Source organism: Paracoccus panacisoli, from assembly GCF_042435015.1.
GTDB classification, from domain to species: domain Bacteria; phylum Pseudomonadota; class Alphaproteobacteria; order Rhodobacterales; family Rhodobacteraceae; genus Paracoccus; species Paracoccus panacisoli.
This window is the reverse complement of record NZ_JBHMQU010000046.1, coordinates 1-164,033: the sequence shown is the minus strand read 5'-3', so window position 1 is coordinate 164,033 and position 164,033 is coordinate 1. Positions and strand designations below refer to the sequence as shown.

At 70.5% G+C, this 164,033-nt stretch carries 150 protein-coding genes, 6 tRNA genes, 1 other RNA gene and 1 pseudogene; 102 read left to right on the top strand and 56 right to left on the bottom strand.

From position 1 onward, the window contains the following. Nucleotides 1–34: 34 nt before the first annotated feature. Nucleotides 35–922, bottom strand: a complete 888-nt coding sequence (locus tag ACFHYO_RS10495) for a hypothetical protein (protein WP_394320273.1) — start codon at nucleotides 920–922, stop codon at nucleotides 35–37. 345 nt (nucleotides 923–1,267) lie between these two features. Here ACFHYO_RS10495 and ACFHYO_RS10490 point away from each other — a divergent pair, with 345 nt between their 5' ends. From ACFHYO_RS10490 to ACFHYO_RS10445, 10 genes are all read left to right on the top strand, one after another. Further along, entirely contained in the window at nucleotides 1,268–1,723 is a 456-nt protein-coding gene (locus ACFHYO_RS10490) for a DUF2924 domain-containing protein (RefSeq protein WP_028720204.1), read from the top strand. After that, nucleotides 1,720–3,045 (top strand): recombinase family protein, encoded by a 1,326-nt coding sequence (locus ACFHYO_RS10485; protein ID WP_028720203.1) that lies wholly within the window; start codon nucleotides 1,720–1,722, stop codon nucleotides 3,043–3,045. Before ACFHYO_RS10490 ends, ACFHYO_RS10485 begins: the two co-directional genes overlap by 4 nt. Continuing rightward, a complete protein-coding gene (locus tag ACFHYO_RS10480; protein WP_028720202.1) occupies nucleotides 3,042–3,431 on the top strand; it encodes a ParB/RepB/Spo0J family partition protein in 390 nt (129 codons plus the stop codon). Before ACFHYO_RS10485 ends, ACFHYO_RS10480 begins: the two co-directional genes overlap by 4 nt. Before the next feature lie 90 nt (nucleotides 3,432–3,521). After that, the gene (locus tag ACFHYO_RS10475; RefSeq protein WP_081791406.1) at nucleotides 3,522–3,734 is read left to right on the top strand and encodes a type II toxin-antitoxin system Phd/YefM family antitoxin; all 213 of its coding nucleotides are present in this window, start codon (nucleotides 3,522–3,524) and stop codon (nucleotides 3,732–3,734) included. Between the two features lie 5 nt (nucleotides 3,735–3,739). Then, nucleotides 3,740–6,199, top strand: a complete 2,460-nt coding sequence (gene hsdR / locus ACFHYO_RS10470) for an EcoAI/FtnUII family type I restriction enzme subunit R (RefSeq protein ID WP_028720201.1) — start codon at nucleotides 3,740–3,742, stop codon at nucleotides 6,197–6,199. A 3-nt stretch (nucleotides 6,200–6,202) separates the two neighbouring features. After that, on the top strand, nucleotides 6,203–7,660 hold the full coding sequence (locus ACFHYO_RS10465; protein WP_028720200.1) for a type I restriction-modification system subunit M: 1,458 nt from the start codon (nucleotides 6,203–6,205) through the stop codon (nucleotides 7,658–7,660). Then, on the top strand, nucleotides 7,657–9,381 hold the full coding sequence (locus tag ACFHYO_RS10460) for a restriction endonuclease subunit S (protein WP_036763059.1): 1,725 nt from the start codon (nucleotides 7,657–7,659) through the stop codon (nucleotides 9,379–9,381). Before ACFHYO_RS10465 ends, ACFHYO_RS10460 begins: the two co-directional genes overlap by 4 nt. Then, entirely contained in the window at nucleotides 9,378–10,097 is a 720-nt protein-coding gene (locus ACFHYO_RS10455) for a DUF3800 domain-containing protein (RefSeq protein WP_028720198.1), read from the top strand. Before ACFHYO_RS10460 ends, ACFHYO_RS10455 begins: the two co-directional genes overlap by 4 nt. Beyond that, a complete protein-coding gene (locus tag ACFHYO_RS10450; RefSeq protein WP_228189148.1) occupies nucleotides 10,094–10,570 on the top strand; it encodes a hypothetical protein in 477 nt (158 codons plus the stop codon). The genes ACFHYO_RS10455 and ACFHYO_RS10450 overlap by 4 nt, the downstream gene beginning before the upstream one ends. A gap of 231 nt (nucleotides 10,571–10,801) precedes the next feature. Beyond that, nucleotides 10,802–11,722, top strand: a complete 921-nt coding sequence (locus ACFHYO_RS10445) for an HNH endonuclease (protein WP_028720196.1) — start codon at nucleotides 10,802–10,804, stop codon at nucleotides 11,720–11,722. A gap of 269 nt (nucleotides 11,723–11,991) precedes the next feature. On the opposite strand, the gene ACFHYO_RS10440 is transcribed toward ACFHYO_RS10445, so the two are convergent. After that, nucleotides 11,992–12,081, bottom strand: a tRNA-Ser gene (locus tag ACFHYO_RS10440). A gap of 357 nt (nucleotides 12,082–12,438) precedes the next feature. Continuing rightward, entirely contained in the window at nucleotides 12,439–13,536 is a 1,098-nt protein-coding gene (gene ychF, locus ACFHYO_RS10435; protein WP_394320269.1) for a redox-regulated ATPase YchF, read from the bottom strand. Between the two features lie 177 nt (nucleotides 13,537–13,713). On the opposite strand from ychF, the gene trpA reads away from it, so the two are divergent. After that, the gene (gene trpA / locus ACFHYO_RS10430; protein WP_394320267.1) at nucleotides 13,714–14,583 is read left to right on the top strand and encodes a tryptophan synthase subunit alpha; all 870 of its coding nucleotides are present in this window, start codon (nucleotides 13,714–13,716) and stop codon (nucleotides 14,581–14,583) included. 28 nt (nucleotides 14,584–14,611) lie between these two features. Further along, entirely contained in the window at nucleotides 14,612–15,232 is a 621-nt protein-coding gene (locus ACFHYO_RS10425; protein ID WP_394320265.1) for a VOC family protein, read from the top strand. Between the two features lie 546 nt (nucleotides 15,233–15,778). Here the strand turns inward: ACFHYO_RS10425 and ACFHYO_RS10420 are convergent. Beyond that, complete coding sequence (locus ACFHYO_RS10420; protein WP_394320263.1) at nucleotides 15,779–18,097, bottom strand: ComEC/Rec2 family competence protein; 2,319 nt, start codon at nucleotides 18,095–18,097, stop codon at nucleotides 15,779–15,781. 119 nt (nucleotides 18,098–18,216) lie between these two features. On the opposite strand from ACFHYO_RS10420, the gene gltX reads away from it, so the two are divergent. Beyond that, nucleotides 18,217–19,635: a glutamate--tRNA ligase gene (gene gltX, locus ACFHYO_RS10415; protein ID WP_394320261.1), complete on the top strand. Its 1,419-nt coding sequence runs from the start codon at nucleotides 18,217–18,219 to the stop codon at nucleotides 19,633–19,635. Nucleotides 19,636–19,774: 139 nt separating this feature from the next. Continuing rightward, complete coding sequence (gene gltA / locus ACFHYO_RS10410) at nucleotides 19,775–21,067, top strand: citrate synthase (RefSeq protein WP_036701403.1); 1,293 nt, start codon at nucleotides 19,775–19,777, stop codon at nucleotides 21,065–21,067. 48 nt (nucleotides 21,068–21,115) lie between these two features. On the opposite strand, the gene ACFHYO_RS10405 is transcribed toward gltA, so the two are convergent. Further along, complete coding sequence (locus ACFHYO_RS10405) at nucleotides 21,116–21,610, bottom strand: SRPBCC domain-containing protein (protein ID WP_394320258.1); 495 nt, start codon at nucleotides 21,608–21,610, stop codon at nucleotides 21,116–21,118. A 130-nt stretch (nucleotides 21,611–21,740) separates the two neighbouring features. On the opposite strand from ACFHYO_RS10405, the gene ACFHYO_RS10400 reads away from it, so the two are divergent. Next, the gene (locus ACFHYO_RS10400) at nucleotides 21,741–23,051 is read left to right on the top strand and encodes an NAD(P)/FAD-dependent oxidoreductase (RefSeq protein ID WP_394320256.1); all 1,311 of its coding nucleotides are present in this window, start codon (nucleotides 21,741–21,743) and stop codon (nucleotides 23,049–23,051) included. A gap of 105 nt (nucleotides 23,052–23,156) precedes the next feature. Here ACFHYO_RS10400 and ACFHYO_RS10395 read toward each other — a convergent pair whose 3' ends face one another. Continuing rightward, entirely contained in the window at nucleotides 23,157–24,146 is a 990-nt protein-coding gene (locus ACFHYO_RS10395) for an FUSC family protein (protein ID WP_394320254.1), read from the bottom strand. Nucleotides 24,147–24,198: 52 nt separating this feature from the next. Further along, nucleotides 24,199–25,242 carry an HlyD family secretion protein gene (locus tag ACFHYO_RS10390; RefSeq protein WP_394320252.1) on the bottom strand — a complete coding sequence of 348 codons (1,044 nt, stop codon included), beginning with the start codon at nucleotides 25,240–25,242 and terminating at the stop codon, nucleotides 24,199–24,201. A 309-nt stretch (nucleotides 25,243–25,551) separates the two neighbouring features. On the opposite strand from ACFHYO_RS10390, the gene ACFHYO_RS10385 reads away from it, so the two are divergent. From ACFHYO_RS10385 to ACFHYO_RS10335, 11 genes are all read left to right on the top strand, one after another. Next, nucleotides 25,552–27,204: an alpha/beta hydrolase gene (locus ACFHYO_RS10385; RefSeq protein ID WP_043133845.1), complete on the top strand. Its 1,653-nt coding sequence runs from the start codon at nucleotides 25,552–25,554 to the stop codon at nucleotides 27,202–27,204. 40 nt (nucleotides 27,205–27,244) lie between these two features. Further along, entirely contained in the window at nucleotides 27,245–27,982 is a 738-nt protein-coding gene (locus ACFHYO_RS10380; RefSeq protein ID WP_394320250.1) for an SDR family NAD(P)-dependent oxidoreductase, read from the top strand. Between the two features lie 9 nt (nucleotides 27,983–27,991). Continuing rightward, nucleotides 27,992–29,239: an acyl-CoA dehydrogenase family protein gene (locus ACFHYO_RS10375; protein WP_394320248.1), complete on the top strand. Its 1,248-nt coding sequence runs from the start codon at nucleotides 27,992–27,994 to the stop codon at nucleotides 29,237–29,239. 5 nt (nucleotides 29,240–29,244) lie between these two features. Next, complete coding sequence (locus ACFHYO_RS10370) at nucleotides 29,245–30,237, top strand: phosphotransferase family protein (protein WP_394320247.1); 993 nt, start codon at nucleotides 29,245–29,247, stop codon at nucleotides 30,235–30,237. Nucleotides 30,238–30,550: 313 nt separating this feature from the next. Next, entirely contained in the window at nucleotides 30,551–31,834 is a 1,284-nt protein-coding gene (murA, locus tag ACFHYO_RS10365) for a UDP-N-acetylglucosamine 1-carboxyvinyltransferase (protein WP_394320245.1), read from the top strand. Continuing rightward, on the top strand, nucleotides 31,827–32,345 hold the full coding sequence (locus ACFHYO_RS10360; RefSeq protein ID WP_231555410.1) for a DUF2948 family protein: 519 nt from the start codon (nucleotides 31,827–31,829) through the stop codon (nucleotides 32,343–32,345). Before murA ends, ACFHYO_RS10360 begins: the two co-directional genes overlap by 8 nt. Then, nucleotides 32,338–32,904 carry a GNAT family N-acetyltransferase gene (locus tag ACFHYO_RS10355; RefSeq protein WP_394320242.1) on the top strand — a complete coding sequence of 189 codons (567 nt, stop codon included), beginning with the start codon at nucleotides 32,338–32,340 and terminating at the stop codon, nucleotides 32,902–32,904. The genes ACFHYO_RS10360 and ACFHYO_RS10355 overlap by 8 nt, the downstream gene beginning before the upstream one ends. 80 nt (nucleotides 32,905–32,984) lie before the next feature. Further along, nucleotides 32,985–34,286, top strand: a complete 1,302-nt coding sequence (hisD, locus tag ACFHYO_RS10350) for a histidinol dehydrogenase (RefSeq protein WP_394320240.1) — start codon at nucleotides 32,985–32,987, stop codon at nucleotides 34,284–34,286. After that, nucleotides 34,283–34,543, top strand: coding sequence for an SWEET family sugar transporter (locus ACFHYO_RS10345; protein ID WP_394320238.1), 261 nt, complete (start codon nucleotides 34,283–34,285; stop codon nucleotides 34,541–34,543). The genes hisD and ACFHYO_RS10345 overlap by 4 nt, the downstream gene beginning before the upstream one ends. Next, complete coding sequence (locus tag ACFHYO_RS10340) at nucleotides 34,540–35,034, top strand: UPF0262 family protein (protein WP_036705353.1); 495 nt, start codon at nucleotides 34,540–34,542, stop codon at nucleotides 35,032–35,034. Before ACFHYO_RS10345 ends, ACFHYO_RS10340 begins: the two co-directional genes overlap by 4 nt. Before the next feature lie 68 nt (nucleotides 35,035–35,102). Continuing rightward, nucleotides 35,103–35,561 carry an arsenate-mycothiol transferase ArsC gene (locus ACFHYO_RS10335; protein WP_036712541.1) on the top strand — a complete coding sequence of 153 codons (459 nt, stop codon included), beginning with the start codon at nucleotides 35,103–35,105 and terminating at the stop codon, nucleotides 35,559–35,561. 25 nt (nucleotides 35,562–35,586) lie between these two features. Here the strand turns inward: ACFHYO_RS10335 and hisH are convergent, their stop codons facing one another. From hisH to ACFHYO_RS10315, 4 genes are all read right to left on the bottom strand, one after another. Further along, the gene (gene hisH / locus ACFHYO_RS10330; protein ID WP_394320236.1) at nucleotides 35,587–36,222 is read right to left on the bottom strand and encodes an imidazole glycerol phosphate synthase subunit HisH; all 636 of its coding nucleotides are present in this window, start codon (nucleotides 36,220–36,222) and stop codon (nucleotides 35,587–35,589) included. 5 nt (nucleotides 36,223–36,227) lie between these two features. Further along, the gene (gene hisB, locus ACFHYO_RS10325) at nucleotides 36,228–36,833 is read right to left on the bottom strand and encodes an imidazoleglycerol-phosphate dehydratase HisB (protein ID WP_394320234.1); all 606 of its coding nucleotides are present in this window, start codon (nucleotides 36,831–36,833) and stop codon (nucleotides 36,228–36,230) included. Nucleotides 36,834–36,955: 122 nt separating this feature from the next. After that, nucleotides 36,956–38,236 (bottom strand): GT-B fold glycosyltransferase domain-containing protein, encoded by a 1,281-nt coding sequence (locus ACFHYO_RS10320; RefSeq protein WP_394320232.1) that lies wholly within the window; start codon nucleotides 38,234–38,236, stop codon nucleotides 36,956–36,958. A 72-nt stretch (nucleotides 38,237–38,308) separates the two neighbouring features. Next, nucleotides 38,309–38,392: transfer RNA gene (locus ACFHYO_RS10315), tRNA-Tyr, on the bottom strand. A 476-nt stretch (nucleotides 38,393–38,868) separates the two neighbouring features. On the opposite strand from ACFHYO_RS10315, the gene rlmB reads away from it, so the two are divergent. From rlmB to ACFHYO_RS10295, 4 genes are all read left to right on the top strand, one after another. Then, nucleotides 38,869–39,705 carry a 23S rRNA (guanosine(2251)-2'-O)-methyltransferase RlmB gene (gene rlmB, locus ACFHYO_RS10310; RefSeq protein ID WP_394320230.1) on the top strand — a complete coding sequence of 279 codons (837 nt, stop codon included), beginning with the start codon at nucleotides 38,869–38,871 and terminating at the stop codon, nucleotides 39,703–39,705. A 126-nt stretch (nucleotides 39,706–39,831) separates the two neighbouring features. Then, entirely contained in the window at nucleotides 39,832–40,266 is a 435-nt protein-coding gene (locus ACFHYO_RS10305) for a YHS domain-containing (seleno)protein (protein WP_394320229.1), read from the top strand. 230 nt (nucleotides 40,267–40,496) lie between these two features. Then, entirely contained in the window at nucleotides 40,497–40,931 is a 435-nt protein-coding gene (locus tag ACFHYO_RS10300) for a CoA-binding protein (protein WP_394320227.1), read from the top strand. A 263-nt stretch (nucleotides 40,932–41,194) separates the two neighbouring features. Further along, nucleotides 41,195–42,799, top strand: a complete 1,605-nt coding sequence (locus ACFHYO_RS10295; RefSeq protein ID WP_394320225.1) for a 2-isopropylmalate synthase — start codon at nucleotides 41,195–41,197, stop codon at nucleotides 42,797–42,799. Nucleotides 42,800–42,886: 87 nt separating this feature from the next. Here ACFHYO_RS10295 and ggt read toward each other — a convergent pair whose 3' ends face one another. Then, nucleotides 42,887–44,689, bottom strand: coding sequence for a gamma-glutamyltransferase (gene ggt / locus ACFHYO_RS10290; RefSeq protein ID WP_394320223.1), 1,803 nt, complete (start codon nucleotides 44,687–44,689; stop codon nucleotides 42,887–42,889). A 313-nt stretch (nucleotides 44,690–45,002) separates the two neighbouring features. On the opposite strand from ggt, the gene ACFHYO_RS10285 reads away from it, so the two are divergent. Genes ACFHYO_RS10285 through ACFHYO_RS10260 form a run of 6 tightly spaced genes read left to right on the top strand, consistent with a single transcriptional unit; the run spans nucleotide 45,003 to nucleotide 52,860 of the window. After that, nucleotides 45,003–45,092 (top strand): potassium-transporting ATPase subunit F, encoded by a 90-nt coding sequence (locus ACFHYO_RS10285; RefSeq protein ID WP_081962796.1) that lies wholly within the window; start codon nucleotides 45,003–45,005, stop codon nucleotides 45,090–45,092. Nucleotide 45,093: 1 nt separating this feature from the next. Then, complete coding sequence (kdpA, locus tag ACFHYO_RS10280) at nucleotides 45,094–46,779, top strand: potassium-transporting ATPase subunit KdpA (RefSeq protein WP_394320221.1); 1,686 nt, start codon at nucleotides 45,094–45,096, stop codon at nucleotides 46,777–46,779. A gap of 8 nt (nucleotides 46,780–46,787) precedes the next feature. Beyond that, nucleotides 46,788–48,827 (top strand): potassium-transporting ATPase subunit KdpB, encoded by a 2,040-nt coding sequence (gene kdpB, locus ACFHYO_RS10275; protein WP_394320219.1) that lies wholly within the window; start codon nucleotides 46,788–46,790, stop codon nucleotides 48,825–48,827. 8 nt (nucleotides 48,828–48,835) lie between these two features. After that, nucleotides 48,836–49,390 carry a potassium-transporting ATPase subunit KdpC gene (gene kdpC / locus ACFHYO_RS10270; RefSeq protein ID WP_394320217.1) on the top strand — a complete coding sequence of 185 codons (555 nt, stop codon included), beginning with the start codon at nucleotides 48,836–48,838 and terminating at the stop codon, nucleotides 49,388–49,390. A gap of 10 nt (nucleotides 49,391–49,400) precedes the next feature. After that, the gene (locus ACFHYO_RS10265) at nucleotides 49,401–52,166 is read left to right on the top strand and encodes a DUF4118 domain-containing protein (RefSeq protein ID WP_394320215.1); all 2,766 of its coding nucleotides are present in this window, start codon (nucleotides 49,401–49,403) and stop codon (nucleotides 52,164–52,166) included. Then, the gene (locus ACFHYO_RS10260; RefSeq protein WP_036711873.1) at nucleotides 52,159–52,860 is read left to right on the top strand and encodes a response regulator; all 702 of its coding nucleotides are present in this window, start codon (nucleotides 52,159–52,161) and stop codon (nucleotides 52,858–52,860) included. Before ACFHYO_RS10265 ends, ACFHYO_RS10260 begins: the two co-directional genes overlap by 8 nt. A gap of 74 nt (nucleotides 52,861–52,934) precedes the next feature. Here the strand turns inward: ACFHYO_RS10260 and guaB are convergent, their stop codons facing one another. Both guaB and ACFHYO_RS10250 read right to left on the bottom strand, forming a co-directional pair. Beyond that, entirely contained in the window at nucleotides 52,935–54,383 is a 1,449-nt protein-coding gene (gene guaB / locus ACFHYO_RS10255) for an IMP dehydrogenase (protein ID WP_394320213.1), read from the bottom strand. Nucleotides 54,384–54,470: 87 nt separating this feature from the next. Next, nucleotides 54,471–55,469 carry a TDT family transporter gene (locus ACFHYO_RS10250; RefSeq protein ID WP_394320211.1) on the bottom strand — a complete coding sequence of 333 codons (999 nt, stop codon included), beginning with the start codon at nucleotides 55,467–55,469 and terminating at the stop codon, nucleotides 54,471–54,473. A gap of 190 nt (nucleotides 55,470–55,659) precedes the next feature. On the opposite strand from ACFHYO_RS10250, the gene ACFHYO_RS10245 reads away from it, so the two are divergent. From ACFHYO_RS10245 to ACFHYO_RS10215, 7 genes are all read left to right on the top strand, one after another. Further along, nucleotides 55,660–56,859 (top strand): OmpP1/FadL family transporter, encoded by a 1,200-nt coding sequence (locus tag ACFHYO_RS10245; protein ID WP_394320209.1) that lies wholly within the window; start codon nucleotides 55,660–55,662, stop codon nucleotides 56,857–56,859. 144 nt (nucleotides 56,860–57,003) lie between these two features. Further along, nucleotides 57,004–57,867 (top strand): ATPase, encoded by an 864-nt coding sequence (locus ACFHYO_RS10240; protein WP_394320207.1) that lies wholly within the window; start codon nucleotides 57,004–57,006, stop codon nucleotides 57,865–57,867. Next, nucleotides 57,867–58,790, top strand: coding sequence for a homoserine O-succinyltransferase (locus tag ACFHYO_RS10235; RefSeq protein ID WP_394320205.1), 924 nt, complete (start codon nucleotides 57,867–57,869; stop codon nucleotides 58,788–58,790). Before ACFHYO_RS10240 ends, ACFHYO_RS10235 begins: the two co-directional genes overlap by 1 nt. A gap of 2 nt (nucleotides 58,791–58,792) precedes the next feature. Then, the gene (gene ppk2, locus ACFHYO_RS10230) at nucleotides 58,793–59,860 is read left to right on the top strand and encodes a polyphosphate kinase 2 (RefSeq protein WP_394320203.1); all 1,068 of its coding nucleotides are present in this window, start codon (nucleotides 58,793–58,795) and stop codon (nucleotides 59,858–59,860) included. Nucleotides 59,861–59,990: 130 nt separating this feature from the next. Next, entirely contained in the window at nucleotides 59,991–60,911 is a 921-nt protein-coding gene (locus ACFHYO_RS10225) for a TPM domain-containing protein (protein ID WP_394320201.1), read from the top strand. A gap of 93 nt (nucleotides 60,912–61,004) precedes the next feature. Then, nucleotides 61,005–61,751 carry an SDR family oxidoreductase gene (locus ACFHYO_RS10220; RefSeq protein WP_394320199.1) on the top strand — a complete coding sequence of 249 codons (747 nt, stop codon included), beginning with the start codon at nucleotides 61,005–61,007 and terminating at the stop codon, nucleotides 61,749–61,751. Nucleotides 61,752–61,792: 41 nt separating this feature from the next. Beyond that, on the top strand, nucleotides 61,793–62,815 hold the full coding sequence (locus ACFHYO_RS10215; protein WP_394320197.1) for an NAD(P)/FAD-dependent oxidoreductase: 1,023 nt from the start codon (nucleotides 61,793–61,795) through the stop codon (nucleotides 62,813–62,815). Here ACFHYO_RS10215 and ACFHYO_RS10210 read toward each other — a convergent pair. Then, complete coding sequence (locus tag ACFHYO_RS10210; RefSeq protein ID WP_394320195.1) at nucleotides 62,812–63,459, bottom strand: 5'-methylthioadenosine/S-adenosylhomocysteine nucleosidase; 648 nt, start codon at nucleotides 63,457–63,459, stop codon at nucleotides 62,812–62,814. The genes ACFHYO_RS10215 and ACFHYO_RS10210 overlap by 4 nt on opposite strands. Nucleotides 63,460–63,695: 236 nt before the next feature. Between ACFHYO_RS10210 and ACFHYO_RS10205 the strand changes: the two genes are divergently transcribed. The 3 genes from ACFHYO_RS10205 to ACFHYO_RS10195 all read left to right on the top strand — a co-directional run bounded on the left by ACFHYO_RS10205 (nucleotide 63,696) and on the right by ACFHYO_RS10195 (nucleotide 66,536). Further along, nucleotides 63,696–64,742, top strand: a complete 1,047-nt coding sequence (locus tag ACFHYO_RS10205) for an ABC transporter substrate-binding protein (RefSeq protein ID WP_139305881.1) — start codon at nucleotides 63,696–63,698, stop codon at nucleotides 64,740–64,742. Nucleotides 64,743–64,860: 118 nt separating this feature from the next. After that, nucleotides 64,861–66,069: a TRAP transporter substrate-binding protein gene (locus ACFHYO_RS10200; RefSeq protein WP_394320192.1), complete on the top strand. Its 1,209-nt coding sequence runs from the start codon at nucleotides 64,861–64,863 to the stop codon at nucleotides 66,067–66,069. 53 nt (nucleotides 66,070–66,122) lie between these two features. Further along, complete coding sequence (locus ACFHYO_RS10195; RefSeq protein WP_168783622.1) at nucleotides 66,123–66,536, top strand: PaaI family thioesterase; 414 nt, start codon at nucleotides 66,123–66,125, stop codon at nucleotides 66,534–66,536. Nucleotides 66,537–66,540: 4 nt separating this feature from the next. Here the strand turns inward: ACFHYO_RS10195 and ACFHYO_RS10190 are convergent, their stop codons facing one another. Both ACFHYO_RS10190 and ACFHYO_RS10185 read right to left on the bottom strand, forming a co-directional pair. Then, entirely contained in the window at nucleotides 66,541–67,176 is a 636-nt protein-coding gene (locus ACFHYO_RS10190; protein WP_394320189.1) for a tRNA-specific adenosine deaminase, read from the bottom strand. Nucleotides 67,177–67,366: 190 nt separating this feature from the next. After that, the gene (locus ACFHYO_RS10185; RefSeq protein ID WP_036735068.1) at nucleotides 67,367–67,636 is read right to left on the bottom strand and encodes a PepSY domain-containing protein; all 270 of its coding nucleotides are present in this window, start codon (nucleotides 67,634–67,636) and stop codon (nucleotides 67,367–67,369) included. A 110-nt stretch (nucleotides 67,637–67,746) separates the two neighbouring features. On the opposite strand from ACFHYO_RS10185, the gene ssrA reads away from it, so the two are divergent. The 3 genes from ssrA (at nucleotide 67,747) to ACFHYO_RS10170 (ending at nucleotide 70,140) form a co-directional block, all read left to right on the top strand. Further along, nucleotides 67,747–68,103, top strand: a transfer-messenger RNA (tmRNA) gene (gene ssrA / locus ACFHYO_RS10180). Between the two features lie 85 nt (nucleotides 68,104–68,188). Then, the gene (locus ACFHYO_RS10175) at nucleotides 68,189–68,863 is read left to right on the top strand and encodes a glutathione S-transferase (protein WP_394320187.1); all 675 of its coding nucleotides are present in this window, start codon (nucleotides 68,189–68,191) and stop codon (nucleotides 68,861–68,863) included. Beyond that, the gene (locus ACFHYO_RS10170) at nucleotides 68,863–70,140 is read left to right on the top strand and encodes a glutamate-5-semialdehyde dehydrogenase (protein WP_394320285.1); all 1,278 of its coding nucleotides are present in this window, start codon (nucleotides 68,863–68,865) and stop codon (nucleotides 70,138–70,140) included. Before ACFHYO_RS10175 ends, ACFHYO_RS10170 begins: the two co-directional genes overlap by 1 nt. 15 nt (nucleotides 70,141–70,155) lie before the next feature. Here ACFHYO_RS10170 and ACFHYO_RS10165 read toward each other — a convergent pair whose 3' ends face one another. Further along, nucleotides 70,156–70,809: a histidine phosphotransferase family protein gene (locus ACFHYO_RS10165; protein ID WP_052175070.1), complete on the bottom strand. Its 654-nt coding sequence runs from the start codon at nucleotides 70,807–70,809 to the stop codon at nucleotides 70,156–70,158. Between the two features lie 39 nt (nucleotides 70,810–70,848). Between ACFHYO_RS10165 and ACFHYO_RS10160 the strand changes: the two genes are divergently transcribed. From ACFHYO_RS10160 to olsA, 3 genes are all read left to right on the top strand, one after another. Next, the gene (locus ACFHYO_RS10160) at nucleotides 70,849–71,046 is read left to right on the top strand and encodes a DUF3553 domain-containing protein (protein ID WP_036702566.1); all 198 of its coding nucleotides are present in this window, start codon (nucleotides 70,849–70,851) and stop codon (nucleotides 71,044–71,046) included. Between the two features lie 82 nt (nucleotides 71,047–71,128). Next, the gene (olsB, locus tag ACFHYO_RS10155) at nucleotides 71,129–71,935 is read left to right on the top strand and encodes an L-ornithine N(alpha)-acyltransferase (protein WP_394320185.1); all 807 of its coding nucleotides are present in this window, start codon (nucleotides 71,129–71,131) and stop codon (nucleotides 71,933–71,935) included. Next, a complete protein-coding gene (olsA, locus tag ACFHYO_RS10150; protein ID WP_394320183.1) occupies nucleotides 71,932–72,816 on the top strand; it encodes a lyso-ornithine lipid O-acyltransferase in 885 nt (294 codons plus the stop codon). Before olsB ends, olsA begins: the two co-directional genes overlap by 4 nt. Here olsA and ACFHYO_RS10145 read toward each other — a convergent pair. Then, nucleotides 72,813–74,591 (bottom strand): SLC13 family permease, encoded by a 1,779-nt coding sequence (locus ACFHYO_RS10145; protein WP_394320182.1) that lies wholly within the window; start codon nucleotides 74,589–74,591, stop codon nucleotides 72,813–72,815. The two genes, olsA and ACFHYO_RS10145, sit on opposite strands and share 4 nt — an antisense overlap. Before the next feature lie 284 nt (nucleotides 74,592–74,875). Then, entirely contained in the window at nucleotides 74,876–75,691 is an 816-nt protein-coding gene (locus ACFHYO_RS10140) for a TIGR00282 family metallophosphoesterase (RefSeq protein ID WP_394320180.1), read from the bottom strand. Between the two features lie 106 nt (nucleotides 75,692–75,797). Here ACFHYO_RS10140 and rarD point away from each other — a divergent pair, with 106 nt between their 5' ends. After that, nucleotides 75,798–76,703 (top strand): EamA family transporter RarD, encoded by a 906-nt coding sequence (gene rarD / locus ACFHYO_RS10135; RefSeq protein WP_036702563.1) that lies wholly within the window; start codon nucleotides 75,798–75,800, stop codon nucleotides 76,701–76,703. Between the two features lie 4 nt (nucleotides 76,704–76,707). Here the strand turns inward: rarD and ACFHYO_RS10130 are convergent, their stop codons facing one another. Both ACFHYO_RS10130 and ACFHYO_RS10125 read right to left on the bottom strand, forming a co-directional pair. Continuing rightward, nucleotides 76,708–77,334 carry an SOS response-associated peptidase gene (locus ACFHYO_RS10130; protein WP_394320178.1) on the bottom strand — a complete coding sequence of 209 codons (627 nt, stop codon included), beginning with the start codon at nucleotides 77,332–77,334 and terminating at the stop codon, nucleotides 76,708–76,710. A 38-nt stretch (nucleotides 77,335–77,372) separates the two neighbouring features. Continuing rightward, nucleotides 77,373–77,448: transfer RNA gene (locus ACFHYO_RS10125), tRNA-Val, on the bottom strand. Nucleotides 77,449–77,577: 129 nt separating this feature from the next. Here ACFHYO_RS10125 and hutC point away from each other — a divergent pair. Continuing rightward, nucleotides 77,578–78,276: a histidine utilization transcriptional repressor HutC gene (gene hutC, locus ACFHYO_RS10120; protein WP_394320176.1), complete on the top strand. Its 699-nt coding sequence runs from the start codon at nucleotides 77,578–77,580 to the stop codon at nucleotides 78,274–78,276. Between the two features lie 46 nt (nucleotides 78,277–78,322). Here hutC and ACFHYO_RS10115 read toward each other — a convergent pair whose 3' ends face one another. Next, nucleotides 78,323–79,678, bottom strand: a complete 1,356-nt coding sequence (locus tag ACFHYO_RS10115) for a formimidoylglutamate deiminase (protein WP_394320174.1) — start codon at nucleotides 79,676–79,678, stop codon at nucleotides 78,323–78,325. Nucleotides 79,679–79,775: 97 nt separating this feature from the next. Here ACFHYO_RS10115 and hutI point away from each other — a divergent pair, with 97 nt between their 5' ends. From hutI to ACFHYO_RS10065, 10 genes are all read left to right on the top strand, one after another. Beyond that, nucleotides 79,776–80,969 (top strand): imidazolonepropionase, encoded by a 1,194-nt coding sequence (gene hutI, locus ACFHYO_RS10110; RefSeq protein ID WP_394320172.1) that lies wholly within the window; start codon nucleotides 79,776–79,778, stop codon nucleotides 80,967–80,969. Then, nucleotides 80,962–82,527, top strand: coding sequence for a histidine ammonia-lyase (gene hutH / locus ACFHYO_RS10105; RefSeq protein WP_394320170.1), 1,566 nt, complete (start codon nucleotides 80,962–80,964; stop codon nucleotides 82,525–82,527). Before hutI ends, hutH begins: the two co-directional genes overlap by 8 nt. Next, nucleotides 82,524–83,720 (top strand): CaiB/BaiF CoA transferase family protein, encoded by a 1,197-nt coding sequence (locus ACFHYO_RS10100; RefSeq protein ID WP_394320168.1) that lies wholly within the window; start codon nucleotides 82,524–82,526, stop codon nucleotides 83,718–83,720. Before hutH ends, ACFHYO_RS10100 begins: the two co-directional genes overlap by 4 nt. Beyond that, entirely contained in the window at nucleotides 83,717–84,874 is a 1,158-nt protein-coding gene (locus ACFHYO_RS10095) for an acyl-CoA dehydrogenase family protein (RefSeq protein ID WP_394320166.1), read from the top strand. Before ACFHYO_RS10100 ends, ACFHYO_RS10095 begins: the two co-directional genes overlap by 4 nt. A 12-nt stretch (nucleotides 84,875–84,886) precedes the next feature. Continuing rightward, entirely contained in the window at nucleotides 84,887–86,584 is a 1,698-nt protein-coding gene (gene hutU / locus ACFHYO_RS10090; RefSeq protein WP_036707488.1) for a urocanate hydratase, read from the top strand. After that, complete coding sequence (locus tag ACFHYO_RS10085) at nucleotides 86,581–87,165, top strand: HutD/Ves family protein (protein ID WP_394320164.1); 585 nt, start codon at nucleotides 86,581–86,583, stop codon at nucleotides 87,163–87,165. Before hutU ends, ACFHYO_RS10085 begins: the two co-directional genes overlap by 4 nt. Before the next feature lie 76 nt (nucleotides 87,166–87,241). Beyond that, on the top strand, nucleotides 87,242–88,063 hold the full coding sequence (locus tag ACFHYO_RS10080; protein ID WP_036699814.1) for a transporter substrate-binding domain-containing protein: 822 nt from the start codon (nucleotides 87,242–87,244) through the stop codon (nucleotides 88,061–88,063). A 63-nt stretch (nucleotides 88,064–88,126) separates the two neighbouring features. After that, entirely contained in the window at nucleotides 88,127–88,774 is a 648-nt protein-coding gene (locus ACFHYO_RS10075) for an amino acid ABC transporter permease (protein ID WP_036707484.1), read from the top strand. Continuing rightward, nucleotides 88,774–89,436 (top strand): amino acid ABC transporter permease, encoded by a 663-nt coding sequence (locus ACFHYO_RS10070; protein WP_168783553.1) that lies wholly within the window; start codon nucleotides 88,774–88,776, stop codon nucleotides 89,434–89,436. Before ACFHYO_RS10075 ends, ACFHYO_RS10070 begins: the two co-directional genes overlap by 1 nt. Before the next feature lie 3 nt (nucleotides 89,437–89,439). Beyond that, on the top strand, nucleotides 89,440–90,222 hold the full coding sequence (locus ACFHYO_RS10065; RefSeq protein ID WP_043132144.1) for an amino acid ABC transporter ATP-binding protein: 783 nt from the start codon (nucleotides 89,440–89,442) through the stop codon (nucleotides 90,220–90,222). Between the two features lie 211 nt (nucleotides 90,223–90,433). Here ACFHYO_RS10065 and ACFHYO_RS10060 read toward each other — a convergent pair. The 3 genes from ACFHYO_RS10060 to ACFHYO_RS10050 all read right to left on the bottom strand — a co-directional run bounded on the left by ACFHYO_RS10060 (nucleotide 90,434) and on the right by ACFHYO_RS10050 (nucleotide 94,584). Then, nucleotides 90,434–90,508 (bottom strand) — tRNA-Val (locus tag ACFHYO_RS10060). A gap of 164 nt (nucleotides 90,509–90,672) precedes the next feature. Continuing rightward, nucleotides 90,673–93,078 carry an endopeptidase La gene (gene lon, locus ACFHYO_RS10055; RefSeq protein ID WP_036699805.1) on the bottom strand — a complete coding sequence of 802 codons (2,406 nt, stop codon included), beginning with the start codon at nucleotides 93,076–93,078 and terminating at the stop codon, nucleotides 90,673–90,675. Nucleotides 93,079–93,240: 162 nt separating this feature from the next. Then, nucleotides 93,241–94,584 (bottom strand): ATP-binding protein, encoded by a 1,344-nt coding sequence (locus ACFHYO_RS10050; RefSeq protein ID WP_394320161.1) that lies wholly within the window; start codon nucleotides 94,582–94,584, stop codon nucleotides 93,241–93,243. 105 nt (nucleotides 94,585–94,689) lie between these two features. On the opposite strand from ACFHYO_RS10050, the gene ACFHYO_RS10045 reads away from it, so the two are divergent. Beyond that, nucleotides 94,690–95,553, top strand: coding sequence for an MBL fold metallo-hydrolase (locus tag ACFHYO_RS10045; RefSeq protein WP_394320159.1), 864 nt, complete (start codon nucleotides 94,690–94,692; stop codon nucleotides 95,551–95,553). A 105-nt stretch (nucleotides 95,554–95,658) separates the two neighbouring features. Beyond that, a tRNA-Asn gene (locus tag ACFHYO_RS10040) sits at nucleotides 95,659–95,733 on the top strand. A gap of 613 nt (nucleotides 95,734–96,346) precedes the next feature. On the opposite strand, the gene ACFHYO_RS10035 is transcribed toward ACFHYO_RS10040, so the two are convergent. Beyond that, a complete protein-coding gene (locus ACFHYO_RS10035; protein WP_394320157.1) occupies nucleotides 96,347–96,670 on the bottom strand; it encodes a hypothetical protein in 324 nt (107 codons plus the stop codon). 71 nt (nucleotides 96,671–96,741) lie between these two features. Here ACFHYO_RS10035 and ACFHYO_RS10030 point away from each other — a divergent pair, with 71 nt between their 5' ends. The 4 genes from ACFHYO_RS10030 to ACFHYO_RS10015 all read left to right on the top strand — a co-directional run bounded on the left by ACFHYO_RS10030 (nucleotide 96,742) and on the right by ACFHYO_RS10015 (nucleotide 100,094). Further along, nucleotides 96,742–97,005, top strand: coding sequence for a hypothetical protein (locus ACFHYO_RS10030; RefSeq protein WP_394320156.1), 264 nt, complete (start codon nucleotides 96,742–96,744; stop codon nucleotides 97,003–97,005). A gap of 195 nt (nucleotides 97,006–97,200) precedes the next feature. Beyond that, entirely contained in the window at nucleotides 97,201–98,163 is a 963-nt protein-coding gene (locus ACFHYO_RS10025) for a Bug family tripartite tricarboxylate transporter substrate binding protein (protein ID WP_394320154.1), read from the top strand. Then, nucleotides 98,160–98,594, top strand: a complete 435-nt coding sequence (locus ACFHYO_RS10020) for a tripartite tricarboxylate transporter TctB family protein (protein WP_394320152.1) — start codon at nucleotides 98,160–98,162, stop codon at nucleotides 98,592–98,594. The genes ACFHYO_RS10025 and ACFHYO_RS10020 overlap by 4 nt, the downstream gene beginning before the upstream one ends. Before the next feature lie 9 nt (nucleotides 98,595–98,603). Next, a complete protein-coding gene (locus ACFHYO_RS10015; protein WP_394320150.1) occupies nucleotides 98,604–100,094 on the top strand; it encodes a tripartite tricarboxylate transporter permease in 1,491 nt (496 codons plus the stop codon). Nucleotides 100,095–100,204: 110 nt separating this feature from the next. Here ACFHYO_RS10015 and ACFHYO_RS10010 read toward each other — a convergent pair whose 3' ends face one another. Beyond that, entirely contained in the window at nucleotides 100,205–101,140 is a 936-nt protein-coding gene (locus ACFHYO_RS10010; RefSeq protein ID WP_394320148.1) for a pirin family protein, read from the bottom strand. A 152-nt stretch (nucleotides 101,141–101,292) separates the two neighbouring features. On the opposite strand from ACFHYO_RS10010, the gene ACFHYO_RS10005 reads away from it, so the two are divergent. Next, nucleotides 101,293–101,922: a glutathione S-transferase family protein gene (locus tag ACFHYO_RS10005; protein ID WP_394320146.1), complete on the top strand. Its 630-nt coding sequence runs from the start codon at nucleotides 101,293–101,295 to the stop codon at nucleotides 101,920–101,922. Further along, on the top strand, nucleotides 101,919–103,439 hold the full coding sequence (locus tag ACFHYO_RS10000; RefSeq protein WP_394320144.1) for a VOC family protein: 1,521 nt from the start codon (nucleotides 101,919–101,921) through the stop codon (nucleotides 103,437–103,439). The genes ACFHYO_RS10005 and ACFHYO_RS10000 overlap by 4 nt, the downstream gene beginning before the upstream one ends. Here the strand turns inward: ACFHYO_RS10000 and ACFHYO_RS09995 are convergent. Genes ACFHYO_RS09995 through ACFHYO_RS09980 form a run of 4 tightly spaced genes read right to left on the bottom strand, consistent with a single transcriptional unit; the run spans nucleotide 103,436 to nucleotide 106,918 of the window. Then, the gene (locus ACFHYO_RS09995; RefSeq protein ID WP_394320142.1) at nucleotides 103,436–104,623 is read right to left on the bottom strand and encodes an MFS transporter; all 1,188 of its coding nucleotides are present in this window, start codon (nucleotides 104,621–104,623) and stop codon (nucleotides 103,436–103,438) included. The two genes, ACFHYO_RS10000 and ACFHYO_RS09995, sit on opposite strands and share 4 nt — an antisense overlap. A gap of 10 nt (nucleotides 104,624–104,633) precedes the next feature. After that, entirely contained in the window at nucleotides 104,634–105,413 is a 780-nt protein-coding gene (locus tag ACFHYO_RS09990) for a sulfite exporter TauE/SafE family protein (RefSeq protein ID WP_394320140.1), read from the bottom strand. Next, nucleotides 105,410–106,006, bottom strand: a complete 597-nt coding sequence (locus tag ACFHYO_RS09985) for a hemerythrin domain-containing protein (protein WP_394320138.1) — start codon at nucleotides 106,004–106,006, stop codon at nucleotides 105,410–105,412. The genes ACFHYO_RS09990 and ACFHYO_RS09985 overlap by 4 nt, the downstream gene beginning before the upstream one ends. 51 nt (nucleotides 106,007–106,057) lie before the next feature. Then, nucleotides 106,058–106,918 (bottom strand): pirin family protein, encoded by an 861-nt coding sequence (locus ACFHYO_RS09980; protein ID WP_394320136.1) that lies wholly within the window; start codon nucleotides 106,916–106,918, stop codon nucleotides 106,058–106,060. 206 nt (nucleotides 106,919–107,124) lie between these two features. Between ACFHYO_RS09980 and ACFHYO_RS09975 the strand changes: the two genes are divergently transcribed. The 5 genes from ACFHYO_RS09975 (at nucleotide 107,125) to ACFHYO_RS09955 (ending at nucleotide 109,908) form a co-directional block, all read left to right on the top strand. Further along, a complete protein-coding gene (locus tag ACFHYO_RS09975) occupies nucleotides 107,125–107,709 on the top strand; it encodes an NADPH-dependent FMN reductase (RefSeq protein ID WP_394320134.1) in 585 nt (194 codons plus the stop codon). A gap of 52 nt (nucleotides 107,710–107,761) precedes the next feature. Then, nucleotides 107,762–108,325, top strand: a complete 564-nt coding sequence (locus ACFHYO_RS09970; protein ID WP_394320132.1) for a DoxX family protein — start codon at nucleotides 107,762–107,764, stop codon at nucleotides 108,323–108,325. 4 nt (nucleotides 108,326–108,329) lie between these two features. Continuing rightward, a complete protein-coding gene (locus ACFHYO_RS09965; RefSeq protein ID WP_394320130.1) occupies nucleotides 108,330–108,647 on the top strand; it encodes a GNAT family N-acetyltransferase in 318 nt (105 codons plus the stop codon). An 11-nt stretch (nucleotides 108,648–108,658) separates the two neighbouring features. Further along, nucleotides 108,659–109,303: an isochorismatase family protein gene (locus ACFHYO_RS09960; protein ID WP_394320128.1), complete on the top strand. Its 645-nt coding sequence runs from the start codon at nucleotides 108,659–108,661 to the stop codon at nucleotides 109,301–109,303. Nucleotides 109,304–109,368: 65 nt separating this feature from the next. After that, a complete protein-coding gene (locus ACFHYO_RS09955) occupies nucleotides 109,369–109,908 on the top strand; it encodes an EF-hand domain-containing protein (protein ID WP_394320126.1) in 540 nt (179 codons plus the stop codon). A 62-nt stretch (nucleotides 109,909–109,970) separates the two neighbouring features. On the opposite strand, the gene ACFHYO_RS09950 is transcribed toward ACFHYO_RS09955, so the two are convergent. The 3 genes from ACFHYO_RS09950 to ACFHYO_RS09940 all read right to left on the bottom strand — a co-directional run bounded on the left by ACFHYO_RS09950 (nucleotide 109,971) and on the right by ACFHYO_RS09940 (nucleotide 113,336). Continuing rightward, nucleotides 109,971–110,510, bottom strand: a complete 540-nt coding sequence (locus ACFHYO_RS09950) for an NADPH-dependent FMN reductase (RefSeq protein WP_394320124.1) — start codon at nucleotides 110,508–110,510, stop codon at nucleotides 109,971–109,973. Then, a complete protein-coding gene (locus ACFHYO_RS09945) occupies nucleotides 110,507–112,249 on the bottom strand; it encodes a monovalent cation:proton antiporter-2 (CPA2) family protein (RefSeq protein WP_394320123.1) in 1,743 nt (580 codons plus the stop codon). Before ACFHYO_RS09945 ends, ACFHYO_RS09950 begins: the two co-directional genes overlap by 4 nt. A 151-nt stretch (nucleotides 112,250–112,400) precedes the next feature. Then, nucleotides 112,401–113,336: a ring-cleaving dioxygenase gene (locus ACFHYO_RS09940; protein ID WP_394320121.1), complete on the bottom strand. Its 936-nt coding sequence runs from the start codon at nucleotides 113,334–113,336 to the stop codon at nucleotides 112,401–112,403. A gap of 122 nt (nucleotides 113,337–113,458) precedes the next feature. On the opposite strand from ACFHYO_RS09940, the gene ACFHYO_RS09935 reads away from it, so the two are divergent. Continuing rightward, nucleotides 113,459–114,367 (top strand): LysR family transcriptional regulator, encoded by a 909-nt coding sequence (locus ACFHYO_RS09935; RefSeq protein WP_394320119.1) that lies wholly within the window; start codon nucleotides 113,459–113,461, stop codon nucleotides 114,365–114,367. Between the two features lie 18 nt (nucleotides 114,368–114,385). On the opposite strand, the gene ACFHYO_RS09930 is transcribed toward ACFHYO_RS09935, so the two are convergent. Together ACFHYO_RS09930 and ACFHYO_RS09925 are read right to left on the bottom strand one after the other, a co-directional pair. Continuing rightward, nucleotides 114,386–115,003 carry a TetR/AcrR family transcriptional regulator gene (locus ACFHYO_RS09930; protein WP_052174803.1) on the bottom strand — a complete coding sequence of 206 codons (618 nt, stop codon included), beginning with the start codon at nucleotides 115,001–115,003 and terminating at the stop codon, nucleotides 114,386–114,388. Continuing rightward, the gene (locus ACFHYO_RS09925; RefSeq protein WP_394320117.1) at nucleotides 115,000–116,973 is read right to left on the bottom strand and encodes an oleate hydratase; all 1,974 of its coding nucleotides are present in this window, start codon (nucleotides 116,971–116,973) and stop codon (nucleotides 115,000–115,002) included. Before ACFHYO_RS09925 ends, ACFHYO_RS09930 begins: the two co-directional genes overlap by 4 nt. Before the next feature lie 226 nt (nucleotides 116,974–117,199). Here ACFHYO_RS09925 and ACFHYO_RS09920 point away from each other — a divergent pair, with 226 nt between their 5' ends. From ACFHYO_RS09920 to ACFHYO_RS09905, 4 genes are all read left to right on the top strand, one after another. Continuing rightward, entirely contained in the window at nucleotides 117,200–118,291 is a 1,092-nt protein-coding gene (locus ACFHYO_RS09920) for a catalase family protein (protein WP_394320115.1), read from the top strand. A gap of 48 nt (nucleotides 118,292–118,339) precedes the next feature. Then, the gene (locus ACFHYO_RS09915) at nucleotides 118,340–119,050 is read left to right on the top strand and encodes a hypothetical protein (protein ID WP_052174802.1); all 711 of its coding nucleotides are present in this window, start codon (nucleotides 118,340–118,342) and stop codon (nucleotides 119,048–119,050) included. 1 nt (nucleotide 119,051) lies between these two features. Further along, nucleotides 119,052–120,428: a Dyp-type peroxidase gene (locus ACFHYO_RS09910; RefSeq protein WP_036699726.1), complete on the top strand. Its 1,377-nt coding sequence runs from the start codon at nucleotides 119,052–119,054 to the stop codon at nucleotides 120,426–120,428. A gap of 221 nt (nucleotides 120,429–120,649) precedes the next feature. After that, entirely contained in the window at nucleotides 120,650–121,600 is a 951-nt protein-coding gene (locus tag ACFHYO_RS09905) for a glycosyltransferase family 8 protein (protein WP_394320113.1), read from the top strand. On the opposite strand, the gene ACFHYO_RS09900 is transcribed toward ACFHYO_RS09905, so the two are convergent. Continuing rightward, nucleotides 121,576–122,133: a gamma-glutamylcyclotransferase gene (locus ACFHYO_RS09900; protein ID WP_036707420.1), complete on the bottom strand. Its 558-nt coding sequence runs from the start codon at nucleotides 122,131–122,133 to the stop codon at nucleotides 121,576–121,578. The genes ACFHYO_RS09905 and ACFHYO_RS09900 overlap by 25 nt on opposite strands. A 93-nt stretch (nucleotides 122,134–122,226) precedes the next feature. On the opposite strand from ACFHYO_RS09900, the gene ACFHYO_RS09895 reads away from it, so the two are divergent. Beyond that, nucleotides 122,227–123,228 carry a DUF2125 domain-containing protein gene (locus ACFHYO_RS09895; protein ID WP_036707418.1) on the top strand — a complete coding sequence of 334 codons (1,002 nt, stop codon included), beginning with the start codon at nucleotides 122,227–122,229 and terminating at the stop codon, nucleotides 123,226–123,228. A gap of 9 nt (nucleotides 123,229–123,237) precedes the next feature. Here the strand turns inward: ACFHYO_RS09895 and ACFHYO_RS09890 are convergent, their stop codons facing one another. Together ACFHYO_RS09890 and hisC are read right to left on the bottom strand one after the other, a co-directional pair. Beyond that, the gene (locus tag ACFHYO_RS09890) at nucleotides 123,238–124,158 is read right to left on the bottom strand and encodes a prephenate/arogenate dehydrogenase family protein (RefSeq protein ID WP_394320111.1); all 921 of its coding nucleotides are present in this window, start codon (nucleotides 124,156–124,158) and stop codon (nucleotides 123,238–123,240) included. Beyond that, nucleotides 124,155–125,258, bottom strand: a complete 1,104-nt coding sequence (hisC, locus tag ACFHYO_RS09885) for a histidinol-phosphate transaminase (protein WP_394320281.1) — start codon at nucleotides 125,256–125,258, stop codon at nucleotides 124,155–124,157. Before hisC ends, ACFHYO_RS09890 begins: the two co-directional genes overlap by 4 nt. Nucleotides 125,259–125,590: 332 nt before the next feature. On the opposite strand from hisC, the gene queA reads away from it, so the two are divergent. The 4 genes from queA to lpdA are packed head-to-tail and all read left to right on the top strand — an operon-like array spanning nucleotide 125,591 to nucleotide 130,034. Continuing rightward, entirely contained in the window at nucleotides 125,591–126,676 is a 1,086-nt protein-coding gene (gene queA, locus ACFHYO_RS09880) for a tRNA preQ1(34) S-adenosylmethionine ribosyltransferase-isomerase QueA (RefSeq protein ID WP_394320109.1), read from the top strand. Then, nucleotides 126,670–127,965: an MFS transporter gene (locus ACFHYO_RS09875; protein WP_394320107.1), complete on the top strand. Its 1,296-nt coding sequence runs from the start codon at nucleotides 126,670–126,672 to the stop codon at nucleotides 127,963–127,965. Before queA ends, ACFHYO_RS09875 begins: the two co-directional genes overlap by 7 nt. A 6-nt stretch (nucleotides 127,966–127,971) precedes the next feature. Next, nucleotides 127,972–128,583, top strand: a complete 612-nt coding sequence (locus ACFHYO_RS09870) for a DUF924 family protein (RefSeq protein ID WP_394320105.1) — start codon at nucleotides 127,972–127,974, stop codon at nucleotides 128,581–128,583. A 59-nt stretch (nucleotides 128,584–128,642) separates the two neighbouring features. Then, a complete protein-coding gene (lpdA, locus tag ACFHYO_RS09865; RefSeq protein ID WP_394320103.1) occupies nucleotides 128,643–130,034 on the top strand; it encodes a dihydrolipoyl dehydrogenase in 1,392 nt (463 codons plus the stop codon). A gap of 267 nt (nucleotides 130,035–130,301) precedes the next feature. Here lpdA and ACFHYO_RS09860 read toward each other — a convergent pair whose 3' ends face one another. Genes ACFHYO_RS09860 through obgE form a run of 3 tightly spaced genes read right to left on the bottom strand, consistent with a single transcriptional unit; the run spans nucleotide 130,302 to nucleotide 133,173 of the window. Next, a complete protein-coding gene (locus ACFHYO_RS09860; protein ID WP_394320101.1) occupies nucleotides 130,302–130,982 on the bottom strand; it encodes a GNAT family N-acetyltransferase in 681 nt (226 codons plus the stop codon). A 2-nt stretch (nucleotides 130,983–130,984) separates the two neighbouring features. Then, on the bottom strand, nucleotides 130,985–132,100 hold the full coding sequence (gene proB, locus ACFHYO_RS09855; protein WP_168783948.1) for a glutamate 5-kinase: 1,116 nt from the start codon (nucleotides 132,098–132,100) through the stop codon (nucleotides 130,985–130,987). Between the two features lie 44 nt (nucleotides 132,101–132,144). Continuing rightward, complete coding sequence (gene obgE / locus ACFHYO_RS09850) at nucleotides 132,145–133,173, bottom strand: GTPase ObgE (protein WP_394320099.1); 1,029 nt, start codon at nucleotides 133,171–133,173, stop codon at nucleotides 132,145–132,147. A gap of 186 nt (nucleotides 133,174–133,359) precedes the next feature. On the opposite strand from obgE, the gene ACFHYO_RS09845 reads away from it, so the two are divergent. The 5 genes from ACFHYO_RS09845 to ACFHYO_RS09825 all read left to right on the top strand — a co-directional run bounded on the left by ACFHYO_RS09845 (nucleotide 133,360) and on the right by ACFHYO_RS09825 (nucleotide 138,304). Further along, entirely contained in the window at nucleotides 133,360–134,781 is a 1,422-nt protein-coding gene (locus ACFHYO_RS09845; RefSeq protein ID WP_394320097.1) for a protein adenylyltransferase SelO, read from the top strand. A 101-nt stretch (nucleotides 134,782–134,882) separates the two neighbouring features. Next, nucleotides 134,883–135,593 (top strand): endonuclease/exonuclease/phosphatase family protein, encoded by a 711-nt coding sequence (locus ACFHYO_RS09840; RefSeq protein WP_394320095.1) that lies wholly within the window; start codon nucleotides 134,883–134,885, stop codon nucleotides 135,591–135,593. Between the two features lie 61 nt (nucleotides 135,594–135,654). Then, nucleotides 135,655–136,932, top strand: coding sequence for a phosphopyruvate hydratase (gene eno / locus ACFHYO_RS09835; protein WP_394320093.1), 1,278 nt, complete (start codon nucleotides 135,655–135,657; stop codon nucleotides 136,930–136,932). Nucleotides 136,933–137,249: 317 nt separating this feature from the next. Next, complete coding sequence (locus tag ACFHYO_RS09830) at nucleotides 137,250–137,645, top strand: DUF983 domain-containing protein (RefSeq protein ID WP_394320278.1); 396 nt, start codon at nucleotides 137,250–137,252, stop codon at nucleotides 137,643–137,645. After that, nucleotides 137,642–138,304: an NUDIX hydrolase gene (locus ACFHYO_RS09825; protein ID WP_394320091.1), complete on the top strand. Its 663-nt coding sequence runs from the start codon at nucleotides 137,642–137,644 to the stop codon at nucleotides 138,302–138,304. The genes ACFHYO_RS09830 and ACFHYO_RS09825 overlap by 4 nt, the downstream gene beginning before the upstream one ends. Here the strand turns inward: ACFHYO_RS09825 and ACFHYO_RS09820 are convergent. From ACFHYO_RS09820 to ACFHYO_RS09790, 7 genes and pseudogenes are all read right to left on the bottom strand, one after another. Next, nucleotides 138,292–138,759 carry a cytochrome c-type biogenesis protein gene (locus ACFHYO_RS09820; RefSeq protein WP_156113586.1) on the bottom strand — a complete coding sequence of 156 codons (468 nt, stop codon included), beginning with the start codon at nucleotides 138,757–138,759 and terminating at the stop codon, nucleotides 138,292–138,294. The genes ACFHYO_RS09825 and ACFHYO_RS09820 overlap by 13 nt on opposite strands. 8 nt (nucleotides 138,760–138,767) lie before the next feature. After that, nucleotides 138,768–140,726: a heme lyase CcmF/NrfE family subunit gene (locus ACFHYO_RS09815; RefSeq protein ID WP_394320089.1), complete on the bottom strand. Its 1,959-nt coding sequence runs from the start codon at nucleotides 140,724–140,726 to the stop codon at nucleotides 138,768–138,770. Between the two features lie 464 nt (nucleotides 140,727–141,190). After that, nucleotides 141,191–141,565 (bottom strand): annotated as a pseudogene (locus ACFHYO_RS09810) (holin family protein); the annotation flags it as partial. Next, on the bottom strand, nucleotides 141,556–142,167 hold the full coding sequence (locus tag ACFHYO_RS09805; RefSeq protein WP_394320087.1) for a holin-associated N-acetylmuramidase: 612 nt from the start codon (nucleotides 142,165–142,167) through the stop codon (nucleotides 141,556–141,558). The pseudogene ACFHYO_RS09810 and the gene ACFHYO_RS09805, both read right to left, overlap by 10 nt. Nucleotides 142,168–142,258: 91 nt before the next feature. Further along, a complete protein-coding gene (ccmE, locus tag ACFHYO_RS09800) occupies nucleotides 142,259–142,702 on the bottom strand; it encodes a cytochrome c maturation protein CcmE (protein ID WP_036702959.1) in 444 nt (147 codons plus the stop codon). Between the two features lie 18 nt (nucleotides 142,703–142,720). Beyond that, entirely contained in the window at nucleotides 142,721–143,533 is an 813-nt protein-coding gene (locus tag ACFHYO_RS09795) for a glutamate racemase (RefSeq protein ID WP_036709251.1), read from the bottom strand. 175 nt (nucleotides 143,534–143,708) lie between these two features. Next, on the bottom strand, nucleotides 143,709–147,122 hold the full coding sequence (locus ACFHYO_RS09790) for an indolepyruvate ferredoxin oxidoreductase family protein (RefSeq protein WP_394320085.1): 3,414 nt from the start codon (nucleotides 147,120–147,122) through the stop codon (nucleotides 143,709–143,711). Nucleotides 147,123–147,269: 147 nt separating this feature from the next. Between ACFHYO_RS09790 and ACFHYO_RS09785 the strand changes: the two genes are divergently transcribed. The 3 genes from ACFHYO_RS09785 to purL all read left to right on the top strand — a co-directional run bounded on the left by ACFHYO_RS09785 (nucleotide 147,270) and on the right by purL (nucleotide 151,622). After that, on the top strand, nucleotides 147,270–148,163 hold the full coding sequence (locus tag ACFHYO_RS09785) for a LysR family transcriptional regulator (protein WP_168783947.1): 894 nt from the start codon (nucleotides 147,270–147,272) through the stop codon (nucleotides 148,161–148,163). Nucleotides 148,164–148,497: 334 nt separating this feature from the next. Beyond that, entirely contained in the window at nucleotides 148,498–149,277 is a 780-nt protein-coding gene (locus ACFHYO_RS09780; protein ID WP_394320083.1) for a hypothetical protein, read from the top strand. Between the two features lie 164 nt (nucleotides 149,278–149,441). After that, on the top strand, nucleotides 149,442–151,622 hold the full coding sequence (purL, locus tag ACFHYO_RS09775; protein ID WP_394320275.1) for a phosphoribosylformylglycinamidine synthase subunit PurL: 2,181 nt from the start codon (nucleotides 149,442–149,444) through the stop codon (nucleotides 151,620–151,622). 81 nt (nucleotides 151,623–151,703) lie between these two features. On the opposite strand, the gene ACFHYO_RS09770 is transcribed toward purL, so the two are convergent. From ACFHYO_RS09770 to gmk, 3 genes are read right to left on the bottom strand one after another with little or no spacing between them, the layout of a single operon-like run. Further along, nucleotides 151,704–152,774 (bottom strand): sensor histidine kinase, encoded by a 1,071-nt coding sequence (locus ACFHYO_RS09770; protein WP_394320081.1) that lies wholly within the window; start codon nucleotides 152,772–152,774, stop codon nucleotides 151,704–151,706. A gap of 5 nt (nucleotides 152,775–152,779) precedes the next feature. Then, entirely contained in the window at nucleotides 152,780–153,301 is a 522-nt protein-coding gene (locus tag ACFHYO_RS09765; protein WP_394320079.1) for a gamma carbonic anhydrase family protein, read from the bottom strand. After that, entirely contained in the window at nucleotides 153,298–153,936 is a 639-nt protein-coding gene (gmk, locus tag ACFHYO_RS09760) for a guanylate kinase (RefSeq protein WP_168783495.1), read from the bottom strand. The genes ACFHYO_RS09765 and gmk overlap by 4 nt, the downstream gene beginning before the upstream one ends. A gap of 136 nt (nucleotides 153,937–154,072) precedes the next feature. Between gmk and ispH the strand changes: the two genes are divergently transcribed. Genes ispH through ACFHYO_RS09740 form a run of 4 tightly spaced genes read left to right on the top strand, consistent with a single transcriptional unit; the run spans nucleotide 154,073 to nucleotide 156,755 of the window. Further along, entirely contained in the window at nucleotides 154,073–155,050 is a 978-nt protein-coding gene (ispH, locus tag ACFHYO_RS09755; protein ID WP_394320077.1) for a 4-hydroxy-3-methylbut-2-enyl diphosphate reductase, read from the top strand. Between the two features lie 14 nt (nucleotides 155,051–155,064). Beyond that, nucleotides 155,065–155,670, top strand: a complete 606-nt coding sequence (locus ACFHYO_RS09750; RefSeq protein ID WP_394320075.1) for a glutathione S-transferase family protein — start codon at nucleotides 155,065–155,067, stop codon at nucleotides 155,668–155,670. Further along, a complete protein-coding gene (gene rnhA, locus ACFHYO_RS09745) occupies nucleotides 155,663–156,112 on the top strand; it encodes a ribonuclease HI (RefSeq protein ID WP_036709231.1) in 450 nt (149 codons plus the stop codon). The genes ACFHYO_RS09750 and rnhA overlap by 8 nt, the downstream gene beginning before the upstream one ends. A 7-nt stretch (nucleotides 156,113–156,119) precedes the next feature. Then, the gene (locus tag ACFHYO_RS09740) at nucleotides 156,120–156,755 is read left to right on the top strand and encodes a trimeric intracellular cation channel family protein (RefSeq protein WP_394320073.1); all 636 of its coding nucleotides are present in this window, start codon (nucleotides 156,120–156,122) and stop codon (nucleotides 156,753–156,755) included. A gap of 117 nt (nucleotides 156,756–156,872) precedes the next feature. Here ACFHYO_RS09740 and tgt read toward each other — a convergent pair whose 3' ends face one another. Continuing rightward, the gene (gene tgt / locus ACFHYO_RS09735; protein ID WP_394320071.1) at nucleotides 156,873–158,000 is read right to left on the bottom strand and encodes a tRNA guanosine(34) transglycosylase Tgt; all 1,128 of its coding nucleotides are present in this window, start codon (nucleotides 157,998–158,000) and stop codon (nucleotides 156,873–156,875) included. 90 nt (nucleotides 158,001–158,090) lie between these two features. Between tgt and ACFHYO_RS09730 the strand changes: the two genes are divergently transcribed. Together ACFHYO_RS09730 and ACFHYO_RS09725 are read left to right on the top strand one after the other, a co-directional pair. Then, the gene (locus ACFHYO_RS09730; protein WP_394320069.1) at nucleotides 158,091–159,350 is read left to right on the top strand and encodes a putative DNA modification/repair radical SAM protein; all 1,260 of its coding nucleotides are present in this window, start codon (nucleotides 158,091–158,093) and stop codon (nucleotides 159,348–159,350) included. Beyond that, nucleotides 159,350–160,783 carry a UdgX family uracil-DNA binding protein gene (locus ACFHYO_RS09725; RefSeq protein WP_394320067.1) on the top strand — a complete coding sequence of 478 codons (1,434 nt, stop codon included), beginning with the start codon at nucleotides 159,350–159,352 and terminating at the stop codon, nucleotides 160,781–160,783. The genes ACFHYO_RS09730 and ACFHYO_RS09725 overlap by 1 nt, the downstream gene beginning before the upstream one ends. A gap of 1 nt (nucleotide 160,784) precedes the next feature. Here ACFHYO_RS09725 and ACFHYO_RS09720 read toward each other — a convergent pair whose 3' ends face one another. After that, nucleotides 160,785–162,050, bottom strand: coding sequence for a glycerate kinase type-2 family protein (locus tag ACFHYO_RS09720; protein WP_394320066.1), 1,266 nt, complete (start codon nucleotides 162,048–162,050; stop codon nucleotides 160,785–160,787). A gap of 1,299 nt (nucleotides 162,051–163,349) precedes the next feature. Here ACFHYO_RS09720 and ACFHYO_RS09715 point away from each other — a divergent pair. Further along, nucleotides 163,350–163,426, top strand: a tRNA-Arg gene (locus tag ACFHYO_RS09715). A gap of 85 nt (nucleotides 163,427–163,511) precedes the next feature. On the opposite strand, the gene ACFHYO_RS09710 is transcribed toward ACFHYO_RS09715, so the two are convergent. Beyond that, nucleotides 163,512–164,033: FAD-dependent monooxygenase (locus tag ACFHYO_RS09710; protein WP_394320064.1), on the bottom strand; the 522-nt coding region annotated here is incomplete at its 5' end.

Here is a 164,033-nt window from a genome sequence, read left to right as displayed (position 1 = left end):
GCTGCGCTACGCCGAAGGCTCCGCGCGCGGCCTCCTACACCACCACCCGGGACACTGCCGATTCATGGAATGGCGACAGATCGTAGTGACGCCAATTCAGGGGCTTCTTTGATAGATCCGCCCCAAGCACCACTTCGGCAAATCCATCCCCTACCTTCTTGCGGACCTGTGGGCTCGGACCGCAGATTTCCATGACCTTGTCGTCCGGTGTCCAAATCAACGTGGCTTCGTTTGGAGGCCGATAGTAGATCGTACCCCGCATTCCGTTGTCCCTATGACTGAAGACACTGGACAACGGACCGGCATGGCGAACGATTACCATAACAGATGCCGGATGGTTCGCTGTCTTCGGCAAATCCAAGGTACGAATGGAAACCTTTGACGGAAGTTCCAGTCGAGCCGTCAGCAAAGAGGCTAAGGCATCTTGGTCAATGGCACCGGCGGCGTCCGCGATCGTCCCTTCGACATCTGCTTCAAACGAGTCATACATCTTGCCATGATCACGATACTGGCGTGCGGCATAAAAGGCTTCAGCATCTTCGAATTCTTCTGGGTAGCGCAGGTAAACCCAGATGCTGCGGCACAATTCATTCGGCTCATTGACAAACGTTTCATATTCTTCATGAGAGAGCCGCTGCTTGGCAACGTGTTCCAGTGACGTCGGTCCCTTCCCAATCGAAAGCCTCCTGATCCGCCGGCACCGGTCTTCGAGGGGGCGCAGGGCTTCGGCCGCGCCCTCATTCAACTGCTCAAGGGCAGCAATCCGAACATCGTCGTCGTCTTCGACAATGGGCAACTCAATCCCCAAGGACGGTTCGGATTCGGCTTCCCGAAAATCGATAATCTCCTGAAGCAGAGGGAGAGGTGTGATTTCAACGATCTCGAGAGTCTCACGGCCAATATTCTGGTATTTCCGACTCATAACCAAATCCTCTCAAGACTGCTTCCTGCTGCTGTAGTAAAGCCGATCGGGAGCCCGGCTCGCAAGTTTTGCTACAGCGTGTCCCAGTCGCCGAGCCCAGATGGCTTTTCAACAATGAAGCCACTGCTGACCGGACTCGCACCACATGAAACGCCCCAATCCGCTGCCGCCCGACCAGATGACGCCAGCAGAGCGACGTGCTGAGCTGTGCGGCCTGCTGGCCCTCGGGCTGGTTCGGTTCCGGTTGCGGGAGACGGGCGAAGTATCTGACGGTACTGGAGAAAGTTGCCTACACTATTCGCTCGACCAATGCCGTCATGCAACTCCAACTCAACGGAGAAATGCATGAACAAGCCCGATCCCATCCCCGCGCGCCTGGCCGCGCTCAAGACCACGCCGACGCCCGACCTGAAACAACAGTGGCGCGACCTGTTCGACAGCGAGCCGCCGCCGTTCAACCGGCGCTACCTCGAGTCCCGCTTGGCCTACCGCATCCAGGAACTGGCCTATGGCGGGCTGAAGCCCGAAACGGTCCGGCGGCTGGAACGGCTGGGCGAGGAACTGGACGGCGGCGACAGGACGAAGCGCAGCATCCGTTCCGACCGTGACCGCCCGATCACTGGCACGCGTCTCCTGCGCGAATGGCAGGGCGTCGAGCAGATCGTCACCGTCACCGCCGACGGCTTCGAATGGCAGGGTCGGCCCTACAAGTCGCTGTCCGCCATCGCCCGCGCGATCACCGGCACGCGCTGGAACGGCTGGGTGTTCTTCGGGCTCAAGAACCACAGGGGGCGGACATGACGAAGCCGCCGGAAAAATCGAAGGTCGTCCGCAAGCTACGGTGTGCCGTCTACACCCGGAAGTCCTCCGAGGAAGGGCTGGAGCAGGAGTTCAACAGCCTCCATGCCCAACGCGAGGCCTGCGAAGCTTACATCGCCAGCCAGCGGTCCGAGGGCTGGGTACTGGTCCGCGATCAGTATGACGACGGCGGCATCTCGGGTGGAACGCTGGAACGCCCCGGCCTCCGACGGCTGCTGGAGGACATCGAGGACGGGCTGGTCGACGTAGTCGTGGTCTACAAGATCGACCGGCTCAGCCGCTCGCTGGCCGATTTCGCCAAGCTGGTCGAGGTGTTCGACCGCAACGGCGTGACCTTCGTCTCGGTGACGCAGTCGTTCAACACCACCACGTCGATGGGACGGTTGACGCTGAACATCCTGCTGTCCTTCGCCCAGTTCGAACGCGAGGTGACGGCCGAGCGCATCCGCGACAAGGTCGCCGCCAGCCGGAAGAAGGGCATGTGGATGGGCGGGGTGCCGCCCTTCGGCTATCGCGTCGAGAACCGGAAGCTGGTTGTGGACGAAGAGCACGCCGAGCACGTTCGATGGATCTTCGCGCGCTTCCTTGAGATCGGGTCCTGCACGGACCTGGCGCGAGAGGTCGGCGCACGCGGCATCCGGACGCCGCGCGGCAACCGGATCGACAAGAAGTACATCTACCGGATGCTCAGTAACCGCGCCTACATCGGCGAGGCGGTCCACAAGGGCGACAGCTATCCCGGCGAGCACGACGCGATCATCAACCGCGAGACATGGGACCGCGTTCATGCCATCCTGCAAGACAGTCCCCGCAAGCGCGCCGCCCGCACCCGCTCCGACACGCCCGCGTTGCTGAAGGGACTGCTGTTCGGACCCGATGGCGCGGCGTTCTCACCGACGCATACGCGCAAGGGCGACAGGCTCTACCGTTATTATGTCAGCCAGACGGTGCTGAAGCATGGCGCTGGGTCGTGCCCGGTAGGCCGCGTGCCCGCGGGCGATATCGAGGCGGCGGTGATCGACCAGCTTCGCGCCGTCTTTCGCCAGCCCGAGATCGTGGCGGGCACGTTGAGAGCGGGTCGAACACAGGACGAGGAGATCACCGAGGCCGACGCACGGGCAGCGCTTCAGCAGCTCGACCCGCTGTGGGACGAACTGTTCCCCGCCGAACAGGCACGCATCGTGGCGCTGCTGGTCGAGCGCGTGGACATCGGCACGGGTGGGCTCAACGTCCGGCTCCGTATTGATGGGCTCGGCGGTCTCACGCGCGAGATGCTGGCTGGACACATGGGAGCGGCTGCATGACCCGCGGCACGCCGATCCCGGACAGCCTGACCATCCATGTCCCATTCCGCATCGTGAAGCGGGGCGGGCGGAAAGAGATGCAGTTGCCTGTGGGCACCACAGCGCCGCGAGCGCCGGACAACACACTGGTTAAGGCGCTGGCGCGTGCCTTCCGGTGGAAGCGCATGCTGGAATCGGGTGAGTTCACCACCATCGCCGAACTGGCTGAACGCGAGGGGATCGCGACGTCCTATATGACGCGCCTCCTGCGCCTGACGCAGCTTGAGCCTGGCATCATTGAGGCGGTTCTCGACGGACGTCAGGGCGATGCCGTTACGCTCGCGCGACTTATGGACCCGTTCCCGATCAGCTGGATCGAGCAGAAGAACACTTTCCTCGGTACCTGAACACCTACTCCATACATCTGACGCCACTGCTGCTATTGCTTCATTGGGCCAAATTGGCCAAAAGTGATGCAGGCATAGGCGGGGAGTCGAATGCAGACCTTGAGCGCGAAAGACGCGAAGTACGGATTCGGACGACTGATCGATCTCGCTCGAGCCGAGCCAGTTGCGGTGGCGAAGCACGGCCGGCCCGTCGTCGTCGTACTTGCAGTCGAAGAGTATGAGCGTCTGAAGAGGTTGGACGTGCAGGAAAAAAATTTCGCCGGTGAAGCAGCTTCAAGTAACGAAGAACAAGGGGGCGGCTGACCGGTATGGACAAGCGAAGCCTCACCGAGCGCGATATCTGCACCAAGTTCATCCTGCCTGCCGTCAAGCGCGCAGGCTGGGACGAGATGGTGCAGGTTCGGGAGGAGGTCTATTTCACCAAGGGCCGCATCATCGTGCGCGGCAAGCTGGTGACGCGCGGCAAGGCGAAGAAGGCCGACTTTGTTCTCTACTACAAGCCGAACATTCCGATCGCCCTGATCGAGGCGAAGGACAACTCCCACAGCGTCGGCGACGGCATGCAGCAGGCGCTCGACTATGCCGAAACGCTGAAGATCCCCTTCGTCTTCAGTTCGAACGGCGACGGCTTCGTATTCCATGACCGCACCGGCGCCAGTTCGCCGCGCGAGCTGAACCTTGGTCTCGACGCCTTCCCGTCGCCCGCTGACCTGTGGGCGCGCTATCGCGCCTGGAGAGGACTCGATGGCGAATCTGAAGAGATTGTTCTTCAGGACTACCACGACGACGGCAGCGGCAAGGAGCCGCGTTACTACCAGGTCAACGCGGTCAACGCGGCGATCGAGGCCATCGCCAAGGGCCAGGACCGGGTGCTGCTGGTCATGGCGACCGGCACGGGCAAGACCTACACCGCGTTCCAGATCATCTGGCGCCTATGGAAATCACGGCGCTGGAACCCCGAAGGCAACAAGCGCGTCCTGTTCCTCGCCGACCGTAATGTGCTGATCGACCAGACGATGGTGAACGACTTCCGCCCCTTTGGCGCGGCAATGGCAAAGCTTTCAACCAATGCCAAGACCATCGAACGGCAGGACGGCACCTCGGTCGACCTGACGCTGGCGCTCGACAGGAAACGGCGCATCGACACCGCCTTCGAGGTCTATCTCGGCCTCTATCAGGCGATCACCGGGCCGGAAGAGCGCCAGAAGCTGTTCAAGGAGTTCTCGAAGGACTTCTTCGATCTGATCGTGATCGACGAATGCCATCGCGGCAGCGCCGCCGAGGATTCCGCCTGGCGTGAAATCCTGACCCATTTTTCCGGTGCGACGCAGATCGGCCTGACCGCCACGCCGAAGGAGACGGAATATGTCTCCAACACGGAATATTTCGGCGAGCCTGTATTCACCTATTCGCTGAAGCAGGGGATCAGCGACGGATTTCTGGCTCCCTACAAGGTCATCAAAGTTCACATCGACCGTGACGTAGAAGGCTACCGGCCCGAGAAAGGCCAGCTGGACCGCGACGGCAACGAGGTCGAGGACCGCATCTACAACGCCAAGGATTTCGACCGCACGCTGGTTCTGGACGACCGCACCCTTCTGACGGCGAAAAAGATCACGGCCTTCCTCAAGGAAAGCGGCGACCGCTACCAGAAGACCATCGTGTTCTGCGTCGATCAGGAACACGCAGCCCGCATGCGTCAGGCGCTGATCAACGAGAACTCCGACCTGGTGACCGAGAACGCGCGCTACGTCATGCGCATCACCGGCAGCGACAAGGAGGGCCAGGACCAGCTTGGTAACTTCATCGACCCGGAATCGAAGTGGCCCGTCTTGGTCACGACCTCACGCCTGCTGTCCACCGGCGTTGATGCGCAGACCTGCCGCCTGATCGTGCTCGACCGTGAAATCGGCTCGATGACCGAGTTCAAGCAGATCGTCGGGCGCGGCACCCGCGTGCACGAGGACACCAGGAAGTTCTATTTCACGCTGATCGATTTCCGTGGCGCGACAGCGCATTTCGCTGACCCGGACTTCGACGGCGATCCCGTGCAGATCTACTCGCCAGGCGCGGATGACCCGATGACGCCGCCCGACGAGGAACCAGCAACGCCCGAGGGCGAGGACGCGATCCCGCCGACGCCGGGTGAGGACGAGACCATCGTCGATCAGCCCGGCCTGCCGCTGCCGCCGGGCGATCCGGTCCGCAAGATCTACGTCGATGGCGTCGGCGCCCGCATCATCGCCGAGCGGGTGGAATACCTCGACGAGAACGGCAAGCTTGTCACCGAATCCCTGCGCGATTTCACCAAGAACGCCCTGAGGAAACGCTTCGCCAGCCTCGACGAGTTTCTGAAACGCTGGAACGCCGCCGAGCGCAAGCAGGCCATCGTCGAGGAACTGGAGGCAGAAGGTTTAGCCCTCGATGCCATCGCTGACGAGCTTGGCAAGAATCTCGATCCGTTCGACCTGATCTGCCATGTCGCCTTCGACGCCAAGCCCCTCACGCGCCGAGAACGGGCCGAGAACGTGAAGAAGCGTGACGTGTTCACCAAGTACGGGCCGCAAGCTCGCGCCGTCCTCGATGCCCTGCTGGAGAAGTACCGCGACGAGGGCGTGCTCAATCTCGACGACGCCAATGTGCTGAAGGTGACCCCCTTCACCGACATGGGCAGCGTCGTTCAACTCATCAACGCGTTCGGCGGCAAGGCGGGCTTCGAGAAGGCCGTCCATGAATTGCAGGACGCACTCTACCAGGAGACCGCCTGAACCATGATCGTCCGTACCACCGTCAAATCCATTCAGGACATCATGCGCCAGGACGTAGGCGTCGATGGCGATGCCCAGCGCATTAGCCAGCTCACATGGCTGTTCTTCCTCAAGATCATCGACGACCAGGATCAGGAACTCGAAATCACGCGCGACGATTACCGCTCGCCGATCCACGAGCGTTTCCAGTGGCGGAACTGGGCGGCGGACCCCGAGGGCATCACCGGGCAGGCCATGCTCGATTTCGTCAACGATGAGCTGTTTCCCGCCCTCAAGGGCCTCCAGGTCTCAGCCAAGCCGGGCGATCGCCGCCGCGTCGTGCGCGACGTGTTCGAGGATGCCTACAACTACATGAAATCCGGCCAGCTGCTACGGCAGGTTGTCAACAAGATCAATCAGGTTGATTTCAACAACCTCGACGAACGTCGCCACTTCGGCGAGTTCTACGAGCAGCTGCTCAACGACCTGCAATCGGCGGGCAATGCGGGCGAATACTACACGCCCCGCGCCGTGACCGCCTTCATGGTCCAGATGGTCGACCCCCATCCGGGCGAGACGCTGTTCGACCCCGCCTGCGGCACTGGCGGCTTCCTGACCTGTTCCATCCGCCACATGGAGGAGAAATACGTCCGCACGCCTGCGCAGCGCGAGACGATGCAGGGCGCCCTCCGCGCGGTGGAGAAAAAGCAGCTTCCCCACATGCTCTGCGTCACCAACATGCTGCTGCACGGCATCGAGGACCCGTCCTTCGTGCGCCACGACAACACGCTGGCCCGCCCCTACATCAGCTACACCGCGTCCGACCGTGTGGACATCGTGCTGACCAACCCGCCTTTCGGCGGGCGCGAGGAAGACGGCATCGAGTCCAACTTCCCGCAGCACTTCCGCACCCGCGAGACCGCCGACCTCTTCCTTGCCCTAATCATCCGCCTGCTGAAGACGAACGGCCGCGCGGCCGTGGTCCTGCCTGACGGCTCGCTGTTCGGCGAGGGCGTCAAGACCCGGCTCAAGGAGCACCTGATGGAGGAGTGCAACCTCCACACCATCGTACGCCTGCCGAACTCGGTCTTCCGTCCCTACGCCTCGATCGGCACAAATCTGCTGTTCTTCGAGAAGGGCGCGCCGACGCGGGACATCTGGTTCTGGGAGCATCGGGTACCCGAGGGGCAGAAGGCCTATTCCATGACCCGGCCCATCCGGCTGGAGCATCTGGCCGACTGCGCCGCCTGGTGGGGCGGGCCGCGCCGCGAGGGGCGGGTGGAGACCGAGCGCGCCTGGAAGGTCAGCGCAGAGGAGGTGAAGGCCCGCGGCTACAACCTCGACATCAAGAACCCGCACACGGTGGCCGAAGATCACGGCGACCCAGAGACGCTGCTGGAGGATCTGACAAACGCAGAGGCCGAGGTGGCGGCGCTCCGCGACCAGTTGAAGGCGATCCTGTCAGAGGCGCTGGCGCGATGAACGCGGAACGGCTGCTCGCCCTCTACGAAAAGGTGGCCGAGGCGCCCGACGCGGTTCCACGCCTGCGACGCTTCGTGCTGGACCTCGCCGTGCGGGGGAAGCTTGTGCCGCACGATACAAGCGAGGGGCAAGGGGCCGTCCTACTGAAGCAGATTGCTGATGCCTGGAAAGCCCGCCTGGCGTCCGGAGAAATCAAGAAGATCGTGAAATGGCCGAAGGTGTCAGCCGAGGATGTGCCATTCGACGTGCCATCGAACTGGGCGCTGGTAAGACTTGGCGAAGCCATGGACCTCATCAACGGGCGCGCTTTCAAGCCATCCGATTGGACGCAAGAGGGTTTGCCCATCGTCCGAATCCAAAACTTGAACAACGCTTCGGCACCATTCAATCGCTTTGACGGTGACGTCAGGCCCAGGTTCCTAATCGACACAGGCGACTTTCTAATCAGTTGGTCGGGCACCCCCGGAACGTCGTTCGGTGCCCATATCTGGGACCGCGGTCCAGCGGTGCTGAACCAGCATATCTTCAAAGCCGTGCTGCTTGGCGAGGCGTTCGAGAAGGCTTTCCTCAAGATCGCCATCAACTCTCGCCTGCTGGAACTGATTGAGCAGGCTCATGGCGGTGTCGGTCTCCAACACATCACGAAGCCAAAGCTAGAAGCTGTTGCGCTAACCCTCCCACCCCTTGCCGAGCAGCGGCGGATCGTTGCGAAGGTGGAGGAGCTGATGGCGCTGCTGGATCGGCTGGAGGCGGCGCGCGGGCAGCGCGAGGCGACCCGCGACCGGCTGACCACCGCCAGCCTCGCCCGCCTGACTGCCTCTGATACGGGGCCCGACGCCGATCCAGCCGACTTCCCAGCCAACGCCCGCTTCGCCCTCGCCACGCTCCCCGCCCTCACCACCCGCCCAGACCAGATCAAACCCCTCCGACAGACCATCCTCAACCTCGCCGTCCACGGCAAACTTGTGGACCAGGATACCACCGACGAACCTGTCTCAAGCCTCGTCGAAAGGATCTGGTCGGAGCAGGAGGCGGCGAAGAAGCAGCGCGCCGAACCTGATATGACGCTGGTGGACTTCTCGATACCATCACATTGGATTTGGCAATCGCTGGACGGGGTCCTCACGGATGGCCCTCAGAACGGACTCTCGCCGCGCAAGTCGGAAAGAAAAGACGCGCCGAAAGCGATAACGCTCACGGCGACCACAAGCGGCGCCTTCGATGCCCAGCAATTCAAGAATGTTGATGTGAGTCTGGCAGACGCTGCGCGCTATTGGCTCGAGCCGGGCGACCTTTTGTTTCAGCGAGGCAACACTCGGGAATATGTCGGAATGGCTGCGATCTATGATGGTCCGCCCGAAACGTTCCTGTTTCCCGATCTGATAATGCGCGTGAAGGTCTCGCCGCACGTGGACATACGTTTCGCGCATCTATGGTGCATTGCTCCGTTCGCTCGCCATTTCCTGAGCGCGAATGCGACTGGGGCGCAGCAAACGATGCCGAAAATCAATCAGGGTATCCTACGCTCCTTGCCAATCCCCCTCCCACCTCTCGCCGAACAACATCGCATCGTGGCCAAGGTCGATGCCCTCATGGCCCTCTGCGATCGGCTGGCGACCGCCCTCGCCACCGCCGACTCCACTCGAGCGCGCCTCCTCGAAGCCCTTCTCGCCGACGCGCTGGACCCGGCATCGATGCATGAGAAGGAAGCGGCGGAATGACGGAGCCACGCCTGTTCAACGTCTATTGCGACGAAAGCTGCCATCTCGAGCACGACGGCGTGCCTGTAATGGCTTGGGGTGCCGTCTATTGCCCCGCCGACGCCAGCCGCGCCATTTCCGAAGCAGTGCGGGCGCTGAAGGCCGACCATGGGCTTGCGCATGATTTCGAGGCGAAATGGACAAAAGTCTCGCCAGCCAAGGCCGATTTCTACTTGGCTCTGATTGACCTGTTCTTGAACGATGAGCGGCTTCGGTTCCGTGGCCTCGTCGTTCCGGACAAGAGCTTGCTGGACCACGCGCGCTTCGACCAGTCACACGACGACTGGTACTACAAGATGTATTTCACAATGCTGCGCCCCATCTTCTGCGCACCGCATCGATATCGCATCTACCTGGACGTAAAGGACACACGCGGCGGGCCGAAAACCCGGAAGCTGCATGAGGTCCTGGCCAACAGTCTTTATGACTTCGACCGGGAGGCGATCCAGCGCGTCCAGCAGGTTCGCAGCCACGAAAGCGAGCTGCTCCAGGTTGCCGACCTTGTTGTCGGAGCGCTAACGTATGCGAACCGTGGCCTCACAACGAGCCCGGCAAAGACGGCAGTTGCGGCTAGGCTGCGTGAGCGGCTCGGGCAAAATCTTCTGATCCGCACTTCCACGTTCACGGCAACGAAATTCAACATTCTCGTGTGGCGGGCGCGGGAGGCGGCTGGATGAACCCGCCCGATCTACTGCCGTTCGCCGCGTTTGGGGGCGACTGGCCCGCATATGAAGCCGAGCTCCACCGCATCTTCATTGCCGAGATTGCGCGCGGCGAGCTTACCTTTCGCGGAGATCGGGTGAATTGCCGCCGATTACCGGAGGCGGCGGACCGATGGGCTTCGTTCTGGCACTTGGTTCAGGAGGGACGGGTTGAAGATGACCGCATGCCCGACCTGCGCCGATGCGAGCGTATTCGGTGGGTGCGCTGGGTGATCGAGAATGCGGCGTCTCACGTCGAGATCGACATGTGGCAGAACACCCGCGGCACCGAGACCAACACGCTGCTCTGGTTTCGCGAGGAATATCTGGTCGTTCTAGGGCAGCGCCAAGGCTACTGGCTCTTGAGAACGGCCTATTGCACGGAGAAAAGTGGGCGTATCGCGCAGCTCAGAAAGGAGCGAGATGCGTTCCGCCGCGCCAACCCCTAGAACGGCTGAAGCCGCCCAAGCGAACCTAGGCGGCCTCGAATGCTCCTCCTACACATGGCAGGTGAGACAACGCGAACATGGCGCATCTGGGCCTGATTGTCAAGGACCTCCGGCGTCCACCAAGCATGACCCCAGTGCCGGCTTCGAGAAAAATCGCATCATTTACAGTCCCTTAACGATATTTGATTTGGCGCCTAGGGCCGTCATTCAGCCAGGCAGTGGTAGCGAGTGATGGCCGTCAACCTCGTGATCGCAGTCACAGACGGAGACTGGTTCGAGATGTTGCGCCAGCACCCCAACCTTGGCGAGGTCAACTTCTGGGCACCGTCAGCGGCGAACTTCCGGGCACTACGATCCGGCGAGCTCTTTCTCTTCAAGCTACACGCACCCCGCAACGTGATCGTCGGTGGCGGCGTGTTCACGTACGCCAATGCTCTGCCATGCTCGCTGGCCTGGGAAGCTTTTGGCGTTGCAAATGGTGCTCGGTCGGCACAGGAGATGCGAGCCCGTATCGCACGCTATCGCAGGAGCGACCCGTCGGACCGAAGTGACTTTCAAATCGGTTGCCGGATCCTCACGCAGCCGTTCTTCTTCCGTGAGGCCGACTGGATCCCCGTCCCGCGAAGCTGGGCACCAAATATCGTTTCGTTCAAGACGTACAGCACCGGAGACGCTGAAGGCCTGGCTCTGTGGAATGCGGTGAACGACCGAATGAATCGGCAGCAATTTGTCGGTATGGCCGAAGACCGAGCGCGGTACGGCGATCCGCAGCTGATCCGCCCGCGTCTCGGCCAAGGAGCCTTCCGCGTGCTCGTGACCGACCTATACCAGCGTAGGTGCGCCATAACACAAGAGCGCACTCTACCGGCTCTGGAGGCGGCTCATATTCGTCCATACGGGGAAGGGGGAGGACACGAAGCCAAGAACGGCCTTCTTCTGAGGCGAGACATTCATAGCCTATTTGACGGCGGGTACGTGACTGTGACCCCGGAGAACCGCTTTGAAGTGAGCCGCAGGATAAGAGAAGAGTTCGATAATGGTCGACACTACTACGAGCTTCATGGCCGGAGTATCTCGCTGCCTACTGACGAGGGCGCCCGACCGGATCCCGCTTTTCTCCAATGGCACAATGAGAACCGGTTCAACGGCTGACGGAATTTGGATGTGGGTTCCGGGCGCCGCCCGGTTGGATTCTCGAAACACAACAGGCTGTGCGCGGCAGAAAATCCTTACCTTTCAGCGCATTGGGCGAAATTCACCAAATCACCGCAGGCAACAGGTCCGGAGAATATTGGCCCTGAGAGACTGCTTCCGGGGCTCTTGGCGGCAGCGCCAGTGCTCAGCCCCTCCCGCATAACCCTCGACAACAACGGAAAAATCCGGCCGCAGCCGGATCGGGAGAACGCTTTCGCGAGGGCAAGTGGCGGAGTGGAAGGGATTCGAACCCTCGAGACGGTTTCCCGCCTGCACCCTTAGCAGGGGTGTGCCTTCGACCACTCGGCCACCACTCCGCCGGCGGGTCTATCAGCGGCGGCGGCCGGAGAACAAGGGGGAATCGAAGCATCCGCAGGATGTTCGTTGACTGCAACGGTGGAACCGGACTCCGTGTCCCGCTCCGACCCGCTAACCCGGCTGCCGAGAAGCCCATACATCTGGCGCTGACCACGCAAATCCGTTCTATAGACAAGGCACTATGGCGGGACGGGCTTCGTTCAGCCAACCACAAACCCATGCAGTCAGCGCCTTCCCGACGACGGGTGCCAAGCGTCCGCGCGGCCCCACCGCGCAGCCATCCACACCACGCCAATCGACGCCTTCTCGACGACGTGCGCCCCGCTACCGCGGCCCCAGCGCACGGCCCCACCCCCTCAGGCGTTGAACAGGAAATGCAGCACGTCGCCGTCCTGCACCTCGTAGCCCTTGCCCTCGACGCGGAACCGGCCCGCCTCCCGCGCACCGGCCTCGCCGTTGCCGGCGACGTAATCCTCGTAGGCGATCGTCTCGGCGCGGATGAAGCCCTTCTCGAAGTCGCCGTGGATCACCCCCGCCGCCTGGGGGGCGAGCGTGCCGGCGTGGATCGTCCAGGCCCGAGCCTCCTTGGGGCCCACGGTGAAATAGGTCTGCAGGCCAAGCAGCGCATAGGCCGCGCGGATCAGGCGGTCGAGCCCGGCCTCCTCCAGCCCCATCTCGCCCAAAAACAGCGCCGCCTCATCCTCGGGCAGCTGGCTGATCTCCTCCTCGATGCGGGCCGAAATCACCACGTGGCCGGCCCCCTGTGCGCGCGCCATCTCGGCGACGCGATCGGACTGGGCGTTGCCGGTGGCGGCCTTTGCCTCCTCGACGTTGCAGACGTAAAGCACCGGCTTCGCCGTCAGAAGCTGCAGCATGTCCCACGCCTTGCGGTCGTCCTCGGCGATCGTGACGGTGCGCGCCGGCTGACCGGCCTCGAGCGCCACCTGCGCGGCCATCAGCAGGCGGTCCTGAGCCGCGGCCTCCTTGTCGCCGCCCTTGAGCTTGCGGGCGAGGTTCGCCCGCCGCCGCTCGATCGATTCGAGGTCGGCGATCATCAGCTCGGTCTCGATGGTCTCCGCGTCGGCCACCGGGTCCACGCGCCCCTCGACATGGGTGATGTCGCCGTCCTCGAAACAGCGCAGCACATGGGCGATGGCGTCCACCTCGCGGATGTTGGCGAGGAACTGGTTGCCGAGCCCCTCGCCCTTGCTGGCGCCCTTCACCAGCCCCGCGATGTCGACGAAGGTGATGCGGGTCGGGATGATCTGCTTGGACCCCGCGATCGCGGCCAGCCGCTCGAGCCGGCGGTCCGGCACCGCCACCTCGCCCACGTTGGGCTCGATGGTGCAGAAGGGAAAGTTGGCCGCCTGCGCCGCGGCGGTGCGGGTCAGGGCGTTGAACAGGGTCGATTTGCCCACGTTCGGCAGCCCGACGATCCCCATGCGAAAGCCCATGTTCCATTCCCTTCGATGCGCGTGTCGCGGCCTTCTAGGGCAGCGGCGGCCCTGCGTCCAGCGGGCCGGACGGCCGCCCCCTGCCCCCGTCGCGGCGGCCGGGGCATACGGTCCCTGCCCTTCCCCTCGCAGCCCCGCTTGCCTATGACGGGCCAGACCCGACCGCGAGGAGCCCGCATGACCGCCCCCAGCCACCGCGACCCCGATCAGCGCGACCCGAGCCCCAGCGCCCCGGCGCCGACCCGCATCGACGCGACCTTCGCCCGGCTGGGCGCCGCGGGGCGCAAGGCCTTTGTCTCCTACGTCATGGCGTTCGACCCCGACCGCGAGACTTCGCTGCAGATCCTGCGCGGCCTGCCGGCGGCGGGGGTGGACGTGATCGAGCTGGGGATGCCGTTCACCGACCCGATGGCGGACGGCCCGACGATCCAGGCGGCGGGGCAGCGGGCGCTTGCCGCGGGCGGCTCGGTCACCGGGGTGCTCGAGCTGGTGCGCGCGTTCCGTGAAGAGGATGCGACCACGCCCATCGTCCTCATGGGCTATTATAACCCGATCTACGCCCGCCGCGGCGGCGTCGCGCGCTTCCTCGAGGAGGCCGCCGCGGCCGGCGTGGACGGGCTGATCGTGGTGGACCTGCCGCCCGAGGAGGACGCCGAGCTCTGCCTGCCCGCGCAGGCGGCGGGGCTGAACTTCATCCGCCTCGCCACGCCCACGACCGACGACCGGCGGCTGCCGGCGGTGGTCGAGAATACCTCGGGGTTCGTCTATTACGTGTCGGTCACCGGCACGACCGGCGGCGCGGCCGCCAACGCCGCCGACGTCGCGCCCGAGATCGCCCGCGTCCGGGCCGCCGCAGGGCTGCCGGTGGTCGTGGGCTTCGGCATCGCCTCGCCCGAGGCGGCCGAGGCGCTGGCCGGGGTCGCGGACGGCTGCGTGGTCGGCTCGGCCATCGTGGCGCGGATCGGGGCGGGCGAGCCGGTGGACGATGTGCTGGGCTACGTCGAAAGCCTCGCCGCCGGTGCCCACCGCGCAGGCCCGACGGGGTGAGGCGACCGCGACGCGACGAGGTGGCAGGATGAGCGGGGCGGACGGCCATGCCGCAACGGCTCGCGCCGCCATCACATTCGACCATCTCGCGGTCGCGGCCGAGACGCTCGAGGCCGGGGTGGCGTTTCTGGCTGCGCGGCTCGGCGTCGCGCCGGACCCGGGTGGCGCGCATCCCCGCATGGGAACCCACAACCGGCTGCTCTCGCTGGGGCCCGAGGCCTATCTCGAACTGATCGCCATCGACCCCGCGGCCCCGGCCCCTGACCGGCCGCGCTGGTTCGGACTCGACGGGTTTCGCGGGGCGCCGCGGCTGGTCGGCTGGGTGGCGCGGACGACGGCGCTGCGTCCGCCGCCGGGCACCTCGGTGTCGGCGCAGTCGCGCGGCGACCTGCGCTGGCAGATCGCGCTGCCGGAGGACGGCCGCCCCATGGCGGGCGGCGCGCTGCCGATGCTGATCGACTGGCAGGGCGGCCCCCACCCGGCGTCGCGCCTGCCCGACCGCGGCCTGCGGCAGGCGCGACTGGTGCTGGGTTTCGCGGGCCTCTGGCCGGATTGGGCGGCGACCTCGGACCCGCGGATCGAGATCGGACCGGGCGCAGTTCCGCTGCGGGCGCTGATCGAGACGCCATGCGGGGCGGTGTGGCTGTAGCACAGCGCGGGGGCCACGACGTGGCGGGCGTCGTGCGAGATGATTCTGGTGTGATTGTTGAGCGGCGGGCGGGTTCTCCGGCCTCAGGTGGCCTGAGGTTGCCCCCGCACAAGAAGCCACGGCGCGCCGCTTGACCTTACGGTATGCACCCGCGTCTCGATCGCAGGTTCCCGGCTCGCAGTTGCTGAGAAAGGCCGGCGTCCGCGGCACGCGGGCGGCGCTCATCGTCTACCGCCGGGCCTCGGACGGCAACGATCCTAGAGATCGCTCGTCTGCCGCAGGAGGCACAGCCGCTCACCGCGTACCGGCCACGCAGCCTCAACGCACGTTGGCCCCTAAACGTGTCACGCGCACGTGAGTGGACCCCGGTGCGCCGCTCCAACCTAACGGTCCGTCCCAGCGTGCCGCCGTTCAACCTCCCGGTTCGAACCGGCGCTGCGCCACTTCAACCTCCCGGTTCTAGCCAGCGCTGTTTCCCGAGTCATCTAGCTGAGCGTCGCACCCAACGCTGCTCCCACAAGGCCGGCCACCCGTCCCACCTTGCCCTCACCGCTGCCGCGCCATGCCGCCCTTCGCCTCCGCGCCCCGCGCCTCGCTGCCCCGCCCGGCCGCTTCAGCACGCTTTTCCCACTCCCCGCCACCCAGCCCCGCCCGGCGCCGCACCGCGGCCGAAGTCCAGAGCCGCGCGCCGGTCGCCTCGGCGGTGGTGAGCCAGGTGAGCCGCCCCTCGCGCACCCACGCCGCCTGCGCGCCCGTCTCTCGCAGCCGCGCCTCGTCGAGCAGGACGCAATCCCGCCGCCCCGCCGGCGCCCGGCCCTGCATCACCACGATCGCCCCGCCGGTGCAGGCGCGCTCCAGCGCCGCCGCGGCGCCCTTGCCCGAGAGGTGGTGCAGCGCCAGCCCGCCCACGCGGCTGATCCGGTCGCCGCGCGGGCCGGTCCAGCCGGGCCGCGCGGCGGCGGCCTCGGCGCTGGCCCCGTCGCCGTCGGCGCGCAGCCAGCTGTCGGCGACGAACGCACCCGCGGGCTTCGAGAGCGCCCGCCCCTCGGCCGTCATCAGCCCCACGGCGCTCGCGTCCCCCGCGACGATCAGCGTCGGCCGCGCGCCCCCGACCCAGATCCCCGCTGCAAGCGCGACCGCCGCCAGCGCCACCCCCGCCAGTCCCCGCGCCGCGCGGCGCCCGAGCGGCGCGCTCAGCGCCAGCAGCGCCACGGTTGCCCCGGTCCCGCCCAGCGGAAGCACCGCCCAGTGCGGCGCGCTGACGGTGGAGACCGCCCCCGCCCAGCCGGCGACCATCTCGCCCACACCCAGCATCCAGCGCGTGCCCCACCCCATCGCCCAGAGCGCCGGTCCGGCCAGGCCCAGCGGCGCCAACAGCGCCGCGATCACGCCCGCCGGCATCACGACCGCCCCCATCACCGTCACCACCAGCAGGTTGGCGATCAGCCCGTACTGGGCCGAGCGGTTGAAATGCGCGGCCGCCAGCGGCGCCGTCGCCAGCCCCGCGATCAGCGAGGACAGCACCAGCAGCGCCACGACCCGCAGCACCCAGGGCAGCCGGTCGGCGTGCCGCGACCAGGCGGGAAAGACGAGGATCAGCGCCGCGGTGGCGGCAAAGCTCATCTGGAACCCCGGCGTCACCAGCGCCTCGGGCGCCACGGCGAGGATCGCCAGCGCCGCCACCGCCACGGTCCTGAGCGACAGCGCCCGGCGGTCGAGCAGGATCGCCCCCAGCATCACCGCGACCATCAGGAACGCCCGCTCGGTCGGCACCCCGCCGCCCGAGAGCCACAGATACGCCCCCGCCGCCGCCAGCGCCCCCAGCGCCGCCACCTTGTGCAAAGGCCACCCGGCGAGCCCGCGTCCCACAGGGCTCGCCATCAGCCCGGCCAGCGCCAGCCTGAGGGCCGCATAGACGAAGCCCGCCACCATGCTCATGTGCAGGCCCGAGATCGAGACGATGTGGTAGAGGTTCGAATCGCGCATCAACTGGTTCGTCGCCTCGGCGATGCCCGAGCGGTCCCCGGTCATCAGCGCCGCGGCGACCGCCCCCTCCTGCCCGCCGATCGCGTCGCGCATCGCGGCCCCCAGCCGCAGCCGCAGGGCGGTCGCGTCTAGCCACCGAGGCGGGGCGGGCGCGACGGTCAGGATCGGCGTCCGGGTATAGCCGACCGCGCCCAGCCCCTCGAAGAACGCAGCGCGGCGGAAGTCGAAGCCCCAGGGCTCGGCCGGGCCGGGGTTCGGCCCCAGATACCCGGTCAGCATCACCCGCGTCCCCGGCGGCGGCAGCGCCTGCGGCTCGGTCAGCGAGATCCGCACCCGGCGCGGCGTCCGTTCGGGGGCGGTGTCGCGCAGGCGCACCTCGTCGAGCGTCAGGCGCATCCGGTCGCGGGCCGAGCGGTCGATGTCGGCCACCCGCCCCTCGATCGGGCCATAGTAGCGGAAGTCGAGCACCGGCGCGGCGACCAGATGCGCCCTGAGCCCCGCGGACAGAAACCCGCCCGCGACCAGCGCCAGCGCCAGACCGGCCATCCACACCGGATCGGCGCGCGCCCAGCCGATCCGCCCGGCCAGCGCCGCGCGGCGGACGGCCCATCCGGCCCCCAGCCCCGACAGCAGCAGCAACCCAGCGGCGGCATAGGCGCGGGCGCCCGGCTCGACCGTCAGGGCGAACCACGGCCCGATCCCGAGCGATAGAAACAGCGGCGCCCAGACGATCAGCCCGGCCTGCCCGACCCGGGTGTCGTCGCCCGCCAGCTCCTCGCGCCGCGCCTTGCGCCGCACCAGCGCCTGCCACAACCGCAGCCCGAGCGCCCGCGGCCCCCGCGCCTGCCGTGGTGTCAGCCCTGCGTCGAGCGCCGCCAATCCTTGTCTCTCCCCGTCCGCATCGCGTATCCCTCGGCCAACCCTAACCGCGCGGCCTTTCCAGAAGGTTAACGCCCGCCCGGGTGACCACCGCCGCGGCCGAGAGACAGGACCGACCCATGACGCCCCCCGCCCCCAGCCAGCCCGCCCCCGATGCGCCAGTCGTCACCCGCTTCGCCCCCTCGCCGACCGGCTATCTGCACATCGGCGGCGCGCGCACGGCGCTGTTCAACTGGCTCTACGCCCGGGGCCGGGGCGGGCGCTTCCTGCTCAGGATCGAGGACACCGACCGCGCCCGCTCGACGCCCGAGGCGACGGCGGCGATCCTCGAGGGGCTGATGTGGCTCGGCCTCGACTGGGACGGCGAGCCGATCAGCCAGGCCGGGCGCGCCGACCGCCACGCCGAGGTCGCGCGCGAGATGCTCGCCGCCGGCACCGCCTATCCCTGCTACACCCCCGCCGACGAGATCGCCGCCTGGCGCGAGGCACACCCGAACCAGGTCTTCCAAAGCCCGTGGCGCGACGCCGACCCGGCCACCCGGCCCGACGCGCCCTTTGCCATCCGCCTGCGCGCCCCGCGCGAGGGGGTCACGGTGATCCACGACGCGGTGCAGGGCGACGTGACCTTCCGCAACGACCAGCTCGACGACATGATCCTGCTGCGCTCGGACGGGACGCCCACCTACATGCACGCGGTGGTGGTGGACGACCACGACATGGGCGTGACGCATATCATCCGCGGCGACGACCACCTGACCAACGCGGCTCGCCAGGCGCAGGTCTATGCCGCGAACGGCTGGGCGCTGCCGGTCTTCGCCCATATCCCGCTGATCCACGGCACCGACGGCAAGAAGCTGTCCAAGCGCCACGGCGCGGTCGGGCTGCACGAGTTCGCCGCCATGGGCTATCCGCCGGCCGCGATGCGCAACTACCTCGCCCGGCTGGGGTGGAGCCACGGTGACGACGAGCTGTTCTCGGACGCCGAGGCGCAGGCGTGGTTCGATCTCGACGGGATCGGCAAGGCGCCGGCGCGGCTCGACTTCAAGAAGCTCGAGCACGTCTCGTCGCACCATATCGCGCAGATGGACGACGCCGCCCTGCTCTCCGAGATCGCGGCCTTCCGCGAGGCCACCGGCGAGGCCGCGCTGACGCCGCGTCAGACCGAGCGGCTCACCCCAGCGCTCGGGGTGCTCAAGGCCAAGGCCCGGACCCTGCCGCAACTGATGGAGCAGGCGCATTTCGCCCTCGTCGATCGCCCCGTCGCGCGCGACGACAAGGCGCAGGCGGGGCTGGATGCGGTATCCGATGGTATACTGCCAGAATTGACTGCTGCATTGCAGCATGTTAACTGGAATCGCGACGACCTGGAGGCCGCGGCGCAGCGGATCGCCGAGGCGCACGGCGTGGGGCTCGGCAAGATTGCGGCGGGGTTGCGCGCCGCGCTGGCCGGGCGCAGTTCCACCCCCAGCGTATTCGACATGATGCTGGCTCTGGGCCGCGAGGAAAGCCTGGCCCGGCTGGCGGACGCGGCGTCCTGACGCCGCGCCGAGGGGGTCTGCGGCGGCTGCCGCAGGGGTGACCGGCGCGCCCGCGCGCCGATGCGAGGACAAAGGCGGCCCGGTGCCGCCCGACGAGTGACCCGGTCCCGCGGGACCAAGAGGCGAAAAGGAACGTGCGATGGCCGAAGCCAAGACTGCCCGGATCACGGTGAACGACAAGGACATCGACCTGCCGGTGCTGACCCCCACGGTCGGGCCGGACTGCGTGGATATCCGCAAGCTGTATGGCCAGGGGGGCGTGTTCACCTTCGACCCCGGCTTCACCTCGACGGCGGCGTGCGAAAGCGCGATCACCTACATCGACGGTGACCAGGGCGAGTTGTGGTACCGCGGCTATCCGATCGAGCAGCTGGCGGCCAAGTCGCACTACCTCGAGGTCTGCTACCTGCTGCTGCACGGCGAGCTGCCGAACAAGTCGCAGATGGACGATTTCGAGACCCGGATCACCCGGCACACGATGGTGCACGAGCAGATGCACTATTTCTTCCGCGGCTTCCGGCGCGACAGCCACCCGATGGCGACGATGGTCGGCGTGGTGGGCGCGATGTCGGCCTTCTACCACGATTCGACCGACATCAACGATCCGAACCAGCGCGAGATCGCCTCGATGCGGCTGATCGCCAAGGTGCCGACGATCGCGGCGATGGCCTATAAATACTCGATCGGCCAGCCGTTCGTGTATCCGAGGAACGACCTCGATTACGCCTCGAACTTCCTGCACATGTGCTTCTCGGTCCCGGCCGAGCCCTACCACGTCGATCCGGCGCTGGCCCGCGCCATGGACCGAATCTTCACGCTGCACGCGGATCACGAGCAGAACGCCTCGACCTCGACCGTGCGGCTTGCGGGTTCGTCGGGCGCCAACCCGTTCGCCTGCATCGCGGCCGGCATCGCCTGCCTCTGGGGGCCCGCGCACGGCGGCGCCAACCAGGCCGCGCTCGAGATGCTGGAGGAGATCGGCTCGGTCGACCGCATCCCCGAATACATCAAGCGCGCCAAGGACAAGGACGACCCCTTCCGGCTGATGGGCTTCGGCCACCGGGTCTACAAGAACTTCGACCCGCGGGCGAAGATCATGAAGGAATCGGCCGACGAGGTGCTCGACATCCTCGGGATCGAGAACAACCCGACCCTGCAGGTCGCCAAGGAGCTTGAGAAGATCGCGCTCGAGGACGAGTACTTCGTCTCGAAGAAGCTCTATCCGAACGTCGACTTCTACTCGGGCATCATCCTGTCGGCGATGGGGTTCCCGACCTCGATGTTCACGCCGATCTTTGCGCTCTCGCGCACCGTCGGTTGGATCTCGCAGTGGAAGGAGATGCTGGGCGACCCGGACAACAAGATCGGCCGCCCGCGCCAGCTTTACGTCGGTGCCGACCGGCGCGACTATCTGGACGTGGACAAACGCTGAGCCGCGCCGTCTGTCAAAACGAAGGGGGCCCGTCGCGGCCCCCTTTTTTCATTCCACGAGTTCGGCGAGCTGCCCGAAGGTTGCGCCCCAGCCCTCGGCAAAGCCCATCGCCGCGTGCCGGTCGCGGTCCTCGGCCGAGGCGTGCAGCACCCGCGCGGTCAGCCGCGTGCCGCCCGCCTCGGGGACGAGCGTCAGTTCGGCGGTCATGAACGGCGTCCTGGCCGGACGGAATCCGGCCGAGAGCGCATCCGTCCACACCAGCCGCCGCGGCGGCTCGGCCACCAGCACGCAGCCGCCCGCCTCGCCCTCCGCATCTGCGGCGCAGTCCTCGGCCGCGCCGTCCGGCCCCTCCATCCGGATGTCGAAGGCCCCGCCCGGCTGCGGCTCGACCACTGCCGAGGTCACCCGCCACGGGCGCGGCGCGAACCAGCGCGACAGCTGCTCCGGCTGGGTCAGGGCGGCCCACACCGCCTCGGGTGCGGCGTCGATGCGCCGCGTGATGACAAGGTCGTTGCCCTCGGTCGTGGTATTGGTGGCTGGCATGGCGGACGCTCCCCTCAGCGGTCCGGCGCAGGGTGAGCCGTCGCCCGCGCGACCGTCAAGGCCCCGGTTCCGCGGTCGGCGGCGACGTGCTAGGCCTTGCCGTGATCCGGCTGCGACAAGGGGGCGCGCGATGAACCTGCTGTTCGCCAACGACCGGCGCGGGGCCTATCCGCCCAGCCTCTACGCCGAGCAGAACCCGCCCCTGCCCCCCTTCCCGCCCCTGCGTGGCGAGGCGCGGGCCGACGTGGTGGTCGTCGGCGCGGGCTACACGGGCCTCTCCGCCGCGCTGCACCTCGCGCGCGCCGGGCGGCGGGTCATCGTGCTCGAGGCGCAGCGGGTGGGGTTCGGCGCCTCGGGCCGCAACGGCGGGCAGATGGGGTCGGGCCAGCGCCTCGACGTGGCCGACCTCGAGCGGCTGGCCGGCAAGCCCGCCGCCCGCCGGCTCTGGGACATGGCCGAAGAGGCCAAGGCCCTGACCCGCGCCCACGCGGCCGAGGCCGGGGTCGCGGTCCACGACGGCATCGCCCACGCCGCCCGCAGCGCCGCCGAGGTCGCCCACGCGCACGAGAATGCCGCCCGCCTCGCCCGCGACTACGGCTACGACCGCATCACTCCGCTGGACGGCCCGGCGCTTGCGGCGCTGATCGGCACCGGCGTCTATGCCGGCGGCGACCTCGACCGCGGCGCCGGGCACCTCGACCCGCTGGCGCTGGCGCTGGGGTTGGCGCGGCTGGCCCGCGACGCGGGCGCGGTGATCCACGAGGGCGCCCATGTCCACGCCATCCGCCACGCCCGCCGCGCGACCGAGACGACCATCGTGCAGACCGGCACCGGCCGGGTGCTCTGCGACCACGTCATCCTCGCCGCGAACGGCTATCTCGGCCACCTCGACCTCGGCGTGGCGGCACGGGTCATGCCGATCAACAACTATGTCGTCGCCACCGAGCCGCTCGGCCCCCGCGCCGACGCGCTGATGGCCGAGAACGTCGCCGTCCACGACACGCGCTTCGTGGTGAACTACTGGCGACTCTCGGACGACCGCCGGCTGGTCTTCGGCGGCGGCGAGACACTGGGCTACCGCTTTCCCCGCGACATCGCGGCCAAGGTCCGCGGCCCGCTCGAGCAGGTCTACCCGCAGCTCAGGGGGGTGCGGATCACCCACGCCTGGGGCGGCACGCTGGCGATCACCATGAGCCGGCTGCCGCTCTTCGCCCGGCCAGCGCGGAACTGCCTGTCGGCGAGCGGGTTCTCGGGCCACGGCGTGGCGCTCTCGAACCTCGCCGGCAGGCTGATGGCCGCGGCGGTGATGGGGCAGTCCGAGGGGTTCGACACCATGGCCGCCCTGCCCGCGCGGCAGTTTCCGGGCGGCGCCGGGCTGCGCTGGCCGCTGCTGGTGGCCGGGATGGGCTGGTATTCGCTGCGCGACCGGCTGGGGGTCTAGGGGGCGGCCCAGTGTAGCCTCTGACTGTACCGAGCGGGTCAGCCTCAGGGCTGTCGCGCGTCGATTTCCCGGCAACCGAGCCCCCCTTCTCCCGCAATCCTCGGCTTACACCGGCGCGGCTTCGACGGTGGGCTCGGCCCATCCGGTGAGGCTGTCGAGCAACGCCACGGCGAAACTTGTCGCGTAGGCGCCGAGCAGGGTGAGGGCCACGCGCGTCACGGTGGAATAGATCGCATCCTGCGACGAGAGGGCCCCGGCGATCAGCGCCAGACCCACTGATAGCGCATACTGATAGACCGGCGCAGGGCGGGGGCCGGTCAGCATTCCCTGCCCGAGCCACAGGCTGCCCAGGAAGATCAGGGTCAGTGCCACTGGCAGCACCGGCAGCATCGCCGCCCCGGCGAGCACCACCGTCGCCATCCCGGCGCCAAGGAGTGTAGCGCTGACGCGGTCGTTGGCCTCACCGAGCGCCGCCTTGCCGGTCGGAAAGACAAGGACCATGGCCGCGATCATGGCGAGCATCATGTCGCCGGGTTGCATGATCGTGTAGAGAAACAGGCTCATCGCCAACAGCAGGCTCGCCCGGATCACGGCCCCTACCGCGAGGTTTCCGCGCGCCGGCGTGGGGTCGTCGACATGCGGACGGGTGGTGCGCGACGGCAGCACCCAATAGACCAGCGGAGCCAACACCAGCGCCAGCAGCGAGGCCTGCACGAATCCGTCGCGCATCTGCTCGGCGGCGGCGAGACTGGTCATCGCCATCACCGACATCAGGACCGCGACGATGATGATCAGCATCTCCATCGCAGCGCCCGTGCGCAGGATCATCAGGAACCCCGCGTAATAGACCAGCCAGATCCCGGTGAGATAGACAAGCGGCATGGGCCGAAGGAACTCGACGAACCAGACCATCAGGTAGCACAGCACGATCATCGCCGCCGGCCCGCCCACCGCCTTTCCCATGCTGAAGGCGGCGCGCTGGCCGCCGATCAGGCCGATCGGCAGCGCCGCCACCATCGTCGGCAGGGCCGGGTCGAACACAGCCGCGGCCAGATAGGCGAGCGCCGCCGTGAGGGCGATGCGGATCCCGAACAACGGGTCTTCGACAGGGTCAGGGCGCGGGGCGACATACACGGCGGCGCGCCCTTCAATGCAGATAGCTGGTGAAGGCGCGGACCCGCATCACGGCACGCGCGAAGGCCTCGGTGACGCCGCCGGGGCGGGCCAGGATCGTCACGGTGGTCTTTCCCCCTACCGGGACGTGTTCGGGCCAGCTGTCCATCCCCCCAGCCAGTTCGACGCGGACGGGAATGTGGCGGGCAGGTTCAAACCAGCGGTTGGAGGACTGGTTCACCACCAGCCCCCCCTGCGCGCTCCGGCCCGGGTTGATGCCCCACGCGACACTCTGCACCCGACCATCGAAGACCTCGCCCGGGCGTGAATCGAACAGGATCAGCGCCGGGTCGCCCGCCGCGACATTGCCGAGCTGGTTCTCGCGCAGGTCCACGGTCACCCAGGCCGCGGCCGCATCGATGAAGGTCAGCGCCGGGCTGCCGGCACTGGCGTACTGACCGGGCGAAAGCGTGAGGTTCGTCACAACCCCCAGATGCGGGGCCACCACCGTGGCCGAGGCCAGGTCGTACTGCGCCCGCGCCAGCTGCGCTTCGGCGGCCGCGATGGCGGGGTTGTTGCGCCCTTCGGGGCCGAGCTGCGCGCGGGCACTCTCGAGGCTGGCGCGGGCGGCCTCGGCCTGCCCCTCGGCTTGCGACAGCGCGTTGCGGGCGGTTTCGCCCCGCGCCTTGGCGACCACGCCGCGCTCTTCGAGCCGCTGGGTCCGGGCCGCCTCGGCCCGCGCGGTCTCTAGGGCTACGTCGGCCTGCGTCACCGCGGCCTGCGCCGCCGCCAGCGACGCCGTCGAGGCGTCGAGGCTCTGCCCCGTCTCGGCCAGCGCCGCCTCGGCCTGGCGGACGGCCAGCTCGAACGGGCGGGGGTCGATGCGGAACAGGGCCTGCCCGGCCGCAACGATCGAATCGTCGGCGACCATCACCTCGACGACCTCGCCCGACACCCGCGGGGCCATCTGCACGATCGAGGCCGAGACGGTCCCGCGCGACGAGCCCGGCGCGTTCCGGTCCAGGGTAACGTAACCCGCCACAAGCGCGACGAGCAGCAGGACGGTCAGGACCGCCACAGGCCTGGCAGGGTTCGAGGCCGGCGCCGCAGGACGAGGTGCAACGGAGGGGGCCGGCGGCGGCGCGGGGCGCGCTGGCCGGGGGTCCGGCACGGACGCAGGCGCGCCGGACGCAGGCCCGACCGGGGTCGCTGCCCCGGCACCGCCTTCGGGGCGCGGGGCCGGCGTTGGGGCCAGCGGGGGATTGGCGTCGGGCATCGAAGTTCTCCGGCAGCAGGCGGGCCGCGTGTCCCGATGCTGACACGCCCGAGGCGACTTGCCCATAAGCCGCAAACAGCGGCAGGGTGCGCGAGAGTCAGGAGTAATCGGATGAACCCGCGCAAGCCCTTCGGTCTGTTGCTTCTGCCGCTGATGCTGGGCCTTCTGTTCTTTGCCGCCTCGCTGACACCGTCGCTGATCCCGCGCAGCTGGGCGGTGCAGGGGGCGCTTGGCGGTCTGGTGGCGGCGCTCGGTTACCTGATCGGACGATTCTGGCTGAGCCTGTGGCGGGCGCTGATGCTGCCCGAGTTGCGCGGCCAGGCGGCAGACGTTGCTCACATCATTCTCGCCGGGCCCGTCATCGCAGCGCTGGCCCTGTGCCTCGCGCGGGCCGGCGGCTGGCAGAACGGCATCCGCATCCGCATGGGGATGCCACCGATCGAGACGATCCATTCGCTGCGGATGCTGGCCCTGGCCGTCGTCGTATTCGGGGTGCTGATGCTGGTCGGGCTGGCCATCCGGCTGATCTTCGATGCCGTCCGCGGGCGGCTTGCCCGTCACATGCACAGCCGGACGGCGGATGTGGCGGGGCTGCTGCTGGTGCTCATCGCGCTTCTGGTGGTGACCCGCGACGGGGTGCTGGACCGGGTCATCGCCGGGCTCGATTCGTCCTATACCGCCGCGCAGGCGCTGTTCGAGACGGCCCCGCCGGCCCCGTCGGACCCGCTGCGATCGGGCAGCGCAGCCTCGCTGGTGGACTGGGCGGCGATGGGCCAGCCGGGCCGCGACTTCGTCACCGGCGGTCCCGACGCCGCCGCCATCGCCGCCTTCACCGGTCGCCCCGCACGTCAGCCGATCCGGGTCTATGTCGGTCTGGCCGAGGACGAGGACCCCGCCGTCCGCGCCCGCATCGCCTTGGACGAGCTGCGCCGCGAAGGCGGGTTCGACCGCAAGGTCCTGATCATCGCCCTGCCCACCGGTACCGGCTGGCTCGACCCCGGCAGCTTCGACCCGCTTGAATACATGCACGGCGGCGACGTGGCGACGGTTGCGGCCCAGTACTCCTATCTGCAGTCGCCGCTGGCGCTGCTGCTCGAGACCAATTCGGGGCTCGAGCAGGCGACGGCGCTGATCCGCACCGTGCATGGCTACTGGAAGACCCTGCCCAAGGATCGCCGCCCGCGGATCTACGTTCATGGACTGAGCCTCGGCGCCTGGGCCTCGATGCACGGCACCGACCTTTTCGCCATGCTCGACGATCCGATCAGCGGCGCCTTCTGGACCGGCTCGCCCTTCCCCTCGGGTTTCTGGGCCGAGGCCACGGCGGCGCGCAATCCCGGCAGCCCCCATGTCCTGCCGGTGGTGGGCGACGGGCGGCTGATCCGCTTCGCCTCACACCTCCGCGACGCGGGCGGGCCGGAGAACTGGGGCAGCATGCGGCTGATGTTCCTGCAATACCCGAGCGACCCGATCGTGTTCTACGAGCCGACCTCGTTCTGGCGCGCGCCGGCGTGGATGCGCGAACCGCCCGCCCCGGACGTCTCGCCCGAGCTGAGCTTCATGCCGGTGGTGACCCAGTTCCAACTGGCGCTCGACATGGCGCTCGCCACCTCGGCCCCGGCGGGGTACGGCCATTCCTATTATGCGCGGGACTACATCGGCCCCTGGGTCGCTGTCACCGATCCCGAAAACTGGACCGAGGCCGAAAGCGCCCGCCTGACCCTGCACTGCGATCGGGGCTTCCAGCAGGGCTGCGACAACTGAGCCCCGCGCCCCTTCCCCACCCCGCCACGGAGGCCCCGCGATGACCCAGCGCACGATCCTCGTCACCGGTGCGTCGAGCGGCCTTGGCGCGCATTTCGCCCAACTGCTGGCCGCGGATGGCGCGCGGGTGATCCTCGCGGCCCGCCGCGCCGAACGGATCGATGCGCTGGCCGCAACAATCCGCGCCGCGGGCGGGACGGCAGAGGCGGTCGAGATGGATGTGGCCGATCCCGCATCGGTCGAAGGGGCCTTCGCCCGCATCAAAGGACCGATCGAGGTCGTTGTGAACAACGCCGGCATCGCCACCGGGGCGGCGGCGATCGACACCGATCCGGCCGACTTTGCCGCCGTGCTCGATACCAACGTGCGGGGCGTGTTCCATGTCGCCCAGATCGCCGCCCGGCGGATGCGCGACCACGGCGGCGGCGCGATCGTCAACGTGGCCTCGATCCTCGGCTTCCGGGTGGCCGGCAACGTCGCGGCCTATGCCGCGTCCAAGGCGGCGGTGGTGCAACTGACCCGCGCGCTCGCGCTCGAATGGGCGCGCCACGGCATCCGCGTGAACGCGCTCTGCCCCGGCTATATCGAGACCCCCATCAACCGGGCGTTCTTCGCCACGGAGGCTGGGCAGGCCTTGATCCGCCGCATCCCCCAGCGCAGGCTGGGGCAACTGTCGGACCTCGACGCGCCGCTGCGGCTGCTGTGTTCCGACGATGCGCGCTACATGACCGGCAGCGCGCTGGTCGTCGATGGCGGCCATCTCTGTTCAAGCCTGTGAGGGGGGCCGATGGACTTCACCATATCGCCGCGCGTCGAGGAGTTCCGCCGCCGTATCGCCCGCTTCGTCGAGAACGAGCTGCTGCCGCTCGAAGCTGATCAGGCCAGCTTCGACGCCCATGAGAACATCCGCCTCGATCTGCTTGACACCCTGCGGGGCAAGGCAAGGGGCGAGGGCCTGTGGTGCCTGCAGCTGCGCCCCGAGACCGGAGGCCAGGGTCTGGGCAAGGTCGGCATGGCGGTCTGCTACGAGGCGATGAACCGCTCGATCTTCGGCCCGGCGGTGTTCAACGCGGCCGCCCCCGACGACGGCAACATGATGGTGCTGGAGAAGGCCGCGACCCCGGCCCAGCAGGCCCGCTGGCTGGCGCCCATCGTGGCCGGCGAGGTCCGCTCGGCCTTTGCCATGACCGAGCCGGCGCCCGGATCGGGCTCGGACCCCGCCGGAATGATGCTGACCACGGCCACCCGCCGGGGTGACCGTTACGTGGTGCGCGGTCGCAAGTGGTTCATCACAGGCGCCGGCGAGGCGCGCCATTTCATTCTGGTCGCACGGACCTCGGACGACCCGCGCCGCGGGCTCAGCGCCTTTCTGTTCGACCGCGACACGCCGGGGTGGCGGATCGAGCGGCGGATTCCGATCATGGGGCCCGAGGAACATGGCGGACACTGCGAACTGGTGTTCGAGGACATGGAAATCCCGGTTGCCGACCGGCTGCTCGACGAGGGGGACGGTCTCAAGCTGACGCAGATGCGGCTGGGTCCGGCGCGTCTGACCCATTGCATGCGTTGGCTCGGGCTGTCACGGCGCTGCGTCGAGATCGCCACCGACTACGCCCACCAGCGCCTTGCCTTCGGCGAGCGGCTGTCGGCGCGCGAGAGCATCCAGATCATGCTGGGCGAGCTTGCCATGCAGATCGAGATCGGCCGGCTGCTGGTGATGAAAGCCGCGTGCGCGCTCGACCAGGGCAGCTACGCCCGCAAGGAGGTGTCGATGGCCAAGGTCCATGTCGCCAACCTGCTGCACAAGGCTGCTGACACCGCGATCCAGATCAACGGTGCGCGCGGCTATTCGAAGGACACGCCCCTCGAGTGGATCTACCGCTATGCCCGGCAGGCGCGGTTGGTCGACGGCGCGGACGAGGTGCACATGATGGTGCTGAACCAGCACCTCGAACGCGAAGGCCGCGATTTCTGGACGTGGCAGGCGGCCGGTCAGGACGGCGCGCCGAGCGAGCCGGTGGAGGGCGCGCGGTGAACGCCGTGAACGCCGATCGCATCGGCCCGTTCCTGACCGACATCTTCGGCCCCGGTCAGACCCGCCTCGCGCGGATCGGCGGCGGGCAGTCCAACCCGACGTTCCTCGTCGAGCACGGCGACCACCGCCTCGTCCTGCGCAAGCAGCCCGGCGGCGACATCCTCAAGGGCGCCCATGCCATCGACCGCGAGTTCCGGGTGCTGAGGGCGCTGGCCGACAGCGACGTGCCGGTGCCCCGCGCGCTCATCTATCACGACGATCCGGCCCTGCTCGGCACGCCCTTCTACCTGATGGAGCGGGTCGAGGGGCGGGTGTTCGCCGATGCCAGACTGCCCGGCCTCACCCCCGACGAGCGAGGGGCGATCTACCTGTCGATGGTCCGCACGCTTGCCCGTCTGCATCGCATTCGCCCCGACGCCGTGGGGTTGGGCGACTTCGGCCGCCCAGGCGGGTATTTCGCCCGCCAGTTGTACCGCTGGACGAGCCAGCTCGAGGCCTCGAGCTTTGCCGGTAATCCGCTGCTCGTCGCCCTCTCGGCCCGGCTGGCCAAGTTGCTGCCGCCCGACGACGGGCTGTTCTCGATCGCGCACGGCGATTTTCGCCTCGGCAACATGCTGATCCACCCGACCGAGCCCCGCGTCGTCGCCGTGCTCGACTGGGAGCTCTCGACCATCGGCCATCCCCTCGCCGACCTCGGCTTTGCGGCCATGCCCTATCACACCACACCCGATGAGTACGGCGGCATCCTTGGCGCCGAGACCGAGGGCATCCCGTCCGAGGCGACCTTCTTCGCCGCCTATGCCGATGTCCTTCCCGAGGTGCCGGCGCCGCAACCCTTCCACGTCGCCTTTGCGCTGTTCCGCTTTGCTGTGATCTTCGTCGGCGTCGCCGACCGCGCAGCGCAAGGGAACGCCGCCGACCCCGATGCGGCCCGTCTGGCCCCGCTGGCCCGGCGGATGGCCCGGCGCGCGTGGGAGGCGTTGGGCGAGACACCGTGACCTGTCCGACCAGCGCACGGTGCTGGCATCGGCTGGACGCTTGGCGCCTTGGCGATTAACAGGGTCGGATGAACGACACCCGCCGCCCAGCCACCGGTGATAACCGCGACGCCCGTCTGGGCGCCGCGCTCAGGGCCAATCTGGCGCGGCGGAAGGAACAGGCGCGCGGTCGCGCCGCAAGCGAGGCCGAGGCCCCGCTGCCGCCGACAGCCCCGCGGGACACCCAAGGCGGCCCCCTTCCGGCCGAGGGGCACGACGCGCCCTCGTGCCCGCCGGGCCCGACGCCCCGCCCGACCGCTTCAAGCGAGGACTGATGGACACGATTCTGGTGCGCGGCAACGGGCCGCTGAACGGCGAGATCGCCATTGCGGGGGCCAAGAACGCCTGCCTCACGCTGATGCCGGCGACGCTTCTGACCGACGAGCCGCTGACCCTGACCAACGCCCCGCGGCTGTCGGACATCCGCACCATGACGGCGCTGCTGGCCTCGCTCGGGGCCGAGGTGGCGAGCCTGCAGGATGGCCAGGTGCTCGCGATGTCGAGCCATGCGCTGACCAGCCACACCGCGGATTACGAGATCGTGCGGAAGATGCGCGCCTCGATCCTCGTGCTCGGCCCGATGCTGGCGCGGGACGGCGAGGCGGTCGTCTCGCTGCCCGGGGGCTGCGCGATCGGGGCGCGGCCGGTGGACCTGCACCTCAAGGCGCTGGCCGCGATGGGGGCGGAGCTCGACCTGCGCGACGGCTATGTGCACGCCAAGGCGCCCGCGGGCGGCCTGCGCGGCGCGGTGGTCGAGTTTCCGCTGGTCTCGGTCGGGGCGACCGAGAACGCGCTGATGGCCGCCACCCTCGCCCGCGGGACGACGGTGCTGAAGAACGCCGCCCGCGAGCCGGAGATCGTCGACCTCGCCCGCTGCCTGCGCCGGATGGGCGCGCGGATCGAGGGCGAGGGCACCGACACGATCACCGTCGAGGGCGTGGACCGGCTGGGCGGCGCCACCCATCCGGTCGTCACCGACCGGATCGAACTGGGCACCTATATGCTCGCCCCCGCGATCTGCGGCGGCGAGGTGACCTGCCTCGGCGGCCGCATCGACCTGGTCGAGAGCTTCTGCGAGAAGCTGGACGAGGCCGGGATCGCCGTCACCGAATCCGAGCGCGGCCTGACCGTCAGCCGCAAGAACGGCCGCGTGCGGGCAGTCAACGTGCGCACCGAGCCCTTCCCCGGCTTCCCGACCGACCTGCAGGCGCAGATGATGGCGCTGCTCTGCACCGCCGAGGGCGTGAGCGACCTGGAAGAGACGATCTTCGAGAACCGCTTCATGCATGCGCCCGAGCTGACCCGGATGGGGGCGCGGATCGACGTGCACGGCGGCCATGCCCGCGTCACGGGCGTCGACCGGCTCAAGGGCGCGCCGGTGATGGCCACCGACCTGCGGGCCTCGGTCAGCCTGATCCTCGCCGGGCTCGCGGCCGAGGGCGAGACGGTGGTGAGCCGCGTCTATCACCTCGACCGCGGTTACGAGAAGGTCGTGCGCAAGCTGCGCGGCGTCGGCGCCGACATCGAGCGCATCAAGGAGGCACCCGCGCATGAGTGACCCCGTTCCGAACGGCGATGCCCGCAGCATGGGCCGCGACGCGAGCTTCGCGGACGCCGATCCCGACCGCCCGCTGGCGATCCGGGCCGAGGATGCCGAGGATCTCGCGGTGCTGGCGGCGCTCGCGCAGGATTCGGTGCTGACCGTCGCGGATGCGGTCTGGGACCGCCAGAGCCGGCATTTCGCCCTGCTCCTGAGCCGCTTCCGGTGGGAGGATGCGGACGCCGCCGAGGCCGAGGGCCGCCCGTTCGAGCGGGTGCGCACCATCCTCGCCATCGGCGACGTGACCGCGGTGCGCCACGACGGCATCGACCGCTCGGACCCGGGGCTGGTGCTGTCGCTCCTGGACCTCGAATGGCGGCCGGGCGAGGACGGGACCGGCACGCTCATCCTGCAGTTCGCCGGCGACGGCGCAGTGGCCGTGGATGTCGAGGCGATGTGCGTCGACCTGCGCGACGTGGCCCGCCCGCACCGGGCGCAGGCGGCCGCGCGGCCGCAGCACGGTGATTGACGCGATCCGCGGACGCCTGTGGCGGCCGCGTGCGCCGGTCCTGTGGCAGCTCACCCCGGACCGCGCGGCCGAGTGGCGGGCGATCCGCGCCGCCGCGCTGCGGGATGCGCCGCTCGCCTTTGCCATCGCCGCGGGCGACGCCGAGGCCGACGACAGCGCCGACCCGCTGACCGAGGCGCGGGCGCATCTTGCCGCGGTCGAGGTCTGGGCCGCCGGCCCGCGCGAGGGCCGCGCCCAGGCGATTGCCGGCTGGCAGCCGGGCTGGACGCCGGGCACCGAGGACATGGGCTGGATCACCGGGGTCTTTACCGCCCCCGAGGCCCGCGGACGGGGGCTGACGGCGCTGACGCTGGGCCGGATCGCCGAGCGCGCGGCGGCGGCCGGGTTCCGCCGGCTCGGGCTGCGGGTCGGCAGCGGCAACGACGCCGCCCGGCGCTGCTATCTGCGCGCGGGGTTTCGGCCGGTGGGCGCGCCCTTCCTGAACGAGCGCGGCCTGCCCGAGATCGAGATGCACCGCCCGCTGCCAGCCCCCGCCGCCTCTGCCCGCCGGAGCGCTTGAGGCCCCCGGCGCCAGCCGCTAACAGCAGCCTGAACCCGGCCCCCGCCGCCCCCGGCGGCCCCTCCGGCGAGGAGATCACCATGCCCGTCACGCTCAACACCTCGGACCCGGATTTCGAGACCGGCTTTGCCGCCATGCTCGCCGCCAAGCGCGAGGATGCCGCGGACGTGGGCGACGCGGTGGCGGCGATCATCGCCCGGGTCAGGGCCGAGGGTGACGCGGCGCTGGTCGACCTGACCAACCGCTTCGACCGCACCGACCTGACCGCCGACCGCCTGCGCCTGACCGAAGGAGAGATCGACGCCGCCTGCGCCGCGGCCGACCCCGAGGACCGCGCCGCGCTCGAACTCGCCGCCGCGCGCATCCGCGCCTATCACGCACGGCAGATGCCCGAGGATGCGCGCTGGACCGACGACAGCGGCGCCGATCTGGGCTGGCGCTGGACGCCGGTGTCGGCCGCGGGGCTCTATGTGCCCGGCGGGCAGGCCAGCTACCCCTCGTCGGTGCTGATGAACGCGGTTCCCGCCCGGGTGGCGGGCGTGCCGCGGCTGGTGGTCTGCGTGCCCGCGCCTGAGGGCGTGCTGAACCCGCTGGTGCTGGCCGCCTGCCGCATCGCCGGGGTGGACGAGGTCTGGCGCGTCGGCGGCGCGCAGGCGATCGCGGCGATGGCCTATGGCACCGAGACGATGCAAGCGGTGGACAAGATCACCGGGCCGGGCAACGCCTATGTCGCCGCCGCCAAGCGGCAGGTCTTCGGCCGGGTCGGGATCGACAGCATCGCCGGCCCCTCCGAGGTGCTGGTGATCGCCGAGGGCGCGCAGAACCCGGAGTGGCTCGCCCTCGACCTGCTGGCGCAGGCCGAACACGACGCCGACGCGCAGGCGATCCTGATGACGCCCGACCCGGCGCTGGCGATGGCGGTGGTGGCGGCCGTGCACCGCATCCTGCCCACCCTGCCCCGCGCCGCCATCGCGGGCGCAAGCTGGCGCGACCACGGCACGGTGATCGTGACCCGCGATCTGGCCGAGGCCGCCGCCCTCTCGGACCGGATCGCACCCGAGCATCTCGAACTCTGCGTGGACGACCCCGAGGCGCTGGCCGCGCGGGTCCGCCACGCCGGCGCGATCTTCCTCGGCGGGTGGACGCCCGAGGCGGCGGGCGACTATGTCTCGGGGCCGAACCACGTCCTGCCCACGGCACGCTCGGCGCGGTTCTCGTCGGGGCTGTCGGTGGTGGATTTCCTCAAGCGCACGACGCTCTCGCGGCTCGACCCGGCGTCGCTGGGCGCCATCGGCTCGGCGGCGGTGCGGCTGGCCGAGGCCGAGGGCCTGGGCGCCCACGCCCGCTCGGTCGCCGCGCGGCTGGCGCAGGTGAACGGGTGAGCGCGACCGAACTCGTCGGCTTTGCCGCGGCGATCCTCGGCACCGTCTGCTGGCTGCCGCAGGTGGTCAAGACATGGCGCAGCCGGGCGGTCGACGACCTCTCGTGGGCCACCAACCTGCTGCTGTTCGCCACCGTCACCATGTGGCTGAGTTACGGCTTGATCAAACGCGACGCGCCGTTGATCCTGTCGAACATCGTGGCGGTGCTCAGCATCGGCGCGATCCTTTTGGCCAAGCTGCGCTGGGGGCGCCGATGACCGAGACGCTTGCGAAATCCCGGCTGTTCCGGGTCGAGATCGACGACACCGCCCTGCCCCCCGCCACCCCCGAGATGGAGCAGGAGCGCCGCGTCGCGGTCTTCGACCTGCTCGAGGACAACTCGATCAGCCTGCCTGCCCGCGGCGAGGGTGCCGCGCCCGAAGGCCCCTATGCGCTGCTGCTCGCGGTGCGCGACCGCCGGCTGGTCTTCGACCTGCGGGCCGAGGACGAGGCGCCGGTGGCCGAGTTCCACCTGTCGATGGGCCCCTTCCGGCAGGTGGTGAAAGACTATTTCCAGATCTGCGAAAGCTACTTCGACGCCGTGAAGCGCCTGCCCCCGGCGCAGATCGAGGCGATCGACATGGCCCGCCGCGGCATCCACAACGAGGGCGCGCGGACCCTGCAAGAGCGGCTCGAGGGCAAGGCGAGCGTCGACATCGACACCGCCCGGCGCCTCTTCACCCTGATCTGCGCGCTGATCGCGGATTGACCCGCGTGGGTGTGCCGGCCGATCCTGCTGCCTCGGCCGCGGCCGCCCCCGCGGGCCTCGCCGCGGAGGTGCGGTTTCCCGCCTCGGTGCTCTTCTGCTGCGATCACAACGCCATCCGCTCGCCCATGGCCGAGGGGATGATGAAGAAGTTCTACGGCCGCCGCGCCTATGTGCAGTCGGCGGGCGTCCACAACGACATGGAGATCGACGGCTTCGCCATCGCCGTCTGCCAGGAGATCGGGGTCGAGCTGTCGCGCCACCGCACCCGCAGCTTCGAGGAGATGCGCGACTGGGGCGACGATCTGGGTCAGTTCGACCTGATCGTGGCCCTGACCCCGGCGAGCCAGCGGCAGGCGCTGGAACTGACGCGCAGCTATCACCTCGACGTGGAATACTGGCCGATCATGGACCCGACTGGGATGGCCGAAAGCCGCGAGGCGCGGCTGGGCGTCTATCGGCAGGTCCGCGACCACATCCGCAGCCGGATGCTGGCGCGCTTCGGCCCGGCGCTCGACGTGGAGCCCTGAACCCTCAGCGGGCCGGGGGTCCGCCTCAGGGCCGCCAGTCGAGGAAATTGCCCAGCATCGCCAGCCCCAGCCGCTGCGACTTCTCGGGGTGGAACTGCAGCCCCACGATGTTGTCACGCGCCACGATCGCCGTGACCGGCCCGCCGTAGTCGACGCTCGCCACGAGGTCGGCGGGGTCGGCCACCCGGAACTGCCAGCTATGGACGAAATAGGCGTGACCGCCCGCCGGGATGCCGGCGAGGATCGGGTGCGGCCGCGCAACCTCAAGATCGTTCCAGCCCATGTGCGGCACCTTGAGCGCCGGGTCGGTCGGCGCGATCCGCTCGACCCGGCCGCCGATCCAGCCGAAGCCGGGGGTCGGGCGGTATTCCAGCCCCTCATCGGCCAGCATCTGCATCCCCACGCAGATGCCGAGGAAGGGGACGCCCCGCCCCATGACCGCCTCGGTCAGCGCCTCGAGCATCCCCGGCACCGCGTCGAAGGCCGCCCGGCAGGCCGGGAAGGCCCCGTCGCCCGGCAGCACGATGCGGTCGGCCGCCGCCACCACCGCGGGGTCCGAGGTCACCGTGACGGCCGCGCCCCGGTCACGGCCGGCCAGCGCCACGGCCTTTTCGGCCGAGTGCAGGTTGCCGCTGTCATAGTCGATGATGGCGACGCGCATGGGACCTACAACGCGCCCTTGGTCGAGGGCAGCGCGTCGCCCAGCCGCGGGTCGGGCTCGACCGCCTCGCGCAGCGCCCGCGCCAAGGCCTTGAAGGCCGCCTCGGCGATGTGGTGGGCGTTCAGCCCGTGCAGCAGGTCGACGTGCAGCGTCATGCCGGCATGGGTCGAGAACGCCTGGAAGAACTCGCGCACCAGCTCGGTGTCGAAGGTTCCGATCTTGTCGGCCGGAAACGGCAGGTTCCAGACGAGGTAGGGACGCCCCGACAGGTCGAGCGCGGCGCGCACCAGCGTGTCGTCCATGGCGAGGTGGAAGCTGCCGTAGCGGCGGATGCCGCGCTTCTCTCCCAGCGCCTCGCGCAGGGCCTGGCCCAGCGCGATGCCGCAATCCTCGACCGAGTGGTGGTCGTCGATGTGCCGGTCGCCGTCGCAGCTGAGCGTGATGTCGATCAGCGCGTGGCGGGCCAGCTGGTCGATCATGTGGTCGAAGAAACCGATGCCCGTCACGCTCTCGGACCGGCCGGTGCCGTCGAGATCGACGCGGACCTCGATCCGGGTTTCGTTGGTCTCGCGGGTGACGGTGGCGGTCCGGGGGGCGCGGCGCGGGTCCATGGCGGTGTTTCCTCGGCTGACGGTCGGTCCATGGTGAACGGGGCGGGCTTAGCCCATCCGCGCGATCGGGCGCAATGCGGTCGCGCGCGGGGCCCTCGGGTGCAACCGCGCAACCGCGCGGGTCACGCGAGCCACAGCCCCTCGGCGCGCAGCCGCTTGCGGATCGCGCGCTCGGGCGGCAGCGGGCGCGCGTCCGCGAACATCGGCCGGATGCGGCTGCGGCCGAGGCCCGCGCTGATCAGGCGCTCGCCCGCCTCCCACCCGTCGATGAGGGGGGCGATCTCGGGCAGGGCGGCGAGCGCCTCGATCTCGGCCACGGCGCGGTCCGATTCGCGGGCATAAAGCAGCGGCAGCCGGCGCCAGTGGCAGGTCACGTTGCCGTCCATCCCCGCCAGTTCCGGCCCCGGACGGCCGCCGCCGAGGCTGTGGATCACCAGCGGCAGCACGATCTGGTCGAGCCACGGGTCGAGCGACTGGCAGGCCAGCGCCTCGCCCGGATCGTCGCGCACCGCCACCGCCCAGTCGCGGAACCGCTGGCCGAACACCGCCGGGTCGGCGCCGAAGAACCAGCCGGCGTTGAAGTAGAGGAACCGCTCCCAATGCTCGTCGGGCTGGGTGCGGTCGAGCGTGGGGGCGATGTCGAGCCCGAAGCGGTCGTAGAGCGCGGCCCAGATGTCGTGATGGCCCGGCCCGTAGAGCGGCGGGCTGGGCCACGTCCCGGTGCGGCGCATCGAAGCCGCGGGGCGCGCGAAGTCGAAGGGCACCGCGCCGATGTCGCCGAGGATCAGCGTGTCGCTGTCGAGGAAGAGGAACGGCCGGCCCGGCTCGAGCACGCCCAGCGCCTCGATCTTGTTGCCGTGCGGGTAGCTGGCGCCGAAGTCGCGGGCGACGAGCGGCCGGATCTCGGCGCCAAAGCCGGTGAGGGCGGCGCGCGCGGGGTCGCTCATGCGGGTGGCGTGGCCCGCCCATGCGGCCTCGGGCTGCGGCTCGGCGACGATCAGGCGGCCCGGGAAGCCGGGGGCGTTGCGGCGCAGGCTCGCGGCGAGCAGCGCGGCCTGCCGGTCGATGCCGCCGCCCTGGGCGACGATGAGGATGTCGAAGGGGGTTGGGCGGGGGCGCTCTTCCGTGGGTCGGGTTGCCGTGCGGTCGGAGGCGCGGGCCGGGGGCGCGGCGCTCGCGGGCGATCCGGCCGCGGCCTTACTCTCTTGCGCGGCGTTGCGCTCAGACGCCTTGGCCAGCGAGGCGGTGCTGAGCGCCTGACGTTCGGCCTGACGCTGGGCCTTGTGAGCGGCCCGCTCGGCCTGCCGCGCCGCCCGGCGCGCGGCGCGCTCGGCCTCGGCGGCGGCCTTGCGGTCGGGGTTGGGCCGGGCGGTACGGTCGGGATCGTCGCTGCGGTCGGTCATGGCAAGCCCGTGGCGCGGCACCGGCCACCGGTCAAGCCGGATCGGTGCGGGATGAGACCACCAGTGGGAGGATGGTGGGCGACCCTGGAATCGAACCAGGCATGGGTCTCCCCGGCGGAGTTACAGTCCGCTGCCGCACCTTGCAGCACGTCGCCCGACGCCGGGGGTGATTAGCCGCGGCGCCACGGGTGGTCAAGCGGTTTTGCGGCGGTGTCGGAGGGTGGTGTCGCCCGGCGTCCCCGAGCGGCGTCGCGGGGGGTGGCGGCGGGGTTGGGTGTCCCATTCGGTGAGGGTCCAGACCCGACGGCACGACCGGATGCAGAGGGTGCCGCGTCGCGGGAATATCCGTCCCTAGCAAGCGGAGGACTTGAGAGCGGGGAGCTGGTGAAAGCTGCGAACGGGAGAGTTGGTGAGTTGGAGCGCTGAAGAGGAGGATCGGCAGAGAGGCAAAGACGCAAAGGGCCAGTGAGGCAGTGAGGCAGTGAGCTAGCGCAAGATACCCAAGGGACCGGCGATCAATCCCCCCGACCCCGCCCGACGCTCCCGCGCCAGCACCCCAACCACCACCGCCCGCCCCCTGCCCCTTGCGCCGCACCCCGGCGCGGGTGATCACGGGGCGGACAGGAGAGCCCATGACCAGCCCCCCCGCCCCCCGCACCCCCGACGGCGCGCCGCGCAAGACCAAGAAACCCGCCTGGGTGATCGACAAGGAGCGCGCCCGGCGCGCCTTGGCGGCCGAGACGGTGTGGCTCTTCGGCCTGCACGCCGTGCGCGACGCGCTGTTGAACCCCAACCGGACCCGGCTGCGGCTGGTGCTGACGCGCAACGCCGCCGGGCGGCTCGAGGACGCGCTCGCCGCCTCGGACATGACGCCCGAGATCGTGGACGCGCGGGTCTTCGACCGCGAGGTGCCGCTCGACCCCGGCAGCGTCCACCAGGGCGCGGCGATCGAGGTCAAGCCGCTCGGCTGGGGCGCGCTCGACACCGTGGCCGCCGACGGGGGCGGCGCGGGGCGGGCGCTGGTCGTGGCGCTCGACCGCGTCACCGATCCGCACAACGTCGGCGCGATCCTGCGCTCGGCCGAGGTGTTCGGCGCCCGCGCGGTCATCGCCACCGCCCGCCACGCCGCGCCCGAGACCGGGGCGCTGGCCAAGACCGCCTCGGGCGCGCTCGAGCGGCAGCCCTATCTGCGGGTCACGAACCTCGCCGACGCGCTGATCGCGCTGAAGGAGATGGGCTACACCGTCATCGGCCTTGACGGCACCGGCACCGAGACCCTGCCCGAGGCGCTCGCAGCGCTGCCGGGGCGGGCGGTGTGCCTCGTCCTCGGCGCCGAGGGGCCGGGGCTGCGCGACAAGACGCTCGAGACCTGCGACCGGGTGGTGCGCATCCCCTTTGCCGCGGATTTCGGCTCGCTCAACGTCTCGAACGCGGCGGCCGTGGCGCTTTACGCGGCGGCGACCGGCTGAGGCGCTGTTGCGCGGACGCAGCACGGGCGGTCACAACTGGGCGACGGGAGGGCCGCGTGCATTGCGACGAAAGTCGCGGGATGCCACATCGACCTCATATCCCGCCCTTGCCCGAAACCCGTCCCGATGTCCCTGCGCCGCCTCTCCCCCGCCCCCCTCGCGCTCGCGCTGAGCGCCGCCCTCGGCCTCGCGGCCGGGCCGGTCTGGGCACAGACGGCGGTCGGCGGGATGGACGTGGTCAGCCTGCGCGACAGCGGCCGGGCGATCGCCGGCGACGACGCGATCTCGACCCATTGGCGCGGCCGCGAGTGGAGCTTCGCCAACGAGGCGAATCGCGCCACCTTCGAATCGAACCCCTCGGCCTATGCGCCCGGCTTCGGCGGCAACTGCCCGGTGGCGCTGTCCGAGGGTGCGCGGCGCCCGGGCCTGCCGGATTTTCCGGTGGTGATCGGCGGGCGGCTGTATCTCACCAGCAGCGGCGCGGCGCAAAGCGCCATGCGGGCCGATCCCGACGCCATCCTGGGCCGTGCGGCGACCGCCTGGGCCAATCTCAAGAACTGAAAATCACGAAAGCGCGAGAGGTCTGGAACCGCAGGCCGGTGATGCGCATTTACATCGGGAACACGGACCACGGAACGGTCCTGTTCGGATCACTGTCCCTCGTTCCGCGACTCGCGCCCGGTCTCTGACCGGGCGTTTTTTTTTGGCCTCGGCGGTCTGTCTGCGGCGACGCGTCGGAACGCCGGACGCAGGCGGCGGGTTCGGCTGGCAGAACCATGAGGGACACCGCCATGAATACCCAACCCCTCACCGCTGCCGACATCGCCCGGATCGCCCGCGAGACCCGCGCCATCGCCGTCGTTGGCCTGTCGCCCAAGCCCGAGCGGCCGAGCCAAGGGGTCGCCCGCTTCCTGCAGTCCCAGGGCTACCGCGTCGTCCCGGTGAACCCCGGCCACGCCGGCCAGACGATCCTGGGCGAGACGGTCTATGCCACGCTGTCGGACATCCCGGCCGAGGCCGGCATCGACATGGTCGACATCTTCCGCCAGTCCGACGCGGTGCCCGCCATCGTGGACGAGGCGCTCTCGGCGCTGCCGGGACTGCGCACGATCTGGATGCAGCTCGGCGTGAGCCACCCGGCGGCCGCGGCCAAGGCGCAGGCGGCGGGGCTGACGGTGGTGCAGAACCGCTGCCCGGCGATCGACTTTCCCCGCGTCGGCCGCTGAGCGGACGCCCGGGCACCCGGCATGACGCAGCGGCGCTTTTGGCCTTTTCAACGCCTCTCGCGCTTGTATAGTCCGGGCCCATGACCCGGACCCTGCCCCTTGCCACGACCCGTTCCGCCGGCGCCCAGCCGGGCGCGCGGGCCGTGCTGCGTCTCCGCGGTCTGCTGCTTCTTACGCTGCGCTGAGCGGGTCCGCCGGGCCGCCGCTCGAGCCAGCGCAGCGCCCGGCCCCCCCTCACTGACCGACGCAGCCAGGATGCCCCCATGACCGATTCCGCCACGCCCGCCCGTGACTCCACCCAGACCCGCGACGCCAGCCGGGTGCTGATCTTCGACACCACCCTGCGCGATGGCGAGCAGTCGCCGGGCGCCACCATGTCCCACGCCGAGAAGCTCGAGATCGCCCAGATGCTGGACGAGATGGGCGTGGACATCATCGAGGCCGGGTTCCCCATCGCCTCGGAAGGCGATTTCGCCGCAGTCTCCGAGATCGCCAAACAGGCCCAGACCGCGGTGATCTGCGGCCTTGCCCGCGCGCAACTGCCCGACATCGATCGCTGCTGGGAGGCGGTGCGCCACGCGCGTCGCCCGCGCATCCACACCTTCATCGGCACCTCGCCGCTGCACCGGGCGATCCCGAACCTCGACATGGACCAGATGGCCGAGCGCATCCACCAGACGGTGAGCCATGCGCGCAACCTGTGCGACAACGTGCAGTGGTCGCCCATGGACGCCACCCGGACCGAGCATGACTATCTGTGCCGGGTGGTCGAGATCGCCATCAAGGCCGGCGCCACGACGATCAACATCCCCGACACCGTGGGCTACACCGCCCCGCGCGAAAGCGCCGAGCTGATCCGGATGCTGCTCGAGCGGGTGCCCGGCGCCGACGAGATCATCTTCGCCACCCACTGCCACAATGACCTGGGGATGGCGACCGCCAACAGCCTCGCCGCGGTCGAGGCGGGCGCGCGGCAGATCGAGTGCACGATCAACGGCCTGGGCGAGCGCGCCGGCAACACTGCGCTGGAAGAGGTGGTGATGGCGCTCAAGGTGCGCCACGACATCATGCCCTTCACCACCGGCATCGACACCCGCAAGATCATGGGGCTGTCGCGCCGCGTGGCGCAGGTCTCGGGCTTCCCGGTGCAGTTCAACAAGGCCATCGTCGGCAAGAACGCCTTCCTGCACGAGAGCGGCATCCACCAGGACGGGGTGCTGAAGAACGTCGAGACGTTCGAGATCATGCGCCCCGCCGACATCGGCCTGAACGAGGCCAACATCGCCATGGGCAAGCACTCGGGCCGCGCCGCGCTGCGCGCCAAGCTGGCCGATCTGGGCTATGAGCTGGGCGACAACCAGCTCAAGGACGTGTTCGTGCGCTTCAAGGCGCTCGCCGACCGCAAGAAAGAGGTCCACGACGACGACCTGATCGCGCTCATGCAGGACAGCATGGCCAACACCGACACCGACTATCTGCAGGTCCGCAAGCTGCGCGTGGTCTGCGGCGGCGGCGAGCCGGCGATGGCGACGCTGACGATGGTCGTGGGCGACGCCGAGCGGACCGAGACGCGGCAGGGCGACGGGCCGGTGGACGCGGCCTTCAACGCGGTCGATGCGATGTTTGCGCATCACGCGACGCTGCAGCTCTATCAGGTCCATGCGGTGACCGAGGGCACCGACGCGCAGGCCACCGTCTCGGTGCGTCTGGAAGAGGACGGGCGCATCGCCACGGGCCAGTCGGCGGACACCGACACCATCCTCGCGTCGGTCAAGGCCTATACCGGGGCGCTGAACCGGCTCAAGGTGCGGCGCGAGAAGACCGCACCGGACAGCGACGCCAAGCAGGTGTCGATGTATTCGCACTGAGCGGTGCAGGGCACGGGGGTTGCCTCCGCGCCCGGTTGATCCGGCCCAATGCAACGCGTGTCCCCGATCACCCGGGACACGCGACGCTTACTTCCCGAGCGCGATCCCTTCACGCCTTGGATCGGCCCCGCCCAAGGGTCCCCCGGGACCGATGACGATCGTGTGCAGCCCCGAGGTCAATTCGGCCGTCGCCACCTCGAAGCCAAGACCGGTCAAGGGGCCGATGAGCCCCTCGGCCGTGGTTCCCTGCTCGACGTCGAACTTGCCGAAGCGATTGACGAGGTTCGGCACGGCGGCCGCCTGCTGCGGGTCTAGCCCCCAGTCCAGCTGCGCGATCACGGCCTTTGCCACGTAACCGATGATCCGTGATCCGCCGGGCGAACCGGTGACCATCACAGGCTTGCCGTCCTTCAGCACGATGGTCGGTGCCATGGACGACCGCGGACGCTTGTTCGGTTCGACCCGGTTCGCGACAGGCCATCCCTTGTCATGGGTCCGAAAGCTGAAGTCGGTCAGCTCGTTGTTCAGCAGGTAACCATTCGCCATCAGATGCGACCCGAAGCCGCCCTCGATGGTCGTCGTCATGGCCAGTGCGTTGCCGTAGCGGTCCACGATCGAGATATGCGAGGTCGAGGGGATCTCGATGGAATTGTCCCGCCCCCACAGCATGGCGTGCTGGAACGTCGGCGTGCCAGCCTCGACCTCGGGCAGAGCCTTTCCGCTGTAGAGGAGCTTCCCCCGGTCGGCCAGGTAGTCGGGGTCAACCAGCCCGCTCGTCGGGACCGGGACGAAGTCGCTGTCGGCCATGTAGCGCTCGCGGTCCGCAAAGGCGAGGCGCGAGGCATCGCCGATGAGCCGCCAGCTCTCAGGATTCACGGGGCCGAGCGCGGCGAGGTCGTGGCCCGACAGCATTCCGAGGATCTGGCCCAGCGTCAGCGCCCCGGACGAGGGCGGGCCCATTCCGCAGACATCGTGCGCCCGATAGGTCACGCAGACGGGCGGACGTTCCACCACGCGATACGCTGCGAGATCGTCCAGCGTCATCACGCCCGGGTTCCACTCCGCGCCGCGCACCTTGTCCACCAGCGCCGACGCGTTCGGGCCGTGGTAGAAATAGTCCGCCCCGTCCATCGCAAGTCCGCGCAGCGTGCCGGCATAGCGCGGGTTGCGGATCACCGTGCCCTCGGCCACTGGCGTGCCGCCGGGGAGGAAATACGCAGCCGTGTCCGGGTCGCGCGCCAGCTGCTCGGCACTGCCCGCCACCAGCCCGGCCAGCCGCGGTGAGACGGCAAAGCCGTTCTCGGCCAGAGCGATGGCCGGCTCGAAGAGCGTGCCCCAATTCGCCCGCCCCCAGCGCCGGTGGGCCTCCTCCAGCAGTGCAGGCGTGCCCGGCACGCCGACCGAGCGGCCGCCGACCACGGCGTCCATGAACGAGAGAGGCTCTCCCGCATCGTCCAGAAACAGCGTGGGGGTTGCCGCTGCGGGTGCCTTTTCGCGCGCATCCAGCGTGGTCAGCTGGCCGCTCGCCGCATCGTACCAGACGAGGAACGCGCCGCCGCCGATACCCGAGCTTTGCGGTTCGACCAGCCCGAGCACGGTCTGAACCGCGACCATCGCATCCGCCGCGGTCCCGCCGGCGTCGAGGATTTTCGCCCCCGCCTCGACCGCAGCCGGATGTGCCGCCGCCACCATCCATTCCTGTCCCTTGACCGGGCGCCGCGCCTCTTTGTCGGCAAGTGCCGCCAGCGCGGGCGTACTGAGCCCGGCGAACGCTGGTGAAAGGCCCGATCCCGCGACCGAGGCCGCCTCGGGGGCAATCGCGTCGGTAACCTGCTGGGCGACGGCTCCGCTCGCGGACAGAACTGCTGCAACGACGATCGTGCAACGCATGGCGTGTCCTCCCTCGTGATGTCCCTGTGTCGTGGAAGGCTAGCAGACAAGCCGGATGGGACAACCCGTTCTGAACCCCCGGGGCAACCGCGCGCCCTGTGCGCCCCCCCCAATCCCCCGCCGATTTTACACCCCCGTTACGCCCGCACCCCGATCCCATATCGCGGCTTTACGCCCCCCCAACCCATGTTCCCGCCAGACAAACTGAGGGAGCATCGGATGCTGTCCGACATCATCTTCATCTGCGGCGGGCTCGCGGTCTTTGCGCTGGGCGGCCTCGCCGTGCGCGGCGCCGACCGGTTGTGAGGGCGCCATGACCATCGAACTCATGCTGGGCGGAGGCCTCGCGGCCGCGCTGCTGGTCTATTTCCTGATCGCGCTTCTCGCGCCCGAGAGGTTCTGAGATGAGCGCCGATCTTTCGTACTTCGCCCTGTTCCTGGCCGGCCTGACGGTCCTCGGGCTGGCGCTCGCGCCGTGGATGGCGCGGGTCTTCGACGGCCGGGTGACGGTGCTGGCGCCGGTCGAGCGCGTGCTCTACCGCGCCGCAGGCGTCACCGGCGCGGGCCAGCGCTGGACAGGCTATGCCACCGCCGTTCTGGCCTTCAACGCGGCGGGCTTTGTCCTGCTCTACCTGATCCTGCGGCTGCAGGGCTGGCTGCCGCTCAACCCGCAGGGCTTCGGCGCGATGAGCGCCGATCAGGCCTTCAACACCGCCGTCAGCTTCATGACCAACACCAACTGGCAGAGCTACGGCGGCGAGACGGCGCTGAGCCACTTCAGCCAGATGGCCGGGCTGACGGTGCAGAACTTCGTCTCGGCCGCGACCGGCATCGCCGTGGCGGTCGCGGTGATCCGCGGGCTCGCCGCCCGGTCGGCCGCCGATCTCGGGAACTTCTGGGTCGATCTGACGCGCGCCACGCTCTACCTGCTGCTGCCCGGCGCGATCCTCGTCGCCCTGCTGCTGCTGTGGCAGGGCGTACCGCAAAACCTCGCCGCGTCGGTCAACGTGACCACGCTCGAGGGCGCGCAGCAGGTCATCGCCCAGGGCCCGGTCGCGAGCCAGGAAGCGATCAAGCTGCTCGGCACCAACGGGGGCGGGTTCTTCAACGTGAACTCGGCGCATCCCTATGAGAACCCCACCGCGCTCTCGAACCTGATCGAGTGCCTGTCGATCCTCGCCATCCCGGCGGCCTTCCCGTTCCTCTTCGGCCGGATGGTTGGCGACCGCCGGCAGGGCTGGGCGATCTACGCCGCCATGGCCGCGCTGTTCGCGGGCGTGCTGCTCTGGGCGTACTTCGCCGAGGCCGCCGGCAACCCGCTGCACGCCGGGATCACCCAAGCCGGCGTCAGCATGGAGGGGAAGGAGACCCGCTTCGGCCTCGCCGGCACGGTGCTGTTCGAGGTCGTGACCACCGTCGCCTCGTGCGGTGCGGTCAACGCCATGCACGACAGCCTCATGGCGCTCGGCGGCATGATCCCGCTCTTCAACATGCTGCTGGGCGAGATCATCTTCGGCGGTGTCGGGGCCGGCTTCTACGGCATGGTCCTCTATGTCGTGCTGACCGTGTTCCTTGCCGGGCTGATGGTCGGGCGCACGCCCGAATGGCTCGGCAAGAAGATCGAGGCGCGCGAGATGAAGCTCGCGGCGCTGACGCTGCTGGTCATGCCGCTGGGCGTGCTGGTGCTGTCGGCGGCGTCGATCCTGACCGGCAACGCCCAGGGCGCGGTGCAGGACGCCGGCCCCCACGGGCTCACCGAGCTCATCTACGCCTACACCTCGGGGACGGCCAACAACGGCTCGGCCTTCGCGGGCTTCGGCGCCAACACCGTCTGGCACAACACGCTGATCGGGCTGGCGATGCTGCTCGGCCGCTGGGGCTACATCATCCCGGTGCTGGCCATCGCCGGCAGCCTGGCCGGAAAGACCCGCGCCGAGGCGACCGCCGGGACCTTCCCGACCCATGGCGTGGCCTTCACCGTGCTGCTGGTGGTGACGATCCTGATCGTCGGCGCCCTGACCTTCCTTCCCGTCCTCGCCCTGGGGCCGATCGCCGAGCACGTCTCGATCGCCGCCGGCCAGAGCTTCTGAGGTTCCTCATGTCGAAACACCCGAAATCCGAGATCGGCCTGTTCGCGCCCGAGATCCTGCGCCCGGCCGTCGGTGCGGCACTCCGCAAGCTCGACCCGCGCAAGCTGGCCCGCAACCCGGTGATCTTCGCGACCGCCCTGGTGGCACTGGTCACGACCATCCTCGTCCTGCTGCGCTGGGGCGAAGCGGGCAGCGCGGTCTCGTTGCAGATCGCGCTGTGGCTCTGGGCCACGGTCCTCTTCGCCAACTTCGCCGAGGCGATTGCCGAGGGCCGCGGCAAGGCCCGCGCCGACGCCTTCCGCGCCACCAAGTCCACCGCCCGCGCCAAGCTGCTGCTGAACGAGGGCAACCGCGAGCTCTATGAGCTCGAGGACGTGGACAGCCTCGAGATCGGCGCGGTGATCCTGGTCGAGGCGGGTGACATCGTGCCGACCGACGGCGAGGTGATCGAGGGCGTGGCCTCGGTGGACGAATCCGCCATCACCGGCGAATCCGCCCCGGTGATCCGCGAATCCGGCGGCGACCGCTCGTCGCTGACCGGCGGCACGCGGCTGGTGTCGGACTGGCTGGTGGTGCGCGTCACCGCCAAGCCCGGCGAGACCTTCCTCGACCGCATGATCGGGCTGGTCGAGGGCGCGAAACGCGCCAAGACCCCGAACGAGATCGCGCTCGACATCCTGCTGGCCGGGCTGTCGCTCGTGTTTCTGCTGGTGGTGGCCACGCTGCCGGTGTTCGCCGGCTGGTCGGGGACCGAGATCCCGGTCGTCTGGCTGGCGGCACTGTTCGTGACGCTGATCCCGACGACCATCGGCGGCCTGCTGTCGGCCATCGGCATCGCCGGCATGGACCGGCTGGTCAAGGCCAACGTCATCGCCAAGTCTGGCCGCGCGGTCGAGGCTGCGGGCGACATCGACGTGCTGCTGCTTGACAAGACCGGCACCATCACCTTCGGCAACCGCATGGCCGACGCCTTCCTGCCGGTCCCCGGTGTGACCGAGGCCGAGGTGGCCGAGGCGGCCTATGTCAGCAGCCTCGCCGACGACACGCCCGAGGGGAAATCGACGGTGGAACTGGCCGCCCGCCGGCACGGCTTTGCCGAGGGTGCGCTGCGGCAGGGGGCGAACGTCGTGCCCTTCACCGCCCAGACCCGGATGAGCGGCATCGACCTCGCCGACGGCACCCAGATCCGCAAGGGCGCGTCCGACGCCATGGCCCGCGCCTTTCCGCAGGGCGGCGCCGCGGCGGCCGAGCCGCTGGTGCGGGAGATCGCCATGTCGGGCGGCACGCCGCTGGTCGTGGCGAGGAACGGCCGCGTGCTGGGCGTCATCCACCTCAAGGACGTGGTCAAGCCCGGCATCCGCGAGCGGTTCGCCGAGCTGCGCCGGATGGGCATCCGCACGGTGATGATCACCGGCGACAACCCCCTGACCGCCGCCGCCATCGCCGCCGAGGCCGGGGTCGACGACTTCCTGGCCGAGGCGACGCCGGAACGGAAGCTCGCCTATATCCGGGCCGAGCAGGCAGCCGGCAAGCTGGTCGCCATGTGCGGCGACGGCTCGAACGACGCCCCGGCGCTGGCGCAGGCGGATGTGGGCGTGGCGATGAACTCGGGCACCCCAGCCGCGAAGGAGGCCGGCAACCTCGTCGATCTGGACAGCGACCCGACGAAGCTGATCGAGATCGTGATGGTCGGCAAGCAGCTGTTGATCTCGCGCGGCGCGCTGACGACGTTCAGCATCGCCAACGACGTGGCCAAGTACTTCGCCATCCTGCCGGCACTGTTCGTGGCGGCCTATCCGGGACTCGCGGCGCTCGACGTGATGGGCCTCGGCACGCCGCAGTCGGCGATCCTGTCGGCCATCATCTTCAACGCGCTGGTGATCGTGGCGCTGATCCCGCTGGCGCTGAAGGGGGTGAAGTACCGCCCCGCCTCGGCCGGGGCGCTGCTGTCGCGCAATCTTCTGGTCTACGGGCTGGGCGGCCTCGTCGCCCCGTTCATCGGCATCAAGCTGATCGACATGATCGTCGATCTGGCCCGTCTGGCATGAGGTCCGCCATGATTTCCCAACTCCGCCCCGCGCTGGTGATGATCGGCGCCTTCACCGCCCTGCTGGGCCTCGCTTATCCGCTCGCCATGACCGGGCTCGCGCAGGTGGTCATGCCGGTGCAGGCCGGGGGCTCGCTCGTGTCCCGCGACGGCGTCGTTGTCGGCTCAGGCCTGATCGGGCAGGACTTCACCCGGCCCGAGTACCTGCACCCCCGCCCCTCGGCGACCGAGCCGGCCTACAACGCCGCCGCCTCCACCGGCTCGAACCTCGGGCCGTCCTCGGCGGCACTGCTGGCGCAGGTCAGGGACCGGGCGGCGGCCTTCGGGCCCATGCCGGTCCCGTCCGAGATGGCGACCGCCTCGGCCTCGGGGCTTGACCCGCACATCACGCTCGACGCCGCGCTGCGGCAGGTGGACCGCATCGCCGCGGCGCGTTGGCTGCCGGCCGACACCGTGACGGCGGCGATCCGCAGCGCCACCACGCGGCCGGCCTTCGGCGTCGTCGGCGCGCCGATCGTGAACGTGCTGGGCGCCAACCTCGCGCTGGACGGCGCGGCGCGCTAGGGTCCGGGCCATGACCGACGCGCCCCGCCCCGACCCCGAGCGCTTCCTGGCCGAGGCCAATGCCGAGGCCGGGGTGACGACCGCGGCGGGGCGCGGCCGGCTCAAGATCTTCCTCGGCGCCTCGCCCGGGGTCGGCAAGACCTACGCGATGCTCGAAGAGGCCGGCGCCCGCGCCCGCGCCGGCACCGACGTGACCGTGGCCCTGGCCGAGACGCACGGCCGGGCCGAGACCGCGGCGCTGCTCGCGCGGCTCGACCAGATGCCGCGCCGGGTGGTCACCTACCGCGACCGGCAGCTGACCGAGATGGACCTGGACGCGCTCCTGGCCCGGCGCCCCGGCCTCGCGCTGATCGACGAGCTGGCCCATTCGAACGTCCCCGGCTCGCGCCACCCCAAGCGCTGGCAGGATGTCGAGGAGGTGCTGGCCGCCGGCATCGACGTCTATACCACGCTGAACATCCAGCACATCGAGAGCCTGAACGACCTCGTGGCCCGGATCACCGGGGTGCGGGTGCAGGAAACCGTGCCCGACGCGGTCCTTCAGATGGCCGACGAGATCAAGCTGATCGACCTGCCGCCCGAGGACCTGATCCAGCGGATGCGCGAGGGCAAGGTCTACATGCCGGCCGAGGCGGGCCGCGCGCTCGGCAACTTCTTCTCGAAACCCAACCTGACGGCGCTGCGCGAGCTGGCGCTGCGGACGGCGGCCAGCCGGGTCGATGCCGAGATGCTGGCCCTGACCCGCGGCACCGGCCGGGCGGCGGCGCAGGACCGGCTGATGGTCTGCCTCGATGATCCGGCGACGGCCAAGGGGCTGGTCCGGGCCGGGCGGCGGATGACCGACCGCGCCCGCATCCCCTGGGTGGTGGCGACCGTGGTGACCCCGGCGGTCGAGGCGCAGGGCCCGCAGGCCGCGGGCGCCATGACCGACGCGCTGCAACTGGCCGAGCGGCTGGGCGCGCAGGCCCGCACCCTGCGGTCCGAGGGCGACGTCGCGGCGGCCTTTCTGGACGCCGCGCGGCAGCTCAACGTCACCCGTCTGATCGTCGGCCGCGCCACCCGCGCGGGCTGGCGCGACCGGATCGCGGCGCTGATCCGCCCGCCCCTGGCGCAGACGCTGCTGGCGCAGGCCGAGGGGTTCGAGGTCACGGTGCTCGACCCGGCCCCCGACCGCCCCGCCCCGTCGCAGTCCGCGCCCGGCGCTGCGCCGGGTACTGGGCCCACCGCCCGCTGGCGCGAGACCGACTGGCGCGCCGGTCCCGGCCGGGACTGGGGCCGGATCGCCGTCGCGGCCCTCGGCGCGGCGGTGGCGGGGACGCTCGCCGCCTGGCCGTTCTGGTCGATCCTGCCGGTCGCCTCGCTGGCGGTGATCTACCTCGTCGGCGTCCTTGCCGTCGGGATGCGGCTCGGCACCGCGGGCGCGGTCGCCGCGGCGGTGCTGAGCTTTCTCGCCTACAACTACTTCTTCACCGAGCCCTATTACTCGCTGCAGGTCTCGGCCGAGGAATCCGTGGTGGCGCTGCTCGTCTTCACCATCTCGGCGCTGTTCACCGGCACCCTCGCCGGTCGCCTGAAGCGTCAGGTCGAGTTCATGCGCGTCACCCAGGCCCGCACCGAGACCCTGTATGATTTCGCCCGCAAGATCGCCTCGGCCACCACCACCGACGACGTGCTGTGGGCCGCCGCAGCCCACATCGCCCGCACGCTCGAGTGTCACTCGCTGATCCTGATGCCCGACGCGACCGGCGCGTTGCAGCAGGTGCAGGGGTTTCCTTCGATCGAAGAGGGGCTGGACGCCCACGCCCTCGCCGCCGCGCGCTGGGCCTATGAGAAGGACCAGCCCGCCGGGCGCGACACCGACACCCTGCCCACGGCGGGGTGGATGTTCATTCCGCTGGCGACGCAAGGCGCGCCGCTGGGGGTGATCGGCCTGCGCTTCACCGATCCCGCCCGGCGCATGGACCCGGAAACCCGGCGCCTCCTGGTCGCGGTCGAGGATCAGGTCGCCGTCGCGGTCGAGCGGATGGCGGTCGAGGACGACCTCGAGCGCGCCCGCCTGACCTCGGAGACCGAAAAGCTGCGCGCGGCGCTGCTCAACAGCGTGAGCCATGACCTGCGCACGCCGCTGGTCACGGTGATCGGGGCGCTGTCGGCGGTCGAGGCCGGCGGCCTGTCCCCGGCGCAAGAGCGCGGGCTGGTCGTCGAGGCGCTGGACGAGGCGCGAAGGCTCGACCGGTTCGTCGGCAACCTGCTGGGCATGACGCGGCTCGGGCACGGCGCGCTCGTCCCGCGGCGCGCGGCGGTGGCGGTGGCCGAGGTGATCGGCCGCGCCCGCGCCGACCTGTCCCGGGTGCTCGCGCGCTTCCGCGTCGCGGTCGAGATCGACCCGGCCACCCCGCCGCTGGCCGTCGATCCGGTGCTGATCGGGCAGGCGCTGGTCAACCTGCTTGAGAACGCCTCGAAATACGCGCCCGAGGGCAGCACCATCCGGCTGACCGCCGCGCCGGTGCCCGAGGGCGTGGCGCTGACGGTCATCGATGAGGGACCGGGCATCCCCGTGGCCGAGCGCAGCCGGGTGTTCGACCTCTTCCACCGGGCGGTGCAGGGGGACGGCCAGCCCGCCGGCACCGGGCTCGGGCTTGCAATCGTCAAGGGGATGGTCGAAGCCAACGGCGGCACGGTCGCCGCGATCGCGCCCCCCGACGGCCGCGGCGCCGCGATCCGCCTGCTGCTGCCCGCCGCCGCTGCTGCTGCCGCCGAGGACGCCGATGCCTGACGCCCCCTCCGCCCCGCTGCGCCTGCTCGTCATCGAGGACGAGGCCCCGATCCGCCGCTTCCTGCGCATCGTGCTCGAAGGGGCGGGCCACGTCATGGACGAGGCCGCGCGGGGCCGCGAGGGAATCGAGCGCGCCGCCACCGGGGCGCCCTCGGCGGTGGTGCTGGACCTCGGATTGCCGGACATGGACGGCAAGGCGGTGATCGCCGCCATCCGCGAATGGTCCGACGTGCCCATCGTCGTCGTCTCGGTGCGCTCGAACGAGGCCGAGATCATCGCCGCGCTCGACGCGGGCGCCGACGACTACGTGACCAAGCCCTTCGCCCCGGCCGAGCTGCTGGCGCGTCTCCGGGCGCTGGTGCGGCGGCGGGGGACGCCGCCCAGCTCTCCGCTGCTCACGCTGGGCGAGCTGAGCGTGGACCTCGCCGCAAGAACGGTGACGCTGCAGGGCGAGGAGGTGCGCCTGACCCGCAAGGAGTTCGACGTGCTCGCTCTCCTGATCGGCAATTCGGGCCGGCTGCTCACCCATCAGGAGCTGTTGCGGACCATCTGGGGGCCGGCCCACCTGGGAGACACTCACTACCTGCGCATCGCGATCGGCCGGCTGCGCGAGAAGCTGGGCGACGATGCCGCCGCGCCGCGGATGATCTTCACCGAGCCGGGCATCGGGTATCGCTTTGCGGCGAGCATGTGAGGCGGCGCTGAGCCGCCAGCTTGGCAAATCACTTGGCGCAGCCGGTCTGGGCCGCGCCAGTTCGGCTCTGGTCTTCACCCCAGCCTATAGTTCGGGCTCTCGCGCGTGATCTGCACATCGTGGACGTGGCTCTCCTTGAGCCCGGCGCCGGTGATGCGGACGAACTCGCAGCCGCGGCGCATCTGCTCGACCGTGGCGCAGCCGGTATAGCCCATCGCCGCGCGCAGGCCGCCGACGAGCTGGTGGATCACCGCCGCCGCCGGGCCCTTGTAGCTGACCTGGCCCTCGATCCCTTCAGGCACCAGCTTGTCCGAGGCCGCGTCCTTCTGGAAATACCGGTCCGCCGAGCCGCGCGCCATCGCGCCGAGCGAGCCCATGCCGCGATAGGATTTGAACTGCCGGCCCTGGTAGAGGATGACCTCGCCGGGGCTCTCGTCGGTGCCGGCGATGGCGCTGCCGACCATCGCGCAGGCGGCGCCTGCGGCGATCGCCTTGGCAAAGTCGCCCGAGAACTTGATCCCGCCGTCCGCGATCACAGGCACGTCGCCGGCCTCCGCCACCGCGTCCATGATCGCGGTCAGCTGCGGCACGCCCACGCCCGCCACGATCCGCGTGGTGCAGATCGAGCCGGGGCCGATCCCGACCTTGACTGCATCCGCCCCCGCATCGACCAGCGCGCGAGCCGCCTGCGCGGTGGCGACGTTGCCGGCGCAGATCTGCTGGCCCGGATAGGCCGCGCGCAGCCGCGCCACGGCCTTGGAGACGCCCTCGGAGTGGCCATGCGCGGTGTCGATCACCACCAGGTCCACGCCCGCCTCGATCAGCGCCACGCTGCGCTCGAACCCCTCGTCCCCGACGGTCGAGGCTGCGGCCACCCGCAGCCGCCCGCGCTCGTCCTTGCAGGCGAGCGGGTTCAGCACCGACTGCTCGGTGTCCTTGAGCGTCAGAAGCCCGGTCAGCGCCCCGGCGTCGTCGGTGATCAGCAGCTTTTCGATCCGCCGCGCCTTCATCAGGCTGATCGCCTCGTCCCGGTCGGCGGGCTCGCGCAGGATCGCCAGGTTGTCGCGCGACATCATCACCCGCACCGGCGTCCGGTCGTCGCTGGCGAAGCGCATGTCGCGATTTGTCACGATGCCGACCACGCGACCCTCGGCATCGACGACGGGAAAGCCGGTGACGTTGAAGCGCGCCCGCAGCGCCTTGGCGTCGGCGAGCGTCTGGTCGGGGCTCAGCGTGATCGGGTTGTAGACGATGCCGCTTTCGAACCGCTTGACGCGGCGGACCTCGTCGGCCTGCTGCTCGGTGGTCAGGTTGCGGTGGATGACGCCCAGGCCCCCCGCCTGCGCCATGGCGATGGCCATGCGGCTTTCGGTCACCGTGTCCATCGCCGACGAGATCAGCGGGATGTTCATCGGGATCGAGCGGGTGACGTAGGTGGTAGTGTCGGCCGTGGACGGCATCACGTTCGACGCCGCTGGAACCAGAAGAACGTCGTCGAAGGTCAGCGCCTCGCGAATCTGCATGGGATGCAATCCTGTCAGGGGTTCGTTTGGCAGTTCCCCCTTTCACGGGACGCCGGGAAAGTCCAGCGCGCCCGATGCGTCCCCCGCTCAGGCGATGGCGGCGTTGGTCCGCGCGGCGAGGCGCCCCTGCGCCCAGGCTTTCAGGACGAGGAACAGGATCGGCAGCACCACCAGCGTCGCCACGACGAGCGTTCCGCCGGCGACCAGCCGGTGGCTCTCGGTCGGGACCGCGCGCCACAGCGTCACCCACAGCCCGGCGGTGGCGGCGAGCGGAAAGGTCAGCGCCCCCCAGAGCGGCGAGAATCCGTCGGCGAGCAGCCAGCGCCCGCCCACCGCGAGCGCCAGCACGCCGGCAAGCGCGGCCCAGGCGAAGGCGGTGCCCGCGCCGGTCCAGCCGAGGCCCAGCGCCACCGTCCCGAACAGCGCCACCGGCGCGAGGTGGATGGCCAGCATCGGCCGCAGCGGCGGCGGCACGCGCATCCGGGCCGCCTGCGCGAGGCTCAGCCCCCAGATCACCAGCGCGGCGGCGAGGCTCGGCCAGAACAGCCAGCCCGCGAGGTCCGGCCAGCCGAGCACGAGCGCGGCGCGGGCCGCGACGATCCAGCCGGTGAAGCCGAGGTGGAAGGCCGGCGTCACGCGCCGCTGCTCGGCCGGGCCGCGGCGCAACACGCTCACCAGCACCGCCAGATAGGCCGCGTGCAGCAGCATGGTGGCGATGAGCAGCCCCCGGCCCAGCCCGGGCGAGGCCATGACCCCGATCAGCGCCGCGAGCAGGTAGAGCGACAGAACCCCCGCCGCGACCCCGGTCCGGCCCGGCAGGACGGTCAGCTCGTCGGCCAGCACCGCCGGGCGGCGGATCAGCTTGACCGTATAGGCCGTCACCGCAAACAGCCCGACCGCCACGGCCATCCCCGCCCCCATCTGCGCCAGCCCGAGCGGCAGGCCAAAGGCCCCCGCCCCGCCCAGCCACGCCAGCGCCAGCGCCAGCGTGCCGAGAATCGGCGGGAACATCGCGGGCGGCGTGCGCCGCCACAGTCCGGGCGGCACGGGGCGGGGCATGGCGAAATGCAGGCGGTCGCGTGTCATGGCGCCATTCTGCCCAAAGCTGCGGCGCTGACCAGCCACCGTGTCGGCCCGAGCGTTGCGCCCGCGCCACGCAACCCCCGCCCGTTCCATGCAACGCTGTGTCATTTCGCCGACGTGATTGACCCAAGCCCCCCCTCTGCCCCTAGCTTGCACCCGACGGCCGCCGACCTGCGGCCTGAGGGAGGACATCATGAAACATACCTTGACCGGCGCCGCGGCGCTGATGCTGACGGCCGCTCCGGTGCTGGCGGGCGGGATCGAACGGGCGCCGCAGTCGCTCAACATCCTGTTCGAGCCGGGCAACTACGTCGAATTCTCGGGCGGGCGGGTCACGCCGGACGTCTCGGGCCGCGACCTCGCGCTGCGCGGGCCGGGCGGCGTCGTCGTCTATCCGGGCGGGCGCTCGACCGGCGACGTGGCGGACGACTACAGCTTCGTCGGCATGGGCTTCAAATACCAGATCAACGACCAGCTCTCGGCCGCCTTCATCATCGAGCAGCCGTTCGGCACCGACATCCGCTATCCGAACCTGAACCCGGCGTCGGCGACGCAGGGGTCGCTGAACCTCGGCGGCACCTACGCCACGGTGGACTCGACCACCTACACCGCCCTGCTGCGCTACAAGTTCGACGACCGCTTCGGCATCCACGGCGGTCTGCGCGGCTCGCGCGCGTCGGGTGACGTGGGCCTGCGCGGCGCGGCCTACGGGCCGGTCAACGGCTACGACGTCGATCTCGACAGCGCCTGGGGCACCGGCTACGTGCTCGGCGCGAGCTGGGAAAAGCCCGAGATCGCGGCCCGCGTCTCGCTGACCTACAACTCGCCCATCGAGCATGACTTCGACACCACCGAAAGCGGCCCGGCGATCGATCCCGATGGTCCCGGCCCGCTGCCCGCGCTGCCGCTGCTGAACGGCAACAGCGAGACCACGGTCAAGACGCCGCGCTCGTGGACCCTCGAGGGCCAGACCGGCGTGGCGCCCGGCACGCTGGTGTTCGGCTCGATCCGCTGGGTGAAATGGTCCGAGTTCAAGGTCGATCCCGACCGCTTCACCGCCGTCACCGGCGGCGGCCTGGTCGATCTGGACGACACCACGACCTACGTGATCGGCGTCGGCCGCAAGTTCACCGACAACTGGTCGGGCGCGCTGTCCTTCACCTACGAGAAGGCGGGCGACAAGCTCGTCTCGCCGCTGTCGCCCACCACCGGGCGCAAGGGCATCTCGCTGGCGGCGATCTATACCCAGGACAAGTGGAAGATCACGACCGGCGTGAGCTACTTCAAGCTCGGCGACGCGACCCCGGAAACCGGGACCCCGGACGTCGCCCGCGCCTCGATGACCGACGCCGACGCGCTCGGCGTCGGGATCAAGGTCGGCTACAGCTTCTGAGCCGCGCCTGACGCACACCAACGGGGGCCTCGCGCAAGCGGGGCCCTTTTTGCTGCGCGCTCCGGCCCGCCCCCCTTTCGCCCGCCCCCCTTTCGCTCACCCGGCCCGAGGCTTAGCTAGACGGCGACAGAACGGGGACAAGCGATGATCTACGACAGCGGGCAGGCGTGGCGGGCGGCGGCCGACAAGCGGGTGATGCTGTTCGGGATGTCGGGTCTCGGCAAGACGCACATCGCCTCGATGCTGCGCCGGTCGGGGGACTGGTTCCACTACAGCGTCGATTACCGCATCGGCACCCGCTACATGGGCGAGCTGATCGCCGACGAGTTCAAGCGCCACGCGATGAAGCTGCCGCTGCTGCGCGAGCTGCTGCTGACCGACTCGGTCAGGATCGAGTCGAACATCACCTTCCACAACCTCGCGCCGCTCTCGACCTATCTCGGCAAGCCCGGCAACCCGTCCCGCGGCGGGCTGGCGTTCGACGAATACAAGAAGCGCCAGAACCAGCACCGCACGGCCGAGATCGCCGCGATGGCCGACAGCGGCCAATTCATCGAGCGGGCGCGCGCGCTCTACGGCTACGGCAATTTCGTCTGCGACACCTCGGGGTCGATCTGCGAGGTGGTGGACCCCGACACCCCCGCCGACCCGCTGCTCGAGCGGCTGTCGGCGCTGATGCTGCCGATCTGGATCCGTGGCACCGAGGCGCACACGGCCGAGCTGGTGCGCCGCTTCGACGCGGCGCCGAAGCCGATGTATTACCAGCCGCGCTTCCTCGATGACGCCTGGGCGGCCTATGGCGCGACCCACCCGGGGCCCGTGGACCCCGACGCCTTCGTGCGCTGGACTTATGCCCGGGCGCTCGCCCACCGCCAGCCGCGCTATGCGGCCATGGCCCGGCGCGGGGTCACGGTCGAGGCCGACGAGGTCGCCGCCGTCGCCACGCCCGAGGATTTCGTCGATCTCGTCGCCCGCGCCATCGACCGCAAGACCGAGGAGGCCCGCTGATGCCGATCACCCTGCCCGAGAACCTGCCCGCCTATGACATCCTGGGGCGCGAGGGGGTGATGGTGATGACCCCCGACCGGGCGGCCAAGCAGGACATCCGCCCGCTCAGGATCGCGCTGCTGAACCTGATGCCGAAGAAGATCCAGACCGAGAACCAGTTCGCCCGGCTGATCGGCGCGACGCCCTTGCAGATCGACCTGTCGCTGATCCGGATGTCGGACCACGACAGCCGCAACACGGCGGCCGATCACATGGTCTCGTTCTACCGCCGCTTCGCCGAGGTCGAGGCCTCGGGCGAGCGCTTCGACGGGCTCATCGTGACCGGCGCCCCGGTCGAGCACCTGCCCTTCGACGAGGTCACCTATTGGGACGAGCTGCGCCGCGTCTTCGACTGGGCGCAGAGCCACGTCCATTCGACCTTCGGGGTCTGCTGGGGCGGCATGGCGATGGCGTGGCATTACCACGGCGTCCCCAAGCTGCTGCTCGAGGACAAGGCCTTCGGCTGCTTCCGCCACCGCAACCTCGCCCCCGCCTCGCCCTATCTGCGCGGTTTCTCGGACGACGTGCTGATCCCGGTCAGCCGCTGGACCGAGATGGCGCAGGCCGATCTCGACCGGGCGGGGCTGGCGACGCTGCTCGCCTCGGACGAGGTGGGGCCGTGCCTCGTCGAGGCTGCCGGGAACCGCGCCCTCTACATCTTCAATCACCTTGAATACGATTCGGGCACGCTGAAGGAAGAGTACGACCGCGACGTGACGGCAGGAAAGCCGATCGAGGTGCCGGTGAACTATTACCCGGATGACGATCCGTCGCAGGTTCCGACGAACCGTTGGCGTAGCCACGCGCATCTGCTTTATGGCAACTGGATCAACGAGATTTACCAGACCACCCCGTTCGACCTCAACGACATCGGAAGGGACTGACGATGGCAGACAGCGCCGCCCCGAAATCCGCCAAGCCCAACGACAAGACCGGCGAAAAGACCGGCGACAAATCCGACCCCAAGGCGGGCGCCAAGGCGGCCCGGACCGACGGCAAGGCGGGCGCCAAGTCCGACGCGAAGGGTGACGGCAAGGGCGACGGCAAGCCGGGCAAGTCCGGCGCCAAGGCGCCGCGGCCCACGCCCGAGATCCCCTTCGTGGGCGAGATCTCCGAGTATTTCCACAAGGGCGCCCCGCCCGAGGTCCGCCGCGCCATCGAGGCGGCGGGCAAGAAGGACATCCTCGACCCCGACTACCCCTATCGCGCCGAGCTGCCCAAGGCCGACTACGAGGCGCACGGCGAGATCCTGCAGGTCGAGCTGGTCAAGATGCTGCGCGACATCATCTCGACCGGCAAGCGGCTGGTGGTGCTGTTCGAGGGCCGCGACGCCGCCGGCAAGGGCGGCACGATCGAGGTCGTGCGCCAGAACCTCAACCCGCGCTCGGCCTATATCGTGGCCCTGCCCAAGCCCAACGAGCGCGAGGCGAAACAGTGGTACTTCCAGCGCTACGTGGCCCAGATGCCCGGCGCGGGCGAGATCGCGCTCTTCGACCGCAGCTGGTACAACCGCGGCGTGGTGGAAAAGGTCTTCGGCTTCGCCTCGGACGCCCAGCGGGCGCATTTCTTCCGCCAGTTGCCGGATTACGAGAAGCTGCTGGTCGAGGACGGGGTGATCCTCGTCAAGCTGTGGCTGAACGTGGGCCGGGCCGAGCAGCTCCGTCGGTTCCTCGCGCGTGAGCAGGACCCGCTCAAGCAGTGGAAGCTGAGCTGGATCGACGTCGAGGGTCTGGCCAAGTGGGACGAATACACCGTGGCCATCCGCGAGACGCTGTCGCTGACCCACACGCCGGTGGCGCCGTGGACGGTGATCCGCTCGGACGACAAGCGCCGGGCGCGGATCGCCGCGATCCAGACCGTGCTGCACCGGGTCGATTACGCCGGCAAGGATCTGTCGCTGATCGGCACCCCGGACCCGCTGATCGTCGGCGGCCCCGAGATGCTGGTGCGCTGAACCGGGGGCTTGGCGCCGGCCTCGGCTGCCCCCGGTGGCGGTGCTGCACACGTTCCCTCACGGGGCCGCGTGTTGACGCCCGCCCGGCCCCGCGCCACCCTCCGGCGCTGCAACCACGGGGGATGAACCCATGACCGCCCTCTCCGCCCGCGTCCGGGCGCCGCTCGCCCTCGCGCTCGCGCTGCTGCTCGCGCTCATGCTGGCGCCGGTCACGGGCCGGGCGCAGGCGCTGCCCGACTGGCAGCACACCTCGATCAACGATTTCGCCGGGCTGCTCACCCCCGCCGACACCCGGGTGCTGGACGAAGCGCTGATCGCGCTGCACGACCAGACCGGGGTCGAGGGCACGGTGGTCACGCTGACCGACCGGGCGCGCTACGGCGGCACCGACGGGCTCGAGCCCTTCGCCACGCGCCTCTTCAACCACTGGGGGGTGGGCGACCGGACCCGCAACGACGGCTTCATGGTGCTGGTCCTGCCCGGGGACCGCGAGGCGCGGATCGAACTCGGCCGCGGCTATCCGCCCGAGGCGGGGATGATGGCGCAGGACATCATGAACCGAGTTATGCTGCCCTCGTTCCGCGAGGGCGACTATGCCCGCGGGCTGCGCGAGGGCACGCTGGCCGTGATCGACCGCATCGCCCGCCCGCACGCCGCCGGCCAGCCGATCGAGCGCCCACGCCGGCAGTCTCCGCTGCCGGGCCTCGCCGCCTTCGGGGCGATGGTGGCGGGGATGTTCGGGTTGCAGGCGTGGCAGCGGCGGCGGCGCAACCGCTGCCCCCAGTGCGGCCACCAGGGGCTGACCACCGCGGCCGAGCCGATCCGCGAGGACCAGCCCGACGGCGGCTGGCGCACCGCGACCGAGACCCGCACCCGCCGCTGCCCCGCCTGCGGGTGGGAGGCGAGCCGCATCGCCCCCCTGCCCAGCGTCACCTGGTACGACCGCACCGGCCGGCGCGAGCGGGTGGAACGGGTGGGCAACCGCAGCGGCGGCTCGTCGGGCTTCGGCGGCGGCTCGTCCTCGGGCGGCGGCGCCTCGGGGCGCTGGTAGCTCACCGGGGCCGCCCCGCCGATGCGGCGCTTGCCCCGCGACGGGCGCCGCCCTAACACCGTCCCGACCGTATCTGAGGGAGGGGTTTTTCACATGGATATCAGCACCGCACGCGCCGTCGTCACCGGCGGCGCCTCGGGCCTCGGCGCCGCCACCGCCGCCCATTTCCGCGCCCGCGGCGCGCAGGTCGTGATCCTCGACCGCGAGGCCGCGGGCGAGGGTTACGCCGAGGGCCTCCGCGCCGGCTTCGCCCGGACAGACGTGACCGACGAGGCCTCGGTCACGGCCGCCCTCGACGCCGCGGTCGCCCAGATGGGCGGGATCGACGTCTGCGTGAACTGCGCCGGCATCGTGATCGGGGAAAAGACGCTGGGGCGCGAGGGGGCGCACCGGCTCGACAGCTTCCGCCGCACCATCGAGGTGAACCTGATCGGCAGCTTCAACGTCCTGCGCCTCGCCGCCGAGCGCATGGCCCGCAACGGCCGGGCCGAGGACAACGGCGTGATCGTCAACACCGCCTCGATCGCCGCCTTCGACGGGCAGGCCGGACAGGCCGCCTATGCGGCGTCCAAGGCCGCCATCGCCGGCATGACCCTGCCCATCGCCCGCGACCTCGCCCGCAGCGCGATCCGCGTCTGCGCCATCGCGCCGGGCATCTTCGGCACGCCCATGCTGCGCGGCCTGCCGCAGGACGTGCAGGATGGGCTCGCCGCCGAGGTCACGAACCCCAAGCGGCTGGGCGACCCCGAGGAGTTTGCGCGCCTCGCCGCCTTCATCGTCGAGAACCCCTACATGAACGGCGAAACGATCCGCATCGACGGCGCGTTGCGGATGCGCTGAGGCGCGCTGCGCCCCGGCCATTCCCCGCAAAGGTGCCTGCCATGTCCGACCGCCCCGACTCTGCCGCCCCGACCGACGCTGCCACCCCCGGCCAGTGGCCCGCCACCCCGGCCGAGGCGCAGGCGCCGGTCACGCCCGGTCAGGACGCGCCGGTCGACTGTCTGGTGATCGGCGGCGGCCCGGCGGGGCTGACCGCGGCGATCTATCTCGGCCGGTTCCGGCGCCGGGTGATGCTGGTGGACCGCGGCGACGGGCGGCTGAAGATGATCCCGCGCTCGCACAACCACGCCGGCTACCCCGAGGGGGTGGTCGGCACCGACCTGATCGAGAACATGGCCGCGCAGGCCCGGATGTATGGCGCCGAGCTGGAACAGGGCGAGGTCACGACGCTCGGCCGCGACGGCGAGGGGTTCCGCGCCGAGTGGAGCGGCGGCGCCCCGATCCGCGCCCGCACCGTGCTGATCGCCACCGGCGTGGTGAACCACCGCCCGCCGCTGGCCGAGGCCATCCACGACGACGCGGTGCAGCGCGGCCTGCTGCGCTACTGCCCGATCTGCGACGCCTTCGAGCAGGCGGGCCGCCGCATCGGCGTGCTGGGCGGCGACCGGCACGGGCTGGCCGAGGCGCTGTTCCTGCGCAGCTACAGCCCCGACATCACCCTGCTGTCGCTGACCGGCGAGTCGCTCGACGCGACAGAGCAGGACGAGGCGCGGATCGCCGGGGTCACCGTCATCCCCGCGCCCGTCTCGGGCTTCGACTTCGACGACGACACGCTGACCCTGACTCTGGCCGACGGGGACCGGGTGACGCTCGACACGCTCTATGTCGCGCTCGGCTCGCACACCCGCAACGGGCTGGGGATGGACCTCGGGACCGAGCTGGTCGAGGGCGAGTGCTTCGCCACCGACCCCCACCAGCGCACCAGCGTCGAGGGCGTCTATGCCGCGGGCGATGCGGTCGAGGGGCTGGACCAGATCAGCGTGGCGATGGGGACCGGGGCACGGGCCGCGGTGGCGATCCACAACGACCTGCGCGCCAAGGACGGGCAGGTGCTGAAGGACTAGCCTTCGGCCGCCAGCGCCGCCGCGACCACGCCCAGCGCCGCGGCCAGCCGCTCGTCGATCACGTCGAGATAGCGCGTCCAGTCCAGCATCCCGCCCAGCGGCGCGGCCCCGTCCGAGATCCCGCGCAGCCCGATCAGCGGCACGCCATGCGCCATGCAGGCGCGGGCGACGGCGTAGGTCTCCATATCCACCATTTCGGCGTCGATGGCGTCGTAGCCCGCGCCCGAGACGATCGCCGCCCCGGTCGACAGCCGCGCCGCGGGCAGGCCGGGCACGGTCCTGAGCGGCAGCACCGCCGGCAGCTCCGCGAACGGGGTCTCGCCCTTCGGAAACCCCAGCGCCGAGGCGTCCATGTCGCGGTAGCCGACGCTCTCGGCCTGATAGACCGCCGCCTGCTCGAGCCGCCGCGCCCCCGCGCTGCCGAGGCAGACGGCGAGATCCGGCAGCGCCCCCTGCCCCGCCAGCCGGGCGAGCGCCACGGCGGCCGAGAGCGCGGCCTCGACCGGGCCGACCCCGGTCATCACCGGCGTGATCCGCGCCCTGAGCGCCGGCCCGTACTCCGCCGCGGCGGCCATCAGGAACAGCACCCGCCGCCCGCCGAGGCGGGTGACGGGCACGGGATCGGGCAGAGCTTCGACGGTCACGGGGGGTGTCCTCGGCAGGGGGGCGTTTGTCCCGACCTGCCCCGCGCGCACGCCCGACGCAAGCGCCATGGGTGGGGATGGCGGCCGGAGCCCCCCACGCCCGGCACACACCCCCGTGCCCCGGGCCGCCGCCCCCCTCTCGCGCTCTTGCGCGGGCGCATCTTGCCCCACGCCACCGCCACCGCTAGCGTCCTTCCAGCAACCCGCGCCCCGCGACCATCCCCGGAGGACCCGCCTTGACCTTCCTGCGCTCGACCGCGATCACCCTTGCCCTCTCCGCCCTCGGCACCGCGGCGCTTGCCGCCGATCCCGAGCTCACGGTCTTCGACTGGGCCGGCTTCGAAGAGCCGTCGATCTTCCAGGGCTACATCGACAAGCACGGCACGGGGCCGACCTACGCCTTCTACGGCGACGACGACGAGGCCTATCAGAAGCTCGCCTCGGGCTTCAAAGCCGACGTCGCCCACCCGTGCAGCCAGATGGTGTCGAAATACCGCGACGCCGGGCTGATCGAGCCGTGGGACACCTCGCGCATCGCGGCCTTCGCCGACATCGACCCGCGCTTCCTCAACTCGCCGGTGTTCAAGGACGACCAGGGCGTCTGGTACATCCCCACCGACTTCGGCTCGACCGCCATCGCCTACAACACCGAGAAGGTGCCGGCCGAGGACGTGGCGACGCTCAACGTCTTCATCAACCCGGCCTATCAGGGCCGCACCACGCTGCCTGACAGCGCCGACGACGTCTGGGCGCTGGCCTATCTGGCCACCGGTGTGACCGACTGGACCCACGTCACCGACGAGCAGTTCCAGAAGGCCGCCGACTGGCTGCGCGAGGCGCACAAGAACGTCAGCGCCTATTGGGCCGATCCGGCCGACGAGGCGCAGATGATGGCCTCGGGCGCGGTGGACGTGGCGTGGTCGTGGAACGACGTGCTCGCGCTTCTGCGCAAGGAAAACTATCCGGTCGGCTATCAGCGGGCGGCCAAGGAGGGCTCGTCCACCTTCTTCTGCGGCTTCGTGAACCTGAAGAGCGGTCAGGGCAGCGAGGACAAGATGTATGATTTCATCAACGCCTGGCTCGACCCGTCCTCGGCCAAGGGGCTGCTCGACACGATCGGCTACGGCTCGACCAACGTGAAGGGCCTCGCGACGGTCTCGGACGACCCGCGGGTGAAGGAGCTGGGCGAGACCGGCGGCCCGATCCTCGCCCAGACCCCGAACGACCCGGCGCAGCGCGAAAAGCAACTGGCCGAGTTCGAGAAGATCAAGGCCGGGTTCTGACCGACCCCTGGGCCGCGCTGACGCCCCCCGGCGGGCGGCCGGCGCGCCGCCCCCATCCCCAAGCGATCCGGCGCCGCGGCCCCACCCCGCGGCGCGCCCGACCGAACAGGAGAAGCTGATGAAACGCCGTGTCTTTCTGTCCACCGCCGGCATGGGCAGCGCCGCTGCCATGCTCGCCGCCCCGGCGCTTGCGCAGGGCAAGCCCAGCATCAGCTGGCGCCTGACCTCGAGCTATCCGAAAAGCCTCGAGACGCTGTGGGGGATTTCCGAGCAGGTCGCGCGGCGCGTGTCGGAGATGACCGACGGCGGCTTCCAGATCCAGCCCTTCGCGGCGGGCGAGATCGTCCCCGGCCTGCAGGCCATCGACGCGGTGAGCGACGGGACCGTGGAATGCGCCCATTCGCTCGGCAGCTTCAAGATCGGCACCGACCCGACCTGGGCCTTCGACACCTCGCTGCCCTTCGGGCTAAACACCCGCCAGACCATCGCCTGGCTCTACTACGGCGGCGGGCGCGAGCTGGTGAACGAGTTCGTGGGCAAGTCGAACCTGCGCTCGATCCCCTCGGGCAACACCGGCGCCCAGATGGGCGGCTGGTACCGGAAAGAGATCACCTCGCTCGCCGACTTGCGCGGCCTCAAGCTGCGGATCGCGGGCCTGGGCGGCACCATCCTCCAGCGGCTCGGCGTCGTGCCGCAGCAGATCGCGGGGGGCGACATCTACCCGGCGCTCGAGCGCGGAACGATCGACGCGGCCGAGTTCTCGGGGCCCTTCGACGACGAGAAGCTGGGCTTCCAGAAGGTCGCGCAGCACTACTACTACCCCGGCTGGTGGGAGGGGACGGCGAACGTCGGCCTCTACGTCAACCTCGACAAGTGGAAGGCGCTGCCGGCGCATTACCAGGCCGCGCTCGAGGCCGCCTGCGCCGAGGCGATGACCCATTGCGTGGCCAAGTACGACAACGGCAACCCCGACGCGCTGATGCGGCTGATGGCGCAGGGCGCGCGGGTCCACGCCTTCCCCGACGACGTGCTGGCTGCGGCCTTCGCCGAGTCGCGCAAGCTCTATGACGAGTATGCCGCCTCGAACGAGAGCTTCCGCAAGATCTACGAGAACTGGTCGGCCTACTGGCTCAAGCAGCAGCAGTGGCTGCGGGTGGCCGAGCTGCCCTATGACTTCGTGACCTCGGCCCAGGCCGCCGCGCTGGCGCAGGCGTCTGCCGCGCAGACGCCGGCCGAAGCTCCTGCTGCGCCCGGTGCGCCCGCCGCCCCGGCCGCGCCCGACGCTGCCGCTGCACCGGCCGCGCCCGGCGCCCCGGCCAGCAACTGAGACCATCGGCGGGGGCCCCATGGTCCCCGCCGCGCCTTCCGGGGGGACCGCGCATGGACAGCGACGAGCAGGAGCGTATCGCCTTCGACCAGCCGGCCTTTGCGCGGCTGCTGGGGTTCAAGCTCATCTCGGTCGCCCCCGACGAGGTGGTGGCCGAGATGGCGGTGACGCCTGAACTGGCCAACCGCAACGGGGTCATGCACGGCGGCGCGATCATGGCGCTGGCCGACAACCTCGGCGGCACCGCGACGATGATCAACCTGCCGCCCGGCAAGACCACCACCACGGTCGAGAGCAAGACCAACTTCCTGCGCCCGATCCGCATCGGTGACACCGCGACCGCGCGGGCCGTGCCGCTGCATAAAGGGCGCACGACGATGGTCTGGCAGACGACCATCACCCGACCGGACGGCAAGGCCGCGGCCGTGGTGACGCAAACCCAGCTCGTCATCGAATGGAACGGCTAGCCGGTCAGGCGAGCGGGATCGCGTTCCCCGCCTTGCCCGACTGATAGGCCGCCGAGAGCTCCGCATAGGCATCCGCGATCCGCTGCGCCCGCGCGCGCAGGGCGGGCTGGCGTGCCGGATCGGCGCCCGCGATCACCTCGGCCACCGAGCGGGCGCGCCAATAGGCGTTCTCACGGCGATAGCCGCCCGGGTCGAGCGTGAAGACCTCCTTGAGGATGCGCAGGTCATGCGGGATGGCGAAGCTGTCGCGGCTGTCCTCGTGGGTGAAGAAGTCGAAGAAATTGTCGAACCCCGCCCAGGTGATCGCCGAGAGGCACATCGAGCAGGGCTCGTGCGTGGACAGGAAGATGAGCCCGCGCGGGTCGGGCGGCTCGGGCAGTTCGTGCAGCGTCTTCAGCAGGTGGACCTCGCCGTGCCAGAGCGGGTTCTCGGTCTCGGCGTTGGCTTCGGCCAGCACCACCGCGCCGTCGGATTTCCGCAGCACCGCGGCGCCGAAGATCTTGTTGCCGCGCGCCACGCCCTCGCGGGTGAGCGGCAGGATGTGGGTCTCGAGCGCGTCGAGCAGCGCCTCGGCCAGCGCCGTGTCGTCGAGGGGGATGTCGCTGGCGGGCGGGGTGGCGGGCGTGGCGCTGGGGGTCATCGGTCATCCCTCTCGTGTCGGTTCAGCCTCAGGGTCACACGGGAGGGTGCGTCGTGGCCACCGGAAAGGCGGGTCGTTCCGCAACGTGGAATGGCGACGTGTGCCCCAGTCGACCGGTAACTGAGCCGTTCCACAATGCGAAACGCGCGGCAGAGGGCCGCGCGTTTGATCAGTCAAAAGATTCAGCCGCTCAGCGGGCGCGAAGCTCGCCGGACACCGGGTCGATCTTTTCCTCAACCTTGGCCCCGGCGGTGGTGTAGTACTCCACCTCCCAATAGCCGTCGTCGTCCCAGCTCACCTCGTCGATATAGGCGAGGTTGGCGCCGGCGCGGGTCTCGATGGCGGTGACGACCTCGGACAGGCGCTTAGCCCCGGCGGGGGGCGGGGTGTCGGCGGCAGCCGCAGCACCGGCGAGCGGCAGGGCGAGGGCGAGAGACGCAAGGGCGGGCACAAAACGCATGGGACGTCCTTTCCTGGTTGCGCTATCGGAACGCGTCTGACCGGGGCAAAGGTTCCGTCCCGACGCGCCTCGCCCCGCGTCAGCCCGCCCGGCGAACGCCCCCTGTTGAGGCCCTTGCACGGCGCCCTGCTGCCGCCTATCTTAATCCTCGTTCGGGGCAACCCGGACTATGGACATAAACGCGCAGGTAATAAGCGGATCGGACCCGGGGGCGGTACCCGGCGGCTCCACCATCCATCCCTCGTTGGGGGCGAATGGGGCCGAAACAGGATCGACGAACGTCTAAAGCTGTTTGCTTTGTCTCGGTGAGGTACCACCGTTATCGGTCCGAAAAGTACAGTTGCCAACGACAACCGTGCTCCGGTGGCTCTGGCTGCGTGAGCAGTTCGAGTTATCGAAACCTAAGTCCTTGCGCTTAGCCGCGTAAGGCGGGGCCCCCAGGCGCCTGGCAACAGAAGCCTGGGACTTTCTCCCCAAATCGTCAGCCCCGTCCGGGCTTCCGCTCGTCCCCCCGCTGTGGCACCAACGCGCCACATCGCAAGGCGGACCTTCATGCTGACCATCCATCACCTGAACGAAAGCCGCTCGCAGCGGGTCATCTGGCTCGCCGAGGAGCTGGGCCTGCCCTACGAGCTGGTCCGCCACCAGCGCGACCCCAAGACGATGCTGGCGCCCGCCTCGCTCAAGGCGCTGCACCCGCTGGGCAAGGCGCCGCTGGTGGTGCACCGCGACCGGGTGCTGGCCGAGACCGGGGCCATCGTCGTGGCGCTCGCCCGCGGCTCGGCGCTGCTGCCCGACGAGGGCACGGACGAGGGCGACGCGGTGCGCTATTGGCTGCATTATGCCGAGGGGTCGGCCATGCCGCCGCTGGTGATGCGGCTGGTGCTGGGGCGCATCCCGACCTCGGTGCCGTGGCCGCTGCGCCCGGTGGCGCGGGCCATCACGGGCGGGGTCGAGACCGCCTATCTCGGCCCCGAGATGACCCGCCAGCTCGACTGGTGGGAGGCGAGCCTGACCGGCGACGGCTGGTTCGCCGCCGGCCGCTTCACCGCCGCCGACGTGATGATGAGCTTTCCGGTCGAGATGGCGGCCCTGCGCGGCGGGCTGGCCGACCGCCCGGCGACGCGCGGCTGGCTGGACCGCATCCACGCCCGCCCGGCCTACCAGCGCGCGCTGGTGGCGGGGGGCCCCTACTCCGGCGCCGGCACGGGCGAGAGGACCGCATGATGACGACCGAGACGCTTGAAACCGAGTCCCCCGACGCCCTGATCGCCCGCATGGGCGCCGCCGCCCGCGAGGCTGCGGCCGAGCTGGCCGTGGCCAGCCCCGCGCAGAAGGCCGCCGCCCTGACCGGGGCCGCCGCGGCGATCATGGCCGCGCAGGACGACATCCTCGCCGCCAACGCCCGCGACCTCGCCCATGCCGAGGACAAGGGCCTTGCGCCCGCCATGATCGACCGGCTGCGGCTCGACCCGGCGCGGATCGCGGGCATCGCCGAGGGGTTGCGCGCGGTCGCGGCCCAGCCCGATCCGGTCGGGCGGGTGCTCGCCGAATGGGACCGGCCGAACGGGCTGCACATCCAGCGGGTGGCGACGCCGCTGGGGGTGCTCGGGGTGATCTACGAAAGCCGTCCGAACGTCACCGCTGACGCGGGCGCGCTGGCGCTCAAGTCCGGCAACGCGGTGATCCTGCGCGGCGGGACGGATTCGCTGCATTCATCGGCGGCGATCCTGGCGGCGATGGCTGAGGGGCTGCGCGCCGCGGGCCTGCCCGAAACGGCGATCCAGATGGTGCCCACCCGCGACCGCGCCGCGGTGACGGCGATGCTGCGGGCCCAAGGCCTGATCGACGTCATCATCCCGCGCGGCGGCAAGGCCCTGGTCAGCCTCGTGCAATCCGAGGCGCGGGTGCCGGTCTTTGCGCACCTCGAGGGTATCTGCCACGTCTACGCCGACGCCGACGCCGATCTGGAGAAGGCGCGACGGGTGGTGCTGAACGCCAAGACCCGCCGCACCGGCATCTGCGGCGCCGCCGAGTGCCTGCTGATCGACCGCGGCTTCTTCGCCCGGCACGGCGACGTGCTGATCCGCGACCTGCTGGATGCGGGCGTCGAGGTCCGCGCCGAGGGCGAGCTGGCGCAGATCCCCGGCACCACGCCCGCCGCGCCCGACGATTTCGGGCGCGAGTTTCTGGACATGATCATCGCCACCCGGCTGGTCGACGGCGTCGAGGGCGCCATCGCCCATATCCGCCGCTACGGCAGCCAGCACACCGAGAGCATCCTGACCGAGAACGACGCGACCGCGCAGCAGTTCTTCCAGCGCCTCGACAGCGCGATCCTGATGCGCAACGCCTCGACCCAGTTCGCCGACGGGGGCGAGTTCGGCATGGGGGCCGAGATCGGCATCGCCACCGGCAAGATGCACGCCCGCGGCCCGGTGGGGGCCGAGCAACTGACGAGCTTCAAGTATCTCGTGACCGGCGACGGGACGGTGCGGGGCTAAGCGGGCACGCCGGGGTCAGAAGCTGATCTCGGCGCCGGTCTCGTCCACCTCCCACGTCACGGGGCGGGCGAGTTGCGCGGCCATCCGGCCCAGCAGCGGGAAATGCACTGCCGCCGCCGGGGGCATCGGCTGCATCGGCGCCGCGTCCCCGTCGAGCCAGCGCCACAGGTCGCGGTCGATGCGCATCCGCGTCGCCTCGCCCACCACCCGCCAGCCGGGCGCCGTGCGGCAGATCAGCACCCGCCCGCCCCAGGGCATGGCGCTGTCGAGGCAGAGGAACGACAGCAGCAGCATCCGCGCCTCGGGCCGGGCGAGGTCCCCCTGCCCGTTCAGCTCGACCGTGAGCCGCGTGCCCTCGGTCACGTCGCCGAGCAGCTGGGCGATCTCGGGCAGCGCCACCCGCGCGTCGGCGGGCGCATGGCCGAAGGCGCTGCGGAAGAACCGCAGCCGCGCCCGCGCCGCCCGCACGCTTTCGGTGATGAGGCTCAGCTCGGGCGAGCGGGCGAGCCCCGACTGGTCGCCCGACATCTCGAGCAGTTCCACCCCGTTGCCGATCGCGCCCAAGGGCGACACGAGGTCGTGGCAGAGCCGGGCGGCGACGAGGCTGGCCAGGTCGGCTTCGGGGACAGTGGCGGCGGTCGCCGCGTTGATGATTGTCGGCGCGGTCATCGTCCGCTAGCCTCTCGGCCCGACGACGAAGGAGCGCCGATGGTCAACGACATCCTCGAGCCCGGAATGCTGGTGCGCCATCCAGGCGCGCCCGAGTGGGGGGTGGGACAGGTCCAGTCGCGGATCGGCGATCGGGTGACGGTCAATTTTCCTGAGGCAGGCAAACAGGTTCTGGACGGTCGGCGGGTGGTGCTGGAATTGGTCATCATTTCAACAGTTACGGATCAATCACGTTAATGTGGACGTGCAACCCTAAGGTGTGTCAAGCGGAAATCCGCCGATCCCCCACGTTGGTCCGGCGGGTTGCCGCGCAACCACAATGGGCAGCTGCGGGGCGCGCGTGGTGACCCGGGCGCCCAACTGGCTTGAGACGCGGCTTGCCACCACCGAGGCCGACCTGCGCGGGGCGCAGCGCCTGCGCTACCGCGTGTTCGTCGAGGAGCTGGGCGGCGACGGGCCGCTGGTCGATCACGCCGCGCGGCTCGAGCGGGATGCCTTCGACCCGGTCGTCGATCACCTGATCCTCGTCGATACCCGCCGCGACCCGCCCGAGGTTGATCACGTCGTCGGCGTCTACCGCCTGTTGCGCGGCGAGGTGGCGGAGGGGTTCGGCCGCTTCTACTGCGACGAGGAATACGATCTGGCGCCGCTGCGCGCCTCGGGGCGGCGGCTGGTCGAGCTGGGGCGGTCCTGCGTGGCCGACGAGTTCCGCGGCGGGATCGGGATGTTCCTGCTGTGGAACGCGCTGGCCGACTATGTGCTCGGCCACGGGATCGAGATCCTGTTCGGCGTCGCGAGCTTTCACGGCACCGACGTCGAGGCGCTCGCCCCGGCGCTGGCGTGGCTGCATCACCACCACCTCGCCCCGCCCGAGCTGCGGGCCACGGCGCGGCCGCCGAACGCCACGCGGATGGACCTGATCCCCGAGGCGGGGCTGGACCGGAAGGCGGCGATGACGGCGATGCCGGCGCTGATCAAGGCCTATCTGCGGCTCGGCGGGGTGGTCGGCGAGGGCGCGTGGATCGACCATGCGTTCAACACCACCGACGTGTTCCTGCTGATGGACACCGCCGCCATGTCGGACCGGCACCGCAGCTTCTATCAGGACCGCCGGCGCGAGGAATGAGCTCGCCCGAGCGCGCCCCCTCCTCCGCCGACCCGGCCTCCCGCGCGCGCCCGGAGCGCGGCACCGATGCGACATGGCGCGGCGCCGCACCCCCGCCGCTGCCCCGGCCCGGACCGCTCGGCTGGGCGCTGGCCGCGGTGCGGCTGGTCGCGGTGCTGCTGGTGCTGGGGCCGGGGGTCGTGCTGATCCTGCCGCTGCGCGGGGTCGAGCGGCTGGTCGCCGGCCCGCGGCGGCCGGTCACCGGGCCGTGGGTGCAGGGGGTGTGCCGGCTGACGCTCTGGTGCCTCGGGATTGGCTGGCGGCGGGTCGGGGCGCCGATGCGCGGCCCCGGCGCGATGGTCGCCAACCACTCGAGCTGGCTCGACATCCTCGTGCTGAACGCCGCGGCGCCGCTGTTCTTCGTGTCGAAGGCCGAGGTCGCGGGCTGGCCCGGGATCAACATCCTGACCCGGGTGACGAACACCCATTTCGTCATCCGCGACCCGCGCCTCGCCCGCCAGCAGGCGGCCGAGTTCGCCGCCCGCACCCAAGCCGGGCACCGGCTGCTGTTCTTCCCCGAGGGCACCTCGACCGACGGGCGGCGGGTGCTGCCGTTCAAGCCGACGCTGTTCCAGGCCTTCCTCGACCCCGACCTGCCGGCCGGTCTGGCGATCCAGCCGGTCAGCGCCGCCTATGCCGCGCCGCCGGGGCGCGACCCCGCGTTCTACGGGTGGTGGGGGGACATGGCGCTGGGGCCGCATCTGCTGGCCGTTCTGGCCCAGCCGCGGCAGGGGCACGTCACGGTGACGCTGCACCGGCCGATCCCGGTCGCGGGGCATGACCGCAAGAGCCTCGCCGCGGCCGCCGAGGCGGCGGTGCGGAGCGCGGCGCCGGCCGCCTAGAGCGGCCAGAGCAGCGGGATCATCAGGCAGGCCACCACCCCCGTCACGATGTCGAGCGGGATGCCCAAGCGCATGAAGTCAGTGAACTTGTAGCCGCCCGGCCCATAGACCATCATGTGCGTCTGGTAGCCGATCGGGGTCGCAAAGGCGACCGAGGCCGAGAACATCACCGCCACCACATAGGCGCGCGGGTCGTGGTTGAGCTGCTGGGCCAGCTCGATGGCAATCGGCGTCAGGATCACCGCCACGGCGTTGTTCGACAGAAGCTCGGTCAGGATCAGCCCGAGGAAATACACCGTCACCAGCGTCCAGAACGGCGAATGTCCCGCCAGCAGCGGCGAGATCTGGTCCACGATCAGCTTCACGGCGCCGGTCGAATCGAGCGCCTCGCCGATCGCCAGCATGGCGAAGATCATGGCGAGCAGCCGCGCCTCGACGAAGCCGAAGGCCTCGTCGGGATCGACGCAGCCGCTGATGAGGATGATCGAGGCGGCGAGGAACGACAGCGCCATGATCGGCGCCACGTCGAAGGCGGCCAGCACCACCACGCCCAGAAGGCAGGCGGTGGCGATGGGCGCGTGCTTGCGGCGGAACGGCTTGGTCGTGGGGTGGCTCACGTCCACGAGGTCCATGTCGGCGGCAAGCCGGGCGATGTCCTCGGGCGCGCCCTCGAGGATCAGCGTGTCGCCGACCCGCACCTCCAGGTCGTCGAGCTGGCGGCCGATGTTCTGGTTCCGGCGATGCGCGGCGATGGCGTAGACGCCGTAGCGGCGGCGCAGGCGCAGATCGCCCAGCCGGCGGCCGATCATCCGCGCGCCGGGCGAGATCAGCACCTCGACCGTCTCGGTCTGCACCGAGCTGAGCTTGTCGAGCGCGCGCAGGTCCTTGTTCTGCTGCATCTCGAGCAGGTCGGCCATCTCGGACCGGATCACCACCCGGTCGCCGGGCTCGAGCACCACGTTGGCCATGTCGCGGCGCAGTGAGGCGTCGCCGCGCAGCACGTCGATCACGCGCACCGCCTCGCGCTTGAACATCTTCACCTCGTTGACGTTCATCCCGACGATGCCGCTGTCGGCGGGGATGGCGACCTCGGTGAAGTATTTCATCTGCGCCCGGTCGGTCAGGAACGACGCCATCGAGCCGCGGTCGGGCAGAAGCCGCCAGCCGACCAGCGCGATGAACGCCCCCCCGGCAAGCGTCACCGCAATGCCCACCGGGGCGATGTCGAAGATGCCGAACGGCTCCATCCCCTTCGAGCGGATCACCCCGTCCACGAGCAGGTTGGTCGAGGTGCCGATGAGCGTGATCATCCCCCCCATGACGGTGAAATAGCTCAGCGGCATCAGCAGCTTCGAGGCCGAGATGCCGGCCCGCTTGGCGACCTGGATGACGATCGGGATCATCACCGCGACCACCGGCGTGTTGTTCATGATCGCCGAGGCGAGGCAGACGAAGACGAACATCGCGGCAATGGTGGCGATGGGCCGCTCGCCCGCCCGGGCCGCGACCATCCGGCTGAGTTGGTCGAGCGCCCCGGTCCTGAGCAGGCCGCCCATGATGATGAACATGAAGGCGATGGTCCAGGGCGCGTTGTTCGACAGGACCTCGGTCGCGTCCTTGAGCGGCACGAGCCCCAGGACGAGCATCAGCGCGGCGGTGCCGAGCGCGATGACCTCCGGCGGCTTGTCCTCGCGGATGAAGAGCACGAACATCACGGCGACGATGACCAGCGTGGTGATCGCCGCGGTCTGCCCGCCGAGCGCTATCCCGAACATCGACGCCTCTTGACCTTGGCCCGCGCGCGGGCGGTTCGGCGCAGGGTTGCCTCATGTCGCCCCGGCCCGCAAGCGCGGGGCGCGTGCCCGCGACGCCGGGTCAGCGCGGCGCGTGGCCGCGGCGTCGAGCGGGTTGCACCCCCGGGATGCCTCCGGCGGGGATATTTGGGTCCAGCCCGAGGTGGTGGGTGGTGTGCTCGGGGGGGGGGGGACGGGGCAGACTTGCACGGTCTGGCGGTTGGCGGGTGCCCGCGGGGGCAGCCGTGCGCCGGACGGGGCGCCGCTCAGGCCGCGGGGGAGGGGCTCAGGCGCCCGCCCTCGCGCACCGGCTCGACCGATTGCGCGAGGCCGGTGCGGTCGTCGGTGACCACCAGCACGCCCGAAAGCGTGGCCTCGCCCTCGGCCGGGACGAAGCGGCCCTGCGACATGCCGGTCAGGAACCGCCGCATCGGCTCGTCCTTCTGCATCCCGATGATGCTGTCGTAGTCGCCGCACATCCCCGCGTCGGACTGATAGGCCGTGCCGCGCCCGAGCACCGCGGTGTCAGCGGTCGGGACATGGGTGTGGGTGCCGACGACGAGGCTCGCCCGGCCGTCGCACCAGTGCCCCATCGCCATCTTCTCGCTCGTCGCCTCGGCGTGGAAATCCACCACCGCGGCCTGCACCCCGCCGCCGAGGACATGGGTGCGCAGCACCGCATCGACGGCGCTGAACGGGTCGTCGAAGGGCCGCTTCATGAACACCTGCCCGAGCGCCTGGGTCACCAGCACCTTGCGCCCGCGCCGGTCGGCATAGACCCGCGCCCCGCGGCCCGGTGCCTCGCGCGCGAAGTTCAGCGGCCGCAGGATGCGCGGCTCGCTGTCGATGAAGGCCATCATGTCCTTCTGGTCGAAGGCGTGGTCGCCCAGCGTCACCACGTCGGCGCCCGCCTCGAGCAGCAGTTTCGCGTGCGGCGCGGTCAGCCCCATCCCGCCCGAGGCGTTCTCGCCGTTCACGATGGTGAAGTCGGCCTTGAGCCGCGCCTTGAGCGGCTCGAGCCGCTCGGCGATGGCCCGCCGCCCGGCCCGGCCCATGACATCGCCGAGAAACAAGATCCGCATGAAGGCTCGCTAGCCGGTTCCGCCCCGCTTCTCAAGCCCGCGGGCCGCGGCGCGCGGTGCGTCATCCCCGATGGCGCCTGCCGCGGCCGCGGGCTAGAGAGCGGCCATGCGCGCGCCCGACACCCAGACCGACTCGCCCCGGGGCCTGGCACTCGCCATCGCCACCTATCTCATCTGGGGGTTTCTGCCCCTCTACATGCGCGAGATGGCGCATATCCCGGCGACCGAGATCATCGCCCACCGGGTGCTCTGGTCGCTGCCCATCGCGGCGGCGGTGCTGGCGGTCAAGGGCGGGCTCGGGACGGTCGTCGGCACGCTGCGCCAGCCGCGGCTGGTGCGGATGGCGGCGCTGACGGCGGTGCTGATCTCGATCAACTGGCTGATCTACGTCTGGGCCGTGACCCATGACCGGGCGCTGCAGGCGGCGCTCGGCTATTACATCAACCCGCTGTTCTCGATCGCGCTTGGCGCCGCGCTCTTGGGCGAGCGGCTGACGCGGGCGCAGCTTGCGGCGATCTCGCTCGCGGTGATCGCGGTGCTGCTGCTGACCTTCTCGGCCGGCGGGCTGCCGCTGGTGGCGATCGGCCTGACGCTGAGCTGGGGGATCTACGCCTATTGCAAGCGCAGCCTGCCCCTGCCCGCCAACGAGGGGTTCACGGTCGAGGTGCTGATCCTGTCGCTGCCGGCGCTGGCCTATGTGCTGTGGCTCGCGGCGCGCGGCGAGGGGCATTTCGGCGCCAACTGGCACGACACGCTGATGCTGATCGGCAGCGGCGCGATCACCGCCGTGCCGCTGATGCTTTACGCCAACGCGGCCAAGCTGATCCGGCTGTCGACGATCGGGGTGCTGCAGTACATCGCGCCGACGATGGTGTTCCTGACGGCGGTGCTGGTCTTCCACGAGCCGTTCACCGGCGTCAGTCGCATCGCATTCCCGCTGATCTGGGCGGCCCTCGCCATCTATACCGCGACGCTGATCCGGCGCCGGCGGCGCAACGACGGGATGCGCTGACGGCTCAGCCCGGCGGATCGACCAGGCGAAGCGCCCCGTCGGGCAGCGGGCGCTGCAGGTGGCGCGCCGCGGCCCAGTCGGCCTCCATCCACGTCTGCCAGTCCGCGGGTGTGGTGAGGATCACCGGCATCGCCTTCGGGTGGACGGCGGCGACCTCGGCGTTCGGGGCGGTGGTGAGGAAGGCGAAGAGATCGTCCACCGTCTCGCCGTCCCGGACCTTGCGCAGCGAGCGCCAGCCGCGGGTCTCGATCCCTGCGAAGAACGCAGGCCGGTCGTCGGCGAGGGCGAACCACTGGTTGCCCCGGCCGGCGCCGCAAGGCTCGGCGAAGGCGGTGAGCGGCACGAGGCAGCGGTGCGCGGGGCCGAGCCACCGGCGCCAGTGGGGCGAGGCGGTGTTGCGGATGTTCGTCACGCCGGGATCGCGGGCGGTGCGGAGATACTGCGGCGGCGAGGGCATCCCCCAGCGGGCGAGCGCCAGCGCCAGCCCTCCCTCGGCCGCGTGGCGGATGATCGGGGCGCGCTGGTCGGGGTAAAAATCCGCGGGGGCGAGGTTCACGCCGCGGTCGTCGAGCCCGGCGAAGAGCTGCCGCATCGCCTCTTGCGGGCGGCGGTGGGTGTAGAGGTTGCACATCCGGCGCGGCCTCCCTGGCCCGGTGGGGGGTGGCGCCATGGTGGGCGGTGAGGGGCTCGAACCCCCGACATCTTCGGTGTAAACGAAGCGCTCTACCAACTGAGCTAACCGCCCGCGCCGCTGCTTATGCGGCGCCCCGCAGGCGTGCGCAAGCGCGCAGGGCGGCGCCTGGTCGGCAAGGGCGATTGCCGGGCGTTCGGAAAGCCCTATGCTTGGCCCTCCAGCCGCCCGGATGGTTCGCCGATGCCGCCCACGACCACCAGCTACCGCACCATCAAGGCCGACCTCCTGACCCGTATCCAGGCCGGCGAGTTCCCGCCCGGCACCCGCCTGCCCGACGAGATCGACCTGGCCGAGCGCTTCGGCGTCGCCCGCACCACCGTGGCCCGCGCCATGCGCGAGCTGGTCGACGACGGGCTGATCGAGCGGCGACGCAAGGCGGGGACCCGCGTGAGGCTCGCCCCGCTCAGACAGGCGCGGGTCAAGATCCCGCTGGTGCGCGACGAGATCGGCGAGATGGGGGCGGATTACGGCTACCGACTGCTGCACTCGGCCATCACCCCCGCCCCGCCCGAGGCACAGGCGCGGCTGAAGATCGGGGCGCGGACCCGGGTGCGCCATCTGATCTGCCTGCATCTGGCGGACGGGGCGCCCTATCAGTTCGAGGATCGCTGGATCAACCTGGCCGCCGTCCCCGACGCCGCCGAGGCCGATTTCACCGAGAGCGGCCCGAACGAGTGGCTGGTCGGCAAGATCCCCTACAGCAGCGCCGAGATCGCCTTTTGCGCCGCCGAGGCCGACGCGGAGCAGTCCGCCGCGCTGGGGTGCGCCGCGGGGGCGGCGCTGTTCTGCATCGAGCGGCGGACCCAATGGCAGCGGCGGGTGCTGACCTGCGTGCGGCTCGCCTATCGGCACGGCCACCGGCTGATGACGCGCTACTGACCGCCGCCGCAGGTGCTTGGGCCGGAAAGAGGCGGACTTTCGCGCCTCAGCCGTCGCGCAGGGGACGCACGGCGGCGCGGTAGGCGGCGGTGATCGCCTCACGCGCGACGTGGCGGCCGCCGCGGACCATGTGGCGCCCGCCCGACCAGACGTCGGCCACCATCTCGGAGCCACCGGCCATCGCGAAGCTGTCGAGGATCGTGTCGCCCGCCAGCCCCTCGAGGTCCGGGTGGGTCATGTCGAGCGCGAGGAGGTCGGCCGGCTCGCCCACCGCGATCACCCCTGCCCCGCGCCCCGCCGCCTGGGCCCCGCCCCGCGCGGACGCCTCGAAGATGCGGCGCCCGGTGGACTGCTCGGCGGTGGCGAGCGCGGCGCGCGAATGGTCGCGCAGGCGCTGGCTCGTCTCGAGCTGGCGCAGCTCTTCGGCGAGCGAAATGCGGATGTTGCTGTCCGAGCCGAGCGAGATCGCCCCCCCCGCCCCCATCCAGCGCACCCCGTCGAAGATGCCGTCGCCGAGGCTCGCCTCGGTCAGCGGGCAGAGGCCCGCGACCGCGCCGGTGCGGGCGAGCGCGGTGGTCTCGGCCGGGGTCATCTGGGTGAGGTGGATCAGGCACCAGCGCGGCGAGAGGTCGAGGTGGTCGAGCGCCCAGTCGACGGGCCGGGCGCCATAGGCGGCGCGGACCTCATCGACCTCGGGGATCTGCTCGGCGAGGTGCATATGGATCGGGCCGTCGGTGAGCGCGGCGAGCGGGGCGAAATCGTCGGGCGCCACCGCGCGCAGCGAATGGGGGGCCACGCCGAGGCGGGCGTCGGGCAGCGGCGCCAAGGCCCGGGCGGCGGCCTCGACCAGCCGGGCGTAGCGGTCGGGGTCGTTGCCGAAGCGCAGCTGCCCGCCCGCGAGCGCCCGCCGGTCGCAGCCGCCGAAGCGGTAGAGCACCGGCAAGAGCGTCAGGCCCATGCCCGAGGTCGCCGCCGCCGCCGCGATTCGCGCCGACATCTCGCCGAGGTCCGCGTAGGGCTGCCCGCCCGGGGCGTGGTGCAGGTAGTGGAACTCGACATGGCTGCCGAAGCCTGCCTCGAGCATCTGCATCTGCACGAAGGCGGCGATGGCCTCGACCTGCGCGGGGGTGATCGTCTCGAGAAAGCGGTACATCAGCGCCCGCCAGGTCCAGAAGCTGTCCTCGCCCGCCCCGCGCCGTTCGCTCAACCCCGCCATGGCGCGCTGGAACGCGTGCGAGTGGCTGTTGGCGGGCGCCGGGACCAGCGCGCCCGCGCGGTGATCGCCGGGGGCGGCGGGCCCCTGCCCCACCGCGGCGATGCGCCCGTCGGGGCCGAGCGTGATCCTAACATCCCGGGCCCAGCCCTCGGGCAGCAGCGCCTCGGCAGCGTGAAGGTGGGCCATCGCGGGAACCTCGCTTGACAGGAATATGCATAGTCATAATACTCGACACCGACGACGCGACAAGCCCGGGAATCGCTGCCCGGGACCTGGGGGCCGAATGATCCTGACCGACGCGACCGTGGCCGAGGCCGCCCTGACCCCCGAGGGGGTGGGCTTCACCGTCACCGAGGGGCAGGCAATCGCGCTCGATGGCGACCGGATCGCCTGGGTGGGGCCGGCGTCCGACGCGCCCGAAGGGCCGCGGCAGAGCCTCGGCGGGCGGCTGGTGACGGCGGGGCTGATCGACTGTCACACCCATCTGGTCCACGGCGGCGACCGCGCGGTCGAGTTCGACATGCGCCTGAACGGTGCCTCGTACGAAGAGATCGCGCGGTCGGGCGGCGGCATCCTGTCCACGGTCCGCGCCACCCGCGGGGCGTCGGACGCGGCGCTGCTGGACAGCGCGCTGGCCCGCGCCGACCACCTGATCGCGGAAGGCGTCACGACCATCGAGGTCAAGTCGGGCTACGGGCTCGACGTCGAGACCGAGCTGCGGATGCTGCGCACCGCCCGCCGGATCGCCGCCGAGCGGCCGGTGCGGATCGTCACCACCTGGCTCGCCGCCCACGCGCTGCCGCCCGAGTACAAGGACGACCGCGCCGCCTATCTGCGCGAGGTCGCCATCGACGGGCTGGCCGCCGCCCATGCCGAGGGGCTGGTCGATGCGGTGGACGGGTTCTGCGAGGGGATCGCCTTTTCGGTCGCCGAGATGGAGCAGCTGTTCGACGCGGCGGACCGGCTCGGCCTGCCTGTCAAGCTGCACGCCGAGCAGCTCTCGGACCTCGGCGGCGCGGCGATGGCGGCGCGGCGGGGGGCGATCTCGGCCGACCATCTGGAACACCTCGGCGCCGACGGGATCGCCGCGATGGCCGACAGCGGCACCGTCGCGGTGATGCTGCCAGGCGCCTACTACACGCTGCGCGAGACGCAGGCGCCGCCCATCGCCGCGCTGCGGGCCGCGGGGGTGCCGATGGCGCTCGCCACCGACTGCAACCCCGGCACCTCGCCGCTGACCTCGCTGCTTCTGACCATGAACATGGGGGCGACGCTCTTCCGCATGACCCCGGCCGAATGCCTCGCGGGCGTCACCACCCACGCTGCCCGCGCGCTGGGGCTGGACGATCGCGGCCGGATCGCGCCGGGGCTGCGCGCCGATCTGGCCGTCTGGAACGCCGCCCACCCGGCCGAGCTGAGCTACCGCATCGGCTACAACCCGCTTCACGCCCGCATCTTCGGAGGCGACCTTGCCTGACCCGCTGACCCTCACCCCCGGTGCGGCCACCCTCGCCGATCTCGAGCGCATCTGGCGCGAGGGGCTGGCGGTCCGGCTCGACCCCTCGGCCCGCGCCGGGATCGAGGCGTCGGCCGCCCGGATCGCCGCGGCGGCCGCCGGGGACGCGCCGGTCTATGGGGTCAACACCGGCTTCGGCAAGCTCGCCTCGGTCCGCATCGCGCCCGAGGACACGGCGACGCTGCAGCGCAACCTGATCCTGTCGCATTGCTGCGGCGTGGGCGACCCCATCGAGACGCCGACCGTGCGGCTCATCATGGCGCTGAAGCTGTTGAGCCTCGGGCGCGGCGCGTCGGGGGTGCGGCCGGTGCTGGTCGAGTTGCTCGAGGCGATTCTGGCGCGCGGCGTGACGCCGGTAATCCCGGCGCAGGGCTCGGTCGGCGCGTCGGGCGACCTCGCGCCGCTCGCGCACATGGCGGCGGTGATGCTGGGCGAGGGGCGCGCGATCCATGACGGGCGCGAGATGGGCGGCGCCGAGGCGCTGGCCGCCGCGGGCCTCTCCCCCGTCGCGCTCAGCGCCAAGGAGGGGCTGGCGCTGATCAACGGGACGCAGGTCTCGACCGCCTTCGCGCTGGCGGGGCTCTTCGACGGGTTCCGTGCGGCACGGGCGGCGCTCGTCGCCTCGGCCATGTCCACCGACGCCATCATGGGCTCGACCGCGCCGCTGCTGGACGAGATCCACACGCTGCGCGGCCACCGGGGCCAGATCCTCGCCGCCCGGGTGATCCGGGGGCTGATGGAAGGCTCCGAGATCCGCGAGAGCCACCGCGAGGGCGACCAGCGCGTGCAGGACCCCTATTGCATCCGCTGCCAGCCGCAGGTCACCGGCGCCTGCCTCGACGTGCTGTGGCAGGCCGCGCGGACGTTGGAGGTCGAGGCCAACGCCGCCACCGACAACCCGCTGGTGCTGTCCGCGTCGGGACGGATCGTCTCGGGCGGGAACTTCCACGCCGAGCCGGTGGCCTTTGCCGCCGACCAGATCGCGCTGGCGCTGGCCGAGATCGGCGCGATCAGCCAGCGCCGCATCGCGCTGATGGTGGACCCGGCGATGAACTTCGGCCTGCCGGCGTTCCTGACGCCGGAGCCCGGGCTGAACAGCGGGCTGATGATCGCCGAGGTCACGAGCGCGGCGTTGATGAGCGAAAACAAGCATCTGGCGAACCCTTGTTCGACAGATTCGACCCCCACCAGCGCCAATCAGGAAGATCACGTCAGCATGGCCGCGCACGGCGCGCGGCGGCTCGCGCGGATGAACGCGAACCTCGCCCATATCGTCGGGATCGAGGCGATCTGCGCCGGGGCGGGGCTCGACGCGCGTGCGCCGCTGGCCACCTCGGCACCGCTGGCCCGGGCGCTGGCCACGCTCCGCGAGGTGGTGCCGCCGATGGGTCAGGACCGCTATCTCGCGCCCGAGCTGACCGCGGCGGCGGGGCTGGTCGCGGGCGACGCGTTGGCCGAGGCCGCGGGCGGCTGCGAGGCCGTCCGGCCCGGCGCCTGGGCCGAGGGCTGGGGGGCATGAGCGGGCCCTTGGCGGGGCTGCGCGTGCTCGATCTGACGCGGGTGCTCGCGGGGCCGTTCGCCACCGCGATCCTCGCTGATCTGGGGGCCGAGGTGGTCAAGCTCGAACCCCCGACGGGCGACGATTACCGCGCCATCGGCCCGTTCCGCGACGGGGAATCGGCGCTCTTCGCACTGACCAACCGCGGCAAGCGCTCGGTGGTGGTGGACCTCAAGGCGCCCGAAGGGCAGGCGCTGGCGCGCCGGATGGCCGCGGGCTGCGACGTGGTGGTCGAGAACTTCCGCCCCGGCGTCGCCGCGCGGCTGGGCCTTGGGGCCGAGGCGCTGCGGGCCGAGAACCCGGGGCTGGTGGTCTGCTCGATTTCGGGCTTCGGCCAGTCGGGGCCGGACACCGCGCTGCCCGCCTATGACATCATCGTGCAGGCGCTCTCGGGCTGGATGGACGCGACCGGCGAGGCCGGCGGCGGCCCGCTGAAGGTCGGCGAGGCGCTCGGCGACGTGGCGGCGGGGCTTTACGCCGCGATCGGCATCCTCGCGGCGCTGGTCGGGCGGGGGCGCACCGGCGCGGGGGCGGCGCTCGACGTGGCGATGCTCGACTGCCTCGTGGCGATGCTACCGACGAGCCATGCGCTGCACCTCTATGCCGGGCAGAGCGTCGCGCGGGTGGGCAACCGGCACCCGCTCTCGACCCCCTTCGGCGGCTACCGCACGGCCGATGGGCACGTGATCATCGCGGTGCTGGGCGCGCGGCAGTTCGCGGCGCTCTGCCGGCTGGTCGGGCGCCCCGAGGCGGCCGACGACCCCCGCTTTGCGACCGACGAGGGGCGCACGGCGCATGAGCCCGAGATCCGGGCGCTGATCGAGGACTGGTCGGCGCGGCGTTCGACCGACGATGCGGTGGCGGCGCTGCGCGGGGCGGACATTCCCGCCGCGCCGATCCTGACGCTCGCGGGGCAGCTGGCCTCGGCGCACGCGCAGGCCCGTGATCTGGTGGCCGAGCTGCCGCATCACCGGCTGGGCCGCGCCCCGGTGGTGGGCCAGCCGCTGCGCTTCGATGGCGCGAAGCCTTTGGCCCCGACCGGCGCGCCCGCGCTGGGCGCGGACACCCGCGCGGTGCTCGACGGGCTGGGGCTCAGCGCGGACCAGATCGCCGGGCTGGTCGCCGCCGGCATCGTGCAGGAGACGCAAGCATGAGCGCACACACCCACCGGCTGGCCGAGGGCGAGGCCGCCTTCCTCGACGTGCTCGCGCGCTTCTGCGCCGAGGAGATCGCGCCGAAGGCCGCGGCCACCGACGAAACCGGCGCCTTCGTCCACGACCAGCTTTCGGCGCTGGCGGGGATCGGGATGATGGGCGCGAACCTGCCCGAGGCGTGGGGCGGGGCGGGCATCTCGGCGCCTGCGCTCTTCGAGGCGGTGGCGATGGTCGCAGGCGCCTGCGGCTCGACCGTGTCGGCGCTGACAGCGCATTACCTCGCCACCGACTCGGTCCTGATCGGCGCCGACGACGAATTGCGGGCCCGCATCCTGCTGGCGGCGGCCGAGGGACGGGCGCTCGGCGCCTTCGCCCTGACCGAGCCGAATGCCGGGTCCGACCCCGCCGACATGAAGACCCGCGCCACGCGCGAGGGCGACGGCTGGCGGATCAAGGGACGCAAGTGCTTCATCTCGAACGGGGGCGTCGCGGATTTCCTCGTCGTCTATGCGGTCACCGACCCGGCGGCGGGCCACCGCGGCATCTCGGCCTTCGTGGTCGAGAAGGGCACGCCCGGCCTGACCCCCGGCCGGGTCGAGCAGACCATGGGCCTGCGCGGCGGGCATGTCTGGGAACTCGACCTCGACCTGACGGTGCCGGACGCCAACCGCCTCGGCCCCGAGGGCAGCGGCTTTCGCACCGCGATGGCGGTGCTGGACAACGGCCGCATCGAGGTCGCGGCGATGGCCGTGGGGATCGCCCGCGCGGCACTGGCCGCGGCGCGGGACTGGGCGAAGTCGCGCCTGATCGGCGGCGCGCCGCTGGCCGACCGTCAGGGCATCCAGTGGATGCTGGCCGACATGGCCACCGACCTCGCCGCCGCCGAGCTGATGGGCCACGAGGCCGCCCGCCAGCGCCAGGCGCTGCACGACGGGACCGGCGGGCGCTTCTGCATGGCCGCGAGCCAGGCCAAGCTCTTCGCCTCGGAAGCCGCGGGGCGGATCGCCGATGCCGCGCTGCAGATCCACGGCGGCTACGGTTTCACCCGCGACTTCCCGCTTGAACGCATGGTCCGCGACCTGCGGATCATGCGCATCTACGAGGGATCGTCCGAGATCCAGCGCAACATCATCGCCGGCCGACTGCTCGCCTGAAAGGACCGCCCCATGACCGAGACGCGACCCACGAACCCGCGCCACAACGCCCGCGACATCTATCCGGCCACCGGCACCGAGATCAGCGCGAAAAGCTGGCTGACCGAGGCGCCGCTCAGGATGCTGATGAACAACCTGCACCCGGACGTGGCCGAGAACCCGCATGAGCTGGTGGTCTACGGCGGCATCGGCCGGGCCGCCCGCACGTGGGAGGATTTCGACCGGATCGCCGCCAGCCTGCGGGCGCTCGACGAGGACCAGACGCTGCTCGTCCAGTCGGGAAAGCCGGTCGGCGTGTTCCAGACCCACAAGGACGCGCCGCGGGTGCTGATCGCCAACTCGAACCTCGTGCCGCACTGGGCGACGTGGGAGCATTTCAACGAACTCGACCGCAAGGGTCTGGCCATGTACGGGCAGATGACGGCGGGCTCGTGGATCTACATCGGCACGCAGGGCATCGTGCAGGGCACGTATGAGACGTTCGCCGAGGCCGGGCGGCAGCATTACGGCGGCGACCTCAAGGGACGATGGATCCTCACCGCGGGGCTCGGCGGCATGGGCGGCGCCCAACCCTTGGCGGCGGTGATGGCCGGGGCCTGCTGCCTCGCCGTGGAGTGCGACGAGACCCGCGCCGATTTCCGCATCCGCACCCGCTATTGCGACGAAAAGACCCACAGCCTCGACGAGGCGCTGGCGATGATCGACCGCTGGACGAAGGCGGGTGAGGCCAAGTCGGTGGCGCTGATCGGCAACGCCGCCGAGGTGTTCCCCGAGATCTTCCGCCGGATGCAGGCGGGCGGCGCGCGGCCCGACATCGTGACAGACCAGACCTCGGCCCATGACCCGCTGCACGGCTATCTGCCCTTGGGCTGGTCGGTCGCGGAATGGCGCGCCCGGCAGGAGACCGAACCGCAGGCGGTGGAACACGCGGCGCGCGCGGCGATGAAACAGCACGTTGCGGCGATGGTGGACTTCTGGAACGCGGGCGTGCCGACTGTCGATTACGGCAACAACATCCGGCAGGTGGCCCTCGAGGAAGGGCTCGAGAACGCCTTTGCCTTCCCCGGCTTCGTCCCCGCCTACATCCGCCCGCTCTTCTGCCGCGGCATCGGGCCGTTCCGCTGGGCGGCGCTCTCGGGCGACCCCGAGGACATCTACAAGACCGACGCGAAGATGAAGGAGCTGTTCCCCGAGAACGCCCATCTGCACAAGTGGCTGGACATGGCGCGCGAGCGCATCGCCTTCCAGGGCCTGCCCGCGCGGATCATGTGGATCGGCCTGGGCGACCGGCACCGGGCGGGTCTGGCGATCAACGAGATGGTCCGTAATGGAGAGCTGAAGGCGCCGGTGGTGATCGGCCGCGACCACCTCGATTCCGGGTCGGTGGCCAGCCCCAACCGCGAGACCGAGGCGATGAAGGACGGCTCGGACGCGGTGTCGGACTGGCCGCTGCTCAACGCGCTGCTGAACACCGCGAGCGGCGCGACCTGGGTCTCGCTGCACCACGGCGGCGGCGTGGGGATGGGGTTCAGCCAGCACTCGGGGATGGTGATCTGCTGCGACGGGTCCGAGGACGCCGACCGGCGCCTCGCCCGCGTGCTGTGGAACGATCCGGCCACGGGCGTCATGCGCCACGCCGATGCGGGCTATGACATCGCGCTGGATTGCGCGCGCGAACACGGGCTGAACCTGCCCGGCATCCTCGGATGAGGATCGTCCGCCCCGCCGAGCTGACCTCGCAGCCGTGGCGGAACGGCGGCGGGGTGACGTGGCAGATCGCCGCCGGCCCCGAGGGTGCGGACGTGGCAGCCTTCGATTGGCGGCTCAGCATGGCCGAGGTCGCCGCGGACGGGCCGTTCTCGGCCTTTCCCGGCATCGACCGGACGCTGACGCTGATCGAGGGCGCGGGTCTGGCGCTCGACTTCGGCGGGGCAGTCGTGCGGCTTGCGCCGGGCGACGCGCCGCTGAGCTTTCCGGGCGAGGCGCCGGTCACGGGGCGGTTCACCGCCGGGCCGGTGATCGACCTTAACGTGATGACCCGTCGCGGGGTGCTGGGCCACCACGTCGTGCCGCTGGCCGCGGCCGAGGCCGTGCCCGCGGGGACGATGGCGCTGGTGGCCCTCAGCCCCCAGCCGGGACCGGCGGGCGGCGCGGGGCTCGCCCCCGGCGACACGCTGCTGGCCGATCCGGCGGGCGCTCTGGACGGATTGGCGGCAGCCGGCCCCGCGCTGGCGGTTGTCCTGCGGCCGGCCCGCCCGCAACGCTGGATTTCCGGTGCGGCCGACGCTTAGATCGGCCCGCCACATCAGCGGCGCCCGCCGGGCAGGACGCCGCGTTCAACCCGCCCGACAGGAGAGGACCGACACCATGACCATCCGCACCACCCTGCGCGCCGCGCTGCTGGGCGCCGCGACGCTCGCCTTTGCCGCCACCGGCGCGCTGGCCGACCAGCTCGCCGACATCAAGGCCGCGGGCAAGATCGTCACCGCGACCGACATGCACTACGCCCCCTTCGACATGCTGAACAACGGCACCTACGAGGGCATGACCAAGGACCTGTTCGACGAGGTCGCCAAGGAGATCGGCGTCGAGCCGGTCTATCAGGACATCCCCTGGACGGCCGAGCTGCCGGGCCTCGAGGTCGGCAAGTTCGACATCGTGATCGCCCCGGTCACCGTGACGGCCGAGCGGCTCGAGCGCTACACCTTTACCCCGCCGATCGCCGACGCGACCGTGTCGCTGGTCAAGGCGGCCTCGAACAAGGACCTGACCAAGCCCGAGGATATCAAGGGCAAGACCGTCGGCGTCCAGCAGGGCACCGCGCAGTTCCGCCAGCTCGACGCCTATGGCAAGGAGCTGGGCGGCGTCACCGTCAAGGAATACGGCACCACCGACGAGGCCTATGCCGACCTCGCCGCGGGCCGTCTGGACGCGGTCGCGGGCTCGCTGCCGAACCTGACCTATCTGGTGAAGAACCGCCCCGAGACCTTCGCGCTCTTCGAGCCGGCGCAGTTCGGCAAGCCCAGCTACTTCGCCTGGGTGCTGCGCAAGGGCGATGAGACCGAGAGCTTCCGCAAGGCCATCGAGGACGCGATGAAGAAGATGACCGAGGATGGCCGCGTCAAGGCGATCCAGGAAAAGTGGCTCGGCGCCTATACCGAGCTGCCGATCGAGCCGACCGCCAACTGATCGCGTGAACCGGCCGGGCGGGTCAGCCGCCCGGCCGCCTGCTTCCTTCGCTGACGGGCGCCCATGTTCTCGGTCCAGACCTTCCTCGACGCCTTCCTGCCGCTCGCCTGGGCGGCCCGGCAGACGCTGCTCGTCTCGGTCCTCGGCATCGCGCTGGGGCTGGTGATCGGGGTGGCGGTCTGCGCCATGCGGCTGTCCGGCTCGGGCGTGCTGCGCTGGATCGGGGCGCTGTGGGTCAGCTTCCTGCGCGGGGTGCCGCTGCTCGTGCAGCTTCTGCTGATGTTCTACCTCTTGCCGGTGATCGGCATCGACGTGCCGCCGCTGGTCGCCGCCGTGGTCACGGTGGGCATCTGCGCCAGCGCCTATATCTCGGAGATCTGGCGCGGCGCGATCGCCGCCCTGCCCCGCGGCCAGGCCGAGGCCGCGCAGGCCATAGGCATGGCGCCGGTGGCGATCTGGCGTCGGATCATCCTCCCGCAGGCGGTGGTCATGTCGCTGCCGGCGCTGGTCAACGAACTGATCCTGCTGGTCAAGGCCTCCTCGCTCGTCTCGGTCGTGGGGATCATGGAGCTGACCCGCGCCAGCCAGGCCCAGGCCGCCACGACCTTCCGGCCGCTCGAGGTCTACCTCGCCGCGGCCTGTATCTATCTGGCCATCAACCTCTGCCTCGCCGCCGCCGGCCGCTGGCTGGAAGTGCGGAGCGCGGTGTGATGGACCTGTCGATCCTTCAGCAATACGGCCCGATGCTGCTGCGCGGCTTCGGCGTGACGGTTTTCTGCTGGCTCGCCGGCACGGTGCTCAGCATGGCCTTGGGCCTCGTCATCGCGCTGATCCAGCGCTACGGGCCGCGGTGGGTCAACTGGCTGCTGCGCATCTATATCGAGGTGATCCGCGGCACCCCGTTCCTCGTCCAGCTCTTCGTGCTCTACTACGGCGGCCCGCTGGTCGGCCTGAGGCTCGAGGCGCTGACCGCCGGGCTGGTCGGGCTCACGGTCTACGGCAGCCCCTATTTCGCCGAAATCTTCCGCTCGGGCTTCAACGCCGTCCCGCGCGGCCAGATCGAGGCGGCGCGTGCCGTGGGCCTGTCCGAGCCCGTGATCGTCCGCCGCATCCTGCTGCCGCTGGCGCTGGTGTCGGCGCTGCCGGCGCTGGTCAACTTCTCGATCATCCTGACCAAGGAAACGGTGATCCTGTCGATCATCACGGTCCCCGAGCTGATGTATCAGGTGCAGCGGATGTCCACCGAGACCTTCCGCTTCCTCGAGGCGAACTTCGTCCTCGCGCTGTTCTTCTGGGGGCTGGTCGAGACGATCTCGCGGCTGGGGCGCCGGCTCGAGGCGCGCGTCACCCGCCATCTCATCGAAAGGAGCTGAGGCATGGCCGACGCCGCCTCTGTCGACATCCGCAAGGTCAGCAAGTTCTTCGGCCCCTTCCAGGCGCTGAAAGAGGTCGACCTGCACATCCCGCCGGGCAAGGTGACCTGCCTCATCGGCCCCTCGGGGTCGGGCAAATCCACGCTTCTGCGCTGCATCAACTTCCTTGAGGAATACGACTCGGGCGAGGTCCGCATCGACGACCGGCTGATCGGCTACGAGAGCCCCGGCGGGCGCAGGATGAGCGGGCGCCGCCTGCGCGAGATGCGGCGCGAGATCGGGATGGTGTTCCAGCAGTTCAACCTGTGGCCGCACATGACGGCGTTGCAGAACGTGGCCGAGGGGCTGCAGCAGGTGCGCGGGCTCTCGCGCGCGGCGGCCGAGGCCGAGGCGCGGGCGGCGCTCGACAAGGTGGGCTTGGGTGACAAGACCGCGAACCACCCCGGCCGGCTGTCGGGCGGCCAGCAGCAGCGGGTGGCCATCGCGCGCGCCATCGCCATGCAGCCGCGGGTGATGCTGTTCGACGAGCCGACCTCGGCGCTCGACCCCGAGTTGGTGGGCGAGGTGCTGTCGGTGATGAAGCGCCTGGCCGCCGAGGGCATGACCATGGTCGTCGTGACCCACGAAATGGGCTTTGCCGCCCACGTCGCCGACCGCGTGGCGTTCATGGAACGCGGCGAGATGGTCGCCGTCGGCTCTCCGGCCGAGATCTTCGCCCGCCCCGAAGACCCGCGCATCCGGTCGTTCCTGCAGAGCTATCACGAGCGCAACGCGTTCGAGGTGTGAGCAGCGGGGAGCAGGGTGAGTGGCCGGCGCGCGACGCTGCTCCGCTGTCTCGACCGCGACGGGCTGGCGGGCCGATGGGGCGCCGTCTGGCCCCGTGCCGGCGCACCAAGGTGCCCCCGCGACCCCGGGCGGCACCCGGTCCCGCCACCCTGCCCCGGACTCGGGACGAAAAAGGCGCCGGGGCTTTTCAGCCTCGGCGCCTTTGGAATGATGGTGGGCGATAACGGATTTGAACCGCTGACATCTTCGATGTGAACGAAGCGCTCTACCGCTGAGCTAATCGCCCGGTAGCGGGGTTCTTAGTCCGGGACGAACCCGGCGGCAAGCCCCCTTTTCACGGGTTTTCGTCGTCGGTTTCGCTCCGCATCCAAGGCGCCACCGCAGCCCCTGCGCCAACGAAAAAGGCGCGCGCCTCTCGACGCGCGCCCCTGTTCTCTCGGCCTCGGGCCCTCAGTGGGCCGTGGGCGCCGCCGCGCTCTCGCGCAGCGCGGCGAGGCGCTTGGCCTCGGCGATCTCCCACGCGGCCTCGTCCCACTCCATCGGCTCGGGCATCCGCACCAGCGCGTGCTTCAGGACCTCGCGGACGTTCGAGACCGGGATGATCGTCAGCCCCTCCTTCACGTTGGCGGGGATGTCGGCCAGGTCCTTCTCGTTCTCCTGCGGGATCAACACCGTGCGGATGCCGCCGCGCAGCGCCGCGAGGAGCTTCTCCTTCAGCCCGCCGATGGCCAGCGCGTTGCCGCGCAGCGTGACCTCGCCCGTCATCGCCACGTCCTTGCGGACCGGGATGCCGGTCATCACGCTGACCACCGAGGTGACCATCGCCAGACCCGCCGACGGACCATCCTTGGGCGTCGCGCCCTCGGGAACGTGGACGTGGATGTCCCGCTTCGAGAACTGCGGCGGCTCGATCCCCAGCTCGGGCGCGACCGAACGGACGAAGCTGGCGGCGGCGTCGATGGATTCCTTCATCACGTCGCCGAGCTTGCCGGTCGTCTTCATCACGCCCTTGCCGGGCAGCTTCAGGGCCTCGATCTGCAACAGATCACCGCCCGTCTGCGTCCAGGCGAGCCCCGTCACCACGCCGACCTGATCGTCCTTCTCGGCCAGCCCATAGCGGTGCCGGCGGACGCCCAGATAGGCCTCGGCCTTCTCGGGCGTCACCTCGACCGACTTGACCGTCCCCTTCAGGATCTCGGTCACGGCCTTCCGCGCCAGCTTGGCGATCTCGCGCTCAAGGTTCCGCACCCCCGCCTCGCGGGTATAGTAGCGGATGACATGGGTCAGCGCCTCGTCGGTGACCGAGAACTCGCCCTTGCGCAGGCCGTTCGCCTTGATCTGCTTGGGCAGCAGGTGCTGGCGGGCGATCTCGCGCTTCTCGTCCTCGGTGTAGCCGGCGAGCGAGATGATCTCCATCCGGTCGAGCAGCGGCCCCGGCATGTTGTAGCTGTTGGCCGTGGTCAGGAACATCACGTTGGACAGGTCGTATTCCACCTCGAGATAGTGGTCCACGAAGGTCGCGTTCTGTTCCGGGTCCAGCACCTCGAGCATCGCCGACGCCGGGTCGCCCCGGAAATCCTGCCCCATCTTGTCGATCTCATCGAGCAGGATAAGCGGGTTCGTCGTCTTGGCCTTCTTCAGCGCCTGGATGATCTTGCCGGGCATCGAGCCGATGTAGGTGCGCCGGTGACCGCGGATCTCGGATTCGTCGCGCACCCCGCCGAGCGAGATGCGGATGAACTCGCGCCCCGTGGCCTTGGCGACCGAGCGGCCGAGCGAGGTCTTGCCGACGCCGGGCGGGCCGACGAGGCAGAGGATCGGACCCTTCAGCTTGTCCGAGCGGGTCTGGACGGCGAGATACTCGACGATCCGCTCCTTGACCTTCTCGAGCCCGTAGTGGTCGGCGTCGAGCACGCGCTCGGCTGCGCCGAGGTCACGCCGGGTGCGCGACTTGACGCCCCACGGCAGGCTCAGGAGCCAGTCGAGGTAGTTGCGGCTGACCGTGGCCTCGGCCGACATCGGCGACATCGCCTTGAGCTTCTTCAGCTCGCCCAGCGCCTTTTCGCGCGCTTCCTTGCTGAACTTGGTCTTGGCGATCTTCTCTTCGAGCTCGGCGAGTTCGTTCTGGCCCTCGTCGCCGTCGCCCAGCTCGCGCTGGATCGCCTTCATCTGCTCGTTGAGATAGTACTCGCGCTGCGTCTTCTCCATCTGGTTCTTGACGCGGCTCTTGATCTTCTTCTCGACCTGCAGGACCGACATCTCGCCCTGCATCAGGCCATAGACCTTCTCGAGCCGCTGGGCGACGTCGAGCGTCTCGAGCAGCTCCTGCTTGCGGGCGATGTCGATGCCGAGGTGGCCCGAGACGAGATCGGCCAGCCGGCGCGGGTCAGCCGCCTCGGCGACCGAGGCCACGGCCTCCTCGGGGACGTTCTTGCGGATCTTGACGTATTTCTCGAACTCTTCCGCGACCGCACGCAGCATCGCGGCGGCGCTTTCGGCGTCCCCGTCGGTCTCCTCGAGCGGTTCGGCCGAGGCTTCGAAATACTTCGGATTGTCGGCAAATCCGGTGATGCGGACACGGCTCTGCCCCTCGACCAGCACCTTGACGGTGCCATCGGGCAGCTTGAGCAGTTGCAGCACGTTGGCCAGCACCCCGGTCTCGTAGATGCCGTCGCTGTCGGGCTCATCGACCGAGGCGTCGCGCTGCGCCGCCAGAAGGATCGGCCGATCCTGCGCCATGACGGCCTCGAGCGCCCGCACCGACCGCTCGCGCCCGACGAAGAGCGGAACGATCATGTGCGGAAACACAACGATGTCGCGAAGCGGCAGCACCGGATAGGTGGTGGTATCGGTCATCTGTCGTCCTTTCCTGCCCGGACCGGACGGCCCCCAAGATGGCGGGCACAGGCGGTCCTGCTTGTGAATGCAATCTAGGAACCGCAAAGCCGTGCTGCAATCCCGGCAACCCGTCGCGCGCGTTTGTGATCACAAGCCGTCTGCGGCATGACCGGGCGGCCGTCAGCGCGGGATCGTGACCTCGGCCCTCAGGCCGCCGAGCCGGTGTCCCTGCGTCAGCCGCAGCGTGCCGCCGTGTCCGCGCACGATCTCGTCGGCGATGGCGAGCCCGAGCCCCGTCCCCTGCCCCTGGTCCTGGTTGCGCGCGGGGTCGAGCCGCACGAAGGGCCGCAGCGCCTCCTCGCGCCGGTCGGCGGGGATTCCGGGGCCGTCGTCCTCGACCGCGATCCGAAAGCTGCGCGGGGTCACCGCCGCCTCGATCTCGGCGCGGGTGCCGTAGCGGACGGCGTTGCCGATCAGGTTCTCGACCGCCCGCCGCAGGGCCATCGGCCGCAGCGACAGCGTGGTGCCCGCGGCCGGGTCGGCCGAGAAGCCCGCCAGCCGCACCGCCTGCCCGCCGCGCTGCGCATCGGCGACGATATCCTCGAGGAAGGCGCGCGCCTCGACCGGCTCGGTCACCGTCTCCTGCGCCTCGGCGCGGACGTGGTCGAGGAAGCCCTCGATCATGGTCCCCATCTCGGCCACGTCCCGCTCCATGTCCGCGATCTCGGCGCGCTCGGGCGGCAGGTCGGGCGAGAGCATAGAGAGCCCGAGCCTGAGCCGGGTCAGCGGCGTGCGCAGGTCGTGGCTGATCCCCGACAGCATCAGCTTGCGCTGCTCGTTCTGGCGCTCGATCCGGCCCCGCATCTCGACGAAGGCGCGCCCGGCGCTGCGGACCTCGGCGGCGCCGGCGGGGCGGTACGGCAGGATCTGGCCGCGGCCGTAGGCCTCGGCGGCGATGGCGAGGCGGCGGATGGGCCTCAGCTGGTTGCGCAAGAAGATCGAGGCGATGCCGCTCATCAAGAGCGAGGTGCCGAGCATCAGCACCAGCAGCTGGTGCGGGTTCGAGGCGGTGAGGCGGCTGCGCGGAAAATCCAGCACGAACGGCCGCCCGCCGCCGACCAGCACCCGGACCCGGCGGATGTCGCGCAGGTCCACCGTCTCGACCGCCGGCACCGCCGCGTGCAAGGCCGAGATCACCACCCGGCCCGAGAGGTCGTAGAAGCGCCGCGCCTCGACCAGCCCCTCGGGCGCGGGCAGTTCGAGCGTCAGCCCCAGCGGCACGGCGATCTCGTTGCCGGCGGCGCGGGCGGCCTCGATGTCGGCGGCGCCCTCGACCCGGTCGGCGATCAGCGCAAGCTCGGCCGCCGCCGAGCGGACCATCTGCCGGGTCACGTCCTCGAAGTGGCGCTGCAGGAACATCACCGTGACGACCAGCGTCACCACCACCACCGGCAGGAACAGGATCAGCGCGGCCCGGCCGTAGAGCCCGCGCGGCATCAGTCGCTTGAGCCAGTCGAAGTTCATCGCCCTTCCCGCCTGCCGCACCCCGGCCCGCCTGCGCCGGCCACCTCGCGCGGCCGGCTTGCCGCGCCGCTTGCGCCCGCCGCGCGGCCGGTCCAGCCTAGTCGGATGAGCGAGCCTGCGAAAGTGCGCGTGATCCGCGCCGACAACCCCTCGCCCCTGACCGGGCCCGGCACCAACAGCTTCCTGATCGGCACCGAAGAGGTCGCCGTGATCGACCCCGGCCCCGACGACCCGGCCCATGTCGCGGCGATCCTCGAGGCCGCCGAGGGCCGCATCTCGCATATCCTCGTGACCCATCCGCATCTCGACCACTCGGCCGCTGTGCCGCGCCTGGCCGCGGCGACGGGGGCGCCGGTGATGGCGTTCGGCACCGCCGAGGCGGGGCGCTCGCCCCCGATGCAGCGGCTGGCGGAAGCCGGGGCGGTGGGCGGCGGCGAGGGCGCCGATGCGGCCTTCCGCCCCGACGTGACGCTGGCCGACGGGGACGTCCTGCGCGGCGCGGGGTGGGAGATCACGGCGGTCCACACGCCCGGCCACATGGGCAGCCACCTGAGCTTCCGGCTCGGCGACGCGGTGCTCTGCGGCGATCTGGTGATGGGGTGGGCGACGACGCTGATCTCGCCGCCGGACGGCGATCTTGTGGACTATCTGCGCAGCCTCGAGCGCCTCGCGCTGCTGGCGCCGCGGGTGCTCTACCCCGCGCATGGCGATCCGGTGACGGACCCCCTGCCCCGCCTCGCCGAACTCGCCGCCCACCGCCGCGCCCGCACCGCCCAGATCCTGGCGGCGCTGGACGCCGCGCCCGGCACCGCCGAGGCCCTCGCCGCGCGCATCTACACCGAGATCCCCGCCGCGCTTTTGCCCGCCGCCAAGCGCAACGTGCTGGCCCATCTCGTGGCGCTGAGTGACCTCGGCGCGGTCGTACCCGGGGGCGGGCTGACGGCCGGGGCGGTCTGGTCGCGCGCCTGAGCCGGGTCGCCGATGGGGCTCGGGAACGAACGTAACGGCGAGAGGAAATTTTCTCGGCGCCCCCTCTGGACGCACCCGCCACCCGCTGCTACATGGCCCCCGTGTTCCGGCGTAGCTCAGCGGTAGAGCAGTTGACTGTTAATCAATTGGTCGTAGGTTCGATCCCTACCGCCGGAGCCAAAAATCTCAAGATAATCATCTGACTACGCAGGCCGCCCGCAAGGCGGCTTTGCTGGTTTTGCGGCGGATTAACGTCGGGGCAGAACAGCCTTTGGGGCCGAAATGCGGAGCCCCGCCATTCGCCTGCAGATGCGCTGCCTTTGGCTGGACGTCACGGCGCGGGCTGAAGAATTCGCGCACGTCCTGCGTCAAATTTGTTGGCCAGGTTGGACCTCGAACCAACAAAGACCGCGCGAAGTTCAGACCACCGCAGTCATCCCAGCCGTGGGAAAGGTGATTGTCGCCCTCCTGTCTGTCGCGTTCGGCGTCGGAGAGTAAAACCGGTCACCTGCGGTCGCTCGAGAACGGGCGCCGCTGGGCGATCGGCACCCTCGAGTTGATCTCGCTGGCCGAACTGCGGGCGCGAGCGCGGGATGTGGCGGTGCCGGGGCGGCTCACGCTGGGGATTGTCGAGGGCGACGTACGGCAAATGCACTCGTACCCGTCGAATGCCGGGGCGCTGTTCCAGGTGGCCTCGCAGTTCAACCTGCTCGAGATGACCGGCCCCGGCATCAGCCCCGAGGACGGCGTCACCCGATACGAGGATGACCCCACTCAGGGGCCCGCCTGCGCCCTAGCTGCCGGGGCTGGGACGATCTGGCGCAATTATTTCGTGCCGGTCGCTGGCGGGGTCGGACAGACACGGGACCGCCAGCTGGACGGACTGGCCGACCTCGGACGCGCGCTCAGCGCGGCGCTGGGGGTGCCGGAGGCGAGCATCTGGCGCATGCAGAATGGCTACGCGTTGCCGTCCGCCGACAGCCTCGCTCGCATCGGCCGCCACTTGCACGCGCAGACGGAACACGAACGCGATCGCCTCCGCGGTCTCGTCCGTGTCGGGCTTCACCTCGATGTCGAGGTGACGGACCGCAACCGACCTGGCCAGATCGTCAGCCAAGTCTACTGCTCCGCCCTGCCGGTCGCCTCGGGGTCGGGCCGGCCTCGCTCTGGGCGGAACTCGCGGCGCTCGTGCTCGAGGCCGCGTACGAGGCGACGCTGCTTGCCGGATTGCTGAACGCGGCGCGTGGCGCCTCGAACCGGGTGCTGCTGACGCGCCTTGGCGGGGGCGCATTCGGCAATCTCGACGACTGGATCGACGCAGGAATGCTGCGCGCGCTGCGGCTGGTGAGGAACCACGCCTTGGCGGTCGAGATTGTCAGCTACCGTACTCCCTCGCCGAATCTCCGCGGGCTGGTGGCAGGGTTCGGAGAGCAAGCGCGGCCGGAATCCTGACGGACGGGCCCAGACACCCTGTCCCGACGCGAACCTCTCCACCATCGCTCTGCTTCAAGCTCCACTTCCCGCCCCGCGCCCCAAATGGGTCAAGGATCCCGCCCAACCCGCCTGCCGCGGTGGTCGTGCGTGCGTTGACGACCGACGGCGCATCTGACCTTATTGCCCGACCCCGGATCAGAAAGGCCGCCAGAGATGACCATGAGACCCGCGTATATCGCCGCTGCCCTCACCCTCGCCCTGACGGGCGGCGCCGTCGCGGCCGACTGGCCGACCGGGGCGGTCCACGTCTATGTCGGCTTCCCCGCCGGATCGTCGCCTGACCTGCTGGCGCGCATCGTGACCGAGCCGCTGGCCGAACGGCTGGGTCAGCCGGTCGTGATCGAGAACAAGCCGGGTGCCGGCGGCGTGATCGGTGTCCAGCAGATGCTTGCCAGCAGCAAGGACGGACACAGCTTCGGGACCACGATCAACGGCCCGCTGACCACCTCGCCCCGGCTGGTCCCGGACATCGGCTATGACGTCGCCCGCGACATCGTCCCGGTGGCGATGATCGCAACTTCGCCGCTGGTGCTGGCCGTGGGCAAGGACGGCCCCGCCGACCTCGAGGCGTTCGTCTCGAGCGCCAAGGCCGAGCCGGAGGCGCTGAGCTACGGCTCGGTCGGCCAGGGTTCGGGCGCCCACCTGACCGCCGAGCTTTTCGCCGACCGCGCCGGGGTTCAGATGCTGCACGTGCCCTTCGCCTCTTACGCCGAGGTGACCACCGCGATCATGGGGGGCGAGGTGGACAGCGGGTTCATGGCGCCCTCGGCGGCGATGGCTCATGTCGAGGCCGGCACGATGAAGATGCTTGGGGTTACGTCGGCACAGCCGTTCTCGCAGACGCCGGACGTCCCGGTGATGGCGGGTCACGCCGGCCTGCCCGACGATTTCCGCGCCGAGCTGTGGAATGCCTTCATTGCCCCGGCAGGCACCGACCCCGAGATCGTCGCAAGACTGAACGGCGAGATCGACAATATCCTCGCCGATCCCGAGGTGCAATCGAAACTGCTGGACATGGGCTGGATCGCGGCACCCGGCACGCCCGAGGACCTCGCCCGGCGGATTGCGGAGGACACGACTGTTTGGGGCTCAGTTCTGGACCGTATCGCCAAGTGAGCCGCGACCGCGCTGACCAGTTCGGCGGGATCATCCTGGCGTGTCTGGGCCTCGCGGTGGCGGCATGGTCCGCCACGCGGTTCGACATCGGCACGCTGCGCCGCATGGGTCCGGGGTTTTACCCTATGGCCCTCGGACTGACGCTCGCCGGGCTCGGCGCGATCGTCACGCTGGGCGCCGGTCCCGCCGGCCAGCGGACTCGGCTAGCCCTGCCGGAACTCGCCGCGGTTGTCGGTGCCATCGCCGTCTTCGCCTTAGGGGTCGAACGTTTCGGGCTGGTGGGCACCACTGCCGCCTCGGTCCTGATCTCCTCGCTCGCCACGCCGCGGGGCGGCATCGCGTGGAGGCTGGCGCTCGCCGCCTGCGTCACTGCGCTCTGCGTCCTGGTCTTCCATCTGGGGCTGCGGATGTCGCTGCCACTCTGGCCGTAGGGAGCCGCGATGACGGGGTGGGAAGGCCTGATGCACGGGCTGTCGGTCGCCACCGCGCCCGACGTCCTGATCTGGTGCGTGCTCGGCGTTGTGCTGGGCACATTCGTCGGGGTGCTTCCCGGGATCGGGGCGATGGCGACTATCTCGGTGTTGCTGCCGATCACCTACTACATCAGCGCCGAAAGTGCGCTGATCATGCTGGCCGGGGTGTATTACGGATCGCAGTATGGGGGCGCGGTGGCCTCGATCCTGCTGCGCCTGCCGGGAACGCCACAATCAGCGGTCACGACGCTTGACGGCTACCCGATGGCGCAACAGGGACGCGCGGGAGTGGCGCTGTTCGTCTCGATGATCTCGAGCTTCATCGGATCGATGATAGGCATCGCCGTCCTTGTCGCCTTGTCCGGAGTCCTCAGCCGCGCCGCCACGGCCTTCGGCGCTGCGGATTACGCCGCGATGATGGTGCTGGGGCTCGTCGCGGCCTCGACCATCGGGGCGGATCGTCCGGTCAAGGGTCTTGCGATGGTGGTGCTGGGGATGATCGTCGGCTGCATCGGCACTGACGTGAACTCGGGCGTGCAGCGCTTCACCTTCGGGCAGATCCCGCTGATGGATGGCGTGAACCTCGTCGCGCTGGCGATGGGCCTGTTCGGCGTGGCCGAGGTGATCGGCTCGATCCGCCATGCCGAGCGCACCGGACGCCCACCCCCCGTTCCGCTGCGTTCGCTCGTGCCGACCCGCGACGACGTGCGCCGCATCCCCTGGCCCTCGCTGCGCGGGGCGGGGCTCGGCAGCTTCTTCGGGGCCCTGCCGGGCACCGGGTCCACGCTGTCATCCTTCCTGTCGTATGGGGTTGAGCAGCGGCTGTCGCGCACGCCCGAGCGGTTCGGAAAAGGCGCGGTCGAGGGCGTCGCCGCGCCCGAGTCCGCCAACAATGCCGCCGCCATTACCGCCTTCGTGCCGACGCTGACGCTGGGAATCCCGGGCGATCCGATCATGGCGCTGATGCTCGGCGCGCTGGTCATCCACGGCGTGCAGCCCGGGCCGATGATGCTGAGCGCGCGGCCGGACATGTTCTGGGGACTGGTGGCAAGCTTCGGCATCGGCAACCTGCTTCTGCTGATCCTGAACCTGCCCCTGATCGGGATCTGGGTGGCGATGCTGCGCATCCCGTTCCGCTGGCTCTATCCTGCCATCGTGGTGTTCGTCTGCCTCGGCGTCTGGTCGGTCCGGGGTTCGGCATACGACGTGATGTCGGTCGCGGTGATCGGCACCGCCGGCTATGCCCTGACCCGCGCGGCCTTCAGTCCGGCGCTGCTGCTGCTCGGCTTCGTCCTCGGGCCGCTGATCGAGACCAACCTGCGCCGCGCCCTGCTGATCTCGCGTGGCGACCCGATGGTGTTCCTCGAGCGGCCCATCGCTGCGGTGTTCGTGGTGGCGACGCTGCTGCTGCTCACACGCTCGGCATGGACGGCACTGGCGCGCCGGTCCGAGGGGTGACGCAGTCGATCGGCTGGCTGCGGGACAACGTATCACCGGCGCGGGCGCATCTGGCATGCGCGCCGATTGGTCTGCCTGTTGCTCTCTCGGCTTGCCAGCCTAGCGGCGACCTACTCCGGCGCCGGGATATACTCCGCCCGGTCCCCGGTCGGCAGGTCGAAGAGCCCCATGCCCCAGTCGGCGGCGCGCCATTCGCGCTTGGCCTCTTCGATCTTCTCGCGCGAGGACGAGACGAAGTTCCACCACACATGGCGTGGCCAGTTCAGCGTCGCCCCGCCCAGCGCCATCAGCCGCGCGCCCTGCGCACCGGCGGCGACGGTGATGCTGTCGCCGGGCCGGAACACCATCATCTGGCCGGCGGCGAAATCCCGTCCGGCGATGCGGACCGACCCTTCGGTGATGTAGAGCCCGCGATCCTCGTGGTCGTCGGGCAGCGGAAAGCGCGCCCCGGGGGTAAGGGTCACGTCCAGATAGAAGGTCTCCGAGTAAAGCGTCGCGGGCGCGCGCTCGCCGTAGGCGTGGCCGAGGATCAGGTTGGCCCGGACGCCCTCGGCCTCGATCACGGGGAGGCTGTCCTTGCCGTGATGCTCGAAGATCGGGTCCATGTCCTCGCGGTTCTCGGGTAGCGCGATCCACGTCTGGATGCCGTAGAGGCTGTGCGGCCCCGCGCGGCCCGCGGCCGACGTGCGCTCGGAGTGGGTCACGCCCTTGCCGGCCACCATCCAGTTGACCGCGCCGGGCAGGATCACCTGATCGGTGCCGATGCTGTCGCGGTGGTGAAAGTCGCCGCGGTAGAGATAGGTGACGGTGCCCAGCCCGATGTGCGGATGCGGGCGCACGTCGATGCCTTGCCCGGTCAGGAACTCTGCCGGGCCGGCCTGGTCGAAGAAGATGAACGGCCCGACCATCTGCCGCCGCGGCGCGGGCAGGGCGCGCTTGACCTCGAACCCGCCCAGGTCGCGGGCGCGCGGGATGATCAGCGTCTCGATGGCATCGACCCCGATCTCGTCGGGGCAGGCGGGTGCGAGGGCGGGGTTCCAGCTCATGCGTGACTCCGGCTATTGCCTCCTGCTTTAGGTTGACGCTAGCCCGCTGCGGCAAACCGATCAACCGGAACGCGTTCTGCGCCTCCGAACGCGGCTTTCGCTGGACAAGCCGCGCCGCGCGCGAAAGATTTGCGAAAAAAAGGGAGGGCTTGATGACTGCGCTGTATTATGCCGTCGGTGCCTGTTCGCTGGCACCGCATATCGTGCTGGAATGGATCGGGGCGCCCTACGAGGCGGTGAAGGTCCAGATCGGCAGCAAAGAGCTGCTGGCCGTGAACCCGGCCGGCGCGGTGCCCACGCTGCGCGAGGACGACGGCTGGCTGCTGACCCAGGCGGGGGCGATCCTCGAATACCTCGCGCACAAGCACCCCGAGGCCGGGCTGACGGGCGGCGACAGCCTGCGCGAGCGTGCCGAGGCGCATCGCTGGTCGGCCTTCTTCACCTCGGACATGCACGCGGCCTTCTGGCCGGTGTTCATGCCCTACCGCTATACGGTCGATCAGGACGACGCCGCGAAGAAGGCGGTGGTCGAGGCCGGCCACAAGCTCGTGCGCAAGCAGATGGCCGCGCTGAACGCCCATCTCGAGGGCCGCGACTGGGTGCTGGGCGAGGGGCGCGGCACGCGCTCGGTCATCGACGCCTATGCGTTTCCGATGATCCGCTGGGGCGTGAAGATGCTGCCGGGCGGGATCGCCGATTTCCCGAACGTGCAGGCGCTGCACGACCGTCTGGCCGCAGACGAGGCGGTGCAGCGCGTGCTCGCACGCGAGGCTGCCGCGTGACGACCGGCATCCACCACGTCACCGCTCTGACCCGCGACGTCCAGAAGAACGTGGATTTCTATGCGGGTTTTCTGGGCCTGCGGCTGGTCAAGCAGACCGGCGGGTACGAGGACGCCGAGCAGCTTCACCTGTTCTACGGCGACCGGCTGGGCAGCCCGGGCTCGATCGTGACGTTTCTCGTGTGGCAGGACGGGGCGGCAGGGCGCGTGGGTCTGGGGCAGGTCTCCGAGATCGCCTTTGCCGTCGCGCCGGGCTGCCTCGGCGAATGGCTGACGCGGGCGATGCGGGCGGGCGTGCCGGTCAGCGGCCCCGCGCAGGAGATGGGCGAGAGCGTGCTGCGCCTGCGCGACCCGGACGGGATCATCGTGAAGCTGGTCGGCCTCGACATGCCGGCCGAGGCGCCGCTTGACGATCCGACCGCGCCGACCCGGATCCGGGGGGTGACGATCCTGACCGACAATGCCGAGACGGTGGCGGGCTTCCTGAACCGCTTCGGCTATGCCGAGCAGCGCCGCGACGGTCCGTTCATCCGCATGGCGTCGGACAGCGATGTGGTGGACATCCGTGGCTCGGCCGGGTTCGTGACCGGCGGTCAGGGGACGGGGGTGTTCGACCACGTGGCCTTCCGCGCCCCCGACGTCGAGGCGGTGCGGGCGATGCGGCTCGCGCTGCGCGATCATGACGGGGCGACCGCGGTCCATGACCGCAAGTACTTCATGTCGCTCTATGTGCGCGAACCGACCGGGACGCTCTTCGAATATGCGACCGATGCGCCGGGCTTCACCGTGGACGAACCGGCCGAGCACCTGGGCGAGACCCTGTTCGTCCCGCCCCACGATCAGGCGCGCGCCGCCGACCTGCAGGTGATCCTGCCGCAGTTCGCGCGGCCCGGCGCGGAAAGGATGCCGATGCGCGACCTGCCCTTCGTCCACCGCTTCCATACCCCGGACGATCCCGACGGCTCGGTGCTGGTTTTACTGCACGGTACGGGCGGGTCCGAGACCGACCTCATGCCGCTGGCCGCGCGGATCAACCCGCGCGCGACCCTGCTGGGGGTGCGCGGGCGGTCGACCGAGGAGGGGATCAACCGCTGGTTCCGGCGCCTCGACCCGCTCACCTACGACCAGGACGACATCGCCGCCGAGGCCGAGGCGTTCGCCGGGTTCGTCGCGGGCGCGGTGCGCGGCTACGGGCTCGACGCCGACGCGCTGACGTTCCTCGGCTATTCCAACGGCGCGAACCTGCTGGGCGCGATCCTGCGGCTGCATCCGGGCGTGGTGCGGCGCGCGGTGCTGCTGCGCGGGATCGAGGTTCTGGACGACGCGCCCGCGGCCGACCTGACCGGCACGCGCGTGCTGATGACGACCGGGGCGCGCGACCCCTACGGCCGCATGGCCCCCCCGCTCGAGGCTTCGCTGAAGGCCAGCGGCGCCGATGTCGATGCCCGGCTGATCGAGGCCGGGCACGAGTTGTCGGGCGCCGATCTGACGGCGGTGCAGGGCTGGCTGGCGGGTTAGCGATCCGCCAGCACCAGCGCGGCGAGACCGGCGAAACCGACCGCCACGAGCGCCGCGATGCGCAGACCGCCGGGATAGCCGAGCGCGTCGAAGAGCGGGCCGGTCAGCAGCGGCGACAGGAACTGGCCGGTGAAGATCGCGGTCGTCATGGCGCCCGAGGCCGCCCCCCGCCGATGCGCGGGGGCGACGTTCAGCGCGGCGGTCATGAAGTTCGGCATGACCAGCCCCAGCCCGATCCCCAGCACCGCGTTGGCGGCGATCAGCCCGGCCACGCCCCCCGCCGCCGCCATCGCCGAAAACCCCGCCGCCACGATCAGATAGCCGAGCGCCGGCGTCACCCGACCACCCAGCCGGGCCCGGACCCGGCCGAAGGCCAGCGCCGTCAGCCCGCCCGCCACGGTCGTGGCCGCCATCACCTGCGCCGTCAGCGCGGGGTCCGCCAGTCCCAGGCTGGCCAGGTAGAAAGGCAGATGGACCGGCACGATGTAGAACATCACGAAGGTCATGCCCGCCATGCCGGCCAGCACCGCGACACGCCCCGCCCAGCCGGGGGTGGCGGGCTCTGCCGCGGGGCGAGGCGCGGGCTCGCCCGTGCGGGCCACGGGCCGCTCGCGCAGCACGGCGGCGATGAACGGCAGATAGGCAAAGCCCACCGCGTAGAGCGCGAAGGGCCAGCGCGGCGAGATCGCCGCCAGCCAGCCGGCCGCCAGGATGAAAACGAAGCCGCCGAAATTCGTCGCGGCCATCTGCCAGCCGATGAACCGGCCCCGCGCGGCGCCCTCGAAATAATCGCCGATCAGGGCGGTCTGCGCGACCATGATCGCCGCGACCGAGATCCCCAGCACCACGCGGCTGACCAGCATCCCCTCGAGCGTCGGGATGAACGCCGCGACGGTCCCGGCCACCGCGTAAAGCGCGATCCCCCCGAGCAGCAGGCGGCGGCGGCTGAACCGGTCGGTGATGATCCCCGCGAAGGGCGCGATCAGTGCCACGGCCAGCGCCGGCGCCGTCACCAGCAGGCGCACCAGCCGGGCGGCGTCGGGGTGGTCGGCGAAACTCGCCTCCAGTCCCGGCAGGGCCGGGCTGATGGTCGCGTTCGAGAGAATCGTCAGCGTCGCGGCGAGGATCAGCGCCCAGGCGCGCGGGTCGCGCGCCATCGGGCGCGGCGCGGGTACGGTCGGCATTCTCTTGCTCCTACGATCCCAGGGCCAGCGCGGCGGCCAAGACCAGCAGCAGCACGGCAAAGCCCTTTTTCAGCGCCTCCCCGGGCAGGCGTGCAGCCAGACGCGCCCCGAACGGCGCGCCGATCACCCCGCCGAGCCCCAGCCCGATCAGCGCGGGCAGATGGACCGAGCCCAGCATCGGCGCGGCGATCCCCTCGAGCGGGCGGAGCGCGTGGAACACGAACCCCAGCACCGTCACCGGCAGGCCGATCGCGGCGGAGCTCGCCACCGCGCGGACCATGCTGACGCCGCGGGCGGAGAGATAGGGCACCATGAAGACGCCGCCGCCCGCGCCGATCAGCGCCCCGGCGGTGCCGATCGCGGCCCCGGCGAGCCGGTCGTGGCGCGCCGATCCCGCGCCCGGCGAAGGTTTGCGGCCGCGCAGCATCCGGGCGGCGATGAACACCAGGAACGCCGCGAAGATCACCCGCAGGGCCATGGGCGGCAACACCGTGACCAGCGCCGATCCGGCCAGCAGGCCGATGAGGCTGAACGGCACGATGCGCCGGAACAGCGCCCAGTCGACGTTGCCCATGCGGTGATGCGCCGTCATCGCGCTGAGCGATCCGATGGTCACGATCCCCATCGAGGTCGCCAGCGCCACCAGCGGCGCCTGCGCCGCGGGCACGCCCAGCAGCGGCAGCGAAAACACCAGCGCGGGCACGGCGACCAGCGCCATGCCCACCCCCAGGAGCCCCAGCAGGACCCCGCCCAGAACCCCGGCGATCAGCAGGATGAGGATCGTCGTCATGCGCCGAACTCCGGGTCGGCCTTGGCGCGTTCGAGGATCAGCGGGATGACGATGTCCTCTTCATCGGCCAGGTGCTGGCGCAGCAGGGGCGCGATGCGATCGACCGTCGCGGCCAGATCGTCGACCGCGTATTTCTGGTCGCCGGTCATCACGCCCTCGGCCTGACCGAGGCGGCGCAGGCTGGCCTGCGTCACCGCCGCCAGTTCGTCGATGGCGTCGTGGATCAGGTGGTGATCGGCGTCGAGGAATTCGAACCCCCGGACCAGCCGCGGCTCGACGCGCTGGAAGGCGGGGAAGTAATGGTGGTCCTCGATCCGGTGGTGGCCGTCGAGACTGCCCAGCAGGCTGCCGATGTGGCGCCGCAGGCCCGGGGCGCTGTCATAGGTCGTCTCGCCGTCCTCGCGCAGCCGCGTCAACTGTTCGGCGATCTTCGCGGTGATGGCGCGGAAGTAATCGTGGTTGGCGAGCCAGATCTCGGCCGTCCCGGCGAGCGCCGATTGCCCCCGCCAGGTGCCGCGCGGGTGCTTGCGCGTCAAAAACAGCAGGTCTTCGGGCAGGCCCGTGCGGCTGCCCAGCGTGATGTCTTGGTCCATGTGACACTCCTTGCAAGGGCGGGCGGCGGGTCGCCCCGCCGCCCGGCGCGCTTACAGACGCCCGAACTTTCCGGCGTTGAAGTCCTGGATCGCCTGCCGGATCTCGCCCTCGGTGTTCATCACGAAGGGGCCGTAGGCGGCGATCGGCTCGTCGATCGGCTCACCGGCGAGGAACAGCAGCTTGGCGTCGCTCGCGGCCTCGATCACCACGCCGCCGCCCTCGCGCGAGAGGCGCGCCACGGCGGGGCCGGTGAGCTTGGCCTCGGCATTCACCGTGACCTCGCCCGACAGCGCGACGACCAGCACGTTCCAGCCTTCGGGCGGGGTCAGCGTCGTCGTCGCCCCGGCGTTCAGCTGCAGGTCCAGCACGTCCATCGGCGTGAAGGTCGAGGCCGGCCCCTTGGCGTCGCCGTAGCTGCCGGCGATGACCCGGACGCGCCCCGCCCCATCGGGCAGATCGACCGCCGGGATCTGCGCGTCGGTGATGCTCTGATACCCCGGCGCCGCGGACTTGTCCTGGCCGCGCAGGTTCACCCACAGCTGGACCATCTCGAACATCCCGCCCTTGGCGGTGTAGTCGTGGCTGTGGAACTCCTTGTGCAGGATCCCCTCGCCCGCCGTCATCCACTGCACGTCGCCGCGCCCGATGACGCCGCCGCGGCCCGTCGAGTCGCCGTGCTCGACCTCGCCCTCGTAGACGATGGTGACGGTCTCGAAGCCCTTGTGCGGGTGGACGTCGACCCCGCGCGGGCGCGTCGCGGGTTCGAAATGATGCGGCCCGCCGTAATCGAGCATCAGGAAGGGCGTGGTCTCGGACCGGCCCGACATATGCGAGAAGAGCGAGCGGACGGGAAAGCCGTCGCCGACCCAATGGCCGCGCGGTGCAGTGGTGGTGTCAACGATCTTGCGCATCTTCGTGCTCCTAACCGGCGGGGAAAGCCCCGCGCTCTGGGTCAGAGAGTTGGGGGCTTGCAAGATTCGAGCAAGAGATGTCTTGTTCGTGTCAGCCGAACGCGGCTTTCTTTTGATAGAGGCTAGTCCCGAACGCCGGAAAGGGTCACTTGAAGTTGCGAAGCTGGGCACACCACGTGCCCCGGACGAAATCAGGACGACTTGAAATGACCAAGCCAAACATCGCCATCATCATCGGATCGACCCGCCAGAGCCGGTTTGCTGACAAGCCCGCCAACTGGCTGCTCGAAAAGGCGCAGCAACGCGACGACATGACGTTCGAACTCGTGGACCTGCGCGACTTCGACCTTCCGCTCTTCGACGAGGTGGCGTCGAATGCCTGGGTGCCGTCGAGCGACCCCCGCGCGGTCGCGTGGCAGAAGAAGGTGGGCGAGTTTGACGGCTACATCTTCGTGACGGCCGAGTACAATCACTCGATCTCGGGGTCGCTGAAGAACGCGCTGGACCAAGCTTACACCGAATGGAACCGCAAGCCGATGGCCGCGCTCGGCTATGGCGGCGTGGGGGCCGCCCGCGCGGTCGAACATCTGCGTGGCATCGGGATCGAGCTGCAGATGGTCCCGCTGCGCAACGCGGTGCACCTGGGCGGCGGCGAGTTCTTCAAGACCTCGCCGATCGGGCAGAACGCCGAGATGGCCGAGGTTGAGCAGGTGCTGGCGCCCTCGCTGAACGCTATGCTCGACGAGCTTGCATGGTGGGCCAAGGCGACCATGACGGCGCGCGCGGCTTGAGAACCAAGGGGCGGTCCGCAGGGGCCGCCCCTTTGCGTCAGAGGGGGAACACATGAGAGACTCCGACACGCCGCTGATCCTGCCCGGCCTCGGGCCGTTCTACGATCGCGTGGCACAGCCGCTCGCCCATCTCGGGTTGCGGGTGCTGGTCGGCGCGCTGCTGATCGTCGAGGGCTGGCCCAAGATCACCGCCCCCTTCGCCATGGCGGGGTTCACCGAAAGCATCGGGATGTATCCCGGCTGGCTGTGGTCGGCGGTGCTCGCGGTGCTGCAGTTCGTCGGGGGGCTGATGATCCTTGTCGGGTTCCTCACCCGACCGGCGGCGCTGGCGAACGGCGTGATGCTCGCCGTCACCTACTGGTTCCACGTCACCCACCCCTACGGCACCGCCCTGCTGACGCCCGAGGGGATCGCGGCCCTGCCCGGGCAGGCATCGCTCTTCACCGCCGACGGACTGCGCAACCTCGGCGCCGATGGAGGGGCCACCTTCCTGTACATGGTCCAGTTCAAGGCCGAGGGCCTCTCGGCGATCTGGACGGTGGCGGCGCTGCTGCTCGCCGCCTGGGGCGCGGGGCCGCTGTCCATCGACCGCACGATCCTCAAGAGGGAGTTCTGAGACGATGAGCGACATCACCATCACCAAGGAAGACGGCGGGGGCCGGCACGGCCGCTACGTCGCCCGCATCGACGGCATCGACGCCGAGGGCGAGATCACCTTCACCCACCGGGGCGACGGCGTGATCAGCGCCGACCACACCGGGGTGCCCGACGCCATGGGCGGGAAGGGGGTGGCCAAGGCCCTGCTCGACTTCATGCTCGAGGACGCGCGGGCCAACGCGTTCCGCATCATCCCGGTCTGCCCCTACGTGCGCGCCCAGTATGCCCGCCACCCCGAATGGGCCGACCTGTTCACCACCAAACCCGGCGAAGACCCCTGAGGGAGGACCCCATGCCCAAGACCCAGCCCGAACCCATCCGCGACCAGACCTCCGACCGGCTGCTCACGCCGCAGAACTGCGCCATCGCGCTAATCGACTATCAGCCCGAGCAGTACCGCACCGTGACCTCGTCCTCGGCCGAGGAGATCAACCTCAATGTCATCGCGCTCTGCAAGTTCGCGCGTGCCTATGACGTGCCGGTGATCGTCTCGACGGTCGGCGTGGACATGGGTGTGAACACCGGCACCGCCGAGGAAATCCTGGCCGAGCTGCCCGACGTCGAGGAAATCGACCGCAGCGGCGTCAACGCGTGGGAGGACGAGGACTTCCGCAACGCCATGCTCGCCACCGGGCGCAAGAACATCGTCATCGCGGGGCTCTGGACCGAGGTGTGCCTGACCTTCCCGGTGATCGACATGCAGGCCGAGGGGCTGCACTGCTACCCGGTCGAGGACGCCGTGGGCGGCATCTCGCCGGTGGCCCACCACGCCGCGATCGAGCGGATGCGGCAGGCCGGGGCCACGCCGATCACCGCGATCCAGTTCGGCTCCGAGCTGATGCGCAACTGGGCCCGCCCGGACTCGCCCAAGTTCCGCGAGGTCCTGCAGCGGTACTTCCCCAAGCGCTTCGGCCTGATGAAGGACGGCAAGATCTGAACCTGGGAAGAACGCGGCACGGCGGCTGCGCGGCCGCCGCGCCGGGACGATGCCAAGACCACACCGTGGCCCTGCCGGGCCGCACCATCGAGGAGGAGAATGACATGAAGGCTTCGAAGCTGACGCCGACCACGCTCACCGGACTGGCGCTCGTTGTCGCGCTGGCCGCCCCGCTGGCCGCGCAGAACTTTCCCGAAGAGATCGACGTGATGCGCCGCATCGCCGCGTCCTTCGACACCAACAACGACGACAAGATCGACCGCGACGAGTTCCGCGAGTTCACCCGGCTCGTCTGGGCCTCGATGGACAGCAACAACGACGGGCAGGTGGACGAGCCCGAGTTCATGGCCTGGGACCCCGGCTTCAGCTACGTCGCCGAGCTGAACGGCAAGTCCGAGGACTTCACCTCGATGAAGCAGGAGATCTTCGCCTACTGGGACGCGAACGGCGACAAGATCGCGACCCGCGACGAGGTGCTGGCCACGGCGGATGAAGAGTTCAAGAACTCGGATCCCGACGGCGACGGGTTCGTGACCGGGCGCGACCTCGCCTTCGGCTCGCCCACCTTCTCGGCCTTCATCTTCGGTGCCGGCCCGGCGAAGTGACCGGGGCCTGAGCCGAGCAAAATCGAAAAAGGCCCGGCCGCCGCGCCGGGCCTTTGCTTGTCTCAGAGCGTGTCGGCGAACTCGGCCACGAACTCACGGACCAGCTCGCGGGTCTTCTCGTCGTGCAGGTTGCCCTCGTCGTCGAAGACGGCACCGGCGCGCGAGACGATCAGCCGCCCCTCGGCGCGGATCGAGCAGCGAAGGTAGCGCAGCACCGGCAGCCAGTGGTTCTGCGACAGGATCGTGCCGAACCCGCCGGGCGAGGTGCCCATCACCGCGACCGGCTTGCCCTTGAAGAGCCGCAGCCCCTCGCCGCGGGACATCCAGTCGATGGTGTTCTTGAAGACGCCGGGGATGCCGTTGTTGTATTCCGGCGTGGCCAGCAGCAGCCCGTCGGCGGCGGCAAGCTGCTGCTGAAGCCGCTCGACCGCTGGCGGCAGGCCCGACTTCGCCTCTTCGTCGGCATCGTAGAGCGGCACGTCGCGGATGTCGCCGACTTCGATCGTGACGCCGGAGGGCGCCAGCTCGACCGCGGCGCGCAAGAGGCCGGCATTGAACGACGCCCGGCGCAGGCTGCCGGAAAGACCGAGGATCGTCGTCATGCAGTGTCCTTTTTCGCTTTGACCAGAGGTTCGGGGGTGAGCGTCTGATACAGGCGGTCGCGCCCGGCCATGGCGCCGTTCTGGACCTGCTGGCCCAGCCGCTCGTTGTCGCGCGACCGGATGTCCTGCAGCGTCTCACTGACGACCGCCTCGGAACAGCCGAGCGCGCGCAGGCCCTGGGCGCCCATCAGATAGGCCGACTCGACCGTCTCGCGGATCTGGTAGTCGACGCCCGCGTGGATCAGCTCGACCGCGTGGCTGCGGTCATAGGCGCGCACCAGCAGCTTGGCCTGCGGGAACTCGTGGCGCACCAGCTCGACGATGCGGGTCGCCACCTTGGGGTCGTCCACGCAGACCATGATCACCTCGGCATCCTCGGCGCCCGAGTGGTGCAGGACGTCCAGCCGGCTGCCGTCGCCGAAATAGACCTTGAAGGCCCAGCGCTCGGCCTCGCGGATGCGGTCCGGGTCGGTGTCGATGATCGACGCCGGCGCCCCCCGCGCCAGCAGCATCTGCAGGGCGATCTGCCCGAAGCGGCCGAAGCCGATGACCAGCGCCTGGCCCTGCAGGTTGTGGGCGCGCTCCACCCCCTCCATCGAGGCGTCGCGGCGCAGCAGCCGGTCGGCGGCGATCAGGATTAGCGGCGTGAACGCCATGGACAGGATCACGACCGAGCCGAAGATGGCGTTCTCGCGCGCGTCGATCACGCCGCCCGAGGCGGCGGCGCTGTAGAGCACGAAGGCGAACTCGCCCCCTTGCGCGAACATGGCGGTGCGCTTGAGCGCGGCGATGTTGGAGCTGCCGAAGACCCTCGCCACGGTGTAGATGGCGATGGCCTTGACCACCACGTAGGCGGCGAGCATGGCGAACAGCAGCGGCCATTCCGCCGCGACCACCCGCAGGTCGAGCGACATCCCCACCGCGAGGAAGAAAAGCCCCATGAGGAGGCCGCGGAACGGCTCGATGTCGGTCTCGATCTGGTGGCGATAGCTCGAGCCGGAGAGCATGACCCCGGCGAGGAACGCGCCCATCGCCATCGAGAGGCCCACCGTCTCCATCAGCAAGGCCGCGCCCAGCACCACGAGCAGCGCGCCCGCCGTCAGCACCTCGCGCGAGCGGGCGCGAGCGAGCAGCCCGAAGAACGGGTCGAGCAACCAGCGTCCGACCACCAGCAGCGCGGCCAGGCCGGCCAGCGGCAGCAGGACCGCCATGGCCCCGCCTTCCGCCTCGCCGCCCGGCGCGAGGACCGCCACGATGGCCAGCAGCGGGACGATCAGCAGATCCTCGAACAGCAGGATCGACACCGCCTTCTGACCTTCGGCGCTGGCGATCTCGCCCCGGTCCTGCAGCGTGGACATGATGACGGCGGTCGAGGACAGCACGAAGCCCGCCCCGGCGACGAAGGCCGTCACCAAGGGCAGGCCGAAGAGCAGCATCCCGGCGGCCGTGAGCAGCGCGACCGCGAGCGAGACCTGCGCCAGCCCGAGGCCGAAGATCTGCCCGCGCATCGTCCAGAGCTTCTGCGGCCGCAGCTCGAGCCCGATGATGAAGAGGAACATCACCACGCCGAGTTCGGCGAAGTGCAGGATCGTCTCGGGGTCGGTGAAGAGGCCGAGCAGCGACGGGCCGACGAGCGCGCCGGCGGCGAAATACCCCAGCACCGACCCGAGGCCGAGGCGCCGGAACAGCGGCACCGCGATGACGGCGGCCCCCATGAGGACGACTGCCGGTCCGATCACCGGACCCAAGCCTGCTACCGCCATCGCACTCTCCGATCCGACTTAAACAAAGTTATGGCGGCCCGCGGGGCGCCCTTCAACGACAAACCCGCCGGCGCAGAGCCGGCGGGTTCGCTGGGTGTGGTGCCACGGTTCATCGCTGGGTCGAGGGTCAGTCGATCGGCCGCAGACCGGCCTCGATCCGGGCCCGCTGCGGCTCGAGGAACGGCGGCAGCGACAGCGCCTCGCCCATCGTCTCGAACGGCTCGTCCACCGCGAAGCCGGGGCCGTCGGTGGCGATCTCGAACCGGTTGCCGCCGGGCTCGCGGAAATAGAGGCTGCGGAAGTAGTAGCGCTCGACCTCGTCCGAGTTCGGGATGCGGAAATCGCGCAGCCGCTGGGTCCAGTCGTGGATCGCCGCGACATCGGGGACGCGGAAGGCCACGTGATGCACCCCGCCCGCGCCCTGCCGCGCCGTGGGCAGGTCAGGCTCGACGGCGACGTGCAGTTCCGCGGACGGGCCGCCATCGCCCATCTCGAACACGTGCACCTGCCCGTCCGGGCCGGGATAGTCGCGCACCCGGCGCATGTTCATCACGCGGGTCAGCACCGCCTCGGTGGGGGCCAGTTCGGGCACCGAGATGGTGATAGGCCCGAGCCCCCGGATCTGGTGCTCGGCCGGGACCGGGCTCCGCTCCCACGGGCGGGGGGTGCCGGTGGTATCGGCGGTCAGGCGGAAGCGCTGCCCCTCGGGGTCCTCGAAGTCGAGCGTGGCGCGGCCGTCGGTGGTGCCTGGCGCGCCCCGCGTCAGCCCCGCCTCGCCCAAGCGCGCCGCCCAGTAGTCGAGGCTCGCCTCGGCCACCCTGAGGCCGGTGCGGCTGATCGAGCGGGTGCCGCGCCGCTCGGGCGCCGCCGGCCAGTCGAAGAACGTGAGGTCGGTGCCGGGGCTACCCGCGCCGTCGGCGAAGAACAGGTGATAGGCCGAGGTGTCGTCCTGGTTGACGGTCTTCTTGACCCGCCGCATCCCCAGCGTGCCGGTATAGAACCGGTTGTTGCCGGGCGCGTCGGCGGTGATCGCCGTCAGGTGGTGAATGCCGGTCAGGTCCATGCTGGCCTCCCTCACAAATGCTCGCATGCAAGATGCGCCTGGCGACGGCGAACGCCAACAGGACCGCGCCGGACGCCGCGTTCGGTCATTGCGAACGGCCGCCGAAGCAACCATGATGCCCCATGCGCTATGACCTGAACCAGATCGAGACCTTCCTCACCGTGCTGGAAACCGGCACCGTCACGGCGGCGGCGGCGCGGCAGAACCTGTCCAAATCCGTGGTTTCGACCCGCATCGGCGACTTCGAGGCCGCCATCGGCGCCGCGCTCTTTCGTCGCAATGCCGGGCGGATCATCCCGACCGAGGCGGCGCTGCGGTTGGCCGAGCGGGTGCGCCCGGCGCTGGCCGAACTGACAGCGGCCACCGAGAGTGCGGCATGGGGCGGCCAGGACGGGGCGCTGACTGGCAGCCTCGCCATCTCGGCGCCGATGAGCTTCGGCACGGTCCACCTCGCCCCGGTTCTCGCCCGCTTTGCCGCGGCGCATCCGGGGGTGAGCCTGCGGATCGACTTTGACGATCGCGCCCGCGACCTTGCCCGCGAGGGCTTCGATCTCGGCATCCGCATCGGCGGAGACCGCGACAGCGCGCTTATCGGTCGAAAGCTCTGCGAGGAACGCCAGATCGTCGTGGCGAGCCCCGCCTATGTCGCCCGGCACGGCCGGCCCGAGAAACTCTCGGACCTGAGCGAGCATCCGGTGATCGGCTACACCCACCTCGCGGACTCGGCGCTGTGGCAATTCCGGCAGGCCGGACGCTGGGTCTCTCCCCGGATCACCTCGCGGCTAGTGATGAACAACGGCGAAGCGATGACGGCGATGGCGGAAGCCGGGCTGGGGATCGCTCTCTTGCCGGGGTTCATCGTCGGTCCCGCGCTCGCCGCGGGTCGGCTGGTCGAACTGTTGCCTGACGCCGAGACGCGGCCGTTGCCGGTCATGGCGGTCTGGCCGCCAGTCACGCCGATGCCGGCGAAACTGCGGGCACTCGTCGATTTTCTGGCAGCGCAGCTGACCCCACCGGTCCCCGTGGCATGACCGCCCGCACGATGTCCGTCAGTCGTCCTGCGGGAAGTCGATGGTGGCGTGGCAGATGATGTTCAGCGCGTCAGCGAGGCTCGGGCGGTCGTTCGGCGACTGGACGACATACCCCGTCCAGAGCGTGTGCAGCATCTGCGACAGATGCAGCGGCGGAACCTGCCACTTCACCCCGTGCCGCGCCGCGAGCCCGTCGAGCAGGCGCGCGAAGTCGGTGTGATAGGCGGCCCGCAGCCGGTCGAGATGGGCGGCGAAGTTCGGGTCGCGGCGGGCGTGGAGGTAAAGCTCGATGGTCAGCCGGGCCGGGACCGGCTGGTCGCCCAGCTCCTGCAGCCGGGCGGCCAGCAACGACAGGTCCTCGTCCAGCGAGCCGCCGACCATCCGCGCCATCAGATCCTCGATCTCGCGGATGGCGGCGTGCATCTGCTGCTCGAGCAGCGCCAGCAACAACTCCTCCTTGTCGGCGAAGTTGGAATAGAACGCGCCCTGCGAGAACCCGGCCCGCTCGCACACGCCGCGGATCGAGGCGGCCGCCACACCGCCTTCGGCGATGATGTCATTGGCGGCCTCGATCAGGCGGGACCGGGTTTCCTCTTGCATCTGGGCGCGGCTGCGGCGCTGCGGCAGCTGGGTCATGTGCGACGGTCATCCTTCTGCTGCGGGCTGAGCGTCGCCGCGAGGCGCCGCACCACTCCGGTAATGGCCTGACCACCGCCGCGGATCAACAGACTTGCATCCGCCCCGATCGGCCCGCCGTCGTCATGCTCGGGCAGCGGCGGCAGGATATGGGCATAATAGGTGTTGCCCAGCAGCTTGTGCAGCAGCCGCTCGCCCGGGAAGGGCTGGTTGCTGTTGAGCGCCCGCGCCGCCTTGAGCAGGTTGCGGATGTCGTACTGCGTCGGGCTGAGGTCCGGCACCTGCTTGGGCAGGTCGAGCAGCGTATAGGCCGCGATCCGGCCGGTGCGGACCGAGCTTTCCACCGTGAACACGACGTCGTTGCGGGTCTCCACGAACTGCCCCAGCAGCGCGAGGTTGGTGCAGCCCTCGGGCACGATCTCGGGCCGGTCGCCCCTGGCGCGCGGCATGAATTGCGCGGTGATGTAGGGCATCAGCGCCAGCCGCACCTTGGTCTGCTGGACGATGCCGTCGAGCTGCGACTGCGGGATGCCGAGGTGGTGGCAGAGCTCGGACAGGATCTCTCGCCCCGTGCACTCGGGCATGGTCTTCTTCACCTTGTCGCCGGGCTTGTCCATCAGCAGCGCATAGACCCAGACCACCAGCGTGTCCTTGGGCTGGTCGGGGAAATGCGGCTGGCGGTTGATGGTGACGCTGAGCACCCAGGACGAGTCGGTGAAGGTGATGATCCCGCCGGTCGCGGTGCGGCCCGAATAGGGGTCGTTGACCGACAGGTCGGCCAGCCGCTCGGTCAGCGCCGACGGCTTGCAGGTCAGCGTCGCGGATTCCCACATCGAGCGGTCGGGCTGGCTGTAGAATTTCTCCGGCTTGCCGAAGACCGGCGACTTGGCGGCGAGGTTGCGCCACAGCGTCCAGTCACTCTCGGGCCCCGGCTCGCCCTCGAAGCGGATGCGGGGCGGGGCGGTGTCCATGTCGCCGTAGCTCGTGCCCTCGGTGATCGAGCCGGGCAGCGCGAAGACGAGGTCGCGGGGGCCGACCGCGATCTCCTGCGGGGTGCCGTCCACGACCGCGTGCAGGGCGGTGACGGTGCGGGCGCCGTCCTTTTCGTCGAAGCTCATGTCGGTGACGCGGGTGCCGAAGCGGAACGTCACGCCGCGGTCCTTGAGGTGGCGGACCAGCGGTTTGATGAAGCCGTCGTTCTGGTTGTACTTCGGAAACACCAGCGCCGACATGTCGGTCAGCCCGTCGATCGAGTCGACGAAGCGGTGCACGTAGAGCTTCATCTCGAGCAGGCTCTGCCAGTTCTCGAAGGCGAACATCGAGCGCCATAGGAACCAGAAGTTCGACTGCAGGAAGCCCTCGCTGAACCAGTCCTCGATGGTGAGGTCGTCCAGGTCCTCTTTCCGGGCCAGCATCAGCCGGACGAGTTCCCACTGCTGCGGCTTGGTCAGCCCGAGCGTCGAGAAGTCGCGGATCTGGCCCTGCTTGTGCATGAGCCGCGCCTTGGACCAGTTCGGGTCGGCGTCGTTGACCATGCGATATTCGTCAAGGACGCTGTAGCCCTCGGGCAGTTCCAGCGCCTGCACGTCCTGCAGCATGTCCCACAGCTGGTCGTAGTTCCAGTTCATCTCGCGGCCGCCGCGGACGATGTAGCCGTCCTCGGGGTTGCCGGCCCCGTCCATCGACCCGCCCGAGACGGGCAGCGCGTCGTAGACGGTGATGTTGGCCCCCGGCATGTGGCCGTCGCGGATCAGGTAGAACGCGGCCGCGAGCCCGGCGATGCCGCCGCCGATGATCAGCGCCTTGCGGTCCGTCACCCCCTCGGGCGCGAACGGCTTGTGGCGCTGGTAGGTGCCGATCATGTCCGGCTGGGGCAGGGTGTTCTGCTTGCTGTGGTGCCAGTAGCCGGCGGTGGCGTCGGGCTGATGGTCCACGGGGCGCGGTGCATGGGGATAGGCGGGATTTCGCATGACGTGTCCTCTTTTTCAGATTCGCAGTCCGGAACTTGAACCGAACAGGCCGTTCCTGCGTTCCATAGATAACACTAGTAATTCAGATTTCAACTGATATCCCAATTGACGCTGCGGAATCTCGGATGTCACTTGATATCTCAAACCCCAGACCCGATATCTGCTTCAGGCACACCGAACCGCCCCCCGAACCGCCCCTGAACCGACCTGCCGAAAGGATCGCCCGATGACCGACAACTACGTCCGCTATTCCCCCGAGGTCGAAGTCCCGGTCGAGGACGAGGCGCGCCTCATCGCCGAGATCACCGACCAGATGTCCGAGACGAACCTTGAGGCGTTCGAGCGTCACCGGCACGCCATCCGCGACGCCCACGCCAAAAGCCACGGCGTCCTGACCGGCACGCTGACCATCCCCGCCGACCTGCCCGCGCATCTGCGCCAGGGCGTCTTCGCCCAACCCGGCGAGTATGACGTGGTGGCGCGGATCTCGTCGGCCCCCGGCGACATCCACAGCGACGAGATCCCCCAGCCGCGCGGCTTCGCGCTGAAGATCATGGGGGTCGAGGGCAACCGTCTGCTCAAGCGCGACGACAGCCACTCGCAGGACTTCCTGATGGTGAACCTGCCGGTGCTGCCCTTCGGCGACATCCCGAAATACAAGCAGATGCTGGGCCTGCTCGAAAAGCGCGCCCAGGCGCCCGAGCGGGTGCAGCGCTTCGGCGCCGCGGTGGCCCGCGGGCTCGAGAACGCGATCGAGGCCGTCGGCGCCACGCCGGGCGTGACGCTCCAAGGCCTTGCGCTCTCGAACGACAACCTGCTGGGCGAGACGTTCTTCACCCAGGGCGCGCTGCGCTTTGGCGACTATATCGGCAAGGTCTCGCTCGCGCCGCGGTCCGAGAACGTCCGCGCGCTGACCGGCCAGCCGATCGAGGACATGTCCTATTCCCGCATCGAAGAGGTCGTGCGCGACTTCTTCCGCGACAACGAAGCCGTCTATGACCTGCGCGTGCAGCTCTGCACCGATCTGGACGAGATGCCGGTCGAGGATGCCGCGATCCTCTGGGACGAGGAGAAATCCCCCCAGCAGGTGATCGGCACCGTCCGCTTCGCCCCGCAGGACAGCTTCAGCGACGCGCGGCGCGTCTATGCCGACGACGTGCTGTCCTTCAACCCGTGGCAGGGGATCACCGCACACCAGCCGCTCGGCTCAATCATGCGCATCCGGCGCACCGTCTATGACGTCTCGTCGGACCGCCGCCACCGGCTGAACGCCGTCACGCGGACCGAGCCCGCGTCGGCCGCCGACATCCCCGCCTGACCCCCCTCCCCTCCCCCCCCTCACCCGATCAGAGAAAGGACAACAGCCATGGCCGAGAAACTGCGCGAGACCGGCGGCGACCCCCGCCTCGAGGACGAAAGCAAGCTGGCCGAGATCCGTCGCCGGATCGAGGAGGTCGCGACCGACGCCCCGACGCTGGCGAAGATCGCGCTCGAGGCGATCATCCGCAAGCACAACCCCGACCTCAAGGGCACCGCCCAGAGCGCCGGCCGCGCCGGGATGCAGTCGGGCAACGTGTCCGAGCTGACCGCCATCGCCGACCTCAAGCCCGGCGGCGCCGACCGCCTGCGCCGCATCTTCAACCTGACGAACGGCAACATGGACGGTGCGCAGCGCGTCTCGACGCTGCACGACATGCGGTTCGTGTTCCTCGACAACGACACCAAGATCCTGTTCGCCACCACCTATGACGGCGACTGGGACGCCTACATCAACGACTTCGCCACCAAGATCCCCGAACTGATGGACCTGCTGTTCCAGAACGTCGAGGGCTGGCCGGGCATCGACAGCCCCGAGGTCAAGGACTTCATCGCCGATCACCAGATCGACGCCTCGGGCTGGTTCGTGGCCAACCCGCAGGTCACCGTCGTGGACGTGCGTCGCTATCAGCGCACCGAGCACGCGCTGAACGAGTTCCTCGACACGATGAACAAGAACGCGGACGTGGACGACACGACCCGGGCGGCGATGAAGAAGCTGACCGACGAGATCGCCAAGCCCGAGCCGGTGGACTACTGAGATGGCGCTACTTTCCCGCATCAAGCAGCGGTTCTCGCGCGACAAGGTTGACCTGCAGCTGGACGACATCCAGGCGCTGATCCTGCGCAACCGGCCCGAGCCCTATTGCGGCGTCCACGCGATGCTGCATGTCGATGAGGCCGAAGGGGGGCGCGACCTGATCGCGCGCCTCGCGCCGCACATCCCCTCGGCCGACGGGTTCCACGACGACCTCGACGCCTGGACCGGCGTGGCGATCAGCCACGCGGGCCTCAAGGCGCTCGGCCTGCCCGAGGACACGCTGAAGACCTTTCCGCTGCCCTTCCAGCAGGGCATGGCGGCCCGCGCCGACATCCTGCGCGACTTCGACGAGAACGCCCCCGAGCACTGGGACGAGGCCTTCCGCGAGGGGCATTGCCACATCGCCCTGACGATCTACGCCGTGGACAAGGCGGCGCTCGACAAGGCGGTGGAGAAGGCGAAGGGCGAGCTCGATAAGTCGAGCGGCGTGACGCTCCTCGGCACGCACGAGTTCGCGGCCGACGAAGAGGCCAAGAACCCCTTCGGCTTCCGCGACTCGATCGCCCAGCCCGACATCAAGGGCAGCGGCGTCGACCCGTGGCCCGGCGACCAGGAGGCGATCGCGCCGGGCGAGTTCATCCTGGGCGAGAACAGCGAGACCGGCAGCCCGCTGGGGATGCCCGAGCCGGCCGATCTCGGCCGCAACGGCAGCTATGTCGTGCTGCGCAAGTTCATCAGCCGGGTCGGCGCGTTCAATGACTTCGTCAAGTCGCACGCCGAGGGCGCCGACGCCCAGCACCTGCTGGCCGCCAAGATGTTCGGCCGCTGGCAGTCGGGCGCGCCGCTGGTGCTGTCGCCCGAGCACGAGGACAAGGAGCTGGGCGACGATCCCGCGCGCAACAACGACTTCGACTTCTCGAACGACCAGAAGGGCCTGATGTGCCCGATGTCGAGCCACATGCGCCGGATGAACCCGCGCGACGGGCAGATGACGATCCTCACCGACGTGAAGATCAAGCGCATCATCCGCCGCTCGTCGACCTTCGGGCCGAAGTGGACGCCGGACGTGACCGCCGCCGACGACGCGGCCGAGGATCGCGGCATCTTCTTCATCTTCATCAGCGCCCGCGCCTTCGACACGATCGAGTTCATGCAGCAGGAGTGGATCAACCGCGGCAACTTCATCGACCTCGGGGAAGAGCGCGACCCGATCGTGGGCCTGCATCCCGAGCCGGGGCAGTTCACCATCCCCGAGGAACCCGCCCGCAAGCGCATCAACGGCGTGACCACGTTCAACCGCATGGCGGGGGGCGAATACATGTTCATGCCGTCGCTGACTGCGCTGCGCTGGATCGGCGAAGGCAGCTGGGCCAAGTGACGCCAACCGGACCGGCGCTACTGCGCCGGTCGGTTCCCCTCTCGCGCAGGTCCGCCCCCTCACCTTGGGGGTGCAGACCCCTAGCGAGGAACCCGTCGCCGCGCGCTCCTCCCCGCGCCAGGCGGCGCGGGCCGGCAGAGCGATCTGCCGGCCCCTTTGCATTCCCCCCTCCCCGCGGGTGAGGGGTTGCCAATTCGCCCCGGCCGGGGATGTTCAGCGGAATGGACCCGACCCTCTCCCCCGGCTTTCGCCAGACCGCCGACGCCGCGGTGATCGTCGCCTGCGACGGCGCCTACCTGCCCTATGCGGGGGTGCTCGCGGCCCAACTCGCGGCGGTCGAGGGGCGGGGGTTCGACGTGCTGATCGGCTCGCCCGAACCGCTCGCCCTGCCGCCTGCGCTCGCCGCGGCAGGGATCGGCCATGTCGCGGCGCAGGACGCGGGGCTCGCGCAGTCGCTGCCGCTCGACGCCCGCCGCTCGCTCGCCACCTATATGGAGATCTTCCTCGCCCGCGCGCTGGCCGGGCGCTGGCGGCGCATCCTCGTACTGGACGCCGACATCCTGCTCGAGCGCGGCGATCCGACGCCGCTGCTCGCCGCCGACCTGCGCGGGCGGGCGGTGGCGGCGGTGCGCGACAACCGCCAGTGGCGCAATCCCGGCAAGCGGACCCCGGACCAGCAGCAGCTCGGCCGCCCCGCCGCGCCCTACTTCAACGCGGGCGTCGTGATGATCGACACCGACGCCTGGGCCGCGGCCGACCTGTCGGCGCGTTGCGCCGCCTTTGCCCGCAGCCACCTCGCCGGGATCGGGCGCGACCAGGCGCTGCTGAACGGGGTGCTGAACGGCGACTGGACCGAGATGAGCCCGCTCTGGAACTGGCAGTTCACCTGGGCCTCGGCGCACCTGACCGCCATGGCGGACCCCTGCCTCGTCCATTTCATCGGCCCGGCGAAGCCCTGGCTCGCCGCCGCGGCCGGCATCGTGCCGATGCGCTACCGCGCCGCCTATGCCGGGCTGCCGCCGGGGCTGGCCGCCCCCGACCTCACGCGCCGCGCCTGGCCCGACCGCCGGACGCTCGGCCGCGCGCTCTTGCGCCAGTGGCGCGCGGCGGGGCCGATGCTCGACTATCTCGCGGCGTTCCCCGACCCTTACGCGCTCATCGACCCGCGCTGAGCGGTCAGCGCGCGCACCTGCGCCGCCAGCGCCGCGATGTCGTCGTCGGGGATGCCCAGCTCGTCCAGATGCGCGGCGGTGTTGAACAGATACTCGGCGTTCGGCCCCCGCCCGCCGTGGGCCGAGGCGATGATCCGCGCCTGTTCCTCGATCCCCAGCCCGCCGCAGTACTGCCAGTGCTCGGGGCGCATGACATAGGTCAGCGCCTCGACCCGCCGCCCGTCCGCCAGTTCGAGCGGCACCAGCGCCTCGCGGTAGGCCTCGGTCACCAGCTCGCGGGCGCGCAGCGCGGCGTGGACCTCGGGCCAGAGCGGCGCCTCGACCCTGAGCGCGAGGCCCGTGCAGAGATGCCCCGGCTGCGCCTCGAGCCCGAGGACCAGCCCCGGCGCCTCGGCGGTGCCGCGATGCTGGATCGAGCGCAGGCAGAAGCTGCGCCGCCAGCCGTCGGCCTGCGCGATCACCTGCTCGGCGACGGGGAACTCGGGCGCCCACATCAACGAACCATATCCGAACACCCAGCCGCCGTGATGCATCCCTTGCCCTTTCGCTTGCCGGCAGGTTAGGCCGGGCAGGCAAAGTTGCAAGCGCGCCCCCACGGCACGGGCGACAAGCTGGGCGGGGACCGAATGCGCAGGCTGATCCTTCTGGTTCTGGTCGTCGCGGCGGCGCTGGCCGCGGCGTGGCTGGGCGGCGAGACCTGGCTCGCGCGCGAGGCCGCGCGCCGCATCGCCGACGACCCGCAGATCGAGGCCGCCTCCGTCACCCCCCTGCGCCGCATCGACCGCATCGGGCTGCATCTCGCGGAGCTGAAGTTTGCGACCGAGGCCGGGCCGGCGACGCTGCCGGCGCTCGACCTCTGGGCCGCGCCGACGGCGCCGACGACGTTTCACGCCACCCTGCCCCCCGCGCTGACCCTGCCCGGCGACCGCGCGCTCGCGCTGACCGGCGGCGGGATGAGCCTGCGCGTCTCGCCCGGCAACGGCATGGCGATCGGCGCGGCGGGGGCCAAGGCGAGCGCCGTCACCCTCGACGGGGCGCCGCTGGCCGAGGGGGTGGACGTCACCGCCACGCTGACGCCGATGGGCGGCCACGCGCCAAAGGCGGCGCGCGCGAGCTATCGCGTGGCGGGCACGCTCACGCAGCTTGTCCCCGCGGCGCTCGGCCCGGTGCCGCCGGCGCTGGCCGAGGCGGGGCCGATCGGGATCGACGGGGCGGCGCAACTCTACCTCACCGGAGCGCTGAAACCGGGCGAGGAAACGCCGCCGCGCCTCGTCGGCGTGAACTCGGACGGGGTCAGGCTTCAGGTGGGCGCGCACCACGCGCGGATCAGCGGCCACGTCACCGCCGATGCCGAGGGGCGCGCCGCGGGCGCGGCCTTCGTCGACACGCCCGACCCGCGCGGCTGGCTCGACCTCGCCGCGGCGCTGGGGGCACTCCCCGCGCAGGTGGTGCCGCTCGCCACCACCGCGCTGCGCACGGCCTCGGGCGCCGAGGTCACGCTGCCCGCCGGCATCACCGCGCCGCCCCCGCCGCCCGAGGGCACGCTGCGCATCACCCTGATCTTCCGCGACGGGCGCAGCTTCCTCGGGCCGATGCCCATCGGCCCGGCGCCGCTGTTCGCGCCCTGAGGCCGCGCCTCAGCCCGGCCCGGCCCCGCGGCCGAAGTCGGGCGCGGCGGTGTCCTGGCCGGCCTCGATGATCCCGCGGCGGATGTTGCGGGTGCGGGTGAAATAGTCGTGCAGATGCTGCCCGTCGCCCATGCGGATCGCGCGCTGCAGCACGAACAGCTCTTCGGCGAAGCGGCCGAGGATATCCAGCGTCGCCTCGCGGTTGTGCAGGAACACGTCGCGCCACATCGTCGGGTCCGACGCGGCGATCCGGGTGAAGTCGCGGAAGCCCGCGGCCGAATAGCGGATCACCTCGGACTCGGTCACCCGCCGCAGGTGGTCCGCGACGCCGACCATCGTATAGGCGATCAGGTGGGGCGCGTGGCTCGTCACCGCCAGCACGAGGTCATGGTGCGGCGCCTCCATCACCTCGACATTCGCGCCCATCGCGCGGATCAGCGCCTCGAGCCGCGAAAGCGCGTCCGGGTCGGTTCCTTCGAGCGGGGTCAGCAGCCACCAACGGTTGCGAAAGAGCGACGCGAACCCCGCCCGGGGGCCGGAGTGCTCGGTCCCCGCGAGCGGGTGGCCGGGGATGAAATGCACCCCCTCGGGCAGGTGCGGGCCGACCGCGTCGATCACCGCCTGCTTGACCGACCCCACGTCGGTCACGATGGCCCCCGGCGCCAGATGCGGCGCGATCTCGGCCGCGACGTCGGCCATTGCCCCAACGGGCACGGCGAGCACCACCAGATCGGCGCCCGCGACGGCCTCGGCGGCAGTGTCGAACACCTCGTCCACCAGCCCGATCTCGGCCGCCGTGGCCCGCGTCTCGGCCGAGCGCGCGTGGCCGGTGATCCGCCCGGCGAGCCCCCCCGCCCGCATCGCGTGCGCCATCGAGCCGGCGATCAGCCCCAGCCCGATCAGCGCCACCCGCTCGAACCGGGCGTTCATGGCGCGGTCTCCGCGTCACGGGTGGCCATGAACTGGCCGATGACATGGGCGACGCGGCGGCAGGACGCCTCGTCGCCGACGGTGATCCTGAGGCACGCGGGCAGGCCGTAGCTGGCCACGCGGCGGACGATGATCCCCTCGTCCCGCAGGCTGGCGTCGCAGGCCTCGGCGGTGGCGGCGTCGGCAAAGCGGGCGAGGATGAAGTTCGCGTGCGAGGGGTCCGAGGGCACCCCCCGCTCGGTCAGCGCCGAGGCGAGCCAGCCGCGCAGCCGGGCGTTCTCGGCCCGCGCGTGCTCGGCGTGGGCGCGGTCGCGCACCGCGGCCTCGGCCCCGTCCAGCGCCACGTTCGACAGGTTGAACGGCCCGCGGATGCGGTTCAGGACGTCGATGACCTCGCGCGGCCCGTAGCCCCAGCCGACCCGCAGCCCGCCCAGCCCGTAGAGCTTCGAGAAGGTCCGCGTCATCACCACGTTGGGCAGCCGCGAGGCGAGCTCGGCCCCGCCGTCATAATCGCCGCCCACATACTCGGCATAGGCCGCGTCGATGACGAGGATCGCCTGCGGCACGGCCGCGGCCAGCCGCTCGAGCTCGGCCAGCTCGATCATCGTGCCGGTCGGGTTGTTGGGGTTGGCGACGAAGATCAGCCGCGTGGCCGGAGTCGCCGCGGCGATCAGCGCGTCGATGTCGGTGACGCGCTCACGCTCGGGCGCGGCGACGGGGGTGGCGCCCGCGGCCATGGCGCTGATGCGGTACATCAGGAACCCGTGCTCGGTGAACAGCACCTCGGTCCCCGGCCCGGCATAGGCCTGGCAGAGGAAGTGGATGATCTCGTCCGAGCCCACGCCGCAGATGATCCGGTCGGGGTCGAGCCCATGCACCTCGGCGATGGCGGCGCGCAGCCGGGCGTGGTCGGTCGAGGGGTAGCGGTGCATCTGGTGCGCCGCCCGCGCCACCGCCTCGCGCGCCTTTTCGGACGGGCCGAAGGGGTTTTCGTTCGAGCTGAGCTTCAGCACGTCGCTGCGCCCCGAGAGGGTGGCGGTCCCGGCCTCGTAGAGCGCGATCTCCATGATCCCCGGCTGCGGTTCGATCGCGGCGCCGATCTGCGGTTCGACCGGGGGCGGAAGCGGCTGGCTCATCGGAGGTCCTCTGGCTCGGGTGAGCCGTCTTTAGACAGGCGGCGCGCGGTTGGGAAGGGCGAGGGGTGCGCGGGGGGTGGGCGGCGTGTGTGCGGGTGCACGCGGTCAGGCGTGCGGCCCGGCCTGCGGCCCGGACCCCGGCACCGCGCGCCGAAGCGGGACGGGCCCCCTTGCCCGCCCCACCCCACGGCCAGAGGCACCGCCCGCCCCCGCCGGAACCGCCCGCCGTCTGACGTTCCCGCGACCCCGCCCTGCCCCCGCTTGACCCGGGGCGGCGGCGGGCCGACAAGACCGCCATGCAGCCCGCCGATCCGCCCCCTCTCCGCCTGTCGGACTTCGACTTCGATCTGCCCGAGGGGCTGATCGCCACACGGCCAGCGCGCCCGCGCAGCGCCGCCCGTCTACTGGTCGCGCAGGGCGACCGGATCACCGACGCGACGGTCGCGGACCTGCCCGGGTTCCTGCGCCCCGGCGATCTGCTGGTCCTGAACGACACCAAGGTGATCCCGGCGCGGCTCACGGGCACCCGCACCCGCCCGACGCCCCAGGGCGACGCCGTGGCCCGCATCGAGGTCACGCTGACCGAGCCCACCTCCGAGGGCGGCTGGAAGGCGCTGGTCAAGCCGCTGCGCAAGCTCAAGCCCGGCGAGGTGATCCGCTTCGGCGACCACCTCTCGGCCCGCGTCGCCGCCATCGCCGAGGGCGAGGCGACGCTGGCCTTCGACGCCACGGGCGCGGCCTTCGACGCGGCGCTGGCCGAGGTCGGCGCCATGCCCCTGCCCCCCTACATCGCGGCGTTGAGGGCACCCGATGCGCAGGACCGCACCGACTATCAGACCGTCTGGGCCCGCGCCGCGGGCGCCGTCGCCGCCCCGACCGCGAGCCTGCATTTCGACGCCCCGCTGCTCGCGCAGCTTGCCCAGGACGGGGTCGAGTTCGTCCACGTCACGCTCCACGTCGGCGCCGGCACCTTCCTGCCGGTCAAGACCGACGACGTCTCGCAGCACCGGATGCACGCCGAGCGCGGCCTCGTCACGCCCGAGGCCGCCGCCGCCATCGCCCGCGCCCGGACCGAGGGGCGGCGGGTGATCGCCGTCGGCACCACCGCCCTGCGGCTGATCGAGAGCGCCGCGGACGCGGACGGCACCATCCGGCCCTTCGACGGGGCGACCGACATCTTCATCCGCCCCGGCTACCGCTTCCGCGTCACCGACGGGCTGATGACCAACTTCCACCTGCCGAAATCGACGCTGCTCATGCTCGTCTCGGCGCTGATGGGGCAGGACCGCATCCGCGCGATCTACGCCCACGCCATCGCGGCGCGCTATCGCTTCTTCAGCTACGGCGACGCCTCGCTGCTTCTGCCCGAGGCGTCATGCTGAGCGTCCTGCGATCCACCTGGCCGCTGCTCGCCGGGGTCATGCTGCTCATGGTCGGCAACGGGATGCAGGGCACGCTGCTCGGCATCCGCGGCGCGCACGAGGGCATTCCGACCAACCTCATGTCGGTCGTCATGTCGGCCTATTTCGGCGGCTTCGTGCTGGGCAGCCTGATCGTGCCGGGGATGATCCAGCGGGTCGGCCACCTCCGGGTCTTCGCCGCGCTCGGCTCGCTCATCTCGGCGGTGCTGATCCTCTATGCGGTCGACACCAACTGGATCGCCTGGGTGCTCTTGCGGCTGGTGATCGGGTTCAGCTTCTGCGGCGTCTACATCACCGCCGAAAGCTGGATGAACGCCAGCGCCGGCAACGAGACGCGCGGCCGCGCCATGTCGGTCTATTTCATCGTCCAGATGTTCGGCCTCGTCATCAGCCAGATCCTGATGAACGTCCCCGATCCGGGCGGCTGGCTGCTCTTCGTCATCCCCTCGGTGCTGGTGTCGCTGGCCTTCACCCCGATCCTGCTGTCGCAGGTCGAGGCGCCGCGGTTCGAGAGCATCGCGCCGATGAGCATTGCCCGGCTCTACCGCACCTCGCCCTTGGGCTGCGTCGGCATCTTCCTCGTCGGCGGGGTGTTCTCGGCGCTGCTGGGGATGGGCGCGGTCTGGGGCGCGGTCGCGGGGCTGAACGTGCGCGAGATCTCGGCCTTCGTGGCGGCGATCTGGGTCGGCGGGCTGCTGGCCCAGTATCCGGTCGGCTGGCTCTCGGACCGGATGGACCGGCGGGTGCTGATCGCCGGCCTCGCCATCCTCGGGACGCTCGCCACCGCGGCCGTGGTGCTGTCCGAGCCGTCGATCTGGGGCTACCTCGCGGCCTCGGCGCTTCTGGGCGGGGTAGCCAACCCGATCTATGCGCTGCTCATCGCCTATACCAACGACTCGCTCGACAGCCGCGACATGGCGGCGGCCTCGGCCGGGCTTCTGCTCATCAACGGCGGCGGGTCGGTGTTCGGGCCGATCGTCACCGGCTGGCTGATGTCGGCGATCGGGCCGGTCGGGTTCTGGGTCTATATCCTCGTGCTGCTGGCGATCCTGTCGGGCTATGCCGGCTGGCGGATGACGCGGCGCGCGACGCCCGCGCAGGACCAGGCCTTCGCCATCCTCTCGCCCGCGGCCACCCCCTTCGGGGTCGAGACCGCGCTGGCCGAGGCCGGCGATTCCACCGGGCCGCTGCCCACCCAGCCGCCCGCCGACTCGGCGGCCGCGCGGCCCCACCCGCTCGACGAGGACTGACCCGCCATGCCCGACCCCCGGCCCGAGATCTCCGCCCCTGACGTGTCGCCCGCCGAGGTGGTCGGCTTCTGGGTCGACGAGGTCGGCGCCGACGGCTGGTATGCGCGCAGCACCTCGCTGGACCAGACGATCCGCGACCGTTTCCGCCCCGCGTGGGAGGCCGCGGCGACCCTCGCCCCCGACTGGGCCGCCCGCGGCCCCGAGGGCGCGCTCGCCGCGCTGATCCTGACCGACCAGTTCCCGCGCAACATGTTCCGCGGCGACCCGCGCGCCTTCGCCACCGACGCGCTGGCGCTGCGTCTCGCCGATGCGGCGATCGCCGCCGGTCACGACATGGCCACGCCCGAGCCCGCGCGGCAGTTCTTCTACCTGCCCTTCGAGCACAGCGAGTCGCTGGCCGATCAGGACCGCGCCATCGCGCTGTTCGCCGAGCGGATGCCGGGCGAGAACCTGCGCCACGCGCGGCTGCACCGCGACGCCATCGCGGCCTTCGGGCGCTTCCCGTGGCGGAACGCGGCGCTCGGCCGCACCTCGACGCCGGCCGAGAAGGCGCTGCTCGACGCGGGCGGTTACGGGGCGCTCGTCTCGGGCAAGGTGGTCCTTGCCGACCTCGGGTGAGCCTGCGATTGTGACCCGACGTCACACGGTTACGGCCACAGGTTAACGGGGGACATGGGATGGCGCAGCAATTCGACGTGGTGGTGATCGGCGCCGGACCCGGCGGCTATGTGGCGGCGATCCGCGCCGCGCAGCTCGGGCTGTCGGTCGCCTGCGTCGAACGCGAGCATCTGGGCGGCATCTGCCTCAACTGGGGCTGCATCCCGACCAAGGCGCTGCTGCGCTCGGCTGAAGTGTTCCACATGATGGAACGGGCCAAGGACTACGGGCTGAAGGCCGGGGACGTGGGCTTCGACCTCGACGCGGTGGTGGCGCGCTCGCGCGGGGTGGCCAAGCAGCTGTCGGGCGGCGTCGGGCACCTGCTCAAGAAGAACAAGGTCACCGTGATCATGGGCGAGGCGACGCTGACCGCCCCCGGAAAGCTGAGCATCAAGACCGACAAGGGCACCGACGAGATCACCGGCAAGGCGATCATCCTCGCCACCGGGGCGCGGGCGCGCGAGTTGCCGGGGCTCGAGGCGGATGGCGATCTGGTCTGGACCTACAAGCACGCGCTGGTGCCGAAGCGGATGCCGAAAAAGCTGCTGGTGATCGGCTCGGGCGCGATCGGGATCGAGTTCGCGTCGTTCTTCAACACGCTCGGCGCCGAGACCACGGTGGTCGAGGTGATGGACCGGGTGCTGCCGGTCGAGGACGCCGAGATCAGCGGCATCGCCAAGAAGCAGTTCGTCAAGCAGGGCATGACGATCCTGGAAAAGGCGACAGTCAAGAAGCTCGACCGCAAGGGCGGCACGGTGACCGCCCATATCGAGACCGGCGGCAAGACCGAGACGCGGGATTTCGACACGGTGATCTCGGCCGTGGGGATCGTCGGCAACGTCGAGGGGCTGGGGCTGGAAAAGCTGGGCGTCAAAGTCGACCGCACCCATGTGGTGACCGACGACTACTGCCGGACGGGGGTCGAGGGGCTCTATGCCATCGGCGACGTGGCGGGCGCGCCGTGGCTTGCCCACAAGGCCAGCCACGAGGGGGTGATGGTCGCCGAACTCATCGCCGGCCAGCACGCCCACCCGTGCAAGGCCACCAACATCCCCGGCTGCACCTATTGCCAGCCGCAGGTGGCCTCGGTCGGCCTGACCGAAGAGAAGGCCAAGGCCGCCGGGCACGAGGTCAAGGTCGGCCGCTTCCCCTTCATCGGCAACGGCAAGGCCATCGCGCTGGGTGAGCCCGAGGGCCTGGTCAAGACGGTCTTCGACGCCAAGACCGGCGAGCTTCTGGGCGCCCACATGGTCGGCGCCGAGGTCACCGAGCTGATCCAGGGCTACGTCATCGGCAAGACCGCCGAGCTGACCGAGGAAGACTTCATGCACACCGTCTTCGCCCATCCGACGCTGAGCGAGATGATGCACGAGTCGGTGCTGAGCGCCTACGGGCGGGCGATCCATTTCTGAGCCAACGGCGCCCCGGACGCCGGCCGCGCCGGCGCGGCCGGGCGGCGGAGGGCCTTGGGCCGTAGCGCCACGGGCCACGGGCCGCAGGGCGGCTAGGGCCACCGGACGCGTGGCAATGGGCCGCAGGGCCACCGGACGCGTGGCAATAGGCCGCAGGGCCACCGGACGCGTGGCCATGCGCCGCAGGGCCGCAGGACCACCAGCCGCAGGGCTGCGGGCCACGTCGTCAGGGCCACGGGCCGTTGGGCCACGGGCAGGGCCACGGAGTCACGGCCACGGCGTCAGGGGTCGTCGTGCCAACCGCGCCTGACCGTCGGCGCTGACGGCGGGGACGGCACTCTGGCCGATCCCCCGACGCAAGCCCCCCCGCGGCGCGGCCCCTATTCCCCGGCGCGGCGCCCTACCAGAGCGCGGGATCGGCGAGCGGCGCGGCGCAGCGGCTCGTGCCCCGCAAGAGCGGAAATGCGCCCGACGCCTCGCCCCGGGCGGCCGACCGAGCCACCCCTGCGGCATGGACAAGGGAAACGGCGGGGACGTCTCGCGTGGGTCGAGCGGCCGAAACCCCAGCCGGCGGTAGAACGCCGGGTCGCCGTAGGTCAGCACCGCGTCGACGCCCTCGGCGTCCAGCCTGGCCAGCGCCTCGCCGAGCAGCCGCTGGCCGATCCGTTCGCCCTGCCGTCCCGTCATCACCGCCATCGGCGACAGCAGCAGGACCCGCCGCGGGTCGTCCGAGAACGCGAGCGGCGAGAACAGCACCGCCCCCACCAGCGCGTCGCCCTCGCGGGCCAGAAACGCCTTGGCCGGGGGTGCCGGTCCCGCCAGCAGCGCGGCGGCGAGCCGGCCGACTCGCGCGCCCTCGGCGGGGCCTTCGGACGCCGCAAAGCTGTCGTGGATCAGTGACGCGATCTCGCCCGCCGGGTCAGCCGCCTGCCGCGTGACCCGCAGCACCGCTACCGCCCCACCACCATGTCATCCCGGTGAACCAGCGCGGTGCGCGGGGCGTAGCCCAGCAGCGCCTCGATTTCGTCGCTGCGGCGCCCGGCGATCAGCGCCGCGTCGGCGGAATCGTAGCGCACGAGGCCCTGCGCCAGCGCCGCGCCCTCGGGGCCGCGGATCACCACCGGGTCGCCGCGGTGAAAGGCGCCGCTGACCGCCCGCACCCCGGCCGGCAGAAGCGAGCGCCCCTGCCCCAGCGCCCGCGCGGCGCCCTCGTCCACGACCAGCTCGCCCCGCGGCTTCATCGCCGCGATCCAGCGCTTGCGCGCCGCCTGCGGATCGCCCTCGGGCAGGAACCACGTCACCCGCGCGCCGGACGCCACCGCCGACAGCGGCCGCAGCACCGAGCCCTCGGCAATCGCCATCGCGCAGCCGCCTGCGACCGCGGTGCGTGCGGCCATCAGCTTGGTCTTCATCCCGCCCTTCGACAAACCCGAGACGGGATCGCCGCCCATCGCCTCGATCTCGGCCGTCAGATGCGCGACCACCGGCAGGTGCCGGGCCGCGGGGTCCGTCTTGGGGTTCGCGGTGTAGAGCCCGTCCACGTCCGACAAGAGCAGCAACTGGTCCGCCCCGCAGGTCACCGCGATCTGCGCCGCCAGCCGGTCGTTGTCGCCATAGCGGATCTCGTCGGTCGCCACCGTGTCGTTCTCGTTCACGATCGGCACCACGCCGAGGCTCAAGAGCGTCTGCATGGTCGCCCGGCTGTTGAGATAGCGGCGGCGGTTCTCGGTATCCTCGAGCGTCACCAGCACCTGCGCGGTGGTGACGCCGTGCGGGGCCAGCATCTCCTCATAGGCGCGGGCGAGGCGGATCTGCCCCACCGCCGCCGAGGCCTGGGCCTGCTCCAGCGTCAGCGCGCCGGCGGGCAGGCCCAGCACCCGGCGCCCGAGCGCGATCGAGCCCGACGACACCAGCACCACGTCCGCGCCGCGCCGCCGCCAGTCGGCCACGTCGTCGCAGAGCCCGCGCAGCCAGTCCGTCCGCAGCCCCTCGGCCCCGACGAGCAGCGCCGAGCCAATCTTGACCACCAGCCGCCGCGCGGCGGCGATGTCCGGGGTGGCGGGCATGGGCGAAGCAGGCATGGCGGTCTCTGGCATGGCAATCGCGGCCCTCACGGCTGCCACGTCGTCCGGGGGGCTGCGACCGGGGCGCGGGTCGGCTCGATCGCGGTCCAGAGCGCGCGCAGCACCTCGGTCACGCCCTGACGCGAGACGCCGGACATGACCATGACCGGCCCGCCGATCTCGGCCTCGAGCGCGGCGCGCCGCTCGGCCAGCGTGTCGGCGTCCAAGGCATCGGCCTTGTTCAGCACGGTGATCCGCGGCTTGGCCGCCAGCACCTCGGAATAGGCCTCGAGCTCGGTCAGGATCGTGCGCGCGTCCGCCGCCACGTCCTCGGCGGTGCCGTCGACAAGGTGCAGCAGCACCGCGCAGCGCTCGACATGGCCGAGGAACTGGTCGCCGAGACCCCGGCCCTCGCTCGCGCCCTCGATCAGGCCCGGAATGTCGGCCATGACGAACTCGTGCCCGTCCACGCCGACCACGCCCAGGTTCGGGACCAGCGTGGTGAAGGGATAGTCGGCGATCTTCGGCCGCGCGTTCGACACCGCGGCGAGGAAGGTCGACTTGCCCGCGTTCGGCAGCCCCACCAGCCCCGCGTCGGCGATCAGCTTGAGCCGCAGCCACAGCGTCCGCTCGACCCCCGGCAGGCCGGGGTTGGCGTGCCGCGGCGCGCGGTTGGTCGAGGATTTGAAGTGCAGGTTCCCGAACCCCCCGTTGCCGCCCTTGGCGAGCAGCACCCGCTGGCCGGGCTCGGTCAGGTCGGCGACCACCGTCTCCTGGTCCTCGTCGAGGATCTCGGTCCCGGCCGGAACCTTCAGCACGATGTCGTCGCCCGAGGCGCCGGTCATCTGGCTGCCCATGCCGTGCTGGCCCGAGCGGGCGAAGAAATGCTGCTGGTAACGGAAATCGATCAGCGTGTTCAGCCCCTCGACCGCCTCGGCCCAGACATCCCCGCCGCGGCCGCCGTCACCGCCATCCGGGCCACCGTATTCGATGAACTTCTCGCGCCGGAACGAGACGCAGCCCGAACCGCCGCCGCCCGAGCGGATATAGACCTTGGCGAGATCGAGGAACTTCATGGCGCGGTCTTTCCTGCGGGCGGATGGGGCGGGTCGAGGGGGCGGGGCAAGGCGCAGGGATACGCCGCCCCGCCCCGCGCCGCAAGCGCGCCGCCCGCGCGGCCGCCGGGCGCCGTCGGCCACAGGCCCTGCGCCACCGCGCGGCGCGGCCTTTCAATTCCCGCGACCCGTGCCCACATCCGCTTGATGAGCACCCCATCCGCACCCCAGTTCGACAACTCCTACGCCCGCCTCGGGCCGGGGTTCTTCAGCCGCACGCCGCCGACGCCGGTGCGCGGTCCCGGGCTCGTCGCCGTCAACCGGCCGCTGGCGGCGCGGATGGGCCTCGACCCCGACTGGCTCGAGAGCGAGGCGGGGCTGGCCATGCTCGCCGGCAACGCCGTCCCGCCGGGGGCCGAGCCGATCGCCCAAGCCTACGCCGGGCACCAGTTCGGCGGCCTCTCACCGCAGCTCGGCGACGGGCGGGCGGTGCTGATGGGCGAGGTCGTGGCCCCCGACGGGGTGCGGTTCGACCTGCAGCTCAAGGGCTCGGGCCCGACGCCCTTCTCGCGCCGCGGCGACGGGCGGGCGTGGCTCGGCCCGGTCCTGCGCGAGTTCCTGCTGTCCGAGTTCATGGCCGCCGTGGGCGTGCCCACCACCCGCGCGCTGGCCGCCGTCACCACCGGCGAGACGGTCTGGCGCGAAAGCCCCCTGCCCGGTGCGGTGCTGACCCGGGTCGCGCAGAGCCACATCCGCGTCGGCACCTTCGAGTTCTTCGCGATCCGCGGCGACCTCGACCGCCTGCGTGCGCTGACCGAGCACGCCATCGCCCGCCACTACCCCGACGCCGGCGACGCGGCGGGGCTGTTGCGCGCCGTGGTCGCCGCGCAGGCCGAGACGGTCGCGCAGTGGATGGCGCTCGGGTTCGTGCACGGGGTGATGAACACCGACAACATGGCCGTCTCGGGCGAGACCATCGACTACGGCCCCGCGGCCTTCCTCGACGGCTATCACCCGGACACGAAGTTTTCGGCCATCGACCGGGGCGGCCGCTACGCCTATGCCGAACAGCCCCATGTCGCGGTCTGGAACCTCGCGCAGCTGGCCAGCTGCCTGATCCCGCTGATGGGCGCCGACACCGACGCCGCGGTGGCCGAGGCGACCGCGATCGTCCACGGCTTCCCGCCGCTCTACGACGCCGCCTGGTTGCGCCGATTCGGCGCGAAGCTCGGCCTCACCGAAGCCGACGAGGCCGCACGCCCGCTGATCGAGCGGCTGCTGCGGCTGATGGCGACCAACCGGGCGGATTTCACCCGCGTGTTCCGCGGCCTGGTGGACGGCACGGCGGCCGACGAGTTCCTTGACCCCGCGCCGTTCCGGGACTGGCAGCGCGACTGGCAGGCGCTTGGCCCCGACCTGTCGCTGGCCGCTGCCGCGAACCCCGTCCGCATCCCCCGCAACCACCGGGTCCAGCAGGTGATCGACGCGGGCGTGACGGGCGACTTCGCCCCCTTCCACCGGCTCTGGGCGGCGCTCGACGCGCCGTTCGAGGCGCGGGCCGACTGGGACGACCTGAGCCGTGCCCCGCTCGAGACCGAGGCGGTGCGGACGACCTATTGCGGCACCTGATCCCCCCCGACCTCGCGGGCCCGGGTCCGGGCGAGGCGCCCGGCGCCCCGGCTGCGCGCGGCCTCTGGAACTCGGGCGCGCGGCGTGACACTCAGGCGCCCATGACCCGGACCCTGCGCGTCGCCAGCTACAACCTGCACAAGGGCCGCGGCATGGTCGGGCCGCACGCGCCCGAGCGCAATCTTCAGGTCATCGCCGATCTCGACGCCGACATCGTGGCCCTGCAAGAGGTGGACTTCCGCTTCGGCGGCCGCCCCGAGGCGCTGCCGCGCGGGATGATCCGCGAGGCGACGGGCATGGTCCCCGCCCCCCATGTCGCGACCAGCGGCCAGTCGCTCGGCTGGCACGGCCAGACCATCCTGATGCGCCCCGAACTGGCCACGGGCGCCAACGTCCGCCGCCTGCCCCTGCCGGGGATCGAGCCGCGCGGCGCGCTGGCGCTGCGGCTGGCGGCGCCCGATGCGCGCGGCCTGACGGTGATCGTGATGCACCTCGGGCTTGCGCGCTCGTCGCGCCGCGCGCAGCTCGCGCGGCTGATCGCCAAGGCGGTGCGGATCAGCGGGCAGGATTTCGTCATGACCGGCGACTTCAACGAATGGCACGACGACCGCGGGCTCGAATCGCTTGCCGGGCTGCAAGTGGTGGCGCCGGGGCCGAGCTGGCCCGCGCCCTGGCCGATGCTGCGCTATGACCGGCTGGCGCTCTCGGCCGGGCTGACGCTGCACGCGAGCGGGGTCCATGACAGCCCCCTGGCGCGCCGCGCCTCGGACCACCTGCCGATCTGGGCGGATATAGCGCTATCAGCGCCCTGACCGGGTTTCCCCGCCCCGCGCCCGGCGCTATGAGACCCGCGACCCAGCACCGGAGCGCGCCATGACCGCCATCATCGACATTTTCGCCCGCGAGATCCTCGACAGCCGCGGCAACCCGACCGTCGAGGTCGACGTGACCCTCGAGGACGGCACCATGGGCCGCGCGGCGGTGCCCTCGGGCGCCTCGACCGGGGCGCATGAGGCGGTCGAAAAGCGCGACGGCGACAAGAGCCGCTATCTCGGCAAGGGCGTGCTCGAGGCGGTGGCCGCCGTCAACGGCGAGCTCAGCGAGGCGCTGATCGGCGAGGACGCGACCGAGCAGCTCGCCATCGATGCGCTGATGATCGAGCTGGACGGCACCCCGAACAAGTCCCGCCTCGGCGCCAACGCCATCCTCGGCGTGTCGCTGGCGGTCGCCAAGGCCGCGGCCGAGGCCTCGGCCCTGCCGCTCTACCGCTATGTCGGCGGCGCGGGGGCGCGGCTGCTGCCGGTGCCGATGATGAACATCATCAACGGCGGCGAGCACGCCGACAACCCGATCGACATCCAGGAATTCATGATCATGCCGGTCAGCGCGGAATCGATCCGCGACGCGATCCGCATGGGCTCCGAAGTGTTCCACACGCTGAAGAAGGAACTCTCGGCGGCGGGTCTCGCCACCGGCGTCGGCGACGAGGGCGGCTTCGCGCCGAACCTCTCCTCGACCCGCGACGCGCTCGACTTCATCCTGCGCTCGGTCGAGAAGGCGGGCTACCAGCCCGGCGAGGACATCATGCTGGCGCTCGACTGCGCCTCGACCGAGTATTTCAAGGGCGGCAAGTACGAGATCAGCGGCGAGGGGCTGTCGCTGACCCCGGCCGAGAACGTCGAGTATCTGGCCAGGCTCTGCGCCGACTACCCGATCCTGTCGATCGAGGACGGCTGCTCCGAGGACGACTGGGACGGCTGGAAGCTTCTGACCGAGCGGCTCGGCGGCACGGTGCAGCTCGTCGGCGACGACCTGTTCGTGACCAACCCGGCGCGTCTGGCCGAGGGGATCGCGCGCGGCTGCGGCAACTCGCTGCTCGTCAAGGTGAACCAGATCGGCACGCTCAGCGAGACGCTGGACGCGGTGCGGATGGCCGATCGCGCCGGCTTCACCTCGGTGATGAGCCACCGCTCGGGCGAGACCGAGGATTCGACCATCGCCGACCTCGCCGTGGCGACCAACTGCGGCCAGATCAAGACCGGCAGCCTCGCGCGGTCGGACCGGCTGGCGAAGTACAACCATCTGATCCGCATCGAGGAAATGCTGGGCGCGACGGCCGAATACGCCGGCCGCTCGATCCTGCGCAGCTGATCACGCCGCGGGGGGGGGAGCGCTGCCCCCCACGCCGTGCCCACGAGACCGCCCGACCGGGCGGCTCGGTTACTCATCCCCCCTCGGGCTGGACCCAAATATCCCGCGGGGGTGCGGGGGCGCGAAGCCCCCGCGGGCCGTGCGCCGCCGCCGCGCACCGCACCCGCCCGCAGATTTGTCCCGCCCCCCGGTGGCGCCCGCCGGCGCGAGTGCCTATCTTGGCAGCAACCCCATAGCTGCGAAGGGCACCTGCCGTGACCCAATCCATTGCCACCACCCCCGCCCTCCCCAACCCGCCCCGCTCGGTCGGCGAGGCGATGAAGCGCGGCGCGCTCGGGCGCTGCCCGGCCTGCGGCGAGGCGCGGATGATGCAGGGCTACCTGACGGTGCGCGCCACCTGCCCGAACTGCGGCGAGGTCCTGCACCACCACCGCGCCGACGACGGGCCGGCCTATTTCACCATCCTCGTCGTCTCGCATCTGGCGGCGCCGCTGCTGCTGCTGATCTATACCCTCTACCGCCCCTCGACCGAGGTGCTGATCGCGGCCTTCCTCGGCGGCGCGGCGCTGCTGTCGCTGTTGCTGCTGCCGGTGTTCAAGGGCGCCTTCGTCGGGCTGCAATGGGCCAAGCGGATGCACGGCTTCGGCGGCGACGACCCGCATCTCGCCCCCGACCCGCACCACCTGCCCGCGGCGGACGAGGCCGCGCGGTGAGCCTTGCCGACGGCGCGGCACCGGCCGCCGACCTGCCCAAGGACCGCATCCGCGACGCGGCGACGATCATCCTGATCGACCGCGACCGCGCCGATGGACCGGCCGTCCTGATGGGAATGCGCGGATCGGCCGCAGCCTTCATGCCGTCCAAATACGTCTTCCCCGGCGGCGCCGTGGACCCCGAGGATGCCGCTGCCCCCTGCCCCGACGCGCTGTCCGACACCTGCCGCGCCCGGCTTGCCGTCGAGCCGCTGTCCGGCGTCGGCGCCGATGCGCTGGCCCGCGCCGCGCTGCGCGAGATGGTTGAAGAGACCGGGCTCAGCGTCTCACCCAGCGCCGACGATCCGCTGCTGTTCGTCTTCCGCGCCATCACCCCGCCGGGCCGCCCGCGGCGCTTCGACGCGCGGTTCTTTCTCATCGACGCGCGCAACATCACCGGCGACCCCAACGACTTCTCGGCCGCCTGCGACGAGCTGAGCCACCTGCACTGGGTGCCCCTCGCCCAGGCGCGCGAGCTGGAACTGCCCTTCATCACCGAGGTGGTGCTGGCCGAGGTCGCGGCGCTGGTCGCCCGCACCCAGGGGCCGCTCGCCCAGCCCGAGACGGTGCCGTTCTTCGACAACCGCGGCGACGAGCCGCGCTTCGTTCAGCTGTCCTGATCCCTGAGCAGCCGGTCGAGCTGCGCCCGCTCGTCGGCCGACAGCGCCGGGGGCGGCGCCGCCTCGGTCTGCCGCCGGCGCAGGAACAGCCACGCCCCCAGCGCCGCGAGCAGCGCCATCACCGGCCCCGCCCAGTAGAGCAGCAGGTTCGCCCCCTCGGGCTTCGGCTCGAACAGCACGTATTCGCCGAACCGCTGGGTGACGGCCGCGATCACCTCGGCGTCGCTGTCGCCCTCGGTCAGCCGCTCGCGGACATAGAGCCGCAGGTCGCGGCTGATCGGCGCGTTCGATTCGTCGATGTTCTCGCCCTGACAGACCGGGCAGCGCAGCACCTGCCCGATCTGGCGGGCGCGATGCTCGAGCGCGGGGTCGGCCAGCACCTCGTCGGGCTGGACCGCCCAGGCGGCCTGCGCCAGCACCACGGCCAGCATGGCGAGCGTGGCCCTCGCCCCCATCCGCGCCCTCATTCCGCGGCCACCGCGTTGCGCGGCGCGCGCCGGGCTGCCGCCGCGATCCGCCAGCGGCGGTCGGACAGGCTGACCAGCCCCCCCAGCGCCATCAGCCCCGAGCCGAGCCAGATCCAGAAGGCGAAGGGCTTGAGATAGGTCCGCACCGCCCAGCCGCCGCCCTGCTGCGGGTCGCCGATCACCAGATAGATGTCGCCGGTGAAGGCGCTGCGGATCGCCGCCTCGGTCGTCGGCATCGCCTGCACCGGATAGACGCGCTTCTCGGGCGAGAGCACCGCGATCTCGCGCCCGTCGCGCACCACCCGCATGTCGGCCATGGTCGAGACGTAGTTCGGCCCCTGCACCTCGCGCACGTCGATGAGGGTGATGTCGTAGGCGCCGACGCGGAACGTCTCGCCCTCGCGGGCCACGCGGATGTCCTCGACCTGCCAGGCCATCAGCAGGCTGATGCCGACGAAGACGACGCCCAGCCCCGCGTGGGCGATGACGCGGCCCCAGTCGGCGCGCGGCAGGCGCGTCAGCCGGATCGCCTCGCGCCCGGCGCGCTGCCAGATGTCGATCGCGGCGCCGCCGATCAGCCAGGCGCCGAGCGCCGCGCCGATCACCGCCAGCGCCGAGTGTCCCGTCGAGACCGCAAAGACCAGCCCCGCCACCGCCACGGCAAGGATCGCCGCCGGCGCCATCGTGGCCATCGCCCGGCCCAGACGGCCGCGCTTCCACGGCAGGATCGCCCCGATCGGCAGCGCGATCGCCAGCGCCACCATGAAGGGCGTGAAGGCCTGGTTGAAGAACGGCGCCCCGACCGAGAGCTTGCGGTTCCACGCCATCTCCGCGACCAGCGGCCAGATCGTCCCGATGAAGACCACGAACGCCGCCACCGCGAGCAGCAGGTTGTTCAGAAGCAGCGCCCCCTCACGCGAGACCGGGGCGAACACGCCCCGCGCGGTCATGGCGCCGGCGCGCGCGCTGAAGAGCGTCAGCGCGCCCCCCACGAAGGCCGCGAGGATGCCGAGGATGAACACCCCCCGCGTCGGGTCGCTGGCGAAGCTGTGGACCGAGGTGATGACGCCCGAGCGGACGATGAACGTCCCGATCAGCGAGAAGCCGAAGGCGATGATGGCCAGCAGGATGGTCCAGCTTTTCAGCGTCTCGCGCTTTTCGACCACGATGGCCGAGTGCAGCAGCGCGGTCGCCAGCAGCCAGGGCATGAAGCTCGCGTTCTCGACCGGGTCCCAGAACCAGAACCCGCCCCAGCCGAGCTCGTAATAGGCCCACCACGACCCGAGCGCGATGCCGATGGTCAGGAACACCCAGGCGGCCAGCGTCCACGGCCGCACCCAGCGCGCCCAGGCGGCGTCGACGCGCCCCTCGATCAGCGCGGCCACGGCGAAGCTGAACGACATCGAAAGGCCGACATAGCCGAGGTAGAGGAACGGCGGGTGGAAGGCGAGGCCGGGGTCCTGCAGCAGCGGGTTGAGGTCGCGGCCGTCGAAGGCGGGGACCTCCATCCGGGTGAAGGGGTTCGAGGTGAAGATGATGAAGGCGAGGAACGCGGCCCCGATCGCCCCCTGCACCGACAGCACGCGGGCGCGCAGCGCGGGCGGCAGATGCTCGCCGAAGGTCGCGGCCGCCGCCCCGAACAGCGACAGGATGGTGACCCAGAAGAGCATCGAGCCCTCGTGGTTCCCCCACACCCCGGTCACCTTGTAGAGCATCGGCTTGGCCGAGTGGCTGTTCTCGTAGACCAGCGCCACCGAGAAGTCCGAGGTGACGAACGCCACCGTCAGCGCCGCGAAGGCGATGCCGATCAGTCCGAACTGGGCCAGCGCGGCGGGGCGGGCGGCCTCGATCCAGGCGGGCCAGCCGCGGGTCGCCCCGACCATCGGGACGATGGTCTGGAACAGCGCCACGGCGAGCGACAGGATCAGGGCGAAATGACCCAGCTCGGCAATCATGCGAAAAGCCCCCCGGAGAGATACCGGGGGGCAGAGTAGTCCCTGCGCGCCGCGCCGACCAGCCCCGCGCGGCGCGGCGCGGGGTCACAGAGGCGTCACTGTCCGGGCCCGCCGCGCCCCTGCCGGCCTGCGGCCCAGTCCCGCAGCGCGGCGTTGTCGGCAAAGTCGTCCGCCGGGGTCGTCGCCGGGCCGGACGCGGCGGTCGTCGCGGGGCCCGTCGCCGGGGCCGAGGCGACCTCGGGCGTGGCGACCGAGGGCTCGTCCAGCCGCTCCTCGATCTCGGCCTCGACGGTCGCGGCGCCCCCCGCAGGCGCATCGAAGCCCGGCAGTATCGGCGCGCGCCAGTCCTCGGCCGCCGCCGTCCCCGGAATGACCGGCGCCCGCCAGTCCTCGGCTGCCGCGGCCCCCGTCACCCGGGCCCGCACCGTCGCGCGGGGCCAGACCCGGTGGCGAAAGTAATGCGCCTCGCGGGCGCCGAAGTAGAAGCTGACGATCGCCCCCATCAGCCACCAGAGCGGCTCGGGGACCAGCGCCAGCCCCTGCATCCGGGCCGAGAACCCCACCGGCTCGACCATCGCATAGACGAAGAGCCCGATGGTTCCCAGCGTCAGCAGCGGGCGCGGCAGCCGGTTCAGCCCGTTCATCAGCGCGTCGAACCAGTGCGTGCCGGCGCCCGCGAACTCGGCCTGGTGCTCGGCGATGGCGCGGGCATAGGCCTCCTCGTCCAGTTCCATCCGGCGGGTGGCGCTGGGGGTGAGGATCTGGGCCATGCCGCTTGCGGCATTGCCCACGGCGGTCACGGTGGCACCGGCGCCGAGGAAACGGTCGATCATGCCCATCGGGCGGTCCTTTCGCGGTGCTCTGCGGCGGTGAGGTGATAGCGCGGGGCGATGAAGGCCTCGGCGCGGGTGATCCAGCCGCCCTTGCCGCCGTCGCGGCGGCGGGCGAACTTGCGGCTGGCCGGGCGCGCGTCGGCCAGCGCGTAGTAATAGTTGCGCCGGGCGATGCCGTAGGCGTCGGCCAGATGCGCCGGGGCGGCGGCGGCCGCAGCCGCGGCGGCGGCGATGGTGCGCGGCCCCACCACCCCGTCGTCGGCGCAGGCAAACCCCATCCGCGACACCAGCCGCTGCAGCAGCCGCACCGCCTGCGCGCCCGCGTTCACCTGCATGTCGAAGACGCTCGCCTGCACCAGCGTCGGCAGCCGGTCGAGGCGCGGCGCGCGGAAGTAATGCTCGACGTAGATCCGCGCCGCGTCGCGGGCCGAGAGCGCCCGCACATCCGCCCGGTCGATCCGCCCGTCCCCCGTCAGGTCGCGCCCGAGCCGGCGCAGCGTGCCGAGCGTCACCCCGTGGTTAGTCGCGCCGCCCGGGTCGTCGGGGTCATCGACATACCCCCCCTCGCGCGCGACGATCTCTGCCGCGATCTCCTCGACCGTCTGCATCCCCGGCCCCCCTTTTCGCCCGATCCGAGGCGGAAAGGTTGCGCGGGGGCGTTAAGGGGCCGTTAACCAGCCGCGCGTTGCCGGCGGCGGGTCAGCTGTTCGGCGGCTGGTAGACGCCCTGCTCCTTGAGCGAATCGGCGACTTCCTTGGGCATATAGTTCTCGTCGTGCTTGGCGAGGATCTCGCTCGCCACGAAGGTGCCGTTCTGCATCGAGCCGGTGGCGATCATCCCGGCATTCTCGGCGAAGAGGTCGGGCAACACGCCCTCGAACCGCACCGGCACGGTGGCGCCGCCGTCGGTCACAGCAAAGGTGATCACGTGGCCGTCGCCGCGCTTGAGCGTGCCCTGCTCGACCAGCCCGCCGAGCCGGAACACCTCGTCGGGGTCGGGGTGGAACTCGGCCAGCTGGCTCGGCGAGCGGTAGAGGTTGATCCCGTCGCGGAACCCGTAGCCGATCAGCGCGACCGCCAGCACCAGCGCCACGGCGGCGGCCGCGAGGATCTGGATGCGGCGCTTTTTCTTGAGGGATTTCATGTCACTCTCCTCGCTTTCTCAGGCCGCTTCGAAGTGGATCGGATGACGCAGGAACTGCGTCGCCTTGGCCGTCACGCGGGCCGGATCGCCGGTGGTCAGGAACCGCGACCGGGTGCCCTCGCCGCGGAACTCGGGCCTGCGGGCAAGATAATCCTCAAGACTTTCAGCCACCAGACCGGCCTGCGAATAGACCTGCACCGAGGGGCCGAGCGCGGCCTGGAACGCGTGCTCCATCAGCGGATAGTGGGTGCAGCCGAGCACCGCGGCCTCGGGGTGCGGCATCCGGCGCTTGAGCGCCTCGACATGGCTCGCGACCAGCGCCTCGGCCAGCATCTCGTCGCCGTCCTCGATCGCGTCGACCACGCCGCCGCAGGGCTGCGCCTCGACGTCGACGCCGATGGCGCGGAACGCGAGCTCGCGCTGGAAGGCGCGGCTTGCCACCGTGGCGGGGGTAGCGAACAGCGCGACGTGCTTGACCGCCACCTCGCGCGGGGGCGAGTTATCGCCCCACTGCCGCTCGGTCAGCGCCTCGATCATCGGGACGAACACGCCCAGCACGCGCTTGCCGGGGGGCAGCCAGGTCTCTTGCATCCGCTTGAGGGCGGCGGCGCTCGCGGTGTTGCAGGCGAGGATCACGAGGTCGCAGCCCTCGGCCCAGAGCCGCTCGACCCCCGCGCAGGTGAGCGCGAAGATGTCGTCGGGGGTGCGGGTGCCGTAAGGGGTGTGCGCGTTGTCGCCCAGATAGACCAGCGGCAGGTCCGGCATCCGCCGCGCAATGGCCTGATGGACGGTCAGGCCCCCCAGCCCCGAATCGAACACGCCGACGGCCATTCCACGCTTCTCCGCTGTTGGTCCGAGGGGGTTTCTAGGCCCTGTGGCCCGCAAACGCCATGACTTCGGTCAGAGCGTGGCCGTCACGCTCGCGTGGGCAGCCGGACCGGAAAGACGCCCGCACGCCGCGCGCGAGGCGTCTTTCCGGCGCAGAGCCCCTTCGGCGGGGCCCGGGCTACTCCGCCGCCATGGCGAGCGGCGGCCGCGCCGGGCGCCCGCCGGCCCGGAACTCGGCCAGCAGCTCGGCCCGCCGTTCGGCAGCCTTGTCGGCGGCGGCGTCCTTGATGAAGCCGTAGCCGCGGATCTGCTGGGGCAGCGCCGCCAGATCGCGCAGCGTCTCGAGCGTCGCGGGCGTCACCTGCGGCAGAAGCTCGCTCATGTCGCGCTCGTACTGCAGGGCCAGCGCCCGCTCACGCCGCCGCTCGCCCTGCCAGCCGAACACGTCGAGCGGCGTGCCGCGCAGGCCCCGCATCCCGGCGAGGATGCGGAACATCGGCAGCATCCACTCGCCGAAGTCGCGCTTCTTCGGCCGGTTGTCGGGGTCCTGCCCGCCGAGGAACGGCGGCGCGAGGTGGAAGGTCAGCTTGGTGTCGCCCTCGAACACCCGCGCGGCGTTCTCGGCGGTGGTCAGGTGCAGCCGCGCGACCTCGTACTCGTCCTTGATCGCGAGCAGGCGGTAGAAGCTGTCGGCCACCGTCTCGCGCAGCTCGGCAGGCGCCAGATCGACGAGCTTCAGGAAGCGCCGCTTCAGGCGCTCGCCCTGATAGCCGACCAGCCGCTGCGCGCGGTAGGCGACCGGATCGACGCGCTCGGGATGGGCGCCCATCGCCTCGGTCTGGGCGGGGTGCAGCGCGGCCCAGCGGCCGATCTGGAAGGCGCGCTTGTTCTCGTCGGCCTTGGCGCCGTTCAGCTCGATCGCCCGCAGGATCGCGGCCTCGCTGAGCGGGATCAGCCCCTGCTGCCAAGCGGCACCGGTCACCACCATGTTGGAATAGATCGAATCGCCCAGATAGCGCTCGGCGAGGCTCTGGGTGTTCAGGAACTCGACCCGCTCGCCCAGCCGCGCCTGCAGCGACAGCTTCAGCCGGTCGCCGGGGACGTGGAAGTCGCGGTTGCGGGTGAACTCGCCGGTGATGATCTCGTGATCGTTGATGACCGCGCCGGTGCGCCCATTGGTCATCAGCCCGAGCGTCCGCGCCCCGGCCGAGACGACCAGATCGCCGCCGATCACAGCGTCCGCCTCGCCCACGGCAACGCGGATGGCGCTGATGTCCTCGGGGCGGTTGGCGAGCCGCAGGTGGATGTGGACCGCCCCGCCCTTCTGGGCGAGGCCCGCCATCTCCATCATCCCCGCCCCCTTGCCGTCGAGCTGAGCGGCCTGCGCCAGCACCGCGCCGATGGTCACGACGCCGGTGCCGCCGACGCCGGTGATGACGATGTTGTGGGTGCCCGCGATCTCGGGCAGGCGCGGCTCGGGCAGCGCCGGCAGGTCCAGCGCCTCGGCCGCCGGGCGGCGCAGCTTGCCGCCCTCGACCGAGACGAAGCTCGGGCAGAAGCCTTTGACGCAGCTATAGTCCTTGTTGCAGCTCGACTGGTCGATGGCGCGCTTGCGGCCCAGCTTGGTGTCGAACGGCACCACCGAGACGCAGTTCGACTGCACCGAGCAGTCGCCGCAGCCCTCGCAGACCTCGGGGTTGATCCAGATGCGCCGGTCCGGGTCGGGAAAGGCGCCTTTCTTCCGGCGCCGGCGCTTTTCGGCCGCGCAGGTCTGGATATAGACGATCGCCGTCACGCCCGGCACCGTCTCAAGCTCTTTCTGCACCGCCATCAGGCTCGCGCGTTCCTCGAAGCGGATGCCCGCCGGGAAGGCCGCGCGGTCCACGACCTCCTTCTCGTCGTGAACGACCACCACCGGCACGCCCAGCGCACGCAGCTCGGCCACGATCTGCGGCGCGGTCAGCTCACCCTCGTTGGGCTGGCCGCCGGTCATCGCCACCGCGTCGTTGAACAGGATCTTGTAGGTGATGTTGGTCCCCGCCGCCTTGGCGGCGCGGATCGCCAGCGACCCCGAGTGGTTGTAGGTGCCATCCCCGAGGTTCTGGAACACGTGCGGCCGGGTCGAGAACGGCGCCTCGCCGATCCAGTTGGCGCCCTCGCCGCCCATCTGGGTGAAGCCGGTCGTCTCGCGGTCCATCCACTGGACCATGTAGTGACAGCCGATCCCCGCATAGGCGCGGCTGCCCTCGGGCAGCTTGGTCGAGGAGTTGTGCGGGCAGCCCGAGCAGAACCACGGCGTCCGCACCGCGATCTCGGGGGCGTTGTCGGCGCGGCGCGACTCGGCGATGCGGCTCAGCGCCGCCTCGATCCGGTCGGTGCGCCGCCCCTCTTCGATGAGGATGCCGCCCAGCATGGCCGCGATCATCACCGGGTCGAGCGCGTAGCGGGTCGGGAACAGCTCGACCTGGCGGCCGTTCTCCCACGTGTCGCCCTTGTGCCAGCCATAGACGCGGCGGCCGCGGCGGTCGTCGAAGATCGCCTCCTTGACCTGCACCTCGATCAGCTTGCGCTTTTCCTCGACCACGATGATCAGGTCGAGACCCTCGGCCCACTCGTGGAAGCTGGTCATGTCCAGCGGCCAGGTCTGGCCGATCTTGTAGGTGGTGATCCCGAGCCGCTCGGCCTCGGCTTCGTCGATGCCCAGCAGCCCCAGCGCGTGCACCACGTCGAGCCAGTTCTTGCCCGCCGCGCAGATGCCGATCTTCGCGCCCGGCTTGCCCCACATCCGCCGATCCATGCGGTTGGCGCGGCTGAACGCCTCGGCCGCGAAGCGCTTGTAGTCGATCATCCGCGCCTCTTGCGCGACCGGCGTGTCGCCGAGGCGGATGTTCAGCCCGCCCTCGGGCATGACGAAATCCTGCGGCGTCACGAACTTGAGGCGGAAGGGGTCGCCGTCCACGACCGAGGTCGCCTCGACCGTGTCCTTCATCGTCTTGAGCCCGGTCCAGACCCCGGCAAAGCGGCTCAGCGCCCAGCCGTAGAGCCCGTAGTCGAGGATCTCCTGCACCCCCGCGGGCGAGAGCACCGGGATATAGGCGTCGATCATCGCCCAGTCGGACTGGTGCAGCACCGTCGAGCTTTCGCCGGTGTGGTCGTCGCCCATCGCCATGACCACGCCGCCGTGGGGCGAGGTGCCGGCCATGTTGGCGTGGCGCATCACGTCGCCGGTGCGGTCCACGCCGGGGCCCTTGCCGTACCAGAGCGCAAAGACGCCGTCGTACTTGCCCTCACCGCGCAGCTCGGCCTGCTGGCTGCCCCAGATCGCAGTCGCGGCCAGATCCTCGTTCAGCCCCGGCTGGAAGCGGACGTTGGCGGGCCCCAGCAGCTTGCCCGACTTCATCATCTGCAGGTCGACGCCGCCGAGGGGCGAGCCGCGATAGCCGGTGACCAGCCCTGCGGTGTTGAGCCCCGCCGCCTTGTCGCGCGCCGACTGCATCAGCATCAGCCGCACCAGCGCCTGGGTGCCGTTCAAGAGCACGTGGCGGCGGGCCACGTCGAATCGGTCGGCCAGCGAAATATCCTGAACGCTCATCTTGGCTCCTCCCCAGCTCGGACGGCAGGTGGGATTATAGGTCAGAAAAACTGACCGATAAAGTCCTTTGTGCCCGGCGAGCAAAACGATAAGGGTTGCGGAAAATACATGACTGCCATGCGGCCGTGGGCGAGGGATGCAGCGATGATGGATTGGGACAAGCTGCGAATCTTCCACGCCGTCGCCGATGCCGGCAGCCTGACCCACGCCGGCGACACGCTGCATCTGTCGCAATCCGCCGTCAGCCGGCAGGTCCGCGCGCTCGAGGAATCGCTCGGCACCACGCTCTTTCACCGCCACGCCCGTGGCCTCATTCTGACCGAGCAGGGCGAGATGCTGTTCGACGCCACCAAGGCGATGAACCGCAAGCTCGACACCACCGCCGCCCGCATCCGCGACAGCGAGGAGCACGTCTTCGGCGAGCTGAAGGTCACCACCACCGTAGGGTTCGGCACGCTGTGGCTGGTGCCGCGCTTCTCCAAGCTCTACGCGCGCTATCCCGAGCTGAAGATCGACCTGATGCTCGAAGAACGGGTGCTCGACCTGCCGATGCGCGAGGCCGACGTGGCGATCCGCATGAAAGAGCCGAGCCAGGCCGACCTGATCCGCCGCCGGCTTCTGAACATCAAGATGCAGCTTTATGCGACGCGCGCCTATCTCGACCGGGTCGGGACGCCGGCGACGCTGGCCGACCTCGCCCCGCACCGGCTGATCTGCCAGAACCCGCAGACCCCGCAGGTGTCCTCGGGGGCGGCGCTGACGCAGATGCTGCTGCCGCACACGTCCAGCTCGACGCTGATGGTCAACAACTACTTCGGCGTCCTGCAGGGGGTGCTGAACGATGTCGGCATCGGGGTTCTGCCCGACTACCTGACCACGGATTTCCCGCATCTTCTGCGGGTGTTGCCGGACGTCGAGTCAACCGAGGTGCCGGTGTTCCTCGCCTTCCCCGAAGAGCTGCGCAGTTCACGCCGCGTCGCAGCATTCCGCGATTTCGTTCTGGAGGAAATTCAGGCCATGCGACGCCCGTCAGGCGAGTGACGCCGGCCAGCCGCGCCCTGAGCGGCCTGTGGCCATGCAGCACCAGCATGGCGGTCATGCTGCAACGGCAGCAAAACCATGCTTGTCAATCAGGCGATGCGACCCTTATTTGGGCAGTGAAGCGATGGCCAGCCCATCTCTTCACCTCCCTGTTGGACTTAGGCCGGGCGAAAGCCCGGCTCTTTTTTTGTCCCGGTCCCTGCGTCCTTCCCGCCAACTCGTGCGTTCAGCCTCGCGCGGCAAGCACGCAGACGTGTGCGCCCGGGTGGTTGAGCGCCCCCCGCCCCACGGGTCAGAAGGTCGCGGCTGTTATATGATAACAAGGGACATACCCATGAAATACCGCACAATCCTTGCCGGCCTCGCCTTCGGCCTGCTCGCCAGCCCGGCGCTCGCCGCCCAGTGCGGGGGCACCGTCAGCTTTCCCGCCGGCGCGACCGGCACCGTCGTCAAGGGCAGTGTCTCGGGGCTCGAGACCTGCGATTACACCCTGTCCGCCCGCAAGGGTCAGACGCTGCGCGCCTCGCTGGGCGATTCGCGGCTGGACCTGATCGCGGTCGAGCCGGTCGAGCATGACTTCGTTTCGGGCGACGCGCTGGTTCTCGACCGCACCGGTCCGGTGACGCTGCGCGTCCTGCAGACCCGCGCCGCCGCCCGCCAGTCGCAGGCCGCCCGTCCCTTCAAGCTGAGCGTCAGCATCGACGGCCCGCTGCCCAAGTCGAAGGGCGCGGCCCAGTCGGCCGGCACCGCGGCGGCCCCGGCCGTCAAGACGGCCGGCAAGCCGGCGGCCAAGGCCGCGGGCAACCAGTGCGAGGGCAGCGGCGCGCTGACCGGCGGAACCGCCAACATGTCGGGCGCGCTCGCGGGCGACGCGGTTTGCCGCTACACCCTCTCGGGCAAGGCCGGCCAGTCGGTCTCGCTGCTGCTCGACGCCCCCGCCGGGGTCGAGGTCTGGCTGCGCGCCCCGGGCGCCGACACCGCCATGCCGCTCGACCCGTCGTCGGCGGTCACGCTCGAGGCGTCGGGCGACTATGCCGTCACCATCGGCCGCACCCGCAACGACGCCCGCAAGGGCGGCACCCGCAACTTCTCGGCGGTGCTGAACGTCGAGTGACCGACCGGGTCGACCGGGGGGCTTCTGCGCCCCCCGGTCACGCCCATCTCCCCGCCACCCCCCCGCGGGCACGGGGGCCCCTCCTGCCCTTCCCTCGCGCCGCGCCAGCCCCTAAAAGGCGCCGCAACATGGGTGCGATGCCGAAGGCGATCATGGGGGCGATCATGCAGGAACCGACCATCACCGACGAGCTGATCGCCGCGCACGGGCTCAAGCCCGACGAATACCAGCGCATCCTCGACCTGCTCGGGCGCGAACCCAGCTACACCGAGCTCGGCATCTTCTCGGCGATGTGGAACGAGCACTGCTCGTACAAATCCTCGAAGAAATGGCTGCGCACCCTGCCCACCACCGGCCCGCAGGTCATCTGCGGCCCCGGCGAGAACGCGGGCGTGGTCGACATCGGCGACGGCCAGGCGGTCGTCTTCAAGATGGAGAGCCACAACCACCCCTCCTACATCGAGCCGCATCAGGGCGCCGCGACCGGCGTCGGCGGCATCCTGCGCGACGTGTTCACCATGGGCGCGCGCCCCATCGCGGCCATGGACAGCCTGTCCTTCGGCTGCCCCGAGCACCCGCGCACCGCGCATCTGGTCAAGGGCGTGGTCGAGGGGATCGGCGCCTACGGCAACGCCTTCGGCGTGCCGAACGTGGGCGGCGAGGTCCGCTTCCACCGCGCCTATGACGGCAACTGCCTCGTCAACGCCTTTGCCGCCGGGCTCGCGGACGCCGACCGCATCTTCTACTCGGCCGCCTCGGGCGTGGGCATGCCGGTCGTCTATCTCGGCGCCAAGACCGGCCGCGACGGGGTCGGCGGCGCGACCATGGCCTCGGCCGAGTTCGACGAGTCGATCGAGGACAAGCGCCCGACCGTGCAGGCCGGCGACCCCTTCACCGAGAAATGCCTGCTCGAGGCCTGCCTCGAGCTGATGCAGACCGACGCGGTGATCTCGATCCAGGACATGGGCGCGGCCGGCCTTACCTGCTCGGCGGTCGAGATGGGGGACAAGGGCGGGCTCGGGATCAAGCTCACCCTCGACCACGTCCCGCAGCGCGAAAGCGCCATGACCGCCTATGAGATGATGCTGTCCGAAAGCCAGGAGCGGATGCTCATGGTCCTGCGCCCCGAGAAAGAGGCCGAGGCGCGGGCGATCTTCGAGAAATGGGACCTCGACTTCGCGGTGATCGGCGAGACGATCGCCGAGGATCGCTTCCTCATCCTGCACGGCAACGAGGTGATGGCCGACCTGCCACTGTCGAAGCTGTCGTCGAGCGCGCCGGAATACGACCGCCCGTGGGTGGCGACGCCCGCCGCCACCGCGCTGACCGAGCTGCCCGAGATCGCCCCGATCGCGGCCCTCAAGGCGCTGATCGGTGCGCCGAGCTACGCCCACAAGGGCTGGGTCTGGGAACAGTACGACACGCAGGTCGGCGCCGACACGATCCGCAAGCCGGGCTTGGGCGCGGGCGTCGTGCGGGTCCACGGCACCGGCAAGGCGCTGGCCTTCACCAGCGACGTGACCCCGCGCTACGTCAAGGCGAACCCGGTCGAGGGCGGCAAGCAGGCCGTGGCCGAGGCATGGCGCAACCTCGTCGCGGCCGGCGCCACGCCGCTTGCCGCGACCGACAACCTCAACTTCGGCAACCCCGAGAAGCCCGAGATCATGGGCCAGTTCGTCGGCGCCATCCAGGGCATCGGCGAGGCCTGCCGGGCGCTCGACTTCCCCATCGTCTCGGGCAACGTCTCGCTCTACAACGAAACCGACGGCCAGGCGATCCTGCCCACCCCCACCATCGGCGGGGTCGGGCTGATCGCCCAGAGCGGCGATTTGATCGCGGGCCTGCCGCGGCAGGGCGACGTGGCGCTGGTGATCGGCGCGACGCGCGGCCACCTCGGCCAGTCGGCGCTCGCCGCCGAGGCCTTCGGGATCGAGACCGGCGACGCGCCGCCCGTGGACCTCTCGGCCGAGCGCGCGCACGGCACCTTCCTGCTCGCGCACCGCGCCCATGTCGGGGCGGCGGCGGACCTCTCGGACGGTGGGCTCGCGCTCGCGGCCTTCGAGATGGCCGAGGCGGCCGGGATCGGCGTCACGCTCGAGGCCGCCGACATCCCGACCCTCTTCGGCGAGGACCAGGCCCGCTACCTCATCGCCGCGCCCGCCGCCGAGGCCGAGACCCTGCTCGAGGCCGCCCGGGCCGCCGGCATCCCCGCCGCCCTCGTCGGCCGGTTCGAGGGCGACCGCGTCACCCTCGGCACCGACAGCGCGCGGCTGGCCGAGCTGTCGCGGCTCTACCGCAGCGCCTTCGCCGCCGCGATCCACGGCGAGCTGCCCGACCACGCCTGATCGCCAAGACTTCTTCCTTGCAAAAATATCCCGGGGGGAGGCCGCAGGCCGGGGGGCAGCGCCCCCCTTCGGCGCCCCCTTTCAGCGCGCCCCCGCCCACTCCGGCAGGATGATCGTGAAGCGACTGCCCGCCCCGCGGGTGCTCTCGATCTTCAGCCGCCCGCGGTGGCGCGCGACGATGTGCTTGACGATGGCGAGCCCCAGCCCGGTCCCGCCCTTCTCGCGCGAGCGGTGGTTGTCCACGCGGTAGAACCGCTCGGTCAGCCGCGGCAGGTGCACCTCGTCGATCCCCTCGCCGTCGTCGGCGACCTCGACGGCCCAGCCGGGGCCGCGCAGCACCGGCTCGTGCGGGACATGGGTCAGGGTCACGCGGACCTCTCCGCCCGAGGCGCCGCCCTGCCGCGCGCCGTACTTGATCGCGTTCTCGATCAGGTTGTGCAGCACCTGCTGGATCTGGTCGGCGTCCCCCGCGACCTCGGCGGTCACCCCTGTGCCGATCTTGACCAGCGCCGTCCCGGCCGCCTGCGCCGTCGGCGCCAGCGTCGCGCAGGCCGAGCGGATGAGCCCCGCGAGGTCCACCCGCTCCGACGGCCGCCGCCGCTCCTCCTGCTCGACCCGGCTCAGCGACAGCAGGTCGCCGATCAGCCGGTTCATCCGCCCCGCCTCGCGGTCCATGATGGCGAGGAACCGCTCGCGCGCGGTGGCGTCGTTCCGGGCCGGGCCGCGCAGCGTCTCGATGAACCCCATCAGCGCGGTCAGCGGGGTCTTGAGTTCGTGGCTGACGTTGGCGACGAAATCGCGGCGCATCTGCTCGGCGTGCTCGACGCCCGAGGTGTCCTCGATCACCACCCCCGCCCCCGGCCGCCCGTTCAGCGTGAGCGGCGTCACCGTGACCACGCAGTTGCGGTCATGCCCGCGGGCCGAGATCGTCACCGACAGCCGCTGCGCCGCGCCCGCCCGGTCGAGCGCCTGCTCGAGCGCGCGGTTCACGAGGCTCTGGCGCAGCACGGTCACGAAGGGGCGGTCGGTGATCCCCTCGCCCAGCATCGCCGTCGCGGCGCGGTTGCCGATCACCACCCGCGCGGCGGCGTCCACCACCAGCATCGGCACCGGCACCGCCTCGGCCAACTGCTGGAGCGCGTCGCCCTGCATCGCGCTCAGTCGATCCGCCGCAGCCCGGCGCGGAAGCGGGCCGCGTTCTCGCGGTAGCGGGCGGCCGAGCCGCGCAGCGCCTCGATCGCGGCGGCGTCGAGCATCCGCACCACCTTGCCGGGCGCGCCCATGACCAGCGCGCCGGGCGGGATCTCTTTCCCCTCGGGGATCAGCGCACCGGCGCCGATCAGCGCCCCCGCCCCGATCACCGCGCCGTTCAGCACCGTGGCCCCCATGCCGATCAGCGCGCCGTCATGGACCGTGCAGCCGTGCAGGATCGCCGTGTGCCCCACCGTGACATCGGCGCCGAGCGTCAGCGGATAGCCCATGTCGGTGTGAAAGACGCAGCCGTCCTGCACGTTCGAGCCGGCGCCGACGCGGATCTCCTCGTTGTCGCCGCGCAGCACCGCGCCCCACCAGACGCTCGCCCCGGGTTCGAGCACGACGCGTCCCATCAGCTGCGCGTCCGGCGCCACCCAGGCGTCCGGCGCGATCTCGGGGGCGATCCCGTCCAGTTCCCAGATCATCGCGGCTCCTCCATCAGCTTGCGCACGAACGGCCCCAGCGCCGGGCGGCGCTCGCGGCGCAGCCGCTCGGCGCTCAGGATGGCGCGCAGGTCGCTTTCGGTCGCGTCGAGGTCGTCGTTGACCAGCACATAGTCATACTCGGCCCAGTGGCTGATCTCGTCGCGGCTTTTCTGCATCCGGCCGGCGATCACCTCTTCGCTGTCCTGGTCGCGGTCGCGCAGGCGACGCTCGAGCTCGCTCAGGCTCGGCGGCAGGATGAAGATCGAGACGACGTGCGGGGCGAGCGACGAGGCGCGGATCTGCTGCCCCCCCTGCCAGTCCACGTCGAAGAGCGTATCGCGCCCCTCGGCCATCGCCAGCTCGACCGGGCTGCGCGGGGTGCCGTAGCAGTTGCCGAACACCTCGGCGTGTTCCAGCATCTCGCCCGCCTCGACCATCGCCTGAAACCCGGCGTGGTCGGTGAAGTAATAGTGCTGGCGGTCGATCTCGCCCGGGCGCGGCTTGCGGGTGGTGGCCGAGACCGAGAACTTGAGCGAGGGGTCCCAGTCCATCAGCCGCCGCGCCAGCGTGGACTTGCCCGCGCCCGAGGGCGACGAGAGGATGATCAGCAATCCGGATCGCGTGGTCTGCGGCATCCCTTGTCCCGGCGTCGTGGCGCGCTTGCGCGTGTGACGCCAGATGCCGCGGCGCGGCGGGAAACGTCAAGGGCGGGGCGGCGGCGGGCCGCCCGCGGCATGGACAGCACGCCCCCTGCGGGCTAGGGATCGGCCCATGATCACGCCCCCGCCCCTCGCCCCCCAGGCCAAGCCGCCGCTGACGCTCTACCTCGCCGCGCCGCGCGGGTTCTGCGCGGGCGTGGACCGGGCCGTGCAGATCGTGGAACTCGCGCTCGAGAAATGGGGCGCGCCGGTCTTCGTGCGCCACGAGATCGTCCACAACCGCTTCGTCGTGGACGGGCTGCGCGCCAAGGGCGCGGTCTTCGTCGAGGAGCTGGACGAGGTGCCCGACGACCGCCCGGTGATCTTTTCGGCCCACGGCGTGCCGAAATCCGTCCCCGCCGAGGCGCGGCGGCGCGAGATGATCTATGTCGACGCCACCTGCCCGCTGGTCAGCAAGGTCCACGTCGAGGCCGAGCGCCACCACGAGGCGGGGTTGCAAATGGTGATGATCGGCCACGCCGGCCACCCCGAGGTGCTGGGCACGATGGGCCAGCTGCCGCCCGGCGAGGTGATCCTGGTCGAGACGGTCGAGGATGTGGCCACCGTCGTCCCCCGCGACCCCGCGCGGCTCGCGTGGGTGACGCAGACCACGCTGTCGGTCGATGACACCGCGCAAGTGGTCGAGGCGCTCAAGGCCCGCTTCCCGGCCATCGTCGGCCCGGCCAAGGACGACATCTGCTACGCCACCACCAACCGCCAGGCGGCGGTCAAGGCCATCGCCAGCCAGATCGACGCGCTGCTGGTGATCGGGGCGCCGAACTCGTCGAACTCGCGCCGTCTGGTCGAGGTCGGGCGCGCCGCGGGCTGCGACTATGCCCAGCTGGTGATGCGCGCCGCGGACATCGACTGGCGCGCGCTCGACGGCGTCCGCACGGTCGGCGTGACCGCCGGGGCGAGCGCGCCCGAGGTGCTGGTGGACGAGGTCATCGCCGCCTTCCGCGACCGCTACGACGTGACGCTCGAGCTGGTCGAGACGGCCCGCGAGCGGGTGGAGTTCAAGGTGCCGCGCGTCCTGCGCGAGCCCGGCTGAAAGGGTCGGTCCTGATGCGGCTCTATTCGATGCCTTCGTCGGGCAATTCCTACAAGGTCCGGCTCTTGCTGGCCCTTCTCGGCCGCGACTGCGAGATCGTGGATTGCGAGCACGGCTCGGTCGCCAAGGACGACGCCCGCGCGACCGGCGCGCTGCCGTTCGGCAAACTGCCCGCGCTTCACCTTAACGACGGGCGCCAGATCGCGGAATCCAACGCCATCCTCTGCTTTCTGGGCGAGGGCACGCGCTTCTGGCCCGCCGATCCCGTGACCCGCGCGCAGATGCTCGCCTGGCTCTTCTGGGAGCAGTATAACCACGAACCGGCCATCGCGGTGCGCGCGGCGCTGCGCAACTATCCGCATCGCGCGGCCGACGCGACGCCTGCGCGCCTCGCCGACCTGCTCGACCGGGGTCACACCCATCTGCAGACGATGGAGCATCGTCTCGCCGCGCACGACTGGCTGGCGGGCGAGGCGATCAGCCTCGCGGACCTCTGCCTTTACGCCTACACCCATTCGGCCGGCGTGCTGGGCGGGTTCGAGATGGCGCGGTTTCCCGCAATCAACGGCTGGCTCGCGCGGGTTGCCGCCCAGCCCGGCTACAAGGGGCTGGATGACTGACCTTCACGCCTGGACCGACGGCGCGTGCAGCGGCAACCCCGGGCCCGGCGGCTGGGGTGTGCTGATGCGGGCGCTGGACGGCGAAACCGTTGTCAAGGAACGGGAATTGTCGGGCGGCGAGGCGGCCACGACCAACAACCGGATGGAGCTGATGGCGGCGATCTCGGCGCTCGAGGCGCTGACGCGGCCCAGCGCGATCACCATCACCACCGACAGCGCCTATGTGAAGAACGGCGTCACCGGCTGGATTCACGGCTGGAAGAAGAACGGCTGGAAGACCGCCGACCGCAAGCCGGTCAAGAACGCCGACCTCTGGCAGCGGCTCGACGCCGCGCGCGACCGCCATCAGGTGACCTGGGCGTGGATCAAGGGCCACGCCGGGCACCCCGAGAACGAGCGCGCCGACGCCCTCGCCCGCGCCGGCATGGCGCCTTTCAAGTGAGCGAAAGATGAGCGGGATCAGTGGCTTGATCTGGGCGCTCGACTATCTCTCGGCGGTCGTGTTCGCGATCACCGGGGCGCTGGTGGCGAGCCGCCGGCAGCTCGACCTGACCGGGTTCATCTTCATGGCGGCGATGACCGCGGTGGGGGGCGGGACGCTGCGCGACCTCGTGCTCGGCCGCGATCCGGTGTTCTGGGTGGCGCGGCCGGGGCTGGTGGTGGCGGCCGCGGCGGCGGCATTCGCTGTGTTCTGGGCGGCGCATCGGCTGGAGAGCCGCTATAGCTGGATCCTCTGGCTCGACGCGGTGGCGCTGGCGATCGCGGTGCCGGCGGGGGTCGGCGTGGCGCTCGCGGGCGGGTTCGGGCCGGTGATCGTGCTGATCGCGGGCGTCGTAACCGGTTGTTTCGGCGGACTTATGCGCGACGTCGTCGGCAACGAGGTGCCGCTCGTGCTCAAGCAGGGCGAGCTCTACCTCACCGCCGCCTTCGGGGGGGCGCTGGTGGCGCTGGCGGTGGTCTGGCTCGGGTTGCCGCGCGAGGGTGCGCTGATGGGCTGCGGGGCGGCGACGTTCCTGCTGCGCGCGGGGTCGCTGCGCTGGGGGTGGGCGCTGCCCGTCTATCGGCCGCGCCCGCCGCGGGTCTGACCGGACCCCGCCGGGCGCCAGAAACGCCCTGCACAATCCGTCTGACGTTCATGCAGCGTTCGTGCGATGTTCATGCACAGTTCATGCGAACGCCGCGCCCTCGTGCAGCCTCACCCGTCACAGCGGGGGGATGTCGCCCTCGGCGCGTTCGGCGTGGAAGCGCGCCACCCAGGCGTCGAGGCTGCCGGTGTCGATGGCCGCCCGCATCTCGCCCATGATCTGCTGGTAGTAGTGCAGGTTGTGCCAAGTCAGCAGCATCCCCGAGATCATCTCGCCGGCCCGGAACACGTGGTGCAGATAGGCGCGGGAATAGCTGCGGCAGGCCGGGCAGGTGCAGGCCTCGTCGAGCGGCCGCGGGTCGTCGGCGTGGCGGGCGTTCTTGATGTTGACCACCCCGTGCCGCGTCCACGCCTGCCCCGTCCGGCCCGAGCGCGAGGGCAGCACGCAGTCCATCATGTCCACCCCGCGCTGCACCGCGCCCACGATGTCGTCGGGCTTGCCGACCCCCATGAGGTAGCGCGGCTGGTCCGCCGGCAGCAGCGCGGTCGCATAGTCGAGCACGCCGAACATCGCCTCTTGCCCCTCGCCCACGGCGAGGCCGCCGATGGCGTAGCCGTCGAAGCCGATGCCGCGCAGCGCGGCCGCGGATTCCTCGCGCAGGTCGCGTTCCACGCCGCCCTGCATGATCCCGAAGAGCGCGTGTCCCGGCCGGTCGCCGAAGGAGTCGCGCGAGCGTTGCGCCCAGCGCATCGAGAGGCGCATCGCCTCGGCCTGACGCTCGTGCGAGGCGGGCAGCGCCGGGCATTCGTCGAAGGCCATGACGATGTCCGAGCCGAGCAGGCGCTGGATCTCCATGCTCGTCTCGGGCGAGAGCATGTGGCGCGAGCCGTCGATGTGGCTGGCGAAGGTCACGCCGTCCTCGGTCAGCTTGCGCAGCTCGGCGAGGCTCATGACCTGGAAGCCGCCCGAGTCGGTGAGGATCGGCCCCTCCCAGTTCATGAAGCGGTGGAGGCCGCCGAGCCTTGCCACCCGCTCGGCCCCCGGGCGCAGCATCAGGTGATAGGTGTTGCCCAGCAGGATGTCGGCGCCGGTGGCGCGGACGCTTTCGGGCAGCATCGCCTTGACCGTGCCGGCGGTGCCCACGGGCATGAAGGCAGGGGTGCGGATCTCGCCGCGCGGGGTGGTGATGATCCCGCGCCGGGCCGCGCCGTCGGTCGCGCGGAGGGTGAAGGAAAAGCCGCTCATCTGGGCCTCGGGACTGGAAAGCGCGACCTGTAGCCGAGGCCCTGCCGCGGCGCAACCGACGCCATGCCGCACGGGCGGTTTGTTCTTGTGATGTTCTCGCCCCGGCCCTATCTTCAGGGGATGAAACCCGACCTTGCCCGCAAGCTCGCCATCCTGTCGGACGCGGCCAAATACGACGCCTCCTGCGCCTCAAGCGGGACGTCGAAGCGCGATTCGCGCAAGGGCGGGCTGGGGTCGACCGAGGGCGCGGGCATCTGCCACGCCTATACGCCGGACGGGCGCTGCATCAGCCTGCTCAAGATCCTGATGACGAATTTCTGCATCTTCGACTGCGCCTATTGCGTGAACCGGGTCAGCTCGAACGTCGAGCGGGCGCGGTTCTCGGTCGAGGAGGTCGTCTCGCTCACGCTCGAGTTCTATCGCCGCAACTATATCGAGGGGCTGTTCCTCAGCTCGGGCATCATCCGCTCGCCCGACCAGACGATGGCCGACATGGTGCGGATCGCGCGGACGCTTCGGCAGGACCACGGGTTCAAGGGCTACATCCACCTCAAGACGATCCCCGACGCGAGCCCGGAGCTGATCGACGAGGCGGGGCTCTACGCCGACCGGCTGTCGATCAACATCGAGCTGCCGCAGGACGAGTCGGTGCGCCGGCTGGCACCGGAGAAGCGGCCCGAGACGATCCGCACCGCGATGGCGCGGGTCAAGGGCGCGCGCGAGGCGAGCCGGGACCGCAGCCACACCGGCAAGCGCCCGGCGCGGTTTGCGCCCGCCGGGCAGTCCACGCAGATGATCGTGGGTGCGGACAGCGCCAATGATGCGGCGATCCTGACGACCTCGGCGCGGCTTTACGCCGGCTACGGGCTGAAGCGGGTCTATTACTCTGCCTTCTCGCCGATCCCCGACAGCTCGTCGGTGCTGCCGCTGGTCAAGCCGCCCTTGATGCGGGAACACCGGCTCTATCAGGCCGACTGGCTGATGCGGTTCTACGGCTTCGAAGCCGACGAGATCGCGGCGGCGACGCCCGAGGGGATGCTGGACCTCGCCGTGGACCCGAAGCTCGGCTGGGCGCTCGCGCACCGCGACCAGTTCCCGGTCGATGTGAACCGCGCGCCGCGCGAGATGCTGCTGCGGGTGCCCGGCTTCGGCACGCGGACGGTGCAGCGGGTGCTGGCGGCGCGGCGGCAGCGGACGCTCGGCTGGGACGATCTGGTGCGGATCGGGGCGCTGATGGGCAAGGCGCAGCCCTTCGTCACCCTGCCCGGCTGGTCGCCCGGCGGGCTCACCGACAGCGAGGGGCTGAAGGCGCGGTTCGCCCCGCCGGCCGAGCAGCTGAGCCTGTTCTGATGCACCGGGTGGTGCTGCCCGAGACCGGCAGCTTCGCGGCCTGGCGGGACGCGGCGCGGCCGCTCGCGGCGCACGGGGTGCCGGCGGGCGCGGTCGAGTGGGTGGTGGGCGAGGCCGCCGCGCCGTCCCTCTTTGCGCCCGAGCCGCTGCCCGCGGGCGAGGGCCGGGCGCTGACGGTGCCCAAGGGCTTCGTGGAGCTTGCCGAGCGGGTGATCCTGCACCGCGACCCGGCCGCACCCGGGCTGCTCTATGAGGAGCTGCTGCGGCTTCAGGCCCGGCGCGGGCTGCTGGCCGACGCGGGCGATCCGCTGGTCCGGCGGCTCGGGATGCTCGACAAGGCGGTGCGGCGCGACATCCACAAGATGCGCGCCTTCGTCCGCTTCCGCGAGCTGCCCGCGGACGGTCCCCGGCGGCGTTTCGCGGCGTGGTTCGAGCCCGAGCACCGGATCGTCGAGGCCAACGCCGGGTTCTTCTGCCGCCGCTTCGCCGACATGGACTGGGCGATCCACACCCCCGACCTGTCGGCGATCTGGCAGGACGGGGCGCTGTCCTTCGCCCCCGGCGCGCCGCGCCCGGACCTGCCCGACGACGCGGCCGAGGCGCTGTGGGCCACGTATTTCGCCAATATCTTCAACCCCGCGCGCATCAAGCTCGGCTCGATGCGGCAGCATATGCCGCTGAAATACTGGAAGAACATGCCCGAGACGGGGCAGATCCCGGCGATGCTCGCGGCCGCCGAGGGGCGCGTGCGCGCGATGCAGGCGGCGCAGGCGACCGCCGCCCCGGCGCGGGCGGCCGCGATCATCCAGCGCACCCGGGCGGCGATGCCGCAGCCGCCGGTGCGGATCGAAACGCTGGCCGATGCGCGGGCCGCCTGCGCCGCCTGCACGCGCTGCGATCTCTGCCACGCCGCGACCCAGAGCGTCTTCGGCGAGGGGCCCGAGGATGCCGCCCTGATGCTGGTCGGCGAGCAGCCGGGCGATCAGGAGGATCTGGCCGGGCGCCCCTTCGTCGGGCCGGCGGGACAGGTGCTCGACCGGGCAATGGCGGCGGCGGGGGTGGAGCGCGAGGGGGCGTGGCTGACCAATGCGGTGAAGCACTTCAAGTTCGTCCCGCGCGGCAAGCGGCGGCTGCACCAGCGCCCGAACGCGGGCGAGGTGCAGGCCTGCCGCTGGTGGCTGGGGCTCGAACGCCAGCACGTCGCGCCGCGGCTGACCGTGGCGCTGGGGGCCACGGCGGCGCTGGCCCTGACCGGGCGCGGCGACGCGATGACCCGGCGCCGCGGCTCGGTCGAGGCGACGCCGGACGGGCCGGTGCTCTTGACCTGGCACCCCTCGCTGATCCTGCGCCGCCCGGACGCGGCCGAGGCCGAGGCGGCGATGGCCGAGCTGACCGCCGATCTGGCCCGCGCGCGCGAGCTGCTCGCGGAGTAAGCTAGCGGATCAGGATGGCCCTGAAATCATTGACATTCGTGCCAGTCGGGCCGGTGACGAACAGATCGCCCAGCGCCTCGAACCCGCGGTAGGCGTCGTGGGCGGCAAGCAAGGCGCCCGCGTCCAGCCCCAGTGCCCTGAGCCGGGCGGCGGTGGTGCCGTCGGCGAAGGCGCCGGCATTCGCCTCGGACCCGTCGATGCCGTCGGTGTCGGCGGCGAGCGCGGCGAAGGACGTGCCCTCGGCGGCCTGGGCGAGGGCGAGCAGGAACTCGGTGTTGCGACCGCCGCGGCCCGGGGCGCCGCGCAGCGTGACGGTGGTCTCGCCGCCCGACAGCAGCACCACGGGGCGGGGGAAGGGGCGGTCGCGCAGCGCGATCTCGCGGGCGATGGCGGCGTGGACGCGGCCGACCTCGCGCGCCTCGCCCTCGATGGCGTCCGAGAGGATCACGGCCGGCACGCCCTCGGCCGCGGCACGCGCCGCAGCGGCCTCGAGCGAGAGCCGCGCCGAGGCGATGACGCGGACCTCGTTCCCCGCGAAGACCGGGTCCGCGGGGTCGGGCGCCGCGCCCGCGTCGCCCTCAAGCCAGGCGGCCACCGCGGGCGGCAGGTCGATCCGCCAGTCGCGGGCGAGCCGGCGGGCGTCGGCGCGGCTGGTCCGGTCGGGCACCGTGGGCCCCGAGGCGACCTGCGCCGGATCATCGCCCGGCACGTCCGAGACGATGAGCGAGACGACCCGCGCCGGATGCGCCGCCGCGGCGAGGCGCCCGCCCTTGATCCCCGAGACCTGTTTTCGAATGGCGTTCATGACCGAGATCGGCGCACCGCTCGCCAGCAGCGCGCGGTTCAGCGCCGCCTCGTCCTCGAGCGTGAGCGCCCCCGGCGGCATCGGCAACAGCGCGGACCCGCCCCCGCAGATCAGCGCCACCACGAGGTCGTCGGCGGTGAGGCTTTGGACCGCCTCGAACAGCGCCGCCGAGGCCGCGTGCCCGGCCGCGTCGGGCACGGGATGGGCGGCCTCGAGCACGCGGATCGCCCGGGTCGGCGCGCCATAGCCGTAGCGCGTCACCACCACCCCGCTCATCAGCGGCCCGTCCCAGATCGCCTCGAACGCCTGCGCCAGCTGCGCCGCACCCTTCCCCGCTCCAACGACGACCGTCCGCCCGCGCGGCCGCTCGGGCACGTGGCCGGAGAGCGCCCGCCGCGGATCGGCCGCAGAGACAGCGGCGTCGAACAGGCTGGTGAGGAGGTCTCGGTCGGCCGGGGTCATGGCGGGGGCTTTTGGGTCCGGGGGAGGCTAGCGCGGTTCGGTGGGCTCGGGAAGCTTTGCGGTGCCGAGGGGGGAGCTGTGAGAGCGGTGGGGGGACAAGTTCTTCGCTCGGCTTTGTGGCGGCTGGATATCTACTGCCCGGATGTTCGATGCGGATGTGGGGGGCTGGAATTGCAGCGCAAGGATAGCGAGGCAGGCCGGGGTGTTCTCGTCCGACGGGTCACGAGAACAGGGGAGAAAGGTGCGGCAACAGCGGTTCGCCCGCGCGCGAGTAGCGGCAGGTGTGAGCCTTAATCTGACCCATCGCAGGATGTCAGGAAGCGTACGGGCAAAGGGGCTGCCATACACCGTGGACGGCGCACAATAGCGGAAAAAAATGCAGCAACCGCCCGCGCCGCGCCATGTAGACCAAGCAACCGCGACGCCGTGGACGGTCTCATCGTGCTGGCAATGCGGGCTTCATCGTTTGAATCCTGGTAGCTTAACGCTCCCCGCGCAGGGTCTGGGGTCGGGGGGATGAAGTTCCCCCAGGCCTGCTGAAAGCATTGGGCAGAGGAGGCGGCCCCGAAGGCATGAGCAGGTGACGCGAGTATTGACGCAAGGTGACCGAAAGCACGCGCCGATCGAAGCAGCGGCATGGGTCAATGCCTATGGCGCGGACTGCGGCGCGCCCTAGCGCGACCAGCGCGGTCGCGGTGCGGCGCTTGTCGCTGCGGCAAGATGTTGCTGGAGCGTCCGTCGGGCAGAGGCTGGTCGGGCGGAAGTATGACCTGCTGACGACTCGGACGGCGGCCAGACAAGGTTCGGAGCGTAGTTCCGCTGCGCGGCAGCCTCTCACCAATGAATGTATCACCGTCCGCCGTTTGCCGGTTTGACCCACGAAACCGGCGTCCCACACACCGACGTCGGGGCCTACTAAAACGGGCATCAGAGCCGAATTCGAAGCGAACCAGCACGGACTTTTTTGCACCTCGCTTAGGTTCGCGCCTCGGTTTCCGCTTACAGCTCCCGAAAGCAGTAGGATTGTCCGGCGTATACGAGCAGGGTCGGTTGAGTCCTGCCATCCCCCATCCCCTCTCCCCCACCGCTTTGGGGTTGCGAGGCGGGCAGGGTTGCACTAGATGCCTCGTCAGGCACCCGTAGCTCAGCTGGATAGAGCGCCACCCTCCGAAGGCGGATGTCAAGTCCGGCAGCGTGAACGAGTGAGTAAAAAAGTAGAAGTAAAACAGTAACTTGCGGGCTTCGATTTTAGGGGTTAACACTCGCTCGAAAACCGCGTAAGCACTGCGTAAGCAGTAGGCACCCATAGCTCAGCTGGATAGAGCGCCACCCTCCGAAGGTGGAGGCCTCAGGTTCGAATCCTGATGGGTGCGCCATTCTCCCCTAATCGTTGATTGCTGGTTCTTCGAAACGGGCAGAGAATCTCCCGTGCTGCCTAGGTCAAGCACCTGCTCTATTGTTTTATCGGGGCGGGGCCGCAGACTTCCTGAGCGAACAGGACCAATCGACTAGCTGTGTGCGAACATGCTCGGGACGAAAGCCAAGTCCGATGAGGCGGCCGGTCAGCCGGGGCAACAGTGGCGACCGGGCAATCAGGCGCATGAAGATAGGAGGCTTCGGACTTCGTGCGCTGTCTGCCTCACCCGCACGCTTTCGGCTGCGCATCATCAGTTGTAGTTTTTGGGTCGCTCTGGTTGGAAAGGCGCGTCGGCGCTGCACGGCCTCCAGCAAGCGCGTTTTCATTCGTCCTTCGCGCAAGGCTTCAGCCAGTAGGTTGGCCGTCGCTATAGCGTCCTGAATAGCGAGGTTCACACCAACGCCGCCAATCGGCGACATGGCGTGTGCGGCATCCCCGATACACAACAGGCCGGGTTTCCACCACGTCTTCAGGCGGTCGATCCGAACGCTCAGCAGATGCACGGTATCCGTCCGGCGTGACTGCTCTGCCACGGTAAGAGAGTGATCGATAGTGTCCACTATGGA

Bases quoted from the DNA above. Each gene is read 5' to 3' on its own strand.
- ACFHYO_RS10495 (WP_394320273.1), bottom strand. From the start codon at position 922: ATGAGTCGGAAATACCAGAATATTGGCCGTGAGACTCTCGAGATCGTT.
- ACFHYO_RS10490 (WP_028720204.1), top strand. From the start codon at position 1,268: ATGAACAAGCCCGATCCCATCCCCGCGCGCCTGGCCGCGCTCAAGACC.
- ACFHYO_RS10485 (WP_028720203.1), top strand. From the start codon at position 1,720: ATGACGAAGCCGCCGGAAAAATCGAAGGTCGTCCGCAAGCTACGGTGT.
- ACFHYO_RS10480 (WP_028720202.1), top strand. From the start codon at position 3,042: ATGACCCGCGGCACGCCGATCCCGGACAGCCTGACCATCCATGTCCCA.
- ACFHYO_RS10475 (WP_081791406.1), top strand. From the start codon at position 3,522: ATGCAGACCTTGAGCGCGAAAGACGCGAAGTACGGATTCGGACGACTG.
- hsdR (WP_028720201.1), top strand. From the start codon at position 3,740: ATGGACAAGCGAAGCCTCACCGAGCGCGATATCTGCACCAAGTTCATC.
- ACFHYO_RS10465 (WP_028720200.1), top strand. From the start codon at position 6,203: ATGATCGTCCGTACCACCGTCAAATCCATTCAGGACATCATGCGCCAG.
- ACFHYO_RS10460 (WP_036763059.1), top strand. From the start codon at position 7,657: ATGAACGCGGAACGGCTGCTCGCCCTCTACGAAAAGGTGGCCGAGGCG.
- ACFHYO_RS10455 (WP_028720198.1), top strand. From the start codon at position 9,378: ATGACGGAGCCACGCCTGTTCAACGTCTATTGCGACGAAAGCTGCCAT.
- ACFHYO_RS10450 (WP_228189148.1), top strand. From the start codon at position 10,094: ATGAACCCGCCCGATCTACTGCCGTTCGCCGCGTTTGGGGGCGACTGG.
- ACFHYO_RS10445 (WP_028720196.1), top strand. From the start codon at position 10,802: ATGGCCGTCAACCTCGTGATCGCAGTCACAGACGGAGACTGGTTCGAG.
- ychF (WP_394320269.1), bottom strand. From the start codon at position 13,536: ATGGGCTTTCGCATGGGGATCGTCGGGCTGCCGAACGTGGGCAAATCG.
- trpA (WP_394320267.1), top strand. From the start codon at position 13,714: ATGACCGCCCCCAGCCACCGCGACCCCGATCAGCGCGACCCGAGCCCC.
- ACFHYO_RS10425 (WP_394320265.1), top strand. From the start codon at position 14,612: ATGAGCGGGGCGGACGGCCATGCCGCAACGGCTCGCGCCGCCATCACA.
- gltX (WP_394320261.1), top strand. From the start codon at position 18,217: ATGACGCCCCCCGCCCCCAGCCAGCCCGCCCCCGATGCGCCAGTCGTC.
- gltA (WP_036701403.1), top strand. From the start codon at position 19,775: ATGGCCGAAGCCAAGACTGCCCGGATCACGGTGAACGACAAGGACATC.
- ACFHYO_RS10405 (WP_394320258.1), bottom strand. From the start codon at position 21,610: ATGCCAGCCACCAATACCACGACCGAGGGCAACGACCTTGTCATCACG.
- ACFHYO_RS10400 (WP_394320256.1), top strand. From the start codon at position 21,741: ATGAACCTGCTGTTCGCCAACGACCGGCGCGGGGCCTATCCGCCCAGC.
- ACFHYO_RS10385 (WP_043133845.1), top strand. From the start codon at position 25,552: ATGAACCCGCGCAAGCCCTTCGGTCTGTTGCTTCTGCCGCTGATGCTG.
- ACFHYO_RS10380 (WP_394320250.1), top strand. From the start codon at position 27,245: ATGACCCAGCGCACGATCCTCGTCACCGGTGCGTCGAGCGGCCTTGGC.
- ACFHYO_RS10375 (WP_394320248.1), top strand. From the start codon at position 27,992: ATGGACTTCACCATATCGCCGCGCGTCGAGGAGTTCCGCCGCCGTATC.
- murA (WP_394320245.1), top strand. From the start codon at position 30,551: ATGGACACGATTCTGGTGCGCGGCAACGGGCCGCTGAACGGCGAGATC.
- ACFHYO_RS10360 (WP_231555410.1), top strand. From the start codon at position 31,827: ATGAGTGACCCCGTTCCGAACGGCGATGCCCGCAGCATGGGCCGCGAC.
- hisD (WP_394320240.1), top strand. From the start codon at position 32,985: ATGCCCGTCACGCTCAACACCTCGGACCCGGATTTCGAGACCGGCTTT.
- ACFHYO_RS10340 (WP_036705353.1), top strand. From the start codon at position 34,540: ATGACCGAGACGCTTGCGAAATCCCGGCTGTTCCGGGTCGAGATCGAC.
- hisH (WP_394320236.1), bottom strand. From the start codon at position 36,222: ATGCGCGTCGCCATCATCGACTATGACAGCGGCAACCTGCACTCGGCC.
- hisB (WP_394320234.1), bottom strand. From the start codon at position 36,833: ATGGACCCGCGCCGCGCCCCCCGGACCGCCACCGTCACCCGCGAGACC.
- ACFHYO_RS10320 (WP_394320232.1), bottom strand. From the start codon at position 38,236: ATGACCGACCGCAGCGACGATCCCGACCGTACCGCCCGGCCCAACCCC.
- rlmB (WP_394320230.1), top strand. From the start codon at position 38,869: ATGACCAGCCCCCCCGCCCCCCGCACCCCCGACGGCGCGCCGCGCAAG.
- ACFHYO_RS10305 (WP_394320229.1), top strand. From the start codon at position 39,832: ATGTCCCTGCGCCGCCTCTCCCCCGCCCCCCTCGCGCTCGCGCTGAGC.
- ACFHYO_RS10300 (WP_394320227.1), top strand. From the start codon at position 40,497: ATGAATACCCAACCCCTCACCGCTGCCGACATCGCCCGGATCGCCCGC.
- ACFHYO_RS10295 (WP_394320225.1), top strand. From the start codon at position 41,195: ATGACCGATTCCGCCACGCCCGCCCGTGACTCCACCCAGACCCGCGAC.
- ggt (WP_394320223.1), bottom strand. From the start codon at position 44,689: ATGCGTTGCACGATCGTCGTTGCAGCAGTTCTGTCCGCGAGCGGAGCC.
- ACFHYO_RS10285 (WP_081962796.1), top strand. From the start codon at position 45,003: ATGACCATCGAACTCATGCTGGGCGGAGGCCTCGCGGCCGCGCTGCTG.
- kdpA (WP_394320221.1), top strand. From the start codon at position 45,094: ATGAGCGCCGATCTTTCGTACTTCGCCCTGTTCCTGGCCGGCCTGACG.
- kdpB (WP_394320219.1), top strand. From the start codon at position 46,788: ATGTCGAAACACCCGAAATCCGAGATCGGCCTGTTCGCGCCCGAGATC.
- kdpC (WP_394320217.1), top strand. From the start codon at position 48,836: ATGATTTCCCAACTCCGCCCCGCGCTGGTGATGATCGGCGCCTTCACC.
- ACFHYO_RS10265 (WP_394320215.1), top strand. From the start codon at position 49,401: ATGACCGACGCGCCCCGCCCCGACCCCGAGCGCTTCCTGGCCGAGGCC.
- ACFHYO_RS10260 (WP_036711873.1), top strand. From the start codon at position 52,159: ATGCCTGACGCCCCCTCCGCCCCGCTGCGCCTGCTCGTCATCGAGGAC.
- guaB (WP_394320213.1), bottom strand. From the start codon at position 54,383: ATGCAGATTCGCGAGGCGCTGACCTTCGACGACGTTCTTCTGGTTCCA.
- ACFHYO_RS10250 (WP_394320211.1), bottom strand. From the start codon at position 55,469: ATGACACGCGACCGCCTGCATTTCGCCATGCCCCGCCCCGTGCCGCCC.
- ACFHYO_RS10245 (WP_394320209.1), top strand. From the start codon at position 55,660: ATGAAACATACCTTGACCGGCGCCGCGGCGCTGATGCTGACGGCCGCT.
- ACFHYO_RS10240 (WP_394320207.1), top strand. From the start codon at position 57,004: ATGATCTACGACAGCGGGCAGGCGTGGCGGGCGGCGGCCGACAAGCGG.
- ACFHYO_RS10235 (WP_394320205.1), top strand. From the start codon at position 57,867: ATGCCGATCACCCTGCCCGAGAACCTGCCCGCCTATGACATCCTGGGG.
- ppk2 (WP_394320203.1), top strand. From the start codon at position 58,793: ATGGCAGACAGCGCCGCCCCGAAATCCGCCAAGCCCAACGACAAGACC.
- ACFHYO_RS10225 (WP_394320201.1), top strand. From the start codon at position 59,991: ATGACCGCCCTCTCCGCCCGCGTCCGGGCGCCGCTCGCCCTCGCGCTC.
- ACFHYO_RS10220 (WP_394320199.1), top strand. From the start codon at position 61,005: ATGGATATCAGCACCGCACGCGCCGTCGTCACCGGCGGCGCCTCGGGC.
- ACFHYO_RS10215 (WP_394320197.1), top strand. From the start codon at position 61,793: ATGTCCGACCGCCCCGACTCTGCCGCCCCGACCGACGCTGCCACCCCC.
- ACFHYO_RS10200 (WP_394320192.1), top strand. From the start codon at position 64,861: ATGAAACGCCGTGTCTTTCTGTCCACCGCCGGCATGGGCAGCGCCGCT.
- ACFHYO_RS10195 (WP_168783622.1), top strand. From the start codon at position 66,123: ATGGACAGCGACGAGCAGGAGCGTATCGCCTTCGACCAGCCGGCCTTT.
- ACFHYO_RS10190 (WP_394320189.1), bottom strand. From the start codon at position 67,176: ATGACCCCCAGCGCCACGCCCGCCACCCCGCCCGCCAGCGACATCCCC.
- ACFHYO_RS10185 (WP_036735068.1), bottom strand. From the start codon at position 67,636: ATGCGTTTTGTGCCCGCCCTTGCGTCTCTCGCCCTCGCCCTGCCGCTC.
- ACFHYO_RS10175 (WP_394320187.1), top strand. From the start codon at position 68,189: ATGCTGACCATCCATCACCTGAACGAAAGCCGCTCGCAGCGGGTCATC.
- ACFHYO_RS10170 (WP_394320285.1), top strand. From the start codon at position 68,863: ATGACGACCGAGACGCTTGAAACCGAGTCCCCCGACGCCCTGATCGCC.
- ACFHYO_RS10165 (WP_052175070.1), bottom strand. From the start codon at position 70,809: ATGACCGCGCCGACAATCATCAACGCGGCGACCGCCGCCACTGTCCCC.
- ACFHYO_RS10160 (WP_036702566.1), top strand. From the start codon at position 70,849: ATGGTCAACGACATCCTCGAGCCCGGAATGCTGGTGCGCCATCCAGGC.
- olsB (WP_394320185.1), top strand. From the start codon at position 71,129: ATGGGCAGCTGCGGGGCGCGCGTGGTGACCCGGGCGCCCAACTGGCTT.
- olsA (WP_394320183.1), top strand. From the start codon at position 71,932: ATGAGCTCGCCCGAGCGCGCCCCCTCCTCCGCCGACCCGGCCTCCCGC.
- ACFHYO_RS10145 (WP_394320182.1), bottom strand. From the start codon at position 74,591: ATGTTCGGGATAGCGCTCGGCGGGCAGACCGCGGCGATCACCACGCTG.
- ACFHYO_RS10140 (WP_394320180.1), bottom strand. From the start codon at position 75,691: ATGCGGATCTTGTTTCTCGGCGATGTCATGGGCCGGGCCGGGCGGCGG.
- rarD (WP_036702563.1), top strand. From the start codon at position 75,798: ATGCGCGCGCCCGACACCCAGACCGACTCGCCCCGGGGCCTGGCACTC.
- ACFHYO_RS10130 (WP_394320178.1), bottom strand. From the start codon at position 77,334: ATGTGCAACCTCTACACCCACCGCCGCCCGCAAGAGGCGATGCGGCAG.
- hutC (WP_394320176.1), top strand. From the start codon at position 77,578: ATGCCGCCCACGACCACCAGCTACCGCACCATCAAGGCCGACCTCCTG.
- ACFHYO_RS10115 (WP_394320174.1), bottom strand. From the start codon at position 79,678: ATGGCCCACCTTCACGCTGCCGAGGCGCTGCTGCCCGAGGGCTGGGCC.
- hutI (WP_394320172.1), top strand. From the start codon at position 79,776: ATGATCCTGACCGACGCGACCGTGGCCGAGGCCGCCCTGACCCCCGAG.
- ACFHYO_RS10100 (WP_394320168.1), top strand. From the start codon at position 82,524: ATGAGCGGGCCCTTGGCGGGGCTGCGCGTGCTCGATCTGACGCGGGTG.
- ACFHYO_RS10095 (WP_394320166.1), top strand. From the start codon at position 83,717: ATGAGCGCACACACCCACCGGCTGGCCGAGGGCGAGGCCGCCTTCCTC.
- hutU (WP_036707488.1), top strand. From the start codon at position 84,887: ATGACCGAGACGCGACCCACGAACCCGCGCCACAACGCCCGCGACATC.
- ACFHYO_RS10085 (WP_394320164.1), top strand. From the start codon at position 86,581: ATGAGGATCGTCCGCCCCGCCGAGCTGACCTCGCAGCCGTGGCGGAAC.
- ACFHYO_RS10080 (WP_036699814.1), top strand. From the start codon at position 87,242: ATGACCATCCGCACCACCCTGCGCGCCGCGCTGCTGGGCGCCGCGACG.
- ACFHYO_RS10075 (WP_036707484.1), top strand. From the start codon at position 88,127: ATGTTCTCGGTCCAGACCTTCCTCGACGCCTTCCTGCCGCTCGCCTGG.
- ACFHYO_RS10070 (WP_168783553.1), top strand. From the start codon at position 88,774: ATGGACCTGTCGATCCTTCAGCAATACGGCCCGATGCTGCTGCGCGGC.
- ACFHYO_RS10065 (WP_043132144.1), top strand. From the start codon at position 89,440: ATGGCCGACGCCGCCTCTGTCGACATCCGCAAGGTCAGCAAGTTCTTC.
- lon (WP_036699805.1), bottom strand. From the start codon at position 93,078: ATGACCGATACCACCACCTATCCGGTGCTGCCGCTTCGCGACATCGTT.
- ACFHYO_RS10050 (WP_394320161.1), bottom strand. From the start codon at position 94,584: ATGAACTTCGACTGGCTCAAGCGACTGATGCCGCGCGGGCTCTACGGC.
- ACFHYO_RS10045 (WP_394320159.1), top strand. From the start codon at position 94,690: ATGAGCGAGCCTGCGAAAGTGCGCGTGATCCGCGCCGACAACCCCTCG.
- ACFHYO_RS10025 (WP_394320154.1), top strand. From the start codon at position 97,201: ATGACCATGAGACCCGCGTATATCGCCGCTGCCCTCACCCTCGCCCTG.
- ACFHYO_RS10015 (WP_394320150.1), top strand. From the start codon at position 98,604: ATGACGGGGTGGGAAGGCCTGATGCACGGGCTGTCGGTCGCCACCGCG.
- ACFHYO_RS10010 (WP_394320148.1), bottom strand. From the start codon at position 101,140: ATGAGCTGGAACCCCGCCCTCGCACCCGCCTGCCCCGACGAGATCGGG.
- ACFHYO_RS10005 (WP_394320146.1), top strand. From the start codon at position 101,293: ATGACTGCGCTGTATTATGCCGTCGGTGCCTGTTCGCTGGCACCGCAT.
- ACFHYO_RS09995 (WP_394320142.1), bottom strand. From the start codon at position 104,623: ATGCCGACCGTACCCGCGCCGCGCCCGATGGCGCGCGACCCGCGCGCC.
- ACFHYO_RS09990 (WP_394320140.1), bottom strand. From the start codon at position 105,413: ATGACGACGATCCTCATCCTGCTGATCGCCGGGGTTCTGGGCGGGGTC.
- ACFHYO_RS09985 (WP_394320138.1), bottom strand. From the start codon at position 106,006: ATGGACCAAGACATCACGCTGGGCAGCCGCACGGGCCTGCCCGAAGAC.
- ACFHYO_RS09980 (WP_394320136.1), bottom strand. From the start codon at position 106,918: ATGCGCAAGATCGTTGACACCACCACTGCACCGCGCGGCCATTGGGTC.
- ACFHYO_RS09975 (WP_394320134.1), top strand. From the start codon at position 107,125: ATGACCAAGCCAAACATCGCCATCATCATCGGATCGACCCGCCAGAGC.
- ACFHYO_RS09970 (WP_394320132.1), top strand. From the start codon at position 107,762: ATGAGAGACTCCGACACGCCGCTGATCCTGCCCGGCCTCGGGCCGTTC.
- ACFHYO_RS09965 (WP_394320130.1), top strand. From the start codon at position 108,330: ATGAGCGACATCACCATCACCAAGGAAGACGGCGGGGGCCGGCACGGC.
- ACFHYO_RS09960 (WP_394320128.1), top strand. From the start codon at position 108,659: ATGCCCAAGACCCAGCCCGAACCCATCCGCGACCAGACCTCCGACCGG.
- ACFHYO_RS09950 (WP_394320124.1), bottom strand. From the start codon at position 110,510: ATGACGACGATCCTCGGTCTTTCCGGCAGCCTGCGCCGGGCGTCGTTC.
- ACFHYO_RS09940 (WP_394320121.1), bottom strand. From the start codon at position 113,336: ATGGACCTGACCGGCATTCACCACCTGACGGCGATCACCGCCGACGCG.
- ACFHYO_RS09935 (WP_394320119.1), top strand. From the start codon at position 113,459: ATGCGCTATGACCTGAACCAGATCGAGACCTTCCTCACCGTGCTGGAA.
- ACFHYO_RS09930 (WP_052174803.1), bottom strand. From the start codon at position 115,003: ATGACCCAGCTGCCGCAGCGCCGCAGCCGCGCCCAGATGCAAGAGGAA.
- ACFHYO_RS09925 (WP_394320117.1), bottom strand. From the start codon at position 116,973: ATGCGAAATCCCGCCTATCCCCATGCACCGCGCCCCGTGGACCATCAG.
- ACFHYO_RS09920 (WP_394320115.1), top strand. From the start codon at position 117,200: ATGACCGACAACTACGTCCGCTATTCCCCCGAGGTCGAAGTCCCGGTC.
- ACFHYO_RS09915 (WP_052174802.1), top strand. From the start codon at position 118,340: ATGGCCGAGAAACTGCGCGAGACCGGCGGCGACCCCCGCCTCGAGGAC.
- ACFHYO_RS09910 (WP_036699726.1), top strand. From the start codon at position 119,052: ATGGCGCTACTTTCCCGCATCAAGCAGCGGTTCTCGCGCGACAAGGTT.
- ACFHYO_RS09905 (WP_394320113.1), top strand. From the start codon at position 120,650: ATGGACCCGACCCTCTCCCCCGGCTTTCGCCAGACCGCCGACGCCGCG.
- ACFHYO_RS09900 (WP_036707420.1), bottom strand. From the start codon at position 122,133: ATGCATCACGGCGGCTGGGTGTTCGGATATGGTTCGTTGATGTGGGCG.
- ACFHYO_RS09895 (WP_036707418.1), top strand. From the start codon at position 122,227: ATGCGCAGGCTGATCCTTCTGGTTCTGGTCGTCGCGGCGGCGCTGGCC.
- ACFHYO_RS09890 (WP_394320111.1), bottom strand. From the start codon at position 124,158: ATGAACGCCCGGTTCGAGCGGGTGGCGCTGATCGGGCTGGGGCTGATC.
- queA (WP_394320109.1), top strand. From the start codon at position 125,591: ATGCAGCCCGCCGATCCGCCCCCTCTCCGCCTGTCGGACTTCGACTTC.
- ACFHYO_RS09875 (WP_394320107.1), top strand. From the start codon at position 126,670: ATGCTGAGCGTCCTGCGATCCACCTGGCCGCTGCTCGCCGGGGTCATG.
- ACFHYO_RS09870 (WP_394320105.1), top strand. From the start codon at position 127,972: ATGCCCGACCCCCGGCCCGAGATCTCCGCCCCTGACGTGTCGCCCGCC.
- lpdA (WP_394320103.1), top strand. From the start codon at position 128,643: ATGGCGCAGCAATTCGACGTGGTGGTGATCGGCGCCGGACCCGGCGGC.
- proB (WP_168783948.1), bottom strand. From the start codon at position 132,100: ATGCCCGCCACCCCGGACATCGCCGCCGCGCGGCGGCTGGTGGTCAAG.
- obgE (WP_394320099.1), bottom strand. From the start codon at position 133,173: ATGAAGTTCCTCGATCTCGCCAAGGTCTATATCCGCTCGGGCGGCGGC.
- ACFHYO_RS09845 (WP_394320097.1), top strand. From the start codon at position 133,360: ATGAGCACCCCATCCGCACCCCAGTTCGACAACTCCTACGCCCGCCTC.
- ACFHYO_RS09840 (WP_394320095.1), top strand. From the start codon at position 134,883: ATGACCCGGACCCTGCGCGTCGCCAGCTACAACCTGCACAAGGGCCGC.
- eno (WP_394320093.1), top strand. From the start codon at position 135,655: ATGACCGCCATCATCGACATTTTCGCCCGCGAGATCCTCGACAGCCGC.
- ACFHYO_RS09830 (WP_394320278.1), top strand. From the start codon at position 137,250: ATGAAGCGCGGCGCGCTCGGGCGCTGCCCGGCCTGCGGCGAGGCGCGG.
- ACFHYO_RS09820 (WP_156113586.1), bottom strand. From the start codon at position 138,759: ATGGGGGCGAGGGCCACGCTCGCCATGCTGGCCGTGGTGCTGGCGCAG.
- ACFHYO_RS09815 (WP_394320089.1), bottom strand. From the start codon at position 140,726: ATGATTGCCGAGCTGGGTCATTTCGCCCTGATCCTGTCGCTCGCCGTG.
- ACFHYO_RS09805 (WP_394320087.1), bottom strand. From the start codon at position 142,167: ATGCAGACGGTCGAGGAGATCGCGGCAGAGATCGTCGCGCGCGAGGGG.
- ccmE (WP_036702959.1), bottom strand. From the start codon at position 142,702: ATGAAATCCCTCAAGAAAAAGCGCCGCATCCAGATCCTCGCGGCCGCC.
- ACFHYO_RS09795 (WP_036709251.1), bottom strand. From the start codon at position 143,533: ATGGCCGTCGGCGTGTTCGATTCGGGGCTGGGGGGCCTGACCGTCCAT.
- ACFHYO_RS09790 (WP_394320085.1), bottom strand. From the start codon at position 147,122: ATGAGCGTTCAGGATATTTCGCTGGCCGACCGATTCGACGTGGCCCGC.
- ACFHYO_RS09785 (WP_168783947.1), top strand. From the start codon at position 147,270: ATGGATTGGGACAAGCTGCGAATCTTCCACGCCGTCGCCGATGCCGGC.
- ACFHYO_RS09780 (WP_394320083.1), top strand. From the start codon at position 148,498: ATGAAATACCGCACAATCCTTGCCGGCCTCGCCTTCGGCCTGCTCGCC.
- purL (WP_394320275.1), top strand. From the start codon at position 149,442: ATGCAGGAACCGACCATCACCGACGAGCTGATCGCCGCGCACGGGCTC.
- ACFHYO_RS09770 (WP_394320081.1), bottom strand. From the start codon at position 152,774: ATGCAGGGCGACGCGCTCCAGCAGTTGGCCGAGGCGGTGCCGGTGCCG.
- ACFHYO_RS09765 (WP_394320079.1), bottom strand. From the start codon at position 153,301: ATGATCTGGGAACTGGACGGGATCGCCCCCGAGATCGCGCCGGACGCC.
- gmk (WP_168783495.1), bottom strand. From the start codon at position 153,936: ATGCCGCAGACCACGCGATCCGGATTGCTGATCATCCTCTCGTCGCCC.
- ispH (WP_394320077.1), top strand. From the start codon at position 154,073: ATGATCACGCCCCCGCCCCTCGCCCCCCAGGCCAAGCCGCCGCTGACG.
- ACFHYO_RS09750 (WP_394320075.1), top strand. From the start codon at position 155,065: ATGCGGCTCTATTCGATGCCTTCGTCGGGCAATTCCTACAAGGTCCGG.
- rnhA (WP_036709231.1), top strand. From the start codon at position 155,663: ATGACTGACCTTCACGCCTGGACCGACGGCGCGTGCAGCGGCAACCCC.
- ACFHYO_RS09740 (WP_394320073.1), top strand. From the start codon at position 156,120: ATGAGCGGGATCAGTGGCTTGATCTGGGCGCTCGACTATCTCTCGGCG.
- tgt (WP_394320071.1), bottom strand. From the start codon at position 158,000: ATGAGCGGCTTTTCCTTCACCCTCCGCGCGACCGACGGCGCGGCCCGG.
- ACFHYO_RS09730 (WP_394320069.1), top strand. From the start codon at position 158,091: ATGTTCTCGCCCCGGCCCTATCTTCAGGGGATGAAACCCGACCTTGCC.
- ACFHYO_RS09725 (WP_394320067.1), top strand. From the start codon at position 159,350: ATGCACCGGGTGGTGCTGCCCGAGACCGGCAGCTTCGCGGCCTGGCGG.
- ACFHYO_RS09720 (WP_394320066.1), bottom strand. From the start codon at position 162,050: ATGACCCCGGCCGACCGAGACCTCCTCACCAGCCTGTTCGACGCCGCT.